The following is a 229479-nucleotide window of genomic DNA, read 5'->3' as shown; positions in this document are numbered from 1 at the left end:
GGGAAACAGTGTCTTCGCGACGAGTGGATCGCCCATCTGGTATTCGGGCACGTCGATCGAGCCGGGCTTCGGAGTGTCGCTGAAGATCGGCTTGAGCACGAACATCAGCGCGATGTTCACGGCGGCGAGCGCGACGAACACCGGCAGCAGCAAACGCTGGCGCCTGGTGCGTGCACTGCCGGCGGCGCGGTTGCGAACCCACTGCACGTACAGTGCCGCGACCAGCGCCAGCAGCACGCACTGGGTGGTCAACAGGCGCCACGGAAACTGGATCTTCTGCGCGATCGGCAGCAACACCCAGACCGGCGCCGACAGCCTCGTCATCAGGAACAGGATGGCGAGCGAACCGGCCATCGACAGCCGCACCAGGGCGCGGTGGGTCGGATTCACGTCGCGTGCGCGCAGCAGCAGCCAGCCCAGCACGAACAGGGCGCCGCACTGCACCACCGAGATGCCGGCGATGCCGATCTCGGCGCCCGGACGCGGCCAGCGCTGTCCGGCCAGCAGCAGCCAGCGGAAGAAATCGAAATAGCCGGCATACAGCGCGCTGCCATTGATGAAATGCTGGTGCGTCAGCGCCGTGGCCAGGTAGGCGCCGGCGATGGCGATTGCAGCGGCCGACGCGGCGCAGGTCCAGAGCAGGATGCTTTTCTTCTTCGCATGCAGCGCCAGCACGGCGGCATAGGCGAGGTACAGCGGCGGCAGGGCGATGCACGACGGCGCGTGGCTCAGGAACAGGGCGGCGCTCGACAGCGTGAAGACGGCGACCGCGCGCGCCGGCCTGCGCTCGAACTGATGAATCGCCCACAGCGAGAACGGCGCCCAGGTAAAGGCCCACAGTTCGGCGTACGCCGAGCGGTAATAGGTGTCGATGAACAGGTGATAGGGCGCCACCATGAACACGATCGCCCCCAGCAGCGCGCTGGTGCGGTCGCGCGTGACCTGCATCAGCCATAGGTAGGCGCCGGCGCCGCTGGCATAGAAGCCAAGCGCGGCCAGGATGCCGAGGCGGTGCTGGGCCCAGCCATGGCCATCGGACAATGGCGCCAGCACGGCGGCCAGGTAGTGCGGCAGCGGCGGGTAGATGAAGAAGGCCGGGCTGCCCAGGCCGCCGTTCAGTCCGGGCAGCCAGCGCGGATAGAACTCGCCGTTCCACAACTGCTGGGCGAAATCCTGCTGCCAGCGCACGTGCGCCAGCGCATCATGGCCGCTGACCGGCAGCCCGATCAGCCAGATCGGCAGCAGCAGGGCGGCGGACAGGACGAACAGGATGGCGTAGGGGGAAATGTGCAGGCGGCCGAAGGCGAGCAGGGCGCCGAGACTGAAATAATTCGGACTGACCGGATTGGGTTGGCTGTGCATGGGGCGGCAGGTAAGGGATGGGACTGCTGGTACACGAACGCATTCATTCTCGGTAAGTCAGCTGGCTGATGGAATGTAACAGGGGGTTGTAATTTAGGCCATTAATTTTGATTACTTTTTAACATCAGCCTGTTTTTCGACGTATTTATGCAACGCAGCAAACGCGGATCCGGTCGCCGTTATCCGTGCATCGGCAATGAAAAAGCCGCTGGCGAAGCAGCGGCTTTGTCGTGGAGGCGAGCGTCTTCTAGCTGTCGTTCGGCCTGGCATGCTGCCAGCGCGCAGCCAGGCACAATGCCGCGAGCAAGACCAGGCCGGCGCAGCTCACCAGAAGACCAATGCGCTCGCCGCGCGTCTTGGCCAGGATCACGTCGACGCTCTGCTTGCCTGCCTTGACGTCGACAGCCAGCACAGGCGTGCCGGGACCAAATCTGGCGACGGTGCAACCGGCGGAGGCGCCGCTGCATTCCCAGCCGGGGTAGTAGAACTGGCGCACGATCACGCGCACGTCGCTGGCGGCATCGACATGGATGCGCAGATGACGCGGCGACAGTGCCTCGAGCCGCGCGCTGCCCTGGCCGGTGACGACCCGGACCTTGCCGCCGTTATCGAAAAGCGCCGCCGAACCATTGACGGGGCCCATGCGGTATTCGGGCACGTCGATGCTGCCCGGCGCCGGATGACGTTCGAACACCGGCTTGCCCAGGACCAGCAGACCGCCATTGACGGCAAGCAGCACAGCGAGCAAGGGCAGGGCCAGGCGTTGCCGGATGGTACGTGGCGCGTGACCCAAGCCGCGTGTTGCCTGGACATACAGGGCTGCGACCAGCGCCAGCAGCATCGTCTGCGCAGTCAGCAGGCGCCACGGGAACTGGATCTTCTGCGCCAGCGGCACCAGCTTCCACAGCGGCGCAGCCACGATGGTCATCATCAGCAGCAGGAAGATCGCGCCGGCGATGGCGATCTTGACCAGCGCGCGCTGGCCCGCATCCAACGGAGTCGCGCGCAGCAGCAGGCCGCCCAGCACGAACAAGGCGCCAAACTGCACCACCGTGATCCCGGAAATGGCCAGTTCGCCACCTTGCCAGCGGCCGGACAGCAGCAGCCAGCGGTCGAACTCGAAGAAGCCCGTGTACAAGGCGTCATTATTGATATAGCCCTGGTGCGTCAGCGCAGTGGCCAGATAGCCGCCTGCGAGCAGGATCGCCGCCGCCGACGCGGCGCAGGTCCAGAGGAAGATGTCCTTCCTCTTCTCGGACCAGGCCAGCCAGGCGGCGTAGGCGACATACACCGGCGGCAGCACCAGGCACGACGGCGCATGGCTCAGGGCCAGGGCGGCCGTGGCCAGCGTATACACACCCACGCCGCGCGCGGGATTCCTGGCGATGAGATGGATCGCCCACAGCGACAACGGCGCCCAGGCGAAGGCCCACAACTCGGCATACGCCGAGCGGTGATAGGTATCCAGGAAAAGGTGGTAGGGCGCAAGCAGGAACACCAGCGCGCCGCACAATGCGCTGATCCGGTCGCGCGTCAGCGCGTGCAGCCACAGCCATGCGCCGACGCCGCCGACGAACAGCGCCAGCGTCGCCGAGATGCCGAGCCGCTGCTGGGCCCATGCGGCGCCGTCCGACAGCGGGGCGAGCAGGGCCGCGACGAAGTGCGGCAGCGGCGGATAGATGAAGAAGGCCGGGCTTCCCAGGCCTTCGTTGATGCTCGCCAGCCAGCGCGGATACAGGTCGCCGCTCCAGAACTGCTCGGCGAACACGGCTTGCCAGCGCGCGTGGGTCGGCGCGTCGTGGCCGCTGAAGGGCAGGCCGATCAGCCAGACCGGGAGCATCAGGCACAGGCTGGCCAGCAGCAGGACCAGGAGCGGGCGGGATTGAAACAGGCGCACGGCGCTGCCGGGCTGGGTGTTGGTCGGAACGGTTGGATTCGGTTGGTGCTGCATGGGGCAAAGTCCTGGTCGATAGCTGCAGGCGCATTCGCCCATCGCTTTCCGGTAGAAAAGTTCGTGCCGAAATGTAGCAGTGGGTTGCTTTAATGTCTATTGTTTTCGTTTCGCGCATCGAACCGTGCGGCCGCTGCACCTGGAAGACTGGCGGATCGGAAAAAGAAAAAGCCGCTGACGAATCAGCGGCTTTATCAGGAAGAGGTTGGTGGAGGCGGCGGGAATTGAACCCGCGTCCGCAAGCACTCTACAGACAGTTCTACATACTTAGCACTATCATTTGATTTGACCTGGACAACGGGGATGTGCACCCTTTGTACAAGCGAGTTACCTTAAATTTCGGAAGCAACCAAGTAACCCGATTGATTCCTAGCCTCTGTAAATGACTCTACCAGTCTTGCGACTCACCCCAGAGGCGAGGTGTTGTAGAGCTAGCAGCAATTAAGCTGCTTGTGCGTACGAGTTATCGTTTGCAGTTATTGATTTCTGGATGTATTTACGAGGTAACCAGTCCTCGGTATGCCCTGCGCTGCTTTGCAACCCACGTCGAAACCAGGTCGCCCCCAACGTCAAGAGCCTTCATTGTACCTCAATCGCCGGCGATGTACAGATCCGTTCCTTAGGCCCGGCTTAATACGGTGGTTTCTGGCCAGGTGCTACGCATGTTCCCGAGCGACACCACCGTCGGCGTGTTCAAGAAAAAAGCCGCAAGCTGAACGCCTGCGGCCAAGGGGAGAGAGCTTGAATCGGATTAGCGGTTGCGGTTGGCGATTTCGTTGCCGATGATGCCGCCGCCGATCACGCCGGCCACGGTGGCCAGTTTCTTGCCGTTGCCGCCGCCGATCTGGTTGCCGATCAGGCCGCCGATCACGGCGCCGGTGCCGATGCCGACATAATTCGGCTGGGCTGGCGCTGGTGCCGGCTGCGCATAGCGTGGCTCCTCATAACGCACCGGCTTCGGTGCGGCGTGCACGACGCGGGTTTTCTCTACCACTTTGACCACCGGCTTTTCCTTGATGATCACGGTCGGCTGCGGCTGGGCCTGCACCGGCTGGGCGTAGGCGACCTGCTGGGCCGGTACCATCGCAGGCACCATGGCCGGGACCATCTGCGGCGCCGGGGCAGCGCTCAGTTGCTGCGCCATCTGGCCCGGCTGGGCGGCGAGCTGAGGATTCATGCCTGCCTGCTGCATGGCGTACGGCGAAGCGGCTGCCAGTGGCAGGGCCGGCTCGGGTGCGCTCTTCGAGGTCGGCAGCAGGCCGGTGATGGCGGCGGCGCCGGTCAGGCTGACAATGATCACCGAAGCGGCAGCGGCGGCGATCAGCGGGTGGATGCGGTTGGCGGTCGGGTTTTGCATGATCTGCTCCAGAAGACGTTGCGTTGTCGTATGGGAGTAGATTAATGGCGAGCCCGGTTCGGAGCTAGACGCGCTCCTGTATCAATCGTAAAGATCTGTAAGCGAGCGCAGAAAGAGGTGGGCGGCGCGCTCGCCGCCCTGTGAATTTCAGGCAGCGCGCTGTGCGGCAGCCGCCACGTCGCGCAAGGTCGCCAGCAGCTGCGCCGGCGTATCGAGCAGGTAATCGGCGCCCCAGGTCGACGGCTCGATCGAGCCGCAGTAGCCCCAGGCGCAGGCCACGGTGACCATGCCGGCGGCGCGGCCGGCTTCGATGTCGCGCAGGTCGTCGCCGACGTACCAGCACTGTTCTGGTGCAAGGCCGAGCCGGCGCGCGCCTTCGAGCAGCGGCGCCGGATGCGGTTTGGCGTGCGGCGTGGTGTCGCCGGAGACAATGCAGCCGGCGTGGCCAAGGGCGATCTGCGGCACCAGCGGATCGGTGAAACGCATCGGCTTGTTGGTGACGATGCCCCAGGCCATGCCGGCTTCCTCGATGCCCGCCAGCAGTTCATTGATGCCGTCGAACAGCGTGGTGTGCAGCGCCATCGCCGACTGGTAGCGGTCGAACCAGGCCAGGCGCAGCTCTTCATACCCTTCGTCGCCCGGCGCCAGGCCGAAGGCGGCGCCGATCATGCCGCGCGCGCCGGCCGAGGCGGTCGGACGCAGCACTTCGTACGGCGTCGGATCGAGGCCGCGTTCAAGGCGCAGCCAGTTGACGGCCGCGGCCAGGTCGGGCGCGGTGTCGGCCAGCGTGCCGTCGAGGTCGAACAGGACGGCGCGCGGCGCCGGCAATACGGTCGGGAAGGTCATTGTCAGAGCGGTTTGCTGCACGCCACCATGTAGTTCACATCGGTGTCGTTGTTGAGCGAATAGATCTTGGTCAGCGGATTGTAGGTCAGGCCTTTCAGGCCGTCGACCTGCAGCCCGGCCGAGCGCACGTATTGCGACAGTTCGGCCGGAGTGATGAACTTGCCGTAGTCGTGGGTGCCGCGCGGCAGCATGCGCAGGATGTACTCGGCGCCGATCACCGCGAACAGATAGGACTTGGGGTTGCGGTTCAGGGTCGAGAAGAACACATGGCCGCCCGGTTTGACCAGTGCCGCGGCAGCGCGCACGATCGAGGCCGGGTCCGGCACGTGCTCGAGCATTTCCATGCAGGTGACCACGTCGAACTGGCCCGGCTCCTGGGCCGCCATCTCTTCGGCCGCGATGTGCTTGTAGCGCACCTCGACGCCCGATTCCAGGCTGTGCAGGTCGGCCACTTTCAGCGCCTTTTTCGACAGGTCGATGCCGGTCACCTTGGCGCCTTTTTTCGCCATCGCTTCGGACAGCACGCCGCCGCCGCAGCCGATGTCGATCACGTTCTTGCCCGCCAGTGGCGCGCGCGCGTTGATCCATTCCAGGCGCAGGGGATTGATTTCGTGCAGCGGACGGAATTCCGAAGTCGGATCCCACCAGCGGTGGGCCAGTTCGCTGAATTTTTGGACTTCTTGGTGGTCTACGTTTGTCGTCGTCATAGCACGGAATAATAACGGAAATACTGCGCCTCATCGACGCATAAGAAAAAACCCCGCCGAAGCGGGGTTTCAATTGGCCGGGGCCGGATTACTTGTTGACGCTGCGGGTACCGACGACTTCGATCTCCACGCGACGGTTCTGGGCGCGGCCTTCGGCGGACTTGTTGTCGGCCTTCGGCTGGCTTTCGCCCTTGCCTTCGGTGTAGATACGGGTGTCTTCGACGCCCTTGGTCTTCAGGTAGGCCTTGACGGCTTCGGCGCGGCGGATCGACAGCTTCTGGTTGTAGGCGTCGGTGCCGATCGAGTCGGTGTGGCCGACGGCGATGATCACTTCCAGGTTCATGTCGCCCAGCTTGCCGGTCAGCTCATCCAGCGAGGCCTTGCCGGCCGGCTTCAGGATCGCCTTGTCGAAGTCGAAGAAGGCATCAGCCGAGTAGCTCACTTTTTCCGAGGTCGGGACCGGTGCGGCGGCGACCGGCGCAGGCGCGGCTTCAGCAACCGGAGCCGGTGGCGGCGGCGGAGCGACGCACTTGCCGTTTTCCAGTTTCTCTGGCTCGACGCACAGCGGCGCGTCGCAGCCCGGGACCGCGTCCGCCGGGGTCCAGTAGCCGGTGCGCCAGCACAGACCGAAAGGATTGCGCGCGATCACGCCGCGCGCGTCCTGCACGTAGGCGCTGTGCGGGGTGCGGGCCTGGATGTCGGTGCTCAGAGGAGCGTACGGCGGCGCGCTTTGTGCCGAGGCGATGCCCGCGATTGCGGCCGATGCGGCGAGCAGAACGGTGATCAGTTTCTTCATATTCTTTTCCTTTCGGTAAATTCCGTGTCGATTCGGAGCAGGCTCGATGGTGTCAAGAGATTAACACGGCGGCCGCCCTGTCCGTTTCGAATTGTGAAACAAGCAATTAACTTCCTGGCCATTTTGCCACATGCACCAAAATCGCACGACTGCACCTAAATCAAACATCCTGCATTAACTGCTTGACGTTGTTTTACCGCAACATTTTCACAAGCGGAACAGCTCGGCGACGACAATACTGGAAGTTTTGTGTTTCCTATAACAAAGTTTGTACCAATAAGGCGTCGGCTGGAATTGCGCAGTTGCTATGACGCGCGTGGTAGAATCGACCGTTATAACTAATTACCTTCGCCTGGAAGTAGTCGACCCGCCCCATGGATCAATTCGCAAAAGAAACAGTCCCGATTTCCCTCGAAGAAGAGATGCGCAAGAGCTACCTCGATTACGCGATGAGCGTGATCGTGGGCCGTGCGCTGCCGGACGTGCGCGACGGCCTGAAGCCGGTGCACCGCCGCGTGCTGTACTCCATGCACGAAAGTAACTACGTCCATAACCGCCCGTACGTGAAGTGCGCGCGCGTGGTCGGCGACACCATGGGTAAGTACCACCCGCACGGCGACGCGTCGATCTACGACACCCTGGTGCGCATGGCCCAGGACTTCTCGCTGCGCTATACGCTGGTCGACGGGCAGGGCAACTTCGGCTCGATCGACGGCGACAGCGCCGCGGCGATGCGTTATACCGAGTGCCGCCTGGACAAGATCGCCGGCGAAATCCTGGCCGACATCGACAAGGACACCGTCGACTTCCAGCCGAACTATGACGGCAAGGAAAAAGAACCGACCGTCCTGCCGACCCGCATCCCTAACCTGTTGATCAATGGTTCGTCGGGCATCGCGGTCGGCATGGCCACCAACATTCCGCCGCACAATCTGTCGGAAGTCATCAACGGCGCGCTGCACGTGCTGCGCAATCCGGAATGCTCGATCGACGAGTTGATCGAACTGATCCCGGCCCCGGACTTCCCGACCGCCGGCATCATCTATGGCGTCTCGGGCGTGCGCGACGGTTACCGCACCGGCCGCGGCCGCGTGGTGATGCGCGCCAAGACCCACTTCGAAGAGTATGGCAAGGATGGCGGCCGCACCGCGATCATCATCGACGAGCTGCCGTACCAGGTAAATAAAAAGTCGCTGCTCGAGCGGATCGCCGAGAACGTGCGCGACAAGAAGCTGGAAGGCATCAGCGACATCCGCGACGAGTCCGACAAGTCGGGCATGCGCGTGGTGATCGAGCTGAAGCGCGGCGAAGTGCCGGAAGTGGTGCTGAACAATCTGTACAAGCAGACCCAGCTGCAAGACACCTTCGGCATGAACATGGTGGCGCTGGTCAATGGCCAGCCGAAGCTGCTGAACCTGAAGCAGATGCTGGAATGCTTCCTGTCGCACCGCCGCGAAGTGGTCACCCGCCGCACCGTATTCGAGCTGCGCAAGGCGCGCGACCGCGGGCACATGCTGGAAGGCCTGGCGGTTGCACTGGCCAACATCGACGACTTCATCGCCATCATCAAGGCCGCGCCGACCCCGCCGGTGGCGAAGGTGGAACTGATGGGGCGCGCCTGGGATTCTTCCCTGGTGCGCGAAATGCTGAACCGTACCGAAACCGGCGCCGCCGGCGGCATCGAGGCCTTCCGTCCGGAGCACCTGCCGAAGCACTACGGCATGCAGCAGGATGGCCTGTACAAGCTGTCGGACGAGCAGGCGCAAGAGATCCTGCAGATGCGCCTGCAGCGCCTGACCGGTCTGGAGCAGGACAAGATCGTCAACGAGTACAAGGAAGTGATGGCCCACATCGCCGACCTGCTCGACATCCTGGCCAAGCCGGAACGCGTGACGACCATCATCGTCGACGAGATGGGGCAGATCAAGGCCGACTATGCCGACAACGGCAAGGACACCCGCCGTTCGGCCATCGAGCACAACGCCAGCGACCTGGAAACCGAAGACCTGATCACCCCGCAGGACATGGTGGTCACGCTGTCGCACTCGGGCTACATGAAGTCGCAGCCGATCGCCGAATACCGCGCCCAGAAGCGCGGCGGCCGTGGCAAGCAGGCGATGGCGACCAAGGACGACGACTGGATCGACCAGCTGTTCATCGCCAATACCCACGACTACATGCTGTGCTTCTCGAACCGCGGCCGCATGTACTGGCTGAAGGTATGGGAAGTGCCGCAAGGATCGCGCAACTCGCGCGGCAAACCGATCGTCAACATGTTCCCGCTGCAGGACAACGAGAAGATCACGGTCATCCTGCCGCTGCAGGGCGAGAACCGCACCTTCCCGGAAGACCACTACGTGTTCATGGCGACCTCGCTCGGCACCGTCAAGAAGACGCCACTGCGCGACTTCAGCAACCCGCGCAAGGCCGGCATCATCGCGGTCGACCTGGACGAAGGCGACGTGCTGGTCGGCGCCGCCCTGACCGACGGCAAGCACGACGTGATGCTGTTCTCGGACGGCGGCAAGGCGGTGCGCTTCGACGAGAACGACGTGCGTCCGATGGGCCGTACCGCGCGCGGCGTGCGCGGCATGAACCTCGAAGAAGGCCAGGGCGTGATCGCGCTGCTGGTGGCCGAGAGCGAGCAGCAGTCGGTGCTGACCGCGACCGAGAACGGCTTCGGCAAGCGTACCCCGATCGTGGAGTACACCCGCCACGGCCGCGGCACCAAGGGCATGATCGCGATCCAGACCAGCGAGCGTAACGGCAAAGTGGTGGCCGCGACCCTGGTCGAGCCGAGCGACGAGATCATGCTGATCACCACCGGCGGCGTCCTGATCCGTACCCGCGTGGCCGAGATCCGCGAGATGGGCCGCGCGACCCAGGGCGTGACCCTGATCGCGGTCGAAGACGGCACCAAGCTGTCGGGCCTGCAGCGCATCGTCGAGACCGACCTGGAAGAGGTCGAGCTGGAACCGGCGCCGGAATAAAGCGGCGCAGGGGCGGGAATACAGCCGTGTTCCCGCCGGCGGCCGGCCCTCTGGAAGCGGGCCGGCCTTGTACGAAATCGATGGGCCCAGCGCCCGCATCGGGATAACGATAATGAAAAAACTCCTCGCCGCACTCTTTGTCAGCGCCGCCTTTGCCGGCGCTCCTTCGTTCGCCATGGCCCAGGCCACGGCGCCGGCCGCAGCGGCCACGCCAACTGCGGCCGTCGATCCGCAAACCACCGCCGCCGTCAAGCAGATGCTCGACGCGATGGAAGTGCGCAAGATGATGACCGCCTCGTTCGCCGAGATGCAGAAGGCGCTGCCGCAGATGATGCGCGCCCAGGTGGGCGCCGTGATCAACGCCGATACCTCGATGGACGCGGCGAAGAAGCAGGAAGCGCTGGCCAAGGTCGAGCAGATCCTGCCGGGCGCGGTGGACGCCGTGGCCAAGGTGTTCCGCGATCCGGCCCTGATCGACGAGATGATGGCCGAGATGGTGCCGCTGTACGCCAACAACTACACCACCGCCGAGATCAAGGAACTGACCAGGTTCTACGGCACCCCGCTGGGCCGCAAGATGCTGGCGCTGACGCCGCGCCTGTCGGCCGAGAGCATGGCCATCGGCCAGCGCATCGTCACCCCGCGCCTGAACAACCTGATGCAGGACATCATGCAGGCCGCCGCGCAGGCAAAATAAACATCTTGGAAAGGACCGCATGACCCGGATATTCAACTTCTCGGCCGGCCCGGCCGTGTTGCCAACGGAAGTGCTGCAGCAGGCGGCGGGCGAGATGCTCGACTGGCACGGCAGCGGCATGTCGGTGATGGAGATGAGCCATCGCGGTCCCGAGTTTTCCAGCATCCACCGCCAGGCGCTCGATGACCTGCGCGAGCTGCTGGACGTTCCAGCCAACTACAAAATCCTGTTCCAGCAGGGCGGGGGGCTGGGGCAGAACGCCATCGTCCCGCTCAACCTGGCGCAGCGGCGCAACGACCCGGTGATCGACTTCGTCCACACCGGTTCGTGGTCGGGCAAGTCGATCAAGGAAGCGGCGCGCTATGCGCGCGTCAACGTGGCCGCGTCGAGCGAGGTGGACCAGTTTTCGCGCGTGCCGGCGCGCGATACGTGGCAGCTGACTCCGGGCGCCGCCTACCTGCACATCTGCACCAACGAGACCATCGACGGCGTCGAATACCCTGACGCGCCCGAGATCGATGCCGATGTGCCGTTGATCGCCGACATGTCGTCGCACATCCTGTCGCGCCAGATTGATATCTCCAAGTATGGCGTGATCTTCGCCGGCGCCCAGAAGAACATCGGCCCTGCGGGCCTGACGCTGGTGATCGTGCGCGACGATTTGCTGGAATACGCCTCGCCGCAATGCCCGTCGGCCTTCAACTGGAAGACCTGCGCCGAGCATGATTCGCTGTACAACACGCCGCCGACCTATGCGATCTATATCGCGGGACTGGTGTTCGCCTGGCTCAAGCAGCGGGGCGGCGTGGCGGCGATGGAAGCGCGCAATATCGAGAAGGCGCGCCTGCTGTACGAGGCGCTCGAGCGCGACGATTTTTACGTCAACCGCGTGGCGCCCGAATACCGTTCGCGCATGAACGTGCCGTTCTACCTGCGCGACGAATCCCTGAACGACCAATTCCTGGCCGGCGCGAAGGCGCGCGGGCTGCTGCAACTGAAGGGCCACAAGTCCGTCGGCGGCATGCGGGCATCGATCTACAACGCGATGCCGATCGAGGGCGTACAGGCTCTCGTCGATTATTTGAACGAGTTCGCGGGGCGGTGAACGTGTTTTCCGGCATGGTGCGCGATGGCGCATCGGCCGGTTGAACGCGTCGGCGGGGGACCCGCCAACCCTACGTGCCGGTTCCCGTAGGGTTGGCGGCTCCGCCGCCGACGCGTTCAACGCACGGATGACATGCCACTCCGTCGAACGAATCGACCACACAGCATAACGATGACAGACAAACTCAAACCCCTGCGCGAACGGATCGATGCGATCGACGCGCAAATCCTCCAGCTTCTCAGTGAGCGCGGCAAGGTCGCGCAAGACGTCGGCCATGTGAAGGCCGAAACCAACGCCCCGGTGTTCCGTCCCGAGCGCGAAGCGCAGGTGCTGCGCGGCGTCGCCGAGCGCAATCCGGGCCCTTTGATGGACCGCGACGTCCAGACCATCTTCCGCGAGATCATGTCCTCGTGCCGCGCGCTGGAAAAGCGCGTGACGGTGGCCTATCTCGGCCCGTCCGGCACCTTCAGCGAGCAGGCCGTATTCCAGCAGTTCGGCAGCGCCATCGAGACGCTGCCGTGCGTGTCGATCGACGAAGTATTCCGCGCCACCGAGGCCGGCACCGCCGACTTCGGCGTGGTCCCGGTCGAGAACTCGTCCGAAGGCGCGATCAACCGCACCCTCGACCTGCTGCTGGCGACGACGACCATCATCAGCGGCGAAGTCTCGATCCCCGTGCACCACAGCCTGATGAGCAAGACCGGCTCGATGGACGGCGTCAGCGTGGTGTGCGCCCATTCGCAGGCGCTGGCCCAGTGCCAGGTGTGGCTCAACCAGCACTATCCGCAGCTCGAGCGGCGCGCCGTGGCCTCGAATGCCGAAGCGGCGGTGCTCGCGAGCGCGGATCCTTCGGTGGCCGCGATCGCCAGCGAGATGGCGGGCGAACAATACCAGCTGGGCGTGGTGCAAGCCCACATCCAGGACGACCCGCACAACCGCACACGTTTTGTCATCATCGGCCAGCTGCAGACCGGTCCGTCGGGCAAGGACCGCACCGGCATCGTGCTGGCGGTGCCGAACAAGGCCGGCGCCGTGTACAACCTGCTGGCGCCGCTGGCGAAACACGGCGTCTCGATGACGCGCTTCGAATCGCGTCCGGCGCGCATCGGCACCTGGGAATACTACTTCTACGTCGACATCGAGGGCCACGTGCACGATGCGGCCGTCGCGCGCGCGCTCGACGAGCTGAAAGACAACGCCGCCTTCTTCAAGGTGCTGGGTTCCTACCCGCAAAGCCTGTAAACACATTTCACTGAGAGACACACATGCCGCAATTCGGACCGGAATACGTTCGCGCCATCGCCCCTTACCAGGCCGGCAAACCCATCGCCGAAGTCGCCCGCGAGTTCGGGCTGGACGAAGCGACCATCGTCAAGCTGGCCTCCAACGAAAACCCGTTCGGCGTGCCGGAATCGAGCCGCGTGGCGATGCAGGAAGCGGCTCTAGAGCTGGGGCGCTACCCTGACGCCAACGGCTTCGAGCTCAAGACCGCGCTGTCGCAGCGCTATGACGTGCCGATGGAATGGATCACGCTCGGCAACGGCAGCAACGACATCCTGGAAATCGCCGCCCACGCCTTCGTGCAAAAGGGCGAGGCAGTCGTTTATTCCCAGTATTCGTTCGCGGTGTACGCGCTGGCCACGCAGGGCGTGGGCGGGCGCGCGATCGTGGTCCCGGCAGTCGACTACGGCCACGACCTGGACGCGATGGCGGCCGCCATCGACGCCGACACGCGCCTGGTCTATGTCGCCAACCCGAACAACCCGACCGGCACCTTCATCCCGGCCGACAAGATCGAAGCCTTCCTGCAGAAGGTGCCGGCGAACGTGATCGTGGTGCTGGACGAGGCCTACAACGAATACCTGGCGCCGCAGCACCAGTTCGAGTCGAGCGCCTGGGTGCGCAAGTACCCGAACCTGATCGTCTCGCGCACCTTCTCCAAGGCCTACGGCCTGGCCGGCCTGCGCGTGGGCTTCGCCATCGCCCAGCCGGAAGTCACGGACCTGATGAACCGCATCCGCCAGCCGTTCAACGTCAACTCGCTGGCGCAGGCCGCCGCGATCGCGGCGCTGAACGACAAGGCGTTCCTGGAAAAGGGCGCGCGCAACAACGCGGAAGGATACAAGCAGATGGTCGCCGCGTTTGACGAGCTCGGGCTCCAGTACGTGCCGTCGTTCGGCAACTTCGTGCTGGTGCGCGTCGGCGACGATGACGCGGCCGGCGCGCGCGTGAACACGGCGCTGCTCAAGCAGGGCGTGATCGTGCGTCCGGTCGGCGCCTATGGCCTGCCGCAGTGGCTGCGCATCTCGATCGGCCTGCCGCAAGAAAATGCGGCGTTCATCGCGGCGCTCAAGCGAGCGCTCTCGACGGAGAGCGCGAGCGCGGTGGGCTGAATGCTGAACAAGGTCGTCATCATCGGCGTCGGCCTGATCGGCGGTTCGTTCGCGCTGGGACTTAAACGCGCCGGCGCGGTGCGTGAAGTGGTCGGCATCGGCCGCCATCCGGAAGCGACGGCGCGGGCGCTGGAACTGGGCATCGTCGACAGCGTCGGCACCTCGTATGAAGATGCGCTGCGCGGCGCCGACCTGGTGCTGCTGGCCGCGCCGGTCGCGCAAACCGGTCCGATTCTGCAAGCGCTGCTGCCGCACCTGGAGCAGGGCACGATCGTCACCGACGCCGGCAGCACCAAGTGCGACGTGGTCGCGGCGGCGCGCGCAGCGCTCAAGGATCGCGTGCACCAGTTCGTGCCCGGTCACCCGATCGCCGGCAGCGAATCGAACGGTCCCGATGCCGCGCTGGCCGGGCTGTACGACGGCAAGAAGGTGGTCATCACTGCGCTGCCGGAAAACGCGCAGCAGGACGTCGAGCGCGTCGCCGCCGCCTGGCGCGCCTGCGGCGCCATCATCCATACCTTGAGCCCGGAAGACCACGACCGCGTGTTCGCCGCCGTCAGCCACCTGCCGCACCTGCTGGCCTATGCACTGGTGGATGACGTGGCCGCGAAACCGCACGCCGATCTGCTGTTCCAGTACGCCGCCAGCGGCTTTCGCGACTTCACCCGCATCGCCGGCTCGTCGCCCGAAATGTGGCGCGACATCAGCCTGGCCAACCGCGCCGCGCTGCTCGCCGAGCTGGATGCATATCTGGCACAATTGACGTCGATGCGCGCCATGCTGGCCGCCGCCGACGGCTCCGCGCTGGAGGCCGTCTATACCAACGCCCAGCGCGCCCGGCGCGCGTGGATCGAAGCCATCGAGGCTGGGTCCTCAGTTTCCCCATCCTGCCCGCAACCCCAGGACAACACATGACGCAGCAAAAACACTACCCCGAACACATCGACCTCGAACCCGTCCTGCACGCGGAAGGGACGGTGCGCCTGCCGGGTTCCAAGAGCATCTCGAACCGCACGCTGCTGCTGGCGGCGCTGTCCGAGGGCACGACCACCATCCACGACCTGCTGGCCTCGGACGACACCATGGTGATGCTGGGCGCGCTGCGCTCGCTCGGCATTCAGTGGGACCAGGTCGACGAGCGCACCGTGATCGTGCACGGCAACGGCGGCGTGCTGCCGAACCATGAGGCCGATCTGTTCATGGGCAACGCCGGCACCGCGATCCGTCCGCTGACCGCCGCGCTGGCCGTGATCGGCGGCGACTACACGCTGCATGGCGTGTCGCGCATGCACGAGCGCCCGATCGGCGACCTGGTCGACGCCCTGAACGAAGTCGGCGCCCAGATCGAATACACGGGCGAGCAGGGTTTTCCGCCGCTGCGCATCCGTCGCGGCCACATCACCGCCCAGCGCATCGCCGTGCGCGGCAACGTGTCGAGCCAGTTCCTGACCGCGCTCTTGATGTCGGCGCCGCTGATGGCCAAGACCCATGCGGTATCGATCGACGTGGTGGGCGAACTGATCTCGAAACCCTACATCGAGATCACGCTGAACCTGATGCGCCGCTTCGGCGTCGAGGTGCTGCAGAACGGCTGGTCCTCGTTCACCGTCGAGCCGGGCCAGCGCTACCGGAGTCCGGGCACCATCCACGTCGAAGGCGACGCCTCGTCGGCCTCGTACTTCCTGGCGGCCGGCGCGATCGCCGGCGGCCCGGTGCGGGTGGAAGGTGTGGGCGAACACAGCATCCAGGGCGACGTGCGCTTCGCCGACGCGCTCGAGCGCATGGGCGCCATCGTCACCCGCGGCGACAACTGGATCGAGGCGCGCTCGAATGGCGAACTCAAGGCCATCGACGCCGACTTCAACCACATCCCGGATGCGGCGATGACGATCGCGGTGGCGGCGCTGTACGCCGACGGCCCGAGCACGCTGCGCAATATCGCCAGCTGGCGGGTAAAGGAGACCGACCGCCTGGCGGCGATGGCGGCCGAACTGCGCAAGGTCGGCGCCGAGGTGGAGGAGGGGCCGGACTACATCCGCATCACCCCTCCCGAGCAGCTGAAACCCGCCACCATCGACACCTACGACGACCACCGCATGGCGATGTGCTTCTCGCTGGCTTCGCTGGACGGCAAGGCGCGGCGCGGCAACGCGATGCGCATCAACGATCCGAAGTGCGTCGCCAAGACCTTCCCCGATTATTTCGAAGCGTTTGCCAGCGTGGCGCGCAACGAGCTGTTCTAAACCAATCCATCAGCCTATGCCCAATTCCAACGTACCTGTCATCACCATCGACGGCCCGACCGCTTCCGGCAAGGGCACGGTCGCCACGCGCGTGGCCGAGCGGCTCGGTTTCCACCTGCTCGACTCGGGCGCGCTGTACCGCCTGACCGCGCTGCAGGCGCTGCGCACCGGCACCGACCTGGCCGACGAGCAGGCGGTCGCCACCGTCGGCGCCCGGCTGCCGGTACGCTTCGTGGGCGGTGAGATCCTGCTGGCGGGCGAAGACGTGGGCCACGCGATCCGCGCCGAAGAGGTGGGCAACCTGGCCTCGAAGATCGCCGCGCTGCCGGCGGTGCGCCAGGCCTTGTTCGGGCTGCAGCTGGGCTTCCGGCAGGCGCCGGGACTGGTCGCCGACGGGCGCGACATGGGCACCGTGATCTTCCCGACCGCGACGCTCAAGGTGTTCTTGACCGCAAGTGTCGAGGCGCGGGCGCAACGCCGTTATAAGCAATTGATTGACAAAGGCTTTTCTGCTAATATGGAAGGTCTGCTGATGGATTTGCAGGCCCGTGACGAGCGCGACACCAATCGCGCAGTCGCGCCGCTGGCGCCGGCAGCGGATGCGTATCTGCTGGATACGTCCGAAATGGGCGTGGACCAGGCGGTCGAGCAAGTGCTGGCCTGGTACGCGCAGAAGTAATTGTTATACAAGTTATCAAGACTTTGAACGGCGTGCCGTCTGCCTTCGATGAAGATCGTTAGCAGATGCACGTCGTTCCCGCGCAGGCGGGAATCCAGGTTCGATGCGCACTGTTGTGCTCGAGTCATCGCCATGGTGCGCTGGCAAACCTGGCTCCCCGCCTGCGCGGGGATGGCGGTCTTGCGGATGGTGGCTCCGTTTCACGATGGGCCGCGATCCCGGAGCGTCATCCTTTGGTGCCTGCGCCGGCAATTCCGCCAGCGCAGGTGTGTGTCAACCTGACCCAGTTCAGTCCGCAATTTCGCCGGGCTGCTGGCTAACGTGAAATATCCTCTCTTTTATGTCTACTGCAACCACCCAAGATACCGGCATGGAAAGCTTCGCAGCCCTCTTCGAGGAATCGCTGTCGCGTCAAGACATGCGTTCGGGCGAAGTCATTTCGGCTGAAGTCGTGCGTCTGGATCACAACTTCGTGATCGTCAACGCCGGCCTGAAGTCGGAAGCGTTCATCCCAGTTGAAGAATTCAAGAACGACCAGGGCGAACTGGAAGTTCAAATCGGCGATTTCGTTTCCGTGGCTATCGAGTCGCTGGAAAACGGCTTCGGCGACACCATCCTGTCGCGCGACAAGGCCAAGCGCCTGGCATCGTGGCTGGCTCTGGAAAAAGCCATGGAATCGGGCGAGATCGTCACCGGTACCGTCAACGGTAAAGTCAAAGGCGGCCTGACCGTCCTGACCAACGGCATCCGCGCATTCCTGCCGGGTTCGCTGGTCGACACCCGTCCGGTCAAGGACACCACCCCGTTCGAAGGCAAGACCCTGGAATTCAAGGTCATCAAGCTGGACCGCAAGCGTAACAACGTCGTGCTGTCGCGTCGTGCCGTCATCGAAGCATCGATGGGCGAAGAGCGCGCCAAGCTGATGGAAACCCTGAAAGAAGGCACCGTGGTCACCGGCGTCGTCAAGAACATCACCGACTACGGTGCGTTCGTCGACCTGGGCGGCATCGACGGCCTGCTGCACATCACCGACCTGGCATGGCGTCGCGTGCGTCACCCGTCGGAAGTCCTGTCGGTTGGCCAGGAGATCACCGCCAAGGTCCTCAAGTACGATCAGGAAAAGAACCGCGTCTCGCTGGGCGTCAAGCAGCTGGGCGACGATCCTTGGACCGGTCTGTCGCGTCGTTACCCGCAAGGCACCCGCCTGTTCGGTAAAGTCACCAACCTGACCGACTACGGCGCGTTCGTCGAAGTGGAACAAGGCATCGAAGGCCTGGTCCACGTGTCGGAAATGGACTGGACCAACAAGAACGTGGCCCCGAACAAAGTCGTGCAGCTGGGCGACGAAGTCGAAGTCATGGTTCTGGAGATCGACGAAGAGCGTCGCCGTATCTCGCTGGGCATGAAGCAGTGCAAAGCGAACCCATGGGACGACTTCGGCATGACCCACAAGAAGGGCGACAAGGTCAAGGGTTCGATCAAGTCGATCACCGACTTCGGCGTGTTCATCGGCCTGCCAGGCAACATCGATGGCCTGGTGCACCTGTCGGACCTGTCGTGGACCGAAGCCGGCGAAGAAGCCGTGCGCAAGTTCAAGAAGGGCGACGAGCTGGAAGCCGTGGTGCTGGCCATCGACGTCGAGCGCGAGCGTGTTTCGCTGGGCGTCAAGCAGCTGGAAGGCGACCCGTTCAACAACTTCGCTTCGCTGAACGACAAGGGCACCCTGGTCACCGGCACCGTGAAGTCGGTTGAGCCGAAAGGCGCCGTCATCGCGCTGAACGAAGAAGTCGAAGGCTACCTGCGCGCGTCGGAAATCGCACGTGACCGCGTGGAAGACGCCGGCACCCACCTGAAAGTGGGCGACAAGGTCGAAGCCCTGGTCATCAACATCGATCGCAAGGCTCGCAGCATCCAGCTGTCGATCAAGGCGAAAGACAATGCCGACACCCAGGAAGCGATGAGCAAGCTGTCGAACGACAACAGCGCAGCGTCGGGCACCACCAGCCTGGGCGCACTGCTGAAGGCCAAGTTCGATAACAAGAACTAATCAGTTCATTCTGATCTGGAGCTGAGCACATGACCAAGTCCGAGCTGATCAACCGTCTGGCCGAGCGTTATTCGCAGCTCGTGGCCAAGGATGCGGAGTTCGCGGTCAAGACCATCCTCGATGCGATGACCAACGCCCTGGCGAGCGGCCAGCGCATCGAGATCCGTGGTTTTGGCAGCTTCGCGCTGAACAGCCGGCCCCCGCGCATCGGACGCAATCCGAAGTCCGGCGACAAGGTGATGGTGCCCGAAAAACGGGTGCCGCACTTCAAGCCGGGCAAGCAGTTGCGCGAGCGGGTGGACGCGATGGTGGGGCAACCGATCATCAACGACTGAGGTCGTGTGCGGCTTCGAGAAACGGCATCCGTGAGGGTGCCGTTTTTTTTCGTGGCTGCTGCTGCGGCCCATGCGCCGAGCATCCCGTGCCACTTTGAAATATCATGACGAATATGCGACACTTCGCCCTCACGCCATCACCCAGCGGAACCTCTTGATGAAATTCGTCTCGACCATCGTCGGTTGCATCCTGTTCATCCTGTTCTTCGGCTTCGCCCTGAAGAACACCCAGGAAGTCGACCTGCACTTCTTCCTCGACTACGAACTGCGCGGTCCGCTGGTGCTGATGCTGCTGGCCTTCTTCGTGGCCGGCGCCGCGCTCGGCATCCTGGCGCTGACCCCGACCGTGTTCCGCCAGCGGCGCGAGCGCTCGCAGCACCGCAATACCATCCAGGCCCTGCAGAGCGCGGCCGGCACCGGCACGGTCAACCCGGCCACGCCGCCGCAGCCCGACAGCGTCAACCCGGCCTTGCCGCGGGCCTGACATGCGCCTCTAACAACAAGAACCAAGGATTTATGGACTTCGAACTCTGGATGCTGCTTGGCATCCCCTTCTTTTTCGGTCTCGGCTGGCTCGCCGCACGGGTCGACATCAACGCAGTGGTGTCCGAATCGCGCACCCTGCCGCGCGGCTACTTCAAGGGCCTGAACCACCTGCTCAACGACCAGCCCGACAAGGCGATCGATTCCTTCATCGAGATCGTCAAGCTCGATCCCGAATCGGCCGACATGCACTTCGCCCTCGGCAACCTGTTCCGCCGCCGCGGCGAGACCGAGCGTGCCATCCGCGTGCACCAGAACCTGCTGGCGCGGCCCGACCTGCCGCCCGAACAGAAGGCGCATGCCTCGTACGAACTCGGCATCGACTACCTGAAGGCCGGCCTGCTGGACCGCGCCGAGGAAACCTTCAACCGGTTGGTCGACACCCCGTATGCGGTGCAGGCGCGCAAATCGCTGCTCGAGATCTACCAGCGCGAGAAGGAATGGAAACGCGCGATCGAAGCCGCCGAAGGCTTGCAGGAATCGGGCGCCGGCGCGCGTCAGAAAGAGATCGCCCAGTTCTATTGCGAATTGGCCGAGGATGCCCTGGTGCACATCGCCCCGAGCGACGCCATGCAGCTGCTGGACAAGGCCATCGAGGCCGATCGCAACAGCGTGCGCGCCACCATCCTGCGCGGCGACGCGCTGCTGGCCCAGGGCGACGTCGAAGGCGCGCTGGTGGCCTGGCGCCGCGTCGAGCAGCAGAGCGTGCCGCATGTGGCCTTGGTGGCGCAGCGCCTGATGGACGGCTACCGCAAGGTCGGCCGCCCGCAAGAGGGCGTCAACCTGCTGCGCAACTACCTGGCCGAGGCCTCGTCGATCGACCTGATCGAAGTCGTGTTCAAGGCCGTTATCGAACTCGACGGCGTGGAAGCGGCCAAGGCCGTGGTGGTGGAAGAGCTGCGCCGCAATCCGACCCTGCTGGGCCTGGACAAGTTGCTGGAGGCGCGCCTGATGGATGCGCCGGCCCACGTCTGGGAAGAACTGTCGATGGTCAAGAACCTGGTGCAGCGCTACACCCAGAAGCTGGCGCGCTACCAGTGCAGCCACTGCGGCTTCAAGGCGCGCCAGTTCTACTGGCACTGCCCGGGCTGCAACCGCTGGGAAACCTATCCGCCGCGCCGCACCGAAGAACTCAACGTCATGAACTGACCCGCGCGCCGGCGCCTCGCATCGACGAGGGCGCCGGCCGCTTATCTACGTCCGACTCCACGCCCGACCCCATGAACAATCCGACCCCGAGCCGCCTGCTGGCGGCCGACAACTTCCGCCGGCAGGCGGCCCCGCAACTGTCCAACGTACGCCTGCTGGTGGTGGGCGACGTGATGCTCGACCGCTACTGGTTCGGCGACGTCGCGCGCATCTCCCCCGAAGCCCCGGTGCCGGTGGTGCGCATCGAACGCCGCGAAGAGCGCCTGGGCGGCGCCGCCAACGTGGCGCGCAATGCCGCCGCGCTCGGCGCACACACGGGCCTGCTGGGCGTGGCCGGCGCCGACGAGGCGGGCGACCAGATGGATGCGCTGCTGAAAGAGGGCGGCATCCACAGCTACCTGAAGCGCGACGAGGCCATCTCCACCATCATCAAGCTGCGCGTCATCGGCCGCCAGCAGCAGATGGTGCGCATCGACTTCGAGGATGCCCCGACCGAGAACGTGCTGCGCGACAAGCTGACCCAGTTCAAGGCGCTATTGCCGGACTACGACGTGATCATTCTGTCCGACTACAACAAGGGTGCGCTGGTGAATGTCGCGGAAATGATTTCCCTGGCGCGCGCGGCCGGCAAGATCGTGCTGGTCGATCCGAAGGGCGACGATTTCACCCCGTACAAAGGCGCCAGCATCCTGACCCCGAACCGCTCCGAGCTGCAGCGCGTGGTGGGCGGCTGGAAGACCGAAGAGCAATTGCTCGAGAAGGCGCAACGCCTGCGCGACGAACTGGGCCTGGACGCGCTGCTGCTGACGCGTTCGGAAGAGGGCATGAGCCTGTTCACGGCGGATGAAGTGCTGCACGTGCATGCCGACGCGCGCGAAGTGTTCGACGTCTCGGGCGCGGGCGACACCGTGATCGCCACCCTGGCCACCATGCTCGGCACCGGCGCGCCGCTGGACGAAGCGCTGGTGACGGCGAACCGCGCCGGCGGCATCGTGGTCGGCAAGCTGGGCACCGCGACCGTGACCCGCGAGGAGCTGTTCCCAGGCTGAGCCGGGTTTGATCTCGTTCAATCCCGGCCCGTCAACTGCGGCCGGGGTGATCCGTTAGGCGAACGATGGGCGGCGCCGCCGTCCACGCATTCAACCTATGGAGAATCCGATGATCAAGAAACTGATGCTTGCCGTTGCCGCGCTGGTCGCCTCGACGGGCTTTGCCTTCGCCCAGGTCGACGTCAACAAAGCCGACGCTGCTGCGCTGGATGGCGTGAACGGGATCGGACCGAGCATGTCCAAGGCCATCCTCGACGAGCGCGCCAAGGGCGAGTTCAAGGACTGGGCCGACCTGCAGGGGCGCGTGAAGGGCATGGGCGACAAGAAGGCGGGCAAGCTGTCCGAAGCCGGCTTGGTGGTCAACGGTAAAGCCAAGGAAGGCGCTGCTGCCAAGCCGGCCGCCAATGGTAATAAAGCGGCCGCGAAACCGGCTGACGGCAAGGCCGCGTCCTAATCGTAGGGTTTGCCTCGGCGGCCCCGCGCTCTGCCGCCGACGCGTGGATTGTTGCCGGCTCCGTTGTCGCGCCGGATGATCTCGCAGCCAACGATCGACGCGTCGGCGGCGGAGCCGCCAACCCTACGTAATGACTGACACCGGGCCGGACGCATGAGAAGATGTGACAAGTAAATTGCACATCATTATCAGAAAGGTCTCCATGCCTCACGCCCGCATCACTTCCATTGCCCTGGCCGCATCCCTGCTGGCCGGCAGCGCACTCGCCGCCACCCCGAAGCAGCCCGACATCGCCCGCGAACAAGCCCAGATCAACAAGATCCTGAGCGAAATCTCGCCCCAGCGCATCGAAAGCCACATCAAGAAACTGGTCAGCTTCGGCACCCGCCACACGATGTCGGACACGGTCTCGGAGACCCGCGGCATCGGCGCCGCACGGCGCTGGATCAAGGCCGAGCTGGAGCGCTGCGGCGCCGGCACCCCGCTGCAGGTGAGCTACGACAGCCACGTGGCCCCGGTCTCGGCGCGCATCTCGAAGCCGACCGAAATCGTCAACGTGGTCGCCACCCTGCCGGGCACCCAGGCCGCGTCGAAAGACCGCATGTACGTGGTCAGCGGCCACTACGACTCGCGCGCCAGCGACGTGATGGACGCCACCTCGGAAGCGCCGGGCGCCAACGACGACGCCTCGGGCACCGCCGCCATCATGGAACTGGCCTGCGTGATGGCCAGGTACAAATTCGACGCGACGCTGGTGTTCATGGCCGTGGCCGCCGAAGAGCAGGGCCTGATCGGCGCCCGCCACTGGGCCGAAGGCGCGCGCCAGAAGAACTGGAACGTGGCCGGCATGTTCACCAACGACATCATCGGCAGCTCGCGCGCCGACGACGGCCACGTCGACAACAAGCAGGTTCGCCTGTTCGCCCAGAGCATCCCGGCGACCAAGGAAATGAGCGACACCGTGCGCCAGCTGGTGGCGACCGGCGGCGAGAACGATTCGCTGTCGCGCCAGCTGGCGCGCCACACCAAGGAGCAGGGCGAGCGCTACGTGAAGGGCTTCAAGGTCTCGGTGATCCAGCGCCACGACCGCTACCTGCGCGGCGGCGACCACATGCCGTTCCTGGAGCAGGGCTACGCCGCGCTGCGCTTTACCGAGCCGGCCGAAGACTTCGCGCACCAGCACCAGGACCTGCGCACCGAGAACGGCAAGGTGTACGGCGACCTGATCGAGTTCGTCGACTTCGACTACGTGGCCAAGGTCGCGAAAGTGAACGCCGCCGCGATGGCGACGCTGGCGCTGGCGCCCGCCGCACCGCAAGAGGTCAAGCTGCGCACCGCCGGCCTGACCAACGACTCGACCCTGGTCTGGAAAGCCAACGCCGAACCGGACCTGGCCGGCTACCGCATCGTCTGGCGCGAGACCACTGCCGCCAACTGGCAGGGCTCGAAGTGGGTCGGCAACGTGACGGAAGCCACGCTCGACCTGTCCAAGGACAATGTGTTCTTCGGCGTGCAGGCGGTCGACAAGGATGGCAACGTCAGCGTCGCCACTTATCCGATGCCGCTGCGCTGATGTGAGAGTAAGTGCACGCAGGCGCCTGACGGCGACGCGTGCGCGCAGTTGCAGCAGATGCGCCGCTAGGCGAGCCTCGTCCCTGCCGCGCCTGGCAAGCGTGCGCGGCGCTGCGCACGCGCGCCATGCATCGCCATGATCTTTATTGCCTTCCTGACCGAATAGTCATCGCCACGGATCATCGTCAAAATATTGCTGTCCGGGATGTTCCATGCACTCAATCGACAAAACGACCGATCCACACGATGGCACGACCTGCTCGAACACGACCGATTCTCTTCTTTCCATTTTTTGGGTCTTCCTGAAACTTGGCCTGACTTCATTCGGTGGTCCGATTGCTCATCTTGGCTACTTTCGGGACGAATTCGTCGTACGGCGGCGCTGGTTGAACGATGCCAGCTATGGCGACCTGGTCGCTTTGTGCCAGTTCATGCCGGGACCAGCGTCGAGCCAGGTTGGCTTTTCCCTGGGCGTATTGCGCGGTAATGGCTTATTGGGCGGGCTGGCGGCGTGGCTGGGCTTCACGATGCCGTCTGCCATTGTTCTATGTGCGTTCGCGCTGGGAGCCACAGCATTCACTGGACCATTGGCAGAAGGTTTTCTGCATGGACTCAAACTGGTTGCCGTGGCCGTTGTCGCTCAGGCGATCTGGGGCATGGCTGGAAACCTGACACCCGACAGGCAGCGCGCAGCGATCGCATTGGGCGCCGTGCTGATCGTGATTTTCTTCGGCGGCGCGATCGGACAAATGGCGGCCATTGCCCTGGGGGCCCTCGCAGGGGTGTGGCTCTGCCGGGGGCAGTACGTTGCGGCCCATGGACAGCTGGTTTTTCCGGTCACACGTCGCGCCGGCATTGCAGCAGTCGTCCTGTTCGCCACGTTGCTGATCGCCTTGCCTGTTTTCGTTGCGCTGACAGGAAACGAGCAGTTTGCCCTCTTCGATTCCTTCTACCGCTCCGGTGCGCTAGTCTTCGGTGGCGGGCATGTCGTGCTGCCGCTACTGGAGGCGGAGATGGTCACGCCTGGGCACATCACCAAGGAAGCCTTTCTTGCCGGGTACGGAATGGCGCAAGCCGTCCCAGGTCCGCTCTTCACCTTTGCAGCCTATCTTGGTGCAGCAGCCAACCTGTCCGCGGACACGCTGAGCGGCGCAGCCGTTGCACTGGTCGCCGTTTTTCTTCCGGGTCTCCTGCTCGCGTACGGGATGCTGCCATTCTGGGACCGGTTTCGTCTGCATCCGTTCGCCCAGTTCGCCATGCGCGGCGCCAACGCAGCAGTCGTCGGCATCCTTGGCGCCGCGCTGTATGACCCTGTCTGGACTGGCGCTGTGCTCGATGCGCGAGACTTTGCGGTAGCGCTTGCAGGTTTCTTGCTGCTTACCACCTGGAAAGCGCCCCCATGGATTGTGGTCGTGCTTCTCGCAGCAGCCGGCATGTTGTCAAGGACGCTGTAATTACCGAAGTGGCGTGCTCATGAACAGCGGGCATGTTAACCGGCGCCGCGTTTTTTCATTGTCCACGGCAGCACCGGGGAGGGCGCGCGATGGCAATGCGGCCCGCCCCGACGCTTTATTGCTTCTCGGATTAAAATGACGCTTTGGTATCGCAAAGGTTTGAGAAAGCAATGGCATACATGACCATCGAAGCCACGATCGGCAACACGCCGCTCGTGCAGCTGCAGCGCCTGCCGGGAGACGAGATCGCGGCCCGCAACAACATCATCCTGGCCAAGCTCGAGGGCAACAACCCGGCCGGTTCGGTCAAGGACCGCGCCGCCATGGCGATGCTGCGCGGCGCCGAGGAGCGCGGCCAGATCAAGCGCGGCGACACCCTGATCGAAGCCACCAGCGGCAACACCGGCATCGCGCTGGCGATGGCGGCGGCGATCCGCGGCTACAAGATGATCCTGCTGATGCCGGACAACCTGTCGGTCGAACGGCGCCAGAGCATGGCCGCCTATGGCGCCCAGATCATCCTGACCCCGAAATCGGGCGGCATGGAATACGCGCGCGACATGGCCGAGCAGATGCAGAAGGACGGCCAGGGCATCATCCTCGACCAGTTCGCCAACTTCGACAACCCGCGCGCCCACTACGAAACCACCGGCCCCGAGATCTGGCGCGACACCGAAGGCCGCGTCACCCACTTCGTGAGCGCCATGGGCACCACCGGCACCATCATGGGCGTGTCGCGCTACCTGAAGGAACAGAACGAGGCGGTGTGCATCATCGGCGCCCAGCCGGAAGAAGGCTCGTCGATCCCGGGCATCCGCAAGTGGCCGGAAGCCTACCTGCCGAAGATCTTCGAAAAGGCGCGCGTCGACCAGGTCGAGAGCGTGAGCCAGGCCGCCGCCGAACAGATGGCGCGCCGGCTGGCGATCGAAGAAGGCATCTTTGGCGGCATCTCGGCCGCCGGCGCCTGCGAAGTGGCGCTGCGCGTGGCGCAGACCGTGGAGAACGCGACCATCGTGTTCGTGGTGTGCGATCGCGGCGACCGCTACCTGTCGACCGGCGTGTTCCCGGCGTAATTGAAGGCTGGCCCGGCGTAGGGTTGGCGGCTCCGCCGCCGACGCGTCGATTGTTGTCGCCTCCGATTGCGTGCCCGATGATCTTGCTGCGAACGATCACCGCATCGGCGGCGAAGCCGCCAACCCGGCGATCGTTAAGCAGCGCCCAAAAATAAAGCCGCCCGGGTCACGGGCGGCTTTGTTGTTTCTGCCGCCAATGCGGCGGCTCGTACACCCGCGCGGGCGTACGCACTACTGGCTGGCGTGCAAGGCGCGCCATGAAACCGATCGCATGCCGGCGCCCGCATCCAGGCGGGCGCCGCGGCAATCAGTCCTTGGCTGCCGGAACGGCGCCTTCCTTCGGTTTGAACTGCTTGTCGCTGATGCGGAACTTGGCGCGGCGGTCGCCCATCAGGTAACGCAGGTCACGGATCGACAGGTCGCTGACTTCGTGCATACGGATCAGCAGCGAAGCGCCGACCGGCAGGCGGTGGTGGCGAATCTTCGAGATCACCGGTGGGGCCACTTCCAGCGCGCGCGACAGGGCGGCGTCGTTCTTCAGGCGCAGGTTCTCGATCAGGGTGTCGAGCAGACGGTTCGGGTTGTATTGCAGCAGTTCGTCGCCTTCCGAATCGCTGTTCATATCAATGCCGACTTGGTTTGTCATGATTCAAATTCCTATATGGGGTTGGGCGAAATCGCGGGCGGCGTTTCGATTTCAGAAGTTTAATTTCGTAATTTTCTATTCAATTGTACAACTATTTTTATTCCGATACTTAGGAGCAAGCTGGAATAAGATCGCGTTTTCGGATTTCGTTGTCTCAGTGCAACAATAGCCGCAATGCAATTCTCTCATAAACTCACTGAGAAAATAATTGTTTTTTCTTTAAGGCTTAGTGTAGGAGCAACAAGGATATGATGCCGCACGGTACGATTACTGCTGACTAAATGCCAAGAATATGGGGGGTATAGGCGGGAAAGTGGTGTTTCCGCTAAGAATAGTTGCTATGCAGCCGCATACCCCTGGGGGGTATGTGGACAGATAACGCAGGACAAGGAGAGAGGCAGGCGGGAAACTTGTTACAAACGATTACAAAGTTTCCTGTCGGGAAAGGGTCAGCCGCCGCGTGACAAACGCACCGCACGGCCGAGTTCGACGACCGACATGGCATAGAAGTAACTGCGATTGTATTTGGTAATAGCAAAGAAATTATCGTTCGCCACCCAATACTCGGTCGGCTCGGCGCCGTTCTGCAGGTCGACCAGGCCGTACAAGCGATCGCCCGGCAGCCCGGCCGAGGTCACCACGCCGGCCTGGCGCAGTTCTTCCGGACGCAGGGTCGCGGCCAGGCCACGGTCGAGCAGCGGTTCCCAGGCGCGGTTGGGCGACACGTCGGCCGCGAACACGGGAGGGCCGCGGTGCTCGGCGTTCCAGCCGTGCTGCACCAGGAAGTTGGCGACACTGCCGATCGCATCCTGGCTGGAGCCGCGCAGGTCGACGTGGCCGTCGTTGTCGAAGTCGACCCCGTATTTCAGGATATTGCCCGGCATGAACTGCGGCATCCCGACCGCGCCGGCGAACGAGCCCAGCAGCGAGAACGGATCTTCATTGCGCTCGCGCGACAGCACCAGGGTGTTGGCCAGTTCCTCGCGGAAGAAAGCCTTGCGCGCGGCCTGGTTCGGCGTCTCGGGATAGGCGAAGGCGAGCGTGGTGAGGGCGTCGACCACGCGGAAGCGTCCGGTGTCGCGCCCATAAATCGTCTCGATGCCGATGATGCCGACGATGATCTCGGCCGGCACGCCGTACGCGGCCTCGGCGCGCGCCAGCGCTTCGGCGTTCTCGTTCCAGAAGCGCACGCCGGCATTGATACGGATCGGCTCGATGAAGCGGGCGCTGTAGGCTTGCCAGTTCTTGGGTTTGCCCGGCGGCGCCGGCTTGACCAGCTGCACCGCGGAATCGATGAAGCGCACCTGGCCGAACAGCTTTTCGAGTGCCGCGCGATCGAAGCCGCGCTGGGTCACCATCTCGTTGACGAATTCGCGCACCGGCATCCATTCGAGGAAGTTGACGTGCTCGCCGTCGAAGTCGATCGCGGCGGCGCCGGCGGCAGCGCCGGCTGCGGCCACGGCTGCGCCCTTGGCAGCGCGGCTCGAAGTCCGCTTGGCCTTGGCCTTGGCGTGCGCGACGGCTTTGGCTTTCGCCGCACGTGCCTGGGTGTCTTTGGTGGCGGCGAACGCATCGCCATGCGCGGCGGCGGCAAGCGCCAGCGCGGCAAACAGGGGAACAAATTTCATCTGACTTGCGACAATAGACTTTTCAATGTGGCGGTCAATCGAGGATCCCGCCGCGGCGGCGCATAGCGCCAGGCGCTGTAGCGTTGCAGGAATGCGAGCGCCGCGGCGCGCGCCTGCGGCGCCAGCTTGCCCGCAGGAGCCTCGCCATCTGCGGCAACGCGCGCGGCATACGCGCTCGGACTTTCATCGGCGGCCCGGGCCAGTCCTGCCTGCCCAAGGCGCTTGCACAGGGCCAAGTATAGAGCATCGACCGGGTCGATTTCCCTGCGGCGCCGGAAAAATCTTACGATCATTAATGCAGCAACCACAAACGTTAACAAGACGGCAAAAGGCCAGCCGAGCAGCTTGTCCTGCAAGCCTTGCACCACGCCGCGCTGGCGCTCGGGCGTGTAGTTCAGCACCCACTGGTTCCAGCCGTTGTTGGCCGCATTGACCGCGTCGCGCAGGCGCGCCAGCCACGCATTGCCGTCGCCGCCGAACGGATTCATGCCGCGCAGCGCGTCGATGCCGAACGGCGCCGGGCGCGGCACCGAGGCGCCCAGGCCGCGATGCACGCGCTCGGGGGCCACCGCCGCGGTCGGATCGACCCGGGTCCAGCCGCGTCCCTCGAGCCAGACCTCGGCCCAGGCGTGGGCGTCGGACTGGCGCACCGTCATGAAGCCGTCGAGCGGATTGATCTCGCCGCCCTGGTAGCCGGTGACCACGCGCGCCGGCACCCCGGCGGCGCGCATCAGGAACACGAACGCGCCCGAATAATGCTCGCAGAAGCCGACGCGCGCGCCGTACAGGAACTCGTCGATCGTGTGCCGGCCCAGCAGCGGCGGCTCGAGCGTGTACGAGAACGGCTGCTCGCGGAAGCGCCGCAGCACCGCCTCGACCCGCTGCGCCGGCGCGGCCAGCTTGCGCAGTTCGCGGCCTTCGGCCAGCGCGCGCGGGTTGAAGCCATACGGCAGCAGCAGCCAGCGCCCGGCGTTTTCCAGCGCCGGGTCGCGCTGCAGCGCGTAGTCGGTGTGCGAACTGGCGCGGTAGCGCAGGCGCGCGTCGAGCGGCGCGTCGGCCGTCAGTTCGAACTGCGACGACAGCCGCACCTGGTGGCCCGGCACCTCGGGCAGCTCGCCCGCCATCTCGAGCGCGAACACCCAGCGCGAGCGCGACGGCTCGAGCGTCACTTCATACTCGAGCGCCGGCGCGCCCACCGCCAGGTGCAGGTTGCGCCCCGACACCCGGTCCGGGCCGCGGCTCCAGGTCAGGCCGTCGAAGGCATCGAGCACCGGGCCGCGCCAGTACAGCTGCGCCTTCTCGGGCGCGCGGCCGAAGAAGCGCACCCGAAAGGCCGGCTCTTCGGACAGCGCCAGGTTCGACATCTGGCCCGGCGCCATCTGTTCCGACAGCCCCGACTTGCCCGAGCCGGCGCCGCCCGGCATGCCCCACAGCGGCCCCTGGATGCGCGGGAACACCACGAACAGCACGGCCGCCAACGGCGCCGCGATGGCCAGCGTGCGCGCCGCCATGCCAAGGCGGATGCGCAGTGGCGGCACCGCGCCGGTGAAGCCGAACGACAGCTGTGTGGCCAGCAGCAGCAGGATCGAGGCCACCATCATGAGCGCGGTGCCGATGCCCTGGGCATAGAAGAAGTTGGTCAGCACCAGGAAGAAGCACAGGAAGATCACCACGTACAGGTCGCGGCGCGCGTGCATCTCGAGCATCTTGAAGGCCACCAGCAGCACCAGCATCGCGACCCCGGCGTCCTTGCCGATCAGGGTGTCGTAGCTGAACTGCACGCCGATCATGGCGCCGGCCGCGATCGGCAGCAGCACCAGCGCCGGCGGCATGCGCCGGCCGCGCAGCGTGATCAGGGCGCGCCACAGCAAGGTGACGCCGCACAGCAGCGAGACCCACAGCGGCAGGTGCGCCGCGTGCGGCGCCAGCACCAGCACCGCGCTGGCCAGGAGCAGCATGGTGTCGGCCTTGTCGCGCGTCAGCGGCAGCGTCGCGATGGCGCCCGGCTTCACGGTCGTTTTCATGGCGCTTCCCCGCTGCCATGCAAGGCCAGCGCGCGCAGGCACGCGGCCTGGTGCGCGGCGCCGACCGCGGCGTCGTAGCGGATCGCGCCCAGGCGGAAGGCGTAGGGCAGGGCGCGCGCCTCGGCCTCCAGCACCCAGCGCGTCATGCGCGCCAGGCGCAGCTCGACGTCGAGCTGCGCCGGCACGGCGTCGAAGTCGAGCAGCAGCTGGTCGCCGCCGGTGCCTTCGAAATGTTTGGTCACCAATTGGCCGCCGATGTCGGGATCGAGCCGCGCGATCTGGCGCCACGCCATCTGGCGCGGCGAGTCGCCCGGCTGGTAGCTGCGCACGCCGGCGAAATCGTCGTTGCCGCCCGGGCGTGCGCTGTTACCTGAGTTGTTGCCGGCGCCGCCGGCCAGCGGCAGCGGCGGGGCGCCGTCCTCGGGGCGCGGGTAGACCAGCGCGCGCGCCGCCGGCCGCCAGTAGCTCCAGGCCTGGAACAGCCCGAGCGGAAAGCGCGTGAACAGCTTGACGCGCGCCGGCGCCAGCCAGCCGCGCGTGCTGGTGGGCAGCGACAGCGTCACGATGGCCTGGGCGCCGGGCGCGATGTCGGTTGCGTGGCGCGGCTCGGCGACGTTGGAAAAATCGGCCCACACGGCGTAGCGGGCCAGGCGCGTGCGGTTCGTCAGGAGCAGCTCGAACTGCGCTTCCTGGCCGGCGAACACCGGCGCCACGCGGCCCTGCTGCAGGCGCAGGTGGGCCAGGTTGCGGTAGGTGGCGACCATGTCGACCAGCGCGCACGACAGCGCCAGGAAGGTCAGGCCGAAGCCCAGGCCGAGCGAGTAGTTGACCGATCCGATCAGGAGCACCAGCAGCAGCGCCGCGAAGCCCAGGCCGGCGCGGGTCGGCAGAATGAACACGCGCCGGCTCTTGATCTCGATTTCGCCGGCGTCGAAGGTGCCGGCGCGCGGCAGCCAGGCCCCCGTGCTGCGTCGTACCCAGCCGCGAAAGCCCTGGGCCATCAGACCGGGACCGACTTCTGCAGCTGCAGCACCAGGTCGCGGCTGGCGACGGCCGTGCCGTGCGCCGCGCGCAGCGGGCGCAGGCGGTGGGCGCAGACCGGCACCAGCACCGCCTGGATGTCTTCCGGCAGCACGTGGTCGCGTCCCTCGAGCGCAGCCCAGGCGCGCCCGGCCTGCAGCAGCGCCAGCGCGGCGCGCGGCGACAGGCCTTCGGCGAACAGGCCGTTCTGGCGCGATGCTTGCGCCAGCGCCTGCACGTAGGTCACCAGCGAGCTTGACGCGTGGATTTCCTTCAGCGCGCGCTGCGCCACCGACAGCTCGGCCGGCTGCATCGCCGGCTCCAGGGTCTTGAGCATGCTGCGCCGGTCTTCGCCCATCAGCAGGGCGCGCTCGGCGGCGGCGTCCGGATAGCCCAGGGTCAGGCACATCAGGAAGCGGTCGAGCTGCGACTCGGGCAACGGAAACACGCCGACCTGGTTGGCCGGGTTCTGGGTCGCGATCACGAAGAACGGGCGCGGCAGCGGGCGGGTGACGCCGTCGGCCGAGACCTGGCGCTCTTCCATCGCTTCCAGCAGGCCCGATTGCGTCTTGGGCGTGGCCCGGTTGATCTCGTCGGCCAGCAGCACTTGCGTAAAGATCGGGCCGGGGTGGAACACGAACTCGCTCTTTTCGCGCTCGTAGATCGAGATGCCGGCCACGTCGGCGGGCAGCAGGTCGCTGGTGAACTGGACGCGGTTGAACTTGAGGCCGAGCGAGATCGCCAGCGCATGCGCCAGCGTGGTCTTGCCCACGCCCGGCAGGTCGTCCAGCAGCAGATGGCCGCCGGCCAGCATGCAGGTCAGGGCCAGGCGCACCTGCTGGTCCTTGCCGACCACCACCTGGTTGACCTGGCGGGCGACGGCGTGCAGTTTGTTGAACATGGATCGGGTTCCGGTTGGTGTCTGTGATGGTGCGATGCGCAGCCCTGTGCGAGGCGTGCTGCCGTCATGGTAGATTAACGCCATTGGCAACCCACCTGCTGCAAAGCAACAAGCCGTCAGGGGATTCTATGCGAGAACGGCGCCGCAGGGGGAGATGGATGAAAGCGGAGACACGAGCACGATGAGCACAGCGATTTACAGCCACCCCGACTGCATGCGCCACGAGATGGGCAGCTGGCACCCGGAAAGCCCGGCGCGGCTGCAGGCGATCGACGACCAGCTGATCCTGGCGCGGGTGGCGGACCTGGTCGAGCAGCGCAGCGCGCCGCTGGCCGAACCCGCGCAGATCCTGCGCAACCACACCCCGGGCGCGCTGGCGCTGGTGCGCGACCAGGTGCCGGCCGCGCCGGGCGACTACTATCCGCTCGACGGCGACACCTCGCTCAATCACTACAGCTACCAGGCGGCGCTGCGCGCGGCCGGCGCCGCGGTGGCGGCCACCGACGCCGTCATCGCCGGCAGCATCGACAATGCCTTCTGCTCGGTGCGCCCGCCGGGCCATCACGCCACCCCGACCGAGCCGATGGGCTTCTGCCTGTTCAACAACGTCGCCATCGCGGCCCGCCATGCGCTCGAGGCGCACGGGCTGGAGCGGGTGGCGATCGTCGACTTCGACGTCCACCATGGCAACGGCACCGCCGACGCCTTCAGGGACGATCCGCGGGTGCTGATGGTGAGTATCTTCCAGCATCCGTTCTTCCCGTACAGCGAGGTCGAGCCGGTGACGCCGAACCGCGTCAACCTGCCGGTGCCCGAGCGCTGCGACGGCGAGCTGGTGCGCCAGCTGGTGCGCGAGCAGTGGCTGCCGGCGCTCGACGCGTTCAAGCCGCAGATGATCTTCGTGTCGGCCGGGTTCGACGGGCACCGCGACGACGACATGGGCGGGATCGGGCTGGTGGAAGCGGACTATGCGTGGATTACCAGGCAGGTGATGAAGGTGGCCAAAGAACATGCGGGCGGACGGATCGTGAGTTGCCTCGAAGGCGGGTACGAGCTGTCGTCGCTGGGGCGCAGCGTGGTGGCGCACGTCAAGGTATTGGCCGAACTGGAGTAGGCGGCGTCGATTCTTGCAGCGGGTTTGAGGGAACCCAAGTTCATCTCCCGACCACTAACGCTAACTCGGCACCACAGTGCCGTTGCGTAGAGGAGACGAACATGAACAAGAAACATGCCTTGTGTACGCTGTGCCTGCTGGGCGCAGCCAGCTTCGCCCACTCCGCCAACTACACCCTCTGGATCAACGGCCGCAATCCCGGCGGCACGCCCGGCAACTACAGCGATTTCCGCTACTGGGGACCCGACAGCGTGCCGGCCGGCGTCAACAAGAAGGCGGTCAACTGGGACGGCCGCAGCAGCATCGCCTCGCAGAGCGGGCGCGTGCGCGATGCGCTCGACTGCTTCTGCACCGGTAATAACTGGTGCTACATCGCCAGCTACAGCGCCGGCGACCTGCTGCTCGGCTACACGCTGGCCAACTACGGCGGCTCGCAGCGCCAGCCCAGGAACGCCACGCCGAACGCGGCCGGCGTGTGCGGCGCCAGCGGCGCCAGCCCGCAGGCGGGCTGGAACATCAAGTGGGTGCGCGTCGCCTCGGGCGCGGCGGGCGGCTCCGAGATCGCCGATGCCGGCGCCTGGACCACCTCCGAACCGCTGGTGCAAGACCTGAAGGTCGGCACCGCGCGCGCGATGTACAACCACAACGCCACGCGCAACATCTGGTTCTACATGTACGCCGGCGCGCGCGGCACCGCCTACTCGTTCCTGCTGCCGGGCCAGGACGACGAGGTGGTGGCCTACCACAGCAGCGGCGCGGCGGCCGGCAGCGGCGGGCGCTCGCTGTGCAACCCGGGCGACTGGCTGTGCGACGACCTGCGCCTGGGCACTGCCGCCAACCAGGGCGGCAGCACCAAGTGGAGCTACCACTCGGTGGAATTGCGCGACGACGGCGAAGACTACAACCACTACGGCGACGGCAACTGGGCCGGCATCATCGGCGTGGTGCGCGCCGCGATGGCGACCACCGCCAATTAGGTGTGCGCGCGATGGCACGCGACCCTGGCCGGCGCAGTGCGTTCGGGCTGGCCGCCGTCTGCGCCGCGCTGGCGCCGCTGATCTGGTTGCTGGCGCGCGACGGCGCAGGCCCGGCGCCGGCAGCGCCGCCCGCGCCGGCGCCCGGACTGCGCTTCTTCGATCCGATCCAGGTGGCGCAGCCGCCGGAATTGAACAAAGAACGGCGCGAAGAACAGCGCCGCCTGCTGCAACAGCAGGTGCGCCTGACCGACCACACCTATTGCAGCTACCTGAAGAATTCGCAGTACCCGCACGAATCGCGCCCGGCCGGCCACAACCCCGACCAGCTGTATCCGAATCGGCCGCTGCAGGAGGCGAGTCCGATGCGGATCGAGGGCGGCGACAGCGATCCCGAAGTGGTGCTGCAGACCACCCAGTCGCGCGTCTACCTGGCGGCCGGCGAGACGGCGACCTTCTCGTTGCGTGCGCTCGATGCGCACGGCCAGGGCGTGCCGCTGGTGGTCACGCGCGCGCTGGCGCAGGGCATGCGCTACGGCGCCGAACGGGCGGCGCCGCGCGTGACGCTCGACTTCCGCGACGGCGGCGCCGGCGCCTGGAGCGCCGCGCTGGCGCCGGCCGACACCCCGCTGGCGGCATTCCACGGCACCATCCGCACCGAGGTGCGCTACAAGGCCGGAGGACGCGACGGTTTCGTGCTGTTCGACGTGCTGTATTCGCCGGCGCTGCCGGCAACTTGGTCCGGACAGCGCAGCGAGTCGCGCGACGGCGGCTCGCTGCAGTTCGTGCTGGGGCTCGACGTGCGCCAGCCGGGGCGCTACGTGGTCAGCGGCCGGGTCGACGACGCGCAGGGCCGGCCGTTCGCGCTGGCCACCTTCAACGACGTGCTGGGCGCGGGCGCGCAGCAGGTGCGCCTGACGGTGTTCGGCAAGCTGCTGCACGACGGCGCGCCGGCGCTGCCGCTGGTGCTGCGCGACGTCGACGGCTACCTGCTGCGCGAGAACGCCGATCCGGACCGGCTGCTGGTGCCGCGCCTGGAGGGGAAGGTGATCACCAGCGCGGCGGGCTCGCTGGACGGGTTCTCGGACGCCGAATGGCAGAGCGCGGAGCGCAGCCGCTACCTGGCCGAGTACGCCAGGGACCGGATCGCCGCGCGCGGCCGGCTGGCGCAGTTTGATCCAGTGGCGCCGTTGCCGGCCAGCGCCTGCGCGCCGGACGCGCGCTGACGCCTCATCCCGCAAACAACGGCAAATGCTCGGCCATCGACGCCGCCACGATGGCGCAGCACAGCATCGCCACGCCGCCCCAGCGGGCCAGCGACCGTTTTACTTTTTCCCTTACGCGCATTGCTCCCTCCTTGGCGGTAACTGCGGACAAGAGGCCAGTGTGCAGGTCGATTATGTCAACAGTGTTGCAACCGCTCAACGGTATGCGGGTGGAGCAGGGCCGTTGTGGCGCCAACGATACTGGTCGGTGCGCCAGCAGCGTAAAATAGCGTGTTAAACGTAAGATTAAGAGAGCAATAGCATGTCGATTCAATGGTTCCCTGGGCACATGAACGCGGCCAAGAAGGAAGCGGCCGAGCAGATGGAGAACATCGATCTGGTGATCGAAGTCCTGGATGCGCGCCTGCCCGAAGCGAGCCGCAACCCGCTGGTGGAAGAGCTGCGCAAGTTCCGCCAGCGCCCGTGCCTGAAGGTCCTGAACAAGATCGACCTGGCCGACCCTGCCGCCACCGCCGCCTGGAAAGCCTTCTACGATGCCCAGGACGGCGTGACTGCCTATCCGATGACGACCAAGAAGCCGGCCGACGTGGCGCGCATCCCGGACCTGGCGCTGTCGCTGGCGCCGCACCGCGGCGTGCCGACCAAGCCGCTGCGGATCATGATCATGGGTATTCCGAACGTCGGCAAATCGACCCTGATGAACGCGCTGCTGAAGAAGCGCGTGGCCAAGGTCGGCGACGAGCCGGCCGTGACCAAGACCCAGCAGCGCCTGTACCTGAACAAGAACGTGGTGCTGGTCGATACTCCCGGCATGCTGTGGCCGAAGATCGCCATGGCGAGCGACGGCCTGATGCTGGCCGCCAGCCACGCGATCGGCACCAATGCGCTGGTCGAGGAAGAAGTGGCCGAGTACCTGGGCGGCCTGCTGCTGGAGCGCTATCCGCAGCTGTTGACTGCCCGCTACGGCCTCAAGACCGAGGGCATGGACGGCGTCGACGTGGTCGAAGGCGTGGCGATGCGCCGCGGTTTCCGCGTGCGCGGCGGCGAGTACGACTACGAAAAGGCGGCGCACACGCTGCTGCAGGACTACCGCCAGGGCGCTCTGGGGCGCATCAGCCTGGAAACGCCCGAGACCCGCGCGCTGAGCCTGGCGAAGCACGAGGCCGAGATGGCCGAGAAGGCGCGCATCGCCGCCGAGAAAGCGGCGCTGAAGGCGGAAGAGGCTGCGCGCGGCAAGCGCGGGACCTGATCGTTTCGTCGCGCGGTACCAGTCTGTAGTGGCCGGTTGAACGCGTGGACGGCAGAGCCGTCCACCCTACGGATTCTGCAGACGCATCGTAGGGTGGACGGGGCCCCCGTTCACGCGGTCAAGCGCCCGCCGCCGCGCCGAACCTGAAACTCGACACCGCCAGGCTGCCGAAGAAATCGTCCTCGTGATACACGCACGCGGCCGGCTCGCGCTCGGCCGCGCCCAGCGCCACCAGCAGCGGAATCAGGTGCTCTTCGCGCGGATGCGCGGCGCGCGCCTGCGGCGCCGCGTCCCAGCGCAGCAGTAGCTGTTCGCGCTGAACGGGATCGTGCTCCAGCAGCGTGTCCTGCAGCCAGGCGTCGAATGCATGCGAGGCGATCTTGCCGCTTGGGCCGAACTGGCGCAGGTTGTGGAACGACAGTCCGCTGCCGATGATCAAGACGCCATCGTCGCGCAGCGGCGCCAGCGCGCGCCCGGCCGCCAGGTGCGCCGCCGGATCGAGGTCGCGCCGCAGCGACAGCTGCACCACCGGCATGCGCGCTTCCGGATACACCGGATACAGCATCGAGAAGGTGCCGTGGTCGAAGCCGCGCTCGGGATCGAGCCCGGCCGGCTGGCCGGCCGCGTTCAGCAGCCCGGCCACGCGCCGCGCCAGCGCCGGTTCGCCCGGCGCCGGATACTGCACCTGGTAGGTGTGCGGCGGAAAACCACCGTAATCGTAGATCATGCCCGGCGCGGTGCCGGACGAGACCATGAACTGCGGCGTCTCCCAGTGGCTGCTCACCACCAGCACCGCGCGCACCGCGCCGCTGGCATCCGCCTCGCGCCGCAGCGCCGCCAGCGATGCGGCCAGCTTGTCGTACACCGGCCCATACTGCTCCCTCATCCACGGCCAGGGGCCGCCGCCATGCGAGACGAAATAGGTGGGAAGCGTGGCCATGGAGACTCCTTGTGATACGTCAAAGTATTCATGCTAACCGATCCGGGTAAGCCTTGCCGGAGGTGGGGCAGGAAGCGATGATGGCCCTGTGAATGGCGCCGATGTCCGAGGGCAGGCGCGGAGTGCAATGCCGCATTTGCACGAGGCTTTTGTTTCACCCGTAAGCAAATGCAAAAAAATCCGCCTCTTGAGCAGGGCAGCGCCAAAAAATGGTAATCTGCCGGTCGTTTGCTTACTCATTCTTGTGGAAGGATCACCATGCGTTCCCTGCGTTTCGCCCTCGTTGCCGCCGCCCTGGTTGCCGGTTTCGCCAATGCTTCGCCGACTAACCCGAGCAATGGCGTCGAATACACCACGCTGGCGACCCCGCAACCGACCCAGACCGTGGGCAAGAAGGTCGAAGTGGTCGAGTTCTTCGCTTACCACTGCCCGGCCTGCAACGCGCTGGAACCGACCCTGAACGCCTGGGTCAAGAAGCAGGGCGACAATATCGTGATGCGCCGCATCCACCTGCCGTTCCAGGGCCCGGCCGATCCGGAAGCGCACCTGTTCCTGACCCTCGACGCCATGGGCAAGCTGAACGAATACCATGACCGCGTGTTCCGCGCCGTCCACGTCGAGCGCAAGCGCCTGATGAAGGACGAAGACATCATCGCCTGGGCCACCTCGAACGGCCTGGACAAGGCCAAGTTCATGGAAGCCTGGAACTCGTTCGGCGTGACCACCAAGCTGCGCCGCCTGTCGCAGCAGGCCGAAGCCTACAAGGTCAGCGGCACCCCGACCATCATCATCGACGGTAAGTATGTGACCTCGCCGTCGCAAGTGTCGCAAGCCACCAAGATCCAGGAAATGGCGCCCCTGATGCAGGCCACTACCCAGGTCATGGACGCACTGGTCGCAAAGGCAGCCGCAAGCAAATGAGCAAGGACGTCGAACGCGAAGTCCTCAAGATGTACGAAGGGTCCCGACCCAACGAGGACGACCTGTTTGAAACCAGCCACGTGAACCACATCGCGTGGTCGCTGGCGGCCGTCTGTGGACTGGCCGTCATCTGGCTCTGCATCGCCCTGGTCAATGCCGAGAACCAGCGCAACGCGCTGGTCAACAATATGTGCCAGGACCAGGTCTTCAAGTCCGGCGTCGACAAGAAATGCCTGGTCACGGTCAACTCGCGCGACCACTGGTGGCAACACCTGTGGTACGGCGTGACCCACGTGCGCCCGGAAGTGTCGGACGCGCGCCGCTGACGCCGCCGGCGGGCGCATCCGATACTTCCGGGATGCGCCCGCACCATCCTCGACGCCGGGCCGTCGCCGGCCCGGTTCACATTGACGAAATGTAAGCAAATGATGGTACCCTGCCATTCGTTTGCCAATCTCGTCTTTGTGAAAGGATCACCATGCGTTCCCTGCATGCAGCCCTCCTCGGCGCCGCGCTGGTTGCCGGCTTCGCCAATGCTTCGCCGCTCGAGCCGCGCAACGGCGCCGAATACACCACGCTGGCGGCGCCGCAGCCGACCCAGGCGGTGGGCAAGAAGGTCGAAGTGGTCGAGTTCTTCGCCTACCACTGCCCGGCCTGCAACGCGCTGGAGCCGACCCTGAACGCGTGGATCAAGAAGCAGGGCGACAATATCGTGGTGCGGCGCATCCACTATCCGTTCCAGGGGCCGCTTGACCCGGAAGCGCGCCTGTTCCTGACGCTGGAAGCCATGGGCAAGCTTGACGAATACCATCAGCGCGTATTCCGCGCCGTGCACGTCGAGCGCAAGCGCCTGCTGCGCGACGAAGACATCATCGCCTGGGCCAACTCGAACGGCCTGGACAAGGCCACGTTCATGCAAGCGTGGAACTCGTTCGGCGTGACCACCAAGCTGCGCCGCCTGGCGCAGCAAGTGCAGGCATACAAGGTCGGCGGCACCCCGACCATCATCATCGACGGCAAATACGTCACCTCGCCGGACCTGGTGGCCGATGCCAACCGGATCGATGCCCCGGCGCCCGTGATGCAGGCCACCACGCAGGTGCTCGATGCGCTGGTCGCCAGGGCTGCCGCAGGAAAATAAGCGACGCAGCTTCGTCGGAATGGTCCACCAGGACGATCACGGCGCGGGCATCACCGGCGTCACCGTATAGGCGCAGCGCCGGCCCCCGCTTGGCTGGTGCTCGATCCGGATCACCTTCACCCTCGGGCCCAGCACGCGCTGGAATACGTCCAGCTCCGAACGGCAGAAATCCTGGCAGCTGCGCGCCGCCGCGCAGATCGGGCAATGGTGTTCGAGCAGCAGCACGCTGCCGTCCTCGCGCGCCTGGGCTTCGGCCATATAGCCTTCCTCGTCGCGCACCGCGGCCAGCGCCGCCACCTTGTCCAGCAGCGGCGCCGCGTGCGCCACCTCGTCCAGCCGGCGCCGGTACAGCGCCTCGCCGGCCTGCTCGCGGGTGGCGATCAGGCGTTCGATGGCGTCCGCGCCGAACAGCGCCTGCACCTGGCCCAGCAGGTCGACGGTCAGCTCGGCGTGCCGGTCCGGAAAACGCGCGTGGCCGGCCTCGCTCAGGCGCCAGCGCCGCACCGGCCGTCCGACCTTGCCGCCGCTATCCTCGCAATCGACCAGGCCCTTCTCTTGCGCGCCTTCCAGCTGGCGCCGCACGCCCATCGAGGTCAATCCAAGCGGTTCGCCCAGCGCCTGCGCGGTCTGCGGGCCGCGCATTTTGAGTTGCAGCAGGATGCGCTCGAAGGTGTTCATGCGCCCTCCAGATTCGGCTGCGCGCTGCGCAGGCGCCAGCGGCGCAGCGCGAACGAGGCCCACACCGCCAGCAGGCCGCCCAGCACCAGCACCAGACGCGTATCGACCAGACTCAATAGTCCACCGGCCAGCGCCACCAGGATGTTGGCGATGCAGAAAGTGGTCGACAGTAGCGCCATTACCGCGCCCTGGCCGTGGGCGGCGAAGGCGTCGGCCGACCAGCTTTGCAGTGCCGTGTTGTAGAACGCGTGCGGCACGCCGAACAGGACGATGCCGGCGATGCCGACCTCCAGGCTGCCGAAGCCGACGCACAGGATCGCCATCGCCCCCATGCCGGCATACCAGCCGGCGCGCTGGCGGCCGTCGAGCGCGCTGGCGCGGCCGGCGAACAGGGCAGCCGTGGTCATCAGGGCGCACATCCCCATGTTCACCAGCGCGATGCGCGGTGCGTCGTAGCCGCCCACGTCCACCAGCCACAGCGGAAAGAATTCGTACAGCGCCGCCACGCCGCAGCAATAGCCGAGGTGTACGATGAACAGGGTGCGCAGCGGCGCGTGCTGCAGCAAGGTCAGCGCATGGCGGCGGCGCGCCATGCTCCACCAGCCGTGGCCGTGGGTGGGCGCCGGCGTCGCCGGAATCGACACCAGCACACCGAGCGTGCCCAGCAGCAGGGCGCCGGCGGCGAGTTGGAACGGCAGCGCCGCGCCGCCCGCCATGGTGGCGCTGGCCAGCAGCGGGCCGACCAGCCAGCCCAGGTTGAAGGCGCCGTTCAGCCATGACAGCGCGTGGTTGCGCAGCGGGCCCTGGATCCGCTCGATCACGATCGCCCGCATCACCGCGCCATTGCCTTCCAGCAGACCGGTAACGAAGCGCGCCGCCAGGAACAGCACATACGACTCCATCACCATCGCCACCGCCGTCAGCAGGTGGCCGAGCGCGGCGCCAATCGTCGTCAACAGCAGCGCGCGGCGCCGGCCGAAACCGTCCGACAGCGGGCCGAGCACGGCGCTGCCGATCAGCAGGCCGAGCGGATTGATCATCAGTGCGATCCCCAGAAGCAGCTTGGGCGGCAGGCCGAGGAAGCTGTTCAGGCCGTTCACGCCGCCGTCGGCGAACAGGGGCGCCAGCAGCGGGTAGGGCAAGGATGCGCCGGTGGTGGACAGCAATCCCAATGCGCAAAGGGTGGCGATCAGCAGGCGGTCGTTCATGGCGGCTGGCGACATTGACAATCTCGCCAGCGTACGCGGCTGTTATGAATAAGTAAACCGAATTGTTTATTTATTGGCGGCGAGGCCCGGCTCAGGCAGGCGCACGACCAGGCGCGCGCCGCCCAGGGGAGATGCCTCGGCCTGCAGCGAACCGCCATGCAGCGCCACCGCCTTGCGCGCGATCGACAGCCCCAGTCCGAAGCCGCCGGTGGCGCGGTCGCGGCTGCGGTCGAGGCGGTAGAACGGATCGAAGATACGTTCGCGTTCATCCTCGGGAATGCCGGGGCCGTCGTCGTCGACCGCGATCTCGACGCCGCCCGGGCCGCGACGCGCCGACAGCACGACATGGCCGGCCGCGTATTTCTGGGCATTGCGCAGCAGGTTGCCCACCGCACGCGCCAGCAGGCGCGGATCGGCCTCGATCTGACCCAGGTCACCTTGCAGCTCGCAGTCGACGGCGTGTGGCGAAGGCGGCAGCGTGGCGCAGCAATCATGCAACAGGGCGGCCAGGTCGACGCCGGTCGGCTGCAGCGTCCGTGCGCTGTCGAGCTTGCTCATATCGAGCAGTTCGTTGACCAGGCTGTTCAGCTCGCGCAGATCGCCTTCCATCGCCGCGATGCGCCGGTGCAGGTCGGGATCGTTGGCGCGCGCGTCCAGCAGCTCCAGTCCGAACTCGAGGCGCGCGATCGGCGTGCGCAGTTCGTGTGACACCGAATGCAGCAGGCTGCGCTGGGCTTCGAGCAGGGTCTCGATGCGGTCGGCCATGTGGTCGATCCGCTCGGCCAGCGGGTAGACGGTGGCGGACGGCCGCATGCGCGCCCGCGCCGACAGTTTGCCGCTGCCGAACTGGTCGGCCATGCGCGACAGCGATTGCAGGCTCTGCCAGTGCGCGCGCGACCACAGCGCGATCGGGATCAGCAGTGCGATCGCCACGATCACGTAGCGCAGCGCTTCCATCTTGAGCGCCTGCCCGACGTCGACCGGCAGGTTGCGCGCCACCAGCACGTCCTCGTCGCTGCCGATGTAGCGCTCGCCGCGCAGGTCGACCCGGCGGTAGAAGGCGCGCGCGTGGACGTCGATCACGATCGCGCCGCGTTCCAGTTCCGGGTGGCTCTTGCCAAGTTGGGCACGGGCCTGCTGCAGCGGCAGCAGGTCGTAGCGCACCTCGGACACTTCGCGCACATTGTTCAGGCGGGTGAGCCATTCGTCGGCCGGCGCCTGGTCGACGTATTGCTCGAGCAGGAAGATCTGGGCCGCGGCCTGGCGCCGCGCGATGTCGTCGAGCGGGTCGCCGAACAGGCGCGCGAAGGCGAAATAGATGACGAAGGTGGCGGCCGTGATCGACAGCATGACCAGCACGAAGAAACGGAAAAAAATCCGGTTCACGGGCGTGCTCCTGGTGACTGTCGGTAGCGATCGTTGTATGCGGCCATGGTTCTCTCCGCCCGGGATTGTACAGGTGCAATGCCCGCTCGGGCGAAACTTACAAAATGACGACAATTGGCCGACATCTGGAGGGTGAATGGCGCCAGATGCTCGCATACCATCGCTTCCATCATCAGGTTTTTCCGTTTGCCCACTGATGTGCAAGCATCGGTGGGCTCTTTTTATTCGACGGACCAGCCAGAGATATTTGCACGCCGCAACGACGAATGCGGCATCCAGATGGGAGAGCACGGCTTGCTCGACGTAAAATATCAGCAACGAACTCTTCCGAGCCTTTCACGATGAAACAGCTTTCAGCCCCGGTCACTGCCTTGGTTCTGGCGGTCGCAGGCAGCGCAAGCGCGCAGACGCCGACCACCAATCCAATGCCAGACGGCAGCCGCGACATGTACGCCGGGCTGGGCGCGGTCTCGCGCCCGCGCTACGAAGGGGGCGACAGCCGCGTGCTGCGCGCCTTGCCGGTGCTGCAGGTCCAGTGGAGCAACGGCGTCTTCATCTCGGGCATGAGCGCGGGGATGCACCTGTCCGACCGTCCCACCGTCGAGTACGGACCGCTGCTGTCGGTGCATCCGGACCGCGACGAGGCCGGCGCCGGCAACGAAATCGGCGCCACCGCCTGGACCTTCCCCTCGGTGATGCCGGCCCAGCGCGCCGGCAGCGCGCGCCTGACCGGCATGCGCGACATCGGCACCCGCGTCGAAGGCGGCGCCTTCCTGAACTATTACCTGACGCCCGAATGGCGCCTCACCAGCAGCGTGCTGGCCGGCGCCGGCAACGACCGCAACGGCGCGCGCATGGAACTCGGCGTGCAGCGCCTGGCGTTCCAGCTCGCGCCGCACCATGCGGTCTCGCTCAATGCCGGCGTCACGCTGGTCAACAGCGCCTACAACCGCGCCTATTTCGGCGTCAGCGACAGCGAAGCCGTGAGCAGCGGCAATCCGGCCTATCGTCCCGGCGGCGGCGTCAAGGACGTGCGCGTCGGGGCGCGCTGGAACTGGGCGCTGAGCCCATCGTGGCTGCTCACCACGCAAGTGCAGGCGATCCGGCTGACGGACGACGCCCGCCATAGCCCGCTCGTCGAGCGGTCCACCAATGTGTCGGTTTCGACCGCCTTCGCCTACCGGTTCTGATGATGCGACGTGCACACCTCGGCGCTTGCCTGACCCTGCTGATCGCGGCCGCTCCGGCCGTGGCGCAGGCGCAGGCGCGCGCCGGTGCAGCTGCCGGTGCCGATGCTTGGGTGAGCTATCGCGACGCCTACCGCGCGATGGTGCTGTTCGAAAAATACGGCGGCCCCAAGCACCTGCTGCAGAACCATCTGCAGGTGCAGCCGCAAGCGAAGGGCGTGCTGGGCGAGGGCGCCGGCCTGGTCCTGAACGGCAAGACCGTGCAGACCACCTTGCCGCTCGACGCCACGGGCCGCGCCACGCTGCCGCTGCTGAAGGCGGCCTACGACGAGAACGCGGTGCTGGCGCCGAACCGCGCTTTGGGCCCGTTCGCGCTGCGCGCCCGGGTGACGCTGGCGCCGCGCGCCGACGGCGCCTACGAGGCGGCCGAGCTGCGCGCCGGCTGCGAACAGGCGCTCGCCTTTGCGCGCCATACCGACGCCACGGCGCGTTCGCGCCAGTGTGCTGGGGTGCGGCTGGTGTTTCCGAAGAAGGGGGCGGAAGCGGCGGTGCGCGTGCGCGCGGGCGGGACCGAACAGGTGTTGCCGGTGGCGCGCGGCGCGGCGTTCGCGGGCGACGCCGATGACGACTTCCCGGTCGTGACCTATCGCTTCAATGCACAGGGAGCGGCGCAGGGAGTGACCTCGCAGCTGGTGACGTATAACGCGCCGCTGGCGATCGTGCCGCTGTTCGAGTAATCGTCTTCAATGCGGCCTTCAGTGCGGCGGCTTCGCCTGGAAGCCGCGCATCACTCAGAGTAGCGCGATGTTACCGCGACCTTGCCGCGGTCGGTGCTCAGTTCCAGGCCGATGGCGAGAACAGGTAGCCTTCGCCCCACACCGTCTTGATCTTTTCCGACTCGGCGTCGTCGAACTTGCGGCGCAGCTTGGAAATGCAGTTGTCGATGCTGCGGTCCAGGCCGTCGAACTCGATGCCGCGCATTTTTTTGAGCAGGGCGTCGCGCGACAGCACGCGGCCGGCCGCCTCGGCCAGCACCAGCAGCAGCTTGTATTCGGTATTCGACAGCACGCACGGCTGGCCGCGCCAGACCACGCTGCGGTCACTGGTCACGATGCGCAGCGCGCCGAACTGCAGCACGCGGGCGTCGACGCCGGTCTTGGCCTGGGTGCGGCGCAGCAGGGCGCGCAGGCGCGCCAGCAGCACGCGCGGCTGCACCGGCTTGTTGACGAAATCGTCGGCGCCCTGTTCCAGGCCCGAGACTTCGTCGTAGGAATCTTCGCGCGCGGTCAGGATCAGGATCGGCACGTCCGAGAGTTCGCGGATCTGGCGGCACACCACCATGCCGTCCAGGCCGGGCAGCATCAGGTCGAGGACGACGACGTCGGGATTGAGTTCCTTGAAGCGCTCCAGCGCCACGTCGCCGCGCGTGATCACGTCGACGGCGAACTCATAGCCGGACAGGTATTCCGTGACCAGCTCGGCCAGTCGGGCATCGTCTTCCACCAACATCACTCGGTACATGCAATTTCTCCTCCGTCCGTCATTGTATAAGACCAAGTGACCGGAAAGCATATTCTTGGGGTTTGTGTGACAGTTCATTACATTTCGAGGACAAATAAGGGCGATGATGGCGGGTGGAACTCGGCAGTGCCGGGATAACCCGTCGCCCGCTGCCGGTTTCGGCTCACTGTCCATGTCGAATGCATACGGAGCTTCCCATGAAACCGATCGACCTGTTGCGCGCATCGCTCCATCGGCGCCGTTCGCGCTACCGGAGCCAGCTCGGGGACATGGCGCCGGAGCTGCGCGCCGCCTGGTTCAGGCACGCACCGCTCGAATTCCCGGGCATTCCGCTCAGCGACCTGTTTTTCATCCGCGCCGCCGAAGGGCTGATGAATTTCTTCGAGATCGCGCAGACGGCGCATACCTCTTACGCGCTGCCTTCGCTGGCGGCGGACTCGGTGTGGCATGCCTGGCTGCGCTGGGACGAGGACGATCTGGCGCGCTTTTGCCGGCGTCATTTCCAGGCGCCGGTAGCGCATCTGCCGCAGGAGGCGCTCGACGCCCTGGCGCTGCCGCGCACGCTGGTCGCCTGCCGTCACAGCGACGGCATCCCGGCCCATGCCGCGCGACTGCCGCGCCTGTTCGAACTCGATTCCAGACTGCGCATGCCGCTCGGTCACGCCTACCGCCAACGCGGCTTCAACATCGACTATGCCCGCCTCAATGCCGAGGGACGCTACCGGTATGACGGCGCCACCCATCCGGCATTGAGCTTGCGCGCCTTGCTGGCGGCGGGGTTCATCAGCCAGATGATGTACGAGCAGGCCCTCGGCAGGCACCTGGGCGCGGGCCATGGGCATGCCATGCTGGTGGACGGCGGCGCCGACCTGGATGGCGGCGGGGCAGACTCGGATGGCGGCAGCGGCGGTGGCGACGGTGGTGGGTGCGGCGGTGGCTGCGGTGGCGGCGGCGGAGATTAATCCATTCGCCGCTTACCCGGCTGCAGCACCCGCGCCAGCATGTCGTCGCATCGTGCGTTCGCGCGAAATCCTCGGCTACAAGAACCAGCCTGCATAGGCATGGCGCTTTCGCGTCAGCGCGGCTGGCGTTTGCCGCGTCAAAGCCGCCGGCCAGCGACCGAAAAAAATAGTTGAAACATAACCGCGGTCAATGATTCTCAAAATCGGCTCCAGCAACATCACCTCACTTTCACCGTTTTCCAAACCGCGCGATGCGGCATCGCCAACTCCGGCGCCAGGGGTGAAAGGGGGGAACGCAATTGGAGTTTGCGGTCGTCGAAGACATTAACTTGCGATATGAGGAGAGCGGCAACAGCGGACATTCACGATCAAGAGAACGCCGTCGTCAAAGGCTGTTACGCCGGGCGGGCAATCCTGCCGCCATCAGCATCCTGACGCTGCGTTCGGTACTGCTGCTTTAACCGTGTAGTGAGAAATGTAGTGAAAAACGGCGTAGGGGTTGGAACGCGAGTCCAGGGAAAAAGACCGAGGCTCGACGTGAAGCATGACCATCACACCATAATAATGGAGACATGAAATGCTGGAAACCATAGCCAAGCCGGGGGCACAGCCACCCGCATATCCGTCAGCATATTCCGAAGGAAGAGACCACACCGATCAGGGGAGCGCCAAATGACTACTTCATCGGCAGCGGCGCTTCGCCCACCTCAACCGGTCTCCGACAGCACACGCTGGATACAGCTTGCCGTCGGCGTCATCTGCATGATCGCCACCGCGAATATCCAGTATGCGTGGACCTTGTTCGTGCCCGAGATCGAGGAAACCTATGGCTGGTCGCGCGCCAGCATCCAGGTCGCCTTCACGCTGTTCGTCATCGTCCAGACCTGGCTCGCACCGCTCGAAGGCTACTTCATCGACAAGTTCGGCCCGCGCATGATGGTCGCCTTCGGCGCAGTCTTCATCGGCCTGGCCTGGATCATCAATTCGCAGGCCACCACGCTGGCCGGCTTCTATGTCGGCGCGGCCGTCGGCGGCATCGGCGTCGGCTCGATCTACGCCACCTGCATCAACAACGCGATCAAGTGGTTCCCGGATCGCCGCGGCCTGGCCGTCGGCCTCACGGCCGGTGGTTATGGCGCCGGTTCGGCCGCGACCATCCTGCCGATCGCGGCCATGATCGAGTCGTCGGGCTTCCAGCAAACCTTCCTGTTCTTCGGCATCCTGCAGGGCTCGCTCGCCTTTGTCGCCGCCTGGTTCCTGCGCTCGCCGGGTTCGAGCGAGGTCAGGAAGTCGAGCAAGCTGATGCAGACCACGCACGACTACACTCTCAAGGAAGCGCTGAGCACCAAGCTGTTCTGGCTGATGCTGGTGATGTTCGTGCTGGTGGTCACCGGCGGCATGATGGCGGTGGCGCAGCTGGGCGTGATCGCCAAGGATCTGGGCGTGAAGGAATTCCAGGTCGACCTGCACTTCTTCGTGATGGCGGCCCTGCCGCTGGCCCTGATGCTCGACCGTATCATGAACGGCATCTCGCGACCGCTGTTCGGCTGGATATCGGACCACATCGGGCGCGAGAAGACCATGGTCATCGCCTTCACGCTGGAAGGCTGCGGCATCATCGCGCTCGGCTACTTCGGCAGCAATCCGTATGCCTTCCTGATCCTGTCCGGCGTCGTGTTCCTGGCGTGGGGCGAAGTGTACTCGCTGTTCTCGGCCCTGGCCGGCGACGCCTTCGGTACCAGGCACATCGGCAAGATCTACGGCGTGCTGTACACCGCGAAGGGGATCGGCGCGCTGTTCGTCCCGGTCGGCAACCTGATGATGGAGGCGACCGGCACCTGGTCGACCGTCCTCTACACCGTCGCCATCATGGACCTGACCGCGGCGCTGCTGGCGATCACGGTGCTGCGGCCCGTGCTGCGCAATCACGTCACCTACTCGAAGAGCCTGTACGCGAAAGAAAGCGCGGTGGCCCAGGGAGGTGCGCTGCCTGCGTGACGGCGTTCGCGCCGGCCCAGGCTGGCGAAAGAACGGGCTTCTTCGGAAGCCCGTTTTTTTATGCCTTCACTGAACGAAAACACCGATCATTAAATCTTGACTTCGGTCATTGAGAGCGCCGGACCCACGCCGCTATGATGAGTCGATGAGTTTGATGCCACGCGGGTAGGGCTTGCACGCAGGTATGGCTGAGCGCAGAATTCAATCACCTAGAGTTCAATCTTCGGAGGAAACTGGTATGGGCAAGGCGTTGGAAGGCGTTCGCATTCTCGATTTCACCCATGTCCAGTCCGGACCCACCTGTACCCAGCTATTGGCCTGGTTCGGCGCCGACGTCATCAAGGTCGAGCGCGCCGGCGAGGGCGATGCGACGCGCGGCCAGCTGCGCGACATCGCCGGCGTGGACAGCCTGTACTTCACCATGCTCAACCATAACAAGCGCTCGATGACGCTCGACGCCAAGCGGCCGGCCGGCAAGGAAGTGCTGGAGACCCTGATCAAGCAATGCGACGTGCTGGTGGAAAATTTCGCACCCGGCGCGTTGGACCGCATGGGCTTCAGCTGGGAACGGATCCAGGAACTCAATCCGCGCATGATCGTGGCCTCGGTCAAGGGCTTCGGCCCCGGCCCCTACGAGCACTGCAAGGTGTATGAAAACGTGGCCCAGTGCACCGGCGGCGCGGCCGCCACCACCGGCTTCGACGATGGCCCGCCGCTGGTCAGCGGGGCCCAGATCGGCGACAGCGGCAGCGGCCTGCACCTGGCGCTGGGCATCGTCACCGCCCTGTACCAGCGCAACACCACGGGGCGCGGCCAGAAGGTGCTGACCTCGATGCAGGACGCCGTGCTGAACCTGTGCCGGGTCAAGCTGCGCGACCAGCAGCGGCTCGAGCGCAATGGCGTGATGGAAGAATATCCGCAGTTCGCGGGCGGCCAGTTCGGCGAATCCGTGCCCCGCGCCGGCAATGCTTTCGGCGGCGGCCAACCCGGCTGGATCCTCAAGTGCAAGGGCTGGGAGAATGATCCCAACGCCTATATCTACTTCATCGCCCAGGCCCAGGTATGGCCGTCGGTCTGCAAGCTGATCGGGCGCGAGGAGTGGATTACCGACCCGGAGTATGCAACGCCGAAGGCGCGCCTGCCGCGCCTGATGTCGATCTTCGCCACGGTCGAGGAATGGAGCACCACGCTGACCAAGTTCGAGGCGATGGATATCCTGAACAAATACGACATCCCGTGCGGTCCGATCCTGTCGATGAAGGAAATCGCCGAGGAGCCGTCGCTGCGCGCCACCGGCACCATCGTCGAAGTCGATCATCCCGAGCGCGGGCCGTATCTCAGCGTGGGCAACCCGATCAAGCTGTCCGACAGCCCGACCGAGGTGCGCCGCTCGCCGCTGCTGGGCGAGCACACCGATGAAGTGCTGGCCGACCTGGGCTACTCGCGCGAGCAGATCGCGCTGCTGCGCGAAGAGCGGGTCATCTAGATCTAGCGCACGACCGGCCGTGCCGTTACAGGCCGTGCCGCTACTGGCCGTGCCGCTACTGGCCGTGTCCAGTACCCCGGCGCGGCGTACACCGCCTTCAGCGTGTCGATGAAGCGCCGCACCCGCGCCGGCAGGTGGCGCTGCTGCATGTAGACCGCCATGATGTCGTAGTCCGGCAGCGCATATTCGTCGAGCACCGTCACCAGTTCGCCGGCCGCCAGTTGCGCCTGGATCTCCCAGGTCGAGCGCCAGGCCAGCCCCAGTCCTTCGCCCGCCCAGCGGTGCAGCAGTTCGCCGTCGTTGCAATCGAGGTTGCCGTTGACCTTGACCGTCACCGGCTTGCCGTCCTTCTGGAAGTACCAGCCGCGCTGCTGCCCGCCCTGCAGGTTGAAGGCCAGGCAGTTGTGCTGCGCCAGCTCGTCGAGCGTGCGCGGCACACCGCAGCGCGCGAAGTAGTCCGGGGTGCCGCACACCACGCGCCGGTTGGTGGCCAGCCGCACCGCGACGAAGTTCGGATCGAGCACGCCGCCGATCCTGATCCCCAGCTCATAGCCTTCGCGCACCAGGTCGACCACGTGGTCGGTGAGGTTGAACGAGATCTGCACTTTCGGATTGGCCGCCAGAAAAGCCGGGGCGTGCGGCGCCACGTGCAGCCGTCCGAACGCCGCCGGCGCCGACACGATCAGGTGGCCGCTGGCCTGGTCGCGCACTTCGGAGACGATGGTCTCGGCTATCTCCATGTCGGCCAGCAGCTTGCGGCAATGCTCGAGGAATAGCGCCCCCGACTCGGTCAGCGTCAGGTGGCGCGTGGTCCGGTGCAGCAGCTTGACGCCGAGGCGCCGTTCCAGCGCATCGATGCGTCGACCCAGCATCACCGGCGTGACGTTCTGGCCCAGCGCGGCGCGCGCCAGGCTGCCCTTGTCGACCGCGTCCACGAAGGCGCACATCTGTTTGAGCTTGTCCATGTCTGCAGTATTCCATACCTGAGAGATCGAATACACCTACTTTTTGTGGTCTTATCAGGTCTGCTGCGACGCTCTAGCATAAGGGTCATCGTGCGTTGACTCTTCGTGAACCTGGAGGCAGGTAATGGCAAAGATGACGGCAGCAGAGGCAGCGGTGCTGGTGATGGAAAAAGAGGGCGTCGAGGTTGCCTTCGGCGTGCCCGGCGCGGCCATCAATCCCTTCTATGCGGCGCTGAAAAAACGCGACAGCATCCGCCACTACCTGGCGCGCCACGTCGAGGGCGCCTCGCACATGGCCGAGGGCTATACCCGCGCGAAGGCTGGCAACCTGGGCGTGTGCATCGGCACCTCGGGGCCGGCCGGCACCGACATGATCACCGGCCTGTATTCGGCCCAGGCCGATTCGATACCTATCCTTTGCATTACCGGCCAGGCGCCGCGCGCCCGCCTGTACAAGGAAGACTTCCAGGCGGTCGACATCGAGTCCATCGCCCGGCCGGTCACCAAGTGGGCCGTCACCGTGCGCGAGCCGGCCCTGGTGCCGCGCGTGTTCCAGCAAGCCTTCCACCTGATGCGCTCCGGCCGGCCCGGCCCGGTGCTGATCGACCTGCCGATCGACGTGCAGATGGCGCAGATCGAGTTCGACGCCGACACCTACGCATCGCTGGCGCCGCACAAGCCGAAAGCCACCCGCGCCCAGGTCGAGAAAGCGCTCGAGATGCTGAACGGCTCGCAGCGGCCCCTGATCACGGCCGGCGGCGGCATCATCAACGCCGACGCCGCCGCGCTGCTGGTCGAGTTCGCGGAGATCACCGGGGTGCCGGTGATCCCGACCCTGATGGGGTGGGGCGCGATTCCCGACGACCATCCGCAGATGGCCGGCATGGCGGGCCTGCAGACCAGCCACCGCTACGGCAACGCCACGCTGCTGGCGTCCGACTTCGTGATGGGCATCGGCAACCGCTGGGCCAACCGCCATACCGGCGGCATCGAGGTGTTCACCAAGGACCGCACGTTCGTCCACATCGACATCGAGCCGACCCAGATCGGGCGCGTGTTCGGTCCCGATTTCGGCATCGTGTCCGACGCCAGGGCGGCGCTGGAACTGCTGGTGGACGTTGCCCGCGAGTGGCGTGCCAGTGGCCGCCTCGTCGACCGCTCCGAGTGGCTGGGCGCCTGCCAGGAACGCAAGCGCACCATGCTCAGAAAGAGCGACTATGAGGACGTGCCGGTCAAGCCGCTGCGCGTGTATCACGAGATGAACGCATACTTCGGACGCGACGTGCGCTATGTGGCCAGCATCGGCCTGTCGCAGATCGCCGCCGCCCAGTTTTTGCACGTGCACCACCCGCGCCACTGGATCAACTGCGGCCAGGCCGGCCCCCTGGGCTGGACCATCCCGGCGGCGCTGGGCGTGCGCGTGGCCGATCCCGACGCCGACATCGTCGCCATCTCGGGCGACTACGACTTCCAGTTCCTGATCGAGGAGCTGGCGGTGGCGGCCCAGTTCAAGCTGCCCTACATCCACGTGCTGGTGAATAACGCCTACCTCGGCCTGATCCGCCAGGCGCAGCGCGGCTTCGAGATGGATTACTGCGTCCAGCTGGCGTTCGAGAACGTGAATGCGCCGGAACTGGAAGGCTATGGCGTCGATCACGTGGCCGTGGTCGAGGGCCTGGGCTGCAAGGCGCTGCGGGTGTTCCGCCCCGACGACATCATCCCGGCCTTCGAGCGCGCGCGCGCATTGATGGCGCAGCACGGCGTGCCGGTGGTGGTCGAGATCATCCTCGAGCGCGTCACCAATATCGCGATGGGCACCGAGATCGACGCGCTCAACGAGTTCAACGAAGTCCTGGACGTCGAGTGACAAAAGGAGCCGCCATGACCAAGCTTGCCGCCAACCTGACCATGCTGTTCAACGAGGTCGACTTCCTCGACCGCTTCGGCCACGCCGCCCGTGCCGGCTTTCGCGGCGTCGAATTCCTGTTCCCGTATGCGCACCGAGCAGAAGAAATCGCCGACCGGCTCGACGCGTGGCGCCTCAAGCTGGTGCTGCACAACCTGCCGGCCGGCGACTGGGCCGGCGGCGAGCGCGGCATCGCCTGCCATCCCGGGCGCGAGACCGAATTCCAGGACGGCGTCGGCAAGGCGATCGACTATGCCAGGGCGCTCGGCGTCAAGCAGCTCAACTGCCTGGCCGGCATCGTGCCGCAAGGCGTCACGCCCGGCGAGGCGCGTTCCACCCTGGTGTCGAACCTGAAGTTCGCCGCCGACCGCTTGAAGCGCGAGGACATCCGCCTGCTGGTCGAGCCGATCAACACCTTCGACATCCCCGGCTTCTTCCTGCGCGGGACGCGCCAGGCGCTGGACATCATTGGCGAGACCGGCTCGGACAATCTGTTCCTGCAGTACGACATCTATCACATGCAGCGCATGGAAGGCGAACTGGCGGCGACGATCAAGGCCAACCTCAGGCTGATCGGCCACGTCCAGCTGGCCGACAATCCGGGCCGCGGCGAGCCGGGCACGGGCGAGATCAATTACCGCTACCTGCTCGGCATGCTCGACGAGATCGGCTACACCGGCTGGGTCGGCTGCGAATACAAGCCGCAGGCCGGCACCGGGCAGGGGCTGGGCTGGATCGCGGAACACGGCCTGTAGGTCCGGCATGCAGGCACGGTTCGTATAGCGCTGCGCAATCACTCACACCTGGAGACGATCATGACGAAAGTAGGATTCATTGGCCTGGGCATCATGGGCGGCCCCATGGCCGCCAATCTGCAGGCGGGCGGCTGCAAGCTGCACCTGCACGATGTGAAAAATCCGCCGCTGGCGCTGGTCGAAGCCGGCGCCACCGTCTGCACCAATGCCACCGAGGTGGCCAAACGCGCCGACGTCGTCATCGTGATGGTGCCCGACACCCCGCAGGTGGAAGAAGTGCTGTTCGGCGCCGACGGCGTGGCCGCCGGGCTCACGCCCGGCAAGATCGTGGTCGACATGAGTTCGATCTCGCCGATGGCGACCAAGGAGTTCGCGAAGAAGATCAACAAACGCCAGTGCGACTACCTCGACGCGCCGGTGTCGGGCGGCGAAGTGGGCGCGCGCGCCGCCTCGCTCACCATCATGGTGGGCGGTGCGCAAGAGGCGTTCGACCGGGTCAGGCCGCTGTTCGAGCTGATGGGCAAGAACATCACGCTGGTGGGCGGCAACGGCGACGGCCAGACCACCAAGGTGGCCAACCAGATCATCGTCGCACTGAACATCCAGGCGGTGGCGGAAGCGCTGCTGTTCGCCTCCAAGGCCGGCGCCGACCCGGCCCGGGTACGGCAGGCGCTGATGGGCGGTTTTGCCGCCTCGCGCATCCTGGAAGTGCACGGCGAGCGCATGGTCAAGCGCACCTTCGCACCGGGCTTCCGGATCGAGCTGCACCAGAAGGACCTGAACCTGGCGCTGCAGGGCGCGAAGAGCCTCGGTATCTCGCTGCCGAACACCGCTGCCGCGCAGGAGCTGATGAATTCCTGCGCCGCGCACGGCATGGCGCAGCTCGATCACTCGGCGCTGTGCCAGGCGATCGAACGCATGTCGAACCATGCCATCGCCGCCGCACCAGATGCCGCTTGACGCCGGCCACGGGGGAATGTCATGTCTACCTGGGTGTTTCATCATGAGGCCTGCCTGGCGCATATTCCCGGCACCGGCCATCCGGAGTCGCCGCAGCGCCTGCAGGTGGTGATGGAGGCGCTGCGCCAGCCGGAATTCGAAGACCTGGCCTGGCGCCAGGCGCCGGCCGGCATGCGCGAGCAGGTGTTGCTGGTGCACCGCGCCGAGTATGTCGACGCGATCGCCGCCGCGGCGCCCAGCAGCGGCCTTGTAGCGCTCGACGGCGGCGACACCCTGATGTCGCCCGGCAGCTGGGAGGCGGTGATGCGCTGCGTCGGCGCCGCCTGTGCCGGCGTCGATGCGGTGCTGGCGGGCGAGGCCGCCAACGTGTTCTGCGCCACCCGGCCTTGCGGCCATCATGCCGAGCCGGACGCGGCGATGGGATTCTGCATCTTCAACCAGGCCGCCATCGCCGCCGTCCATGCGCTTCGAACGCACGGCCTGCAGCGGGTTGCCGTGATCGACTTCGACGTCCACCACGGCAATGGCACGCAAGCCGCGTTCTACCACCGTCCCGAGCTGTTCTTCGGTTCCAGCCACCAGTCGCCGCTGTATCCGGGCACCGGCGCGGCCGGCGAGACCGGCGCCAGCGGCAATATCGTCAACCTGCCGTTGCCGCCCGGCTGCGGCAGCGCGCTGTTCCGCGCGCGCGTGGCCGCCACGTTGCTGCCGGCATTGCGGCGTTTTATGCCCCAGCTGATCATCGTGTCGGCCGGGTTCGACGCGCACCGGCTCGATCCCCTGGCCCACATGAACCTGGAGGACGAGGACTTCGCCTGGATCACGCGCGAGGTGATGGCGATCGCCGACGACCTGTGCCAGGGCCGCATCGTGTCGATCCTGGAAGGCGGCTACAGCGGCGAGGGGCTGGCCGGCGGCTGCGCAGCGCATGTGCGGGCGCTGATGCGGCACTGACCGGGCGCCGCCGTCAATCCACCGCGGCGACCTGCCGGACCGGGACCAGCAGCCGCCGCTGCAGCACGTCCCTGGCGACATCCATCGCACTCTTCGGCCCCGCCGGGATATCCGGAATCACACCCATGCCTTCCCAGTTGGAACCGGTAATCGGGCTGATCGTGCGGCGGCTCGGGACCGAGGCGGCAAAGTGCTCGCCCAGGCGGAACAGGCGGGTCGGGTGGGCGCCGCCCCAGGTCGGCTTGCCGACCACCGTGGCGCGCTTCAGCGCCTGCATCGTATAGGCGAAATCCTCGCCGGCGGACATGGTCTCGGGACCGACCAGGATCACGACCGGCTTCTTGCCGCCGTAAGGTTTGCCGTCGAGTTTATCCAGCGTCCACTGCTGCATGCTGACGCCCGACGATCGATCCCAGATGTCATTCAGGCGGGTGCGCCCGTCGACGAAATAACTGACCAGCATGGCGACCGTGTCCGGGCTGCCGCCGCCGTTGTCGCGCAAGTCGACGATCAGGCTGTCGGTGTCGGCCAGCTCGCCCATCGCTGCCGCGTAGCGTTCGGCCATGATGAAAGAAGGAGGAAATTCATCCAGTTTCAGATAGCCGATGTTGTCGTCCAGGTGATCGACCTTCACATTGCCGACTTTGCCCAGCATCAGGCCAAGCTGCAGCAGCAGGCGTCTGGCGGTGGGCGTGCGTTGTTTCCATTGCGCTTTCGTCGCCGGCGGCGGCCCCATTTCACGGTCGTACGGCACCGGCTTGGCGCTGGCCCACACCGACATGTGCAGATCACGGGTCACGGCGTGCAGGTCGAGCGACAGCTGGCGCGCGAATTGCTCGCCATCCGTCAGCGCGTCGTACCTGCCGTTTTTCAGGTGCGCAAGCATGACCGTTTCCATCTGCCTGGCTTTGTCGGGGAAGACATAGTGCTCGTTCAGCTTCGCGACCAGCGTCGTGATCGCCTCCTTGCGTGTTGGCTTGTCGATGACGATTTCCGGCTTCGGCTTCAGGTCCATGAGAAAGGGCACCCAGACGTCGATGGTGTACAGGGCGCAGGCCAGCGTTACCAGCACGGACGGTATGACAATCCATTTTCTTTTCATCGTTTTCCTCTGATTGTTGCACGCAAGGTTTATGCAAGGTGGGTAGGTCAGAAACGTTTACTTCATCGGAACAGTAAAGAAGTGGATTGAGAGTAGCACGACAATTTCTATCTGGTAGAAATATTATTGCCAACGCTGCTACAGCAGGTGAATTTGAAACAAAAAAAAAGCAGTCACGATGACTCGTGACTGCTTCAGGTGATGACTATCGATCTGGCGCGGCGGGCTATTGCAGGTGCTGCCCCTTGGCGCTGCAGCGGAAGATTACAGGCCGCAACCGTAGTAAGCCGGGTCCGAATCCTGGCCGGTGTATTCTGGATCGAGCTTCTCGCGCAGGTTGAGCGTGAGGAAGGCGACGATCAGCGACAGCAGCGAGTGCGACTGTGCGGGTGCGTAAGTGGTATTGGCGGGGGCGTTGATCATGTTGAGCTCCTGAAGTTTGGTATGTTCAATGGTGTAAATATAGGGATGTCCGCCCAGAGCCGCCAATTTCGAGTTTTGATACCAGATATCGGGTATGTGAATATTGTTAATTAAGACTCTGCGGTTGATGCATGGTCTCTATCATAGACTGTTGCGGTGGATAGAGGCGCCAGACACTGTGCATCAGGCTAGGGCGAAGGAATCAATCTGGCGATCCGCTCCGCCCCTTCATCGAGCAAGAACTGGCGAAACGCCCGCGCCACCGGCGGCAGCCGCTTCTCGCGCCGGTGCACGACATACCAGTTGAGCATCAGGGGAAATCCCTCGGCCTCCAGCACTACCAGGCTGCGCGCCGCCAGCTCGCGCCCGATCGTGTGAAACGACAGGAAGCCCAGGCCAATGCCGGCGATGACCGCCTGCTTGATGGTTTCGGTGCTCTTGATTTCCATCGCCACGTTCAGTTCGCCCAGGTGCTTGCCGAACGCTTCTTGCATCGAGAACCAGGTGTCCGAGCCGGGTTCGCGCATCACGAAGAGCTGGCGGATCAGCTCATCCATCGCGACCGGCCCACGTCCGGCCAGCGGATGGTCCGGCGCGCCCACGATCACGTAAGGGTGGGGCGCGAAGGCGTCGTTCTGCGTGTCCAGCCCGCCAGGCGGGCGCACCATCACGGCCAGGTCGGTGCGGTTGGCGGCCAGTTCGCCCAGCAATTCCTCGCGGTTGTGCACGGTGAGGTTGAGCTGCACGCCCGGATACTGGCGCGCGAAGGCGACCATCAGCTGGGGAAAGAAATAGTCGCCAGCACTGATCACCGCCACGTTCAGCTTGCCGCCGGCGATTCCCTTCAGCTGGGCCATGGCGGCTTCGGCCTCGTCGAACTGGCCGATGATGGCGCGGCTGTAGTGCAGCAGTTCCTCGCCGGCCTGGGTCAGGTAGATCTTCTTGCCGAGTTGCTCGAACAAGGCCATGCCGACGTGGCCTTCGAGGGTGCGGATCTGGGTCGAAACGGCCGGCTGGGTCAGGTGCAGTTCTTTGGCCGCGCGCGAAAAACTGAGGCGGCGCGCGACCGCCTCGAAGACCTTCAGCTGACGCAGTGTCGCGTTCTTCATCCGTCCTCCGATGCATAAGCATTCGTGGATGATTATCCCTAAAAACTTTAACTATTGCTCATCATTTTGTTGGAATAGACTGGCTTTTCAGACAGCTCAACCGCAACCACCCATCTGGAGAATTGCCATGACGACGATCTGCAACGACCCCGGCGCCGACGCCCAGCGCAACGCCTACAACGCGGCCTTTCACGAGCTGGGGCTGAGCTGGTTCTGGGATGCCGGACACTACGCCAGCGCACTGTCCGGCAACGACCACCGCACCGGCCTGCGCAACTACCTGGCCCAGCATCAGCCGCATCTCTTGTCGGCGCACGACGCCGATTTCCTGATCGAGGCGATCCTGTCCACCAAGGAGCGCTGCCATGCCCAGCTGAGCGGCGCCGGCTGCAACCCCGGGGCCTTCATCAACTGGTCCGAGATCCAGCAGCGGCAGATTGGCGTATAAACGCGACCCTATGGGCGGAGATTTTCGATTCTTAACCGTGGTCAAGGATATGCCGGAGGCGTTCTTCGACAATCAGGCCAGCTACCGAACCGTGCGCCATGCCGGGCACTCCTCCTGACCCCGCCGTACGAAAGAACATCACATGATCCGACACTGGATACGCTTTCAACACCTCGACACCGTGCGCTTCGGCACCCTCGAGGGCGACAAGATCCGGATCTTCAAGGGCGACATGCTCGACAGCCCGAGCCGCACCGACCTGGCGATCAACCTGGCCGAGGTCGAGGTGCTCACGCCGGTCGTGCCGGGCAAGGTACTGGCGATGTGGAACAACTTTCACGCGCTTGGCCAGAAGCTGGGCCTGGCCCCGCCGGCCGAGCCGCTGTACCTGATGAAGCCGTCGACTTCCTACCTGTCCCCGGGCGGCACCATCCGCAAGCCGCTGTGCGACGGCAAGGTGGCGTTCGAGGGCGAGCTGGGGATCGTGATCGGGCGCCGCTGCAGCGCCGTCGCGGTCGAGGAGGCGCAGCATTACGTGTTCGGCTATACCTGCGCCAACGACGTCACCGTGGGCGAGATCATCGGGCGCGATCCGACCTTTCCGCAATGGGTGCGCGCCAAGGGCTTCGATACCTTTTGCCCGTTCGGCCCGGTGATCGCCACCGGCCTGAATCCGGCGATGCTGGTCGTGCGCACCATCCTGAACGGTGAAGTACGCCAGGACTATCCGGTCAACGACATGGTGTTTTCGGTGGCGGAACTGGTCAGCAAGATTTCCCAGGACATGACATTGGAGGCGGGCGACATCCTGCTGTGCGGCACCTCGGTCGGCGTCGGCTCGATGCGGCCGGGTAGCACGGTCGAGGTCGAGATCGACGGCATCGGGAGACTCGTCAATCGGTTCGAGTAGACAGTTTTCGCGTAAAACCTAGGGAGCGGTCATGAAAATCGCAGTGATTGGAGCAGGGGCAATCGGCGGCCTGGTCGGCGCCAGGCTGGCGCTGGCAGGGGAGGAGGTGACGTTCATTGTTCGAGGAGCCAACCTGGAGGCGATTCGCGCCAACGGCATCAAGCTGATCGAAACGGACGGCGAAGAAAAGGTCGCGTCGCAAGTGCGCGCCACCGACGACTACGATGAAGCCGGCGAGCAGGACCTGGTGATCCTGGCGCTGAAGGCGCACCAGGTCGACGGTGTGTCGGCCCGCATCGGCAAGCTGTTCGGTCCGCGGACCGTGGTGGTGACGATGCAGAACGGCATCCCGTTCTGGTACTTCCACCGCCATGGCGGCGAGTTCGACGGACGCACCGTGCACAGCGTCGACGCCGGTGGCGAACTGGCGCGCCGGATTCCGCCCGAGCGGGTGCTCGGCTGCGTGGTCTATCCGGCGGCCGAACTGGTGGCGCCGGGCGTGATCCGGCACATCGAGGGCGCGCGCTTTCCGCTGGGCGAGCTGGACGGGACCACGAGCGAGCGCGTCAACGCGGTCTCGGCCTGCTTCCAGCATGCCGGCTTCAAGTCGCCGGTGCTGGACAATATCCGCGCCGAGATCTGGCTCAAGCTATGGGGCAATGTCAGCTTCAACCCGATCAGCGCCCTGGCGCACTCGACCCTGGTCGATATCTGCCAGTACCCGCTCACGCGCGAGCTGGCCGCGGAGATGATGCGCGAGGCGGAAGAGGTCGCCACCAAGCTGGGCATCTCGTTCCGCGTCACGCTCGACCGCCGTATCGAGGGCGCCGAGAAGATCGGCAAGCACAAGACCTCGATGCTGCAGGACGTGGAAGCGGGCCGGGGGCCGGAAATCGACGCCCTGGTCGGCTCGGTGATCGAACTGGCGCGCATGACCGGGACACCCACGCCGCATATCGATTCGGCCTATGCGATGGTGAAATTGCTGGAGCAGACCATGACCGAGGAACGGGGCGGGGTGCGGTTGCAGAAGCTGGCCACGGCTTGATCGGTTGTCGAGAACGTTCCGGGTGTCGGATGGACGGGTTCACCATCCGCCCCCCCCATTCTTTTGTGGCTGAAAAACCGTCGCCCCCGCGAAGGCGGGGGCCCAAGTTTGCAAGCGTCGCGATAACGCAAGCAGAAATTGGACCCCCGCCTTCGCGGGGGCGACGTGCTGATGCTAACGAAGAAAGAAACTTCGCTGATTCTTCAGATCTTCCCGCGATTCTTCAACCGGCTCAAGGTCTCCGGCGACAAATTCAAATACGACGCCAGTTCCTTCTTCGGCAGCCGCTCGAACAAATCCGGATACTTGCGCATGAAGCGATGCACGCGCCCCGGCGCATCCAGCAAATGCAGCGTAATCGTATGCGCCATGATGCTGCTCATCAGATTCATCACCTCGAATTCGAACGCCTGCTTCACGGTGCTATGACTGCGCAGGTAATCGACCCACTGCGGCAGCGGCATGCGCGCCACCCGCGCCTTGGTGACGCAGGCGATGCTGTACGGTGTCGGCGTCTTGAGGCACCAGGCGGCGTAGCTGGTCTCGATATCGCGCTCGGCCGAAAAGCGCAGGATCATTTCCTTCGCTTCCTGGTTGGTGACCTGGCGTTTAAGTATCCCGTCGAGAATGAAATACTGTGACATTTCGTGAACGCCCTGGTTCACAAGCAAATCACCTTTTTGATGGTTCTCGATCGTCAGATAAGGCTCGAGCGCGGCCATCTCGCTGTCGCGTAATTCCTTGAGAACCACATTTTGCTTCAGCTGAAGACGGATGATGTTCCGTTCCGAGTGATTTGCAATCGTCGTCATGAACGCAGCCATTTAGCGAGATTCTCTCATCATGCGGCCAAAATTGACCATGGTCAATGAGACAAATCAGGCTGGCTGGATATGATGATTCGAGGGTGGCACATGGCGTAGTTGCCCGGATCGAAAATCACTGGAGACATCAATGACAAACCAAGTTTCGGTGGACGTGACCGACGGCTTCCACCTGGTAATCGATGCGTTGAAACACAACGACATCGATACGATCTTCGGCCTGGTCGGCATCCCGATTACCGACCTGGCGCGCCTGGCACAGGCCGAAGGCATGCGTTTCATCGGCTTTCGTCATGAACAGAATGCGGGCAATGCCGCGGCAATTGCCGGATACATGACGCAAAAGCCGGGCATCTGCCTGACGGTGTCGGCGCCGGGCTTCCTCAACGGCCTGACGGCGCTGGCCAACGCCACCACCAACTGCTTCCCGATGATCCTCATTTCCGGCTCGAGCGAGCGCGAGATCGTCGACCTGCAGCAGGGCGACTACGAAGAGATGGACCAGCTCAACGCGGCCAAGCCCTACGCCAAGGCTTCCTACCGCATCAACAAGGCCGAGGACATCGGCATCGGTGTCGCGCGCGCGATCCGTGCCGCCGTCTCGGGCCGCCCGGGCGGCGTCTATCTCGACCTGCCGGCCCAGCTGCTGTCGCAGACGATCGAGGCCGGCCACGGCAAGCGCTCGCTGGTCAAGGTGGTCGACCCGGTGCCGCGCCAGCTGCCGGCCCCGGATTCGGTGCAGCGCGCGCTGGAACTCCTCAAGGGCGCCAAAAAGCCGCTGATCCTGCTCGGCAAGGGCGCCGCCTATGCCCAGGCCGACGAAGACATCCGCGCCCTGGTCGAGCGCACCGGCATTCCCTACCTGCCGATGTCGATGGCCAAGGGTCTGCTGCCTGATACCCATCCTCAATCCGCCTCGGCGGCGCGCTCCTACGTGCTGGCCGAAGCGGACGTGGTGGTGCTGATCGGCGCGCGCCTGAACTGGCTGCTGTCGCACGGCAAGGGCAAGACCTGGGGCAAGCCCAAGCAGTTCGTCCAGATCGACATCTCGCCGACCGAGATCGACAGCAACGTGGCGATCGCCGCGCCGCTGATCGGCGACATCGGCTCGTGCGTGGCGGCCCTGCTCGATGGCCTGGACGGCGCCGGGATCGCCAAGCCGGACCAGGAATGGCTCGGCCCGATCGCCGAGCGCAAGGAACAGAACATGGCGAAGATGGCGGCGCAACTGAGCCGCGACGTGGCGCCAATGAACTTCCACACCGCCCTGGGCGCGATCCGCGAGGTGCTCAAGCAGCATCCGGACATCAACCTGGTCAACGAAGGCGCGAATACCCTCGACTATGCGCGCAGCATCATCGACCAGTACCAGCCGCGCAAGCGGTTCGACTCCGGCACCTGGGGCATCATGGGCATCGGCATGGGCTACGCAATCGGCGCCGCCGTGGTCAGCGGCAAGCCGGTGGTGGCGATCGAAGGCGACAGCGCGTTCGGCTTCAGCGGCATGGAACTCGAGACCATCTGCCGCTACGAATTGCCGGTCACGACCATCATCTTCAACAACAACGGCGTGTACCGCGGCACCGATGTGAATCCGACCGGGGGCAAGGACGTGGCCCCGACCGTGTTCGTCAAGAACGCGCGCTACGACAAGATGATCGAGGCCTTCGGCGGCATCGGCTACCACGCCACCACGCCGGAAGAGCTGACCCGCGCCCTGAACGAGGCGATTGCCGCCGGCAAGCCGGCCCTGATCAATGCCGTGATCGACGAGACCGCCGGCACCGAGAGCGGCCGCCTGACCAATCTGAATCCGCAAAGCGGCGCCAAGAAGTGACCCAGTGAATCGCACAACCGCCGGCGCGCGTGGTTCTGCCAGCGCGCCGGACGGCCGCGCCATCCGATCAACAAAAAGGAGACTGACATCATGAGCAAGCCACTCGAAGGTATCAAGATCATCGACTTCACCCACGTCCAGGCCGGTCCGGCCTGCACCCAGCTGCTGGCCTGGTTCGGCGCCGACGTGATCAAGGTCGAGCGTCCCGGCGCCGGCGACGTCACCCGCTCGCAGCTGCGCGACATCCCGGGCGTCGACGCCCTGTACTTCACCATGCTCAACAGTAACAAGCGCTCGCTGACGCTGGATACCAAGAAGCCCGAAGGCAAGGAAATCCTGACCAAGTTGATCAAGGAGTCGGACGTGCTGGTCGAGAACTTCGGCCCGGGCGCGCTGGACCGCATGGGCTTTACCTGGGAACACATCAAGGAAATGAACCCGGGCATGATCGTGGCCTCGGTGAAGGGCTTCAGCGACGGCCACCACTACGAAGACCTGAAGGTCTACGAGAACGTGGCGCAGTGCGCCGGCGGCGCGGCCTCGACCACCGGCTTCGACGACGGCCCACCGACCGTCAGCGCCGCCGCGCTGGGCGACAGCAATACCGGCATGCACCTGGCAATCGGCATCCTGACCGCGCTGCGCGCGCGCGACACCACCGGCAAGGGCCAGAAGGTGGCGGTCTCGATGCAGGACAGCGTGCTCAACCTGTGCCGGGTCAAGCTGCGCGACCAGCAGCGCCTGGACCGGGTCGGCTACCTGGAAGAGTATCCGCAATACCCGCACGGCAGCTTCTCCGACGTGGTGCCGCGCGGCGGCAATGCCGGCGGCGGCGGCCAGCCGGGATGGGTGCTCAAGTGCAAGGGCTGGGAGACCGACCCCAACGCCTACATCTACTTCACCATCCAGGGCCACGCCTGGGCGCCGATCTGCAAGGCGATCGGCAAGGAAGAGTGGATCGACGACCCGGCGTACATGACGGCCGGCGCGCGCCAGGACAAGATCTTCGCCATCTTCGGCACCATCGAAGAGTGGCTCAAGGACAAGACCAAGTTCGAAGCGGTCGACATCCTGCGCAAGTTCGACATCCCGTGCTCGCCGGTGTTGACGATGAAGGAAATCGCCAACGATCCGTCGCTGCGCGCCAGCGGCACGATCGCCGAGGTCCAGCACAAGGAACGCGGTACCTACCTGACCGTGGGCAGCCCGATCAAGTTCTCGGACATGAAGGTCGAGATCACCGGTTCGCCGCTGCTGGGCGAGCACACCGACGAAGTGCTGGAAGGCCTCGGCTACAGCTCGCAGCAGATCGCGGCCCTGCACGAGCAGAACGTGGTCTGATCCCGGGCCTGCCCGGATAACGGAGTCTGGTGCGCGTCGGCTGTTTGCGACGCGCATTCGCTTTTTGGGGAAGGAATATCCATGCAAATCGATTTCGAACAACTGCTCCATGCGCTGGGCGACGGTGTGATCGTCAGCGACACGAGCGGCAAGATCACTTTCTGGAACGCGGCCGCGACCCGCATCTTCGGCTTTGCCGAGAACGAGGCCATCGGACAGTCGCTGGACCTGATCGTGCCGCAGCGCCAGCGCGACCGTCACTGGGACGGCTACCACAAGACCATGGCCACCGGCCAGACACGCTACGGGGCCGACCTGCTGCGGGTGCCGGCGCTGCACAAGGAAGGCAAACCCTTGTCGATCGCGTTCACCGTGGCGCTGCTGCACGGATCGAACGGCGAGGTGTCGGCGATCGTCGCCCTGGTGCGCGACGAGACCGAACGCTGGAGCGAAGAGCGCAAGCTGAGGGCGCGCCTGGCGCAGTTGGAGACGGCGCAGGCGTAGCACCGAAGCCGGCAAGCTCGCCGCGCCTGCCGGGAGTGTGAATCAACCGGCGTCGCCACCCGGCGGCGGTGGCGGCATGTGCTCGCGCCGGTGCTCCAGCAGGGCGTCGATCACGATCGGGCGCAGTCCTTCGCCCTCTTCGTTGTCGATGTGCGAAAACAGCTGGCTGCGCATGCGCGGCGCCCAGAAGCGCTGCAGGTGGTTGGCGATCTCGGTGCGGCCTTCGCGCTGGTCCGGGTAGGACTCGAAGAAGGCGCCGATCTGGTTGGCCATGGTGACCAGGTTGTCGATGTTCATGCGGACTCCATGTCGATGTTGACGCCATGCGCGTAGGCGACGAAGTTGTCGCCGCGGGCAAAGGCGACCAGGGTCATGCCGCACTCGAGCGCAGTACGCACGGCCAGCGCGGTCGGCGCGGAAATCGCCACCATGGCGGCGATGCCGACCGTGGCGGCCTTCTGCACCATCTCGACGCTGGCGCGGCTGGTGATCAGGCAAAAGCCGTCGCCCAGGTCGGCGCCGGCGGCGTGCAGGCCGCCGATCAATTTGTCGAGCGCGTTGTGCCGGCCGACATCCTCGAACGCCGCGCGCGGCACGCCGTCCCGGCCGCACCACAGCGCCGCGTGGGTGGCGCCGGTGAGGCGGTTGAGCGGCTGCTCCTGCCGCACCTGGGCCAGGGCGCGCCGGATCGCCGCGCCGGACAGCGCCCGCGTCGGCGCCAGGCAGGGCAGGGGTCGGATCACCTGGGCCAGGCTGTCGACGCCGCACAGGCCGCAGCCGGTGCGACCCGCCAGCGCCCGGCGCCGCTCCTTGAGCCGCATGAAGGCGCCGGCGGCGATGTCGATGCGGGCGGTGATACCGGCCGCGCCGTGCTCGATCTCGACCCCGTAGAACTCGGCCGGCGAGGCCAGGATGCCTTCGCTGAGCGAAAAGCCGAGCGCGAATTCCTCCAGGTCGCCGGGCGTGGCCAGCATCACCGCGTGCGCGACGCCGTTGTACTCGAGCGCGACCGGCACTTCCTCGGCCAGCTCGTCCTCGGCCTGCAGGTCGCCGGTCGGCGCGGACGGCGAGGATGGCGCGCCGCGGCCCATGCGCGCCACCGCCATGCGCGCACTGGGCGCGTGATGGAAGGCCGGCTCCACCCCCGCCTCGAGAATCATGTCGGCGGCGCACGTCATGCGACCGGCTCCGCCAATCCGAGCTGCAGCTGGTTGAAGCGCGCATATTCCAGCTGCCAGTCCGACTGCTGCTGCACCGGCATCACCTGCACCGCCGTGACCTTGTATTCGGGGCAGTTGGTGGCCCAGTCGGAGTTCTCGGTGGTGATCACGTTGGCGCCCGACTCGGGGAAGTGGAAGGTGGTGTAGACCACGCCCGGCTGCATGCGTTCGGTGACCATTGCCCGCAGCACGGTCTCTCCGGCGCGGCTGTGGATGCCGACCCACTGGCCATCCTCGATGCCGCGTTCCTGCGCATCGTGCGGATGGATCTCGAGCCGGTCTTCGGCGTGCCAGCGCACGTTCTCGGTGCGGCGCGTCTGGGCGCCGACGTTGTACTGCGACAGGATGCGGCCGGTGGTGAGGATCAGCGGATACTTGCGCGTCACCTTCTCGTCGGTGGCGACGTATTGGGTGATGATGAAGCGCCCCTTGCCGCGCACGAAGCCGTCGACGTGCATGGTCGGCGTGCCTTCCGGCGCATGGTCGTTGCACGGCCACTGGATGCTGCCCAGTTCATCGAGCCGGCGGTAGCTCACGCCGCTGAAGGTCGGTGTCAGGCGCGCGATTTCATCCATGATCTCGGACGGGTGGCGGTAGTGCATCGGATAGCCCAGGCGGTTGGACAGCGCCACCGTGACTTCCCAATCGGCATAGCCGGCGCGCGGCGGCATCACCTTGCGTACGCGCGAGATGCGCCGTTCGGCATTGGTAAACGTGCCGTCCTTTTCCAGGAACGATGAACCGGGCAGCAGCACGTGGGCATACTTGGCGGTCTCGTTGAGGAAGATGTCCTGCACCACGATGCACTCCATGGCTTCGAGCGCCGAGGTCACGTGCTGGGTGTTGGGGTCGGACTGGACGATGTCCTCGCCCTGGCAATACAGGCCCATGAAGCTGCCGTCGAGGGCCGCTTCGAACATGTTCGGAATGCGCAGGCCCGGCTCGGCCTGGAGCGGCACGCCCCAGGCCTGCTCGAACAGGGTGCGCACGGTGGTGTCGGATACATGGCGGTAGCCCGGCAGCTCGTGCGGGAACGAGCCGATGTCGCACGAACCCTGGACGTTGTTCTGGCCGCGCAGCGGATTGACGCCGACGCCCTCGCGCCCGACGTTACCGGTGGCCATCGCCAGGTTGGCGATGCCCATCACGGCGGTCGAACCCTGCGCGTGTTCGGTCACGCCCAGGCCGTAGAAGATGGCGCCGTTGCCGCCCAGCGCGAACAGGCGCGCCGCTTCGCGCACCTGCTGCGCCGGCACGCCGGTGATCTCTTGCGTCGCTTCCGGCGAGTTTTCAGGCCGCGCCACGAATTCGCGCCACTGCTCGAACGCGCGCAGGTCGCAGCGCTCGGCGATGAAGTCGTTGGCCATCAGCCCTTCGGTCACGATCACGTGCGCCAGCGCGCTGATGATCGCGACGTTGGTGCCGGGCTGCAGCTGCAGGTGGTAGTGGGCGCGGATGTGCGGCGACTTGACCAGGTCGATGCGGCGCGGGTCGATCACGATCAGGCGCGCGCCCTGGCGCAGGCGCCGCTTCATGCGCGAGGCGAACACCGGGTGGCCGTCGGTCGGGTTGGCGCCGATGACCAGGATCACGTCGGATTTCTCGACCGACTTGAAGGTCTGGGTGCCGGCCGATTCGCCCAGCGTCGTCTTGAGGCCGTAGCCGGTCGGCGAGTGGCACACGCGAGCGCAGGTATCGACGTTGTTGTTGCCGAAGGCGGCGCGCACCAGCTTCTGCACCAGGTAGCCTTCCTCGTTGGTGCAACGCGACGACACGATGCCGCCAATCGAATCCCGGCCGTGCTTGGCCTGGATGCGCTTGAATTCGGACGCCGCATAGTCGAGCGCTTCGTCCCACGTCACTTCCTTCCACGGATCGGTGATCTTCGACCGGATCATGGGCTTCAGGATGCGGTCTTTGTGGGTGGCATAGCCCCAGGCGAAGCGGCCCTTGACGCAGGCATGGCCTTCATTCGCCTTGCCGTCCTTGGCCGGCACCATGCGCACCACCTGGTTGCCTTTCATCTCGGCGTTGAGCGAACAACCGACGCCGCAATAGGCGCACGTGGTGGTGATGCTGTGCTCGGCCTGGCCGAGCCAGATCACGGACTTTTCGGTGAGGGTGGCGGTAGGGCAGGCTTCGACGCAGGCGCCGCACGAGACGCATTCGGACTGCATGAACGGTTCGCTCTGGCCGGCCGCCACGCGTGCGTCGAAACCGCGGCCCGAGATGGTCAGCGCGAAGGTGCCCTGCGTTTCCTCGCAGGCGCGCACGCAGCGGTTGCAGACGATGCACTTCGAGGAATCGAAGGTGAAGTAGGGGTTGCTCTCGTCCTTCTTCAGCTTGAGGTGGTTGGCGCCCTCGTAGCCGTAGCGTACTTCACGCAGGCCGGTGACGCCGGCCATGTCCTGCAGCTCGCAGTTGCCGTTGGCGGGGCAGGTCAGGCAGTCGAGCGGGTGGTCGGAGATGTACAGCTCCATCACGCCCTTGCGCACTTCCTGCAGCTTTGGCGACTGGGTGCGCACCACCATGCCCGCTTCGGCCGGCGTCGTGCACGAGGCCGGATAACCGCGCCGGCCCTCGATCTCGACCAGGCACAGGCGGCATGAGCCGAACGGCTCCAGGCTGTCGGTGGCGCACAGCTTGGGGATGTTGATGCTGTTTTCGGCGGCCGCGCGCATCAGAGAGGTTCCGGCCGGGACGGTGACTTGCACGCCGTCGATGATGAGGGTGATCATCTCGGTGGCGAGGTTGATCTCTTTGGCCGGCGTGCCGAAATCGCGGGTGAGGATGGTTTCGATCATGGGAGTCTCCTGATGTCCTGGACTACGCTGCAACCTGGTCGCCGGCCACCTGGCCGAAGTCTTGCGGGAAGTGGTTCAGCGCCGACAGCACCGGGTAGGGCGTCATGCCGCCCATCGCGCACAGGGAACCATTGAGCATGGTGTCGCACAGGCTGCGCAGCAGGATCACCTGTTGCGGGCGTTCGCTGCCTGCGCGGATCTTGTCGATCACCTCCACGCCGCGCGTGGAACCGATACGGCACGGCGTGCATTTGCCGCACGACTCGACGGCGCAGAATTCCATCGCGTAGCGCGCCAGCCTGGACATGTCGGCGCTGTCGTCGTGCACCACGATGCCGCCGTGGCCCAGCACCGCCCACAGCGAAGCGAAGGCTTCGTAGTCGAGCGGCGTGTCCCACTGTGATTCCGGCAGATAGGCGCCCAGCGGACCACCCACCTGCACCGCCTTGATCGGCCGGCCGCTGGCGCTGCCGCCGCCGTAGTCGTACAAAATCTCGCGCAGCGTGGCGCCGAACGCCAGTTCGATCAGGCCGCCGTGCTTGATGTTCCCGGCCAGCTGCACCGGCAGGGTGCCGCGCGAACGCCCCATGCCGAAGTCCTGGTAGAACTGCGCGCCCTTGTCGAGGATGACCGGCACCGAGGCCAGCGACAGCACGTTGTTGATGACGGTCGGCTGGCCGAACAGGCCGGCCAACGCCGGCAGCGGCGGCTTGGCGCGCACCACGCCGCGCTTGCCCTCGATGCTCTCCAGCAGGGCGGTCTCTTCGCCGCAGATATAGGCGCCGGCGCCCTTGCGCACTTCGAGCTCGAAGGCGCGGCCGCTGGCGGCGACGTTCATCCCGAGCAGGCCGGCGCGGGTGGCGGTCTGAATCGCGTGATTCAGCGCGGCGATCGCATGCGGATACTCGCTGCGCACGTAGATGAAGCCACGGGTGGCGCCGACCGCCAGGCCGGTGATCGTCATCCCTTCGATCAGCACGAACGGATCGCTTTCCATCACGATGCGGTCGGCGAAGGTGCCGGAGTCGCCTTCGTCGGCATTGCAGACGATGTATTTCTGGACGCCAGGCGCGCGCAGCACCGTGTTCCACTTGATCCCGGTGGGGAAGGCGGCGCCGCCGCGTCCGCGCAGGCCCGATGCGGTAACCGCGGCAACGATGTCGGCGCCCGTCATGCTCACGGCCTGGCGCAGGCCGCGATAGCCGCCGTGTGCGACGTAGTCGTCGAGCGACAGCGGATCGGTGACGCCGCAGCGGGCGAAAGTCAGGCGGGTCTGTTTGGCCAGATAGGGGATCTGCTCCACCAGCCCAAGCGCGAGGCGATGGCTGCTGGTGCCGTTGTAGAAGCCAGCGTCGAACAGGGCGACGACGTCGGATTCATCGACGTTGCCGAAACCCATGCGGCCAGCCGGTGTCTCGACTTCGACCAGCGGTTCGAGGTACAGCAGGCCGCGGGTGCCGTTGCGCACCAGGTCGATGGCGATGCCGCGCTGCTGCGCTTCACGGACAATGGCTGCGGCGACGTCGTCGGCGCCCAGGGCCAGTGCCGCCGAATCGGCGGGAACAAAGATGCGCACGCTCATGCGACCTCCCCGGCGTTGGCAGTCGCTTTGGCGACCAGCGTGTCAAAGCGCGCCGGCGTCACGCGGGCGTGGACCGCGTCGTTGATCATGATGGCGGGCGCCGTGGCGCAGTAGCCCAGGCAATACACCGGTTCCAGCGCGAAGCCGCCATCGTGGCTGTGCTCGTGCAGGCCGCAACCCAGCGCCTGGCTGGCATGCGACAGCAGGGCGTCGCCGCCCATGCTCTGGCACGCTTCGGCGCGGCAGATCTGCACCGTGCAGCGCGCCGGCGGCGTGGTCTTGAAGTAGTGGTAGAAGGTGATCACGCCATGCACCTCGGCGCGCGACAGGTTGAAGCTGTGCGCCAGGCCCTCGACCGCATCGGGCGGGATGAAACCGAGGCGGTCCTGGATCGCATGCAGCACCGGCAGCAAAGCGTCCTGGCCGAGGACGCCGCAATGCGCATGGAGTTCGAGAATGTCGCCGATGATGCGGTCGGCGCTGGGGCTGTCTGCTGGGCTCATCGTGTCTCCTGGGTGCCTTGTATATGTTTTGAGGAACATATATAAAGTCAGTTATTAGGATAGTGAAACCAGAGTAGCACCCGATTCGCAGTCGTTCAATATGAAGGATTTTGCATATGATGAAGGTGGAGATACGGCCCGATTGGGTGGTCCGCGATAGCGCCGGGATGCCGACCCCGCTGCCGGCATTGCTCGACTTGCTGATGGCGGTGAGCGAGCTGGGCTCGATCAGCAAGGCCGCCAGCGCGCGCGGCATGTCCTACCGCCATGCATGGGGTCTGCTGCAGCAGTTTTCAAAGCAGTTCGGCGTCGAACTGGTGCACAAGGTGCGCGGACGCGGCACGGTGCTGTCGCCCCTTGCCGAAAAGCTGATGTGGGCCGACCGCCGCATCCACGCCCGCCTGACGCCGATGCTCGACAGCCTGGCCTCGGAACTGCAGCAGGAACTGGCGCGCGTGATGGTCGGCGACGCCCAGGTGCTGCGCCTGACCGCCTCGCACGGCTTCGCGGTGGCCGCGCTGGTCAAGCAGCTGAACGGGCAGGGCGTGACGGTCGACATCAACTACCGCAGCAGCAGCGACGCGGTGGCGGCGCTGGCGCGCGGCGAGTGCGACCTGGCGGGCTTTCATTTGCCGGTGGGCGCGTTCGAGGGTGCGGCGGCGGCCAAGTACCGCCCCTGGCTCGATCCCGAGCGTCATGCGCTGCTGCACCTGGCGTATCGCATGCAGGGCATTTTCGTGGCCAGGGATAATCCGAAAGGCGTGACGGGGCTGGCCGACCTGGCGCGTGCCGACCTGCGCTTCGTCAATCGCCAGAAGGGATCGGGGACGCGGGTGTTACTGGAGTTGCTGCTGGCCGACCTTGGCATCGCCCCGGCGGTGATCAACCGCTCCGGCAGCGCCGAATTCACGCACGCGGCGGTGGCGGCTTACGTTGCCAGCGGCATGGCCGATGTCGGCTTCGGCGTCGAGACCGCGGCGCGGCGCTTCGATCTCGGCTTCATCCCCGTCATTCGCGAACAGTATTTTTTGGCCTGTCATGCCGACGCGCTCGACATGCCGCTGTTAAGGTCGGCGCAGATGGCGATGGCGAGCAGTGCATTCAAGGAGGAGCTGTCAGCGCTGCCCGGCTATGATGGCGCCCTGTGCGGCACGCGGCTCGGCACGCATTTCCTGTTCCAGTAACAGAGCCGCGCGTTGGCGCATGCATCTCACGCCGACATGCCGCCGTCGATGACCAGTTCGGTGCCGCCGACGTAGGCGCTTTCGTCCGAAGCAAGGAACAGCGCCGCAGCCGCTACTTCGTCGGGATGTCCCAGGCGCCGGGCCGGTATCCGCGCACTGAGGGTCTGTCTCACTTCGTCGCTGGCCTGGTCGAACATCGGCGTATCGGTGGGGCCGGGGCTGAGCGTATTGACCCTGATGCCGCGCGGCGCCAGCTCGGTGTTCCAGGTGCGGGCATACGAGCGTACCGCAGCCTTGCTGGCGGAGTAGGTGCCGTAGCCGGGATTGGCCATGCTACCCGCAATCGAGCCGATCAACACGATGGCGCCGCCCTGGCTCATTTCCTTGAGCGCGTGCTGCACCGTGAATACCATGGCGCGCACGTTCAGGCCGAAGGCGCGATCGACATGCTCCTCGGTCGTCTGTTCCAGGCTGGCAGGCTCCGACACGCCTGAGGAGTAGACGACGATGTCAAGGCGGCCGGCCCTGGCGTGGATGGTCTCGAACAGGCGGGCAAGGTCGCCGCTGCTGGTGAGATCCGCCGATATTGCCTCGACCCGGCCGTCGATGAGCGACACCGCCTCGGCCAGCTGCGCTTCGCGCCGGCCGGTGATGAACACATGGGCGCCTTCCCGCGCAAAGCGGCGTGCGACCGCGAGACCGATACCACTGTTGCCGCCGGTGACCAGGGCGATCTTTCCTTCAAGTTTCAACATGGCTGCTCCAGATAAGGGATGGACGCCAGATGATACATTCCGTATATTTGGTGTCAATTACGCACCTGATCTACACTAGATATATCGAAGGAAACCACATGGCAACCGATATCGCTGCGCTGCTGGCAGAGATCAACAGCACCCGCCCCATCCTGGAGCAGGTGGCAAACAAGTGGTCGGTATTGATTCTGACCGTGCTGTGCACCCAGCCCGCGCGCTTCAATGCCATCAAGCGCAGGCTCGATCCGATCACGCACAAGGCGCTGACTGAGGCACTGCGCCGGCTCGAGCGCAACGGCCTGGTGAGCCGGCGCGTGATCGCATCGTCCCCGGTGGCGGTCGAGTATGCAATCACGCCCTTGGGACGGACCTTGCAGGATCCATTTGTGGCACTGGTGGGCTGGGCCAGGCAATATGGTGTGGCCATAGAGAAGGCACAAGAAGATTATGACAATCAACGCGCTGCCGATGAGGCGGCATGAACGCGGCCATGCGCGGCGTTGCTGAGTGCCGATGGCGTGAAGGCTAGGAACGAAAATGGCCCGCAGAGCGGGCCATGGTACATGCTGGAACAATGTGCGTTGTCGTCAGAACAGCGCTTCCAGTAGCACGGTTTTTGTCCCGATATGAAGTTCGTTGTTTTGAACTTGATTTGACGAGACAAGTGCAGGCATTACGCCATGTTCTGGTTCACGAAGTCCCAGTTGGCGACGTTCCAGAACGCTTCCAGGAACTTGGCGCGGGCGTTGCGGTAGTCGATGTAGTAGGCGTGTTCCCAGACGTCGGCGGTCAGCAGTGCCTTGTCTTCGGTGGTCAGCGGGGTGCCGGCGCCCGAGGTGTTGACGATGTCGACGCTGCCGTCGGCCTTCTGCACCAGCCAGGTCCAGCCCGAACCGAAGTTGCCCAGCGCGGCCTTGTTGAACTCTTCCTTGAACTTCTCGACCGAACCCCACTTGGCGTTGATCGCGTCCAGTGCCTTGCCGGTCGGCGCGCCGCCGCCGTTCGGGCTCATGCAGTTCCAGAAGAAGGTGTGGTTCCAGACCTGGGCGGAATTGTTGAACACGCCACCCGAGGACTTCTTGATGATCTCTTCCAGGGACAGGTTTTCGAACTCGGTGCCCTTGATCATGTTGTTCAGGTTGGTCACATAGGTCTGGTGGTGCTTACCGTGGTGGAATTCCAGGGTCTCGGCCGAGATGTGCGGCTGCAGGGCATCCTTGGCGTAAGGCAGTGGCGGCAGGGTATGTTCCATGTTCTAGTCCTTTATGGTTGGGGTACCGAATTGTTGTTTTGAAAAGCGGCGTTATTCTAAACCGGATGCAACTTCATTGCTGAGTTGCATCCGACCGGCCGCTTTTCGTCCCCTCAGGACTATTCCAATACGCTCTGTACGCCCGCCACGACGACCTCGGCACTGCCGCCGGCCAGGCGCACGTTCAGGGTGTCGCGCGCTTTGATCTGGGCCGGATCGCGCACGATCTGGCCTTTGCCGTCGCGCACGATGGCGTAGCCGCGCTCCAGCGTGCGCTGCGGGTTCAGCAGCTCGAGCTGGGCCGACAGGGTGCTCAGGGCGTCACGGCGGTTCTTGATGCCGTTACACAGGCTGGCGTTCAGGTGGCGCCCGTCCGACTGCAGTTGCGCGCGCAGGGCGCGCATGTCCGGGCGGTGACGTGTCCAGCGCTGCTGCAGTTGCGCCAGCGTCAGGCTGTGACGGTTGACCGGCAGCTTGACCGCATGCGTCATGGCGGTGGCCAGCGACAGCAGGGTCAGGCGCTGGTTGTCGATCCGCGCCGATGGGCTCAGCAGGCGGCGGCTGAGCATGTCCAGGCCCTGGCCGGCGTCCAGCAGGCGGCGCTCCATGGCGCGCCGCAGGTCGACGGCGTCGGCTTGCAGCGAAGCGAGCCAGTCGGCGCGCGGCGTCGCGGCCAGTTCGGCGGCGGCGGTCGGGGTGGCGGCGCGCACGTCGGCGGCGAAGTCGGCGATGGTGACGTCGGTCTCGTGGCCGACGCCCGAGATCACCGGGATGCTGCAGGCGGCGATCGCGCGCGCCACGCATTCTTCGTTGAACGACCACAGGTCTTCGATCGAGCCGCCGCCGCGGCATACGAGCAGCACATCCGCTTCGGCGCGGCGCGAGGCGGTCATGATAGCTTCGGCGATCTTGTCGGCGGCAAATTGTCCCTGTACGGGCGCCGGATACAGCACCACCCGCACGTGTGGCGCGCGCCGGCGCAGGGCAGTCAAGACGTCGCGCAGCGCGGCAGCCTGCGGACTGGTGACGATGCCGACCGTGCGCGGGAACAGCGGCAGCGGGCGTTTGCGTTCCGGGTCGAACAGGCCCTGGGCGCCGAGCTTTTCCTTGAGGCGCAGGAAGGCTTCATACAGCTGGCCGACGCCGGCGCGGCGGATCGCCTCGACATTGATCTGGTAGTCGCCACGCGCGCCGTACAGCGTCACCAGCGCGCGCACCTCGACCTTGTCGCCTTCGCGCGGGGTGAAGCCGGCCATCTGGGCGCGGCTGCGGAACATCACGGCCCGCACTTGGGCCGCGTCGTCCTTCAGCGTGAAGTACCAGTGGCCGGAAGCCGCGCGCGTGAAGTTGGAAATCTCTCCACCGATCCAGACCAGCGGAAACGAGCGTTCCAGCAGCCGCGCTACCTGCGCGTTGAGGGCGGTCACGCTCAGGACAGCGGGAGCGGCGTAGGCGGGATCGGCGTCGGTTGGGCGTTGCATAGGAGGTGTCAAAAATCAGGAAGGAATGCTTATGTCACATCGTCTGGCGCACGACAAGTCTTTTTCACGCGTGCGGGCGGCTTGGCGGGAAAAACCAATGTTGCTGCTTTTCAATGCAATCTATTGAAAATGCTGTCGAATCATGGACTTACAAGCGCGATCGAGGTGAGAGAGGGCGGTTTATCCACACAATCTGTGGGGAACTTGTCTGTATGGCAGCACGTTGCACGCGGATCGGGCAAAAGGGCGCAGACGATTATGAATCAATTACTTACCCGAATTGCGGGAGGCTTGATCACAAAGTTGTCCACAGAAATTGTGCAAACAGTGAAGTCGATACAAAGGATGAGGGATGTGCCAGGAAGCGGCTGGAAGGCTGTTTTTGCAAAAAGGTGCCGCTGCTTAATTTGATGGCATACAGGTGGATATCTAACAAAATCAGATACTTAGCTTGTATTCTTTGCGCTTCCTCACATTCTTATCCACAAAAAATGTGCAAAGCGCGAAGATTGTGTGCAGAAGTGCGTTCGCAGCCGAACAAATGATGCATCCAGGCATTAAATCCCCGCATTTCTTGACAAATAGTTGCCCATGCTCAAATTTTAAGCGGTTACATTTTTTTGAGGTAAATCAAAGGCTTAGTGTCACAGAAGTATCCTTGCTCACACTTTTGTCCACAAAAAATGTGAGGAACCGCACAGAGCCGGATGCGAAGTACAGACGCTCAGGCCTGCCCATATTTTGAGCTCAGCAATAAAGTCGCATGGAATCAATGGCTTAGTGGTCGCTAATGACCATTGCGCACAATTTTGTCCACAGAATTTGTTCGCAACTACAGCCCGGTGGCGAACAAGCGAACCGGCCACGCGCACGGTTGAGCCACCCATGAGCCAAGTCATGAGACTGCCATTTTCTTGCGCAGGCACAGAAAGTCCTTATGAATCAAGGTGCTTGTCCGTCATCGAGGCCATTGCGCACAATTTTATCCACAGAAGTTGTGCAGAACTCTACTTGCTGCTTCGCTGCCAAATTGCTACATTGCCGAATTGATTTTTCTCATCTCAGGAGTATCTCTTGCTCGCTATTTTCCAAGCCGCAGGCTGGCCGATCTGGTTCCTGCTGGCCGCTTCGATCGTTGCCGTTGCCCTGATCGTCGAACGCCTGATCGCCCTGCGCCGCGAGAAGATCCTCCCCCGTAACCTGCTCGACGAAGTAATCCGTGTCTACCGCAGCGGCAAGGTGACGCCGGACGTGGTCGACAAGCTGGAACAGAATTCCCCGCTCGGCACCGTGCTGGCCGCCGCGCTGCGCAACGTCGACGCCCCGCGCGACGTCATGAAGGAGTCGATCGAAGAAGCCGGCCGCGGCGTCGCCCACGGCCTGGAGCGCTTCCTGACCACGCTCGGCACCATCGCTTCGCTGGCGCCGCTGATGGGCCTGTTCGGCACGGTGGTCGGCATGATCGAGATCTTCGGCGCTTCCAGCCCGACCGGCGGCAACAACCCGGCCCAGCTGGCGCACGGCATCTCGGTCGCGCTGTACAACACCGGCTTCGGCCTGGCGATCGCGATGCCGGCGCTGGTCTTCTATCGCCACTTCCGCAACCTGATCGACACGTATATCGTCGACATGGAACTGCAGGCGGTGAAATTCGTCGACGTCGTCCACGGTGCCCGCAAATGATGGACTTTCGCCGCGGCCGCAAGCGCGAGGATCCGGAGATCAACCTGATCCCGTTCATCGACGTGCTGCTGGTCGTCCTGATCTTCCTGATGGTCTCGACCACCTACAGCAAGTTCACCGAGCTGCAGATCACGCTGCCGACCGCCGAGGCCGACAAGCCGCAGGAAAAGCCGTTCGAGATCAACGTCACCATTGATGCCAAGGGTAACTACACAGTGAACAACACGCCGGTCGCCTTCAGCAGCGTCGCCGGCCTGGCGCAAGACCTGCGCAACGCCGCCCGCACCCAGGACGGCCAGGTGGTGGCCAGCCCGGTGGTGATCGTCAATGCCGACCAGTTCGCGATGCACCAGATGGTGATCAACGTGCTGGAAGCGGCGCGCGTGGCCGGCTACGACAAGCTGACCTTCGCCGCCCAGACCGGCGGCGCCAAGTAATACGGCGCGCGCCGCGCGCAAACGCGGCGGCGCTTCCGAATCCCCGTATGGCTTCCTCTCTCGAAACGACACTCACCCGCGCCTGGCTACGGCGCGGGCCGCTGGCCTGGGCGCTGCTGCCGCTGGCGCTGCTGTTCCGCCTGTTGTCCGGCCTGCGCCGGCTGCTGTTCCGCCTTGGTGTGAAACGCGCCGAGCGGCTGCCGGTGCCGGTGGTCGTGGTCGGCAATATCTTTATTGGCGGTACCGGCAAGACCCCGCTGACGATCTGGCTGGCCGATGCGCTGCGCGCGGCCGGTCTGCGTCCCGGCGTGATTTCGCGCGGCCATGGCGGAGAAAACAGTGCCCCGCGTGAAGTCACGCTGCAGTGCGATCCGCGCGAGGTCGGCGACGAGCCGCTCTTGATCGCGGCCCGTGCCGGTTGCCCGGTGGTGGTCGGCCGCCGCCGTGCGGAAGCGGGCAGGGCGTTGCTGGCGGCGCATCCCGAGGTCGACGTCCTGATCGCCGACGACGGCCTGCAGCATTACGCGCTGGCACGCGACGTCGAGATCGTGTTGTTCGACGGACGCGGCGTCGGCAATGGCTGGTTGTTGCCGGCCGGGCCTTTACGTGAGCCGCCGTCGCGCCGGCGCGATTTCACGGTGGTGAACGCGCCCGAGCTGACGCCGGCGCTGGCCGCCGCGGTCGGCGGCACTCCGTACCGCATGCAATTGTCGGGCGAGTTTGCCGAGCCCTTGCACGGCGGCGGCGCGCGCATGCTGCTAGCGACTTTGCGCGATAAACGCATCGTGGCGGCAGCCGGCATCGGCAACCCGGGCCGCTTCTTCGCGATGCTCAAAAACAGCGGATTGACGGTCGGCGAACTGCCTTTGCCCGACCACCACGACTTCCTCGACCGGCCGTTTGACGCCGTCGACGCCGACATCATCCTGATCACCGAGAAGGATGCAGTAAAATGTCGGCAAATTGATAACCTGAAGGACGATCCGCGCTTGTGGGTCGTGCCTGTGACGGCGCAGCTCGACGCGCGCCTCGCCGAACAAATCGTGGAGAAATGTCGTGGACGCTCGACTGCTTGATATCCTGGTCTGCCCGCTGTGCAAGGGACCGCTTGAATACGACAAAAAAGCGCAGGAACTGACCTGCCGTGGCGACCGCCTGGCCTATCCGATCCGCGACGGCATTCCGATCATGTGGGCCGACCAGGCCCGCAAGGTCGAGCCGGCTTGATGTCCGGACGATGAGCTTCACCGTCATCATCCCGGCGCGCCTGGCCTCGACCCGCCTGCCGAACAAGCCGCTGGCCGACCTCGGCGGCAAACCGATGGTGGTGCGCGTCGCCGAGCGCGCGCGCGCATCGGGCGCGGCGCGCATCATCGTCGCCACCGACCACGAGGACATTGCCGCCGCCTGCGCCGCGCACGGCGTGCACGCGGTCTTGACGCGCGCCGACCATCCTTCCGGCACCGACCGTATCGCCGAAGTGGCGCAAGTGCTGGGACTGGGCGAAGACGAGGTCGTGGTCAACCTGCAGGGCGACGAACCGCTGATCGACCCGGCGCTGCTGGCGGCCTGCGCCGCGCGCATCAGCGCGGAGGTGCCGATGGCCACCGCCGCCCATCCGATCCTGGACGCGGCCGAGGTGTTCAACCCGAACATCGTCAAGGTCGTGCTGGACAAGCACGGCCGCGCGCTGTATTTCTCGCGCGCCACCATCCCATGGCACCGCGATGCCTTCGCCCAGACCCGGGAATCGCTCCCGCTGGGCTATGCGCCGCTGCGCCACATCGGCCTGTACGCCTACCGTAACGCCTTCCTCCAGGCCTATCCCAAACTCGAACCGGCGCCGCTCGAAACGATCGAAGCGCTGGAACAACTCCGCGTGCTGTGGCACGGTGTGCCGATCGCGGTGCATGTCACACAGGACGCGCCACCGGGCGGCGTCGATACTCCGGAAGATCTTGCGAGGGTACGCCAGCATTTTGCGTCTTGATGCCGCAGGCATATAGCTGACGGGGCCGGCTGACCTGGATCAATAATCCCCGTCGGCGGGGCCCCGGAACTGGCTATTAAGCCAACTTCTGTGGTAACTTTCGTGTCAAGCAAGTCAGCGCAGCACCAAATCGACCGCCGCCACGACCACGTTCATTTTCATTATTTTCAAGAAACTCAGGAAACTCATGCGTCTCATTCTGTTAGGAGCACCCGGTGCCGGCAAGGGCACCCAGGCCAATTTCATCAAAGAGAAGTTCAACATCCCGCAAATCTCGACCGGCGACATGCTGCGCGCCGCGATCAAGGCGGGCACTGAGCTGGGCCTGGCGGCCAAGAAGGTGATGGATGCGGGCCAGCTGGTCTCGGACGACATCATCATCGGCCTGGTCAAGGAGCGCCTGAAAGAAGCGGACTGCGCCAATGGTTACCTGTTCGACGGCTTCCCGCGCACGGTCGCGCAAGCCGACGCCATGAAGGACAGCGGCGTCAATATCGACTACGTGCTGGAAATCGACGTCCCCGACGACCTGATCCTGGAACGCATGACCGGCCGCCGTTCGCACCCGGCCTCGGGCCGCGTGTACCACGTCAAGTTCAACCCGCCGAAGGTTGCCGATACCGACGACGTGACCGGCGAACCGCTGATCCAGCGCGACGACGACAAGGCCGAGACCGTGTCGAAGCGCCTGGAGGTGTACCACAACCAGACCGAAGTGCTGCTGGGCTACTACAACAAGTGGGCGCAATCGGGCCTGCCGGGCGCGCCGAAGTACCGCAAGATCACCGGCGTCGGCCCGGTCGAGCAGGTGCGCGATGCCGCGTTTGCGGCGTTGTCGGAGTAAGTCCGATACGCGAGAGACCCGATACCGGGTTCCTGGCTACTAGTTTCAGCACGTCATCCCCGCGCAGGCGGGATCCAAGTCCTCAGCAAACCACTGGCATCAAGCGAAGTGGCAGCGCGAGCAAACTTGGATCCCCGCCTGCGCGGGGATGACGTTTTTGGGGTTGGCGAAAGAAGGGCGGTATGGCACTTGGCCGACGACCCTCATCACCCGCCCGATCACGATTATGTGAGCAATTGTTTCGCGTGCGCCGTGCACGACTTATCAAGACGATAATAAGGTGTCAGTTGCCAACATCGGTTGCCAACATTGGTCACTCATATTTGCGAGGCTAGCCATGAACAAAACCAAAACGATCCTTGCCGTCCTTTTCGCTATCTCTGCGGCAAGTGCCGGCGCCCAGACCACCGGCGCCACCCCCGGCCAGCCGACCACCGGCGAAACCTACCGCCCGGTCCTGAACGCGACCACCACCTCGGCTCCGGCGCCAGCCATCGACATGCGTCCCATGACGCAGGAAGAAAAAACCACCGGCCGCCAGGAACCGTCGCGCCTGAAGGAAATCGACCCGGCCACCCACCCGGCGCCACAGAACGTGCGTCCGGTACTGACCCCGCAGCCGAACGCCCCGCGTACCGCCCAGCAGCAGATCGACAGCAGCGCCCGCATGCCGACGCCGAGCGCGCCGGTCATGCCGAGCGCGCCGAATCCGGCCCCGGCCGGCCCGACTTCGTCGCAAGTCAATTCCTGCGTCGGCGCCACCTGCACCGACGCCAGCGGCGCCACCATCAATTCGAGCGTCGGCAACTCCACCGTCAACAGTCAGGGCCGCCTGTGCAACCGTACCGGCAACACCATGCAGTGCTTTTGATCACAGGGTCCTGACGGCGCCCTGAGCTGCATGCTCAGCTGCTTGCTCAGCTGCTTTGTTTCTCACCCCGAAAGTTCGCTACAATATCAGTTGACGTTAACGTAAACGGCAACAAGAACTTCAGGAGGAGACAACCATGCAAATTCAGGATAATGTATTCATCGTCACCGGCGGCGCATCCGGCCTGGGCGCGGCCACCGCGCGCATGCTGGCAGAAGGCGGCGCCAGGGTCGTGATCGCCGACGTGCAGCTGGAAGCCGGCCAGGCGCTGGCCGCCGAGCTGAACGGCCAGTTCGTCCAATGCGACGTCACCCAGGAAGCCGACGGCCAGGCCGTGGTCGCCGCCGCGGTGAAGCTCGGCACCCTGCGCGGCCTGGTCAATTGCGCCGGCATCGCGCCGGCCGCCAAGACCGTCGGCAAGGAAGGCGCCCACCCGCTCGAGCTGTTCCAGCGCGCCGTCAACATCAACCTGGTCGGCACCTTCAATATGGCGCGCCTGGCGGCCGAGGCGATGGGGCAGACGCCCGAAGCCGAATACGGCGAGCGCGGCATCATCATCAACACCGCCTCGGTGGCGGCCTTCGACGGCCAGATGGGGCAGACCGCCTACGGCTCGTCGAAAGCGGCGGTGGCCGGCATGACGCTGCCGATGGCGCGCGACCTGGCACGCAACGGCATCCGCGTGATGACCATCGCGCCGGGCATTTTCGAGACGCCGATGCTGATGAACATGCCGCAGGAAGTGCGCGATTCGCTGGGCAAGATGGTGCCGTTCCCGCCGCGCCTCGGCCTGCCGAAGGAGTACGCGCACCTGGCCAAAGCCATCATCGAAAACGTGATGCTCAACGGCGAAACGATCCGCCTGGACGGCGCGATCCGCATGCAGCCGAAGTAAATTATTACGTCAAGGCAGAGTAGAAACGACAAGCCTGCTCTGAAAGCATCCGGCGAATGCGGTAGCATGCTGGGGTGTCGGGCGCGCGGCGCGCAGTCAAGTGCATGCCGCGCGCCCGTTTTGCTTTCTGGAGAATTGGCTTGAAGACATTGAACTCGCAACTGAACACGCAACTCGGCAAACTCGCCCTCGGCCTGCTGATCGGCAGCGCAAGCGCCTGGCCCGCCCTGGCCCAGGATTCGCAACAGGCCGCGCCGGAAGCAGCCAGCGGCTACACCCAGAAGGCCGGCTGGCCGGCCCAGAAGTACATGGTGGCCGCCGCCAATCCGCTGGCGGTGGACGCCGGCTACCAGATCCTGCGCCGCGGCGGCAGCGCCATCGACGCCGCCATCGCCACCCAGATGATGCTGACCCTGGTCGAGCCGCAATCCTCGGGCATCGGCGGCGGCGCCTTCATGGTGCACTACGACGGCAAGGAGACCCAGGCCTTCGACGGCCGCGAGACTGCGCCGGGCAAGGCCGACGAGCACCTGTTCGAGCGTCCCGACGGCACGCCGCTGTCGCGCACCGAAGGCATTGTCGGCGGCCGCTCGGTCGGCGCACCGGGCGTGCTGCGCATGCTCGAGCTGGCCCACCGCCAGCACGGCAAGCTGCCGTGGAAGGATTTGTTCCAGCCGGCGATCCGCATGGCCGAAACCGGCTTCGCGGTCAGCCCGCGCATGAACAAGATGCTGCAGGGTGACGCTTACCTGCGCAAGGATCCCGTCGCCCTGGGGCACTTCTATGACAAGAACGGCAAGGCCTGGCCGGTCGGCCACATCCTCAAGAATCCGGCGCTGGCCAAGACCCTGCGCGAGATCGCCGAGGGCGGGGCGGACGTGTTCTACAACGGCCACATTGCACGCGACATCGCGGCCAAGGTCGCCGGCCACCCGACCAATCCGGGCCTCTTGACGGCCAAGGATATTGCCGACTACCGTCCCAAGATCCGCACCCCGGTCTGCAGCGACTATCGCGCCTACACCGTGTGCGGCATGCCGCCGCCGTCCTCGGGCGGGATCGCCGTGGCGCAGATGCTGGGCATGTTCGAGACCTTCGACATGAAGGCGCTGGCGCCGAAGAACGGGGTGCCGGGCGCCGAAGCGGTGCACGTGTTCTCCGAAGTCGGCCGCCTGGCCTACGCCGACCGCAACCGCTACGCAGCCGACACCGACTTCGTGCCGCTGCCCGGCGCCGGCCTGCCGAGCCTGATCGACAAGGGCTATATGAAGCAGCGCGCCGGCCTGATCGGCGCCAGCTCGATGGGCGAAGCGCCGGCCGGCACCCCGCCCGGGATGAATGTTGCGTGGGGCACCGATAACGCGATCGAGACGCCGTCGACCTCGCACGTGTCGGTGGTCGACGCCGACGGCAGGGGCCTGGCGATGACCACCACCATCGAGGACGCCTTCGGCTCGCGCCAGATGGTCGACGGCTTCATGCTCAACAACCAGCTGACCGACTTCTCGTTCAGCGCGCGTGACAAGGACGGCCCGGTGGCGAATCGCGTCGAAGCCGGCAAGCGTCCGCGCAGCGCCATGTCGCCGACCGTCGTGTTCGACCGCAAGACCGGCAAGCTGGTGCTGGTGATCGGATCGCCCGGCGGCCCGGCGATCATCAACTACGTGGCCAAGGTGCTGGTCGGTACGCTCGACTGGGGCCTGAACGTGCAGGAAGCGATCGCGCTGCCCAACTTCGGTAGCCGCAACGGCCCGACCGAACTGGAAACCGGACGCTTCCCACAGCAGACCATCGACGTGCTGCGCGCGCGCGGCCACGCGATCCGCCTGGGCGAGCAGACCTCGGGCCTGCACGGCATCGAACGGATCCAGGTGCACGGCGTGCCGCTGTGGTTCGGCGGCGCCGATCCGCGCCGCGAAGGGGTGGCCAAGGGCGACTGAAGCGGACGCCGTCGCGCTAGGAGCGGGCGGCGAAGCAGCGCGACGGGTAGGGCGGCAGTTCGCGCAGTGGACTGCCGTACAGCTGCAGCATTCGATGCGCCATGCATATCCGTGTCTTCTGGCGTCGGGATCCGGTGCGATTGGCCCTTGCAACGTTTTTATAGTGACATATTTATGGGATGATCGGCTGGTTGAATATGAGGAGGGATCGATGTCCGCGATGCAGATTGTTGTCCTTGTTTTCTACGTGGTGATTGGCATTCCGAACAAGATCATCGACCGCAAGCATCGCAAGCGCGAGGGTATGACCGCGCAAACCCGGCTGTCTATTATTCGCGCCTGAGCAAAGAAGGCAACTGGGAAGGCAAATTCATGATCGGTTCCGGCTACATGGGTTTGTATTGCATCCTTGCCGTGTGCGGTATCGCGTTCTACGAGCTCTGCCAGTAATCTGAATGGGTTGAATCGAGCTGCTCCCTGGTTGGTTGCACATCCGCGACTAAACCGCCGTTAAATGACATTAAGTTCATTAAATTTTCCGCAAGACAAGCGAAATTTGCTACCCTTGGCGCGTGGAAAAACATCAGAAAACCGGACTGATCCTGACAGGAGGAGGGGCGCGCGCCGCCTACCAGGCCGGGGTGCTGCATGCCATCCTGCGTATCCTGCATGATGCCGGAATCAAGCCCGGCCGCACGCCGTTCGACATCATCTGCGGCACCTCGGCCGGCGCCCTGAACGCCACCGCGCTGGCCTGCCGCGCCGACAACTTCGCCAGCGCCGTGCGCGGCCTGCTGGCGGTGTGGGAAAACGTCGCCACCCAGGCGGTGTATCGCGCCGATTCGCTGGCCGTGCTGCGCTCGGGCGCGCGCTGGCTGTCGCTGCTGTCGTTCGGCGCCCTGCTGCGCAAGTGGCGCGCGGCGCCGCCCGATTCTCTGCTCGACAACACCCCGCTGGCGGGTCTGCTGCACCGCGTGCTCGACCTGCCGCGGCTGGACGCGGCGCTGGGCGACGGCGCGCTGCATGCGCTGGCGATCACGGCGTCCTCGTACACCAGCGGCCGGCACCTGACCTTTTACCAGAGCGCGGCGCGGGTCGAATCCTGGACCCGCCACGGGCGGCTGGCGCTGGCGAGCCAGATCGGGGTCGAGCACCTGCTGGCCTCGAGCGCGATCCCGTTCATTTTCCCGGCGGTGCCGCTGTACCTGGGCGGACGGCGCGAGTATTGCGGCGACGGCGCGATGCGCCAGCAGGCGCCGATCGCGCCGGCGATCCACCTCGGCGCCACCCGGGTGCTGGTGGTGGGCGCCGGGCGCATGAGCGAATCCGCGCCGGAAGGCGAGGGCCACGGCGGCTATCCCAGCATGGCCCAGATGGCGGGGCATGCAATGTCCTCGATTTTTCTGGACAGCCTGGCGGCCGACGTCGAACGCCTGCAGCGCATCAATCATACCGTGGCCCGGCTGGCGCCCGAAGCGCGCGCCGGCAGCGGGCTGCGCGAGGTAAAACTGCTGGTGATCGCGCCGTCGGAACGGCTCGACACGATCGCCGCGCGCCATACCGCCAGCCTGCCGGCCCCGGTGCGCGCGCTGCTGGGCGCCCTCGGCGCGCTCGAGTCGCGCGGCGCGGCGCTGGCCTCTTACCTGCTGTTCGAGGCCAGCTACACGCGCGAACTGATTCGCCTCGGCGAACGCGACACCCTGGCGCGGCGCGGCGACGTGCTGGCATTTTTCGCTGGATGACCATGCTTCGATTGTTTGTCTTTTTGCTGTTGCTGGCGCTCGTGCCTGCCTCCCGGGCGGCGCCGCCCGAACCCACGCTGCGTTTCGAGCACCTGTCGGTGCAGCAGGGGCTGGCCCAGGAATCGGTGCTGTCGATCGTGCAGGACCGCGACGGCTTCATGTGGTTCGGCACCCAGTCCGGCCTGTCGCGCTACGACGGCTACCGCTTCGTCGCCCACCGCAACGAGATCGGCAATCCGCGCAGCCTGGTCAACAACTGGGTGCGCGTGCTGCACCTGGATCGCCATGGGCGCATGTGGATCGGCACCGACGGCGGCCTGAATCGCTACGATCCGGCCACCCGCAGCTTTACCCTGTACCTGCCGAACGAGCCGGCGCGGCGCGGCAACGGCAACCGCCAGATCAAGACCCTGATCGGCGACGGCGCGGACGGCCTGTGGATCGGCACCGCCGACGGCCTGCAGCACTTCGACACGGAGACCGGCCGCTTCACGGTCTGGCACCACATGCCGGACAATCCGCGCACGCTGCGCGACGACGGCATCCAGGCGCTGGCGCGCGATGCGTCGGGGCGGCTGTGGATCGGCACCGCCGCGGGCCTCGACAGCCTGAGTCCCGACCGCAGCGAGGTCACTCATCACCCGTCCGGACTCGGTCCGCGCGAGACGCCGGTGCACGCGCTGCTGGTCGACGACGAGCAGCGCCTGTGGGTCGGGCGCTTCGGCGGGCTGGAACGGCGCCGCCTGGCCGGGGTGGATGGCGGCGCGGGCGCGGGCGCCGCCGAAGTGCGGCGCTTCGGCGCGCAGGACGGCCTGGGCCCGTACTGGATCACGGCGCTGTACCAGGATGGCGACAATGTCTGGATCGGCACCCACGACGATGGCCTGTTCCGCTGGCGCGCGCCTGCCGCGAACGACAAGAACGGAAAAGGCGGCGCCGAACGCTTCGACGGCTATCGCCACGCCGTGGCCGACCGCCACAGCCTGGCCGACAACTACATTTCGGCGCTGTACCGAGATCGGGTCGGCACCTTCTGGGCCGGCACCTGGTACGGCGGCGTGTCGCGCGTCGACCTGGGCAGCGGCGGCTTCGCGCGCATCGTCAGCCGCAACGGCGAAGGCGTGTCCGCCGTCGCCGGCAACAGCGTCACCGGCCTGCTCGACAACAAGGTGCGGGTGCTGATGGAAGACGGCGAGCGGCTGTGGGTCGGCACCGGCAGCGCGCTGCACCACATGGACCCGGCCAGCGGCCAGGCCACGGTGTACCGCCACGAGCCCGGCAACCCGAACAGCCTGATCGACGTGCCGGCGGCGGCGCTGGCGCGCGACCGCAGCGGCGTGCTGTGGATCGGCAGCCGCTCCGGCGTCACCGCCTTCGACCCCGCGACGAAACGCTTCCGGCGCCAGGTGTTGCCGGGCGACGCCGACGCCAACAACGTGCGCTCGATGATGCTCGATCGCGCCGGCTACGTCTGGATCACCACCCGCGGCGGCCTGCACCGGCTCGACCCGAACGGCGGCGGGGTGCTCAGCTACCGCCACGATCCGGCCAAGGTGGCCAGCCTGTCGGACGACATCGCGCGCCCGATGCTGGAAGACCGCCACGGCCGGTTCTGGGTCGGCACCTTCGGCGGCCTCGACCTGCTGGACCGCGCCAGCGGGCGCTTCCGCCACTTCCGCCACGACCCGTACGATCCCAACTCGCTCAGCCACGACGAGGTGCACCACCTGATGGAAGACAGCCGCGGCGACATCTGGGTCGGCACCGCGGTCGGCCTGAACCGGATGGTCACCGGCCGCGACGGCGCGGTCAGCTTCACCCGCTACACGACACACGACGGCCTGGTCGACGACGCGGTGGCGGCGCTGCTGGAAGACCTCGATGGCCGCATCTGGGTCAGCACCGCCAGCGGCATTTCGTGCTTCGACCCCAAGAGCGGGCGCTGGCGCAGCTACACGGCGGCCGACGGCATCGTCGAAGGCGCCTACTTCGATGCCGCCAGCCTGCGCACCCGCGATGGCACCCTGTACTTCGGCGGCTTCAACGGCATCACCGCGTTCGACCCGCGCGCGCTGCGCGACAACCGCATCGCGCCGCGGCCCGTGATCACCGGGCTGCAGGTGTTCAACCGGCCGCTCGACCAGGTGTTCCCGGGCCTGCTGCCGGGCCCCGTCGAGCATGCGAGCGCGGTCACGCTGCCGGCCGACGCCGCCGTGCTGACGCTCGAATTCGCGGCGCTGCACTTCGCCGCGCCCGAGCGCAACCGCTTCGCCTACCGCCTCGACGGCTTCGATCAGGGCTGGGTGAACGCCGGCGCCGACAAGCGCTTCGCCACTTATACCAACCTCGATCCGGGCACCTATGTGTTCCGGGTGCGCGCCGCCAACAAGGACGACGTCTGGAGCGAGGACGTGGCGGCGCTGGCGATCACCATCGAGCCGCCGCCGTGGGGCACGCCGTGGTTCCGGATCGGCATGACGGTGCTGGTGTGCGCGGTGGTCTACACCGCCTTGCGCATGCGACTGTCGAACCTGCGCAGCCGCCAGGAGCGCCTCGAACACCAGGTCAGCGCCCGCACCGAGCAGGTCGAGCAGCAGAACCGCGTGCTGGAAAGCCAGACCCGCGAACTGCGCGAGCAGGAGCGGCGCGTGCGCCACCAGAGCAACGAGCTGGCGCGCGCCTACCGCGCGCTGCAGGAGAACGAGGAATTCCTGCGCCAGGCCAAGGAGCGCGCCGAGGACGCCACGCGCCAGAAGTCGGAGTTCCTGGCCAATATGAGCCACGAGATGCGCACTCCGCTGGCCGGCGTGATCGGCATGCTCGGCTTCGCGCTGCGCGACCCGGCCCTGAAGGAAGTCACGCGTGACCAGATCGTGCGCGGCCAGGCCAACGCCCAGTCGCTGCTGGCGATCATCAACGACCTGCTCGATTTTTCCAAGATCGAGGCCGGCAAGCTGTCGGTGGAACGGATCGACTTCGACCTGCACGCCAAGATGCGCAACGTCGCCAGCCTGTTCCAGGAGCAGGCGGCCAGCCAGGACCTCGATTTCTCGGTGACGGTCGACGACGACGTGCCGCGCTACCTGGTGGGCGACCCGACCCGCCTGCGCCAGGTGCTGGTCAACCTGGTCGGGAATGCTTTTAAATTCACCAGAAGCGGCAGCATCAGCGTGCACGCCCAGTGCCGTCCCGACGAGCAGCCGGAAGCACCGGGGCGCCACATGATCCGCTTCACGGTGCGCGACACCGGCATCGGCATTCCGGCCGACGCCGTGCCGCGCCTGTTCCAGAAATTCGAGCAGGCCGACAGCACCACCACGCGCCGCTACGGCGGCACCGGCCTCGGGCTGGCGATCTGCCGCCAGCTGGTGGAGCTGATGAAAGGCACCATCGGCGTCAACAGCGTCGAAGGGCAGGGCAGCACCTTCAGCGTGCTGCTGCCGCTCGACGACGGCGTCGAGCCGGCCGATCCCGAACACGCGCCGCGCGCGCCGCACAGCCACCGCCTGAAGGTGCTGTGCGCCGAGGACTTCCCGACCAACCAGATCATCGCGCGCCTGATGGTGGAAGAGATGGGGCACGAGATCGAGATCGTCGACAACGGCGCCGCCGCGGTGGCGGCCTGCGCGCGCACGCGCTACGACCTGATCCTGATGGACGGGCGCATGCCCGAGATGGACGGCGCCAGCGCCACGCGCCTGATCCGCGCCGGCGGCCCGCCGGACGCGCCGGTGCTGGACCCGCACGTGATGATCGTGGCGCTGACCGCCAACGCCAGCAACGAAGACCGCACGCGCTACCTGGCCTGCGGCATGGATGCGTTCCTGACCAAGCCGATCGACGAGGCGGCGCTGCACCTGCAGCTGACGCGCGCGATCGAGCGCCAGCAGGGGCGCGGCGTGGTGCTGCCGCCGATGCCGGCGCAGGAGCCGCAGACCGCGGCGGCGCTGGCCACGGCGGCGCTGGATGCGATGTTCGGCGTGACGGTGGGGAGTGACGAGGCAAGCGACAGCGCCCCGGCGCGCGCGGGCATGACCGCAGCGCCGCCGAGCCGCGAGGCGGACCTGGCGGCGCGACTGCGCGCGGCCTTCGCCGCCGACCTGCCGCGCCGCCGCGCCGAGCTGGAAGCGGCGCTCGACGCCGGCGACGCCGACACCGTCGGCCTCATCCTGCACGGCCTGCGCGGCAGCGCCAGCCATCTGGACGGGGCGGCGCTGGAACAACTGTGCGCCGAACTGGAAGCCGCGGCGGCGACGGGCGACCTGGCGCGCGTGCGCGCCGGCCTGCCGCAGCTGCATGCGTTGCTGGACGCATTCGAGGTAGCGCAGTGATGAGGAGCAGGGACGAGGGTGCTTATAATGCGGATCCGTACATGGCTGGTGGAGGTGCGATGAAGGTACTGGTAGTCGACGACGACGTGGTGGCGCGCATGATGCTGATGCACCTGATCGACAGCTGCGGCAGGCACGAGATCATCGAGGCCGAGGATGGCGCCGAGGCCTGGCGCATGCTGGCCGAGTCCGTGCCGGGCCAGGCGCCGGACATCGTGTTCTGCGACCTGCGCATGCCGCAGCTGTCGGGACTGGAGCTGCTGCAGCGCCTGCGCGCGCATCCGCCGCTGGCGACGCTGCCCTTCGTGCTGGTGTCGGCCGCGGCCGACGGCGCCACCCGCGACGAGGCCGCGGCGGCGGGAGCAGACGGCTACATCGTCAAGCCGTTCCGGCAGGACGACGTGCGTGCCCAGTTCGAACGCATCTTTGCCGCGCCGCAACCGGAAGACGACGTGGACGACGTGGACGACCAAGCGCCGGCCGCCGTGGCGACCCGGCTCGGCATCGACGCCGCGCGCCTGCGCCTGTATTACGATGGCCTGGGGCGCCAGATGGAAGCGGCGGGGCTGGAACTGGCGGCGGCCGATGCCGACACCGTCACGGCGCGCCTGGCGCGTCTGCGCGAAGGCTGCGCCATGCTCGGCCTGGGCAGCGCGGTGGCGGCGCTGGAACAAGCTGGTGCGGCGCAGGCGGCGGACCGGGCCGGGGTGGCGGCGGCGCTCGCGCTGGCGATTCGCGCCGTGCAGCGCCAGGCCGTCCGCGTGTAGGTCCGGCCACGGCCTGACGGCGCCAAGGTTTGGCCGTGGATCAGCCCCGACCGCATCAACTGCGCCGTCGAGCTGCTCTTGGGCGCGATCGCGCAGCCGCTGCGCGAAGGGCACGCCGGTTCCGAGGCGCTGGTGCGCGAACTGCAGGAATTCGTCAAGCGCCAGATCGCCCCCTACAAGTACCTGCGCCTGGTTGTTTTTCGAAAACAACTGCCTCGCACCGAAACCGGTAAACTACAACGGTTTATATTACGCGCGGAAGCGGTTTGAGGGAAGCATGCAGGATTTCGATGAGGGTGCACAGCGCGCCGAGGGGGCGCCCGGCGCGGGCAACAAGGCGGAACTGGACCTGGAAAGCCGCCTGACCAGCGAGCACCACCAGTCCCTGCGGCTGTGGCTGCGCATGCTGTCGTGCACGACGCGGATCGAGAACGAAGTGCGCAGTCGCCTGCGCACCACGTTCGGCATCACGCTGCCGCGCTTCGACCTGATGGCGCAGCTGGAACGCTTCCCGGACGGCTTGCGCATGGGGGAATTGTCCAAGCGCATGATGGTTACCGGCGGCAATGTCACCGGTATTACCGACCAGCTCGAACGCGAGGCGCTGGTGATGCGGGTGCAGGATGCGAAAGACCGGCGCGCTTCGGCCGTCAAGCTGACCCCGGCGGGCAAGGCGGCGTTCGCCGAGATGGCGGCCACCCACGAGCGCTGGATCGAGGAAATGCTGGCCGATGTGCCAAGCGAGGACAAGGCGATCATGATCGAGCTGCTTTCGACTATGAAACACAAGCTACGGGCCAGCATTTAAAGTCTATCCAGGTAGGTGGCAGCCGCTACTGGCGCGCCTGGCCACCGTGTACCGCCTTACTCGTCGTAGCATAACTAGCCATGCGGCCTCCTCACGCTTTCCCCGAGGCTGCCATGCATCGCCATTAGCCATGTCAGGGCTGGGCATCCTCAGCCAGAAGCCAACCCACAGTACCAACGATTTCCGTACACGGCCGAGCTGTTCTCATAACGGTTGCCTCTTCGTTGGACTATCGGCATCTCCAGGTCGTCAGTAAGTTCGAGCAAGAGCCTGTTCAGAATCAAAGATATCGTTGTTTCAGGTAAGTACCATTGATTTTTGGAATTTTCCAAAAATAGATATCTCATCTGAATACTTGCTCAGGAAGTTCTCATGAATCTCAAGGATCTGATTCACGCGGTGTCTGATCTGACCGAGTCTCATCGCCCCATCCGTGTGCGGCTATTCCAGGAGGAGCGTGTGCTCGATGATGTCCTCCTGGTCAAGCGTGTTACTGGCACCGAAGCACTCTGCGGTGGGCTGGAATACCGGCTTCTATGCGTATCGACGCGTGCAGACCTTCTGTTGAAGGAGTTCATTGCCTTACCCGTTGAGCTGCAGTTCGTCACGGATTGCGGCGCCATCCATGTCGTCTGCGGCATCGTGGCGCAAGCTGCCTCCGGGCAGAGCGATGGTGGCCTGGCGACCTACGAACTGGTGCTGCGGGATGCTTTGGCATTGATGGAGTACCGAATCAGTACTCGTGTGTTCCGCAACATGAACGAACTGGACATTACTCAGACCATCGTGGATGAGTGGCGCCGGAATAATCCAGTTCTCGCCAGGATCTTCAATCTGGATTGGTCGCATATCACCGGCACATATCCTGCGCGGGAATTAACGGTGCAGCAGAACGAGTCCGACGCCGACTTCCTGCGCCGGTTGTGGAAGCGGCGTGGCATCGCCTGGGGCATGCAGTCCGGGCCTGCCGCGTCACAACATCAGAACACGCCAACCCACACCCTTGTGTTGTTCGATGACGCATCGACGTTGCCACAAAACGTCGCTGGAACGGTCCGCTATCACCGCGACGACAGCACCGAGCAAAGCGACACCATTACGATGTGGAGTGCTGTACGCAAACTCAAGCCAGGCAATCTGACCCGCCAAAGCTGGGATTACATGCGCGGTCGTCCGATGACCGCAACCGCACCGTCCTTCACTGACCAGGGAGCAACGGGGAACCGATTCGCAGCCAGTCTCGACGACTATCTGATCGACGCGCCGCATGCCGGCGATGACGACGCCGACTATCGAAAACTCGGCGATTTGCGTATGAAGCGCCATGAGTATGAAGCCAAGTGCTTTTACGGCGAAGGCAGTGTGCGATCGATGTGTGTCGGACAGTGGATTGCCCTGACCGGTCACCCTGACATCGACACCCATCCGCAGGACGAGCGCGAATTCGTTATCACTCGCTTGGAAATTGATGCAGAAAACAACCTGCCGAAGTCGCTCGACGATCGAATAGAACGTCTGTTTGCGCTCAGCCGTTGGGATGAGCGGCCCCTCAGCAATCTTCTACAGCAAGCCAGCAAAGAACGCAGCATGCGTTACACCAACCGTTTTTCGTGTGTGCGTCGTGGCATTCCGATCGTGCCCGCTTTCGATCCCCGAAACGACTTGCCGCGTCCGCAGTTGCAGAGTGCAATAGTGGTTGGTCCCGCTGGCGAAGAAATACATTGCGATCAATATGGCCGAGTCAAAGTGCGCTTCCTTGGTACCAGGGCTGAAGACCACGAGCATGCGCACGGCGCCGGTGCCAGCGACAGCGATCGCGACTCTGCGTGGATCCGCGTCGCCAGCACCTGGGCCGGCAGCCAATGGGGAACGCTGACACTGCCCCGTGTAGGTGAGGAGGTCGTCATTGACTTTTTAGGGGGCGACCCCGACAAGCCTGTCATCGTGGCAAGGGTCCATGGGGGCGCAGCCTTGCCGCCTTCCTTCAGCCATACTGGCGCGCTGCCCGGAAACAAATACCTGGCCGGCATCAAGAGCAAGGAAGTTCAGGGAGGCCGCTACAACCAGCTGCGGCTGGACGACACGCCGGGCCAGATCAATGCCCAGTTGTCTTCGCAGCATGGCCATAGCGAACTGAACCTGGGCTGGCTCACCCATCCGCGCAACGACGGCAAAGGCGAAGCGCGTGGCGAAGGTGCGGAGCTGCGCAGTGACCATGCCGTTGCGGTCCGGGGTGGGCGAGGAGTACTCGTGAGTGCTGCTGGACGCCGGAATGCAGGCGGCAAGCAGCTGGATCGCGACGAGCTGGTCGGTTTGACCGAAGCGTTGCAGGGTGTGCAGCAGGAGTTGTCGAAATTGTCCGCGACTCATCGTGCCGAGGTTTCCGATGACCAGCAGCTTGCGCAGCTGATCACCTATTTGAGGGATTGGGAGGCCGGCAGCAATACTGAAAAGGATGGGGCCGACGGGGGCGGCCAGCCGGTGGTGGCGCTGTCGGCCCCGGCCGGTGTTGCCGTGACCAGCCAGGACAACATCGCGATCGGCGCGCAGACGCATGTCGATGTGGTCAGCATCGGCAACACCCAGCTATCGGTCGGAAGGAAGCTGCTGGCGCGCGTGTCGGAAAGTATCAGCCTGTTTGCCCACCGTTCCGGCATGAAGCTCATCGCCGCCAGCGGCAAGCTGGAACTGCAGGCGCATGGCGACGACATCGAGCTCACGGCCGCCAAGCGCATCGTCCTGATAGCCGCCGACGAAATCGTGCTGCAGGCGCCCAGGCTGCGCCTCGTGGCCCAAGGCGCGCAGGTGGACATCGGCGGCGGCGCCATTACCCAGCAGAGTAGCGGCGAGCACACCATCAAATCGTCGAAGTTCGCCCACGTCAAGCCAGGTGGCGGCAATTTGGCTGCCATGACGCTGCCCAAGAGCGAGTCCGCGCACGATCTGCAAGTCGTCCTGCGCTGGATCGGTACCGACGAGCCAATGACCGACCAGCGTTATCGCATCACTACGGAAGACGGCCGCACCTTCGAGGGACGGACCGATGACGCCGGCTTGACCGAACGGGTTGCCAGCACCATTCCTTTCGGGCGCTACAGCATCGAAGCGTTAGACGCCTGACCACAGGAGACCGAAACCGATGGCTACCGCAGAACATCCCTTGCCTGCACGGCAGAATCCAAGAGGTGCAGGCAAGGCCGAAGGCTTTGCCACACCGAAGCAGGACACGCGTCCGCAGTGCGCCAGAATTCTGCCTAAACGGGTTTTGCCGATTATTTTCCTGCCCGGCATCATGGGCTCGAATCTGCGCATGAGCGCGCAGCGGCAGCAGGAACTGGGCTTGAAGGACAACATCGCATGGCGGCCCGACATCCTGGGTACCAAAAATATCAAAAAACACTCTCAGCTTTCACCGGGTGAGCGCCAGCTGCGATTGGACCCTTTGCAGACCACGGTCGACATCTACGATCCCGCCCGCCCTTCGGACGTCAGCGGCGACGAGCGGCATGCGAACGTCGAACTCGATGATAGTTTCAACTCGCCGTTGCTGATGGATGATCCACCCACGGCCAAGAACGGGCGTACCGCCGTCCAGAAGGCGCGCGAGCGGGGCTGGGGTGAAGTCTTCTTCAAGAGCTATGGCGAGTTGCTGCAGCACCTCGAGGCACGCCTGAACAACACTTTTTCAGGCGGTAGGGTCCGGCAGGAGTGGCGCGACGTCGTCGGCGTCGATCCACGGGCATGGAACCCCGATCCCAAGTTGCCTCAGCAGACGCTGACCGAGGACGAGCTCAAGAAGGTGGCCACCGGCTGCTGGTTTGCCGTGTACGCGTTTGGCTACAACTGGCTGCAATCGAATGGCGATAGTGCAAAAATCATCGCGCAGCGCATCAACAAGGTGATCGACGACCTGAACGGCTCCGGATACCAGTGCAAGCAGGTGATTGTCGTCACGCACTCGATGGGTGGGCTGGTGGGGCGCGCACTGGTGCATCCGGCCTACGGCAATTTGCAAGACAAGGTGCTCGGCATTGTGCATGGTGTTATGCCGGCGATCGGCGCGCCTGCCGCCTATAAGCGCATGCGGGCGGGATTCGAGGATCCGGGCATGTTGAGTGGGCCGCAGGAAAGCCTTGCTGCCAAGGTGGCCGGCAATTATGGGGATGAAGTCACGGCGGTGCTTGCGAACGCTCCAGGTGCATTACAGCTGCTGCCGACCGAATCATATGGCAACGGCTGGTTGCGGGTGCGGCACAAAGGGCGTGATCTGGAAGCCTGGCCGAAACAGGGCGATCCCTACCGTGAGATCTACAAGCTGCGTGGCAAATGGTATGCGTTGTTCCGGGAGGACTGGATCAATCCATCCCGTCGTCCTCCAGACAAAGGTGGCGGAACGTTCGAACGGACGTGCAGCTATCTGGACCGCGTTCAACATTTCCATCGAGAAATTTCGGGAACGTATCATCCCAACAGCTATGCGCATTATGGCGCCGACCGTGCGCGCCAGAGCTTTGGGGAAGTAGTGTGGGACATCAGGAGTTGTACTGACCCGAGCGGGTGGCAGAATTGGCCAGTCGTCCGCGACAGCAGGCAGGGCAAGCTGGAATTTGCTGCCCGGGATGCGAACGGGGTGAACAATATTGGATCGCTACCCTACAACGACAGTGCGCCGGAGCCAATGCATGCAACGATACTCCCGCCTTCGGCGCCGGGTGACCAGACCGTCCCTGCCAGGTCTGCCGATCATCAACTGCACAGCGGCACGTTCAAGGGCGTGTTCCGCCAAGCGGGTTATGAGCACCAGTCCAGTTACAAAGACCCGCGCGCCATCGCCTCGACCTTGTACAGCATCGTGCGCATCGCCCAGAATGCAAATTGGACATGTTGAAAGTGAGACCATGTACCCGACCGCCATCCAACGCTTGCTCCTTGCTCCTATTGCTGCCGCAGCCTTGCTGCTCGCAGCCTGCGACCACCAACCGAAAGAATGGAAGAAGCCGAATATGACGACACTCACTCCCCGCCTGCAGCCCCTTTTCGAGAAAACGAAAACCGTCTGCTTCGGGCGGTTCATGGTCGATGTGCCTGTATCGGCTGCTGTCGCCTGGGGAGAAACGACTGTCTCGTTGGGCGTCAGCATCTACCCGGACGGCGTGGATAAGGTGAAGGCTGAGGCACAGCAATTCATCGACGAGCTAAAAAGCGAAAAAGCCATTTACCTCAACAACATACCTTTGTTGATTTCTGTTGAGGACATACGCCATCCAGAAGGAAAGATCGTGACTGGCTACGAGGGGTTTGAAGCGATTGGCGAGCTAAAAATCAACGGGTACTTCAGCTTGAATAATGACGGTGTTGTCATTGATGCGCGTCCCCTAAAGCAATATCGAGAGAGAGCCACAGCAACAATAAAGAGCATTGCTCGACGCCTGCGCCAACGTGCAGACGACGAAGCCCCGGCCGAACCCGGCAACTGTCTCAAACGGGCCTTCCTGCCGGACTCGCCGGATGACGAGGAAGGCCATCCGGGGGAATTCGTCAACATCGGTTTCCGCCTAATGGAATTTCCGGATGTACATTTCTCAATCCAAGTCCGTCCCACCAATCCCCACGATCCGGAACGCGAATCCCTCAAGGCACAGTGGCAACGCATGAAGGACGACAAGGGCCCACCTGAAGTGGAAGAAGCATTCGCCAAAGTCAAATACTTCCGCGAAAGCCCACGTCAGCTCCACGAATGGACAACCGGCTACGAGGTGCTGACCTGGGCACCCGACGAGGGTCGCGTGCACGCTTATCATGATTTCGAACTCAGGTTCACTGGCGTGGCTGGCGATGCTCTCAAGCCCTATGCGAGTATCCAGCTCCAGACTGGCGTCGGCAACAACGCAGCCGGCGCCGTCAAAGCCAGCTTGACTGATGCGGAAACCATTGCCCTCTGGGACAAAATGACCAGCACTGTCCGCGTACGCCCAACCAGCGCCGCGTCGATCAAGAGCGCAGGGAGCAGTCTGCATCCGCATGTTCCGATCGGCGAACTTGCAGCCACGGGCCGCATCTGTCCGCAGACCGGCTGGTGGGAGTCCGATCAACCGGGAGAAAAACAGGACAACCGCCGGCGGCACATCCAGACCGGCGAACGCATGCCACACGTGGTCTCGCTGGACGAACCGTCTCTATGGCAAAAGTTCAAGGGTGAACGGCCATCGTATCGTAAGGCGGCTATATGGAAATTGGTCAGTTACGGAGAAGCGACTGCCGGCGCTGGGGTGGCAGCTCAGGCAGCGTCAGTCGCCCAGGTTTCTCTCGATGATGTTTCATCAAAAGACGCCAGGGCCGGCACTCCCGAAACCGGAACAAGTGAAGGAACTTCGCCTCAAAAGAAGGGCTGAGCAATGTGCAACGTCATTCGTCTAGGTGACGCCACGTCACACGGTGGCAAGGTCGAGAGCGTAAGCGCCACACATTTCACGGTTGACGGCATCCTGTCGCCTGCGTTGGCGATAAATGCAGTTGCCCCATCAAGGGGCACGACATTTGTACGATTGCCGAAGGCGATCCAGCCCACCTCATCGACGGGATCGCCGTGGCCTATGATGGGCACAAGACCACTTGTGGCGCCACATTGCATGCGTCGATAGGCAACTTCAGCGGATCATAATCAGCCGCCTGAACGTTCAGGCACAGGCAAAACATGCTGGTTTGGGCAGAATTGCAGATGTCGTAACGCATCTTGATATCAAGCAGTGGTCCCCCCGACTGGAATCGAACCAGTATCCCACGCTTAGGAGGCATGTGCACTATCCATTGTGCTACGGGGAGGACGCGCGCTCCGCCAGGCGGCGGGGCGAAGCAGGACGGGCCTGCGGTCCGGCAGGCGGCCCCTGCACAGCAGGCCGGCATCCTGGACCGGATGCAATTATAGCCGAGGATAGCGAGAGAATTGTAGGTTCTGGCCTGTCAGTCGGTACAATGTGCGCCTTACTCAATCAACGCACCCCATTCCGGCGTCTCGCGCACGCGCGAACGGGCGCCGAAACGCACATCGATCATGGCTGTCATTTCCCTTACCTCCGCTCAGTTGGCCTTCGGCCACGTGCCGTTGCTCGACCACGCTGACTTTTCCCTCGAGACCGGCGAACGCGTCGGCCTCATCGGCCGCAACGGCACCGGCAAGTCCTCGCTGCTGAAGATCATTTCCGGCCGCTCGAAACTCGACGATGGCTTGCTGGTCATGCAGCAGGGCATTCATATCGCCTACGTCGAGCAGGAGCCGGTGTTCGACCCCGAGATGACCGTGTTCGACGCGGTGGCGCTCGGCATGGGCGAGCAGCAGGCGATGCTGACCGAGTACGAAGAGCTGACCGGCAAGTTCGGCCAGGGCGACGACGACGCGCTGATGGAGCGCATGCACGTGCTGCAGACCAAACTCGACGCGATCGACGGCTGGAACCTGGCGCACAAGGTCGACACCACGCTCGACCGCCTGGGCCTGGCGCGCGACGCCATCATGGGCAAGCTCTCGGGCGGGATGCAAAAGCGCGTGGCGCTGGCCGTGGCGCTGGTCTCCAGCCCCGACGTGCTGCTGCTGGACGAACCGACCAACCACCTCGATTTCACTTCGATCAAGTGGCTGGAAGGATTGCTGCGCGAATTCCGCGGCTCGGTCCTGTTCATCACCCACGACCGCAGCTTCCTGGACAATGTCGCCACCCGCATCATCGAACTCGACCGCGGCCGCCTGCTGTCGTTCCCGGGCAATTTCACCACCTACCAGGAACGCAAGCGCGAGCTGCTCGCCAACGAAGAAGTCGAGAATGCCAAGTTCGACAAGTTCCTGGCGCAGGAAGAAGTCTGGATCCGCAAGGGCGTGCAGGCGCGCCGCACCCGCGACGAAGGCCGCGTGCGCCGTCTGGAAGCGCTGCGCCTGACGCGCGCCGCGCGGCGCGATACGCAGGGCCAGATCAAGCTCGACGTCGCCACCGGCGAGCGTTCCGGCAAGATTGTCGCCGACCTGGAAAACGTCAACAAGCGCTACGGCGACAAGGTGATCGTCGACGGTTTCAGCGGCACCATCCTGCGCGGCGACAAGGTCGGCCTGATCGGGCCGAACGGCGCCGGCAAGACCACGCTGCTCAAGATCATCCTGGGCGAAGAAACCGCCGACAGCGGCGCGGTGCGCCTCGGCACCAAGCTCAACGTGGCCTACTTCGACCAGATGCGTACCCAGCTCAACGAAGACGCGAGCCTGGCCGACACCATCGCCCCCGGTAGTGACTGGGTCGAGATCAATGGCCAGCGCAAGCATGTGATGACCTATCTGAACGACTTCCTGTTCTCGCCGGAACGGGCGCGTTCGCCGGTCAAGTCGCTCTCGGGTGGCGAGCGCAACCGCCTGCTGCTGGCGCGCCTGTTCGCCAAGCCGGCCAACTGCCTGGTGCTGGACGAACCGACCAACGACCTCGACATCGACACGCTGGAACTGCTGGAAGAACTGCTGGAGGAATACACCGGCACCGTGTTCCTGGTCAGCCACGACCGTACCTTCCTGGACAATGTGGTCACGCAAGTGATCGTCGCCGAAGGCGGCGGACGCTGGCGCGAATACGTGGGCGGCTACAGCGACTGGGAACGCGTGCGGGCCACGGCGCCGGCGGCCAGCCAGCCGGCGGCGGCCAAGCCGGCAGCCGTCAAGGCCGAGGCCGCGCCTGCTGCCGCAGCCGCCCCTCAGGCCAAGAAGGTCAAGCTGAGCTACAAGGAACAGCGCGAGCTGGAGGAACTTCCGGCCTTGATCGCCAGTCTTGAAGATGAGCAGTCGGCCATCACGATCCAGCTGAACGCACCGGACTTCTACAAGACGAACCCGGCCGACGCGCGCCGCATCAACGAGCGCTATGCCGAGATCGACGAACTGCTGCTCGACGCCCTCGAGCGCTGGGAGCGCATCGAAGCGCGCGCGCGGGGAGAATAAACCTATTTATCAGGGAGCGGGCCAGGCGCCTGTCGATCAATGACCGAGCGGCACGATCAGCGTAGTGCACCTGCCGCTTCTCCCAGCGCTTCCACGGCCCGGTTACCGCATCGGGCCGTCCTTATCCGCGCCGCTTCGGCGCGCATCCTGCCGTTCGGCGTCTTCATCGCCTTCCTCGTGCTCGGCGACCTGCTGGCCTGGCTCGGCGTCGCACGCACGACGCTGCTGTGGCTATATCCGCTGCAGACCGGCGCCGTGCTGGCGCTGCTGCTGGTGCTGTGGCGCCGGTACGACGAGCTGCATCGCTTCTCACTCTCCATCCCGCAAGTGCTGCTGGCCGCCGGCGTCGGCGCCGCCGTCACCGTGCTGTGGGTGCTGCTCGACGCCTCCTGGATGATTGCCGGCAGCGGTCCCGGCTACGATCCGCGGGTCGACGGCCGCGTCGATCCGCTGCTGGCCGCGCTGCGCCTCGGCGGCGCGGCGCTGGTCGTGCCCATCATGGAAGAACTGTTCTGGCGCTCTTTTCTCATGCGGTGGATCGAGCGCACCGACTTCCGGCGCGTCGATCCGGCCCGCATCGGCGTGAAAGCCTTCGTCATCCCGACCTTGCTGTTCGGGGTCGAACATCATTTGTGGCTGGCCGGCGTGATCGCCGGCGCCGCGTATGGGCTGCTGTACCTGCGGCACCGCAACCTGTGGTCTCCCGTGCTGGGTCACGCTGTGACCAATGGCCTGCTGGGGATCTGGGTGCTCGCGACTGGCGACTGGGCGTTCTGGTGATCTATGGCGACAACTAAAGAGAGACCGAGAACATGCCTGCAATCGCGACGTATGACCGACTTCGTTTATGGGCCACGCTGGCCGCCTTGACCGCGCTCCCTTCGATGGCCGCCGAGCCCGAGGAAGGCTTGCGCCTGTACGGCGGCATCGGCTGGGCCTACGACGACAACCTGCTGCGCATCGCCGACGACGAGCAGCCGTTCGGCGGCCGGCGCAGCGACAGCTACCGCACCGGCGAGGCCGGCGTGGTCTATAACAAACGCATCAGCCGCCAGCGCGTGGCCGCCAGCGCCAAGGTGTCGAAGGTCAAGTTCGATCACTTCGACCAGCTCGACTACGACGGCCGCGATGTCCAGGCCAACTGGAACTGGGCCATCGGCAACAAGCTGGAGGGACGGGCCGAAGCGCTCTATGTGCAGACGCTGGCGCCGTACACCGATTTCCGCAGCGACCAGCGCAATCTGCGCCGCCAGCGGCGTCAGCTGTTCGACGCCGGCTACCGGATGCATCCGAGCTGGAAGCTGCGTGCCGGCGCCATGCGCGACAAGACCACCTACGAATTGTTCGAGCAGCGCTACAACGACCGCACCGAAAAGACGGTCGAGGCCGAACTGCTGTACCAGCCGAAAAGCGGCAGCTCGGCCGGCCTGGTGGCGCGCCGCGTGAAGGGCGACTACCCGTACCGGCGGCCGTTCAATCCCCTGGCCCTGAACGACGACTTCACCCAGGACGAACTCAAGGCGCGGGTGCACTGGCTGGCCAGCGGCGTCACCACGCTGCAGGCGCTGGCCGGCCATGTGCGGCGCCGGCAGCCCTCGTACGGCGAAGGCAGCACCAGCGGCTTCAACGGCCGCGTCAACGCCAGCTACACGCCGGTCGGCAAGCTCAACTACAACGCCGCCCTGTGGCGAGAATTCGCGCCGATCGAAAGCCCGAGCGTGAGCTATACCCTGAACAAGGGCGCCAGCATCGGCGCCACCTGGGACGCCAGCGCCAAGGTCAAGGTCGAGGCCACGGCGCTGTACGAACGGCGTGCCTACAGCGCGCGTTTCGCGTTCCCGGGTTCGGAAGACCTGGACGACGCCATCCGCAGCGCCAGGCTGCACGCCACCTGGCAGGCGCGCCCGAAAGTCCAGGTGGTCGCCGGCTATGTCTACCAGGCGCGCAGCGGCTCGCCAGTGCTGGGCACCGGCCGCTTCGAATCGAATATGGTGCAGGTGAGCGCCAATGTGCTGTTCTGACGTTGCCTGCGCAATGCATCGTGTGGATGGCGCCACCCATGACGGTCAACGACATCCCGATCATCTCGTTTTTCCAGCGCGTGCTCGATCCGCTGATCGTGATGGGAAGCCTGTACCTGGCGACGGTCGCCTTCAACGAACCGTTCTCGGGCTATTGCCTGGTGTTGATGATCCTGGCCTTCTTCATCTCGTCGGCGGTCTACCAGCACATCGACCCCTACCGCACCTGGCGCAGCGGTCGCATGCTGGCGTACGCGCGCGACACCATCTTCGGCTGGTGCGTGACGATCGCGGTGCTGTATTTCCTGGGCTCGGCCAGCGGCATGCGCTACTACTACGACGAGCGGGTGCTGCTGGCGTGGGCGGTGGCGACCCCGCTGGCGATCCTGGCCAGCCACCTGGCGGTGCGCTTCGCCGGCGGCAGCCGCGACGGCGGGCGCGAGCTGCGCTCGGTGCTGGTGGTGGGCGCCAACGATGCCGGCATCAAGTTCGCCGAGCTGTGCCGGCGCCATCCGAACCTGTTCATGCAGGTACGCGGCTTTTTCGACGACCGCGACGGCGTACGCCGCCCGCCAGGGCTGGCCCATCCGGTGCTGGGCCGCATGAGCGAAGCTGCCTCCTACGTTCGCAGCCACAACATCAAAATGGTATTCATCAGCCAGCCGGTCTCGGCACAGCCGCGCATCCGGCGCCTGATCGACGAGCTGAAGGACACTACCGCCTCGGTGTACTTTTTGCCGGACGTGTACGTGTTCGACCTGATGCAGGCGCGCTTCGACACCGTCGGCGGGATGCCGGTGATCGCCATCAGCGAAAGTCCGTTCATGGGCTTCAATGGCGTGCTCAAGCGGGGGACCGACATCCTGGTTGCCAGCGTGGCGCTGGTGCTGCTGGCGCCGCTGATGCTGTTGATCGCGGTCGCGGTGCGGCTCAGTTCTCCGGGGCCGGTGATCTTCCGCCAGCGCCGCTACGGGCTGTACGGCGAAGAAATCCATATCTATAAATTCCGTTCGATGAGGGTGCTGGACGACGGCGCCGACATCATGCAGGCGCGCAAGAACGATGGCCGGGTGACGCGCATCGGCGCCTTCCTGCGCCGCACGTCGCTCGACGAGCTGCCGCAGTTCATCAATGCCCTGCAGGGCCGCATGAGCGTGGTCGGCCCGCGTCCGCACGCGGTGGCGCACAACGAGCAGTACCGCAAGCTGATCAAGGGCTACATGCTGCGCCACAAGGTCAAGCCCGGCATCACCGGCTGGGCCCAGGTGAACGGCTTGCGCGGCGAAACGGCGACCCTGGACCGGATGGAGGCGCGCATCCAGTACGACCTCGATTACCTGCGCAACTGGTCGCTGTGGCTGGACCTGTGGATCATTCTCAAGACCATCAAGGTAGTGCTGAGCCGCGAGAATGCGCACTGAGCGCGCACGGAGCGCACATCGAGCGCGATTGAGCAGGACCCAAGCATCTGCACGACATACGGAACTGTCGCGCCATCGCGGCATCGAACAGCACGCGACCATTCTTCAGGCGTCGGCTCTACATTGAATCAATTGCGCAGGCCTATCAGCGGCGGCATGGCAGAGGGGCATCGTTCCACCCGAACAGGAAACGACGAACATGAAAAAAGCACTGATCACGGGCGTGACCGGACAGGATGGTTCCTACCTGGCCGAACTGCTGCTCGAAAAGGGCTACGAAGTGCACGGCATCAAGCGCCGCGCCTCGCTGTTCAATACCGCGCGCATCGACCATATCTACCAGGATCCGCACGCCGACGATCCGCGCCTGCGCCTGCACTACGGCGACCTGACCGACAGCTCGAACCTGACCCGCATCCTGGCCCAGGCCGAGCCCGACGAGGTGTACAACCTGGGCGCCATGAGCCATGTCGCGGTGTCGTTCGAGGCGCCGGAATACACGGCCGACGTCGACGCCCTTGGCGCGTTGCGCCTGCTGGAGGCGATCCGCTTCCTCGGCCTGGAGCGCAAGACCCGCTTCTACCAGGCCTCCACTTCCGAGCTGTACGGACTGGCGCAGGAGTCGCCACAGCGCGAGAGCACGCCGTTCTATCCGCGCAGCCCTTACGCGGTGGCCAAGTTGTATGCGCACTGGATCACCGTCAATTACCGCGAAGCGTATGGCATGTATGCCTGCAACGGCATCCTGTTCAACCACGAATCGCCGCGCCGCGGCGAGACCTTCGTCACGCGCAAGATCACCCGCGCCCTGAGCAATATTGCCCAGGGCCTGGAACACCAGCTCTATCTTGGCAACCTGGACGCCTTGCGCGACTGGGGCCATGCGCGCGACTACGTGCAGATGCAGTGGCTGATGCTGCAGCAAGACCAGCCGCAAGACTTCGTGATCGCCACCGGCCGCCAGCACTCGGTGCGCGAGTTCGTCGAGACCGCCGCACGCGAGCTTGGCATCACGATCGCCTGGCAGGGGCAGGGCGTCGACGAGCGCGGGCTGGTGGCGCAGGTCGACGGCCAGCACGCACCCGGCGTGGTGGTCGGGCAGCCGATCGTGGCGGTCGACCCGCATTATTTCCGCCCGACCGAGGTCGAGACGCTGCTGGGCGACGCCGCCCGTGCGCGCGAGCGCCTGGGCTGGGAACCGCGCATCAGCTTCGCGGCGATGGTGCGCGAGATGGTGGCGCACGACCTCGAGTCGGCGCGCCGCCACAAGCTGCTGCGCTCGCATGGCTACAACGTTGCACTTTCACGGGAGTAAACGTGGCAAACCATCCTCGCATCTATGTTGCCGGCCACCGTGGCCTGGTGGGCTCGGCCATCGTGCGCGCCCTGCATGGTCACCATGCCGCCGGCGAACCCGAGATCGTCACGCGCACGCATGCCGAGCTGGAACTGACCGACCAGGCCAGTGTGCGCGCATTCTTTCGCAGCGAACGCATCGATGAGGTCTACCTGGCGGCGGCCAGGGTCGGCGGCATCCACGCCAACAACAGCTACCCGGCCGAGTTCATCTACGACAACATGATGGTGCAGGCCAATGTCGTGCATGAAGCGTGGCGCGCCGGCGTGCGCAAGCTGCTGTTCCTCGGCTCGTCTTGCATCTATCCGCGCCTGGCGGCCCAGCCGATCCGCGAAGAGTACCTGATGAACGGCATGCTGGAACCGACCAACGAGCCGTATGCGATGGCCAAGATCGCCGGCATCAAGCTGTGCGAAAGCTATAACCGCCAATACGGCACCGACTACCGCAGCGTGATGCCGACCAACCTGTACGGTCCGGGCGATAATTACCACCCCGAAAACAGCCACGTGATCCCGGGACTATTGCGCCGCTTCCACGAGGCGCGCCTGAACGCCGCGCCCGAGGTGGTGATCTGGGGCAGCGGCAAGCCGATGCGCGAATTTTTATACGTCGACGACATGGCCGCCGCCAGCGTGCACGTGATGAACCTGCCGCGCGAGACCTATGCCGCCAACACCGATCCGATGCATTCCCACATCAACGTCGGCACCGGCCAGGACGTGACCATCGCCGAACTGGCACGGCTGGTGGGCGAGACCGTCGGCTACGCCGGACGCATCGCCTTCGATGCCAGCAAGCCGGACGGCACGCCACGCAAGCTGCTGGAAGTGTCGAAGCTGGCCTCGCTCGGCTGGCGCGCCAGCACGCCGCTGGCGGAAGGATTGCGCCGGACCTATGCGGCGTATCTCGACGCGCATGATCCGGATGGTGCGCGCGAAGCGCAGCGGCGTCCACTCACCGTGGAGACATGAACGTGAAGATCCTGTATCCGGTGTTTGTCCAGCGCCTTGTCGACCGCGTCGTCGATGGTGCCGTCTGGCCTGCGTTCCAGGGCGCATTCGCCCGTCTATTCTGCGCTGGTTTGCGCTACCTGCGCCGGTCTGCGTCCGGCGCCGCCTTGCTGCTGGCCGGGGCCACGCTCGCCGGCTGTGGCGACGACAAGGCGACCCAGGCCAAGCCCGGTCAGGCGCTGGCCAGCGTCAACGGCGAGGAAATCACGGTGTTGCAGCTCAACGAGGAAATCCAGCGCGCCGGCGTGCCGGCCGCCCAGCAGCAGCTCGCCAGCAAGCAATTGCTGCAAGCCTTGATCGACCGCGCGCTGCTGCAGGAACAGGCGGCCAGGGAAAAGCTCGACCGCGACCCCAAGGTGATGCAGGCGATCGACCGCGCCCGCGCACTGATCATCGCCCAGGCCTATATGCAGAAGCGCGTGGGGGACGCCGGCCGTCCGAGCGAGGCCGAGGTGCAGGATTATTTCGAGAAGCACCCGCAGTTCTTCACCGAGCGCAAGCAGTTCACGATGCAGCAGCTGGTCCTGCCGGCATCGGCGGTGACGCCCGAGCTGCGCGCGGCCGTCGACAAGGCCGGCTCGCTCGAAGAAGTCGCGGTGATGCTGGACGCCAGGAAGATCGGCTACGGCCGCGCCCAGGTCACGCGCAGCACGGCCGACCTGAATCCGCAACTGGCATCGAAGCTGCTGTCGATGCCGAAGGAACAGATGTTCTTCGTCAGGGAGGGCGGGCGTGCGCTGCTGGTGTCGGTTGCCGACGTGGTCGACGCGCCGGTGTCGCTGGCGATCGCCGCGCCCCAGATCGCGCAATTCCTGGCCAACCGCAAGAACCGCGAACTGGCGCAGGCCGAGATCGGCCGCTTGCGCGCGGCTGCCAAGATCGAATACATGAACAAGGAACTGGCGCCCGACGGCAAGGCGGCCGGCCCCGGGGCGCTGGCACGGACGGCGCCGGCGGACGGTGCAGCGGCCGGCGGTGCGGACGCGCAGGGCGCGCATGTCTCGGTTTCGCCTGCTGCGGCGGCAGCGGCGCCGGTCCGGGAGTCCGGAGAAACTGCAAGCGGCATGCCGGGCGCCCAGCGCATGCAGGGTGCGCAAGCGGACGCGAGCGGCGCCGCAGCCAGGTCCGGCAGCAACGGCAATGACCATGGCAATGGCGCCGACAGCGCCGTCGACAAGGCGGCCCTCGAACGCGGCCTGGGTGGACTGAGGTAAGACCCGCGACACAACCGACGCTGGAGGAAAGACATGAAACGATTCGTAAAGTGGATCACCTGCGCCGCCTTCATGCTGTTCGCCGGCGGCGGCATGTGCGCGGCGGTCGCCGCCGAGGTGCTGCTGGGCGCGGGCGACATCGTCAAGCTGTCGGTGTACGGCAGCCCCGACCTGTCGCTCGAGACCCGCGTCAGCGAGGGCGGCAACATCACCTTCCCGCTGCTGGGCGAGGTCGCCGTGGGCGGGCTGCCGGTGGCCGCCGCCGAGAAGAAGATCGGCGGGCTTCTGGAAAAGGGCGGCTATCTCAAGAAAGCCCAGGTCAACATGCTGGTGACGACACTGGCCAGCCAGCAGGTCTCGGTGCTCGGCTACGTGAATCGTCCGGGCCGCTATCCGGTGGAGGGGCGGCGCAAGGTGCTCGACCTGCTGGCGATGGCCGGCGGCATCCATGGCGAAGGCGGCGACATGGTGAGCCTGGTGCGCACCCGTGACGGCGCCACCGCGCGCGAGACCATCGACGTGGTCGACATGGTGCGCAGGGGCGAGCTGGACAAGGACGTCGAGGTGGCCGGCGGCGACATCATCTACGTCGAACGCGCGCCGCGCGCCTACGTCACCGGCGAAGTGACGCGTCCGGGCGCCTTCCGCCTGGAACGCGGCATGACGGTCCAGCAGGCGATCTCGGCCGGCGGAGGACTGAGTCCGCGCGGCAGCGATAACGGCATGCGCATCACGCGCCGCGATGCCGGCGGCAATCCGGTGACGATCGAGGTCAAGGCCAGCGATCCGGTCCAGGTCGACGATGTGATCGTGGTGCGCGAGAGCTGGTTCTGACATGCGCCAGCACACGGTAATCCTCGAGCCTGTCAATGCCGCGGATGAGGCCGCTCGCGCCGCGTCGTGCCGGGGCTTGCAGAGCGTGCCCGAGTGTGCCGACCTTGTGCCCAGCTTGTGCCCGCGCCGTCATCGCCGATGCGGCCAGCACGGCATCCATGAACGAACGAAAGTAGTGTCATGAACATCCGCCAATTTCTGCTGATCCTGCTCGCACGCAAGCGCCTGATCCTGGGTACGCTGCTGGCCACGGTGCTGCTGGCGCTGGGCTGGAGCCTGGTCCAGCAAAAGACCTATACCGCCACGGCCTCGGTGTTGCTCAACTACAAGGGCGTGGACCCACTGACCGGCCTGACCATGCCGGGCCAGCTGATGCCGGGCTATATGGCGACCCAGATGGACATCATCGGTAGCAAGAACGTGGCGCTGCGCGTCGTCGATGCGCTGCAACTGGCGTCCAGTCCGGCCGTGATCAGGCAGTTCCAGGAAGCCACCGAAGGCAAGGGCACGGTGCGCGACTGGCTGGCCGACCTGCTGCTCAAGAAACTGCAGATCATGCCCTCGCGCGAGTCGAGCGTGGTCGAGATCAGTTTCGACGGCGCCGACCCGGCCTTCGCCGCTGCGGTGGCAAATGCCTTCGCCGGCGAATACCAGAAAGCCACGGTGCAGCTCAAGACCGAGCCGGCCAAGAACGCCTCGACCTATTTCAACGAGCAGACCAGGCAGTTGCGCGACAACGTCGAGGCGGCCCAGGCGCGCCTGTCCAAATACCAGCAAGAGAAAGGCATCGTCAGCCTCGACAACAACCGGGTCGACGTCGAGCTGTCGCGCCTGAACGACCTGTCGGCCCAGCTGGTGGTGGCCCAGGCCGCGGCGATGGAAGCGAGCTCGCGCGAACGCGCCGCCGGCAGCGCCGCGACCGGCGCGCCGATCAACTCCCCCGACGTCGCCAACAACGCCCTGATCCAGAACCTGCGCGTGACGCTGGCCAGTGCCGAAGCCAAGCTGGCCGAGGCCAGCTCGCGCTACGGCCGCAACCATCCGCAATACCAGTCCGCCAGCGCCGAGGTGGCCAAGCTGCGCTCCGAACTCGGCGCCGCCGTGGGCACGGTGACGCGCAGCGTCGGCGCCAATGCCGACGTGCTGCGCCAGCGCGAAGCCGAGCTGCAGGCCGAACTGGCCGCGCAGAAGACCCGCGTGCTGGAGCTGAACCGTACCCGCGACGAGCTGGGCGTGATGCTGAAAGACCTGGACAGCGCCCAGCGCGCCTACGATTCGGCCAGCGAACGCTTCTCGCAGACCCGCATCGAGGCCCAGTCCGAGCAGTCCGATATCTCGGTGCTGAATCCCGCCACGGCGCCGCTCGAACCGTCCGGCCCACGCGTGCTGCTCAATACCCTGGTGTCGATCCTGCTCGGCACCATCCTCGGCGTCGGCCTGGCGCTGATGCTCGAACTGGTCAACCGCCCGGTGCGCTCCAGCGGCGATGTGCGCGACATGCTCGGCATTCCGGTGCTGGGCGCCATCGAATGGGGCGCGCCGCGCGTGCGCCGCAGCGGCATGCGGCGCCTGATGGCTCCGCGCCGCCTGCTGCGGCTGAACTGACAGGGCGACCATGAGGACGACCATGTGGAAGACCATGAGGAAAACCGCCGGGACCGTGCCATGAATTCATCCGTACTTTCCGCTTTTGCGCGCGACCATGGCGCCGACTCGAGCATGGGCATGCTGCTGCGCGAGGCCGGCAAGCTGACATCGGAAGACACCGAGAACGTGCTGCGCGCCCAGGCGGAGCTGGGCCTGCGCTTCGGCGAAGCCGCCGTGCGCCTGGGACTGGTGAGCGACGAGGACGTCCAGCAGGCGCTGGCGCGCCAGTTCGCCTATCCCTATCTGCAGCACGGGCAAGCCAACCTGTCGCCGCGGCTGGTGGCTGCCTATGAGCCATTTGCGCCGCAGGTCGAAGCGCTGCGCGCGATCCGCAGCCAGCTGATGCTGCGCTGGTTCGCGCGCGGCCGGCGCGCGCTGGCGATCGCGGGCGCCGAAGCCGGTGACGGCGCCGGCCTGTTCGCGGCCAATCTGGCGCTGGTGTTCTCGCAGCTCGGCGAACAGACCCTGCTGGTGGACGCCAACCTGCGCCATCCGCGCCAGCACGAGATGTTCGCGCTCAAGCCGCGCCAGGGGCTGTCCGACCTGCTGGCCGGGCGCGCCGACCTGGACGTGATCCAGCGCGTGCCGTCCTTTGTCGACCTGTCGCTACTGCCGGCCGGAACGCTCCCACCGAATCCGCAGGAACTGCTGGCGCGCGAGGGCTTTCGCAACCTGCACGCCCAGCTCGAAAGCCGCTACGACGTCGTGCTGTACGACCTGGCGCCGTTCAGCGCCGGCGCCGATGCGCTGGCGGTGGCCGGCCGCGTCGGCGGGGTGCTGCTGGTGGCGTGCAAGCACCGCACCCGCATCGCCAGCATTCAGCGCATGGCCGAGCAGATGCCCGAGGCCGGCGCCGAAGTGGTCGGCTCGGTGGTGGTGGAGTTCTGACATGAAGCTGCGTACCGAAGCCGGCAAGCCGGGCAGCGCCAGCGCCGGCGCACATGCCGGCGCCGATGCCAGTACCGGCGCCATTGCCAACACCGGCGCTACGACCTGCGCCAGCGCCATCAGCGGCGCGCAGGCCACGAGGTTATCGCCGCTGCGCGCGGCATTGCCCGAGTGGTGGCCGGTGCTGCTGGGCCTGGCGGCGTTGTTCGTTCCCACCCTGTACGGCCTGTTCACCGGCGCCTGGATCGGCGAAGAGCAGGGCCATGGCCCGATCATCTTCTTCCTGGCGCTGTGGCTGGTCTGGCGCAAGTGGCCGCAGGTGCAGGCCACTTGCGATCCGCCGCGCCTGCACTGGGCCGGCTGGCCGCTGCTGGCCTTCGGCCTGGCGATCCACCTGCTGGGCCGCTCGCAGAAGATCCTGATGTTCGAGGTCGGCTCGATCCTGGCGGTGCTGGCGGCGATCGTGCTGCTCAAGTTCGGCGCAAAGGCACTGCGCGTGCTGTGGTTCCCGTTCTTCTTCATGCTGTTCATGGTGCCGCTGCCGAGCGAGCTGGTGGCGGCGGTGACGATGCCGATGAAGATGGCGGTGTCCTGGGCCACCGAGCACCTGCTGTTCGCGGCCGGCTATCCCGTGTCGCGCTCGGGCGTGGTGCTGCAGATCGGCCAGTACCAGCTGCTGGTGGCCGACGCCTGCGCCGGCCTGCAGACGCTGCTCACGCTGGAAGCGCTCGGCCTGTTCTACCTGAACCTGATGCGCCATCCTTCGGCATTTCGCAACGTTGGCCTGGCGATCCTGATCGTCCCGATCTCGTTCACGGCCAATGTGGTGCGGGTGATCACCCTGACGCTGGTGACCTACCACTTCGGCGACGCCGCCGGCCAGGGTTTCCTGCACGGCTTTGCCGGCATGGTGCTGTTCCTGACCGCGCTGGCGCTGATCCTGGCGGTCGATTCGGCGCTGCAGTGGAAACTCAAGCGCGGCGCCGGGACCGGTGGCGGTGGCAATGGCGTTGCTCCCGGCGTGGCCTCATCCGGGACGAGAGGGCACGGGCACGCGGCGGCCGCGAAGACAGCGTCCGGGTTGCACGCGCCCGGACACGCCGCGCCCGGACACGCCGCGCCGGGCATGTCGTCGCCGATGAGGCAGCCTCCATGAACCGCAATCTGGCGGTCAGCATCGTCCTTGGCGTGGCGATGGCGGCGACCTCGGCGCTCACCGGCGCGCTGACGCCGCAGCCGCGCGCGCCGCTGGCGCACGAGCTGTTCAATCTCGAGCAGATGATCCCGTCCCGCTTCGGCGCCTGGACAATCGACCCGAGCGTGGTGCCGCTGACGCCGAATCCCGAGCAGCAGGGCATGCTCGAGAAAATCTATGACCAGACCCTGTCGCGCACCTACATCGATCCGCACGGCCAGCGCGTGATGCTGTCGATCGCCTACGGCGGCGACCAGAGCAAGTCGCTGCAGCTGCATTTGCCCGAGGTCTGCTACGTGGCGCAGGGCTTCCAGATGGTGCAGGACGACGACGACCTCCTGCCGACCCGCTACGCCCAGGTGCCGGTCACGCGCCTGGTGGCGCGGCTGCACGAGCGCAACGAGCCGATCACCTACTGGATCACCATCGGCGACAAGGCCACCCGCACCGGCATCCGGCAAAAGCTGCGCCGCCTGGCCTATGGCCTGTCGGGCGAGGTCCCGGACGGCATGCTGGTGCGCGTCTCGACCGTCGGCAACGACTCCCGCGCCGGCTGGCGCGTGCAGGACCGCTTCGTGACCGACATGCTGGCGGCGCTGGCGCCACGCGATCGCGCGCGCCTGATAGGAGAAGCGAAAGAGACAGGAGGAGCAGGGATGGCAGCAGTCCCAGCAGGTAGAACAGTCTCGGCAGCCACAGCAGCCACAGCAGGCACAACAGGCACAGCAGGCACAGCAGGCACAGCAGCCAAAGCAGGCACAGCAGCCAAAGCAGGCACAGAAGACACAGCACGGCCACCATCGCCGCCCCCGTCGGCGGAAACAAGCGCGTCCATGAAGCAAGTCTGAACCGGGACGCGCCACGATGAACGATCTCCTGCCTTACATCTATTACTCGCTGCCATGGCTGTTCGTCATCGGCCTGTCGCTCGCGGCCGTGCTGGGCGTCGGCATCGGCCTGGCCTGGCCGCGCTTGCTGGTCTATCCCTATCTGCTGGTTTTCTTCTGGGTCAATTCCACCAGCTACGGCAACCTGTCCGTGTTCGCTTCGCGCAGCATCTACAGCCGCGGCTCCGGCCTGCTGCTGTTCGGCGTGGTGCTGTGGTACGTGCTGGGCGCCTGGTGCTGCGCGCGCGTGGCCGCCGGCTTCCAGCGCCTGCCGGCGCCGGCCTGCAACCTGCGGCCCTGGTTCCTGGCCTGGGCGGTGCTGCTGGCGGCCCACGTCGGCGCGGCCGTGCTCGCCAATGTGCCGGTGGCCGAGGCGCTGGCGCCGTCCGGCTTTTCCAACATCGTCTGGATGGCGCCGCTCATCTCGCTGATGCTGCTGGCGTTCCGCACCCGCGCGCAGGTACGCGCGCTGAGCCGCTTCATCCTGCTGGCCGGGCTGGTGCGCGCCGCGTTCGGGCTGGGACGCTGGGCCGTCCTTGGCGGCGACCCCAATAATGTGTACGCGAACATGAACGCGCTGCAGATCCGGCTGACCTTTTTCGACATCAACGACAGCCTGCTGTGCACGCTCGCGTTCGCCATCGCCGCGATCACGCTGTTCCAGCTGGAGCCGGCCGAGCGTTCCCGGCTGTGGCGCACCATCGCCTGGCTGACGCTGGGCGCCACCGCGCTGTGCGTGCTGCTGTCGTACCGGCGCAGCGCCTGGTTCGGTTTCGTGCTGGCGGCAACCGTGATCATGTTCCGTCTTCCGCCACGGCGGCGCGTGCAACTGACGCTGGCCGGCCTGCCGCTGGTCGGCGCCGCCCTGGCCTTCGTCGCGGTGCGGCGCCTGGGGCGGGCGGGGGGGGCGGGCGGACCGGGCAATGGCGCGCTCAGCCTGCTGTACGACATGCAGTCGCGCCGCTTCGGTCCGGAAAGCGAACGGCTGCTGGAGCTCAAGCTGGCGCTGGCCGATTTCCTGGCCCATCCGTTCACCGGCATCGGCGCCTGGGGCCGCTACAACGGCTACCAGTACATCTCCTGGCAGAACAACCAGGACGGCGGCCTGTTCCTGCACAGCGGCGTGCTGCACATTGCGCTCAAGACCGGACTGCCGGGCACGGTGCTGCTGGCGGGCGTGATCTGCGCCTTCGTGCTGTTCGCGCGGCGCACCCTGCGCACGCTGCCGCCGGACGTGCTGGCGCTCGGCGTGGCGGGCGCCGCCGGCCTGGCGTTCATGATTCCCGACCTCCTGATCGGCACGCCTTTCCCGCAGGTGCGCACGACGCAGATGCTGGCCCTGTGCCTGGCGCTGCCTTACCTGGCGCTGGCGGTCACCGCGCCGGCCGTGGCGCCGTGCGCCGCCAGGCCTTCCGCGGCGCGTCCCCACCTGGTGCCGGCCTGATGAACCTGCGCCTGGCCCGCAACGCCTGGTCCAACCTGCTCGGGGCCGCGATCCCCGCGCTGGTGATGCTGGCCACCGTGCCGCTGGTGGTGCGCGGCCTGGGCGAGGCCGGCTACGGCGTGTACTCGCTGGTGACGGCGATCGTCGGCTATTTCGCCGTGATCGACATCAACGTCACCGCCGGCTCGGTCAAGTACATCGCGGAGCACAACGCGCACCGCGATGACGACAGCATCGCCGAGACCGTCTCGTTCGGGATGGCCGCCTATGCCGGCATCGGCCTGCTGGGCGCGGCCGGCATCTTCCTCGGCGCGCGCCCGCTGGTGAGCGGCGTGTTCGCGGTGCCGCCCGCGCTCACCGAAGAAGCGGTTGCCACCCTGCGCCTGGCGGCGCTTGGCTTCCTGCTGAGCCAGATGCAGAATTACCTGAACAGCGTGCCGCAGTCGCTGATGCGCTACGACGTGTCGAGCCGGGTCGAGATGGTGTTCGGCGCCCTGGTGCCCCTGGCCACGGTCGGCATCCTGATGCTCGGCCATGGCCTGTTCGAGGTGATCGCGCTGCGGGTGGCGGCCAGCGGCCTGCATTGCCTGGTGCTGTGGCGCGCGATCCGGCGCCTGCTGCCGGCCCTGCGCTGGCGCTGGCCGGGCGTGGCGACGCGCGCGCGGCTGCTGCGCTTTTCGGGCTGGTCGTTCCTGTCGCGCTTCGCCGCGCTGTCGTACGCGCATGCCGACAAGCTGATCATCGGCGCGCTGGCCGGCGTCACCGCGCTGGCCTGGTATACGGTCGCGGCCACGCTCGCCAACCGCGTGCTCGGGCTGAGCTTCCGCTTATCCAGCGTATTCTTCCCCGCCGCCAGCGCGCTGGCCGCGCGCGGCGAATTGCAGCGCCTCGATGCGGCCTACCTGAAGGCGACCCGCTACGTGGTGTTCCTGAACGCGGCGATCCTGGTGCTGGTGGCGGTGTTCGCGCAGCGCATCCTGCAGCACTGGATGGATGCCGACTTTGCCCGCAACGGCGCCACCGTGCTGGCCGTGATGGCGCTGTCGCAGTTCGTCGATTCGCTCAGCAGCCTGCCGTCATTGGTGAACGACGGCATGGGCCATCCGCGCGTCTCGGGCCTGTTCGCGATGGCGCGCGCGCTGTCCGGGCTGGGTCTGGTGTTTGCCGGCGTGGCGGGGTGGGGCATCGATGGCGCCGCCTGGGGCCACCTGGCCGGCTCGCTCCTGTTCAGCGGCGCCTTTTTGCTGTACGTCCATGGCCGCACGGTGCCGACCTCGCTGGCGCGCCTGCTCACGCACGGTTATGCGCCGGCCGCGGCCGGCATCATTCCGGTCGCGCTCGCCGCCGCCACGGCCGAGACCCTGTTCGACGATGGCGCACGCGACTTCGCCCTGATCCTCGGCGCCACGGTGCTGCTGCTGGCCGCGCACGGCGCCCTGTTCGTGCTGGAGCGCGACGACCGGCTCCAGGCCTGGCGCAGCCTGAAGACGCGGCGCCAGCCGGTGCGAGGCTAGCATGCGTATTTTGATGGTGTCGGAAGACCTGCCCGGCGCCCAGGTCGGCGGCCTGGGCAAGCACGTGGTGACGCTGGCCAACCGGCTGCTGGCCGCCGGCCACCGGGTCGAGATCCTCGGGCGCAACGACCGCGGCCACCAGGATTGCGCCGGGCAGATCGGCTTCCACGGCCGATTCATCCCCGGCTTCGACGGAGCCCATCCGGGCTGGAAGGAAGCGCAGCTGGGCGTCTTCAACCCACTCAAGCGGCCGTATTTCGCACGCAAGATCGGGCATGCCATCGCGCGTCACGCACACGGCGTCGATGTCGTCCATTACCACGGCCACCTGCCGATGGTGGGCCTGTACGTCGCCGACGGCATCAACTACGTCCAGACCCGCCACGACCAGGGCAGCGAATGCCTGACCCACCTGCGCTTTCGCGACGACGCCGTGTGCGACAACCTGGTGCCGGGCGAATGCGCCGCCTGCATCCGGCGCGACGCCGGCGCCGTACGCAAGGCGGTGACCGCGATTGCCGTCGCCGGCTACCGCGACGGCACGGCGCGCGCCTTCGCCCGTCACAAGACCGTGTTCGTGTCGGACTTCCTGCGGCGCCAGTTCCTGCGCGCGGTGCCGGGTGCCGACCTGTCGCGCTGCCGCGTGATCCACAACCTGGTCGACTATCCGCGCCTGCGCGCCGCAGCCCTGGCCGCGCCACCGCCGCGCCGCGGCGACCTGCTGCTGGTGGGGCGGATCGACGCCGGCAAGGGCTTCGGCGAATTCCTCGACGCGGCGCGCGCACGCCTGCCGCCGCACGCGCGCGTGACCGTGGCCGGCGACGGCCCGCTGCGCGCCGGGCTGGAACGGCGCCATGGGGGAGGGCAGGTACGCTTCCTCGGCTGGCAGGACTATCCCGCGACGCTGGCGCTGGCCGCGCGCGCGCACCTGTGCGTCGTGCCTTCGGTGTGCGAGGAAGCCTGCAGCACCACCGTGCTGGAAGCGCTGGCGCTGGGCCGCCCCTGCCTGGCGCTGGCGCGCGGCGGCACGCCCGAGCTGGCGCGGTACGCCGGCATTCCCGGCCAGCTCGGCCTGGCCGATTCGATGGCCGGGCTGGCGGCGCTGGCCGCGCAGCGGCTCGACGAGCAGCCGCGCCGTGCCTATCTTCCACCCACCTTCGGCGCCGACGCCGGCGTCCTGCTGCCCAGACTACTGGACCTGTATGCCGACCACACCCCGCCCCGCCCGCACGCCGAACGGCACGACCATGCCGTCCATCCCGAACCTGCCGCAGATGCCGACCGACACAGCGGCGAATACGCCGAACATGCCGGCCAGCACGTCGACGAACCCGTCGAACGTGTCCGGCATCCCGCAAGCGCCGGATCCGCCGCGTGCAGCAAACGCGTCGGACCCCGATGACACGACAGCCGCAGCCGGCCCGGCAAGGTCGCCGGCCTTCTCGATCGTCACCTGCACCTGGAACAGCGCCGCCACCCTCGCCGACACCCTGGCCTCGGTGCAATCGCAAACCCTGCGCGACGTCGAGCACGTATTCGTCGACGGCGGCTCCACCGACGCCACGCTGGACATGATCGCCGCCTATCCCGGCCCCAAGCGCGTGCTGCGCGACGTCGGCGGCGGCATCGCGCGCGCCATGAACCACGGCATCGCAGTGGCGCGCGGCGAGATCGTCGCGCACCTGCATTCGGACGACTACTACGCCGCGCCCGACGTACTGCAAGCGGTGGCGGCCCGTTTCGAGAAGGCGCGCGCCGCCGGCCAGGCACTCGAATGGCTGTTCGGCGCCGTCAACGTGTTGAAGGATGGCCGGCTGGCCACGCCATACCCGATGCCGCGGTTCAGCTACCATGCCCTGGCCAGCGGCCGCGCCGCGATCCCGCATCCGGCCGTGTTCGTGCGGCGCAGCGCGTTTGCACGCGTCGGCGCCTTCGACGAGGGCTTGCGCTACGCGATGGACATCGACCTGTGGCTGCGCCTGGCCGCCGTATCCACGCCGGCGGTGCTGGCGCGGCCGCTTGCCGTATTCCGCGACCATCCCGGCAGCGTCTCGTCGCGCAACCGCATCGCCGCGCGGCAGGAGGAATTCGCGGTGCGCCGGCGCTATCTGGCACGCGCGCCGCTGGCCTTCGCGATCTATTGCCTACGCTTTTTGAAACGCATGCGCGCCTTGCACGCGGCAGCCGATACGGGGTAGGACGCCCAGACTTGCCTGGCTGTCTTTGCAGACAGACCAGCACTGTTAAGTGTGTGAAATCTCATCGTGCGAATGTTAATTATTTGGCGTGGGATTTCTGCGAAGCACACGAAAAAACCTTTGATTTCCGTAGGGAATTTGTGTTTGTTCAAAATTTCTTGTCGTAACATTGTTTACGTCAAGCAAGGCATCCCCCGATGCTGACAGCACGTCCCTCAAAGCGCCCGACCCGCGGCGCGATTGCCCAGGAATTCACGTTTTTCGGAGCTTCACAATGATTTTCAACCGGCAAGGTTTGATTCGCGCTGCGGCATTTGCCGCCCTGTTCGTCTCCATCCAGGCGCGCGCGGATTGGGCCCAGTCTACTGATCCCCTGATCGTCCAGCCGAGCCCTGCCATGAACCAGGTCCAGGCCCAGAATCCGCCCGGCTTCACCTGGGCGCGCCATGCGACCGGGCCGGCCAGTTACGAGCTCGAGATCACCAGGACCGGTGGCGGCACCACCAAGGTGGTCACCGACCGCAACTGGTATCTGCCGCCGCAGGCGCTGGCCCTGGGCAACTACACCTGGCGCGTGCGCCCGAGCGGCAGCAACGACTGGTCGAGCCCGCGCAGCTTTGCGATCACCAGCAAGTCGAACCTGTTCGAAGTGCCGGACAACGCCACCCTGCGCGCACGCATCACGTCCAAGCCGCGCCCGCGCTCGCTGCCGCCGTCGTTCACCGAGTATTCGACCTGGAGCAGCGCCCGGCGCGCCGAGCTCGACCCGTATGTGAGCCGCATGAACAACGAAATCAAGCTCCAGATCAATGCGCTGCCGGCGCTGAACGATGCGCGCTGGCCGATCGTGATCAGCGCGCCGCTGACGGCGGCCATGGCCTCGCAGCAGACCGACATCCGCCAGCGCATCAACGAAGCCAGCCGCCAGCTGGAAGCGGCGGTGGTGATGTGGCGCATGAAGCGCGACCAGATGTTCCTGGCCGAAGCGCTGCGCCGCGGCGACCAGCTGGCCGCGCTCAACCCGGCCGGGCCGACCAGCTACGCCAACCAGGACCAGGCCACGCGCCAGATCGCGGTGTCGCTGATCAAGTCGGTCGACATCCTGGCCGGCGACCTCGACGCCGCGCGCCGTGCGCGCTGGCTCGAGACGGTGCGCGTGCGCACCGAGGAAATCTACGGCAACCTGGCCGGCGACAACGGCCGCCTCGACCAGTACCCGTTCGATTCGCACGGCAATACCAGCCTGATCTTCCTGAGCCTGATCTCGACCCTGGCGCTGGGCGACATCCCGGAAGCGCGCAAGTGGTTCGATTTCTCGTTCCGCGCCTACGCCAACGCGCCGTCGCCGTGGGGCGGACCGGAAGGCGGCTACGCCAATGGCACCGCCTACGCCGAGTATGCGGCCGGCTACCTGGTGGCGCTGTGGGACCCGATGTCGCAAGCCTCAGGCGTGAATTTCTACGCCAAGCCATGGGCGCTGGGCCTGCTCGACTTCGCGACCCAGTTCACCCCGCCGGGCTCGCGCGTGCACGCCTTCGGCGACGGCTCCGAGACCAAGCCCGACACCCGCGTCTGGCACGCCTTCGGTTCGCGCATGGTGTCGCCGCGCGCGGCCTGGTACGTCAACGCCCTGGGCGGCACCGAAGATACCCTGAGCCTGCTGCAGGCGCCGTATCCGCTGCCGGTCAAGGAAACCAGCGCCAAGGCGCCGCCGTCGAACTCGGCCTATTACCCGAGCGTGGGCTGGGCCGCCTTTCACAGCGACATCGGTTCCACCGGCCGCACCTCGCTGTACTTCAAGTCCAGCCCGTACGGCTCGTTCAACCACAGCCACGGCGACCAGAACGGCATCCTGCTGTCGGTGGCCGGCCAGCCGCTCCTGGTGAAGGCCGGCTGGTATGACTGGTACGGCTCGCCTTACTGGAGCGACTGGTACCACCAGACCCGTTCGCAGAACGCGATCACCTTCGACGGCGGCAAGGGCCAGATGGTGACCGGCTACCGCGAGCAGCTGCAGCGCAACGGCAAGATCACCGGCTTCTCGGCCCAGCCGAGCCAGGACTACGTGGAAGGCGACGCGACGGCGTCGTATGGCGGCCAGTTGACCATGGCCAGGCGCCAGGTCTGGCACCTGCGCGACGCCGGCGGCGCGATGCTGGTGCGCGACCGCCTGGCCAGCACCGTGGCCCGCACCTACGAATGGAATGTGCACACCCCGGTCATCATGACGGTCGAGAACGCCCAGAACGTGAAAGTGGTGGCGGGTTCGCAATCGGTGTGCCTGCGCTCGCTGAACACGGACGCCGCGTTCGCCAAGTGGATCGGTCCGGGCGCCAAGACCAATGTGGTCGAAGATAACGGCGCCTTTTACCTGAAGAACGACGGCAAGTCGACCGCCGAATTCCTGGTGCTGCTCGACGTCGGCTGCAAGCGCCCGGAAGTGAAGTTCGGCGCCTCGGGTTCGGTGCGTACGGTGACGGTGAACGGCCAGACCGTGTCGCTGAACTGACGCTAACGCGGTGGATCCCGTGTGCACGCGGCGCCCGCCGCGGCGCGCATGGGGGCCGTGCTAGACTCGGCGCAGCGATCGGCCTCGGAGCCCGGCATGCACGTGTTCCTGATCCATGCGCACAAGGACATCGACCAGTTGAACGAGTTGATCGGGCTGCTGTGCGATCCCGATTTCCTGGTCTACGTCCACCTCGACCGCGACAGCGCGCTCGACCCGGCGCTGCTGCACCCGGCGGCGCGCCCGGTGCGGGCGAGGGTGGCGGTGCGCTGGGGCACGCTGTCGCAGGTGCGCGCCAGCCTGGCTTCGCTGCGCCAGATCCTGCAGGAAGCGCCCGAGTTCGACAAGCTGGTGTTTTTATCGGGCCAGGATGTGCCGCTGCTGCCCAACGCCCGTCTCAAGCGTGAGCTGGCGCGGCTGCAGGGCAGCGAACTGATCGAAGTCGCGCCGATCGCCCCCCACGGCTGGCGCGTGATGCGGCGCTACCAGTATTTTCATTGCGAGGGCGGCGGCCCGCTCGCGCAGCTGGCCTGCCGGCTGGCCAACGGCGTGTTGCGCCTGCTAGGGCGCACGCGGCGCTTTCCCGACGGCCTGGCGCCCTATGGCGGCTCGGCCTGGTGGACGCTGTCGCGCGACTGCCTGCGCGAATTGCTGCGCCTGGCCGACGCCCACCCGCGCCTGCTGCGCTTTTGCCGCACCGTGCGCTGCCCCGACGAACTGTTCTTCCAGACCCTGGTGATGCATTCGACCTTCGCCGCGCGCGTGGTGCCGGATAACTTTCGCTACGTCGACTGGCCCGACCAGCACGCGCGCAATCCGAAGATCCTCGACGAGAGCGACTTCGCGCGCCTGCGCGCCTCGCGCGCCCACTTCTGCCGCAAGCTCGACGTACATGCCAGCGCCGGGCTGGCGCGCCGTCTGCGCGCGTGGCGCGACAGCCAGCTTGGGTGATGCGCAGGCGCCGCAAGGCAGCCGGCCTCAGAACGTGACGCGGATTTCGTGCGCGCTGAAGGTCGCGGGGCCGTGGTACACCGCTTCGATATTGTTGCCGTCCGGGTCGAGCACGAAGGCGCCGTAATAGCCCGGGTGATACGGCCGTTCGCCCGGCGCGCCGTTGTCGACGCCGCCGGCGGCGAGCGCCGCCTGGTGGAAGGCTTCCACCATGGCGCGGTCGCGCGCCTGGAACGCCAGGTGGTGGCGCCCGGTCAATTGGCCCTGGGCGGCGTCGCTCTCCGGCGTCGAGACGAACAGCTCGTCGGCCCAGAAATGATCGTCGCCGCTGCCGCCCAGCGGGATGCCGAGCACGCCGAACACGGCTTCATAGAACCTGCGCGACGCCGTCAGGTCGCGCACCACCAGATGCAGATGGTCGATCAATCGCCCACGGTAGATTTCATGCGTTTCCATGACAAGGCATCCTGTTCAAGAAGTGGTGTGCCGGTCCGATTATAAACAGGCTTTGCCGCGCCGCGCCCTTCTGTACATACCCAAGCGTGGCGACACCCGTCTTGCATGGATGGCATGATTCTGCCTGGATTGTGACAAGGAGCAGGCAAATGTGGTGGAGCCAAGTCTGGCTGACGATACAGCATGAATTTTCCGACCTGGGCGACGCCGAAGACGTGACCGTCATCGCGGTGCGCCTGCTGGTGGCGGCGGTGCTGGGCGGCCTGCTCGGCTACGAGCGCGAGACCAAGGGCGCTTCGGCCGGCTTTCGCACCCACATGCTGGTCTCGGTCGGCTCGGCCCTGTTCGTGCTGATCCCGCTGCAGGCCGGGATGGAGATCCAGGACCTGTCGCGCGTGCTGCAGGGCGTCACCGCCGGCATCGGCTTCCTCGGCGCCGGCGCCATCCTCAAGCAGCGCGAGAAGAACGACATCCGCGGCCTGACCACCGCCGCCAGCGTCTGGATGACCTCGGCGATCGGCGTGGCGGCCGGCATGGGGCGCGAAGGCACGGCCGTGCTCAGCGCCGTGTTCGGCATCGTGATCCTGGCGATCCTGCGCGCGCCGGGCAAGAAGCAAGAGTCTTGAAGTACTGAGTTGAAGCAGTTGGCGCGCGGTCGCTTGCGGTTGCGCCCGGGTGAATTCGACAGCGCTCCTGCGCCAGCGCAGACATGGTGTGCGGCGCCCAAACGTGCGCGCCGGCGACGCGACTAGAATCGGCGGCCCCGATCCCCCAGGTAGCACGCCCGCACACCCATGCCGCCCCGCGAACCGAACGATCCGCCCGCCGCCTTCGAGCCGCCGCGCCCGGCCGCCGGCCGCGCCATCGCGCGCACCATCTTCTACATCGTGCGCGATCCCTTGCCGCCGACCCGGGCCGACCTGGCGACCCTGTTCGGCGCCGAACTGCCGCGCCACGGCATCGGCAGCGAACTGGTGGGGCAGGGCGGCGGCGCCCGCCGTGGCGCCTGCAACGGTGTCTGGCACGGCGGCGGCGTCCACACTGTCGGCAGCCTGGCCGGGCGCGGCGCCAGCCTGCTGTCGCCATTCTGGGATGCGCTCGGCCTGCTGCGGGCCTGGCGTCACGGCGGGCGCGCGCGGCCCGACTGCGTCCAGGTGCGCGACAAGGTCGCTTCCGGCCTGCTGGGACGCGTCGCGGCGGCGCTGTTCGGCGTGCCGTTCACCTACTGGATGTCGTTCCCGATCGTCGAAGGCTACGCGGTGCGGCGCGACGACGTGCGCCGCCACGGCGCGCCGCTGGCCTGGCTGGCGCATGCGCTGCGCGCTTGGGCAGCACGCCTGGTGCTGTACCGGCTGGTGCTGCCGGGCGCGCATCACGTGTTCGTGCAGAGCGCGGCGATGGCCGACTGGCTGGCGGCCCGGGGCGTGCCGCGCGCCCGCATGACGGCGGTGCCGATGGGCGTCGATCCCGGCCAGCTGGCGCGCGCCGCCATCGCGCCGAGCCGCGACCCGCGCCTGGACGGACGGCGCGTGCTGCTGTACCTGGGTCGGGTGGCGCGCTCGCGCCGCTCCGACTTCCTGCTCGACGTCGCCGAAGCCTTGCGGCCGCACGTGCCCGATATGCTGCTGGTGCTGGCCGGCGACGCGCCGTCGCCCGACGAGATGGCCTGGATGCGCGNAAGCCTTGCGGCCGCACGTGCCCGATATGCTGCTGGTGCTGGCCGGCGACGCGCCGTCGCCCGACGAGATGGCCTGGATGCGCGCCGGGATCGCGCGCCGTGGCCTTGACCGCCACGTGCTGCTGACCGGCTGGCTGCCGCAGCGCGCGGCGCTCGGCTATGCGCTGCGCGCCGAGGTCGGCCTGTCGCCGATCCCGCGCGGCACGCTGTTCGACGTCTCTTCGCCGACCAAGCTGGTCGAATACCTGGCGCTCGGCATCCCGAGCGTGGCCAACGATATTCCGGACCAGCAGCAGGTGCTGGCCGAGAGCCGCGCCGGGCTGTGCGTGCCGATGCAGGCGAGCGCTTTCGCGGCGGCGGTGCAGCGCCTGCTGGACGATCCGGTCCTGGCGGCAGAGTGTTCCCAGCGTGGTCCAGCGTACGTAAACAGCCACCGTACCTATGCTATTCTCGGCCGGATAGTTGCAGAAACATATACAAAAATTCTTCCAAGCCGGATGCCTGATGCGGACTCGCGATGTGGACGTATTCCCTGAAACTTTCCCTGCGTTCGCTCGTGCGTGAGCTGGTGCGCAACCTGTGGGGGCGGACGCTGGTGTATCCGGCGCTGGCGCGCAACGAGCGGTCGGCGGACGCACTGAACGCCTACGTGGCGCGCCGCGCCCGGGCGCTGGGTGTGACGGCGCCGGCCGACGCCACCCGGCTCTCGACCGTCGAGTCGGATGCCGGGCTGTTGACCAAGGCCGCGCTGCGGCGCCACCCGGCACGCCACGTGCGTCCGCGCCGTCCCGGCTCGCTCCTGCGCAACACCATCCGCACCAGCGGCACCTCGGGCTCGCCCCTGAGCCTGGTGCAGTCGCTCGGCGCCGTGGTGCGCGAAGAAGGATTCCTGTACCGCCAGCTGCGCTGGATCGGCTGGCGCCCTTACCAGCGCCGCGCCTGGATCCGCGGCGACATCGTCTGCGCGCGCCAGCCGAAGGACGGCCGCTACTGGTGCCGCGACTGGGTCGGCAACGTGCTCATGATGTCGTCCTACCACCTGTCGAACGCCACCATCGGCGCCTATGTCGCGGCCCTGGAGGCTTTCGATCCGGTGGTGATCCACGCCTATCCGTCGTCTGCGGCGGCACTGGCGCACTGGCTGGAGGCGCACGGCCGGCGCTACCGCGGCGCGGCGCTGCGCGGCGTGCTGACCTCGTCCGAGACGCTCGAGCCAAGGGTGCGCGCGGCGATCGGGCGCGCCTTTGGCGTCACCGTGTACGACTGGTATGGCCAGGCCGAGCGGGTGGCGGCGATCGGCACCTGCGAGCAGGGGCGCTACCATTTGCTGAGCGACTATGCGGCGGTGGAGCTGCTGCCCCAGGACGGCGGCAGCGCCGAGCTGGTCGGCACCAGCCTGAACAACGCCGCGATGCCCTTGCAGCGCTACCGCACCGGCGACACGGTAATGACGGCCCGGGAGCGCGCTTGTCCCTGCGGCCGGGTGTTCCCGCTGATCGACGCCGTGATCGGACGCCAGGAGCGCATCGTCACGCTGCCCGACGGGCGCATGGTGGCGCGCCTGGACCGCGTGTTCCAGGGTTTCGATGCGCGCCTGGTCGAGGGCCAGGTGCTGTACCACGGCGGCGCGCGCTTCACGCTGCGGGTGGTGGCCGGGGCCGGCTTCACGGCCGAGGATGAGGCGGCGCTGCGCGCGGCCTTCCTGCTGCGCGTGCCCGGCGTGCAGGTGGCGGTGGCGCGGGTCGATGCGATCGCGCGCGGGCCGAACGGCAAGTTCGAATTCGTCGCGGTGGACGCGTAACAGCGGCGCCAGGGGTGATGACCATGAATCGTGCGCAGATTCTGACAACTGGTCATGTAATATCGAAACATTGCCCCTTTTATATGGCCGTTTCTGTCTTGACAAGGATGCCGCCATGCTGCGCCGCATGAGCGGCGCGCCGCGGGTGCTGATGGTCGGCACCGCCCTCGACGGACGCGGCGGCGTGGCAGCCGCCATCGGCGTGCTGCGCGCGGCCGGGCTGTTCGAGCGCGAAGGCGTGGCCTACGTCGCCACCCACGCCGGCGGCGCGCGCCGCGCCAAGCTGGCCAGCGCCGGGCGCGGCCTGTGGCGTGCGGCGCGCCTGTGCCTGCGGCCCGGCGCGGGCCGGCGGCCGGCCATCGTGCACGTGCACGCCGCCTCGCATGCCAGCTTCGTGCGCAAGTCGCTGGTTCTGCTGCTGGGCCGGCTGGCGGGGGCGCACACGATTTTCCACCTGCACGGCGGCGGCTTTCGCCGCTTCGCGCAGGACGAGGCGGGACCGCTGCTGCGGCGCTGGATCCGCCACACGCTGGAGGCGAGCTCGCGCGTGATCGCGCTGTCCGGCGCCTGGGCCGGCTTCGTGCGCGAGTTCGCGCCGCGTGCGCGGGTGGAGGTGGTGCCGAACGCGGTGCCGCTGCCCGCGCTCGCGGACGCGCGGCCGGCGCCGGGGTCGGAACCGGAAGCGGGCCGCATTCTGTTCCTTGGCCGCGTGACGCCGGCCAAGGGTGTGGGAGAACTATTGGAAGCCGCGGCGGCGCTGGCGCCGCACCATCCGCAGCTGCGCCTGGTGCTGGCGGGCGAGGGCAGCATCGGGGACATCGGCTGGGCGCGGCGCCGCGCGGGCGAACTCGGCATCGCAAGCCGCGTGGAGTGGCCTGGCTGGCTCGACGGCGCGGCGCGCGATGCCGAGCTGGCGCGCGCCTGGCTGTTCTGCCTGCCGTCGCACGCCGAAGGCTTGCCGATGGCGATGCTGGAAGCGATGGCGGCCGGCTGCCCGGTGGTGGCCAGCCGGGTGGGCGGGATTCCGGAAGCGGTGCGTGACGGCGTCGACGGCCTGCTGGTCGACGCGGGCGACGCGCCTGCGCTGGCGCGCACGCTGGGCCGCGTCCTGGACGAGCCTGCGCTGCGCCGGAAGCTGGCGCAGGCCGGGCGCCAACGCATAGAACTGAAGTATTCGACGGACATCGTATGCGGCCGCCTGGCCGCGATCTATCAACAATTGGTGGGGGCAAGATGAGCGCAACAGTACGCATGGTGTGGCTGGTCAACCGGCTGCGCTGCATGTCGGTCGCGGAACTGGGTTACCGCGTGCGGCAGGCGGCGGCGGTCCGGATGGGCCGCCGCATGGCAGGGCGCGCCGGCCGCGCCCCGGCGCCATTGCCGCGCGCATTGACGCTGGGTGTGCACGGCGCGCCGGCGCTCGACCCCGCCGAGCTCGAGGCGCTGCTGCTGGATGCCGAGCACATCTGCGCCGGCCACGTGGTGCTGTTCGCCGAGCGCCGCTTCGACGTCGGCGTGCCCACCGCCTGGAACCGCGACCCCGAGACCGGCGTCACCGGGCCATCGATCTATTACGGCGACATCGACGTCGCCGACCGCGAGCTGGTGGGCGACATCAAGCACGTGTGGGAACTGAACCGCCACCTGCACCTGGTGCGCCTGGCCCAGGCCTGGGCCGCGACGCAGGACGTGCGCTGGCTGCACGCGCTCGAGCAGAACCTGCGCAGCTGGCTCGACGCCTGCCCGCCGCTGACCGGTCCCAACTGGACCAGCCCGCTCGAACTGGGCATCCGCCTGGTCAACTGGAGCTTGATCTGGCAATTGACCGGTGGCGAGAACAGCGCCCTGTTCAGCGGCGAGGCCGGCAGCAGGCTGCGCGCCGACTGGCTGGACAGCATCCATGCCCATTGCCGCACGGTCGCGCGCCACCTGTCGCGCCATTCCTCGGCCAACAACCACCTGATCGGCGAACTGTCGGGCCTGTACGTGGGCGCGGTCACCTGGCCGTGCTGGAAGGAGTCCGGCGACTGGCAGACCCTGGCCCAGCGCGAGCTGGAGCAGGAAGCCCAGGCCCAGTTCTCGCGCGACGGCGTCAACCGCGAGCAGGCCTTCGGCTACCACCTGTTCTCGTGCGAATTCCTGTTCTTCGCCGGCCTGCTCGGCGAAGCGGCCGGCCAGGCCGGCGGCGGTCCGCGCGGCGAGCGCCGCGCCGGACCGCGCAGCAAGCCGTTTTCGCGCGCCTACTGGGCCGTGCTGCAGCGCGCGCTGCGCTTCCTGCGCTCGGCGCGCGACGCCGGCGGCAACCTGCCGACCGTGGGCGACGCCGACGACGGCTGCGTGTTCCGCCTGAGCGCGCGCAGCAGTGAGAACAGCAGCGCCCACCTGGGCGAGCGCGCCGCCAAGCTGCTGGCGCTGGGCGACACCGTGTTCGGCGGCCAGCCCGACAACCATCCCGGCGTGCGCTGGCTGCTGCACGCGCTGCCGGGCGGGCGGCCGGACGCCGATCCGCACGAGATCGAGACCGGCTGGGCCTTTCCGGACGGCGGCTACTTCCTGTTCGGCAACCATTTCGGGGAGCGGAACGAGATCAAGGGCATGCTCGATTGCGGCCCGCTCGGCTACCTCGGCATCGCCGCCCACGGCCACGCCGACGCGCTGGCGTTGACCCTTTCCATCGCCGGCGAACAGTGTCTGATCGACCCCGGCACCTATTCCTACTGGCAGCAGCGCAAGTGGCGTGACTATTTCCGCGGCACCTCCGCCCACAACACCGTGCGCATCGACGGCCTCGACCAGTCGGTGTCGGGTGGACGCTTCATGTGGCTGCGCAAGGCGCGCGCCAGCATCGAGCGGATGCCGGCCTCCAGCCACGAATTCGACTTCCGCGGCTCGCACGACGGCTATGGGCGCCTGCCGGACCCGGTGCGCCACGTGCGCGGCGTGCGTTTCGACGGCGCCACCAATACCCTGGTCGTGCGCGACGAGATCTCGGCACGCAAGCAGCACAAGGTCGAGCAGTTCTGGCACTTCGCGCCCGAACTCGACGTGCGCCTGTCGAGCCAGGGGCTGTCGGTACGCGGCCAGCGCTTCGTGCTGCAGCTGCAGGCCAGCGGCGCGGATTTGCAGCTGGAACTGGTGCGCGGGGCCGAGAATCCGCCCCTCGGCTGGGTTTCGCGTGCCTACGAATCGAAGCAGCCCTGCGAGGTATTACGTATCACTTCCGTATCGTCCGCCGTCCCCATCGAATGCCGGATTACAATAACGTTTATTTAATAACAAAAAATTATCAAAGGGAAAGTCCTCCATGCTGATTTACCTCGTCGCCGGCGCCCGTCCCAACTTCATGAAGATTGCGCCGATCGTGCGCGCCCTGGGACAACAGGAGCTGCTGCGCTTCAAGATCATCCACACCGGCCAGCACTATGACCGCGAGATGAATGACGTGTTCTTCGAAGAACTGGGCATCCCGCAACCGGACGTCTTCATGGCGGCTGGCGGCGGCAGCCATGCCCAGCAGACCGCCAAGATCATGGTGGCTTTCGAGGAACTGTGCGTCGCCGAGCCGCCGGCCGCCGTGCTGGTGGTGGGCGACGTCAATTCCACGCTGGCCTGCTCGATCGTGGCCAAGAAACTGAACATCCCGGTGGCCCACGTCGAGGCCGGCCTGCGCAGCGGCGACATGGCGATGCCGGAAGAAATCAACCGCCTGGTGACCGACGCCATCACCGACTGGTTCTTCGTCACCGAACCGTCGGCGGTGGAACACCTGCGGCGCGAGGGCAAGGCCGAGTCCGCCGTGCATTACGTCGGCCACGTGATGGTCGACAACGTGCTGTACCAGGCCGATAAATTGACCCGCGCCGACACCTCCGGCTTCGAGACCGCCGCCTTCAAGGCAGCCCAGGCCGGCGGACGCTACGGCGTGGTGACGCTGCACCGTCCGAGCAACGTCGACGATGCCGCCACCTTTACCCGCATTGCCGGCGCACTGAAGGAAATTTCGGGCGAGTTGCCGCTGATCTTCCCGGTGCACCCGCGCACCCGCGCCAACCTGGAAAAGTTCGGCATCGACCTGGGCCCGAACATCACCCTGGCCGGGCCGCAGGCCTATATGGCCTTCCTCAACCTGTGGAAGGACGCGGCAGTGGTGCTGACCGACAGTGGCGGCCTGCAGGAAGAAACCACCGCGCTGGGCGTGCCGTGCGTGACGATCCGCGAGAACACCGAGCGTCCGGTCACGGTCGACGAAGGCTCGAATGTGCTGGCCGGCACCGACCCTGCGGCAATCCTGCGCGAAGCGCGCAAGGTCCTGGCTGGCCAGGGCAAGCAGGGCCGCCGTCCGCATCTGTGGGACGGCAAGGCGGCCGAGCGCATCGTCGCGATCCTGGCAAACGAGCTGGCCAAGCCGGTCGCGAAGGCCGCATAAGGAAACCACATGAACCAGCGCATCACCATGATGGGCTGCGGGATCGACAACCTGTCGATGGAGGAGACCCTGGCCCGGGTCGAGGAGTTCATCCGCTCCGGGCGCCCGCACCAGCACGTGGTGGTGAACGTGGACAAGCTGGTCAAGGCCAGCCGCGATCCGGCCCTGCGCCGCATCGTCAATGCATGCGACCTGGTCAGCGCCGACGGCATGCCGGTGGTGTGGGCCTCGCGCCTGCTGGGCAGGCCGCTCAAGGAAAGGGTGGCCGGGATCGACCTGTTCGAGGCGCTGATGCGGCGCGCGGGCGAGCGCGGCTGGCGCGTGTTTCTGCTCGGGGCGCAGGACGCGGTGGTGGGGACGGTGGCGGCGATCTACCGCGAGCGCTATCCCGGCCTGCAGCTGGCCGGCTGGCGCGACGGCTACTGGCAGGGCGAGCAGGAAGAAGCGGCGGTGGCGCGGGTGATCGCCGAGAGCGGCGCCGACCTGTTGTTCGTGGCGATCTCTTCGCCGAAGAAGGAACAGTTTTTAGGAAAGTACCAGGCCGCGATGCGGGTGCCGTTTGCGATGGGCGTGGGTGGCACTTTCGACGTCGCCAGCGGCCGCGTGCGGCGCGCACCAGGGTGGATGCAGCGCGCCGGACTGGAATGGTTCTGGCGCTTCCTGCAGGAGCCGCGCCGCATGTTCCGGCGTTACTTCATCGACGACATGGTGTTTCTGTGGCTGTTGATCAAGGAAGCGGCGCGGGGCAGGACGTGAAGCAGGACCAGGTACGACAAGGATAAACACAGGGATCACGGTGGCCGCAGAAGCCGCCTCATAACAAAAAAAATGCAGGCATGAACAGCATGGCCGCCGGGCCGACGCGACGCAAGGCGCGCCGGATCGGCCAGGAGCGGCCTCGTCAACATCAACATTCAGAGAGCGTAAGACATGAAGATTCTGGTTACTGGCGGAGTGGGTTACATCGGCTCGCATACCGTCGTCGAACTGCAGAACGCCGGGCACGACGTGGTCGTGGTCGATAACCTGTCCAACGCCCAACAGTCGGTGTGCGACCGCGTCAAGCAGATCACCGGCAAGGGCTTCGCCTTTGTCGAAGCCGACATCCGCGACCGCGCCGCGATGGAAGCCGCGTTCGCCGAGCACAAGCCCGAGGCGGTGATCCACTTCGCCGGGCTGAAGGCGGTGGGCGAATCGGTGGCCCAGCCGCTGCGCTACTACGACAACAACGTCTCGGGCAGCGTGGTGCTGTTTGAAACGATGGCCAAGTTCGGCTGCAAATCGCTGGTGTTCTCGTCCTCGGCCACCGTGTACGGCGACCCGGCCTCGGTGCCGATCCGCGAAGACTTCCCGCTTGCCGCGACCAATCCCTACGGCCGCAGCAAGCTGATGATCGAAGACATCCTGCGCGACCTGGCCAAGGCCGAGCCCGACTGGCGCATCGCGCTGCTGCGCTACTTCAATCCGGTCGGCGCCCACGAGAGCGGCCTGATCGGCGAAGAGCCGAGCGGCATCCCCAACAACCTGGTGCCCTACATCGCCCAGGTCGCCAACGGCCAGCGCGACAAGCTGTCCGTGTTCGGCGGCGACTACGACACCCCGGACGGCACCGGCCTGCGCGACTACATCCACGTGGTCGACCTGGCGATCGGCCACGTCAAGACCCTCGACCGCCTGCAGAAAGAACCGGGCATCGTCACCTACAACCTCGGCACTGGCCGTGGCAACAGCGTGCTGGAAATGGTGCGCGCTTTCGAACAAGCCAGCGGCAAGAAGATCGCCTACCAGATCGTCGAGCGCCGCCCCGGCGACGTGGCCAAGTGCTACGCCGATCCGGCCAAGGCCACCACGGAACTGGGCTGGTCTGCCCAGCGTGATGTCGCTCAAATGTGCGCCGACGTATGGCGCTACCAAACCACAGCCAAATAACCCAAAGGATAGTCTAATGAAAGCCATGATTCTCGCTGCAGGCAAGGGCACACGCGTCCGTCCGTTGACCTATGACCTGCCAAAACCCATGATCCCGCTGCTGGGCAAACCCGTGATGGCCTACCTGGTCGAACACCTCAAGAAGCACGGCGTGTCCGAAATCATGGTCAACGTCAGCTGGCTGCACGAAAAGATCGAGGAATACTTCGGTGAAGGCGAGCAGTTCGGCGTCCAGATCGGCTACTCGTTCGAAGGCTATACCAAGGACGACGGCGAAATCGTGCCCGAGCCGATCGGTTCGGCCGGCGGCATGAAGAAGATCCAGGAATTCGGCGGCTTCTTCGACGACACCACCGTGGTGCTGTGCGGCGACGCCCTGATCGACCTGGATCTGAAGGCAGCGCTGCTGGAACACCGCCGCACCGGCGCCATGGCCACCGTCATCACCAAGGAAGTGCCATGGGATAAGGTCTCGTCGTACGGCGTGGTCGTCACCGACGAGCAGGGCCGCATCACCGAATTCCAGGAAAAGCCGAGCCAGGAAGAAGCCAAGTCCAACTTCATTTCCACCGGCATCTACATCTTCGAGCCGGAAGTCATCGACCTGATCCCGCCGGGCCAGGTGTTCGACATCGGTTCCGACCTGTTCCCGCTGCTGGCCGAGCGCGGCCTGCCGTTCTACGCCCAGGGCCGGCCGTTCAACTGGCTCGACATCGGCACCATGAGCGACTACTGGGAAGTGCTGCAAGACGTGCTGATGGGCGAAGTCAGCCACATGGACGTGCCGGGCACCCAGATCAAGCCGGGCGTGTGGGTCGGCCTGAACACCAGCATCGACTGGGAAGGCACGACCATCGAAGGCCCGGTGTACATCGGCTCCAACGTCAAGATCGAAGCCGGCGCCCGCATCGTCGGCCCGACCTGGATCGGCCACGGCAGCCACATCTGCGAAGGCGCCGAGATCGTGCGCAGCGTGCTGTTCGAGTACACGCGGGTGTTGCACGATGTAACATTAAATGAAATGATTGTCTTTAAGGAATATAGTGTCGACCGTAAAGGCGAAATGAAGCACGCGTCCGAGTACTCTTCCGAAGAGTGGCTCAACGCGCGCGACCGTCGCCGTTCGCGCCGCAAGGCCGCTTCGGTCGAGAATAATAACGAGCTAGTGAAAGAGAAAGTCAGCGCATGAAGATCTATCCAGTCATCCTCTCCGGCGGCGCCGGCACCCGTTTGTGGCCGCTGTCGCGCGCTGTCTTGCCGAAGCAGTTGCTGCCGCTGGTTGCCGACAAAACCATGCTGCAAGAAACTGCCTTGCGCGTGGCCGGCTGGCCGGGGTTGATGGCGCCCCTGGTGGTCTGCGGTAACGACCACCGCTTCATGGTGGCCGAGCAGCTGCGCGAAGTCGGCATCACGCCGCTCGGCATCCTGCTCGAGCCGGTCGGCCGCAACACTGCCCCGGCGGTGGCGGCAGCCGCCCACCACCTGAAGGCGATCGACCCGGAAGCGATCATGCTGGTGCTGCCGGCCGATCACGTGATCGAGAACGGCGCGGCCTTCCGCGAAGCGGTCGAGCGTGCCACCAGGCTGGTGCAGCAGGGCGCGCTGGCCACCTTCGGCATCGTGCCCAAGACCCCGGAAACCGGCTACGGCTACATCCGCCGCGGCGAGCAGGTGGCCGAGTGCGGCGAATGCTACAAGGTCGACCGCTTCGTCGAGAAGCCGGACGCGGCCACCGCCGAAGGCTTCCTGGCCGAAGGCGGCTATTACTGGAACAGCGGCATGTTCATGTTCCACGCCAGCCGCTACCTGACCGAGCTGGAACAGCACGCACCGGCGATCGCCGGCGCCGCCATCCAGGCCATGCAGGCGGCCTACCGCGACCTCGATTTCTGCCGCCTGGACGAAGCCGCATTCTCGGCTTGCCCGTCGGACTCGATCGACTACGCGGTGATGGAACACACCCGCGACGCCGCCGTGGTGCCGGCCGATATCGGCTGGAACGACGTCGGTTCGTGGTCGGCGCTGTGGGAAGTGCAGGCCAAGGACGGCGACGGCAACGCCCGCCGCGGCGACGTGTATCTCGACAACGTCAAGAACTCGCTGGTGCGCGCCGAAAGCCGCATCGTGGCCGTGGTCGGCGTCGAAGACATCGTCGTGGTCGAGACCCAGGATGCGGTGCTGGTCACCCACAAGAACCAGGTGCAGCGCGTCAAGCAGGTGGTCGAGCACCTGAAGTCGAAGGAGCGCACCGAGCACCTGCACCACACCCGCGTGTACCGTCCATGGGGCCACTATGAAGGCATCGATGCGGGCGACCGTTTCCAGGTCAAGCGCATCACGGTCAAGCCGGGCGAGAAGCTGTCGCTGCAGATGCACCATCACCGCGCCGAGCACTGGGTCGTGGTGTCGGGCACCGCGCGCGTGACCTGCGGCGACAAGGTCAGCCTGCTGTCCGAGAACGAGTCGACCTACATCCCGATCGGCATGAACCACCGCCTGGAAAACCCGGGCAAGCTGCCGCTGCACATCATCGAGGTGCAGTCGGGCAGTTACCTGGGCGAAGACGACATCGTGCGTTTCGAGGACATCTACAAGCGGGCTTGATGCCAGCGTGAAGTTCCCGCCAACGGCCGCGCAAGCGGCCGTTTTTCGTTGTTGCGGCCCTCGCGTTGATGCGGCAAATTCCTGCAGTAAGTATCCACTTCACAGGCTTCAACCGTGCGGACCAGGGGGCGATCGTGTCATACAATGCACCGTCGAGGAACCAGCGAGGGGACAGTCATGAAACCGATCGTCGCGGCAGGCCTCGTGTCCGCCGTCCTTGGTGGCTGGACACCACACGCGCTGGCGCAAGCCCAGCCAGATCCGCTACTGGACCCGATCCTGTACGGCCAGCTCGAACGCTGGCTCGGGGCCGGTCCGCTCTACCTGCAGAATGTCTACACCTGGGAAGAGGGCGACAATTCGCGCGACTTCCACGCGGCGGCCGACGAGCGCGGCAGCACGTTTACCCTGATGCGCGTCAGTAATGAAGGCGGCAGCTGGCTGGTGGGCGGCTACAACCCACTGAGCTGGTCGTCCACGGACGGCTGGCACGAGTCGCGCTTCGACTGGCAGCGCACCGCCTTCGTCTTCAACTACACCGATCCGGCGCTCTACCGCCAGGTGCTGAGCGACCACATCCTGCCCAGCCAGGGCCTGCGCCAGACCTACAACGCGCCCGACCACGGTCCAACCTTCGGCGCCGGTCCCGACCTGCTGGTCAACGACCGCCTGGACACCGCGATCTCGTGGCAGCTGACCTATGGCGACCCCGATTTCGAAGGGCGCAGCATCATCGACGGCAGCTATGGCGGGCAGTACATGCAATTGGACGCGATGGAGCTGTATTCGATCTCGCTGGTGCCCGAACCGGGCGAGCGGGCGCTGCTGCTGGGCGGACTCGCCGGCCTCGGCGCGCTGGCCTGGCTGGCGCGGCGCAGGCAGCCTGCCGTGATGGCGGCCGCGGCCTGACTCGGGCTGGCGACAACGCCGGCGCGGCGGGGGGAGCGCGCGCGCCGGCGTCGTTTTTGCGCACGTCCGGGCGCGCTGCGCGGCTGTCGCATGCGCAGTTCCCATGCCTTGTTTTGCAAATACGCGACGATTAGTTCGTATGGACTAATTGCTAGTCATCATGTTGTCAATTTGCGCATCTACTATCCAAATTGCTAACGAAAGCAGCGTCTTTGTCTTGCATGACAACTAACAGGGAACCCATGACCACCTTCGCATCCTTTATGCCACGGCGCACGCTGCTGGCAACCCTGCTCGCCGGCTTTGCCGCGAGCGCCGCCGCCGCGCCCGGCGACGTCGTCATCAGCCAGCTGTACGCCCACTCGAACAATGGCGGCGGCCAGTGGAGCCACGATTTCGTCGAACTGTTCAACCGCAGCGGCGCGCCGGTCAGCCTGGACGGCATGAGCCTGCAGTACCAGTCCGCCGGCGGCAGCAGCTGGAGCACCGTCGCGCCGCTGCCGGACGTGACGCTGCAGCCGGGCCAGTATTTCCTGTTTGTCGGCAAGACCGGCACCAACAGCGGCGCCGCATCGGTGGGCGAAGGCGACGCCACCAACAACGCGCTGGACATGGCCGGCGCCGGCGGCAAGGTGGCGCTGGCGCGCAGCCGCAGCGCACTGCCGGGGACGGGCGGCGCCAACGTGGTCGACCTGGTCGGCTACGGCAGCGCCAACCTGTACGAAGGCGCGGTCGCACCGGCGCCGTCGACGGTCAATGCCCTGCAGCGCGCGGCGCTCGGCTGCCAGGACACCGACAACAACCGCGACGATTTCAGCAGCGCGCCGGTGAACGGCCCACGCCGCACCAGCTCGCCCCTTCAAACCTGCGACGGCGGCCCGGTGGTGCAGCCGATCGTGCTGACCTGCCCGGCAAGCATCCAGGTGACGCCGGGCAGCGCCACGGGCGCGCCCCTGTCGGCGGTCGACCGCGACAGCATCGTCACCCGCGCCGCCATCGTGGCCGGCGCCAACCAGAACATCATCCTGGCCGGCTTCACCCCGGCGGCCGCGATCGGCGGCCAGGCCGAGGCGCGTCTCGAGATCGGCGCGGGCTTGGCCGGCGGGCGCTATCCGGTGCAGGTCGAGTTCGGCAACGACGACGGCCAGACCGAAACCTGCACGGTGATCGTCAGCGTCGCCGGCGAGCTGACCATTGCGCAGATCCAGGGTTCGGGCGCCACCAGCGCCTATGCCAACACCGTGCAGAGCACGCGCGGCGTGGTCACCGGCCGCGTCGGCAGCGGCTTCTTCATCCAGGACGTGAATGGCGACGGCGACCCGTCGACCTCGGACGGCATCTTCGTCTACAACTCCACCTTCGCCGCCGCGATCGGCGACCTGGTGCGCGTGACCGGCACCGTCATCGAATACCGTCCAACCGGCGCCCCGCGCAGCTACACCGAATTCAGCAACGTGACGAGCGTCGAGCGCCTCGGCGCCGGTCCGGCCATCGCGCCGACCAATATCGAACTGCCGAACGCCGACCTGGCGCGCTACGAGGGCATGCTGGTGCGCTTCACCTCGCCGCTGACCGTCAACGGCAACCGCAACCTGGGCGACCGCGGCGAGCTGATCATGTCGCACGGCCGCCGCGAAGTGCCGACCAACCGCTACGCCGCCGGTTCCCCTGAGGCGCTGGCGCTGCACCGCGAGAACGAAAATAACCAGATCGTGCTCGACGACGGCATCTTCGTGGCCCCGGCCACCATTCCTTACCTGGACGAGCAGGGCACCCGCCGCACCGGCGACGTGGTGCATGACCTGACCGGCGTGCTCGACTACGGCGCCTGGGGCGGCGGCGGCGCCGGCTTCAAGCTGCAGCCGACCGTGGCGCCGGTGTTCGTCGGCGGTAACGAGCGCACCCCGGCGCCGACGCTGCCCGCCGGGATCAAGGTCGCCAGCGCCAACGTCCTGAACTTCTTCACCACCTTCACCGATGGCCGCGACGCCTGGGGCCGCAGCGGCCAGGGCTGCACGGTCGGCAACAGCACCACGGCCGGCAATTGCCGCGGCGCCGACAACACGGCCGAGTTCGTGCGCCAGCGCGACAAGATCGTGCTGTCGCTGACCCAGCTCGACGCCGACGTGGTCGGCCTGATGGAAATCCAGAACAACGGCGACACCGCGGTCTCTTACCTGGTCGAGCAGCTCAACGCGGCTACCCGTCCGGGCACCTATGCCGTGGTGCCGCGACCGGCCGCGCTCGGCACCGACGCGATCCGGGTGGCGATGATCTACAAGCCGGCGTCGCTCTCGCTGAGCGGCGGCGCGCTGTCGGACGCCGACGGCATCAACAACCGTCCGCCGATGGCCCAGACCTTCAAGGCGAATAATGGCGCCAAGTTCTCGGTGATCGTCAATCACCTGAAGTCGAAGGGCGGCTGCGGCGGCGCCGGCCCCGGCGACACCGATCCGGGCAACGGCGAAGGCTGCTGGGACCGCACCCGCACCGAGCAGGCCGCGCGCCTGACGAACCACTTCATCCCGCAGGTGACGGCCGCCGCGGGCGACCCGGACGTGCTGGTGATCGGCGACCTGAATTCGTACGCGATGGAAAACCCGATCGCGCACCTGAAGCAGAGCGGCATGGTCGACCTGCTCGAGCGCTTCGTGCGTCCGCAAGGCATGCCGTACTCCTATGTGTTCGACGGCCTGTCGGGCTACCTCGACCACGCGCTGGCCAGCAGCTCGCTGGCGCCGCAGGTGCTGGGCGCGGCCGAATGGCACAGCAATGCCGACGAGCCGGAGACCATCGACTACAACCTGAACGATACCCAGCAGGATCCGTATCGCCGCAACGCCTACCGCGCGTCGGACCACGACCCGCTGGTGGTGAGCCTGAACCTGGCCCCGGCCTGGTCCGACGTCACCGGCTCGGTGCAGATCGCGGTCAGCGGCATGACCTTCAACCGCGCCAGCGGCAAGTACAGCGGCAACGTGACCATCACCAACACCGGCAGCAGCGTGCTCACCGGTCCGCTCCAGATCGTGCTGCAGGGCTTGCCTGAAGGCGTGACGCTGGACAACCGCAGCGGCTTGCAGGGCGGCGCGCCGTACCTGACCCTGCCGCAAGCGGGCATCGCGCCGGGCGCCAGCGTCACCGTCGGCACCACCTTCACCAATCCCGCCAAGCGCAGCATCGGCTACACGCCGCAGCTCGTGTCGGGTTCTTTCTAAGCCAGCTTCGTTTATAGGATGACCAGCATGTTCAATATCAAAAACCTGTTCCTGCGCGCGCTGCTGGCGCTGTCGATTGCCGTCGGCGCGCCTGCCGCGATGGCCGGTCCCGTGTACAGCGTCTCGATCGATACCAGCTCGCTGGCCGGGACCAGCGGCCTGCTCGACCTGATGTTCCTGGGACCCGAGACGCCGAATCCCACCTTCGCCCGCATCAGCAACTTCAGTGGCGATTTCTTCGGCGAACCGATTCCCGAGGGGGATGTCGTCGGCAACATCGCCAGCGGGGTGGTGATGGGCAATCGCACCGGTTACAACGTCTTCGACCAGATGGTGCGCTTCGGCGGCCTGCTCAGCTTTGACGTCAGCTTCGAGACCGAGTACGAGCTGATCGGTACCACGCTGAGCCTGGCGCTGCTCGACATGGACTTCAACTACCTGGGCGCGGATGCGCACCTGCTGGCGATCGACGTGGTAGCCAACGCCCCGGCCACGATCGACGTGCTGGCCCCTGGTTTGGTGTCGGTGGCCGAGCTGCCGGCGGCCGAAGTGCCGGAGCCGCGCGACTGGCTGCTGGTCGCTACCGGCCTGGTCCTGCTTGGCGCCACCCGCCGCCTGCAGCAGCGCGGCTGATCCGCCGGTTTCCTACCGATCGAAGCCACATCGGGCGCAAGCCCGGTGTGGCGTTATTTATATGAAAATCGTCTGAAGTTATTAAGGAAATGATATTTATCAAGCGTTGAAGCATGCGGCATAGTTGGAGTATTGTCTCGCAGACATTACGCCAACAGCGATCCCATGCCAGCCCAGGTCCTCGTGGTCGATCCTGACCTCTCCACCCAGCAACTGCTGGCGCAGAACTTCGGCCATGCAGGCCACCTCGTCGATTGCTGTGCCGACGCCGAATCGGCGCTGGCCCTGATTCAAGTCCGCCTGCCCGACCTGCTGTTGCTCGAATGGGAATTGAGCGGGCAGAGCGGCGAAGCGCTGCTGCGCCGGCTGCGCGGCTGTCCGCGCACGCGCGCGCTGCCGATCATCATGCTGACCGCGCGCGCCGCCGAGCCGGACAAGGTGCTGGCGCTCGAGTCCGGCGCCGACGACTACGTCACCAAACCGTTCAGCCCGCGCGAACTGCTGGCACGCACTGGGGCCGTGCTGCGCCGCCTGGCGCCACCCGCGGGCGAGGCGATCGAGCTGGCCGGCCTGCACGTCGATCCGGGCACGCGCCGGGTCAGCGCCGGCGCGCGCCAGATCGCGCTCGGCGCGGTCGAATTCCGCCTGCTCGAATTCCTGATGCGGCACCCGGAACGGGTCCATAGCCGGCCGCAACTGCTGGACCGGGTCTGGGGTCGCCATGCGGTGCTGGACGAGCGTACCGTCGACGCCCACGTCGGCCGCCTGCGCCAGGCCTTGCTGCCGAGCGGACGCCACGCCCACATCCAGACCGTGCGCGGGGCCGGCTACCGCTTCGCCGCCGCTGCCCAGGCGCGCGCATGACCATCCTCACCCGGGCCGAGCAGGAATACCTGCTGCGCACGATCGAGTCGGGCATGGCGCTGCTCGACCGCCGTCAATTGTTCCTGTGGGCGCAGGGCCCGTTGCAGGCATTGCTGCCGCACGACGTACTGCTGTGCATCGGCCTGGACGGGAGCGGCCGCGTGCTGCGGGTCGAGTGCCTGCACCGGGCGGTGCTGGATGCGGCTGCGCTCGAGCGGCTGACGCAGGAGCTGGCGCCGGCACTGGCGCAGGCCTGGCGCGCGGGACCGCCGGCGCCGCTGGTGCTGGATGGGGAGGAGGGGGATGGGGCGACGGCGTACGCTGCGCTCTTGCGTTCAGGCGGGTGCGAGCATGCGCTGGTGCACGGCTGCGTGCCGCTGGCCGGGCCCGCCGGTGTGTTCGTGCTGCTCGGCATGCCTTCGCGTCCGGAAGCGCGGCACGGTTATTTCCTGCAATTGCTGCTGCCCTACCTGCACCTGGCCTTGTTGCGGCTGCCCGCGCCGGCGACGCTGGCGGCAGCGGCCACCGCGGTCCCGGCACGGGCCCTGTCCGCGCGCGAGCGGGCGATCCTGGAAAGGATCCGCGACGGCCGCACCAACGAAGAGGTGGCGTTGCAACTGGGGATCAGCGCGCTGACCGTCAAGAACCATCTGCAGCGGGTCTACCGCGTGCTGGGCGTCGGCAACCGCGCGCACGCGGTGGCGCGCTGTCTGGCGCTGCGCCTGCTGTAACGGCGCCGGAAAGAATCAGAGGCGCGCTTCGAGGGCGGCGCGGCGCGCGGCGTCGATGCGCCAGGCTTCGGCATTGCCGTCGATGATGCGCAGGCTGTTGCAGCCTTCCGGTGCGCAGTCCGGCTGCGGCATGTTGGCGGCGACCACGGTGGCGGCCGGCGCCGAGGCGTTGCCGACCACGGCGCCCGCTGCGCCGGCTGGTGCAGCGACGGCATCGGCGCCGGTCTGGACCGGGCTGGCGGCGATGGCGCCGGCCGAGGTGCTGGCAACGGTCTGGCCAGCCTGATAGTCTTGCTGGCCACCGCAAGCGGTAAGGAGAACGGTGAGGGCGACGGCGGAAACGGTGGAGAGGATCTGGTTTTTCACGGTGAACTCGACTCAATAAGTGCTCTGCTGCAATGAGGCTTATTGTAGTAAGGAATGCTTTCCGTGCGTCAATTTATTACATTTGCGAACATAGAATACGGAACAGTAGTCTGTCAATTACGCGGAGTTGCCGCGCGTTAATGGACTTTTCCGTTTATATCCGCACGGAAACTTTTGAGTGCGATGTGAAATAATGTTGGGGTGAGTGTGACAGTGTGGCGTCCCAGCTACAGCCGAGTTGCTTGCCATAGCCGACTGGATATTCGGAATGGCAAGATGTGATTCGCTTGACCACACTGTGCGTGCGCGCGAAGATGGGCGCATGAAAAAACTCGTCCTTATCCTCCTGTTCGGCTGCGCCGCCTGCACTACCCAGGCGCAGGATCCCACCTCACCGCAACCGGCAGCTGCGCCGGTCATCGCCGCCTCGGGCTCCACGGTAGACGACATCCGGCGCCTGATCGGCACCCCGAGCTGCAGCGACAACAGCCAGTGCCGCTCGCTGCCGGTAGGCGCGCTGGCCTGCGGCGGCCCGCAGGAATACCTGCCGTGGTCGACGCTTAAAACGAACGAGCGCGAACTGCTGGCCACGGCCGAACGCTTCAAGGCCGAGCGCCAGGCGCAGATCAAGAGCAGCGGCGAAATGTCGATCTGCATCCACCGTCCCGATCCGGGTGCGGTATGCGTGTCCGGCACCTGCCAGCCGGGCGGCGCGTCGCCATCGGCCTGAGCGGCCGGTCTTCAATACACGGCAGCCACCAAAAAAAACTGCGCGCCGAAGCGCGCAGTCCGTTCAAGACAGGGGCCTGCGGCCCCGTTCCCGTTTTCCTCAAATACCGGTGTCCTTCGCCTTGGCGCGCTGACCGCGCTCGGCAACCGGAATCGGCTGGTTGGTTTCGACCTGCACCACGGTGGTGGAACCGATCGCGCCCGTGTTGTCCAGCAGGCGCACCGCACCCAGGAAGCGCTTGTTGCTGGCCAGGCCGGCCCAGCTGACCGGAATGGTCGCCTTGCCGCCGGCGTAGACCTTGGCCGGGACCAGCGCCTTGAAGTTGCCGCCCTTGTCCGAGGTGTTCACGACCGCCGAGTGGAAACCGTAAGTGGCCGGCCGGTTGTTGGCGGTGGTGTAGCCGATCACGCACAGGCGGTAGTTGCCCGGGGCCGGGGCCGCCAGCGTGATCCACTCGTCCGAGCCGTCATTGGCCGAGTAAGTCACCAGCTGGCCGGCCGAATTGACCAGCACCATGTCGAGGTCGTCGCGGCCTTCGCCCGAAGTGTCGCGGTTGAAGGTCTCGAACTGGGCCGCCATGGTGGCGCTGGTGAAGGTGACCGGCACCACGTTCACGCCCGCTGCGCCGGCCACGCAGGCTGCGCGCATGGTCTCGACGGTGGTGATGGTGCCCGCCGGGGCCGGATTGATGGTGGACGCGGTGCGCACGATTTCCTTCAGGCCGCCGACGGTGGCGCTCATCTTGCCGCCGAAGCCGGTGGTGATGCTCATCGGCTTGCTGCCGCTGGCCTTGTCGCTCGACATGAAGGCCGGGGCCACGATCGGCTTGCCGGAACGCGCCACGATCGGGCTGCGCACCGAGTGGGTGCCGTCGGACCAGGTCAGCGAACCGTATTTCCAGACATTTTCGGCAGCGTTGCCGCGGGTCAGGGTGACGGTGTACGAGGCGCTGCCGCCGGCCGGGATGGTCAGCGTCGACGGGCTGACCTGGATGCCGAAGCCGTCCATCCGGGTGCTGACGCGGTAGGTCGCGTCGGAGGCGCCGACGTTGGTCACGGTACGGGTCACGCTGGCGGTGCCGAGCACGTTGCCGAGCGCGATCGACGGCAGGTTCAGCTCGTAGCCGGCGATCTGGCCGCCCGCGCACTGGGCGGTCATGCCGGCGCCGCACATGTACTTGCGGAACTCGCTCGGGGTGATGTCGTACACCAGGCCCGGATCGACGGCGCGGTTCGGGTTGATGTGGCCGGCGCCCTGGGCAAACGGCAGCTGGCCGCGGATGTCGCCGGTGAGCGCGTCGGCGTAGGTGTCGGTGGCGGTGGTCATCATCGCCGACTTGATCATCGCCGGGGTCCAGCTCGGATGCTCCTGGCGCAGCAGGGCGGCCAGGCCGGTGACGTGCGGGGCCGACATCGAGGTGCCCTGGTAGGAGGCGAAGGCGACGTCCGGCACCAGGGTGCCGTTGATCAGGTCTTCCTGCTGGGCGCGGGTCAGGTCCGGCGACACCCCGGCGATGATGTCCACGCCCGGCGCGGTCATGTCCGGCTTCATCACGTTGGCGTCGAAGCGGTTCGGGCCGCGCGAGGAGAAGTTGGCCATCACCGGGGCCGGGGTGGATGAGGTGCCGACCACGAACTTGGTCATCGAGGCCGTGGCGCCGGCGTTGGCGTTGACGTAGGCGCGGATCTGGGCGCCCTGGGCCGCGGTGACGTGGACGGTCGGCACCGAGTGCACTTCGGCCACCAGGCCGGCGCCGTTGTCGACCTGGATCATGCCGACGCCGCCGGCCAGTTTCACGGCCAGGCTCTTGTCGACGCGGGCGTTGGTGCCGCGCGTGCAGACCACGATCTTGCCCTCGACCTTGGCCGGATCGAGCACGGCCTGGCCGCCGTTTTCGTTGGCGCTGTAGCACAGTGCCACCTTGGCCGGATCGGCGCCCGGCAGGCCGGCTGCTTCGGCCAGGATCAGCTGTGCGTTCGGCAGCGCGGCGGCGTTCATCGACGCGCCGGTGAAGCGCTGGCCATTGCCCAGCACGATGTCGGCCTGCAGTTCGCGGTTGTGGGTCGAGGCGCCGATGGTGGCGTCCCACGGGCTGATGTGGGCCACCTGGTTGCCCGGGCCGTCGTTGCCGGCCGAGGCCACCGCCAGCACGCCGGCGTTGGTGGCGTTGAAGAAGGCTTGCTCGACCGGATCGGTGATCGAGGTGCCGCCGCTGATCGAGAAGTTGATCACGTGCACGCCATCGGTGACCGCCTTTTCGATCGCGGCCACGCTGTCGCCGGTGAAGCAGCCGTTGCGCATGCCGTCGGCCTCGGCCGCGTCGTTATAGGTCCAGCATACTTTATACGAGGCGATGCGCGCGCGCGGGGCGACGCCCGACATGGCGCCGACGTTCACGCCCGACATGATCACGTCGACCCCGGCATTGCCGCCGGCGGTGGTCGAGGTGTGGGTGCCGTGGCCGCCTTCGCCGGTGGTGCCGCCGATCGAGTCGCGCGGCGAACCGGTGAATTCGGTCCAGTGCGGCACGCGGCCGCTGGACTTGAAGCTGGCGTCGAAGTACTGGGCGCCGATCAGCTTGTTGTTGCAGTTGGCGGTGGTGAAGCCGTTGCCGGTCTGGCAGTCGCCCTTCCAGCGCGATGGCGGCGCAGGGTAGGCCACCGAGGCGTCGTTGTCGAAGGTCGGCTTGCCGTTGCCGTCGACGCGGTCGGCGTAGGACAGGTGTTCCGGCCACACGCCGCCATCGACGATGCCGATGATGATGTCTTCGCCGGCCTTGGTGCGTCCGCCGAGCTGGGCCCACAGGCCGTCCGGCTTGTCCAGGCCCAGGAACGAGTGGGTATAGGTGGTGGTCAGGGTGCGCGGGGTGTCCGGGGTCACCGCGACCACGTCGCTGCGCCCGATCAGGGTGCGCACTTCGGCATCGGTCAGCAGGGCGGTGAAGCCGTTCAGCACCACGCTGTATTCGTGCAGCACCGGCGCGTTGCCGACGGATGCGCGCACCGCGGCCTTCTTCTGGTCGAGGTAGCCGTTATACAGCTGCACGCTCTGGGTTGTCAGGTCGAGGCGCTGGCCGGCGCGCGGCTGGGTCGCGACCAGGCCGGTGACCGTGCCGTCGTACGAGGCGATCGGCTTGTCGGCCAGTTGCACCACGTAAGGACGACGCACATCGTCGGCCTGGACTGCCAGCGTCATGCTGGACAGTGCGAGCAGCAGGGCTGCGGAAAGTGGACGGAGTTTCATGAAGTGATTCCTCTTCGGTTCTCTGGAGCGTTCTTGTTGTCGTTGTTGCGCGGCGCATCACGCCTTGCGGCGGCGCGCACCGGCGACCAGGCCGGCCAGGCCGAGGCCGAAGATCAGCGCGCTGGCCGGTTCCGGCACCGCGGTCAGTTCCAGGTTGTCGATGCCGAACTGGCCCTGGTTGGTGTTGAACGCGCTGCAAGAGCCGGCAGCGTCGCACGCCATGCCGTAGATGGCGATCTGGACAAAGTCCAGGCTGGAGAATGCGCTCGGTGTCACATAGCTGTTGAACGTAAAGCCATTGGCGGTGGGGCCCAGGAGGTTGTAGCGGACGCTGGTACTGGTCCCGTCGGCCAGCAGGCCCTGGATGAACAGCAGGCCGGAAACGACGGGATAGCCGCCGAGGCTGGCATTGGCGCCGATGAAGCTGGCGTCGAAGGAATTCACGTTGAAGCGCTGGCCGGCAGTCTGCGAGGTGACGTAGATGATGCTGTCGTTGAACGCGCCGTAGTAGTAGCTGTCATTGCCGACCGGGCAGGCCATGTCCACGCACGCGAACGGATCGGCGCCGTCGATGATCGACCCCACGGCGCTGCCGACGGCTTCGAAATCGTAGGCTTCGAACAGCAGGTTGAAACCGGCTTCGCTATAGGTTTCGCCGCTGCCGAAGGCCATGCCGTAGCCGGTCTCGAAGCCGATGACGCCGGCCTGCGCCGGCGCCGCGAGGACGGCGGAGGCGAGGGTGGCGCCGAGGATTTTGGTGAGGGTACTGCCGAGGGGTAATGCCACGTGCGATTTCCGGATCATGATCTGCCTTTATGTTGGATTTCTCTCTCGCCTGGGTACGGCGGGGCACAGCGCTTTGGCACCTGATGTGCTCAGGTTGAAAAGAAATATATCAATGGAAATAAGAAAAGTGTAAAAAAGTTTAACAAAGACAATTTTGAGTTTTCGCAGTATGCATTGATTAAATTTGGTTTTCCCTATGAAAACATGCCTGTTGGAAGCAAATTTCACGCGTATGTAATTTGCACCATTGCTTTTTGGGAATAATTGTGACCTGTAATAAATCATCATTTCCACCCTTGGTGAACCATGGTTTTTTGCAAAGAAGAGTTGTCGACCGGCCGAGCTGCGTGGTAGCCTTGATCGGCAAAGCTTTTCACGCAAGCAACACGCAGGCAACACGCATGCAACTTAGGAGTCGGTTGATGGTTTGTGCTACGAATCGGGGCGTCGCAGGTGTCGTACGGCGCCGCCGCGCGGGCTTCACGCTGCTGGAACTGCTGGTGGTGATCGTCATCATCGGCCTGCTGGCGGCGTATGTCGGTCCCAAGTATTTCTCGCAGCTGGGCAAGTCCGAAGTCACCGTCGCCAGGGCGCAGATCGAAGCCTTCGACAAGTCGCTCGACACCTACCGCCTCGACGTCGGCCGCTATCCGAACGCCGAAGAGGGCCTGAACGCCCTGATGGCGGCGCCGCCCAGCGCCGGCGCCAAATGGAACGGTCCCTACCTGAAGAAGGGCGTGCCGCTCGACCCCTGGGGCAACGCCTACCAGTACCGCTCCCCTGGCAGCCGCGGCGAGTACGAGATCGTCTCGCTCGGCAAGGACGGCCAGCCGGGCGGCACCGGCGACAACGCGGACATCTCTTCGCAATAAGCGTTTTTCGGTCTTCATTCCACGCTCCACAGCATCCACGACGGGCCTCTCATGCAGTTCGCCGTTCGCACCCTTGCGCCCGACATGTCGATCTCGAACGAGGTCGTCGACGCCGCCGACGCCCTCGACGCACGGCGCCAGGTCGAGGCGCGCGGCCTGTTCGTCAGCGCGGTCGAGCCGGCGCGTGGCAAGGGCCTGCAGCTGACCCGCGCGCGCGGTCCGAAACTCAATCTGGTGCTGTTCAGCCAGGAACTGCTGGCGCTGCTCAACGCCGGCCTGGGCATCGTCGAGGCACTGGAAGCGCTGCTGGAAAAGGAAAGCGCGCCGGGGCCACGCGGCGTGCTCGAGCGTCTGCTCGGCGGCCTGCGCGAAGGCAAGCGCTTCTCCACCGTGCTGGGTGCGCAGCCGGACCTGTTCCCGCCGCTGTACGTCGGCATCGTGCGCGCCGCCGAAGGCACCAGCGACCTGCCGCGCGCGCTGGCGCGCTACATCGATTACCAGCAGCGCATCGACACCGTGCGTTCCAAAATCGTCAGCGCCTCGATCTATCCGGTGATCCTGCTGATGGTGGGCGGCGGCGTGAGCGGCTTCCTGGTCGGCTACGTGGTGCCGAAATTCGCCGAGGTGTATCACGGCGCCGGGCGCAGCCTGCCGTGGATGTCGCAGCTGCTGCTGGACTGGGGCCAGTTCGCCTCCAGCCACGGCGGCGCGATCGGCATCGCCGCGCTGGCGCTGCTGGCCGGCGCGGTCGCGGGCGTGCGCCATCTGCTGAAAAACGGCGGCGTGGCACGCCTGCTGGCGAAGCTGCCCGGCATCGGCGAACGCGCCCGCATCTATGAGCTTTCGCGCCTGTACCTGACGCTGGGCATGCTGACCGAAGGCGGGATCACCATCGTCGGCGCCATCGAGACGGTGCAGCCGATGGTGTCCGGCACGGTCAAGAAGGGCCTGCAGGCGGCGCGCGCCGCCATCGAGTCGGGCCAGCCGCTGTCGAACGCCTTCGAAGCCAACGGTCTCACCACGCCGATCTCGCTGCGCATGCTGCGCGTGGGCGAGCGCACCGGCGAGATGGGGCCGATGCTGACCCAGTCGGCCGCCTTCTATGACGGCGAGATCGGGCGCTGGATCGACCGCTTCACGCGCACCTTCGAGCCGCTGCTGATGGCCGGCATCGGGCTGGTGGTGGGCGCGATCGTGGTCCTGTTATATATGCCGATCTTCGATCTGGCCGGAGACATGTCGTGAACGCAGAAGTCGAACTGCCGATGGTGGAGCCGCTGGACCCGGCCTTGCTGGCGCGCGCCCGCGCGCTGGCGGCCAATACGCGGCGCGGCCTGGTGGCCGAGCTGGAAGCGATCACCGGGCGCGAAGCGCGCGCTCTGGTGCGCGCGCTGGCGGCGCCGTTCGACCTGGCGGTGATGGAAACCGGCGACATGCTGGGCCTGAGCCCGGCGTTCGACCTGCTGCCGCTGGCCCAGGCCCTGTCGCGCCACTGCGTGCTGCTGCGCCATGCCGACGGCCGCCTGAGCGGGGTGGTGGCCGATCCGTTCGACCTCGACCTGCAGACCTGGCTGGAAAGCCAGGCGCGCGCCAGCGCCAGCCGCCCGCTGGCGCTGTGCCTGGCGCTGCAGTCCGATATCCAGGCCTATCTGTCGAAGCAGGAAGAGTCGGCGCGCGCCGTCGATTCGCTGGTCGGCGGCGCCGGCGACGCCCGGCGCGACGGCAAGACCGCCGCCGTGCTGTCGTTCGCTTCGGTGTCGGAAAGCGGCAGCCCGGCGGTCAAGGTGGTCAACTCGACCCTGTACGACGCGCTCAAGGCCGGGGCCTCGGACATTCACCTGGAAAGCACCGCCGGCGGTCTGGCCGTCAAGTACCGTATCGACGGCGTGCTCGATCACGCCACCACCGTGGGCGGGATCGAACTGGCGGAGCACATCATCTCGCGCATCAAGGTGCTGGCCGAACTCGATATCGCCGAACGCCGGGTGCCGCAGGACGGCAGCTTCCGGGTCGAGGCGGCCGGGCGCGAGATCGACCTGCGGGTCTCGATCATGCCCAGCATCCACGGCGAAGACGCGGTGATCCGTATCCTCGACAAGCGCGCCATGATCGAGGCCTACGGCTCGCTCACGCTGGAGGCGCTGGGCTTCGACGCGCCTTCCCTGGTGACGCTGCGCCAGCTGGCCCAGGAAGCCTATGGCATGCTGCTGGTGACCGGTCCCACGGGTTCCGGCAAGACCACCACCTTGTACGCGGCGCTGACCGAGATCCACAATGGGCGCGAAAAGATCATCACCATCGAAGACCCGGTGGAATACCAGCTGCCCGGGATCCTGCAGATCCCGGTCAACGAAAAGAAGGGGCTGACCTTCGCCAAGGGCCTGCGCTCGATCCTGCGCCATGACCCCGACAAGATCATGGTGGGCGAGATCCGCGACCGCGAGACCGCCGAGATCGCGGTGCAGTCGGCGCTGACCGGCCACCTGGTGCTCACCACGGTCCACGCCAACAACGTGTTCGACGTGTTCGGGCGCTTCACCCACATGGGGATCGACCCGTATGCCTTCGTGTCGGCGCTGAACGGCATCTGGGCCCAGCGCCTGATCCGCACCAACTGCCCGCGCTGCGCCGAGCGCTACACCCCGACGACGCAGGAACTCGCCTCGGTGCACCTCGACCCCGTCGAGGCGCAGGAATACGTGTTCATGCGCGGCGCCGGCTGCGGCGACTGCCGCGGCACCGGCTACAAAGGACGGCGCTCGATCGCCGAAATCCTCACCCTGAACGACGAGATCCGCGAACTGATCGTCGACAAGCAGCCGATCCGCCGCATCAAGGCCGCGGCCCACGCCAACGGCACCCGCAGCCTGCGCCTGGCGGCGCTCGACCTGGTACGGCGCGGCGCCACCACCCTCGACGAAATCAAGCGGGTGACCCTGCATGCGTAGGATGAATGTGAAACGTCTTGGGCAGTCGCTGCGCATCGGCGTCGCCCCCAACGGCCTGGCGCTGGTCAAGGTCGGCCGCCTGTTCGGCAGCGCGCCGCTGGCGCTCAGCGAGCAGCCGCTCGACCTGTTCGCGCCCGACGCGCTGGCGCCGGGCCTGCGCATGCTGTTCTCCGACATCCCGCTGGCCGGCTGGCCGGTGACGGTGGTGCTGGCCGACGAGCTGCTGCGCCTGTGGCAGGTGACGCCGCCGCCGGGCGCCACCCGTCCGGCCGACCTGGAAGCGGCGGCCGCGCTGCGCTTCCAGCACCTGTTCGGCGCCAGCCCGGCGGACTGGCGCATCAGCGCCGACTGGGATGCCGACCGCCCGTTCCTGGCCGCCGCCGCGCCGCGCGTGCTGCTGGACCAGCTGACGGCGGCCGCCAATGAACACCGCTTCCACCTGGTCGAAGTGGCGCCGCAATTCGTCGCGGCCCTGAACCAGTGGCGGCGCGAGCGCCGGCCCGGCGCCTGGTTCGGCCAGGTCGCGGGCGGCGTGCTGACCCTGGCCGCCTACCAGGGCCGTTCATTGGCCGCGGTGCGCACCGCCGTGATCCCGGCGGGCGCCGACCGCGACTGGCTCGAAGCCCACGTCGGCCGCGAAGCCTTGCGGGTCGGGGTGGCGCGGCCGGAGCGCCTGCAGCTGTGCGGCGCGGCCCCCGCCGCCTGGGCCAGCAGCCCGGGGCGGCTGAACTTCGCCTGCAGCCTGCTTGAAACGCTGGATGACGGCTGGTCGGAACTGGCGCGCCTGGCGCGCAGCGGGAGCGCGGCATGAGGCGCACCCGCATCGACTTCGCGCCGCCGAGCCTGCGCCGCACGCTGTTCCGCACCCCGCCGCACCTGGTGTTCGTGGTGCCGGCCATCGTCACGCTGCTGGGCGCGGCGCTGGTGCAAGCCGACCGCTATGCCGAACAGAAGGCGGAACTGGAGGCGCTGCAGGCCGCGCTGGCGGCGCGCAGCCAGGCGCCGCTGGCCGTCGTGGAAGACAAGGTGGCGGCGCCGAAGATCGCGATCACCCCGGCCCAGGCCGGCGCCGTGAATGCCGCCGTGATGCAATTGAACCTGCCGTGGCGCGACCTGGCCGAAGCGGTGGCCGTGGCCACGCCGGCCTCGGTGGCGTTGCTGGCGCTGGAGCCGGATGCCAAACGGCGCCAGCTGCGCATCACCGCCGAAGCCAGGAGCAGCGACGACATGCTGGCCTACGTCGGCCGCATGCAGGCCGAGGAGGGCTTCAGCAGCGTGGTGCTGACGCGCCACGAAGTGATGGAACAGGATCCGAACCGCCCGCTGCGGTTCCAGATCAGCGCCGAATGGAGCGCGCCATGAAGCGTTCCATGACCTTGGCCGGCCTGCTGTTGCGCGCGCGCCTGCGGCTCGGGCGCATCAATCCGGTCGTGGCGCTGGCGGTGGCGCTGGTGGCGGCCGGCATCGGCGCCCAGCTGGCGCTGCTGCCGGCGCGCGAGCGGCTCGACCAGGAATACGAACAGGCGCGGCGCCTGGCGCGCATGCCGGCGCCGGTCGCCGCGCCAGTGGCCGCGCCGCCGCCCAGCAGCGACCAGAACCTGCAGCACTTCCATGCCACGCTGGGCGACCGGCGCGGCGTCGAGCGCCAGTTGAAGGAGGTGTTCGCGCTGGCCGCCAAGCACGGCCTGACGCTGGCGCAGGGCGAATACCGCAGCGCCAACGATCGCAACGCGAGGCTGAGCACCTACCAGGTCAACCTGCCGGTGAAGGGCAGCTACGGCGCCATCCTCGGCTTCGCCCTCGACGTGCTGCGCGCCATGCCGCATGCCTCGCTGGACGATGTCGCGTTCCGGCGCGACGCCATCGGCGACGCCGGCGTCGAGGCGCGCCTGCGCCTGACCTTCTACCTGGCCCCGGCATCGGGAGCGCCGCGATGAAGCCGCGCCATATCGCCATGGGTGCGGCGCTGCTGCTGGCCGCCGGACTGGTGGTCTTCGGCGACAACACGCCCGAAGATACGGTGGCCGAGCCGGTCGAGCGCGCGGCCCAGGCGCCGGCGCGCGCCGCCGCGCCTGCGGCATCGACTGCATCAACACCATCGAACGCGGCGAGCGACACCGCAATCCTGCGCCTGCTGCCGCGCGAGACCCTGATCGGCGGCGATGACCGCTTCGGCGCCGCCGACAACGCGCTGTTCGCGCGCCAGGACTGGGCCCCGCCGCCACCGCCGCCATCGAACGAACCGCCGCCACCGCCGCCGCCCCCGACTGCGCCGCCGCTGCCGTTCACCTTCATCGGCAAGTCGCTGCAGGACGGCGCCTGGGAGGTGTACCTGGCGCGCGGCGACCGCACTTACCTGGTGCGCGACAAGACCACGATCGACGGCACCTACCGGGTCGACGCGATCCGTCCGCCGGTCATGACCCTGACCTACCTGCCGCTTGAGCAGGTCCAGCAGATCAATATTGGAGTATTCGAGTGATGGTTCGTTCCCGGATTCATGGGTTGGCGCTGGCGTTGTTGCCGCCGTTGTTTCCATTGCTGCTGGCCGGCTGCGCCGCGCAGCGCGCCTACCAGGACGGCAATGCGCTGGTGGCGCAGGACCAGGTCGCGGCCGGCCTGGCCAAGTACCAGGAGGCGGTGGCCGCCGAGCCGGGCAACCCGGTGTACCGCGCCGCCTACCTGCGCGCGCGCGACGGCGCCACACGACGCCTGATCGAGGCGGCGGACGGCCGCCTTGCGGCCGGCCAGGCGGACGCCGCGGCCGAGGATTACCGGCGCGTGCTGGCGATCGACCCCGGCAACGACCGCGCGCGCGCCGGCCTTCGCCAGGTGGAGGCCGACCGCCGCCATGGGGCCATGCTGCAGCAGGCGCGCGCCGCCTTCGACAAGGACGACCTGGACGGCGCGCGCCAGATATTGGCGGCGCTGCTGACCGAGCGCCCGGCGCACGAGGCGGCGCGCCAGCTGATGCTGCAGGTCGACGAAAAGACGGCGGCGCGTCCCGGCGCCGAGGGGACGCTGGCGGCGGCCTACCGCAAGCCGATCAGCCTCGAGTTCCGCGACGCACCGCTCAAGCAGGTGTTCGAGATCATCGCGCGCCACTCGGGCCTGAACTTCGTGTTCGACAAGGACGTCAAGGCCGACGGACGCACCTCGATCTTCCTGAAGAACAGCACGGTGGAAGCGGCGGTCTACTACCTGTTGATGACCAACGGCCTGGAACGCCAGGTCATGGACGGCAACACCATCCTGATCTACCCGAACGTGGCGGCCAAGCTGCGCGAGTACCAGGAGATGACGGTCAAGACCTTCTTCCTGGCCAATGCCGAAGCCAAGAGCATCGCCAACACCTTCAAGACCATCCTCAAGGCGCGCGACGTGGTGGTGGACGAGAAGCTGAACCTGGTGATCCTGCGCGACAATCCGGAAGCGATCCGCATCGCCACCCAGCTGGTGGCGCTGCAGGACGTGCCCGAGCCCGAGGTCATGCTCGACGTCGAGGTGCTCGAGATCAAGCGCAACAGCGTGATGGACCTCGGCATCGCCTGGCCCACCGCGCTGTCGTTCTCGCCGCTGCAAAGCACCAGCGGCGCGCGCCTGACGATCGACGACCTGCGCACCTTCAACAGCAGCAACATCACGGTGGGCCCGATCGGCGCCACCGTGGCCGCCAACAAGACCGACGGCGACACCAGCACCCTGGCCAACCCGCGCATCCGCGTGCGCAACAAGGAAAAGGCCAAGGTCGTCATCGGCGACAAGATCCCGAACATCTCGGCCACGGTGTCGTCGGGGATCGGCGGCTTCGCCTCCGAGAACGTCAACTACATCGACGTCGGCCTGACCCTGAACGTGGAGCCGACCATCTACCTGAACAACGAGGTGGCGATCCGCATCTCGCTCGAGGTCAGCAACCTGGGCGAGTCGATCACCACCAGCAATGGCAGCGTGGCCTACCGCATCGGCACCCGTTCGGCCACCACGCTGCTGCAGCTGAAGGATGGCGAGAACCAGGTGCTGGCGGGCCTGATCAGCAACGAAGACCGCACCAGCGGCAGCAAGGTGCCGGGCGTGGGCGACCTGCCGGTGGTGGGGCGCCTGTTCGGCAACACGCGCGACCAGAGCGACCGCACCGAGATCGTGCTGTCGATCACGCCGCGCATCGTGCGCGCGGTGCAGCGCCCGCCGGCGACCGCGTCCGAGTTCGGCGCCGGCACCGAGGCCAGCTTCCGCCGGCGTCCGGACAATGCGGTGCGGGTGATCGTGCCGACCGCGCGCACGGTGGAGCCGGGCCAGCCGGTGACGGTGACGGTCGGCACGGCGGCGCCGGCGCCAGTAGCGGCGCCGGTGCCTGGCGCCGCGGTCTCGGTGCCGCCATCGGCGCTGCCGGTGACGCCGCAACTGGGTTCGCCGCAATCGGGCCCGCCGCCGTCGGCGCCGCTCACGCCGGCGCCGGCGCCTGAACCGGCGACGCAGGAAATCGAGATCCAGCCGGTGGCCTATCCGCCCGGTGTCACGCCGCCGCCGCCGACGCGATGAAAACCCGCGGCTTCACCCTGATCGAACTGCTGGTCACGCTGGCGATCCTGGCGCTGCTGGGGACCCTGGTGCTGCCGGTGGCCGAGGTCACGGTGCAGCGGCGCGACGAGCAGGAGTTGCGGCGCGCGCTGCGCGAGATCCGCAATGGCCTGGACGCCTATAAAAAGGCCGGCGACGAGGGCAGGGTGGCCAAGGCGGCCGGCGCCAGCGGCTATCCGGCGCGCCTCGAATTGCTGGTGGAAGGCGCGCCCGACCTGCGCAGCCCGAAGGAAGCGAAGATCTACTTCCTGCGCCGCATTCCGCGCGACCCGTTCAATCCCGATGCCGAACTGACCGATGCCGAAACCTGGGGCAAGCGCAGCTACGCCAGCGAACCGGACGAACCGCGCGAAGGCGACGACGTGTACGACGTGTTTTCGCGCTCCGAACGGATTGGCCTGAACGGCATCCCCTACAACAAATGGTGAACATCATGAAAAGGCGCGGCTTCACGCTGATCGAGCTGCTGGTGGTGCTGGGCATCGTCGCGCTGTTGCTGACGCTGGCCGTGCCGAGGTTCTTCCCGAGCGTGGACAGCGCCAAGGAGACCATCCTGATGGATAACCTGCGCAGCACGCGCGCCGTGATCGACCAGTACCGCTCCGACACCGGGCGCTATCCGGACTCGCTGGAGCAGCTGGTCGAGAAAAAATACCTGCGCGAGATTCCGCTCGACCCGATCGCGGAAAGCCGCGAGACCTGGATCGTCGAGATGCCGCAGGAGGGCGAGCAGGGCGCCGTGGCCAACGTGCGCAGCGGCGCGCCCGGCAACGACCGGCGCGGCCGGCCGTTCCTGGAGTGGTAGCCAGGCCCGTCCGCCAGGCCGGTTTCACCTATCTCGGCCTGATCATCTTCGTCGCCATCGTCGGCCTGGTCGGCGCGGCCACGCTGAAAGTCGGCTCGCTCCTGCAACGCGCCGCGGCCGAGGAAGAATTGCTGGAGATTGGCGCCGCCTACAGCGCGGCATTGGATAGCTACGCCGCCGCCACGCCGCGCGGCGCCACGCCGTATCCGCCGTCGATCAAGGAATTATTGAAAGATCCGCGCTTTCCCGGCGTGCGGCGCCACCTGCGCAAGGTATTCGTCGATCCGCTCACCGGCAAGGCCGAGTGGGGCATCGAGTACCTGGGCGGCGGCCAGAATGGCATCGTCGCCATCCACAGCCTGTCCGAAGCGCAGCCGCTGAAGATCGCGAATTTCGACAGCCGCTTCCGTGGCCTGGACGGCAAGGAAAAGATCTCGCAGTGGCGCTTCACCGCCAGCGAACGCAGCCTGGCGCCGGCCGGTCCGGCGCCGGCGCAGGCGCAGCCAGTCGCACCGCCGACCGTGCCGCCACCGCCGGCGCAGCCGGTCGAAGAGCCGCCGGCGGCGCCAGAGCCGGAGACGCCGGAACCTGAAGAACCGAAGGAAGCGCCGAAAGAAGAAGCGCAGGAAGCGCCGGCGCCCGAGCCGGAGCCGGAGCCGGCCGCGGACGGCGCCACGACGCCGGTGCATTGATTACACGGCGCGGCGCCGGAAGTCGCGCGGCCGGAAGCCCAGCAGCGCCAGCACGGCGAAGTAGGCGAGCGCCGCCGCCGCGATGATGCCGAACAGCGCGCCGATGCGCAGCATTGGCGTCGCCTTCATCGCCGCCCAGTCGAACTGCGCCTGGCCGAACCAGCACACCGCGCCCAGCGCCGCCACGCCCAGCGCCAGCCTGACGAAGAACGCCAGCCAGCCCGGCTGCGGCACATAGATGCCGCGCCGGCGCAGGCCGACGTACAGGCAGGTGGCGTTGATGCAGGCGCCCAGGCCGATCGACAGCGCCAGGCCCGCCACGCCCAGCAGCGGCACGAAGACCAGGTTCATCAATTGCGTCGCGACCAGCACCAGCACCGCGATGCGCACCGGCGTCTTGACGTCCTGGCGCGCATAGAAGGCCGGCGCCAGGATCTTGACCAGGATGATGCCGAGCAGGCCGGCGCTGTAGGCCATCAAAGGCATCGAGGAATTGACCAGCGCCGCATCGTCGAACTTACCGTAGTGGAACAGGGTGGCGATCATCGGCACCGCCAGCGTCGCCATGCCCACCGCCGCCGGCAGCGCCAGCAGGAAGGTCAGGCGCAGGCCCCAGTTCAGCAGGGCGGCATATTCCCCGGTATTGCCTTCGGCGTTCGCCTTCGACAGGCTGGGCAGCAGGATGGTGCCGAGCGCCACGCCGAGCATCGCGGTCGGGAATTCCATCAGGCGGTCGGCGTACTGCAGCGCGGAGACGGCGCCGGCGGCCAGGCTGGCGGCGATGCCGGTATTGATGAGCAGGCTGATCTGCGCCGCCGACACGGCGAACACGGCCGGGCCCATCTTCTTGAGCATGCGCCGCACGCCGGCGTCGCGCAGGCCGGACAGGGGATTCATCGAGATGCGCGGCAGCATGCCGATCTTTACCAGCGACGGGATCTGGATCGCCACCTGCAGGATGCCGCCGACGCAGACCGCGATCGCCATCGCATAGATCGGCTGCTCGAGGTAATTGACCAGCACCAGCGAGGCGAAGATGAACGACAGGTTCAGCAGCACCGGCGTGAAGGCCGGAATCTTGAACTGGCGCCAGGTATTCAGGATGCCGCCGGCCAGGGCCACGAAGGACATGCAGGCGATGTAGGGGAACATCATGCGCGTCATGACCACCGAGGCGTCGTAGGCGCCGGGCGTCTCGCGCAGGTCGCCGGCGATGGCGACGATCAGGAGCGGGGCGGCGACGATGCCGACGATACTGGTGAGCACGGTGGCCCACACCAGCGAGGTGGCGACGTGGTCGACCAGGGTCTTGGTGGCCCCGTCGCCGTGCTGGGTTTTATATTCGGACAATATCGGCACGAAGGCCTGGGCGAACGCGCCTTCCGCGAACAGCCGGCGCAACAGGTTGGGCAGGCGGAACGCGACGATGAAGGCGTCGGTGTAGGCCGAGGCGCCGAAGGCGCGCGCGAACAGGCTTTCGCGCAGCAGGCCGGTGACGCGCGACAGCATGGTCATGCTGGAGATGGCAGCGAGGGTTCTGAGCAGGTTCATGGCGCGAGATTATACTTGTGCAACACCGCGATCTGGCGCGTGCACCCGACAATTGTTGAATTATGAATTGCCCCCGATGGAAAGCTTCGCTATAATCGTGGGCTGTACTGAATTCTGTTAGCAGACACTAATCGTTGGGCGGGCTTCGCTAGGCGCCGGTTTGACAGTCGCTAATGTTTGCAAACGCAACTTGACCCCGATTTAGGAAATTCCATGGCAAATACCGCACAAGCGCGCAAACGCGCTCGTCAAGCAGTTAAGCAAAACGCACACAACTCGTCGCAGCGCTCGACCCTGCGCACCGCAATCAAGGCCGTCCGCAAAGCCATCCAGGCTGGCGACAAGGCCGCTGCGACCACCATCTTCCAGCAATCCGTGTCGAAAATCGACAGCATCGCTGACAAGAAAATCATCCACAAGAACAAGGCAGCTCGTCACAAGAGCCGTCTGGCTGCAGCCCTGAAGGCACTGTCGGCTTAAACCCCGCGTGCTGTGCGGCCTCGGCCGCGCAGGCAAGTTCTGTGCAGTGGAAAGACCCGCCCGGCTCAAGCCTGGCGGGTTTTTTTGCTTGGCGCGGCGGTTTCACCTTGTCCGCGTTTTCCTCGCAACCGCTGCGGCGGCGCTGTTGACGAATGCGTAAAAACTGGTATCCGCGGCAAAGCTCTGGCATACTATGGCGCGTCTTATGTCTTATAGAAGACTTGAGCGCTGCCGTGACCGGAACGGGTGCTGCACCCGTTTGCGTTTCCACCCGAATCCCCGTCGTTTGCGGCAAGGGGAGGGGTAGAATGTCCGGCGAGAGCGCGGCGCGCCCGGGCCAGTCCAGGACGCTTGTCCAGTTTTGAACATCGCGAACGATCGCGAATACCGAGGAAAATGTGCATGAGCAGTGATCAGACCATCATCTACACCCTGACCGACGAGGCGCCGCTGCTGGCGACCCACGCCTTCCTGCCTGTGGTCAGCACTTTCACCAAGCCGGCCGGCATCAACGTCGAAGCCAGCGACATCTCGGTGGCGGCTCGCATCCTCGCAGCCTTCCCGGAAAACCTGACCCCGGAACAACGCGTGCCGGACGCACTGAGCGAGCTGGGCAAGAAGACCCTGACCCCGGAAGCGAACATCATCAAGCTGCCGAACATCAGCGCCTCGGTCACCCAGCTGACGGTCGCGATCAAGGAACTGCAGGACAAGGGCTACAATCTGCCCGACTACCCGGCCGATCCGAAGACCGACGAAGAAAAAGCGATCAAGGCCAAATACGGCAAGTGCATCGGCTCGGCCGTGAACCCGGTCCTGCGCGAAGGCAACTCGGACCGCCGCGCCCCGCGCGCAGTGAAAGAGTACGCACGCAAGAACCCGCACTCGATGGCGCCATGGTCGCAGGCCTCGCGCACCCACGTGTCGCACATGACCCACGGCGACTTCTACCACGGCGAAAAGTCGATGACGCTCGACGCGGCGCGTGAAGTCAAGATGGAACTGGTCACCAAGAGCGGCCAGACCATTGTCTTGAAGCCAAAAGTCGCGCTGCAGGCCGGCGAGATCATCGACTCGATGTTCATGAGCCGCAAGGCCCTGCTGGACTTCTACGAAGCCCAGATCGAAGACGCGCACCAGACCGGCATGCTGTTCTCGCTGCACGTGAAAGCGACCATGATGAAGGTCTCGCACCCGATCGTGTTCGGCCACTGCGTGCGCATGTTCTACAAGGACGCATTCGCCAAGCACGGCGCGCTGTTCGACAGCCTCGGCATCAACGTCAACAACGGCATGGCCGACCTGTACAACAAGATCGCCGACCTGCCGTCGTCGCAGCGCGAAGAAATCATCCGCGACCTGCACGCCTGCCAGGAACACCGTCCGGAACTGGCCATGGTCGACTCGGCCAAGGGCATCACCAACTTCCACTCGCCGAACGACGTCATCGTCGACGCCTCGATGCCTGCGATGATCCGCGCCGGCGGCAAGATGTACGGCGCCGACGGCCGCCTGAAGGAAGTCAAGGCAGTCATCCCGGAGAGCACCTTCGCCCGCATCTACCAGGAGATCATCAACTTCTGCAAATGGCATGGCGCCTTCGATCCAAAGACCATGGGCACCGTCCCGAACGTCGGCCTGATGGCCCAGCAGGCCGAAGAATACGGCTCGCACGACAAGACCTTCGAGATCACTGAAGACGGCGTGGCCAACATCACCGACCTCGCCACCGGCGAAGTCCTGATGAGCCAGAACGTGGAAACCGGCGACATCTGGCGCATGTGCCAGGTCAAGGACGCCCCGATCCGCGACTGGGTCAAGCTGGCCGTGACGCGCGCGCGCAACTCGGGCATGCCGGCCGTGTTCTGGCTCGACCCGTACCGTCCGCACGAGAATGAACTGATCAAGAAGGTCAAGACCTACCTGAAGGATCACGACACGAACGGCCTGGACATCCAGATCATGTCGCAGGTGCGCGCGATGCGCTACACCCTGGAGCGCGTCAAGCGCGGCCTGGACACCATCTCGGTGACCGGCAACATCCTGCGCGACTACCTGACCGACCTGTTCCCGATCATGGAACTGGGCACCAGCGCCAAGATGCTGTCGATCGTGCCGCTGATGGCCGGTGGCGGCATGTACGAAACCGGCGCCGGCGGTTCGGCGCCGAAGCACGTGCAGCAGCTGGTCGAAGAGAACCACCTGCGCTGGGATTCGCTGGGCGAGTTCCTGGCCCTGGCGGTGTCGCTGGAAGACCTCGGCATCAAGACCGGCAACGGCAAGGCCAAGGTGCTGGCCCAGACCCTGGACGCGGCCACCGGCAAGCTGCTGGACAACCGCAAGTCGCCATCGCCGAAAACCGGCGAGCTGGACAACCGCGGTAGCCAGTTCTACCTGTCGATGTACTGGGCGCAAGAGCTGGCCGCGCAAACCGACGACGCCGAACTGGCAGCCAAGTTCGCGCCGCTGGCCAAGTACCTGACCGAGAACGAAAGCAAGATCGTGCAGGAACTGCTGGACGTGCAGGGCAAGCCGGTCGACATCGGCGGCTACTACAAGGCCGACGACGCCAAGGTGAAAGCCGTCATGCGTCCTAGCGCGACCTTCAACGCCGCGCTGGACCTGGTGGCCTGAGGCTGAGTTGACTGCGCGGCGATCGCCGCGCATAAAAAGAAACCCGCCGGACCCTGAGGTCGGCGGGTTTTTTTTACATCCGCACTTCGACGTATTCACCGGGCATCAAGGGATGCGTGGCCAGCGAAAACGGCCCGATGCTGCTGCGCACCAGCCGCAGCGTCGGGAACCCGACGGCCGCCGTCATGCGCCGCACCTGGCGGTTCTTGCCTTCCTCGAGCGTGATCGCAATCCACGCGGTCGGCTTGTCCTGGCGCACCCGGATCGGCGGATTGCGCGGCCACAGCCACCCGGGTTCGGCAATGCGCACCGCGCGGCACGGTTTCGTGATGAAGTCGCCCAGGTCGAGCGGCGCCTGCAGGCGCGCCATGGCGGCGGCATCCGGCACGCCGTCGACCTGCACCAGGTAGGTCTTGGCTTCCTTGTGGTCGGGATGGGCGATCTTGTGCTGCAGCTTGCCGTCGTCGGTGAGCAGCATCAGGCCTTCGCTGTCGGCGTCGAGGCGGCCGGCGGGGTAGATGCCGGGGATGTCCAGGTAATCGGCCAGCGTTTTGTGGTCTTCCTTGCGGCCCTCCTGCGGCGAGAACTGGCACAGGACCTGGAACGGTTTATTGAAGAGAATCAGCGGCATCGAAAGACGTGAAGAAAAGCGTGAAGGGGGATAAGTAAGCGGATGGGACGAGCGTCGGGCACACCGCGTGGCGCGAGGAAAGCAGCTGGTGCATAATGCAAGACACCAACTCTGCCTTATACAGGCCCGTTCTTGCAGGCGACATTGTAATCCACGTTGCCGCCACAGCCTTGCCCCCGGGAGGAGACGATGTACCAGCAGATCGCCGTTCCAAGCGACGGCCAGAAGATAACCGTCAACGCCGACTTCACCCTGAGCGTGCCGGACAATCCCATCATCCCCTACATCGAGGGCGACGGCACCGGTGTCGACATCACCCCGGTGATGATCAAGGTGGTCGACACGGCCGTGGCCAAAGCCTACGAAGGCCGGCGCAAGATCAGCTGGATGGAAATCTATGCCGGCGAGAAGGCCAACAAGGTGTACGGAGAAGCGGTCTGGCTGCCGCCCGAAACGCTGGCGGCGCTGAAGGACTACGTGGTCTCGATCAAGGGGCCGCTGACGACGCCGGTGGGCGGGGGCATCCGCTCGCTCAACGTGGCGCTGCGCCAGGAGCTCGACCTGTACGTCTGCCTGCGCCCGGTGCGCTACTTCACCGGCGTGCCGTCGCCGCTGCGCCAGCCCGAGAAGACCGATATGGTGATCTTCCGCGAGAACTCGGAAGACATCTATGCCGGCATCGAGTGGCCGGCGGGCTCGGACGAAGCCAGGAAGCTGATCGCCTTCCTCAAGGACGAGATGGGCGTCGACAATATCCGCTTCCCGGATACGTCCGGCCTGGGCGTCAAGCCGGTGTCGCGCGAAGGCACCGAGCGCCTGGTGCGCAAGGCGATCCAGTATGCGATCGACCACGACAAGCCCTCGGTGACCCTGGTCCACAAGGGCAACATCATGAAGTATACCGAAGGGGCGTTCCGCGACTGGGGCTACGCGCTGGCGCAGCGCGAGTTCGGCGCCGCGCCGTTCGACGGCGGGCCGTGGTGCAAGGTCAGGAATCCGAAGAGCGGGCGCGACATCATGATCAAGGATTCGATCGCCGACGCCTTCCTGCAGCAGATCCTGCTGCGTCCGGCGGAATACAGTGTGATCGCCACCCTGAACCTGAACGGCGACTACGTGTCGGACGCATTGGCGGCCCAGGTCGGCGGCATCGGCATTGCGCCCGGCGCCAATATGTCCGATTCGGTGGCGATGTTCGAAGCTACCCACGGCACCGCGCCGAAATATGCGGGCAAGGATTATGTGAATCCCGGTTCGCTGATCCTGTCGGCCGAGATGATGCTGCGCCACATGGGCTGGAGCGAGGCGGCCGACCTGATCATCGCGGCGATGGGCAAGGCGATCGTCTCGAAGAAAGTCACTTACGATTTCGCGCGCCTGATGGAAGGCGCGACCCAGGTCTCGTGCTCGGGCTTCGGTGAAGTGCTGATCGAGAATATGTAGTCGCCGATCAAGCCGGGGCCGGGGCCGACACCAGCTGCATCGCCGCCGCGCGCTTTTCCAGCAGGTGGTCGGCCAGCAGTTTCCCAAGGCGCTTGCCGTCACGCGCGTCGAGCGCCGCGATCATCTGCTGGTGCTCGTCGACCGCCTGGTCCCACTTGGTCGGCACCACGTTCGAACGCAGGCGCAGCGATTGCAGGCGCCGGTTCATATTGAGATAGGTGCGCAGCAGCACCGCATTGCGCGCCGCCGTGGCGATCTTGTTGTGGATCGCCTGGTTGTTGCTGTAGTAGCCGGGCAGGTCGCCAATGTCTTTGCAGGCCAGCATCGCATCGTGGTGCGCCTTGATCTCGTCCACCTCGGCCGGGGTGATGCGTTCGCAGGCCAGTTCGCCGGCCATCGCTTCCAGGCCGCTGACGAATTCGAAGGTTTCCCAGATCTCCTCGGGCGACATCTTGTACACCGAGGCGCCACGGTTGGGCGCGATATCGATCAAGCCTTCCGCCGCCAGCGCTTTCAGCGCTTCGCGCAGCGGCGTGCGCGAAATGCCCATGGTCTCGCACAATTCCCGCTCATTCAATTTGGCGCCCGGCGCGAACACCGATTCGACGATCAGCTTGCGCAAATGCGCAACCACGCTGTCGTGCAGGTGCTGACGCGCCAGCCGCGGCAACGGGGGCGCACCCGTGCCCGAAATCGAGTCCAGTTCGATGGCTGAGTCTTGCATGCGTCCGTTCACCTTTTAATATCCCATCGCAATTTTAGCACCACGTATTTTAGGTTTGTCATAAACCGTCGAGCGGCATGGTGCGTGGCTGAATTGGCCAGGAATTCTATCCGATTATTTTGAATCTTCAAAAATCCCTGAAATTATAGAAATATCGGAATGTTCTGAATCTGTCGTTTTAAATACTTTATTCGCCGATTTTATGCATGAAGGCCTTAATTGCATTAGCGCATCATGAAACATCTTGGTATCATGCGGCCTGCATTTTGCATACAAAATACATTATCCAGATAGAAAGACATTATGTCCGACGATCAACAATCCCAATCGCGACGCCGCCTCATCAAGAGCCTGGTCTTCGTCCCGATGGGCGCAGCCGGCGCCGCCGCCCTGCACCAGAACCTGCCGACGGCCAATGCCGGCACGGCGGTCGCCGCCGAAGGCAAGGCCGATCCGTACACCCCGAAATTCTTCAACGCCAAGGAATGGAAATTCGTGATCGCCGCCGTCGATCGCCTGATTCCGCATGACGAGCACGGCCCCGGCGCCGTCGAGCTGGGCGTGCCCGAATTCCTCGACCGCCACATGCAGACCCCGTACGCCGCCGGGGCCATCTGGTTCATGCAGGGCCCGTTCATGGAAGCGGCGCCCGAGTTCGGCTACCAGGGCAAGCTGGCCCTGAAGGACATCATCAAGGTTGGCATCAATGCCACCGACGAGCACTGCGTCAATGCGTTCTCGGGCAAGGCTTTCGCCGACCTCGACAACGCAATGAAGGACAAGGTCCTGAAGGACCTCGAAGGCGGCAAGATCAAGCTGAAGGACATCTCGTCCAAGCTGTTCTTCGCCGACTTCCTGTCGGAAGTGCGGGCCGGCTACTTCGCCGATCCTAGCCACGGCGGCAACAAGAACATGGGTGCGTGGAAAATGATCGGTTACCCCGGCATGCGCGCCGACTACCTGGAGTGGGTCAAGATTCGTGACCGCCCATATCCGCTCGGTCCGGTGGACCTGGCTGGACGCAGAGGATAAACAAGCATGGCAATCATCAAAGAGAAAACAGACGCCGTCATCGTCGGCATGGGCTGGGTCGGTGCGATCCTGGCCAAGGAACTCATCGACGCCGGCATGAACGTGGTGGTGCTGGAACGCGGCCCGGACCGCGACACCCAGCCCGACTTCGCCTACCCGCGCGTGGTCGATGAACTCGAAGGTTCGGTGCACCGCAAGTACCTGCAATCGCTGGCGCAAGAGACCGTGACCATCCGCCACAGCCCGAACGACGTGGCGGTGCCGTATCGCCGCATGGGCTCGTTCAAGCCGGGCACCGGCGTCGGCGGCGCCGGCAGCCACTGGTCGGGCTGCCAGTTCCGCGCGCTGCCGGAGGATTTCAAGATCCGCAGCCTGATGGAACAGAAGTACGGCAAGAAAATCCTGCCGGCCGGCATGTCGATCCAGGATTTCCCGGTCACCTATGAAGACCTGGAACCGCATTTCGACCACTTCGAATACGTGTGCGGCACCTCGGGCAAGGCCGGCGTCATCGACGGCAAGTTCGTCGGCGGCGGCAATCCGTTCGAAGGCTCGCGCTCGCGCGAGTTCCCGCTCGGACCGAACCCGGACTACCTGGGCGCGGAGCTGTTCTACAAGGCGGCGCGCGAGATGGGCTACCACCCGTATCCGATCCCGGCCGCCAACGCCTCGGCGCCCTATACCAACCCTTACGGTTGCCAGATGGGTCCGTGCAACTTCTGCGGCTTCTGCTCGGATTACGGCTGCCTGAACTACTCGAAGGCCAGCCCGAACGCCAACATCCTGCCGGTGCTGCGGGGCCGCAAGGGTTTTGATCTGCGCACCCACGCGCAGGTGATGAAGGTGAACCTGACCGCAGACCGCAAGATGGCCACCGGCGTGACCTACCTCGACGCCCAGGGCCGCGAGACCGAACAGCCGGCGGACATCGTCATCCTGGCCGCGTTCTCGCTGTACAACGTGCACCTGATGCTGGTGTCGGGTATCGGCCAGGCGTATGACCCGGTCACCCGTACCGGCACCGTCGGCAAGAACTACTCGTACCAGAACCTGAACCGCGTCTCGCTGTTCTTCGACAAGACCGTGCACGCCAACCAGTTCATGGGCATCGGCGGCGGCGGCACCACGATGGACGACCTGAACGGCAACCGCAATGATCCGACCAAGTCCGGCTTCATCGGCGGCGGCATCGTGTGGGCGCGCCAGCCGGGCGGCGGTCCGGTGCGCGGCATTGCCACCGCGCCGGGCGTGCCGGGCTGGGGCAGCGAATGGAAGAAGGGCGCCAAGGATGCGATGCGCCACTCCTTCTATTACGAAGTGCAGGGTTCGTGCATGTCGTACGACGACGCCTACCTGAGCCTGGACCCGAACTACAAGGATGCCTTCGGCCGTCCGCTGCTGCGCATGACCTTCGACTGGCACGACAACGAAATCGTCGCGTCGCAGTACCTGGTCGACAAGGCGCAGGAGATGTGCAAGGTCCTGAACCCGCTGGCGACCAAGGGCGACGCCAAGAAGCCGGGCTCGCACTACAACATCAACCAGTACCAGAGCACCCACACCTGCGGCGGCGCGATCATGGGCTCGGATCCGAAGACCTCGGCCCTGAACCGCTACCTGCAGTCGTGGGACGTGGCCAACGTGTTCGCCCCGGGCGCCAACGCCTTCCCGCAGAACAATGGCTACAACCCGACCGGCATGGTCGGCGCGCTGGCCTACTGGTGTGCCAAGGCGATCAAGGAGCAGTACATCAAGAACCCGGGCCCGCTGGTGCAGGCGTAACAAGGACGCGAATACATGACACAGAAAAAACCAGTCAAGAAAGTCATCCTCGCGCTCGCAGCGGTTGGCGCGGTGGTCTTCGCCGGCGCCTACGGCTATGCCGTGGCGCCGACCGAGACCCGCAAGATCGAACCGGGTCCGCTGCTCGCGGCAGTGGCATCCAGCGGCGCGCCGGACGCCGGCCTGATCGAGAAGGGGCGCTACGTCGCCACCGCCTCGGACTGTATCGCCTGCCACACGGCGCCGGGCGGCAAGGAATTCGCGGGTGGCCGCGTGATCCAGTCGCCGATCGGGAATATGTACAGCACCAACATCACGCCCGACAAGGCGACCGGCATCGGCAACTACACGCTGGACGACTTCGACCGCGCGATCCGCCACGGCATCACGCCGAGCGGCGGCACGCTGTATCCGGCGATGCCGTTCCCGTCCTACGCCAAGATGAGCGACGACGATCTGCGCGCCCTGTACGCCTACTTCATGCACAGCGTGAAGCCGGCGGCGCAAGAGAATCGCGCCGCCGACATCACCTGGCCGCTGTCGATGCGCTGGCCGCTGGGCATCTGGCGCAAGACCTTCGTGCCGGTGCAGGGCCCGATGGACCTGACCAAGTATGCCGACGGTCGTATCGCACGCGGCGCCTACCTGGTCCAGAGCCTGGGCCACTGCGGCACCTGCCACACCCCGCGTGCGGCGACGCTGAACGAACTGGCGCTGGACGATTCCGGCCCCGAGTTCCTGGCCGGCGGTCCGCTGATCGACGGCTGGCTGGCGGTCAACCTGCGCGGCGACAAGGTCGACGGCATGGGCAACTGGAGCGAGAAGGACATCGTCGACACCCTGAAGACCGGCCGCAACGCCCACTCGGGCGTGCTGGGCGAACCGATGCAGGACGTGGTGGCGCACAGCACCCAGAACATGACCGACGAGGATCTGTCGGCCATGGCGGCCTATATCAAGACCCTGCCTGAAACCGGCGGCAAGAAGTCGGGCTTCACGGCCAGCGAAGCGACGGTGCAGAAAATCATGTCCGGCAACGACAGCGAGCGTGGCGTCCAGCTGTACCTGGACAACTGCGCTGCCTGCCACCGCGTCGACGGCAAGGCGTCGGGCAAGGTGTTCCCGGCGCTGCCGGGCAACCCGACCGTGCTGCAGGAAGACGCGACGTCCTTGATCCGCGTGGTGCTGGCCGGCGCCCGCCTGCCGAGCACCAAGACCGCGCCGTCGGACCTGGGCATGCCGGGCTTTGCCTGGCGCCTGTCGGACGAAGAGACGGCGCAGCTGACCACCTTCGTGCGTAACGCCTGGGGCAACAAGGCGTCGGCGGTCGAGGCCGGTGACGTGGCCAAGGTGCGCAAGGCGCTGAAGGACCACGAGATCCATACCGTGGACAAGGGCGACAGCAAGCACTGATTGCCGCTTGATAGGCTGTCGTTAAAGCCGCCGGTCGTCGCAAGACGGCCGGCGGCTTTTTTATGACCGAGGGCAGGGACGGGCAGGGACGAAAAAAAACCCCGCTGAATGCGGGGTTCTTCGCTTCCGGGAGGGGAGTGCTTACATGCCCTGGATGTTGGAAGCTTGCTTGCCTTTCGGGCCTTGCGTGACTTCGAATTGGACTTTTTGACCTTCTTTGAGGGTCTTAAAACCGTTCATATTGATCGCGGAGAAGTGTGCGAACAGATCTTCGCCGCCGTCATCAGGAGTGATGAAGCCAAAACCTTTGGAATCGTTGAACCACTTAACAGTACCAGTTGCCATAAAAGAACCTTCAGATATAAACAAATCACACGAGCCGTAAAAGCAAGAAGCTTCTTGCCCCCCTCCTCAGTCTCACTTCTTATCAACAAGTACATAAGTACAATGTCAATAACTGCATTGTTGGTGGAATAATCACTGAAGTCAAGGGGTTTTGCATGCCGTATGTCAAATATTACATCGCCCCATGCACCATCGGTAATCGTCGGGCTTGATTTCTTCAATTGAAACGCCATCTGCGCAAATATCTGAAAACGCGTAAGATGGAAGCACCTGAAAACGAACTGATGTTTACGCTTGGCACCCATCCCGGACGTATTAGAATTAACCCATGGCAACGAAGCACGATACTGAACAACTGCTCGAGCGGCAGACCGTCAAACCGCCTCCGCTGTACCAGGTGGCGCTACTGAATGATGACTACACGCCGATGGAGTTCGTGGTCGCCGTGATCCAGGAATACTTCAACAAGGATCGCGAGACCGCTACCCAGATCATGCTGTCCGTGCATCAGCATGGGAAGGGGGTGTGTGGGGTGTTTTCCAAAGATATAGCGTGTACCAAAGTGGAGTTTGTCTTAACGCATGCGCGCAAGGCGGGTCACCCCCTGCAGTGCGTGATGGAGGAAGTATGATTGCGCAGGAACTTGAAGTATCCCTACACATGGCCTTTGTCGAAGCGCGACAGGCACGCCACGAGTTCATCACCGTGGAACACCTGCTGCTGGCGCTTCTGGATAATCCATCGGCCGCCGAAGTCCTGCGTGCGTGCGCGGTCAATATCGAAGACCTGCGCAAGACCTTGACTAATTTTATTGGCGATAACACCCCGACCGTGCCCGGCACCGGCGAGGTCGATACGCAACCGACGCTCGGCTTCCAGCGCGTGATCCAGCGCGCGATCATGCACGTGCAGTCGGCCTCGAACGGCAAGAAGGAAGTCACCGGCGCCAACGTGCTGGTGGCGATCTTCGGCGAGAAGGACTCGCACGCCGTCTACTACCTGCACCAGCAGGGCGTGACCCGTCTCGACGTGGTCAACTTCATCTCGCATGGCGTGCGCAAGGACCAGCAGATGGACACCACCAAGGCGTCCGAAGGCGTGGAAGAAGCGCAGGTCGAAGGCCAGGCCAAAGAAAGCCCGCTGGATCAGTTCACCCAGAACCTGAACAAGCAGGCCGCCGACGGCAAGATCGATCCGCTGATCGGGCGCGAGGAAGAAGTCGACCGCGTGATCCAGATCCTGTGCCGCCGCCGCAAGAACAATCCGCTGCTGGTGGGCGAAGCCGGCGTGGGCAAGACCGCGATCGCCGAAGGCCTGGCATGGCGCATCGTCCAGGAAGACGTGCCCGAGATCCTGCAGAACGCAGTCGTGTTCTCGCTCGACATGGGCGCGCTGCTGGCCGGCACCAAGTACCGCGGCGACTTCGAGCAGCGCCTGAAGGCAGTGCTCAAGCAGATCAAGGACACCCCGAACGGCATCCTGTTCATCGACGAGATCCACACCATCATCGGCGCCGGCTCGGCGTCGGGCGGCACCCTGGACGCGTCGAACCTGCTCAAGCCGGCCTTGGCGAATGGCCAGCTGAAGTGCATCGGCGCGACCACGTTCACGGAATTCCGCGGCGTGTTCGAGAAAGACCATGCACTCTCGCGCCGCTTCCAGAAGGTGGACGTCAACGAACCATCGGTCGAGCAGACCATTCAGATCCTGCGTGGCCTGAAGTCGCGCTTCGAAGAGCACCATGGCGTCAAGTATTCGGCGTCGGCGCTGTCGACCGCGGCCGAACTGGCGGCGCGCTTCATCAACGACCGTCACCTGCCTGACAAGGCGATCGACGTCATCGACGAAGCGGGCGCCGCCCAGCGCATCCTGCCGAAGTCGAAGCAGAAGAAGACCATCGGCAAGACCGAGATCGAAGACATCATCGCCAAGATCGCGCGGATTCCACCGCAGACCGTCAACCAGGACGACCGCAGCAAGCTGCAGACCATCGACCGCGACCTGCGCAACGTGGTGTTCGGCCAGGACCCTGCGATCGACGCGCTGTCGGCCGCGATCAAGATGGCGCGCGCCGGCCTGGGCAAGACCGACAAGCCGATCGGCTCCTTCCTGTTCTCCGGTCCGACCGGGGTCGGCAAGACCGAAGTCGCCAAGCAGCTGGCCTTCATCCTGGGCATCGAGATGGTGCGCTTCGACATGTCCGAGTACATGGAGCGCCATGCCGTGTCGCGCCTGATCGGCGCGCCGCCGGGCTATGTCGGCTTCGACCAGGGCGGCCTCTTGACCGAGGCCATCACCAAGAAGCCGCACGCGGTGCTGCTGCTGGACGAGATCGAGAAGGCCCATCCGGACATCTTCAACATCCTGCTGCAGGTGATGGACCATGGCACGCTGACCGACAATAACGGCCGCAAGGCGGACTTCCGCAACGTGATCATCATCATGACCACCAATGCGGGTGCCGAAAGCCTGACCAAGCGCTCGGTGGGCTTCGTCGATTCGAAGGAAGCGGGCGACGAGATGGCCGACATCAAGCGCATGTTCACGCCGGAGTTCCGCAACCGCCTGGACGCGATCATCAGCTTCCGCGCGCTGGACGAGGACATCATCCTGCGCGTGGTCGACAAGTTCCTGATGCAGCTGGAAGAGCAGCTGCACGAGAAGAAGGTCGAGGCGATCTTTACCGAGAAACTGCGCAAGTTCCTTGGCAAGAAAGGCTTCGATCCGGCGATGGGCGCACGTCCGATGTCGCGCCTGATCCAGGACATGATCCGCAAGGCGCTGGCCGACGAGCTGCTGTTCGGCCGCCTGGTCAACGGTGGCCGCGTCACGGTCGACCTGAACGAGAAGGACGACGTCGTCCTCGAGTTCCCGGAAGGCGATCCGCTGCCGCCGCCGGCCCCGGCCGAGACGGTCGAGATCGAGTAAATCCAGACACGCGGTTCGCCGCGTTGTTCACGAAACCCGCGCACGCAAGTGTCGCGGGTTTTTTTACGTTGATGCTCGTCGCGTGGTGCGGTGCTCGGCGCTTGCCGGCGCACCCCCTGGTCAGTCGGCAGGGCTACTTGCCCAGCAGGCGCAGCGACTGGTCCCAGTCGTCTTCCCAGTCCAGCAGGAAGTCGTGCGTCTTGAAGGCGCGCTTGAGGGGGCCGAGCGGCACGCGGTAGACATCGTTCAGCCCCAGCGCCAGGGTCACCGGATTCCACACCGCATTGCGTTTCGATTTGCGCGCGCTGGCCTTGACCCGCGCGCCATCGTCGCCAAAGATCCCGATTGCCCCGTCAAGCGCCTTGCCGAGGTCCATCCTGGCGTGCGCCGCGAAGGCTGCCAGTACTTGCTCCTTGGTGATGCCGAGCCGCGATTCGCTGGCGGGTTTGGGCGCGGGCGGCGTGTCGGCGGCGCCCGGCTGCTCCCCGCGCGCCAGCGCCGCGGCCAGCTGTTTCAGGTCCTTCTGTTGAAAGCGCAAGGCATCGAGCGGCCGGCGAAAACCCGGCTCGGGCAGGCGTGCGACGATCTTGTAGGCATCCTTGGTGAGTGTGATCAAGACGTCGTCGCTGCCGGCTGCAAGGAGCGCGATATCGTCCCTGAAAAAGACCGGCGCGGCGTACCCGCCATTGGCGTCGCCAAACAGCTCCGGAAAGGCTGGGTCGTAATCGAGCCAGACATAGGGCGTCAAGCCATGCTCGAGCAGGCGCGCCAGGTGCCATGGTGAACCGGTCTGCTGTTCGAGCCAGGCGCAGGCTTCGAGGGTAGTGGCGCGAAAGGGAAGTTCAAGGGGGGTCATGACGCTGTCTGTGGCGTGAAAGTCCCGTATTTTAGTCGACGCCGGGCGCGGCATTGCCGGGCTTCGGGGTAATTCACATTCACGAGGGTGTCATATAACATTTCTATACTGCAAGCATTCCCGTCCCACCCACGACACTGCCATGCAGCTCGCCAAACTCAATACCTCTACCAAACTCATCGGCGCCTTTGGCATCATTGCGCTGGTCATGGCCCTGATGACCGCCGTCGCTCTCTGGCGGATGCACGCGGCCGACAGCATCACCACGGACCTGGTGGGTGACAAGCTGGCCAAACAACAGCTCACGTCCGACCTGCTCGGCATCGAACGCCTGAATGGCTCGCGCACGATGTCGATCGCGCGCAGCGACAGCCTGGAGTTGGGGGACTATTTCCTGGCTCAGCTGGCTGAAGGGAAGAAGGGCGCCGCCGCCATCGAAGCGCAGCTGGGCAAGCTGCCGGCAGACGACAAGGAGCAGGCGCTGCTGCGGGCAGCTGCGAAGAACAAGAGCGCGCTGGCAGCGGTGCAAGAGGAACTGTTCCGCGCCAAGGACCTGGGCCAGACCCAACTGGTCGAAAGCACCCTGACCGGCAAATGGGAGCCTGCCTACAAAGCCCATATCGGCGCGCTGGAAGGCTTGCTGGCCTTCGAGACGGCGCAAGCCCATCGCCTGGCTGACGAATCGGCGCTGGCATCGACCTTCAGCAAGACGCTGCTGCTGATGCTGGGCGCCGCCGCACTGGCGGTCGGCGCCGCCCTGGCCTGGCTGCTGACGCGCAACCTGGTGCTGCCGCTGCAGCAAGCGGCCAGATTGGCCGAACAGGTCGCGCACGGCGACCTGCGCCCCATCATCGAGCACCGCCGCAGCGACGAGATCGGCCGCCTGTTCGATGCCCTGAACGGCATGACCCACGGCGTCTCGTCCACCGTGTCGCAGGTGCTGCACGGCGCCCAGGCGATCGACTCGGCCTCGGGCGAGATCGCCGAAGGCAACCAGGACCTGTCGGCGCGCACCGAGCGCCAGGCCGACGCGCTGCGCCAGACCGTGGCGGCGATGGATGAGCTGAGCGAAGCGATCGCCAGCAACAACCTGAATGCGCGCCAGGCCAATGCGCTGGCGCAGACCGCCTCCGGCGTCGCCACGCAAGGCGCGCAGGCGGTCGAGCAGCTGGTGGCGCGCATGGGTGCGATCAAGGCCTCGGCGGCGCGCATCGTCGACATCACCGGCATGATCGACAGCATCGCCTTCCAGACCAATATCCTGGCCCTGAACGCGGCGGTGGAAGCGGCGCGCGCCGGCAGCGAAGGGCGCGGCTTCGCGGTGGTCGCAAGCGAGGTGCGCAACCTGGCCCAGCATTCGGCCGGCGCGGCCAAGGAAATCAAGAAGCTGATCAACGAATCTAGCGGCGAGATCGAGGCCGGCACCGGCATGGCCGAATCGGCCGGCGCGACCATGCGCGCCATGCTGCAGCACGTGCACGAAGTTGCCGGCATCCTTGGGCACATCCACACGGCGAGTGCGGGTCAGGCCGACGGCGTCACCCAGGTCAGCCGCGCGATCGCCGAGATCGACCTGTCGACCCAGCAGAATGCGGCGATGGTGGAAGAGGCGGCGGCAGCGGCGGCGTCGATGCGGCAGCAGGCGGCGGAGTTGTCGGCGCTGGTAGCGACGTTCAAGTTGCGGGCCGATCAGGGTGCGCCGCAGGTGACGGCGTTCGACCCAGACGTCTTCGAGAAAGATGCGGCGCCAGGCGCGCCGCGGTTGTTGAAGGCTGCGTAGGGTTGGCGGCTTCGCCGCCGACGCGGTGATAGTCGGCGGCGAGATCATCGGGTAGGACATCGACGCCGATAACAATCGGCGCGTCGGCGGCAAAGCCGCCAACCCTACTTTTAAATTGCTGCAAGCGCCCGCCGCAAATCCTCGCGCTGGTCTTCCAGGTGCTCGATCCCGACCGACAGGCGGATCAAGCCATCGCCGATCCCCAGCTCGGCGCGCCGCTCGGGCGGGATGCTGGCATGGGTCATCAGGGCCGGATGCTCGATCAGGCTTTCGACCCCGCCCAGACTCTCGGCCAGAGTGAACACTTCGCACGTCTCAAGGAAGCGCCGCGCGCCGTCGAGGTCGGTGTCCAGGTCGATCGAGACGATGCCACCGTAGCCGTGCATCTGGTTGCGCGCCAGCGAGTGCTGGGGATGCGACTCCAGGCCGGGATAGTAGACCTTGCGCACTTGCGGCTGCTGCTCCAGCCACTCGGCCAGCAGCAGCGCGTTGCCGCTGCTGCGCTCCACGCGCAGCGCCAGGGTCTTGATGCCGCGTAGTACCAGGAAGCTGTCGAATGGTCCCTGGATCGCGCCTACCGCGTTCTGGATGAAGCCGAGCTTTTCGGCCAGGCCGGTCTGGGCGTCGCTGGCGCCGACCACTGCCACGCCGCCGATCACGTCCGAGTGGCCATTGATGTACTTGGTGGTCGAGTGCACCACGATGTCGATGCCGTGTTCCAGTGGGCACTGCACGATCGGGCTGGCGAAGGTGTTGTCGCACACGCTGAGGATGCCGCGCGCGTGGCACAGGGCGGCGATGGCGGCCAGGTCGGCCAGCTTGAGCATCGGGTTGGTCGGGGTCTCGACCCACACCATGCGCGTGTGCGGCGTGATCGCCGCGGCCAGCGCGTCCGGGTCGGACATGTCGACGTAGCTGAAGGTGAGGCCGGCGCTGTCGCGCCGCACGCGTTCGAACAGGCGGTAGGTGCCGCCGTACATGTCGTCGCCGGCGATGACGTGCGAGCCGCTCGGCAGCAGTTCGAGCACCGCCGCGATCGCGGCCAGGCCGGAGGCGAAGGCGAATGCTGCGCGCCCGCCTTCGAGGTCGGCCACGCAGCGCTCCAGCGCCCAGCGCGTCGGGTTGTGCGAGCGGCCGTAGTCGAGGCCCTTGTGCACGCCCGGACTGTCCTGGCGGAAGGTGGAGGTGGCGAAGATCGGCGGCATCACGGCGCCGGTGGCCGGCTCCGGCGCCTGGCCGGCGTGGATCACGCGCGTCTCCATGTGGCGCTTGAATTCGACCTCCTTGGCGACCGAGTGCGGATGGGAATTGGAGTGGGTCTGTGGCTGGTAATCGGGTTTGGTCACGACAGCGTCCTTCGCAGATGATTGAGCAGATCGTAGCGCGTGATCAGGCCATAGAAATGCGGGCCGTCGGCGATGACGGCGGTCAGGCCGCGGTCGAGGATCTCGCGCAACTGGCCCATGCTGGCCGACGGGTGCAGGGTCTGCAGCTGGGAAGTCATGGTACTCGAGACCGGCGCACCAAAGCGCTCGGCTTCCTGGGTCACGTGCAGCAGCAGGTCGGATTCGTCGATCAGCCCCGCCAGCCGGCCTTCGGCGTCGATCACGGGAAGCTGCTGCAGGTCGCTGTTGCGCATGCGGTTGAAGGCCGTGAGCAGGGTGTCGCCCGGCGCCAGGCTGACCACCTCGCCGGCGTCGTAGCGGCGGCCGATCAGGTCGCGCAGGTCGCCCGTTTTCGGACGCGTGATCAATCCCTGGTCGACCATCCAGCCGTCGCTGTAGACCTTGCTCAGGTAGCGCGTGCCGGTGTCGCACACGAAGGTGACGACGCGTTTGGGGCGGCTCTGTTCGCGGCAATAGCGCAGCGCCGCCGCCAGCAGCGTGCCGGTGGAAGAGCCGCCGAGAATGCCTTCTTGCTGCAGCAGCAGGCGCGCGGTGCTGAAGCTTTCTTCGTCGGGAATGGTATAGGCCTTCTTCACGCGCGACAGGTCGGCGATCGCCGGGATGAAATCCTCGCCGATGCCTTCCACCGCCCACGAACCGGCATGCTTCGACACGTGGCCGGTGTTCACGTAGTCGGCCAGGATCGAGCCTCGCGGATCGGCCAGCACGAATTCGAGCTGGGGCTGGACTTTCTTGAAGTAGCGCGACAGGCCGGTGATGGTGCCGGACGAGCCGACCCCGACCACGATGGCGTCGACCTTGTGGTTGGTCTGGTCCCAGATCTCGGGGCCGGTGCTGGTTTCGTGGGCGCGCGGATTGGCCGGGTTGTTGAACTGGTCGGCGAACCAGGCGCCGGGGATCTCTTTCGCCAGGCGCGCGGCGTAGTCCTGGTAGTACTCGGGGTGGCCCTTGCCGACGTCGGAGCGGGTCAGGTGGATCTCGGCGCCGAGCGCCTTCAGGTGCAGCACTTTCTCGGCCGCCATCTTGTCCGGCACCACCAGCACCACGCGGTAGCCCTTGATGCGCGCCACCAGCGCCAGTCCCAGTCCGGTATTGCCGGCGGTGGCCTCGACCACGGTGCCGCCCGGCTGCAGATGGCCGTCGTGCTCGGCCTGCTCGATCATGGTCTTGCCGATGCGGTCCTTGATCGAGCCGCCGGGATTCTGCGATTCGAGCTTGAGGAACAATTGGCAGGGGCCGGTGTCGATGCGGGTGACTTCCACCAGCGGGGTATCGCCGATCAGTGAAAACAGTGCAGCTTGCGACGCATGTTGCATAGTGCCTCCATGGGACCGGACCGCGGCGGCGCAGGTGGTGCGGGGACGCGGACCGGCGTGCAACGACGAGCTGGCGCCGCCGGTGGACGGCGTCAGGCCATAATAAAAGAACATGATACGAGTTTTTGCAGGGCGCCGCTTTTGAGGTACTTAAAGTTACGTCATTGCGCATTCGGGTGCCGCCCCCGGCCTGAAAACCGCAGGCGCCCGGGGTCAAGCTTCCGACTTCAACCTGCGCCACAAGGTCGTGCGGCTGATCCCGAGATGGCGCGCCGCCAGGTCGCGTTGGCCGCCGAAACGCGCCAGCACCTCGGCCACCGATTCGCGCGCCGGCGCGAAGCCAGGGGCGGGGGCGCTGCCGGACACGGAAGCGGTGCCACGTCGCCCGAGCTCCGGCGCCACCGACAGCACGAACGCCGGCGTCAGCGCCTGCAGCGGCTCGGCCGCCAGGAACAGGGCCAGGCGCTCCATCAGGTTGCGCAGCTCTCGCACATTGCCCGGCCAGGCATAGGCCTCGAGCAATGGCGCGCACGCGCTCATCTCCGCATGCAGGTTCGGATGCGGCCGCGCATCGAGCGCGGCCAGCGCGCCTTTCAACGACCATTCGGCCAGCGCCACGATATCGTCGACGCGCTCGCGCAAGGGCGGCAATGCCAGCCGCAGCACGGCCAGGCGATAGAACAGGTCGGCCCGGAAACGTCCCTCGCGCACGCGGGTTTCCAGATCGCAGTGGGTGGCGCTGATCACGCGCACATCGATCGGCACCGGACGCGTGCCGCCGACCCGCATCACTTCGCGCTCTTCCAGCACCCGCAGCAAGCGCGTCTGCAGAGGCAGCGGCATTTCGCCGATCTCGTCCAGGAACAGTGTGCCGCCGTTGGCCGCTTCGAACAGGCCGGCATGGCCGCCGCGGCGGGCGCCGGTGAAGGCGCCTTCCTCGTGCCCGAACAATTCCGACTCCAGCAGCGACTCGGCGATCGCGCCGCAATTGACCGCCACGAACGGGCGGTTGGCGCCGCGGCGCGGGCTTTCGCGGTGGATCGCCTGCGCCACCAGCTCCTTGCCGCTGCCGGTCTCGCCTTCGATCAACACCGTGCTGGGCGAGCGCGCATACAGCACCACACCCTGGCGCAGGCGCTCCATCGCCGCCGATTCGCCGCGCAGGTCGTTCAGGCCGCGCCGCGCGCGCCGGCTGTCGGCGCCGGCCGCGGTACGTCGTCCTCGTCCCCGATCGGCTTCCAGCCGCGTCAGGCGCGCCAGTTCCAGCGCGTCGTCGAAGGCTTGCCGGATCGATGCCGCCGAATACAGGAACACGCCGGTCAGCCCGGCTTCCTCGGCCAGGTCGGTAATCAAACCGGCGCCGACGATCACCTCGATGCCGGCGGATTTGAGTTCCTTGACGGCGGCGCGTGCATCCTCGCGCGTGACGTAGGTGCGCTGGGCCAGCGCGATGCCGAAGTTGGCGGCGAACTCGCCCAGTTGCGGCAGCGGCGCCTGGTAGCTGATCACGCCGATCCGCTCCGACACCCGGCGCGCGCGCGACAGCGCCTGCAGCACGTCGAAGCCGCTGGCCTTGGCCGCGATCACCGGCACCGAAATCCGTCCCTTGAGCCAGGCCGCATTCGAGCCGGCCGCGATCACCACGTCGCAATGCTCGTTCGCCAGCCGCTCGCGGATGTGGCGCGCCGCGTCGTCGAAACCTAATTGAACCGGCTCGATCGAAGCCAGGTGGTCGTATTCGAGGGTGATGTCGCGGAACAGGTCGGACAGGCGCGACACCGACACGGTCCAGATGACGGGTTTGTCAGACTCGGGCGCAGGATGGGCGGGATTCATGTTTCAAGTGTAGTGCATTTTGCACCTGATGTTTCCGCCTGAAACGCCAGCGCCACCGGCACGCACGGTCGATTCATTTATATGCCGTAAGAATCCGGTAAGGGCGCGGACTTAGGATGGACTCAGCCTCAGTGGCAATGCTTGGCGTCAAGACGCATGTAAACACAGGCAATACATATAGAAAATCAGGAGACAAGATGGATCAAGATGTTGTTCAACGGGTCAAGAGCGACCCGAATTACCAGAAGCTCAAATCGACCCGCTCCAGGTTCGGCTGGACGCTGACCTGGGCCATGATGATCGTGTACTACGGCTTTACGCTGCTGGTCGCGTTCAACAAGGAATTCATGGGCACGCGCTTCGGCGAAGGCGTCATGACCTGGGGCATTCCCCTGGGTCTGTTCGTGATCGTCTTCACCGTCGTTATCACCGGCATCTACGTGCGCCGCGCCAACAAGGAATACGACGAACTGACCGACGCGATCCGCGCCAAGGTGGGCGCATGATGACCGCCGTCCTGAACAAGCGCAACGCTCTTGCGCCGCTGCTGCTCGCTGCTGCCGCAGCGACCACCAACCTTGCGCATGCCGCCCCTGACCTCGGCCAGGCCACCCAGCAAGCCACCAACTGGACCGCGATCGTGATGTTCGCCGTGTTCGTCGTGGCCACCCTGTTCATCACCAAGTGGGCCGCCGCCAAGACCCGTTCGGCGTCCGACTTCTACACCGCCGGCGGCGGCATCACCGGCTTCCAGAACGGCCTGGCGATCGCCGGCGACTTCATGTCGGCGGCGTCCTTCCTCGGCATTTCCGCCGCGGTGTTCCTCGACGGCTTCGACGGCCTGATCTACGCGATCGGCTTCCTGGTCGGCTGGCCGGTGATCACCTTCCTGATGGCCGAGCGCCTGCGCAACCTGGGCCGCTTCACCTTCGCCGACGTGGCCTCGTACCGCTTCGCCCAGAAGCCGATCCGCGTGTTCGCGGCGTCCGGCACCCTGGTCGTGGTGCTGTTCTACCTGATCGCGCAGATGGTCGGCGCCGGCCAGCTGATCAAGCTGCTGTTCGGCCTGGAGTACTGGATCGCGGTGGTGATCGTCGGCATCCTGATGATGGTCTACGTGCTGTTCGGCGGCATGACCGCCACCACCTGGGTCCAGATCATCAAGGCCGTGCTGCTGCTGTCGGGCGCTTCGTTCATGGCGTTCTCGGTGCTGGCCCAATACGGCTTCAGCCCGGAAAAACTGTTCCGTACCGCCACCGAAGTGCACGCCAAGGGCGACGCCATCATGGGCCCGGGCAGCTTCATCAAGGATCCGATCTCGGCGATCTCGTTCGGCATGGCGCTGATGTTCGGCACCGCCGGCCTGCCGCACATCCTGATGCGCTTCTTCACCGTCCCGAGCGCCAAGGAAGCGCGCAAGTCGGTGCTGTGGGCAACCACCTGGATCGGCTACTTCTACATCCTGACCTTCATCATCGGCTTCGGCGCGATCGTGCTGGTCGGCACCAATCCGGCCTTCAAGGATGCTGCCGGCGCACTGCTGGGCGGTAACAACATGGCGGCGGTGCACCTGGCCAAGGCCGTGGGCGGCGACGTGTTCCTCGGCTTCATCTCGGCCGTGGCGTTCGCGACCATCCTGGCGGTGGTGGCCGGCCTGACCCTGTCGGGCGCCTCGGCCGTGTCGCACGACCTGTACGCCACCGTCATCAAGAAGGGCCAGGCCACCAGCGCCAACGAACTGAACGTGTCGAAGATCACCACCATCGCACTCGGCTTCATCGCCGTGCTGCTGGGCATCGCGTTCGAAAAGCAGAACGTGGCCTTCATGGTGTCGCTGGCGTTCGCGATCGCGGCCTCGGCCAACTTCCCGGTGCTGTTCATGTCGGTGCTGTGGAAGAACTGCACCACCCGCGGCGCCACCGTGGGCGGCTTCCTGGGCCTGGCCACCGCCGTGGTCCTGACGCTGCTGTCGAAGTCGGTGTGGGTCGACGTGCTGGGCCACGAGGCGGCGATCTTCCCGTACGCTTCGCCGGCGATCTTCTCGATGGCGGTCGGCTTCATCGGCATCTGGCTGTTCTCGGTCACCGACAACGGCCCACGCGCCCAGATCGACAAGGCCGGCTTCGAAGCGCAGGAAGTGCGCGCCGAGACCGGTATCGGCGCGGCATCGGCTTCCGGCCACTAAGCGGCGCATGCTGCACCCGAAACCCCGCTGCGGCGGGGTTTTTTTTATTGTTGCGTTCGCTTGAACGGTGTTTCAATCTGAAACCGGATTGAAACAGGGGCTATGCGGCGGCATATTGCTTGACGCCGGCAAGTCCTTGAAAACACCCGTCAATTTGTTGCGCTCCGATGCTGGCACGGTGCTTGCAATCATGGTGTGAACATTCACCGTATCGTTCGAAAGGGTTCAAGATGAGTTACCAGAGCGCAGGCGCCGCATTCCGCAAGGCCGTCCAGGAAGAATCCCCGCTGCAGGTGGTGGGCGCCATCAACGCCAACCACGCGCTGCTGGCCAAGCGCGCCGGCTTCAAGGCGATCTACCTGTCGGGCGGCGGCGTGGCCGCCGGCTCGCTCGGCCTGCCCGACCTGGGCATCTCGAACCTGGACGACGTGCTGGTCGACGTGCGCCGCATCACCGACGTGTGCGACCTGCCGCTGCTGGTCGACATCGACACCGGTTTCGGCGCATCGGCCTTCAACGTGGCGCGCACCGTGCGTTCGCTGGGCAAGGCCGGCGCAGCCGCCTGCCACATCGAAGACCAGGTCGGCGCCAAGCGCTGCGGCCACCGTCCCGGTAAAGAGATCGTCAGCAAGGGCGAAATGGTGGACCGCGTCAAGGCCGCCGCCGACGCGCGCATCGACGACGATTTCGTGATCATGGCGCGCACCGACGCGCTCGCCGTGGAAGGATTGGACGCCGCCATCGAGCGCGCGGTTGCCTGCGTGGAAGCCGGCGCCGACATGATCTTCCCGGAAGCGATGACCAGCCTGGAGATGTATAAACAGTTCGCCGACGCGGTCAAGGTGCCGGTGCTGGCCAACATCACCGAATTCGGTGCGACGCCGTTGTTCAGCGTCGATGAACTCAAGAGCGCCAACGTCGGCCTGGTGCTGTATCCATTGTCGGCCTTCCGCGCGATGAACAAGGCGGCCGAGAACGTCTACAACGCGATCCGCCGCGACGGCACCCAGCAGAACGTGCTGGACACCATGCAGACGCGCGCCGAACTGTACGACCGCATCGACTATCACAGCTACGAACAGAAGCTCGACGCGCTGTTTGCCCAGAACAAAGCAAAATAAGGAGACCCAAGATGACCGCCCAGAACAACGATACGCCCACCTTCAAGCCCAAGAAATCCGTCGCCCTGTCCGGCGTCGCCGCCGGCAACACTGCATTGTGCTCGGTCGGCAAGTCGGGCAACGACCTGCATTACCGCGGCTACGACATCCTGGACGTGGCCAATGCCTGCGAATTCGAAGAGATCGCGTATCTGCTGGTGCACGGCAAGCTGCCGAACGAGGCCGAGCTGCGCGGCTACAAAGCCAAGCTGCGCTCGCTGCGCGGCCTGCCGCAGGCGGTCAAGAGCGCGCTCGAAGCGCTGCCGGCCGGCGCCCATCCGATGGACGTGATGCGCACCGGCGTCTCGGCCCTGGGCTGCGTGCTGCCCGAGAAGGACGACCACAACGTCGCCGGCGCACGCGACATCGCCGACCGCCTGATGGCCTCGTTCGGCTCGATGCTGCTGTACTGGTACCACTTCAGCCACGCCGGCAAGCGGATCGAAGTCGAGACCGACGACGACTCGATCGGCGGCCACTTCCTGCACCTGCTGCACGGCTTCAAGCCGCGCGACGAGTGGGTGAGGGCGATGCATACCTCGTTGATCCTGTACGCCGAGCACGAGTTCAATGCCTCGACCTTTACCGCGCGCGTGATCGCCGGCACCGGCTCCGACATGCATTCCGCCATCACCGGCGCCATCGGCGCGCTGCGCGGTCCGAAGCACGGCGGCGCCAACGAAGTGGCGCTCGATATCCAGAAGCGTTACGAGAATCCGGACGAAGCCGAGGCGGACATCCGCAACCGGGTGGCGAACAAGGAAGTGGTGATCGGCTTCGGCCATCCGGTGTACACGATCTCGGATCCGCGCAACGTGGTGATCAAGGAAGTGGCGCGTTCGCTGTCGCAGGAAGCTGGCTCGATGAAAATGTTCGATATCGCCGAGCGGCTGGAATCGGTGATGTGGGAAGTGAAAAAAATGTTCCCGAACCTGGACTGGTTCTCGGCGGTGTCGTACCACGTGATGGGCGTGCCGACTGCGATGTTCACGCCGCTGTTCGTGATCTCGCGCACCTCCGGCTGGGCGGCGCACATCATCGAGCAGCGCATCGACAACAAGATCATCCGTCCGAGCGCGAATTACGTTGGGCCGGAGGATCTGGCGTTCGTGCCGATCGCGGACCGGAAGTAAGCACCATGAACACCAATCACCTCAAACCTCTGCCAGGCACCAAGCTGGACTACTTCGACACCCGCAGCGCCGTCGACGCCATCCAGCCCGGCGCCTGGGACAAGCTGCCCTACACCTCGCGCGTGCTGGCCGAAAACCTGGTGCGCCGCTGCGACCCGGCGTCGATGACCGACGCGCTCAAGCAGATCATTGAACGCAAGCGCGACCTCGACTTCCCCTGGTTCCCGGCGCGCGTGGTCTGCCACGACATCCTGGGCCAGACCGCGCTGGTCGACCTGGCCGGCCTGCGCGACGCCATCGCGGCCCAGGGCGGCGACCCGGCCCTGGTCAACCCGGTGGTGCCGACCCAGCTGGTGGTCGACCACTCGCTGGCGGTCGAATGCGGCGGCTTCGATCCCGACGCATTCACCAAGAACCGCGCCATCGAAGAGCGCCGCAACGAAGACCGCTTCCACTTCATCGACTGGACCAGGAAGGCGTTCCAGAACGTCGACGTGATCCCGCCGGGGAACGGCATCCTGCACCAGATTAACCTCGAGCGCATGTCGCCGGTGATCCAGGTCGAGAACGGCGTGGCCTATCCCGACACCCTGGTCGGCACCGACTCGCACACCCCGATGGTCGACGCGCTGGGCGTGATCGCGATCGGCGTCGGCGGGCTGGAAGCCGAGAGCGTGATGCTGGGCCGCGCCTCGTACATGCGCCTGCCCGACATCGTCGGCGTCGAGCTCACCGGCAAGCCGCAGCCCGGCATCACCGCCACCGACATCGTGCTGGCGCTGACCGAATTCCTGCGCGCGTCGAAAGTGGTCTCGACCTATCTCGAGTTCTACGGCGAGGGCGCCGCCAATCTCACGCTGGGCGACCGCGCCACGATCTCGAACATGGCCCCCGAATTCGGCGCTACCGCCGCCATGTTCTACATCGACGAGCAGACCATCAAGTACCTGCGCCTGACCGGCCGCGAAGACGAGACCGTGCACCTGGTCGAAACCTACGCCAAGGAGGCGGGCCTGTGGGCCGACAGCCTGCAAGGCGCGGAGTACGAACGCACGCTGTCGTTCGACCTGTCGTCGGTGGTGCGCAACATCGCCGGCCCGTCCAATCCCCACAAGCGCGTGCCGACCTCGGAACTGGCCGCGCGCGGCATCGCCTACCCGGCAGAGAACCGGGCCGAGAACCGGGTGGAAAACGAGCTGGGCCTGATGCCGGACGGCGCCGTCATCATCGCGGCGATCACCAGCTGCACCAACACGAACAATCCGCGCAATATGGTCGCCGCCGGCCTGCTGGCGCGTAACGCCAACCGTCTCGGCCTGGCCCGCAAGCCATGGGTGAAAAGCTCGCTGGCGCCCGGCTCGAAAGCCGTGGCCTTGTACCTGGACGAAGCCGGCCTGACGCCGGAACTGGACAAGCTGGGCTTCGGCGTCGTCGCTTTCGCCTGCACCACCTGCAACGGCATGAGCGGCGCGCTCGCCCCGGCGATCCAGCAAGAGGTGGTCGAGCGCGACCTGTATGCCACCGCGGTCCTGTCGGGCAACCGCAACTTCGACGGCCGCATCCATCCCTACGCCAGGCAGGCCTTCCTGGCCTCGCCGCCGCTGGTGGTGGCGTATGCGATCGCCGGCACCATCCGCTTCGACATCGAGAAGGACGTGCTGGGCGTGACGGCCGAGGGCAAGGAGATCCGCCTGGCCGATGTGTGGCCATCGGACGACGAGATCGACGCCGTGGTCGCGGCCAGCGTCAAGCCGGAGCAGTTCCGCAAGGTCTACACGCCGATGTTCGCGCGCGTGGTGGACGACGGCGCCCCGGTCAGCCCGCTGTACGACTGGCGCCCACAAAGTACTTACATTCGACGGCCACCGTACTGGGAAGGCGCGCTGGCCGGAGAGCGCACCCTGGCCGGCATGCGCCCGCTGGCGGTCCTGGGCGACAACATCACCACCGACCACCTGTCGCCGTCGAACGCGATCCTGCCCGATTCCGCCGCCGGCGAATACCTGGCGAAGATGGGCCTGCCCGAAGAAGACTTCAATTCCTACGCCACCCACCGCGGCGACCACCTGACCGCGCAGCGCGCCACCTTCGCCAATCCGACGCTGAAGAACGAGATGGTGAGGGACAGCATGGGCAAGGTGATTGCCGGTTCGCTGGCGCGCATCGAGCCGTCGGGCCAGGTGACGCGCATGTGGGAAGCGATCGAGCACTACATGGAACGCAAGCAGCCCTTGATCGTGATCGCCGGCGCCGACTACGGCCAGGGTTCGTCGCGCGACTGGGCGGCCAAGGGCGTGCGCCTGGCGGGCGTGGAAGCGATCGTGGCCGAGGGCTTCGAGCGCATCCACCGCACCAACCTGGTCGGCATGGGCGTGCTGCCGCTCGAGTTCAAGCCGGGCGTTGACAGGCTCACCCTCGAGATCGATGGCACCGAGACCTTCGACGTGCTCGGCGAGCGCACGCCGCGCGCCGAGCTGACGCTGGTGATCCGGCGCCGCAGCGGCGCGACGCTCGACGTGCCGGTGACCTGCCGCCTCGACACCGCCGAAGAGGTGGCGATCTACGAAGCGGGCGGCGTGCTGCAGCGCTTCGCCCAGGACTTCCTCGAATCGTCGGCGCCGAAGGCGGCGGCGTGACATCACCGGACACGAGCACCATGCCCCACACCTCCCAGATCAGGATTCCCGCCACCTATATGCGCGGCGGCACCAGCAAAGGCGTGTTCTTCCGCCTCGACGACCTGCCCGAGGCCGCCCGCACAGCGGGCCCGGCGCGTGACGCACTGTTGATGCGCGTGATCGGCTCGCCCGACCCCTACGCCAAGCAGATCGACGGCATGGGCGGCGCCACCTCCAGCACCAGCAAGACCGTGATCGTGGCGCGCAGCACGCGCCCCGACCACGACGTCGACTACCTGTTCGGCCAGGTCGCGATCGACAAGCCCTTCGTCGACTGGAGCGGCAACTGCGGCAACCTTTCGTCGGCGGTGGGCCCGTTCGCGATCGCATCCGGCCTGGTCGACCCGGCCCGCGTGCCGCGCGACGGCGTCGCCGTGGTGCGCATCTGGCAGGCCAATATCGGCAAGACCATCGTCGCCCACGTGCCGATGACGAACGGCGAAGTACAGGAAACCGGCGCCTTCGAACTCGACGGCGTGACCTTCCCGGCGGCCGAAGTGCAGCTCGACTTCCTCGACCCGGCCGCCGAGGAAGAGGGCAGCGATGGCGGCAGCGCCATGTTCCCGACCGGGAACCTGGTCGATGAACTCGACGTCCCCGGCGTCGGCGTCCTGCGCGCCACCATGATCAACGCCGGCATCCCGACCATCTTCATCGAGGCGGCGGCGGTCGGCTACGACGGCGCCGAGCTGCAGGACGCGGTCAACGGCGACCCGCGCGCGCTGGCCATGTTCGAGACCATCCGCGCCCACGGCGCCGTGCGCATGGGCCTGATCGCCGGCGTGGAAGACGCCGCCAAGCGCCAGCACACGCCCAAGGTGGCATTCGTCGCGAAAGCCGCCAGCTACGTCACCTCGAGCGGACGCCAGGTCGCCGCCGGCGAGATCGACCTCTTGGTGCGCGCGCTCTCGATGGGCAAGCTGCACCACGCGATGATGGGCACCGCCGCGGTGGCGATCGGCACCGCCGCCGCCATCCCCGGCACCCTGGTCAACCTGGCCGCCGGCGGTGGGCCGCGCGACGCGGTGCGCTTCGGCCACCCGTCCGGCACCTTGCGCGTCGGCGCCGAGGCGCGCGAGATCGACGGCGCCTGGGTGGTCGGCAAGGCCAGCATGAGCCGCAGCGCGCGCGTATTGATGGAAGGCTGGGTGCGGGTGCCGGGCGACGCTTTTTAAGACGCGCCGGGGTGCGGCGCCGCAAGTGCCGCGCTCTGTCGTCTTTCTGCCGTACGGGGCTGGAGCGGTTGCGGTTTTTCGGGTTATGATTGCCGACCGGAAACTTCGATTCACAGCTACCCTGCAACCACCGATGGACGACCAACTCCAAGAACGGCCGGCGCCGCTGCGCACTGTGGCCGGCCCCGTGCGCACCGACGCCGGCGGTGCGTCCTCCCCATCGCGCACGGCGCTCGAGCAGCGCGCGATCTTCCATCACGCGCCGGTCGGCATCGTGGTCACCCAGCCCGACTGGGTCAATACCTTCAATCCGCGCCTGGGCGAGATGTTCGGCTATGCCGTGGATGAACTGGACAGCTTGAGCCCGATGCAGGTGTTCTCGTCGCCGGAAGCCTACCAGCAGCTGATCGCCGAAGCGATGCCGGTGCTGGCCCAGGGCGGGCTGTTCGAGAAGGAAGAGCAGCAGTTCCGCCGGCGCGACGGCAGCAACTTCTGGGCGCGCCTGCGCGGCTGCGCGGTGAAGCCGGGCAACCGCGCCGCCGGCACCATCTGGATCGTCGAGGACGTGACCGACGCGCGCCAGGCGGCGGGCGAAGTGCAGGCGATCATGACCAACGCCTCGATCGGCATCATGTTCACCCACGACCGCGTGATCCGGCGTGCCAACCCGGCCTTCTGCGCCATGTTCGGCTATGGCGCCGACGAAGCGACCGGCGCCTCGACCCGCATCCTGTATCCCGACCAGCAGGCCTACGACGACCTGGGCGCCGCGGCCTATCCGCAGCTGGCGCGCGGCCTTCCGTTTCGCACCGAGACCACGCTGGTGCGCAAGGACGGCGCGCGCGCCTGGGCCCAGATGATCGGCTACCAGGTCAATCCGCAGGATCCGGACAAGGGCACCATCTGGATGCTGGAAGACCGCAGCCGCGAAAAGGCCGACGAGCATTCGCTGCGCCAGGCCGCCGACGCGATCCGCCGCGCGCGCGACGAGCTCGAGGTGCGGGTGGCCGAACGCACCGCCGAACTGGCCGGCGCCAATGCGCTGCTGCAGGAAGAGATCGTCGAGCGGCGCCAGGCCGAGGCGCGCGCTCACCACATGGCCTACCACGACAGCCTGACCGGCCTGCCCAACCGCACCTTTCTGGCCGAGCGGCTGGATGGCGCGATGCGCGCCGCCAGGCGCACCTGCGCTACCGACGATGCGGGCGCCACGGTTGGCCGCAGCGGCTGCAAGCTGGCGCTGATGTTCCTCGACCTCGACCGCTTCAAGAACATCAACGATTCGCTCGGCCACATGGTCGGCGACCGCCTGCTGCGCGACGTCGCCACGCGCCTGGTGGCGGCGGTGCGTCCGGGCGACACGGTGGCGCGCCTGGGCGGCGACGAATTCGTGGTGCTGCTGCCCGACGTCAGCGGCAGCGCCGAATGCCGCCGCGTGGGCGACCGCATCATCGACGCGCTGGCCACGCCGTGCCAGATCGAGGGCCACAGCCTGCACATTTCTCCCTCGATCGGGATCTGCCTGTACCCGGACGACGGCCTCGATGTCGAGACCCTGATGCGCCACGCCGACGCCGCCATGTACCAGGCCAAGGCGGCCGGCCGCAACAACTACCAGTTCTTCACCCAGCGCATGCACCAGGCGGCGTCGCGCCACTTCGAACTCGAGACCAGCCTGCGCGGCGCGCTGGCGCGCGACGAATTCGAGCTGCACTACCAGCCGATCATGTGCACCGTCACGCGCCGTCCGCGCGCGCTGGAGGTGCTGCTGCGCTGGCGCCGCGCGCGCGCCGACGGCGCGAGCGAGCTGGTGGGGCCGGACGAGTTCATCCCGATCCTGGAAGAAAACGGCATGATCGTGGCGGTCGGCGAATGGGTGATCCGCAGCGCCTGCGCCCAGAACGTGGCGTGGGCACGCGACGGACTGGACGTGGTGCCGCTGGCGATCAACCTGTCGGCGCGCCAGTTCATGCACCAGGGCCTGGTCGAGTCGATCCGCGCCAGCGTCAGCGAGACCGGGATCGACCCGGCGTTGGTGGAGTTCGAGATCACCGAGACCGCGCTGATGCAGCACGGCGGCCAGACGCTGGAGATTCTGCGCCAGATCAAGGCGATGGGGATGTGTTTGTCGATCGACGACTTCGGCACCGGCTATTCGAGCCTGGCCTACCTGAAGCGCTTCCCGGTCAAAAAGATCAAGATCGACCGCGCCTTCGTGCGCGAGCTGGAAGGCAGCAACGAGGACCGCGCCATCGTGGCGGCGGTGATGGCGCTGGCCAACAGCCTGCAGCTGTCAGTGGTGGCCGAAGGCGTCGAGACAGAAGGGCAGTACGCGCTGCTGCGTTCGTTCGGCTGCCAGTTCGCGCAGGGTTACCTGTTTGCGCGCCCGCTGCCGGCGCACGAGGTCGGGCGTTTGCTGGCAGGGTAGGAGAATGGATCGGTAGCGCGGGCCGGGGTTGAACGCGTCGGCGGCAGAACGCGGGGCCGCCTGGGCCAACCCTACGTAGGGTTGGCAGCTTCGCTGCCGACGCGTTCAATCACCCCGCGCGCCGCTACACTGCTCGCTTCAATCGTCGATCGTCGCCACCACCGGCGCATGATCCGACGGCTGTTCCCACTTGCGCGTCTCGCGGTCGATGGCGCAGGCGCTGCAGCGCCTGGCCAGCGCATCGGACAACAGGATGTGGTCGATGCGCAGGCCGCGGTTGCGGCGGAACGCCATCTGGCGGTAATCCCACCAGCTGTACTGCTTCTCGGGCTGCTCGAACAGGCGGAACGCATCCGCCAGGCCCAGTCCCATCAGCGACTGCAGCGCCTCGCGTTCCGGCGCCGAACAGTGGATGCGGCCTTCCCATTCGGCCGGATCGTGCACGTCGCGGTCTTCGGGCGCGATGTTGTAGTCGCCCAGGATCGCGAATTGCCCATGCGCCGCCATCTCGGCCGCCACCCACTCGCGCAGCGCCGCCAGCCAGCCCAGCTTGTAGGCGTACTTGTCGGAACCGACTTCCTGTCCGTTCGGCACATAGGCGCAGATGAAGCGCACGCCGCCGATCGTGGCTGCCAGCAGGCGCTGCTGCTCGTCGGCGTAGTGCGGGTTGTTCCTGACCACGTCCTCGATCGGCAGCCGCGACAGGATGGCGACGCCGTTATAGGTCTTCTGGCCCGAGAAGGCAACCTGGTACCCGGCGGCGTTCAGTTCGGCCAGCGGGAACTTGTCGTCCGTGAGCTTGGTTTCCTGGATGCAGAGCACGTCGACAGGATTGGCGTCGAGCCATTGCAGCAGGTGGGAGAGGCGGACTTTCAGGGAGTTGACGTTCCAGGTGGCGATCTTCATGGTGCTTTTCTACGGTAACGGACGATGTGATGGCGCAGGCATCCTTGTGATTCAAGGTATTGCCGAATGCCAATTCAACAGTATAGGCGCTGGGCGCCATTCCGGTGCAAATCCGCCTCAGTAGGATTACGTAGTTTTCTTCTTCAGCAAGGCAAATACAGGATACCGATCGGTACTTTTTGTTGCGCTCGACTGGCAATCATTCGATATAATTGGTAGAATCGCAACGTTTAACAACATAAACTGTTAATAAAAATACACAAAACATTGCTCCAGATCGCTATCGGGACTATAACGTGACAAGGACAGGGTTTCCGTCATGCTTTAAGTAGATTTGTTGCTTGTTGGTAATAATAAAATTGCGTAGGTGCAACTTAAGATGTACCATGTGTGTGTCGTGAGGGAAGAGGCCAGGTAGAGACCGACACGCGCACAATTGTCGAGGCCAGTCGACGTGCGGTAGTGGTACTATTGTGAAATATTCGGTTTCACGAGTTAATAATCCGAACGCAGATTTGAAAAGGACAGAAATGCGCAGTGCATTCGAAGCATGGGCCCAGCGTGAAGGCCACATCGTTCGCCGTCGCGAAGACAAGCCCGAGGAATACCTCGTTTTTGAAACCCAACGCCGCTGGGTGATCTGGCAAGCCGCGCTGGCGCATGGCGCGAAGGCGGCGGCCGATGCGCCGTCCAAGTTCGCCAAGGACGCCGAGAAGCCGGCCGCGATCGCGCCCGACGAAGCCGCCGTGCGCAACCGCGTGCTGAACGAAGTGCTGGACGCATTCAGCGAACTGGACGAGACCGCCGGCATGGAAGGCGTGCTGAAGGTCATCCAGGGCCTGAAGAAGAAGCAGAAGGCCGAGGCCGAAAAGGTCTGAGCCGCGCCGGCTTGATGTTTTACCGCCATTACAAGGGCGGCATTTATGCGCTGGTGTGCGAGGCGGTGCTGGAGGCGGACCATACGCCCGTGATGGTCTACCGCGGGCGGGACGGCGCCGTCTGGGTGCGTCCCCGCGCCGCCTTTTTCGAAACCGTCGAGGTCGACGGCGTGGCGCTGCCGCGCTTTGCGCCGGTCGAGGCGCCGCCGGACTGGCCATGCGCGCCGCCGGCCGCACGGTCCGCCGCGTAGTTCGTCACGCAGTGCGCTTGCCGCATCGTGCGGACACCTTCAGTATTTGCCCGATGCTGCCGTTAAAGGGAGCATCAGCAATCAGGTGTCCCTCATGCCGTTTCCATTCCGCTCATTCGTCGCCGTCGCCGTAGTCTCCCTGTCCACCTTGCTGGGCGGGTGCGCGACCATTTCCGATTCTCCCGTCCAGCAGCTCGAACTGCATGCCGTGCTCGACCATCGCGAGATCGGCGGGGTGGGGTGCATCCTCAGCAATGACAGCGGGCGCTGGTACGTGGTGGCGCCGGGACGGGTGACCGTCACCCGCAGCGCGCAGCCGTTGTCGGTGAGCTGCAAGAAGGAAGGCAGTGCGGTTGCCGCCGAAGTGGTGCAGGCGCGGCTCGATACCAGCAATTTGATCGGCAACGTCGTCATCAGCGCGGGGCTGGGATATTTCGTCGACCGGCACTCGGGGGCGGGTTACGGCTATCCGGCGGTGCTGACGGTGTTGATGCAGGCGGGGCGGAAGGAGCAGGAGGCGCAGGCGGCTGCGGAGAATGCGATGGCGGCGCGGATGTTCTGAACGCCGGCGACGTTTCATTTCACCGCTGCCTTGACACCGTCATTGTTGCCGGTGGCAGCAATGACGGTCTGGAAGCTGACAAACTAATCAGGCGACATTCGCCGCCCGATCAATTCCATTACACGCGATTCATCAGGAACGTGGTCAGGAGCGGCACCGGACGACCGGTTGCGCCCTTGTTCGCGCCCGACTTCCAGGCGGTGCCGGCGATGTCCAGGTGAGCCCAGGTGTACTTGCGGGTGAAGTTCTCCAGGAAGCAGGCCGCCGTGATCGAGGCCGCGCCCGGGGTGCCGATGTTGGCCAGGTCGGCGAAGTTCGACTTCAGCTGGTCGTTGTAGATCTCGCCCAGCGGGAAGCGCCATGCCACGTCGCCGGCCTGCTTGCCGGCATCCAGCAGCTCGGTCGCCAGCGCGTCGTGCGCGGCGTCGTCGCGGGTGAACAGGCCGCTGGTGTGGTGGCCCAGGGCCACGATGCAGGCGCCGGTCAGGGTCGCGATGTCGACCACCGCCGCCGGCTTGAAGCGCTCGGCGTAGCTCAGGGCGTCGCACAGGATCAGGCGGCCTTCGGCGTCGGTATTCAGGATCTCGATGGTGGTGCCGTTCATCGCGGTGACGATGTCGCCCGGTTTCGAAGCGCGGCCCGACGGCATGTTTTCGCAGGCCGCCACGATGCCGACCACGTTCAATTTGAGGCCCATCTCGCCGATGGCGCGGAAGGTGCCCAGCACCGAGCCGGCGCCGCACATATCGTATTTCATCTCGTCCATGCCAGGACCAGGCTTGAGCGAAATGCCGCCGGTGTCGAAGGTGATGCCCTTACCGACCAGCACCACCGGCGCGTCCTTCGACTTGCCGCCGTTGTGCTTGAGGACGATGAACTTCGGCGCTTCGTCGCTGCCCTTGGCCACCGACAGGAAGCTGCCCATCTTCAGCGCTTCGAGCTGCTTGCGCTCCAGCACTTCGATGTCGAAGCCGTAGTCTTCGGCGAGCTTGCGCGCGGTATTGGCCAGGAAGGTCGGGGTGCAGACGTTCGGCGACAGGTTGCCCAGTTCGCGCGTCAGGTTCATGCCGTTGGCGATCGCCGCGGCCTGGGTCAGGGCGGTCTTGCCGATGGTGCCAGCTGCGGCGCCGTTCGGGGCCGCGACCACGATCTTGCGCACGCCGCTGATGGCCGGATCTTTCTTGCTCTTCTGGCCGTCGGTACGGAATTCGGCTTCGCTGGCGCCCAGCACCAGCGCGCGCAGCGCCCAGTTTGCGTCGCGCTCTTTCACGCTATCGAGCGGGAATGCGATAATGGCATCGTTCGAACCGAGCGTGCCGAACACCTTCAGCGTGGCGCTGACGGCGGAAGCAAAGCTTTTCTCGGTAACCGTTTCATCGGCGCCCATGCCGACCAGCAGCACGCGTGCCGCGGTCACGCCGGCCACGCCGCGCAGCAGCAGGGTCGAACCGGGTTTGCCGCTGATGTCGCCCGACTTGAGCGCAGCGCTGATCGCACCGTTTGCGTCCAGCGCTTGTGCAGCAGCCGACAGTTTCTTGTTCTCGAACACCGCCACTGCCAGGCAGCCGGTTTTCGCAGCGGCCAGGGTGTTTTTTGTGTCGAATGCTTTTATGCTAAAGTCCATTTGGTTCTCCGTTGACTTGTTCGCGGCGGACTGCCTAATCTGCAATTATAACGACTCTATTGAATGATTTTCCGACGTTCCCTGCAACGTGAATTGGCGAGCGCCGCTGGCGCTACGTTCACGGTGCTGTTTTCCATCCTGGTCACCTGGACCCTGATCGCCATCCTGGGCCGGGCCGCGGGCGGCAAGGTGGCATCCGGCGACGTGCTGGCGCTGATCGTGTTCCGCAGCGCCGAGCTGCTGCCCATCATCCTGATCCTCACCAGCTTCATCGCCGTGGTGGCCACCGTCACGCGCAGCTACCGCGATTCCGAGATGGTGGTGTGGTTCGCCTCGGGCCAGTCGCTGGTGGCCTGGATCCGTCCGGTGCTCACGCTCGGCCTGCCGATGGTGGCCCTGGTCGCCACGCTGTCGCTGGTGGTCACGCCGTGGGCCAAGATGAAGAGCGCCGAATTCGTCGAGCGCTTCCAGAAACGCGAAGACCTGCAGCGCGTGGCGCCGGGCCAGTTCCGCGAATCGAGTTCGAACGACCGCGTGTTTTTTGTGGAGCGCAGCACCGAGGGTGCGACCGTGGTGCAGAACGTGTTCGTCAACAGCGTCGACGGCAACAACCATTCGGTGGTGGTGGCCAAGCAGGGCGTGATCGAGACCGACGCCAAGGGCGGCCAGTTCCTGGTGCTCAGCAACGGCCGCCGCTACGAGGGCGTGCCGGGCCAGGCCGATTTCCAGACCATGGAGTTCGAGCGCTACAGCATGCGCGTCGCCACCCAGGTGCCGGTGCTGGGCGCCGATGTGCCGGTGGCGGCGCTGTCCACCCCCGTGCTGCTGGCCGCGCCGAACCGCTTCTCGGAGGCCGAACTGCTGCAGCGCATCGCCGCGCCGATCACCTGCCTGGTGCTGATGCTCCTGGCGATCCCGCTGGGATTCGTCAATCCGCGCGCCGGTTCGTCGGCCAACATGATCCTGGCGCTGCTGATCTTCTTCACCTATAACAACCTGGTGCGCCTGTCCGAGGCCAGCGTCAAGCAGGGCAAGATCAGCTTCGCGATGGGCTGGTGGCCGCTGCACCTGGCCGCGATCCTGGTGGTGCTGGCGCTGTTCGCCTGGCGCCTGAACGTAAACCACCGCTATCACCCGCTGGTCATGCTGGGTGCCTTCAAGCGCCGCCGCCTGCTGAACAAGGCGCCGCTCGCCGCACGCGAGGAGGCCAGGGCAGAATGAAGATCCTCGATCGCTACTTCACCATCAATATCTGCCAGGCGGTGGCCTTCGTGCTGATCGCGTTCCTGGCGCTGGTCGCCTTCATGGACCTGACCAGCATCCTGCCGTCGGTCGGCAAGAACGACTTCGGCATCCAGCACGCCTTTTTATACGTGCTGCTGCTGGTGCCCGGCAACGTGTACCAGGTGATGCCGGTGGCGGCGCTGATCGGCACCATCTATACGATGGCCCAGTTCGCGGCCAGCTCCGAATTCACCATCATGCGCGCCTCGTCGATGTCGACCCGCCAGGCGGCCTGGATCCTGTTCAAGATCGGCGCGCTGTTCGTCATCGTTGCCTTCATCTTCGGCGAGTTGATCACGCCGCGCACCGCGCCGGTGGCCGAACGCATGCGCGTGACGGCCAAGGGCAGCGCGGTGTCGACCGAATTCCGCTCCGGCATGTGGACCAAGGACAGCGTGCACGAAAACGGCGTGCGCGGCCGCATCACCGGTTCGCGCTTCTTCAACGTGCGCCGCATCGCGGCCGACGGCCAGCTCGAAGACGTGCGGCTCTACGAGTTCGACAACAATATGCGCATCCGCTCGCTGGTGACGGCGGCGCGCGGCGTCTACGGCGGCAACAACACCTGGCGCCTGCAGGACGTCAGCGAAACCCTGTTCACCAACAGCCGCGAGCTGCCGGCCCCGGGTTCGGCGGTGCCGGCCGGCCAGACCATCCAGAGCACCTATGGACAGGAGACGGCGGCCGTGAGCACGCGCAAGCTGCCGACCTACGAGCTGGCCTCCGAGATCACGCCGCGCATCCTGTCGGTGTCGCGCTCGGACCCGGAACGCATGTCGGCGGTCGAACTGGCCGTGTACACGCGCCACCTGGCCGAGAATCGACAGGAAACGGAACGCTTCAAGGTCGCGTTCTGGAAGAAGCTGATTGACCCGCTGTCGATCTTCGTGCTGATGGCGCTGGCCCTGCCGTTCGCCTACCTGCACACCCGCAGCGGCGGCGTCAGTCTCAAGATCTTCATCGGCATCATGATCGGCGTGAGCTACCTGTTGATCAACTCCCTGTTCTCGCACCTGGGCGTCTTGACCATCCTGCCGGCCTTCCTGACGGCGGTGGCCCCGAGCATGCTGTTCCTGCTCATGGCGCTGGGTGCGCTGTGGTGGGTGGAGCGACGCTGATGGCACGTGGACTGATTCTCTTTGCCCATGGCGCGCGCGCCGCCAGCTGGGCCGCGCCGTTCGAGCGCCTGCGCGAGCAGGCGGCGGCGCGCCTGCAAGACACCGAAGTGGCGCTGGCCTTCCTCGAGCTGATGACGCCCGGCCTGCCGGAAGTGGCGGCTGGCATGGTCGCGCGCGGCATCAATGACATCACCGTTGTTCCGGTGTTCCTGGGGCAGGGCGGGCATCTGCTGCGCGACCTGCCGGCGCTGGCCGACCAACTGCGCGCGGCGCATCCGGGCCTGCAGTTGAATGTGGTCGGCGCGATCGGCGAAGACGACGGCGTGCAGCGCGCCATGGCCGACTACTGCGTGGCGGCGCTCGGCTGAGGGCTGTTTGCCGTCCTGGCAAGCTATGCAAACGATCGCTGGTTGATCGTGATCTTATGTTAATTTAACACGCGTTCCGTATCATTTTGCCGCATAAAATTCAGAACAAGCTGTCAAACACGTGGTGAGCTCGTGCATGATGGATCCTGACCCTTCCGCGCCTTGCGCGCGACTTCTTCAGGATTGCATTTCATGTATACCGAACCTGACTACGCCCCGGTCGGCATCGTCGACGACCGCGACACCCTGTTCTCGACCCTGCAGCGCGGCGACCTGGCCGCCACCCTGAGTCCCATCGACACCGGCCTCGCAACCGGCGGGCGCTGGGTGATCGACGCCGAATCGCGCCCGGGCCTGTTCACGATCGACTACGATCCCGCGGTAGACACCAGCGCGCGCCTCTTGATCGCGGATGCGTCGAAGCTGCAGCCCGGCGCGCCGGTGACGGTCACGGTGCACTACTACGACCACTTCCAGCTCGACGCCAACGGCAAGCCGCTGGCCGGGCGCGGCATCGCAGAAACCCTGGTGTATTCGGTGGAGGCCGGGGCCACCAAAGCGCTGGAACACTTCGGCAACGAGTTCGCGCTCGGTGTGGCCAGCCAGAATGCGGCCCCGGCGATGGCGACGCTGGCCGACGGCGGCTTCGTCACCGTGTGGCAGGCGTCCAGTACGGACGGCGGCCAGCTGTGGGCGCAACTGCGCGACGCCGGCGGCAACGCGCGCGGCGCGGCCTTCGCCGTCACCTCGGCGCCGGATGCCGCCGCCGAAGGCGAGCCGAGCGTCGCCGCGCTGCACGACGGCCGCTTCGTGGTCGCCTATACGGTACGCAGCGGCGAGGCGGCGCACATCGCCTATCGCATCGTCGGTCCTGACGGCAGCGCCGGCGCCCAGCAGTTCGCCGACACCGGCGCCGCCGCCGACACCGCCATGCCCGACGTCGCCGTGCTGGACGATGGTTCGTTCGCGCTGGCCTGGCGCGCCGGCGGCCAGGTGCAGGTGCGCCAGTTCGGCCTTGATGGCGCGCCGCTCGGCGCGCAGCAGACCTTCGGCGCCCTCGGCAGCGCCTACGATCCCGACATCGTGGCGCATGGTTCCGGCTTCGTCGTGGCCTGGGGCGAGATCGGTGACGGCAATGTGTACGCCGCCGGGCCGGGCCAGGCGCCGGCAATCGTCAGCGGCGACGGCTACGCCGCCACCCTCAGCACCGCCGCGCCGCTCGCCAGCATCGCGGCGCTGAGCGATGGCGGCTACGTCGTGGCCTGGGACAGCTACCTGAATTCGCCCTACGGCTTCGCCCAGAGCGACATCTTCTTCCAGCGCTACGACGCCGCCGGCCATGCCGCAGGCAGCAGGGTCCAGGCCAACGTCGACGGCGGCGCGGGACGCTTCGCGGCCTCGGTGGCGGCCCAGGACGACGGCGGCTTCGTGATCGGGTGGCAGTCGCAGGCCGGCGACTTCGACGGCAACGGCATCTTCGCGCGCCGCTTCGATGCGTCCGGCACGGCGCTCGACGTGCGCGAGTTCGCGGTCAACGAACTGCGCCAGGGCGACCAGGCCAGCCCGGTCTTGAGCACACTGGCCGGCGGCGGGCTGGCGACGGCATGGGTCGATACCCAGGCCGACGGCACGCTGCAGGTCGAGGCGCGCGTGCTGGCCGCAGACGCTCCGGCAGCGCCGGCAGCGCCGGCGCAGCCCGGCACCGGCACGCTCGCCGGCGGCGGCAGCCTGGTGGCCACGCAGGTGACAGGGACGGCGGCGCGCGACCTGTTCGTCGCCGGCGCCGGCAGCCACGCGATCGATGGCGGCAGCGGCATCGATACCGTGGTCTATCGCGGCGCGCAGAGCGCCTTCGCGCTCGACCCCGGCGCGGACGGCTTCCACGTCACCGGCCACGCCGGCGGCGGCGCCGACACGCTGCGCAACGTCGAGCGGCTGGTGTTCGACGACGGTAACGTGGCGCTCGACGTCGACGGCACGGCAGGGCAGGCCTACCGGCTGTACCAGGCGGCCTTCGATCGCGCGCCGGACGCCGAAGGACTGGCGTTCTGGATCGGCGCGATGGATGGCGGCATCAAGCTGCAGGACGTGGCGCGCAGCTTCCTCGCCAGCGCCGAGTTCACCGGCCGCCATGGCCAGATGAGCGACGCCGGCTTCCTCGAGGTGCTGTACCAGCACGTGCTGCACCGCGCGCCCGATGCGGCGGGCTTCCAGTTCTGGCGCGATGCGCTGCAGGTGCACCACGTGGCGCGCGAAGCCGTGCTGGCGCAGTTCAGCGAGAGCGCCGAGAACCGGGAGCAGGTGTCCGACGCGATCGCGCACGGCATCGCGTATGGTGGCGTGGACGGCGGCGCGGCGGGCGCCGGCTGCACGATCGAGGGCGGAAGCGGACTCGATACCGTGGTGTATTGCGGCGCCAGGGACGCTTATGCGCTGGCGCTCGGCCAGGACGGCTTCCAGGTGAATGCGCTGGCGGGCGGCGGCGCCGATACGCTGCACGGGGTCGAGCGGCTGGTGTTCAATGACGGCCAGGTGGCGCTCGACATCGACGGCGCCGCGGGCCAGGCCTACCGGCTGTACCAGGCCGCTTTCGACCGCGCGCCGGACCTGGAAGGGCTGGGATTCTGGATCGGGGCGATGGACAGGGGCGTGGGACTGCAGGACGTGGCGCGCAGCTTCGTCGGCAGCGCCGAGTTCACCGATCGCTATGGCCCGACGACGGACACGCAATTCCTCGACCTGCTGTACCAGCACGTGCAGCACCGAGAACCCGATGCGGCGGGCTTCCAGTTCTGGAGCGACGCGCTGCAGGTGGCCCATGCGCCGCGCGAAGCGGTGCTGGCGAGCTTCAGCGAGAGCGCCGAGAACCAGGCGCAGGTGATCGGCTCGATCCAGCACGGGATCGACTTCATCGGCTGGGCGGCTACCTAAGCGTCAGAACGCGTGGCGCACGCCGAGCGCGGTGCCACGCAGTTTCGCGCCGGTGTCCGGGGCCAGGCCCGGGTTCAGGCCCGGGTTTAGTCCCGGGTTTAGTCCATTGATGGCGAAATCGACGCCGGCGCGCGCATCGTTGTGGATGCGCGTGTGGAACGCGAACAGCGAGGTGCGCTTCGACAGCGCGACGTCGTAGCCGATCGTGGCGTGCAATGCGCCGGTATCGGGACCGGCGGCCGCAAAGCCGATATTGCCCACGGCGTCACCCTTGCCGTCCTGTGCCTTGGCCACGCCCAGGCGCAACGCATGCGCGCCCATCTGACGGGTTGCCGACACGTACCAGGCGCCGCGCCGCAGGCTGCCGCTGCGCGCCTGATAGTCCAGCCGCTCGCCAATCACGGCCAGCCGGGTGTCGCCGAAGCGGTACGCCAGCGCCAGCCGGGTGCCGCGGTCGGTGCGGCCCGGACCCTGGTAGTCGCGGTGCCGCTCGTGCCCCAGGCTGGCGAACAGCGAACCGCGTTCGAACAGCAGGACGCCGGAATCGAGCGCTGGCCGCGCGCCGTCCGGCGCGCGCTCTTCATTGAAACCATGCGCCAGGCGTAGCGACAGGCCGCGCCAGTTTGGGGTCCAGTAGTGCAGGCTGTTCTTCTGGCGGCGGTCGAACGAGGCGGTGTCGGTCACGTTGTCGGCATTCGATGCCGAGCCGTTGCCCATGATGCTCATGTAGCCGGCGGTGGTCGGATAGAACGGATCGAGCCCGGACGTGGCCGAGTTGTAGGGCGTGGTCCAGTTGCCGGCGAATAGCGTGCCCCACGCTCCCTCGAGACCGATGCGGGTGTCGCGCGCCGCGATGGCGCCGGCGCCGGTATCGGGCGACAGCGTGCCTTCGACCTGGAACAGCAGGCGCGTGCCGGCGCCGAGCGCTTCGTTGCCGCGCAGGCCCAGCACCGAGCGGTAGTTCGACAGGCGGGTGACGCTATGGCGCCCGCCATCGGCGGCGTCACGGTGCATCGCTTCCAGGCCGACGTTCAGGCGCGCATAGATCTGCAGCGCATCGGATTGGGCCCACGCGCTGGCGGGCAGGCAAGCCGGCAACAGCGCCAGCAGGCATGGTGCGGCAAGGCGGATGGCGAGGGTCTGTGGAGGTGGGAACATCGCCCCATTATCGCTGCGCGGACGCGCAGCCGGCCCCTCCAAAAGTGGGGTGGATTGATCCCCATTGAGGGGTTCCCGACCAGACATTTCTCTGTGCGAGCATCGATGGCTTCGATGAAGGCTGGTGAATGTTCGACGCCAACGGCTTCTCGGCCGAAGCGGCGGCGAAAACCTGGTCGCCAGCGCGACCTGGCGGTGAGCGCAAGGTCAATGAGAAGACGCCGATGAACGGTCGGCGCAGCCGCCCACGCTACGATTGGTGTTCGCGTCTGGCAAGCGCTTCGCCCATCATCACCAGCACCGGGCCATGGCCGGGCTCCAGGCCGCTGGCCAGGTCGGTGAGGGTCAGGCGCAGGATGCGTTCGTCCGGGCGGCTGCAGTTCTCGACCACCACCACCGGCAGGTCGGGGCGGCGCCCTTCGGCCAGCAGGCGTTCGGCGGTGGCGGCGGCTTCGCGTCCGCCCATGTACTGGACCAGGGTGTCGGTTTCAGGGAGGGCCGGATGATCCGGCTCGTCAGGGGCGGTGCTGGAGGTGAAGAAGGCGACGCTGCGCGCCACGCCGCGCTTGGTCAGCGGCTGACGGGTTGCGGCGGCGGCGGCAACGGCGGTGGTGATGCCGGGGACGACGTCGACCTCGATACCCTCGGCTTCCAGCGCGCGCAATTCTTCGTCGGCGCGGCCGAACAGCATCGGGTCGCCGCCTTTCAGGCGCACCACCAGCGCGTACTTGCGCGCGCATTCGACCAGCTGCTGGTTGATCAGGGTCTGGGCGGTGGAGCGCTGGCCGGAACGCTTGCCGACCGAGATTTTCTCGGCGCGCGCGCACAGTTCCAGCATCTCGGGCGTGACCAGGGCGTCGTACAGCACCACGTCGGCCTGGGCCAGCAGGCGCGCGCCGCGCACCGTGATCAGGTCAGCCGCGCCGGGACCGGCTCCTACCAGAAATACCTTGCCCAACGCCGCCATGCTTGACCCTTACCCAGAAGTTATGAAGTTTGCTCGATGCGGATCATACCCGCTGCGACGGTCTGGTGGGTAACTTCGTCGATCAGGATGAAGGCGCCGGTGGCGCGGATGTCGGCGTAGGCGTCGGCCGCCAGCGGCTGCTGGACGGTCAGCTGCACGCGCGCGATGTCGTTGAGCTTGAGGCCTTCGGCTGCGTGGCGTTCCTGCGTGTTCACGTCGAGGATGGTGTCCACCCTGGTCACCTTGGCCGCGGTCTGGCGCGTGCCGTGCTTGATCCAGTACTTGCGGCGCAGGTCGAGCGCTTCGTCCGACATCCAGCACACGTCGGCCGTCACCTGCTTGAGCGAGGTGGCCGGCTGTTCTGCTCCCGCCAGCATGTCGCCGCGCGAGACGTCCACGTATTCGTTCAGCACCAGGGTCACCGATTGTCCGGCCACGGCCGATTCGAGCGAACCGTCGAAGGTGACGATCTCTTTCACGGTCGCGCTCTGGTTGGAGGGCTGCACCACCAGCTTGTCGCCGACCGCCACGCGGCCGGACTCGATGCGGCCCATGTAGCCGCGGAAGTCGTTGGCTTCGTGGCCGTTATGGCGCGCCACCAGCTGCACCGGGAAGCGGAACGGCGCGGCGTGCGCCTCGTCGTAGACCGACAGCGACTCGAGCAGCTCGATCAGGGTCGGGCCTTCGTACCACGGCATCTTGTCGGACGACGTCACCACGTTGTCGCCGGCCAGCGCCGACAGCGGGATCGCGGTGATGTCCTTCAGGCCGAGCGATTGCGCGAACTCGCCGTAGGCCTTGACGATGCGTTCGTAGACGCTGCGGTCGTAATCGACCAGGTCCATCTTGTTCACGGCCACCACCACGTGCTCGATCTGCAGCAGTTTGGCGATGGTCGAGTGGCGCTTGGTCTGGGTGAGCAGATCGACGCCGCCGTCCTCGCGCAATTTGACTTTCGACACGTCGATCAGGATGATCACGGCGTCGGCGGTCGAGGCGCCGGTGACCATGTTGCGGGTGTACTGCTCGTGGCCCGGGGTGTCGGCGATGATGAACTTGCGCTTGGGCGTGGCGAAGTAGCGGTAGGCGACGTCGATCGTGATGCCCTGTTCGCGCTCGGCTTCCAGGCCGTCGGTCAGCAGCGACAGGTCGATGGTGTCGCCCACGGTGCGCTTGTGCTTGGCGCGCGAGACGGCAGCCAGCTGGTCGGCGAAGATGCCCTTGCTGTCGAACAGCAGGCGGCCGATCAGGGTGCTCTTGCCGTCGTCGACGGAGCCGGCGGTGATGAAGCGCAGCAAAGAGCGGTCGCCGGTCTGGGTCAATTTTTCGGTCATGGCGTTCATCAGAAGTATCCTGCCTTTTTACGTTTTTCCATCGACGCTTCGGACGTCTGGTCGTCCATGCGGGTCGCGCCGCGTTCGGTGATGTCGGTGATCGCGGTCTCGGCGATGATGTTGTCGACGGTGGACGCATCGGACGCGACCGGGCAGGTGCACGAAATGTCGCCCACGGTGCGGAAGCGCACCACGCGGGTCTCGACGGTTTCGCCTTCGCGCGCCGGAGTCAGGGGCGTCAGCGGCACCAGCAGGCCGTTACGCGGAATCACCTGGCGCTCGTGCGCGAAGTAGATCGACGGCAGCGCCAGCTGTTCGCGGGCGATGTACTGCCACACGTCCAGCTCGGTCCAGTTCGAGATCGGGAACACGCGCATGTTCTCGCCCGGATGCACGCGGGTGTTATACAGGTCCCACAGTTCCGGACGCTGGGCTTTCGGGTCCCACTGGCCGAACTCGTCGCGGAAGGAGAAGATGCGCTCCTTGGCGCGCGCCTTTTCCTCGTCGCGGCGGGCGCCGCCGATGCAGGCGTCGAAGCCGTGTTCGGCGATGGTTTCGAGCAGCGTCACCGCTTGCGCCGCGTTGCGCGAATCGGTTTGCGGATTGCGCAGGCGCACGGTGCCGCGCTTGATCGAGTCTTCGACGCTGCCGACGATCAGGCGTTCGCCCAGCTCGGCGGCGCGGGCGTCGCGGAAGGCGATCACTTCGTCGAAGTTGTGGCCGGTGTCGATGTGCACCAGCGGGAACGGGAATTTGCCGGGGCGGAAAGCCTTTTCGGCCAGGCGCAGCAGCACGACGGAATCCTTGCCGCCCGAGAACAGCAGGGCCGGGTTGGTGCATTCGGCCGCCACTTCGCGCAGGATGTGGATCGCTTCCGATTCCAGCGCGTCCAGGTGGGCCGCGTTGACGTCGCTCAGGTTGATATTGTCGCTTACGGTTGTCATGTCTGTGCCTGTGCTAGTCGTGGCTCAAGCTGCCACGGATTTGATGCGGATAAGTTTGCCGTCCACCACGTGCAGACCGCATTCCTTCGATTCCGGGTTTTCCCACCACCAGCGGCCGGCGCGCACGTCCTCGCCCGGCTGGATGGCGCGGGTGCAGGGTTCGCAGCCGATCGAGGGGTAGCCGCGGTCGTGCAGGACGTTGTACGGGACCTGATGCTCGCGCAGGTACTCCCAGATGTCGGCTTCGCTCCAGTCGGCCAGCGGGTTGAACTTCTGCATGCCGTGGCCGAGGTCGTCTTCTTGCACGGCCAGTTCGGCGCGCGTGGTCGATTGCGAGCGGCGCTGGCCGGTGATCCACGCCTGCTTTCCGGCCAGGGCGCGGCCGAGCGGCTCGACCTTGCGGATGCGGCAGCATTCCTTGCGCATCTCGACGCTGTCGTAGAAGGCGTTCAGGCCGTTCCGGGTGACGTAGGCATCGACGGCTTCCGGCTGCGGCTTGAACAGGGCGATGTCGTAACCGTAGGTTTGCTTGACGCGGTCGATCATCGACAGCGTCTCGGCGTGCAGACGCCCGGTCTCGAGCGAGAAGATGCCGATCGGCAGTTGATCCTTGAAGATCAGGTCGGTCAGCACCATGTCTTCGGCGGCCAGGCTCGAGGCGAACACGGCCGGCGAGAAATCGCGCGCAATACGGGCCAGGATCGCGCGGGTTTCTTCCACGCGACGGTGCAGGTCGCTCATGTTGTCAAACTCCTAGATGCCGGCGCCGACGTCGCGGTGTTCGGCAGGGACGTCCCGTGGCGCGCGGCGGAACAGCGGCAGCGGATTGTCGACCGAGGCCTGGTAGGTTTCCGAGAACACCGACAGGCCCTTGAGCGCATCGTGGATGCTGCGGTCCTGGCGGGTGGCGTAGGCGTCGAAGCCGCAGCGCGCCATCTGGAACAGCTGGTCGCGCAGCACGTCGCCGATCGCGCGCAGTTCGCCGGTCCAGCCCAGGCGCTTGCGCAGGTTGAAAGCGGTCGAGTAGCCGCGGCCGTCGGTGAATTTCGGGAAATCGACGGCGATCACGGCAAAGCGCTGCAGGTCGTCCTTCAGTGCTTCCGCACGTTCGTCAGGAGCGAGCCAGATGCCCAGGGCAGGGCGCTCGGCCAGCGCGTCGCGCTGGGCCTGCCACACGGTCAGCGGGACGATGATCTTGCCGGCCGGGACTTCCACGGTGTCAGGTGTCTGGCCTTCGTCCAGGCGCAGCACGCTCCAGTCGTCATTGACGACTGCGCGGCCTTTGATGATTTGCGGGTGTGAATCAAGCATAGTGGTCCTCTCCGGTCAGTTCGCCCGCCGCGATCGGAGTGGCATACACATGTTCCTTGAACGGCGCGATGCCGAGGCGCTGCACGGTGTCGACGAAGCGTTCGCCTTCGACACGACATTGCACATAGGTTTCCAGCAGGCGGCCGACGACTTCCGGCATCTGCGTGGCCGAGAACGACGGCCCGATGATCTTGCCGATGCTTGAGTCGTTGCCCTGGGCGCCGCCGATCGACACCTGGTACCACTCGCTGCCGTCCTTGTCCACGCCCAGCACGCCGATATTGCCGACGTGGTGGTGGCCGCAGGCGTTGATGCAGCCCGAGATGTTCAGTTCGATGTCGCCGATGTCGTGCTGGAAGTCGAGGTCGTCGAAGCGTTCCGCGATGGCGGCGGCGATCGGGATCGATTTCGCATTCGCCAGCGAGCAATAATCGCCGCCGGGGCAGGCGATGATGTCGGTCAGCAGACCGATGTTCGGCGTCGCCATGCCTTTCGACTTGGCCAGCTGCCACACTTCGAACAGCTGGCTTTGCTCGACGTCGGCCAGCACCAGGTTCTGCTCGTGCGTCACGCGCACTTCGCCAAAGCTGAAGCGGTCGCTAAGGTCGGCCACGAAGTCCATCTGCTCGGCGGTGGCGTCGCCCGGCGGCACGCCGGTTTTCTTCAGCGACAGGACGACCGCAGCGTAGCCCGGCACCTTGTGCGGCTTGACGTTGCGATTGAGCCAGTTGGCGAAGGCACGATTATCCGGCTGCGATGCCAGCACGTCGGTGTCGCTCAGCTCGCGATAGGCGTGCGGCTGGAACCACTTGGCGACGCGGTCAAATTCTTCCTGGGTCAAGGTTTCCGGACCATCTTTCAGGTCGGCCCATTCCGCCTCGACCTGGCGCGTGAATTCCTCCACGCCCAAGGCTTTCAGCAGGATTTTGATGCGCGCCTTGTATTTGTTGTCGCGCCGACCGTTCTGGTTATACACGCGCATCACGGCTTCGGTATAGGTCAGCAGGTGCTGCCACGGCAGGAACTCGCGGATCACGCTGCCCAGGATCGGCGTGCGGCCCATGCCGCCGCCGGCCATGAACTTGAAGCCGACTTCGCCCGATTCGCTCCGCACCACGGTCAGGCCGATGTCGTGCACGGCGATGGCGGCGCGGTCTTCCAGGGCGCCATTGATCGCCACCTTGAACTTGCGCGGCAGGGCGGCGAATTCCGGGTGGAAGGTGCTCCACTGGCGCAGGATCTCGGCGAACGGGCGCGGGTCGATGATCTCGTCCGCCGCCACGCCGGCGTATTCGTCGGTGGTGATGTTGCGGATGCAGTTGCCCGAGGTCTGGATGGCGTGCATCTCGACCGAGGCCAGGTGCTCGAGGATGTCCGGAGTCTGCTCCAGCTCGATCCAGTTGTACTGGATGTTCTGGCGCGTGGTGAAGTGGCCGTAGCCGCGGTCGTACTTGCGCGCGATATGGGCGAACATGCGCATCTGCGCGCTCGACAGCAGGCCGTAGGGCACGGCGACGCGCAGCATGTAGGCGTGGCGCTGCATATACAGGCCGTTCTGCAGGCGCAGCGGCAGGAATTCTTCTTCAAGCAGCTCACCGCTCAGGCGGCGTGCGACCTGATCGCGGTATTGTGCGATCCGTTCGCGCACGATGAGATGGTCGTAGTGGTCGTAGCGGTACATGGCCTCTGATCCGTAGCGAACAGATGTTGTTCGCCCATTAAATAATGTTCCGATGATACGGAGCGGCGCTTATATTCCAAACTACGGATAATTTATTTGCTTATATACGTAACCCGAATAAGCATCTTAAAATGTCGTTCGCTGACAAACCTGCAAGAAAAATTACATAGAATGAATCTTCACCAGCTGCGCTTCGTGCGCGAGGCCGTGCGCCAGAACTACAACCTGACCGACGCGGCCAAGGCGCTGTTCACTTCCCAGCCGGGGGTGTCGAAGGCGATCATCGAGCTCGAGGAAGAGCTCGGGGTCGACATCTTTACCCGCCACGGCAAGCGCATCCGCGGCCTGACCGAGCCGGGGCGGCTGGTGCTGCAGTCGGTCGAGCTGATCATGCAGGAAATCGACAGCCTGAAACGCATCGGCAAGGAATACGCCGCCCACGACAGCGGCAGCTTCACCATCGCCACCACCCACACCCAGGCGCGCTACATGCTGCCGAAGGTGGTGCAGGCCTTCATGCAGAAGTACCCGAAGGTGCGCCTGTCGCTGTTGCAGGGCAACCCGAAGCAGATCGCCGACATGGTCAAGAACGACCAGGCCGACCTGGCCATTGCCACCGAGTCGATCGCGGCGGTGGACAACCTGATCACGCTTCCGGCCTATCAATGGGAGCACGTGGTGGTGGCCCCGCCCGACCATCCGCTGTTCAAATCGCGCGCGGTGTCGCTGGAAGAGATCGCGACCTACCCGGTGATCACGTATGATGCCGCCTTCGCCGGCCGCAGCAAGATCGACCACGCGTTCGGCCTGCGCCACCTGAAACCGGACGTGCTGCTGGAAGCGATCGACGCCGACGTGATCAAGACCTATGTCGAGCTGGGCATGGGCATCGGCATCATCGCCGGCATGGCCTTCGACCCGGAACGCGACCGCAACCTGCGCGCGCTGCCGGTCGGCCACCTGTTCGGCATGAACACCTCGCGCGTGGCGATCAAGCAGGGCGCCTACCTGCGCAGCTATATCTACACCTTCATCGAGCTGCTGGCCCCGACCCTGAACCGCAAGATGGTCGAGTCGGCGATGCGCGGCGGCGAGAACTACGAACTTTGATGTATTGATGGACGAGGATTTTAAGATGGACAAGAACGCGGCAACGAACCCGGTGATCGCTTATTTCGACAGCGTCGCCGAGTTCTACGACAACGAAAGCGCCGACTATTCGGAAGAGCAGCTGGAAGACCTGGACGAAGCGCACGAGCAGATCTCGACGCTGCTGGCCGGCCACCGCATCCTGGAACTGGGCTGCGGCACCGGCGGCTGGACCGAGGTGCTGGCCGAGACGGCCGAGTCGATCGTCGCGGTCGACGCCAGCGCGGCGATGCTGGAGCAGGCGCGCACCCACGGCGACGCGCCGGCCAACGTCACCTATCGCCAGGCCGATGTGCTGGATCTGCCGGACGACCTGGCCGGCGAGGGCGGCAAGTTTACCGCCGTGTTCATGGCCGGCCTGTGGTCGCACCTGACGCGCGATCAACAGGACGTCCTGCTGGCGAGCCTCAAGAAGCGCGTCGGCAAGGACGTGCTCTTGGTGCTGTTCGACGACGAGTATGTGGAAGGCGAGAGCGCCACCATCGCCCGCACCGACCTGCAGGGCAACACCTACGAGATCCTGCAGGACGCCGACGGCAACCGCCACGAACTGCCCAAGGGCTACCCGACCGACAGCGCGCTGCGCAAGAAGCTGGGCAATGCCGGGCGCGAGATCAAGATCGCGCGCTGGGAGTTCTATCGGGTGCTGACCTGCCGCCTGAAGTAATCCTGCTATCCGCGACGCCGTGATCAATCGCCTCCTGACCGCGCTCTTTTCCTGTTCGCTGCTGGTCTCGTTTTCGTCGCACGCCGCGCAGTCGCTCTCCAGCACCGAGTGCGGCGTCGACCGGGCGCGCCTGTTGGCGCTGGACGAACAGCAGTTCGACCAGGACATGGCTGGTGGCTGGCGTGCAGTTGCGGACAAGCCGGGCTGCAACGTCGCTGCCGCCGATCTGATTCGCGACTGGCGCCGGAAGCACGGCGTCAGTCCGGGCCTGCTGATCTGGCACGAAGCGCAACTGCGCGCCTCCTCCGGCCAGACGCCGGAAGCCATCGCGCTGATGACGCAGGCACGCAGGGGCCCGGGCGTGCCGGACAAGAGCGGCTGGAACATCTACGTGGATGCCTCGATCGCCTTCCTGCGCAAGGACATGGCGGCCCTGCAGCAACAGCGCGCGAAGCTGGCCGCCGTCGCGCCGCCGAGCGGCCCGAACGCGCCGGTGATCGTGGTGGACGGCTACTTCGATGTCGACATGGGCAATGGCGAGACCATGAAAATGCGCTGGCCGCCGAATATCGACGTGGTCGACGGCTTGATCGCGTGCTTCGATAAACCGTATGCCGAGGCTTACCGCAGCGAATGCCAGCCGCGTCGCCAATAAGGAAATCATGAAGAGCAGTTCAAGCGGTGGCCTGGTCTATTCCACCGAAAGCGGGCGCATGTGCCCGGAATGCCGCCAGCCGGTCGCGCAATGCGCCTGCAAGGCCAGGAGCGTGCCGGCGGGCGACGGCGTGGTGCGCGTCTCGCGCCAGACCAAGGGCCGCGGCGGCAAGTGCGTCACGCTGGTGAAAGGCCTGGCGCTGGACGCCGCCGCATTGGCCGCGCTGGGCAAGGGGTTGCGCAGCGCCTGCGGTTGCGGCGGCACCGTCAAGGATGGCGTGATCGAAGTGCAGGGCGACCACTGCGACCTGATCATGGAAACGCTGACAAGGCTCGGCCATCAGCCCAAGCGATCCGGCGGCTGAGAGAAGCTATACTCATCGGCTTCCAAACCGCCATGGAAGCCTTCATGCAGATCGCATTCGAAACACCCGACCAACCCGACGTGCACGCCTTGATCGCGGAGCTCGACGCCTATCTGTATGCGCTGTACCCGGCCGACAGCGTGTACGCACTCGACATCGCCTCGCTGCTCGACCCCGGCGTGCTGTTCGCGGTCGTGCGCGATGGCGCCGGCGCCACGGTCGGCTGCGGCGCCATCGTGCTGAATCCCGAGTATGCCGAGATCAAGCGCGTGTATGTGCGTCCCCAGGCGCGCGGGCAAGGCCTGGCGCGCCGCCTGATGGAAGCGCTGGAGCTGGCGGCCGTGGGCCGCGGTTGCAGCACCTTGATGCTCGAGACCGGGCCTACCCAACCGGAAGCGCTGCTGTTGTATGAAGGGATGGGTTACCGCCGCCGCGGCCCGTTCGGTGATTATCCGGACGATCCGTGTTCGGTGTTCATGGAAAAGCATGCCGGCGGCGGGATTCTCCTGCGCGAATAGTCTGCTGGACCTGCAATCAGGTGACTGCTGGTCATCCTGTTCGGGTTGCTTATCGTCGCATCTTCTCGTAGACTGCCGGTCGATATTCCTGAACAGAAACTTTGCATGATCGACCATGACATCGAATGGAACGCCGGCGACCTCGCATGCGGCGACCTGGTGCTGGAACTGCGCCGCCGCGTGCGCGCCGAACCGGGCAAGGTGTTCCGCGTGATTGCGCTCGACCCGGGCGCGCCATCCGATATTCCCGCCTGGTGCACGATGACCGGCCACGCGCTGCTGGCGGTCGACGCCGACGCGCGCGCCTACATCATCCGCGCCAAAACCTAGACCGCCACAAGGAGACCCGCCATGTCCAACAAATTCCTGATCAACCTGACCAGCAGCCTCGATAACACCGACAAGGCCACCGTCGCCTTCGTCGTCGCCAATGCCGCCGTGGCGTCGGACAAGGAAACCGTGGTGTTCCTGTCGATCGAAGGCGTGCGCCTGTCGCAGCAGGGCTTTGCGGACGCGATCCACGAAGAAGGCTTCGCGCCGCTGAAGGAACTGATGGACAACTTCGCGGCCGCCGGCGGCAAGATGTACGTCTGCTCGCCGTGCTTCAAGAAGCGCAAGCTGGACGAAGAAAAACTGGTCGCAGGCGCAGTCGTCGTCGGTGGCGCCAAGCTGGTGGAGTTCATGAGCGACGGCTGCCCGAGCGTGAGCTACTAATCTCCAGTCATCTCCGTCAATAACAAGAAAGTCAGCCCCATGAGCTCCACCCGCAGAACCCTTCTCGCCGCCGGCCTCGCCGCCGCCGGCACCGTCGCACTCGGCGCCGCCGCGCCGGCACTGGCCCAGACGCGCCGCAAGCTGCGCTTCGGCGTCGGCCCGCTGCTGCCGACCGCCGAAGACACCAGGAAGGCCTATATGCCGTTCTTCGCCCACCTGGCGAAAGAACTGAACGCCGACTTCGAACTGTTCGCCACCACCGACTGGGCCGGCATGGCCGTCGCGATGGGCGCGGGCCAGCTCGACCTGGCGTGGATGGGACCGTGGGGCTACATCATCGCCAACAACAGCACCGGCTGCACCGCGCTGGCCACCGTCAAGTACGACGAGAAGCCGTTCTATCACGCGATCGTCATCGGCCGTCCTGACCTGAAAGTGACGAAATTCCCGATTGACACCAAGGGCCTCAGGATGTCGTTCGCCGATGTCGGCTCGACCTCGGGCTGGCTCGTCCCGACCTGGTATGCGAAAGAAGTCTGGAAGATCGATCCGAAGACGCATTGGAAGTACACCGAAGGCGCGACCCACGCCGCCAACGAGATGGCGGTGCAGGCAGGGCAGGCCGACATGGCCACCGACTTCGATCGCAACCGCAATGCGATGATCGAATCGGGCCGCGTCAAGCCGGGCTCGAACAAGATTCTGTGGACCTCGGCCCCGCTGCCGAATGACGCCATCGTGGTCCCGAAAGGCACGTCGCAGGCCGTCATCGACCAGATCCAGAAGATCGTCACCGCGATCACCGTGGAGCAGGCCAAGACCCTGCTGCCGGCGCACTACACCGGCTTCGTCAAGGCCGACCACGCCGCCTACGCGTCGATCGAGAAGGCCGGCATCGCGGTCGGCAAGATCAAAGCCAAGGCTTGATGCGTTCATCGTGATGTCGATGAAACGCTGGATCGCCGCCTTTGCGGTGGTGGCGTTCTACGTGGTCTGCTGGCGCGTGGCGCAGGTCGACCCGGTGCGCCTGGCCGAGGGCTTGCCCAGGCTCGGGCACTGGATCGCCTCGGCCTGGCCGCCGGCGCTGCACGAACTGCCGCTGTTCGGCGAGCGCATCGCCGAGACCATCGCGATGGCGGCGATCGGCACCACTGCCGCGATGCTGCTGGCGCTGCCGATGGCGGTGCTGGCCAGCCGCAACATCACGCCCTGGCCGCGTCTGTACTATCCGGCGCGCTGGGTGCTCAACACCCTGCGCGGCATCGACTCCTTCATCTTCGCGCTGCTGTTCGTCGCCGCCGTCGGCCTGGGGCCGTTCGCCGGCGTGATCGGCATCGCGCTGCACACCTGGGGCAGCGCCGCCAAGCTCTTGGCCGACCATATCGAGAACATGCCGATGGGGCCCCTGGACGCGGTGCGCAGCACCGGCGCCGGACGCGCCACCGCGATCGCGTATGCGGTGCTGCCCGAGATCCTGCCGGTGCTGCTCTCGAGCGGCTTGTATTGGTGGGAGTTCAACGTGCGCGCCTCGACCGTGCTGGGCGTGGTCGGCGCCGGCGGCATCGGCCTCGAACTCAAGAACAGCATGGACCTGCTCGATTTCCCGCGCCTGTTCACGATCATCGTGCTGATCCTGATCGTGGTGACGGTGCTCGACCAGGTCAGCAGCTGGCTCAGGAAACGCCTGGTATGAGCAGCCTGTTCATCGCCCACAAGATAGGCCAGCATTACGGCGCGCGCCTGGCGCTGGAAGACGTCGGCTTCACGCTCGAACGCGGCCAGATGCTGGCTTTGCTCGGGCCCAGCGGCGCCGGCAAGACCACGCTGTTTCGCTGCCTGGCCGGCCTGCAAAGTCCGGACAGCGGCCGCATCGCGCTCGACGGCGTCGAAGTGGCCTCGCTGCGCGGCCGCGAACGGCGCCGCATCGGCCTCGTGTTCCAGCAATTTAACCTGGTGCCGCGCCTGTCGGCGCTGGACAACGTGCTGGCCGGGCGCCTCGGCCACGCGCCGGCCTGGCGCAGCTGGCTGCGCCGCTTCGACGCCGCCGACGTGGCGCGGGCGCGCGACTGCCTGGCGCGCGTCGGCCTGGCCGGCCATGAAGGCCAGCGCGCCGACACGCTGTCGGGCGGGCAGCAGCAGCGCGTGGCGATCGCGCGCGCGCTGGCCCAGCAGCCCGACCTGATCATCGCCGACGAACCGGTCGCCAGCCTCGATCCGGGGTCTGGCGCCGGCATCCTCGAACTCCTGAAGTCGATCTGCCACGCCGACGGCCTGGCCGTGGTCTGCAGCCTGCACCAGCCCGAGTACGCGCGCCGCTACGCCGACCGCGTGCTGGGCCTGCGCGCCGGCCGCGTCGTCGTCGACGTCGACGCGGCATCCTTTGGCCGCGATCAGATCGACACGCTGTACGATGGCGTCATCCACGACACCCAATTCTGAACCATGACCTTCCCACATCCCCACAAGCCCGACGTCGGCTTCGACGGCGGCGACCTCGATTGCGGCAACGGCTTGCTGCTGCTGATCCGCAAGCACATCGACCCGCTGCCGCGCGGCGGCCTGCTCGAGATCCGCTCCACCGAAATCTCGGTCGATGAAGACCTGCCGGCCTGGTGCCGCATGACCGGCAACGAACTGGTATCGTTCCTGCGCGAGGGCAAGCAGCGCAGCTTCCTGGTGGCCAAGGGCAAGCTGGCCGAGCGCAGCGCCGTCGCCCCGGCGCTTGCACCGGTCAGCGGCGGCTTCGAGCCGGTCGTGGTCAAGCCGATGACCGAATTCCCGCCGCTGGCGCCGGCGCCAGGGATCGCGCCGCTGTCGGTGATGGGCATCGGCTCCTGGCCGCGTCCGCGCTGGATGCTGCAGGCGGTGCACGAGCACATGGAAGGGCGCCTCGACGACGCGGCGTTCCACGCCACCGCCGACGATGCGGTGCGCCTGGCGGTGCAGGCGCAGCTGCGCGCCGGCGCCGACGTGGTGTCGGACGGCGAGCAGCGGCGCGACAGCTATTCCAGCTTCGTCGCTTCGCGCCTGGATAACTGCCAGCTGATTCCCTTGACCGACCTGCTGCCGCTGGTGGACGACCCGGAAGAGTTCGAGCGCGAGCTGCGCGCGCTGGACGTGCCGGCCGGCGACGTGCGCCACCCGGCCGTGTTCGGGCCATTGGGCCGCACGCGCGGCATCGCCGTGCACGAAGTCGACTTTGCGAAGTCGCTGACCCGGCAGCCGATCAAGGTGGCGCTGCCCGGCCCCTACCTGCTGACGCGCACCATGTGGATGGAGTGCATCTCGGACCGCGCCTACGACAACCGCGACGACCTGGCGCGCGACATCGTGCGCGTGCTGCGCGAGGAAATCGCCTGCCTGCTGGCGAGCGGCACGGCGCTGGTGCAGCTGGACGAACCGGTGCTGTCCGAAGTCGTGTTCAGCGGCCCGGCCTCGCAGCGCAGCTTCATGTGCGGCGCGCTGGGCGAAAAGGCCGATACCCCGACCGAGCTGGCGTTCGCGCGCGACCTGGTCAACGCCGTGGTCGCCGGCTTCCCGCGCGAGCGCCTGGCCGTGCACATGTGCCGCGGTAACTGGACGCCGGATGAAACCAAGGCCCTGGCCGGCGACTACCGGCCGCTGGTCGACACGCTCGGCCAGCTGCGCGTCGGCACGCTGTTCCTGGAACTGGCCACGCCGCGCGCCGGCGAGATGGAAGTGCTCAAGGCGCTGCCCGACGACGTGCGCATCGGCATCGGCGCCTGCAACCAGAAGCACGCGCACGTGGAAAGCGTCGAGCACGTGGTGCACCACGCCGAGCACGCAATCCAGCTGTTCGGCGCCGAGCGCCTGCTGCTCACGCCCGACTGCGGCTTCGCCACCTTCGCCGACAATCCGCTGACCTCGGCCGCGATCGCCGAAGCCAAGCTGGCGACGCTGGCCGGCGCCGCGCGCATCCTGCGCGAGCGGCACGGGATCGTGCTGTAATGGCGCGCCTGATCGTTGTCGTCAACGACGTGGACGACGAGGGCGCTGCAGTGCCGCTGCGTTATGCCGCCACGGCGGCCGCGCTGGACGTCGAGGTCGAGTTGCATTGCGTCGGCGCCAGCGTTGCCTGGCTGCGCCAGAGCGCCGCAGGCCCGGCGTTGCTGGGGCAGTTGCGCGATGCCCTGGAGGCCGGCGCGCGCATCTATGCCTGCCCGCAAGCGCTGGCGGCCAACGGCGTGTCGGCCGATGCGCTGGCGCCGGAAGTGGCCGGCATCCGAGGCGCGGCCGCCTTGCTTGCCGCCGGCTTCGCGCCCGGGGCGCGCTTCATGAACTTCTGAAAGTCGCGGCTCAAGGCTCGCGCAGCAGCTTGAACTGCTGCGCCTGGCGATGATACCCGGCTACCGACTGCTTGATGTAGCGGGTCAGCGCATCGCCGGTCAGCGAAAATGGATACAGGCCGGCCTGCTCGCGCATCTGCGCGAATTCCGGACGCGACTCCATCCGGGCGAAGGCCCGCACCCAGCGCCGGTAGTCGGCCTCGCGCACGCCCGGCCCCATCCACACGCCGCGGATCACCGGCCACACCACATCGTAGCCCTGTTCGCGCGCGGTCGGCACCCTGGCCAGCCGGCCCGGCAAGCGTTGTTCGGACAGCACCGCCAGGATCCTGATCTTGCCGTCGCCGGCGTTGAGCAGCGCTTCCGAGGTGTCGCCCGACACCGCCTGCACGTGCCGCTGCTGCATGGCGATGAACTGCTCGCCGCCGCCTTCCAGCGCCACGAAGCGCATCGTGCGCGGGTCGATCCCGGCCAGGCGCGCCAGCAGCGCCATCTTGATCCAGTCCTGGCTGCCGACCGTGCCGGACATGCCGATCAGGACCTGGCGCGGATCGCGCTTGAGCGCCTTGAGCAGGTCGTCCAGCGTGCGCCATGGCGAATCGGCGCGCACCGCGATCATGCCGTAGTCGGCGCCGAAGGCGGCCACCCAGCGCACGTCGTCGGCGTCGGTCTTGCCGAATTTCCCCAGCGCCAGGTTGAGCACCGAGCCGCCGGAAAAGGTCACCAGCGTGTTGGCCTCGGCGCGCCGCTGCGACACCATCGTGTGCCAGGCCACGGCGCCGACGCCGCCCGGCAGATAGCTCAGCTTGAGCTCGGGCGCCGACGGTTCGGTATGCAGCGCCTGCTGGGCGAGCTTGCAGGTGAGGTCCATCGCGCCGCCCGGCTTCGACGGGATCAGGCACTCGGCCTCCATTGGCATGGCGGCCGGCGCCGGCAGGCATGCCAGTGTCAGCATGGTCGACAGGAGAGGGCGCACGAATCTCATGCCCGGCATGATAGCGCGACGCAGTGACCCTTGCTCAGAAACGGTGCTGGATGCCGGCGCTGATGCCGCGTTGGGTCGATCCATAACCTTCGTCGTCGCGCGACAGGCTGATGCTCTGTCCGGCCCCGGCGCGGGCGCGCGCGCCCGACAGATACAGGACGGTGCGCGGCGACAGCGCATACATCGCACGCAGCACGACCATGGTCGGATTCGCATCCGGCGCCGCGGCCGGGTTGCGGGTGTCGACGTGATACACGGCGCCGGTCAGCGTCACCGCGCCGATCGTGCGGATGATGCCGCCCCAGTAGGTGTTGGCCCGCAGGCCCGCGCTGCCGCGGTTGTCGTACTTGCGCATGCCGGCGATGTGGCGCCAGTCGCCTGCCTGGTAGCTGGCCGCCAGGTGCCAGGCGGTGCTGTCGTCGCGCGCGGCGCCTGCCAGCGCAGGGGCGCCGTTGACGCGCTCCCAGGTCGCCATCAGGCCCAGGCTACTGCCGAACCAGGAGCCGCCAAGCGCGAGCTTGCGCCCATCAAGGCTGCTCTCGCTGCGCTCGCCCAGGCCGACCGAGGCGCCGTAGGTGAAGCCGCCGCTCTTGCCGGTGTACTTGACCAGGTTGTCGAACTGGGTGGTCATGCCGTATTTCGACGGGCCGGTGGCGCTGCCGCCGGTGGCCCAGGAATAGTTGGGCGCAAAGCCGAGCGGGTCGAACTTGATCACCGTTTCATACACGGTGGTGAACGAGCGTCCGATGACGATGCGGCCCAGCGATCCGTCCAGGCCGACCCAGGCCTGGCGCTTGAAGATGGCGCCGTCGCTGGCGCCGACGTCCATCAGGATGCCGCCTTCGAGATTCCACACGGCCTTCAGGCCGCCGCCCAGCTCCTCGCTGCCGCGGATGCCCCAGCGCGAGGTGTTCTTGCCGCCCGAGATGACTTTCACCAGGCTGCCGCCTCCCGTGCGGGCATTGTCGACCACCTCGACGCCGGCGTCGATCAGGCCATAGATCTGCGTCGTGCTTTGGGCGTGTGAGGCGTGAAAAGGGAAAAGCGCCGCCAGGACGGCGAGCGCAGGAACTGCGTGCTTCATGTTGTCTCCGAATCGTTATGTACAGCGTGTTTTGGCCGACTATATGAGCGGCAAGCTTTCAATTCGCTTTCAATGCCCGGAGCGCGGCCGCTGCGAAGTGCCTTTTCGGCAGGGCGCATTTGCGCTTACACTGGCGCGATGAGAATCCTGCTAGTCGAAGACCACCTCGAACTGTCGCACTGGGTATCCAAGGCCCTGCGCGACGCCCACCTGACGGTCGAATGCGCCACCAATGGCGCCGACGCCGACACCTTGCTGCACACCCAGGACTATGCGCTGGTGATCCTGGACCTGACCCTGCCGCGCATGGACGGGCTGGAAGTGCTGCGCCGCCTGCGCGCGCGCGGCGGTACGCGCGGCGGCACGCCGGTGCTGATCCTGACCGCGCGCGGCGGCCTGGAAGAGCGGGTGCAGGGCCTGAATCTGGGCGCCGACGACTACCTGCCCAAGCCGTTCGAGTTGACCGAGCTCGAAGCGCGCGTCAAGGCGCTGCTGCGCCGGCGCAGCGGCAACGAGGCGCTGGTGCAGCGCTGCGGCCAGCTGGCGTTCGACACCGTGGCGCGCATGTTCTCGTATTGCGGCGAGCCGCTGGCGCTGACCCCGCGCGAGCACGCGGTGCTGGAAGCGCTGATCGCCAGGCCGGGCCGCGCGCTGTCGAAAGAAAAGCTGTTCCATGAAGTGTTCGCGCTGGGCGACGATGCCGGCGTCGACGCCATCGAGCTGTACATCCACCGCATCCGCAAGAAGCTCGAGCGCCATCCGGAGGGCGGGGCGGCGATCGTCACGCTGCGCGGAATCGGCTACCTGCTGCAGGAACGCGCAGCGTAAGCCGAGCCGATGGCCTTGCGCGCCTTCCTTGACCGCCTCGGCGCCGCGTTCGAACGCGCCGGCCAGCCGGGCAGCCTGCGCCAGCAGCTGCTGCGCTGGCTGATCCTGCCGCTGGTGGCGCTGGTCGCCCTGAATGCCGTGTCGCTGTACCGCGACGCGCTGGAAGCGGCCGACGTCGCTTACGACCGCTCGCTGCTGTCGTCCACGCGCGCGCTGGCCGAGCGGGTGACGGTCAAGGACGGCAAGGTGGTGGCCAACGTGCCCTACGTGGCGCTGGACAGTTTTGAAACCGACACCCTTGGCCGCATCTATTACAAGGTCACCGGGTTGCAGGGCGAGACCGTGTCCGGCTACGACGACCTGCCGCCGGTGCCGAAGGGCGTGCCGCGCAGCGACCTGTATCCGGCGCTGGTGCGCTTCTATCACGCCAGCTACAACGGCGAACCGGTGCGCATCGCGGCGCTGCTGCAGCCGGTGTACGACGATTCGATGCGCGGGATCGCCCTGATCCAGGTCGGCGAGACGCTCGACGCGCGCCAGGCGCTGTCGCGCCGCATCCTGTTGAACACCTTGCTGCGCCAGACGCTGATGGTGCTGGCGGTGGCGGCGCTGGTGTGGTTCGCGGTGCGCCTGGTGCTGCGCCCGCTGATGCGCCTGAAGACGGCGGTCGAGACCCGGCCGCTGTCCGACCTGTCGGACCTCGATCCGGCGCTGGTGCACCGCGAAGTGCGCCCGCTGGTGACGGCGATGAACGGCACCATGGCGCGCATGCAGGACCTGATCGCCAGCCAGCGCCGCTTCATCGCCGACGCTTCGCACCAGCTGCGCACGCCGCTGGCGGTGCTCAAGACCCAGGCCGAGCTGGCGCTGCGCGAGAACGATCCGGCCGCGATGCGCGCCATCGTGGGTTCGATCGCCGGCACCACCGACAACGCCATCCACCTGGCCAACCGTTTGTTGACGCTGGCGCGCATCGAGCATGGCGGCGGCAGCGCGGCGTTGGCGCCGGTTTCACTGGCGGCGCTGGCCGGGCAGGTCGGGCTGGAGCTGGCCATGCCGGCGGTGCAGAAGGGGATCGACCTGGCGCTCGAAAGCGGCGAGAACGCCGACACCACGGTCATGGGCAACGAACTCCTGCTGCACGAACTGGTGTCGAACCTGGTCGACAATGCGATCCGCTACACGCCGCCCGGCGGCAGCGTGGTGCTGCGGGTTGGCGCGGATGCGGACGGCGTGCTGCTCGCGGTGAGCGACAGCGGTCCGGGTATCGCCCCCGGCGAATACGACAAGGTGTTCATGCCGTTCTACCGCGCCCAGGCCACGCTGGAAGCCAATCCCGGCGGCACCGGGCTGGGACTGGCGATCGTGCGCGACATCGCGGTCATGCATGGCGCCGCGCTGGCACTCAGCCAGGGAGAGGGCGGGCGCGGGCTGGAGGTCGGCGTCCGGTTTGCGAGGCACGTTGAAAGCTGATTGAAAGCCAGGCGGGCATATAGTCGATCCAAACAAGGCGGCCACCACGCCGCCACACTTTGGAGACAATCATGCACCATCCCGCCTTCGCGCGCGCCGTCGCGCCTGCGCCATCCCGTTGCCGTCCGGCCATCGCCATCCACACCCGGGGAGCTTGATGATGCTGACCGTGCTCGCCTATTCGATGATCGTCGTGTTCATGTTCCTGATCATGACCAAGCGCCTGCCGGCGCTGCTGGCGCTGATCGTGGTGCCGATCGCCTTTGGCCTGATCGGCGGCTTCGGCGCCGACCTCGGGCCGATGATGCTCGACGGGATCCGCGCCCTGGCCCCGACCGGCGTGATGCTGATGTTCGCCATCCTGTATTTCGGCGTGATGATCGACGCCGGCCTGTTCGACCCAGTGGTGCGCCTGATCCTGCGGCTGGTGCAGGGCGACCCGATGAAGATCGTGGTCGGCACCGCCGCGCTGGCGATGATGATCTCGCTCGACGGCGACGGCGCCACCACCTACATGATCACGGTGTCGGCCATGCTGCCGCTGTACCAGCGCCTCGGCATGAACCGCCTGACGATGGCCTGCGTCATCATGCTGGCGGGCGGCGTGTTCAACATCCTGCCATGGGGCGGCCCGACCGCACGCGCCGCTACCGCGCTCGGCGTGGATGTGAGCGAAGTGTTCGTGCCGATGATCCCGGCGATGGTCGTCACCGCGCTGTGGGTGCTGTTCGTGGCCTATATGCTGGGGATGCGCGAACGCAAGCGCCTCGGCTTTGTCGCCCTGCCGGGCGAGGCGCCGTTCGCCAAGGCCGCGCAGGCCAGCGTCCTCACGCCGGGCCTGGGCGAGCTGGCGCCGGTGCATGCGATGGCGGGTAACGCTGCTGCGGCCGACGGCATCGCCAGCGGCAGCGGCGGCGTGCCGAAAACTGCCACCGAGCCGGAGATCAGCGTCTCGTCGCCTGAGACCGTGCGTCCCAAGCTGGTGTGGATCAATGCGGTGCTGACCGCGCTGCTGCTGGTGATGCTGGTGCTGGGCGCGCTGCCGCTGCCGGTGCTGTTCATGATCTTCTTCGCGCTGGCAATGATGATCAACTACCCGGGCCTGGAGCAGCAGAAGGCGCGCATCGAATCGCATGCGCCGAACGTGCTGCCGGTGGTTTCCTTGATCTTCGCGGCCGGCATCTTCGTCGGCATCCTGCAGGGCACCAAGATGGTCGACGCCATCGCCCTGAGCGTGATCGCCGCCGTGCCGGACTGGATGGGGCCTTACCTGGCCGTGGTCACGGGCTTCCTCAGCATTCCGTTCACCTTCTTCATCTCGAACGACGCGTTTTATTACGGCATCGTGCCGATCCTGGCCAAGGCCGGCGAGGTGTATGGCATCACCGCCGCCGAGATCGGCCGCGCCTCGATCATCGGCCAGCCGGTGCACCTGCTCAGCCCCCTGGTGGCGTCGACCTACCTGCTGGTCGGCATGGCCAAAGTGGAATTCGGCGACCACCAGCGCTATACCCTGATCTGGTCGATCAGCGCCTCGCTGGTGATGCTGCTAGCGGGCCTGCTGTTCGGCGTGATTCCACTGTTCGGTGGGGCATAAGAAAATCCATCATTTCCTCCGAATCGGGGTTGTAATCAAGGCGTCGAGCGCCATCATGAAGACATGCCTTTATGACCATCTTTGATTCGGAGGAAACTATGAAGAAAGTTATCGCCCTGTTCAGCGGCATGATCATCGCAGCCGGCGCTGCGGCCCAGGCCGACCGTACCGGCACCACTGCCGCGCAACCGACCAACAGCGTCGATCGCAAGGCGCCGGTCTCCGGCGAGCGCGAGCGCGAGAATCCTGCCAAGGAAGGCCCGGAAAGCGCGAACATCGTCGACCCCGATTTCCAGGGCAGCAGCAAGCAGCAGACCACCTCGTCCGGCATGGGCCAGCCCAAGCAGGGCAGCGAGCGCACCTCGCCGGCGGACAAGACCAAGCCGCAGGTGCAGGACGCCCAGGACGTGGAAGACAAGACGAAAAACAAGTAAGCCGGACGCGCGGCGCCGCTCGCGGGTCCTAGAAGCTGACCACGAAACGCGCGCCGCCGCCCACCGGGCGCACATGGCGCACGGTGCCGCCGTTGCCGTGCACCAGCTGGCGCACCAGCGCCAGGCCGATGCCGCGGCCGCCTTTCTTGGTCGTGAAGAAGGGCGTGAAGATGTGCGGCAGCAGATCCTCGGGCACGCCCGGTCCGTTGTCGCCGATGTCGATGCGCAGCCGGGCGCCGCGCGCCAGGCGCGCTTCGACATGCGCCTGCGCCTTGTTCACTGCCGCCGTCGCCTCGAAGGCGTTCTTCAGCAAGTTGATCAGGGCTTGCTCCAGCTGGCCCGGATCGGCCACCAATACCAGAGAAGCCGGCTCGCAGGTGAAGCGCAGCTCGCCGCCGCGCGCGCGCCACATCGGTCCCAGCAGCGTCGACAGGCGTTCGAACAGCTGCGCCAGTTCGATCCGTTCCGGACGCGCCTCGGGCAGCGCCGACAGGCTGCGGTAGCTGCCGACGAAATCGGCCAGGCTGGTAGCGCGGCGCGAGATCGCGTCCAGCGCCACGCGCAGGTCGGCGGCAGCTTCTCCCTCCAGCTGCAATTCTTCCAGCAAGCCCTGTGCGGTGGCCGACAGCGAGGCCACCGGCGTGAGCGAATTCATGATCTCGTGGGTCAGCACCTGCACCAGCACGCGCCATGCACTGAGTGTTTCCGATTCCAGTTCGCTCTCGACCGGGAGCAGGGCGGCGATGCGCTGCGCCTTGCCGTGCAGGCTCAAGGCCGACACCGCGACCATGGCGCGTTCGAGGCCGCGCTCCGAGTCGAACGAGATCAGCGAGCGGCCGGCCGGCTGCGCCGCCAGCCGCGCGAACAGCGCGGGTGCGTCGACCACCCGGCCCGGCGCCACCAGCCGGCGCGCGTTGGCGTTCAGCGGCGCCACGTCGCCAGCCTCGCCGGCGCCGTCGATGCGAAACAGTGCCACCGGCGCGTGCTCCAGCCGCGCCTCGTGCGCCAGCGCGTCGGCCTGCGCCTGCGGCAGCGGCGACGGCGCCGCAACCACTTCGGCCGGCGCCGCCATGGGCCCCAGCGCGCGCCACAGCAGGCCGGCCAGCGCCAGCATCGCCACGGCGCAGATCACCAGCAGGCGCGGCGAGTCCTGCAGCATGACCGCGCCGGCCGCCAGCGCCATCAAGGCCGGCACCAGCGCGAAGGCATGACAGCGCTTACAAGCCATGCTTGTCCAGCTTGCGGTACAGGGCCGCGCGGCTCAGGCCGAGGCGGCGCGCCGCTTCGCTGATGTTGCCCTTGGCGCCGTCCATGGCGGCGGCGATGGCGGCGCGTTCCAGGTCGCCCAGCGTGCGCTCGTCGGCCGGCGCCGGCGCCGGCGCCGACAAAGCAGCGGATGCCGGCGCCGGATCGGCCAGGCCGAAGTCGGCGAACGCGTAGTGCGGCCCGACGGCCAGGATCACGGCGCGTTCGCAGGCATGGCGCAGCGCGCGCACGTTGCCCGGCCAGTGCCAGGCGCTCAAGGCCGCCAGCGCGGCATCGGACAAGCCCCGTGCCGGACGCGCATACTGGCGCTCGTAATGGCCCAGGTAGTGACGCAGCAGGCCGGGAACGTCTTCCTTGCGTTCGCGCAGCGGCGGCACCCGGATCACGATCGTGTTCAGGCGAAACAGCAGGTCGGGCCGGAACACGGCCGGGTCGAACAGCTGCGCTTCATCGAGGTTGGTGGCGCTGACGATGCGCACGTCGACGTCCTGCGGACGGTCGGCGCCGAGCGGCGTCACCGCGCGCCGCTCCAGCGCGGTCAGCAGCTTGGCCTGCGCCGCCAGCGGGGTGTTGCCAATCTCGTCGAGGAACAGGGTGCCGCCGCGCGCGGCCTGGAAGCGGCCGTCGCGGTCGCCCTTGGCGTCGGTGAACGAGCCCTTGCGGTGGCCGAACAACTCGCTCTCGAAGGTTGCTTCCGGCAGCGCGCCCATGTCGACCGCCAGGAAGCTTTTGTCGGCGCGGCGCGAGGCCAGGTGGATCGCCTGCGCCACCAGTTCCTTGCCGACGCCGTTCTCGCCCAGCACCAGCACATTGGCTTCGGTCGGGCCGACGCTGGCCACCAGCGCGCGCACCGCGTTCATGGCATTCGAATCGCCCATCAGCGCCGAACTGGCGGCAGGCGTGGGCGGGGCCGCGCGCCGCGCCAGCGCGCTGTCGACTGCTGCCAGCAGGCGCGCGTTGTCCCATGGCTTGGTGATGAAGTCGCTGGCGCCGCGCTTGAGCGCTTCCACCGCCAGCGGCACGTCGGCGTAGGCGGTGAGGGCGATCACGGCCGGTGGCCTCGGCTGGCGCAGCAGCAGGTCGAGCGCGGCCAGGCCCTCGGCGCCGTCGGTGCGGCCGGGCGTGAAGTTCAGGTCGAGCAGCACCACGTCGACGTCGGCCTGCGCCGGCTGCGCGATCAAATCCACCGGGTCGTGCAGCACTTTGATGTCGGCATGGCGGCGGCGCAGCAGCATGCGCGCCGCGAACGCCACGTCGGCGTCGTCGTCGAGGATCAGGAGGCGGGCGGTCGATGGTTCCATGGAAGCGGGCGGTGCGGTGGACCGGGGCATTCTAGCAGCGAAATCCGGCCTGCCGGACGCTGTTTTGCGGCCTGTCCGCAAGCGCACACCCGACCTGTCCGGAAGCGGACACTCGCTACCCGCAGCGGGTGAAAACGGCCGTAAAAACGCATGGCACGGCGCTTGCAATAAAGCCGGTATCGCCACTTGCCGCCGTCACCATGCAACCACGTCTTCACACCACCCCAGCTTCCGGCAGCGCCATGGACACGGTCGTGCCCAAAAAACGCGGCAAGACCATCCTGATCGCCTGCGGCGCCGTCGCGCTGCTGGCAGCGGTCCTGGCCGCGGCCTGGAGCCAGGTTCCGCGCGGCCTGCAGGTCAAGCGCGCCGACCTCGATATCGCCGTCGTCGAACGCGGCGTGTTCCGCGACGAGATCGTGCTGCGCGCCAGCGCCGAGGCGCGCGACTCGGTGGTGCTCGACTCGGTGGAGTCGGGCCGCATCGAAGAAGTCTTCGCGCGCGACGGCGAGAACGTCAGCAAGGGCCAGCTGCTGTTTCGCATCTCGAACCCGCAGCGCAACCTGGAACTGCTGGCGCGCCAGGCCGAACAGGCGCAACAGATCTACAACCTGTCGAACCTGCGCCTGGCGCAGGAGAGCGACCGCAGCGCGCGCCAGCGGCGGCTGGACGAGCTGGATTTCGCGCTGACCCAGGCGCGCAAGAAACTGGCGCGCAACGAACAGCTGGCCGCGCGCGGCTTCATCTCGAACGTGGCGCTGGAAGAGATGCGCGACGCGGTCGACAAGGAAGCGCGCGCGGTGGCGCTGGAGCAGGAACGCGCCGCGGCCGAAGGCGTCGTGCGCGGCAAGGCGCTCGACCAGCTGGAGGGCGCGATCGGCACCCTCGACGGCGGCCTGCAGCTGGTGCAGGCGACGGTCGAGGCGCTGGTGGTGCGCGCGCCGGTAGCCGGACGCCTGACCGACTTCCGGCTGCAGGTGGGCGAATCGATCGTCACCGGCAGGAACGTCGGCCGCATCGACGATCCGGGCCACTTCAAGCTGGCCGCGCGCATCGACGAGTTCTACCTGAACCGGATCGCGGTCGGGCGCGGCGGCGCCGTGACCCATGAGGGGCGCAGCTATGCGGTCGAGGTGGCGCGCGTCTACCCGCAGATCAAGGAGGGGCGCTTCAGTGCCGAACTGCTGTTCACGGAGAAGCAGCCGGCCGGCCTGCGTCCCGGCCAGAGCCTGGACACGCAGCTGACGCTGGGCCAGCCGGCGCCGGCGTTGCTGCTGCCGGCCGGCGCCTTCCTCGGCGACAGCGGCGGCGCCTGGGCCTATGTGGTGGGGGCGGACGGCAAGCAAGCGCAGCGGCGCCCCATCCGCGTCGGCCGCCGCAGCGGCGGCCAGGTCGAAATCATCGACGGCCTGCACGCCGGCGAACGGGTGGTGGTCTCGAGCTACGCCGCCTTCGGCCAGTCGGCGATCCTCGCCATTTCGCAATGACTTACCTAAAAAATTACGCAGTAAACTCGCAATCCATCGAAAGGAATTCTTGATGCTCAAACTGTCAGGCGTTAGCAAGATCCACCAGGCGGGTGAAGTCCAGACCCGCGCCCTCGACCGGATCGATCTGGAGATCGAAGCCGGAGAATACGTGGCCATCACCGGCCCGTCGGGCTGCGGCAAGTCGACCCTGCTCAGCCTTCTGGGCCTGCTCGACGTGCCGAGCCAGGGCCAGTACCTGTTCGACGGCCAGGATGTCTCGGGCTGGAGCGAGGCGCGCCTGAATCGCCTGCGGCGCGGGCGCATCGGCTTCATCTTCCAGAGCTTCAACCTGATCGACGAACTGAACGTGTTCGAGAACGTGGAGCTGGCGCTGGAATACACCGGCACCGGCGGACGCGAACGGCGTGCCCGCGTGCAGGCGATGCTCGAGCGCCTGGGCGTGGCGCACCGGGCCAAACACAAACCGTCGCAGCTGTCGGGCGGCCAGCAGCAGCGGGTGGCGATCGCGCGCGCACTGGTAGCGGGGCCTGCGCTGCTGCTGGCCGACGATCCGACCGGCAACCTGGACACGGCGCACGGCGACGAGGTGATGCGCATGCTGCGCACGATTAACGCCGAAGGCACGACCGTGGTCATGGTCACCCACTCCCCGAGCCACGCGGCGCAGGCCTCGCGCACGCTCGACCTGCTCGATGGGCGCATCGTGGTCGATGCGGAGAAGGCGGCGTGAAGTTCGGCCTGTTCAAAGTACGCGATTTCGTGGTCGGCTGGCGCCTGCTGCTGCGCGAGCCGGGATACTCCGCCGTGACGATGCTGGGCCTGACGGTGGCATGCGCCGCCTGCTACCTCTTGATCGGCTTCGTGGCCTGGTGCATGCAGTACAACAGCCACGTGCCGCATGCCGACCGTGTGTATGTGGTCAAGCAGCGCGTGAACCACTTCCCGCGACCGGACTGGAACACGCGCGCCATGCTGTTCCTGCGCGATACGGCGCTGGACAGCAAGATGGCAGAACATGCCAGCATCGCCGATCCGATCGGCAAGCCGCTGCGCGTCGGCGACAACCTGCACAAGGTCGAGATGTTCGCCGTCGACCGCGCCTTTGCCGACATCTTCGGCATCGTCCCGCTGGCCGGCGATCTCGGTGCGGCCCTGGGCCGGCCCGATGGCGTGGCGCTGACGCAGCAGACCGCGCGGCGTTTGTTCGGCGACCGTCCGGCACTAAACGCCACCGTGCGCTCCGGCGACGAAGTGCTGCAGGTGCTGGCGATCCTGCCCGATGTGCCGTCGAATGCCACCCAGCGCTGGGATGCGCTGACCGGGCCACTGAGCCGCGCCCGGCCGCTGGCGGCGCGCGTGGCGCGGCCCACCGACGAGCAGCGCGGCGGCGTCTTCGTCAAGCTCCATCCGGACCAGGACAAGGCGCTGCTGGAACGCCTGATGCAGAAGGCACTGGACGAATCCCCGCTCGAACGACGGATGGGCGGCGAACGGCTGGTGCGCGCGCTCGGCCGGCCCGGCACCGAGGCCGCGCTGGTGGCGTTACCAAGCGCCTATTTCGATCCCGACCTGGGCAGCGGACGCGAGGCCGGACGCTACGGCCAGAAGGGCCCCTTGATGGCGCTGGGCGCGGTCGCGCTCCTGATCCTGGCGCTGGCCATGACCAACTGGATCAACCTGGTCACGGTGCGCACGCTCAGGCGCCAGCGCGAGATCGGCATGCGCAAGGTGCTCGGCGCCGGCGCCGCGCGCGTGGCCGGCCAGTTCGTCGCCGAGTCGGTGCTGGTGGCGCTGGTGGCTACCATTGCCGGCATCGTGCTGGCGTGGCTGCTGCTGCCGCCGTTCGCCGCGCTGGTGGATCGTCCGCTGCAGGGCTTCTTCACGCCGGCGCGGCTGGCGGTTGGGCTGGCGTGCGGTTTGCTGGTCGGGGTAGTGGCGGGGCTGTATCCGGCGTGGACTGCGCTGCGCGTGCGCCCGGCCGTGGTGCTGGCGGGACGCGACAGCGCCAGCGAGACGATCGGCAACCTGTGGCTGCGGCGCACGCTGACGGTACTGCAGTTCGGCGTGGCGATGGCGCTCACCGCCGTCACGGTGGCGGTCGGATGGCAGACCTGGTACGCCAGCCATGCCGATCCGGGGTTCGATCCGGCCAAGCTGGCGCTGATCCGGGTGCCGGAGTCGGAAGATGAACAGGTACGTGGCCTGGTGCGCGCCCTGGCGCGGCTGCCGCAGATCGAGGGCGTGACGGTGCAGTCCGAGGCGGTCGGACGCGACGACATCCGCATCATCGGCGGCTTCAGTACCCGCAAGGGCGAGGACTTCCGCGTCGAACTCAAGGACGTGTCGCCCGCGTTCTTCGCTTTGTATGGCATGCAGCCGCTGGCCGGGCGCCTGTTCGATGCGAAGCGCGATCAGCCCGGGCGCGGCCTGGTGGTGCTCAACATGGCGGCGGTGCAGGCGCTGGGCTACCCCAGCGCCGCGGCGGCGATCGGCCAGATGCCGTTCGCGCCCGACGAACGCGCGCCGGATTCCGTCATCATCGGCGTGGCGCCCGACCTGCGCTACCAGTCGCTGCGCGAGCGTCCCGGTCCGATGATCTACCGGATGACCGACGTCGCCACCGTGATCGCGGTGCGCTCGGCGCTCGGCCAGCAGGCACTGGGGCGCTTGCTGGCGCCGCTGTGGCGCCAGTATTACCCGAACGGGATCATGCAGATGCAGAGCGCGGGCAGCGTCTTCGCCGAGAACTACACGAGCGACCTGCGCATGGCGCAGATGCTTGGCGCGGCCAGCACCGTTGCGCTGGCCTTGTCGGCGTTCGGCATCTACGTGCTGTCCGCTTACACCGTGCAGCGCGGGCGGCGCGAGATCGTGATCCGCAAGCTCTACGG

General features: G+C 66.2%; 200 protein-coding genes, 1 tRNA gene, 1 other RNA gene and 2 pseudogenes (1 of these 204 only partly in view). 148 read left to right on the top strand and 56 right to left on the bottom strand.

The window, feature by feature from the left end; all coding sequences use genetic code 11:
- The 7 genes from QPK27_RS06715 to ompA form a co-directional block, all read right to left on the bottom strand.
- Positions 1–1362, bottom strand: the 5' portion of a protein-coding gene (locus tag QPK27_RS06715) for a hypothetical protein (RefSeq protein WP_290417429.1). It extends 396 nt beyond the left edge of the window; only the first 1362 of its 1758 coding nucleotides appear in the window; its start codon is at positions 1360–1362; the stop codon falls past the left edge of the window.
- A gap of 247 nt (positions 1363–1609) precedes the next feature.
- Complete coding sequence (locus QPK27_RS06710; RefSeq protein ID WP_290417428.1) at positions 1610–3313, bottom strand: hypothetical protein; 1704 nt, start codon at positions 3311–3313, stop codon at positions 1610–1612.
- A 206-nt stretch (positions 3314–3519) separates the two neighbouring features.
- Positions 3520–3878, bottom strand: a transfer-messenger RNA (tmRNA) gene (gene ssrA / locus QPK27_RS06705).
- Between the two features lie 186 nt (positions 3879–4064).
- The gene (locus QPK27_RS06700) at positions 4065–4670 is read right to left on the bottom strand and encodes a glycine zipper 2TM domain-containing protein (RefSeq protein ID WP_290417427.1); all 606 of its coding nucleotides are present in this window, start codon (positions 4668–4670) and stop codon (positions 4065–4067) included.
- Positions 4671–4817: 147 nt separating this feature from the next.
- Positions 4818–5516 (bottom strand): HAD family hydrolase, encoded by a 699-nt coding sequence (locus QPK27_RS06695; protein ID WP_290417426.1) that lies wholly within the window; start codon positions 5514–5516, stop codon positions 4818–4820.
- Between the two features lie 2 nt (positions 5517–5518).
- A complete protein-coding gene (gene ubiG / locus QPK27_RS06690) occupies positions 5519–6223 on the bottom strand; it encodes a bifunctional 2-polyprenyl-6-hydroxyphenol methylase/3-demethylubiquinol 3-O-methyltransferase UbiG (protein WP_290417425.1) in 705 nt (234 codons plus the stop codon).
- An 88-nt stretch (positions 6224–6311) separates the two neighbouring features.
- Positions 6312–7019, bottom strand: coding sequence for an outer membrane protein OmpA (gene ompA / locus QPK27_RS06685; protein ID WP_290417424.1), 708 nt, complete (start codon positions 7017–7019; stop codon positions 6312–6314).
- A gap of 374 nt (positions 7020–7393) precedes the next feature.
- On the opposite strand from ompA, the gene gyrA reads away from it, so the two are divergent.
- The 17 genes from gyrA to cysM all read left to right on the top strand — a co-directional run bounded on the left by gyrA (position 7394) and on the right by cysM (position 26802).
- Positions 7394–10009 (top strand): DNA gyrase subunit A, encoded by a 2616-nt coding sequence (gene gyrA, locus QPK27_RS06680; RefSeq protein WP_290417423.1) that lies wholly within the window; start codon positions 7394–7396, stop codon positions 10007–10009.
- Between the two features lie 112 nt (positions 10010–10121).
- A complete protein-coding gene (locus tag QPK27_RS06675) occupies positions 10122–10706 on the top strand; it encodes a DUF2059 domain-containing protein (RefSeq protein ID WP_290417422.1) in 585 nt (194 codons plus the stop codon).
- 19 nt (positions 10707–10725) lie between these two features.
- Positions 10726–11811 (top strand): 3-phosphoserine/phosphohydroxythreonine transaminase, encoded by a 1086-nt coding sequence (gene serC / locus QPK27_RS06670; protein WP_290417421.1) that lies wholly within the window; start codon positions 10726–10728, stop codon positions 11809–11811.
- A gap of 171 nt (positions 11812–11982) precedes the next feature.
- A complete protein-coding gene (gene pheA / locus QPK27_RS06665; RefSeq protein WP_290417420.1) occupies positions 11983–13053 on the top strand; it encodes a prephenate dehydratase in 1071 nt (356 codons plus the stop codon).
- 23 nt (positions 13054–13076) lie between these two features.
- Complete coding sequence (gene hisC / locus QPK27_RS06660; RefSeq protein ID WP_290417419.1) at positions 13077–14204, top strand: histidinol-phosphate transaminase; 1128 nt, start codon at positions 13077–13079, stop codon at positions 14202–14204.
- Positions 14205–15119 carry a prephenate dehydrogenase/arogenate dehydrogenase family protein gene (locus QPK27_RS06655; RefSeq protein ID WP_290417418.1) on the top strand — a complete coding sequence of 305 codons (915 nt, stop codon included), beginning with the start codon at positions 14205–14207 and terminating at the stop codon, positions 15117–15119. It begins immediately after the preceding gene.
- Positions 15116–16447: a 3-phosphoshikimate 1-carboxyvinyltransferase gene (gene aroA / locus QPK27_RS06650; protein ID WP_290417417.1), complete on the top strand. Its 1332-nt coding sequence runs from the start codon at positions 15116–15118 to the stop codon at positions 16445–16447. The genes QPK27_RS06655 and aroA overlap by 4 nt, the downstream gene beginning before the upstream one ends.
- 16 nt (positions 16448–16463) lie before the next feature.
- Positions 16464–17126, top strand: a complete 663-nt coding sequence (gene cmk / locus QPK27_RS06645) for a (d)CMP kinase (RefSeq protein WP_290417416.1) — start codon at positions 16464–16466, stop codon at positions 17124–17126.
- Between the two features lie 340 nt (positions 17127–17466).
- Positions 17467–19173 (top strand): 30S ribosomal protein S1, encoded by a 1707-nt coding sequence (rpsA, locus tag QPK27_RS06640; RefSeq protein WP_290417415.1) that lies wholly within the window; start codon positions 17467–17469, stop codon positions 19171–19173.
- Between the two features lie 29 nt (positions 19174–19202).
- A complete protein-coding gene (locus QPK27_RS06635; RefSeq protein WP_290417414.1) occupies positions 19203–19508 on the top strand; it encodes an integration host factor subunit beta in 306 nt (101 codons plus the stop codon).
- A 157-nt stretch (positions 19509–19665) separates the two neighbouring features.
- Positions 19666–19992, top strand: coding sequence for a lipopolysaccharide assembly LapA domain-containing protein (locus tag QPK27_RS06630; RefSeq protein WP_290417413.1), 327 nt, complete (start codon positions 19666–19668; stop codon positions 19990–19992).
- Positions 19993–20024: 32 nt separating this feature from the next.
- The gene (gene lapB, locus QPK27_RS06625) at positions 20025–21200 is read left to right on the top strand and encodes a lipopolysaccharide assembly protein LapB (protein WP_290417412.1); all 1176 of its coding nucleotides are present in this window, start codon (positions 20025–20027) and stop codon (positions 21198–21200) included.
- Positions 21201–21271: 71 nt separating this feature from the next.
- A complete protein-coding gene (gene rfaE1 / locus QPK27_RS06620; protein ID WP_290417411.1) occupies positions 21272–22249 on the top strand; it encodes a D-glycero-beta-D-manno-heptose-7-phosphate kinase in 978 nt (325 codons plus the stop codon).
- Between the two features lie 109 nt (positions 22250–22358).
- The gene (locus tag QPK27_RS06615) at positions 22359–22703 is read left to right on the top strand and encodes a helix-hairpin-helix domain-containing protein (RefSeq protein ID WP_290417410.1); all 345 of its coding nucleotides are present in this window, start codon (positions 22359–22361) and stop codon (positions 22701–22703) included.
- Between the two features lie 202 nt (positions 22704–22905).
- Positions 22906–24276 carry a M20/M25/M40 family metallo-hydrolase gene (locus tag QPK27_RS06610; protein ID WP_290417409.1) on the top strand — a complete coding sequence of 457 codons (1371 nt, stop codon included), beginning with the start codon at positions 22906–22908 and terminating at the stop codon, positions 24274–24276.
- 211 nt (positions 24277–24487) lie between these two features.
- Positions 24488–25729 carry a chromate efflux transporter gene (gene chrA / locus QPK27_RS06605; protein WP_290417408.1) on the top strand — a complete coding sequence of 414 codons (1242 nt, stop codon included), beginning with the start codon at positions 24488–24490 and terminating at the stop codon, positions 25727–25729.
- A gap of 170 nt (positions 25730–25899) precedes the next feature.
- Positions 25900–26802, top strand: a complete 903-nt coding sequence (cysM, locus tag QPK27_RS06600) for a cysteine synthase CysM (RefSeq protein WP_290417407.1) — start codon at positions 25900–25902, stop codon at positions 26800–26802.
- Between the two features lie 307 nt (positions 26803–27109).
- Here the strand turns inward: cysM and QPK27_RS06595 are convergent, their stop codons facing one another.
- The 5 genes from QPK27_RS06595 to QPK27_RS06575 form a co-directional block, all read right to left on the bottom strand.
- A complete protein-coding gene (locus QPK27_RS06595) occupies positions 27110–27448 on the bottom strand; it encodes a hypothetical protein (RefSeq protein ID WP_005669009.1) in 339 nt (112 codons plus the stop codon).
- Positions 27449–27897: 449 nt separating this feature from the next.
- The gene (gene mltB / locus QPK27_RS06590; protein ID WP_290417406.1) at positions 27898–29076 is read right to left on the bottom strand and encodes a lytic murein transglycosylase B; all 1179 of its coding nucleotides are present in this window, start codon (positions 29074–29076) and stop codon (positions 27898–27900) included.
- Complete coding sequence (locus QPK27_RS06585) at positions 29073–31100, bottom strand: DUF3488 and transglutaminase-like domain-containing protein (RefSeq protein WP_290417405.1); 2028 nt, start codon at positions 31098–31100, stop codon at positions 29073–29075. Before QPK27_RS06585 ends, mltB begins: the two co-directional genes overlap by 4 nt.
- Positions 31097–32101 carry a DUF58 domain-containing protein gene (locus tag QPK27_RS06580; RefSeq protein WP_290417404.1) on the bottom strand — a complete coding sequence of 335 codons (1005 nt, stop codon included), beginning with the start codon at positions 32099–32101 and terminating at the stop codon, positions 31097–31099. The genes QPK27_RS06585 and QPK27_RS06580 overlap by 4 nt, the downstream gene beginning before the upstream one ends.
- Positions 32101–33021, bottom strand: coding sequence for a MoxR family ATPase (locus QPK27_RS06575; protein WP_290417403.1), 921 nt, complete (start codon positions 33019–33021; stop codon positions 32101–32103). The genes QPK27_RS06580 and QPK27_RS06575 overlap by 1 nt, the downstream gene beginning before the upstream one ends.
- Positions 33022–33202: 181 nt before the next feature.
- Between QPK27_RS06575 and QPK27_RS06570 the strand changes: the two genes are divergently transcribed.
- The 4 genes from QPK27_RS06570 (at position 33203) to ylqF (ending at position 37584) form a co-directional block, all read left to right on the top strand.
- A complete protein-coding gene (locus QPK27_RS06570; RefSeq protein ID WP_290417402.1) occupies positions 33203–34135 on the top strand; it encodes a histone deacetylase family protein in 933 nt (310 codons plus the stop codon).
- Positions 34136–34236: 101 nt separating this feature from the next.
- On the top strand, positions 34237–35112 hold the full coding sequence (locus QPK27_RS06565; protein WP_290417401.1) for a hypothetical protein: 876 nt from the start codon (positions 34237–34239) through the stop codon (positions 35110–35112).
- A gap of 11 nt (positions 35113–35123) precedes the next feature.
- Complete coding sequence (locus QPK27_RS06560; protein ID WP_290417400.1) at positions 35124–36335, top strand: hypothetical protein; 1212 nt, start codon at positions 35124–35126, stop codon at positions 36333–36335.
- Between the two features lie 301 nt (positions 36336–36636).
- A complete protein-coding gene (ylqF, locus tag QPK27_RS06555; RefSeq protein ID WP_290417399.1) occupies positions 36637–37584 on the top strand; it encodes a ribosome biogenesis GTPase YlqF in 948 nt (315 codons plus the stop codon).
- A gap of 118 nt (positions 37585–37702) precedes the next feature.
- Here the strand turns inward: ylqF and QPK27_RS06550 are convergent, their stop codons facing one another.
- Positions 37703–38524 carry a class III extradiol ring-cleavage dioxygenase gene (locus tag QPK27_RS06550; RefSeq protein ID WP_290417398.1) on the bottom strand — a complete coding sequence of 274 codons (822 nt, stop codon included), beginning with the start codon at positions 38522–38524 and terminating at the stop codon, positions 37703–37705.
- A 258-nt stretch (positions 38525–38782) separates the two neighbouring features.
- Here QPK27_RS06550 and QPK27_RS06545 point away from each other — a divergent pair, with 258 nt between their 5' ends.
- From QPK27_RS06545 to QPK27_RS06535, 3 genes are all read left to right on the top strand, one after another.
- Positions 38783–39445: a thiol:disulfide interchange protein DsbA/DsbL gene (locus QPK27_RS06545; RefSeq protein WP_290417397.1), complete on the top strand. Its 663-nt coding sequence runs from the start codon at positions 38783–38785 to the stop codon at positions 39443–39445.
- Positions 39442–39771 (top strand): hypothetical protein, encoded by a 330-nt coding sequence (locus tag QPK27_RS06540; RefSeq protein ID WP_290417396.1) that lies wholly within the window; start codon positions 39442–39444, stop codon positions 39769–39771. The genes QPK27_RS06545 and QPK27_RS06540 overlap by 4 nt, the downstream gene beginning before the upstream one ends.
- Positions 39772–39923: 152 nt before the next feature.
- Positions 39924–40586, top strand: a complete 663-nt coding sequence (locus QPK27_RS06535) for a thiol:disulfide interchange protein DsbA/DsbL (RefSeq protein WP_290417395.1) — start codon at positions 39924–39926, stop codon at positions 40584–40586.
- A 36-nt stretch (positions 40587–40622) separates the two neighbouring features.
- On the opposite strand, the gene QPK27_RS06530 is transcribed toward QPK27_RS06535, so the two are convergent.
- The 3 genes from QPK27_RS06530 to QPK27_RS06520 all read right to left on the bottom strand — a co-directional run bounded on the left by QPK27_RS06530 (position 40623) and on the right by QPK27_RS06520 (position 43858).
- On the bottom strand, positions 40623–41264 hold the full coding sequence (locus tag QPK27_RS06530) for a metalloregulator ArsR/SmtB family transcription factor (RefSeq protein WP_290417394.1): 642 nt from the start codon (positions 41262–41264) through the stop codon (positions 40623–40625).
- Entirely contained in the window at positions 41261–42472 is a 1212-nt protein-coding gene (locus QPK27_RS06525; RefSeq protein WP_290417393.1) for an MFS transporter, read from the bottom strand. Before QPK27_RS06525 ends, QPK27_RS06530 begins: the two co-directional genes overlap by 4 nt.
- 66 nt (positions 42473–42538) lie before the next feature.
- Positions 42539–43858, bottom strand: coding sequence for an ATP-binding protein (locus tag QPK27_RS06520; RefSeq protein WP_290417392.1), 1320 nt, complete (start codon positions 43856–43858; stop codon positions 42539–42541).
- Between the two features lie 341 nt (positions 43859–44199).
- On the opposite strand from QPK27_RS06520, the gene QPK27_RS06515 reads away from it, so the two are divergent.
- Both QPK27_RS06515 and QPK27_RS06510 read left to right on the top strand, forming a co-directional pair.
- Entirely contained in the window at positions 44200–45048 is an 849-nt protein-coding gene (locus QPK27_RS06515) for a MipA/OmpV family protein (protein WP_290417391.1), read from the top strand.
- Positions 45048–45782 carry a hypothetical protein gene (locus QPK27_RS06510; protein ID WP_290417390.1) on the top strand — a complete coding sequence of 245 codons (735 nt, stop codon included), beginning with the start codon at positions 45048–45050 and terminating at the stop codon, positions 45780–45782. Before QPK27_RS06515 ends, QPK27_RS06510 begins: the two co-directional genes overlap by 1 nt.
- 97 nt (positions 45783–45879) lie before the next feature.
- On the opposite strand, the gene QPK27_RS06505 is transcribed toward QPK27_RS06510, so the two are convergent.
- The gene (locus QPK27_RS06505; protein ID WP_290417389.1) at positions 45880–46566 is read right to left on the bottom strand and encodes a response regulator; all 687 of its coding nucleotides are present in this window, start codon (positions 46564–46566) and stop codon (positions 45880–45882) included.
- A gap of 197 nt (positions 46567–46763) precedes the next feature.
- Between QPK27_RS06505 and QPK27_RS06500 the strand changes: the two genes are divergently transcribed.
- The 3 genes from QPK27_RS06500 (at position 46764) to frc (QPK27_RS06490) (ending at position 51012) form a co-directional block, all read left to right on the top strand.
- Positions 46764–47528 carry a hypothetical protein gene (locus QPK27_RS06500; protein ID WP_290417388.1) on the top strand — a complete coding sequence of 255 codons (765 nt, stop codon included), beginning with the start codon at positions 46764–46766 and terminating at the stop codon, positions 47526–47528.
- 672 nt (positions 47529–48200) lie between these two features.
- The gene (gene oxlT, locus QPK27_RS06495) at positions 48201–49526 is read left to right on the top strand and encodes an oxalate/formate MFS antiporter (protein ID WP_290417387.1); all 1326 of its coding nucleotides are present in this window, start codon (positions 48201–48203) and stop codon (positions 49524–49526) included.
- Positions 49527–49764: 238 nt separating this feature from the next.
- Positions 49765–51012, top strand: a complete 1248-nt coding sequence (gene frc / locus QPK27_RS06490; RefSeq protein ID WP_290417386.1) for a formyl-CoA transferase — start codon at positions 49765–49767, stop codon at positions 51010–51012.
- Positions 51013–51014: 2 nt separating this feature from the next.
- Here the strand turns inward: frc (QPK27_RS06490) and QPK27_RS06485 are convergent, their stop codons facing one another.
- Positions 51015–51977, bottom strand: a complete 963-nt coding sequence (locus tag QPK27_RS06485; RefSeq protein WP_290417385.1) for a LysR family transcriptional regulator — start codon at positions 51975–51977, stop codon at positions 51015–51017.
- Between the two features lie 124 nt (positions 51978–52101).
- Between QPK27_RS06485 and gcl the strand changes: the two genes are divergently transcribed.
- The 4 genes from gcl to QPK27_RS06465 are packed head-to-tail and all read left to right on the top strand — an operon-like array spanning position 52102 to position 56552.
- Positions 52102–53844 carry a glyoxylate carboligase gene (gene gcl / locus QPK27_RS06480; protein WP_290417384.1) on the top strand — a complete coding sequence of 581 codons (1743 nt, stop codon included), beginning with the start codon at positions 52102–52104 and terminating at the stop codon, positions 53842–53844.
- A gap of 14 nt (positions 53845–53858) precedes the next feature.
- Complete coding sequence (hyi, locus tag QPK27_RS06475) at positions 53859–54638, top strand: hydroxypyruvate isomerase (protein ID WP_290417383.1); 780 nt, start codon at positions 53859–53861, stop codon at positions 54636–54638.
- Positions 54639–54698: 60 nt separating this feature from the next.
- Entirely contained in the window at positions 54699–55598 is a 900-nt protein-coding gene (gene glxR / locus QPK27_RS06470) for a 2-hydroxy-3-oxopropionate reductase (RefSeq protein WP_290417382.1), read from the top strand.
- Between the two features lie 21 nt (positions 55599–55619).
- Positions 55620–56552, top strand: a complete 933-nt coding sequence (locus QPK27_RS06465) for a histone deacetylase family protein (RefSeq protein ID WP_290417381.1) — start codon at positions 55620–55622, stop codon at positions 56550–56552.
- Between the two features lie 13 nt (positions 56553–56565).
- Here QPK27_RS06465 and QPK27_RS06460 read toward each other — a convergent pair whose 3' ends face one another.
- From QPK27_RS06460 to QPK27_RS06450, 3 genes are all read right to left on the bottom strand, one after another.
- Positions 56566–57654 carry a S41 family peptidase gene (locus QPK27_RS06460; protein WP_290417380.1) on the bottom strand — a complete coding sequence of 363 codons (1089 nt, stop codon included), beginning with the start codon at positions 57652–57654 and terminating at the stop codon, positions 56566–56568.
- 264 nt (positions 57655–57918) lie between these two features.
- Positions 57919–58077, bottom strand: coding sequence for a hypothetical protein (locus tag QPK27_RS06455; protein ID WP_290417379.1), 159 nt, complete (start codon positions 58075–58077; stop codon positions 57919–57921).
- 188 nt (positions 58078–58265) lie between these two features.
- The gene (locus tag QPK27_RS06450; RefSeq protein WP_290417378.1) at positions 58266–59186 is read right to left on the bottom strand and encodes a LysR family transcriptional regulator; all 921 of its coding nucleotides are present in this window, start codon (positions 59184–59186) and stop codon (positions 58266–58268) included.
- A 127-nt stretch (positions 59187–59313) separates the two neighbouring features.
- On the opposite strand from QPK27_RS06450, the gene QPK27_RS06445 reads away from it, so the two are divergent.
- The 3 genes from QPK27_RS06445 (at position 59314) to QPK27_RS06435 (ending at position 61592) form a co-directional block, all read left to right on the top strand.
- Positions 59314–59634 (top strand): hypothetical protein, encoded by a 321-nt coding sequence (locus tag QPK27_RS06445; protein WP_290417377.1) that lies wholly within the window; start codon positions 59314–59316, stop codon positions 59632–59634.
- A gap of 142 nt (positions 59635–59776) precedes the next feature.
- Positions 59777–60544, top strand: coding sequence for a fumarylacetoacetate hydrolase family protein (locus QPK27_RS06440; protein ID WP_290417376.1), 768 nt, complete (start codon positions 59777–59779; stop codon positions 60542–60544).
- Positions 60545–60575: 31 nt separating this feature from the next.
- The gene (locus tag QPK27_RS06435) at positions 60576–61592 is read left to right on the top strand and encodes a 2-dehydropantoate 2-reductase (RefSeq protein ID WP_290417375.1); all 1017 of its coding nucleotides are present in this window, start codon (positions 60576–60578) and stop codon (positions 61590–61592) included.
- Positions 61593–61795: 203 nt separating this feature from the next.
- Here QPK27_RS06435 and QPK27_RS06430 read toward each other — a convergent pair whose 3' ends face one another.
- Positions 61796–62404, bottom strand: a complete 609-nt coding sequence (locus tag QPK27_RS06430) for a Crp/Fnr family transcriptional regulator (RefSeq protein WP_290417374.1) — start codon at positions 62402–62404, stop codon at positions 61796–61798.
- Between the two features lie 142 nt (positions 62405–62546).
- Here QPK27_RS06430 and oxc point away from each other — a divergent pair, with 142 nt between their 5' ends.
- The 3 genes from oxc to QPK27_RS06415 all read left to right on the top strand — a co-directional run bounded on the left by oxc (position 62547) and on the right by QPK27_RS06415 (position 66098).
- Positions 62547–64253: an oxalyl-CoA decarboxylase gene (gene oxc, locus QPK27_RS06425; protein WP_290417373.1), complete on the top strand. Its 1707-nt coding sequence runs from the start codon at positions 62547–62549 to the stop codon at positions 64251–64253.
- Between the two features lie 90 nt (positions 64254–64343).
- Positions 64344–65594, top strand: a complete 1251-nt coding sequence (gene frc, locus QPK27_RS06420; protein WP_290417372.1) for a formyl-CoA transferase — start codon at positions 64344–64346, stop codon at positions 65592–65594.
- A gap of 75 nt (positions 65595–65669) precedes the next feature.
- The gene (locus tag QPK27_RS06415; RefSeq protein WP_290417467.1) at positions 65670–66098 is read left to right on the top strand and encodes a PAS domain-containing protein; all 429 of its coding nucleotides are present in this window, start codon (positions 65670–65672) and stop codon (positions 66096–66098) included.
- A gap of 42 nt (positions 66099–66140) precedes the next feature.
- On the opposite strand, the gene QPK27_RS06410 is transcribed toward QPK27_RS06415, so the two are convergent.
- The 5 genes from QPK27_RS06410 to QPK27_RS06390 are packed head-to-tail and all read right to left on the bottom strand — an operon-like array spanning position 66141 to position 72207.
- Positions 66141–66395 (bottom strand): formate dehydrogenase subunit delta, encoded by a 255-nt coding sequence (locus QPK27_RS06410; RefSeq protein WP_290417371.1) that lies wholly within the window; start codon positions 66393–66395, stop codon positions 66141–66143.
- Positions 66392–67276 carry a formate dehydrogenase accessory sulfurtransferase FdhD gene (gene fdhD / locus QPK27_RS06405; RefSeq protein WP_290417370.1) on the bottom strand — a complete coding sequence of 295 codons (885 nt, stop codon included), beginning with the start codon at positions 67274–67276 and terminating at the stop codon, positions 66392–66394. The genes QPK27_RS06410 and fdhD overlap by 4 nt, the downstream gene beginning before the upstream one ends.
- Positions 67273–70122: a formate dehydrogenase subunit alpha gene (gene fdhF, locus QPK27_RS06400; protein WP_290417369.1), complete on the bottom strand. Its 2850-nt coding sequence runs from the start codon at positions 70120–70122 to the stop codon at positions 67273–67275. The genes fdhD and fdhF overlap by 4 nt, the downstream gene beginning before the upstream one ends.
- 22 nt (positions 70123–70144) lie before the next feature.
- Positions 70145–71704 carry an NADH-quinone oxidoreductase subunit NuoF gene (locus QPK27_RS06395; protein ID WP_290417368.1) on the bottom strand — a complete coding sequence of 520 codons (1560 nt, stop codon included), beginning with the start codon at positions 71702–71704 and terminating at the stop codon, positions 70145–70147.
- Positions 71701–72207 (bottom strand): formate dehydrogenase subunit gamma, encoded by a 507-nt coding sequence (locus QPK27_RS06390; RefSeq protein WP_290417367.1) that lies wholly within the window; start codon positions 72205–72207, stop codon positions 71701–71703. The genes QPK27_RS06395 and QPK27_RS06390 overlap by 4 nt, the downstream gene beginning before the upstream one ends.
- Positions 72208–72323: 116 nt before the next feature.
- On the opposite strand from QPK27_RS06390, the gene QPK27_RS06385 reads away from it, so the two are divergent.
- Positions 72324–73391 (top strand): substrate-binding domain-containing protein, encoded by a 1068-nt coding sequence (locus QPK27_RS06385; protein WP_290417366.1) that lies wholly within the window; start codon positions 72324–72326, stop codon positions 73389–73391.
- A 26-nt stretch (positions 73392–73417) separates the two neighbouring features.
- Here QPK27_RS06385 and QPK27_RS06380 read toward each other — a convergent pair whose 3' ends face one another.
- Positions 73418–74146 carry an SDR family NAD(P)-dependent oxidoreductase gene (locus QPK27_RS06380; protein ID WP_290417365.1) on the bottom strand — a complete coding sequence of 243 codons (729 nt, stop codon included), beginning with the start codon at positions 74144–74146 and terminating at the stop codon, positions 73418–73420.
- A 98-nt stretch (positions 74147–74244) separates the two neighbouring features.
- Here QPK27_RS06380 and QPK27_RS06375 point away from each other — a divergent pair, with 98 nt between their 5' ends.
- Entirely contained in the window at positions 74245–74628 is a 384-nt protein-coding gene (locus tag QPK27_RS06375; RefSeq protein WP_290417364.1) for a helix-turn-helix domain-containing protein, read from the top strand.
- Between the two features lie 191 nt (positions 74629–74819).
- Here the strand turns inward: QPK27_RS06375 and QPK27_RS06370 are convergent, their stop codons facing one another.
- Complete coding sequence (locus tag QPK27_RS06370) at positions 74820–75398, bottom strand: superoxide dismutase (protein WP_290417363.1); 579 nt, start codon at positions 75396–75398, stop codon at positions 74820–74822.
- Between the two features lie 119 nt (positions 75399–75517).
- Complete coding sequence (xseA, locus tag QPK27_RS06365; protein ID WP_290417362.1) at positions 75518–76879, bottom strand: exodeoxyribonuclease VII large subunit; 1362 nt, start codon at positions 76877–76879, stop codon at positions 75518–75520.
- Between the two features lie 1074 nt (positions 76880–77953).
- Here xseA and QPK27_RS06360 point away from each other — a divergent pair.
- The 19 genes and pseudogenes from QPK27_RS06360 to QPK27_RS06270 all read left to right on the top strand — a co-directional run bounded on the left by QPK27_RS06360 (position 77954) and on the right by QPK27_RS06270 (position 99848).
- On the top strand, positions 77954–78562 hold the full coding sequence (locus QPK27_RS06360; protein ID WP_290417361.1) for a MotA/TolQ/ExbB proton channel family protein: 609 nt from the start codon (positions 77954–77956) through the stop codon (positions 78560–78562).
- Positions 78562–78999, top strand: a complete 438-nt coding sequence (locus QPK27_RS06355; protein ID WP_290417466.1) for a biopolymer transporter ExbD — start codon at positions 78562–78564, stop codon at positions 78997–78999. The genes QPK27_RS06360 and QPK27_RS06355 overlap by 1 nt, the downstream gene beginning before the upstream one ends.
- A gap of 47 nt (positions 79000–79046) precedes the next feature.
- A complete protein-coding gene (lpxK, locus tag QPK27_RS06350) occupies positions 79047–80075 on the top strand; it encodes a tetraacyldisaccharide 4'-kinase (protein WP_290417360.1) in 1029 nt (342 codons plus the stop codon).
- Positions 80056–80226: a Trm112 family protein gene (locus tag QPK27_RS06345; protein WP_290417359.1), complete on the top strand. Its 171-nt coding sequence runs from the start codon at positions 80056–80058 to the stop codon at positions 80224–80226. Before lpxK ends, QPK27_RS06345 begins: the two co-directional genes overlap by 20 nt.
- A 10-nt stretch (positions 80227–80236) precedes the next feature.
- Entirely contained in the window at positions 80237–80989 is a 753-nt protein-coding gene (gene kdsB / locus QPK27_RS06340) for a 3-deoxy-manno-octulosonate cytidylyltransferase (protein ID WP_290417358.1), read from the top strand.
- A 187-nt stretch (positions 80990–81176) separates the two neighbouring features.
- Positions 81177–81833: an adenylate kinase gene (adk, locus tag QPK27_RS06335; protein ID WP_290417357.1), complete on the top strand. Its 657-nt coding sequence runs from the start codon at positions 81177–81179 to the stop codon at positions 81831–81833.
- A gap of 337 nt (positions 81834–82170) precedes the next feature.
- Positions 82171–82704, top strand: a complete 534-nt coding sequence (locus QPK27_RS06330) for a hypothetical protein (RefSeq protein WP_290417356.1) — start codon at positions 82171–82173, stop codon at positions 82702–82704.
- 136 nt (positions 82705–82840) lie between these two features.
- On the top strand, positions 82841–83599 hold the full coding sequence (locus QPK27_RS06325) for a 3-hydroxyacyl-CoA dehydrogenase (RefSeq protein ID WP_290417355.1): 759 nt from the start codon (positions 82841–82843) through the stop codon (positions 83597–83599).
- A 104-nt stretch (positions 83600–83703) separates the two neighbouring features.
- On the top strand, positions 83704–85539 hold the full coding sequence (gene ggt / locus QPK27_RS06320; RefSeq protein WP_374047021.1) for a gamma-glutamyltransferase: 1836 nt from the start codon (positions 83704–83706) through the stop codon (positions 85537–85539).
- Between the two features lie 211 nt (positions 85540–85750).
- The gene (locus QPK27_RS06315; RefSeq protein ID WP_290417354.1) at positions 85751–85882 is read left to right on the top strand and encodes a hypothetical protein; all 132 of its coding nucleotides are present in this window, start codon (positions 85751–85753) and stop codon (positions 85880–85882) included.
- 229 nt (positions 85883–86111) lie between these two features.
- Positions 86112–87281 (top strand): patatin-like phospholipase family protein, encoded by a 1170-nt coding sequence (locus QPK27_RS06310; protein ID WP_290417353.1) that lies wholly within the window; start codon positions 86112–86114, stop codon positions 87279–87281.
- Between the two features lie 2 nt (positions 87282–87283).
- A complete protein-coding gene (locus QPK27_RS06305; RefSeq protein WP_290417352.1) occupies positions 87284–91612 on the top strand; it encodes a two-component regulator propeller domain-containing protein in 4329 nt (1442 codons plus the stop codon).
- A 59-nt stretch (positions 91613–91671) separates the two neighbouring features.
- Positions 91672–92379 (top strand): response regulator, encoded by a 708-nt coding sequence (locus QPK27_RS06300; RefSeq protein ID WP_290417351.1) that lies wholly within the window; start codon positions 91672–91674, stop codon positions 92377–92379.
- A gap of 99 nt (positions 92380–92478) precedes the next feature.
- Positions 92479–92649 (top strand): annotated as a pseudogene (locus QPK27_RS06295) (2-aminobenzoate-CoA ligase); the annotation flags it as partial.
- Between the two features lie 7 nt (positions 92650–92656).
- Positions 92657–93187: a MarR family winged helix-turn-helix transcriptional regulator gene (locus QPK27_RS06290; RefSeq protein WP_290417350.1), complete on the top strand. Its 531-nt coding sequence runs from the start codon at positions 92657–92659 to the stop codon at positions 93185–93187.
- Between the two features lie 372 nt (positions 93188–93559).
- On the top strand, positions 93560–96307 hold the full coding sequence (locus tag QPK27_RS06285) for a type VI secretion system Vgr family protein (RefSeq protein WP_290417349.1): 2748 nt from the start codon (positions 93560–93562) through the stop codon (positions 96305–96307).
- Between the two features lie 19 nt (positions 96308–96326).
- Complete coding sequence (locus QPK27_RS06280; protein ID WP_290417348.1) at positions 96327–98075, top strand: triacylglycerol lipase; 1749 nt, start codon at positions 96327–96329, stop codon at positions 98073–98075.
- Between the two features lie 10 nt (positions 98076–98085).
- Positions 98086–99579, top strand: coding sequence for a T6SS immunity protein Tli4 family protein (locus tag QPK27_RS06275; protein WP_290417347.1), 1494 nt, complete (start codon positions 98086–98088; stop codon positions 99577–99579).
- A 3-nt stretch (positions 99580–99582) separates the two neighbouring features.
- Positions 99583–99848: pseudogene (locus tag QPK27_RS06270) on the top strand (PAAR domain-containing protein).
- Positions 99849–99934: 86 nt separating this feature from the next.
- Here QPK27_RS06270 and QPK27_RS06265 read toward each other — a convergent pair.
- A tRNA-Arg gene (locus QPK27_RS06265) sits at positions 99935–100009 on the bottom strand.
- A gap of 229 nt (positions 100010–100238) precedes the next feature.
- Between QPK27_RS06265 and QPK27_RS06260 the strand changes: the two genes are divergently transcribed.
- The 18 genes from QPK27_RS06260 (at position 100239) to QPK27_RS06175 (ending at position 123251) form a co-directional block, all read left to right on the top strand.
- Entirely contained in the window at positions 100239–102158 is a 1920-nt protein-coding gene (locus tag QPK27_RS06260) for an ATP-binding cassette domain-containing protein (RefSeq protein WP_290417346.1), read from the top strand.
- A 39-nt stretch (positions 102159–102197) separates the two neighbouring features.
- The gene (locus tag QPK27_RS06255) at positions 102198–102938 is read left to right on the top strand and encodes a CAAX prenyl protease-related protein (protein ID WP_290417345.1); all 741 of its coding nucleotides are present in this window, start codon (positions 102198–102200) and stop codon (positions 102936–102938) included.
- Positions 102939–102970: 32 nt separating this feature from the next.
- Positions 102971–104179, top strand: a complete 1209-nt coding sequence (gene epsL, locus QPK27_RS06250) for an XrtB/PEP-CTERM-associated polysaccharide biosynthesis outer membrane protein EpsL (protein WP_290417344.1) — start codon at positions 102971–102973, stop codon at positions 104177–104179.
- A 38-nt stretch (positions 104180–104217) separates the two neighbouring features.
- On the top strand, positions 104218–105600 hold the full coding sequence (locus QPK27_RS06245; protein WP_290417343.1) for an undecaprenyl-phosphate glucose phosphotransferase: 1383 nt from the start codon (positions 104218–104220) through the stop codon (positions 105598–105600).
- 199 nt (positions 105601–105799) lie between these two features.
- Complete coding sequence (gene gmd, locus QPK27_RS06240) at positions 105800–106915, top strand: GDP-mannose 4,6-dehydratase (protein WP_290417342.1); 1116 nt, start codon at positions 105800–105802, stop codon at positions 106913–106915.
- Positions 106916–106917: 2 nt separating this feature from the next.
- Entirely contained in the window at positions 106918–107931 is a 1014-nt protein-coding gene (locus tag QPK27_RS06235; RefSeq protein WP_290417341.1) for a GDP-L-fucose synthase, read from the top strand.
- Entirely contained in the window at positions 107928–109184 is a 1257-nt protein-coding gene (locus QPK27_RS06230; protein ID WP_290417340.1) for an EpsD family peptidyl-prolyl cis-trans isomerase, read from the top strand. The genes QPK27_RS06235 and QPK27_RS06230 overlap by 4 nt, the downstream gene beginning before the upstream one ends.
- A gap of 33 nt (positions 109185–109217) precedes the next feature.
- A complete protein-coding gene (epsE, locus tag QPK27_RS06225) occupies positions 109218–110018 on the top strand; it encodes a polysaccharide export protein EpsE (RefSeq protein WP_290417339.1) in 801 nt (266 codons plus the stop codon).
- Between the two features lie 180 nt (positions 110019–110198).
- The gene (gene epsF, locus QPK27_RS06220; protein WP_290417338.1) at positions 110199–111623 is read left to right on the top strand and encodes a chain length determinant protein EpsF; all 1425 of its coding nucleotides are present in this window, start codon (positions 110199–110201) and stop codon (positions 111621–111623) included.
- A gap of 60 nt (positions 111624–111683) precedes the next feature.
- Entirely contained in the window at positions 111684–112553 is an 870-nt protein-coding gene (gene epsG, locus QPK27_RS06215; RefSeq protein ID WP_290417337.1) for a chain length determinant protein tyrosine kinase EpsG, read from the top strand.
- Between the two features lies 1 nt (position 112554).
- Entirely contained in the window at positions 112555–113709 is a 1155-nt protein-coding gene (gene xrtB, locus QPK27_RS06210; RefSeq protein ID WP_290417336.1) for an exosortase B, read from the top strand.
- A complete protein-coding gene (gene epsI / locus QPK27_RS06205; protein WP_290417335.1) occupies positions 113706–114596 on the top strand; it encodes an exosortase-associated protein EpsI, B-type in 891 nt (296 codons plus the stop codon). Before xrtB ends, epsI begins: the two co-directional genes overlap by 4 nt.
- 16 nt (positions 114597–114612) lie before the next feature.
- Positions 114613–116079: an O-antigen ligase gene (locus tag QPK27_RS06200; RefSeq protein ID WP_290417334.1), complete on the top strand. Its 1467-nt coding sequence runs from the start codon at positions 114613–114615 to the stop codon at positions 116077–116079.
- A complete protein-coding gene (locus tag QPK27_RS06195) occupies positions 116079–117593 on the top strand; it encodes an oligosaccharide flippase family protein (RefSeq protein WP_290417333.1) in 1515 nt (504 codons plus the stop codon). The genes QPK27_RS06200 and QPK27_RS06195 overlap by 1 nt, the downstream gene beginning before the upstream one ends.
- A gap of 1 nt (position 117594) precedes the next feature.
- Complete coding sequence (locus QPK27_RS06190; RefSeq protein ID WP_290417332.1) at positions 117595–118995, top strand: glycosyltransferase family 4 protein; 1401 nt, start codon at positions 117595–117597, stop codon at positions 118993–118995.
- On the top strand, positions 118934–119791 hold the full coding sequence (locus tag QPK27_RS06185; protein ID WP_290417331.1) for a glycosyltransferase family 2 protein: 858 nt from the start codon (positions 118934–118936) through the stop codon (positions 119789–119791). The genes QPK27_RS06190 and QPK27_RS06185 overlap by 62 nt, the downstream gene beginning before the upstream one ends.
- Before the next feature lie 397 nt (positions 119792–120188).
- On the top strand, positions 120189–122300 hold the full coding sequence (locus tag QPK27_RS06180; RefSeq protein ID WP_290417330.1) for a heparinase II/III family protein: 2112 nt from the start codon (positions 120189–120191) through the stop codon (positions 122298–122300).
- A gap of 96 nt (positions 122301–122396) precedes the next feature.
- Positions 122397–123251, top strand: a complete 855-nt coding sequence (locus tag QPK27_RS06175; RefSeq protein WP_290417329.1) for a beta-1,6-N-acetylglucosaminyltransferase — start codon at positions 122397–122399, stop codon at positions 123249–123251.
- Positions 123252–123278: 27 nt separating this feature from the next.
- Here the strand turns inward: QPK27_RS06175 and QPK27_RS06170 are convergent, their stop codons facing one another.
- Positions 123279–123707 (bottom strand): VOC family protein, encoded by a 429-nt coding sequence (locus tag QPK27_RS06170; protein ID WP_290417328.1) that lies wholly within the window; start codon positions 123705–123707, stop codon positions 123279–123281.
- 149 nt (positions 123708–123856) lie between these two features.
- Here QPK27_RS06170 and QPK27_RS06165 point away from each other — a divergent pair, with 149 nt between their 5' ends.
- The 16 genes from QPK27_RS06165 to QPK27_RS06090 all read left to right on the top strand — a co-directional run bounded on the left by QPK27_RS06165 (position 123857) and on the right by QPK27_RS06090 (position 142500).
- The gene (locus QPK27_RS06165; RefSeq protein WP_290417327.1) at positions 123857–124333 is read left to right on the top strand and encodes an MgtC/SapB family protein; all 477 of its coding nucleotides are present in this window, start codon (positions 123857–123859) and stop codon (positions 124331–124333) included.
- A 168-nt stretch (positions 124334–124501) separates the two neighbouring features.
- On the top strand, positions 124502–125494 hold the full coding sequence (locus QPK27_RS06160; protein WP_290417326.1) for a glycosyltransferase: 993 nt from the start codon (positions 124502–124504) through the stop codon (positions 125492–125494).
- The gene (locus tag QPK27_RS06155; protein ID WP_290417464.1) at positions 125412–125921 is read left to right on the top strand and encodes a glycosyltransferase; all 510 of its coding nucleotides are present in this window, start codon (positions 125412–125414) and stop codon (positions 125919–125921) included. Before QPK27_RS06160 ends, QPK27_RS06155 begins: the two co-directional genes overlap by 83 nt.
- Positions 125903–127186 (top strand): phenylacetate--CoA ligase family protein, encoded by a 1284-nt coding sequence (locus tag QPK27_RS06150; RefSeq protein WP_290417325.1) that lies wholly within the window; start codon positions 125903–125905, stop codon positions 127184–127186. Before QPK27_RS06155 ends, QPK27_RS06150 begins: the two co-directional genes overlap by 19 nt.
- Before the next feature lie 115 nt (positions 127187–127301).
- Positions 127302–128423: a glycosyltransferase family 4 protein gene (locus QPK27_RS06145; protein ID WP_290417324.1), complete on the top strand. Its 1122-nt coding sequence runs from the start codon at positions 127302–127304 to the stop codon at positions 128421–128423.
- Entirely contained in the window at positions 128420–130459 is a 2040-nt protein-coding gene (locus QPK27_RS06140) for an alginate lyase family protein (protein WP_290417323.1), read from the top strand. The genes QPK27_RS06145 and QPK27_RS06140 overlap by 4 nt, the downstream gene beginning before the upstream one ends.
- A 31-nt stretch (positions 130460–130490) precedes the next feature.
- Positions 130491–131612 carry a non-hydrolyzing UDP-N-acetylglucosamine 2-epimerase gene (gene wecB / locus QPK27_RS06135; protein WP_290417322.1) on the top strand — a complete coding sequence of 374 codons (1122 nt, stop codon included), beginning with the start codon at positions 130491–130493 and terminating at the stop codon, positions 131610–131612.
- Between the two features lie 9 nt (positions 131613–131621).
- The gene (locus QPK27_RS06130) at positions 131622–132368 is read left to right on the top strand and encodes a WecB/TagA/CpsF family glycosyltransferase (protein WP_290417321.1); all 747 of its coding nucleotides are present in this window, start codon (positions 131622–131624) and stop codon (positions 132366–132368) included.
- Between the two features lie 174 nt (positions 132369–132542).
- Positions 132543–133541 (top strand): UDP-glucose 4-epimerase GalE, encoded by a 999-nt coding sequence (gene galE, locus QPK27_RS06125; protein WP_290417320.1) that lies wholly within the window; start codon positions 132543–132545, stop codon positions 133539–133541.
- Positions 133542–133557: 16 nt separating this feature from the next.
- Positions 133558–134730, top strand: coding sequence for an NDP-sugar synthase (locus QPK27_RS06120; RefSeq protein WP_290417319.1), 1173 nt, complete (start codon positions 133558–133560; stop codon positions 134728–134730).
- Entirely contained in the window at positions 134727–136145 is a 1419-nt protein-coding gene (locus tag QPK27_RS06115; protein ID WP_290417318.1) for a mannose-1-phosphate guanylyltransferase/mannose-6-phosphate isomerase, read from the top strand. Before QPK27_RS06120 ends, QPK27_RS06115 begins: the two co-directional genes overlap by 4 nt.
- Positions 136146–136322: 177 nt before the next feature.
- Positions 136323–137054, top strand: a complete 732-nt coding sequence (locus QPK27_RS06110; RefSeq protein ID WP_290417317.1) for a PEP_CTERM-anchored TLD domain-containing protein — start codon at positions 136323–136325, stop codon at positions 137052–137054.
- 242 nt (positions 137055–137296) lie between these two features.
- The gene (locus QPK27_RS06105; RefSeq protein ID WP_290417316.1) at positions 137297–140272 is read left to right on the top strand and encodes an ExeM/NucH family extracellular endonuclease; all 2976 of its coding nucleotides are present in this window, start codon (positions 137297–137299) and stop codon (positions 140270–140272) included.
- Positions 140273–140299: 27 nt separating this feature from the next.
- Complete coding sequence (locus QPK27_RS06100; protein ID WP_290417315.1) at positions 140300–140905, top strand: NF038129 family PEP-CTERM protein; 606 nt, start codon at positions 140300–140302, stop codon at positions 140903–140905.
- A gap of 165 nt (positions 140906–141070) precedes the next feature.
- Positions 141071–141769 carry a winged helix-turn-helix domain-containing protein gene (locus QPK27_RS06095; RefSeq protein WP_290417314.1) on the top strand — a complete coding sequence of 233 codons (699 nt, stop codon included), beginning with the start codon at positions 141071–141073 and terminating at the stop codon, positions 141767–141769.
- Positions 141766–142500 (top strand): LuxR C-terminal-related transcriptional regulator, encoded by a 735-nt coding sequence (locus tag QPK27_RS06090; RefSeq protein WP_290417313.1) that lies wholly within the window; start codon positions 141766–141768, stop codon positions 142498–142500. Before QPK27_RS06095 ends, QPK27_RS06090 begins: the two co-directional genes overlap by 4 nt.
- Positions 142501–142515: 15 nt before the next feature.
- Here the strand turns inward: QPK27_RS06090 and QPK27_RS06085 are convergent, their stop codons facing one another.
- Positions 142516–142866 (bottom strand): hypothetical protein, encoded by a 351-nt coding sequence (locus QPK27_RS06085; protein ID WP_290417312.1) that lies wholly within the window; start codon positions 142864–142866, stop codon positions 142516–142518.
- A 322-nt stretch (positions 142867–143188) separates the two neighbouring features.
- Between QPK27_RS06085 and QPK27_RS06080 the strand changes: the two genes are divergently transcribed.
- Positions 143189–143596: a hypothetical protein gene (locus QPK27_RS06080; RefSeq protein ID WP_290417311.1), complete on the top strand. Its 408-nt coding sequence runs from the start codon at positions 143189–143191 to the stop codon at positions 143594–143596.
- Between the two features lie 99 nt (positions 143597–143695).
- Here the strand turns inward: QPK27_RS06080 and QPK27_RS06075 are convergent, their stop codons facing one another.
- Together QPK27_RS06075 and QPK27_RS06070 are read right to left on the bottom strand one after the other, a co-directional pair.
- Entirely contained in the window at positions 143696–146839 is a 3144-nt protein-coding gene (locus tag QPK27_RS06075) for a S8 family serine peptidase (protein ID WP_290417310.1), read from the bottom strand.
- 57 nt (positions 146840–146896) lie between these two features.
- Positions 146897–147625, bottom strand: a complete 729-nt coding sequence (locus QPK27_RS06070; RefSeq protein ID WP_290417309.1) for an NF038120 family PEP-CTERM protein — start codon at positions 147623–147625, stop codon at positions 146897–146899.
- Positions 147626–148047: 422 nt separating this feature from the next.
- On the opposite strand from QPK27_RS06070, the gene gspG reads away from it, so the two are divergent.
- From gspG to QPK27_RS06015, 11 genes are read left to right on the top strand one after another with little or no spacing between them, the layout of a single operon-like run.
- A complete protein-coding gene (gspG, locus tag QPK27_RS06065; RefSeq protein WP_290417308.1) occupies positions 148048–148497 on the top strand; it encodes a type II secretion system major pseudopilin GspG in 450 nt (149 codons plus the stop codon).
- Between the two features lie 51 nt (positions 148498–148548).
- On the top strand, positions 148549–149742 hold the full coding sequence (locus QPK27_RS06060) for a type II secretion system F family protein (protein ID WP_290417307.1): 1194 nt from the start codon (positions 148549–148551) through the stop codon (positions 149740–149742).
- A 20-nt stretch (positions 149743–149762) separates the two neighbouring features.
- Entirely contained in the window at positions 149763–151445 is a 1683-nt protein-coding gene (locus tag QPK27_RS06055) for a GspE/PulE family protein (RefSeq protein ID WP_290417463.1), read from the top strand.
- A 7-nt stretch (positions 151446–151452) separates the two neighbouring features.
- Positions 151453–152256: a hypothetical protein gene (locus tag QPK27_RS06050; protein WP_374047020.1), complete on the top strand. Its 804-nt coding sequence runs from the start codon at positions 151453–151455 to the stop codon at positions 152254–152256.
- Entirely contained in the window at positions 152253–152807 is a 555-nt protein-coding gene (locus tag QPK27_RS06045) for a PilN domain-containing protein (protein ID WP_290417305.1), read from the top strand. The genes QPK27_RS06050 and QPK27_RS06045 overlap by 4 nt, the downstream gene beginning before the upstream one ends.
- On the top strand, positions 152804–153382 hold the full coding sequence (locus tag QPK27_RS06040; RefSeq protein ID WP_290417304.1) for a hypothetical protein: 579 nt from the start codon (positions 152804–152806) through the stop codon (positions 153380–153382). The genes QPK27_RS06045 and QPK27_RS06040 overlap by 4 nt, the downstream gene beginning before the upstream one ends.
- Entirely contained in the window at positions 153379–153927 is a 549-nt protein-coding gene (locus QPK27_RS06035) for a hypothetical protein (protein WP_290417303.1), read from the top strand. The genes QPK27_RS06040 and QPK27_RS06035 overlap by 4 nt, the downstream gene beginning before the upstream one ends.
- On the top strand, positions 153927–155987 hold the full coding sequence (locus QPK27_RS06030) for a secretin N-terminal domain-containing protein (RefSeq protein WP_290417462.1): 2061 nt from the start codon (positions 153927–153929) through the stop codon (positions 155985–155987). The genes QPK27_RS06035 and QPK27_RS06030 overlap by 1 nt, the downstream gene beginning before the upstream one ends.
- Complete coding sequence (locus QPK27_RS06025; RefSeq protein WP_290417302.1) at positions 155984–156454, top strand: type II secretion system protein; 471 nt, start codon at positions 155984–155986, stop codon at positions 156452–156454. Before QPK27_RS06030 ends, QPK27_RS06025 begins: the two co-directional genes overlap by 4 nt.
- Positions 156455–156459: 5 nt before the next feature.
- Positions 156460–156831 carry a type II secretion system protein gene (locus tag QPK27_RS06020; protein WP_374047019.1) on the top strand — a complete coding sequence of 124 codons (372 nt, stop codon included), beginning with the start codon at positions 156460–156462 and terminating at the stop codon, positions 156829–156831.
- Entirely contained in the window at positions 156825–157523 is a 699-nt protein-coding gene (locus tag QPK27_RS06015) for a type II secretion system protein (protein ID WP_290417300.1), read from the top strand. Before QPK27_RS06020 ends, QPK27_RS06015 begins: the two co-directional genes overlap by 7 nt.
- On the opposite strand, the gene murJ is transcribed toward QPK27_RS06015, so the two are convergent.
- Positions 157524–159074, bottom strand: a complete 1551-nt coding sequence (gene murJ, locus QPK27_RS06010; protein WP_290417299.1) for a murein biosynthesis integral membrane protein MurJ — start codon at positions 159072–159074, stop codon at positions 157524–157526.
- 213 nt (positions 159075–159287) lie between these two features.
- Between murJ and rpsT the strand changes: the two genes are divergently transcribed.
- A complete protein-coding gene (gene rpsT, locus QPK27_RS06005) occupies positions 159288–159554 on the top strand; it encodes a 30S ribosomal protein S20 (RefSeq protein WP_005669248.1) in 267 nt (88 codons plus the stop codon).
- 402 nt (positions 159555–159956) lie between these two features.
- A complete protein-coding gene (locus QPK27_RS06000) occupies positions 159957–162188 on the top strand; it encodes an NADP-dependent isocitrate dehydrogenase (RefSeq protein ID WP_290417298.1) in 2232 nt (743 codons plus the stop codon).
- A gap of 73 nt (positions 162189–162261) precedes the next feature.
- Here the strand turns inward: QPK27_RS06000 and QPK27_RS05995 are convergent, their stop codons facing one another.
- Positions 162262–162819: a pseudouridine synthase gene (locus QPK27_RS05995; protein WP_290417297.1), complete on the bottom strand. Its 558-nt coding sequence runs from the start codon at positions 162817–162819 to the stop codon at positions 162262–162264.
- 189 nt (positions 162820–163008) lie between these two features.
- On the opposite strand from QPK27_RS05995, the gene icd reads away from it, so the two are divergent.
- Positions 163009–164262 carry an NADP-dependent isocitrate dehydrogenase gene (gene icd, locus QPK27_RS05990; RefSeq protein ID WP_290417296.1) on the top strand — a complete coding sequence of 418 codons (1254 nt, stop codon included), beginning with the start codon at positions 163009–163011 and terminating at the stop codon, positions 164260–164262.
- A 7-nt stretch (positions 164263–164269) separates the two neighbouring features.
- Here icd and QPK27_RS05985 read toward each other — a convergent pair whose 3' ends face one another.
- Entirely contained in the window at positions 164270–164986 is a 717-nt protein-coding gene (locus QPK27_RS05985; RefSeq protein ID WP_290417295.1) for a GntR family transcriptional regulator, read from the bottom strand.
- A 303-nt stretch (positions 164987–165289) separates the two neighbouring features.
- Between QPK27_RS05985 and QPK27_RS05980 the strand changes: the two genes are divergently transcribed.
- Genes QPK27_RS05980 through QPK27_RS05970 form a run of 3 tightly spaced genes read left to right on the top strand, consistent with a single transcriptional unit; the run spans position 165290 to position 169213 of the window.
- A complete protein-coding gene (locus tag QPK27_RS05980; protein WP_290417294.1) occupies positions 165290–166018 on the top strand; it encodes a gluconate 2-dehydrogenase subunit 3 family protein in 729 nt (242 codons plus the stop codon).
- Positions 166019–166024: 6 nt separating this feature from the next.
- The gene (locus QPK27_RS05975; protein ID WP_290417293.1) at positions 166025–167800 is read left to right on the top strand and encodes a GMC family oxidoreductase; all 1776 of its coding nucleotides are present in this window, start codon (positions 166025–166027) and stop codon (positions 167798–167800) included.
- 15 nt (positions 167801–167815) lie between these two features.
- Positions 167816–169213: a cytochrome c gene (locus tag QPK27_RS05970; RefSeq protein ID WP_290417292.1), complete on the top strand. Its 1398-nt coding sequence runs from the start codon at positions 167816–167818 to the stop codon at positions 169211–169213.
- Between the two features lie 141 nt (positions 169214–169354).
- Here the strand turns inward: QPK27_RS05970 and QPK27_RS05965 are convergent, their stop codons facing one another.
- The gene (locus tag QPK27_RS05965; RefSeq protein WP_020653506.1) at positions 169355–169558 is read right to left on the bottom strand and encodes a cold-shock protein; all 204 of its coding nucleotides are present in this window, start codon (positions 169556–169558) and stop codon (positions 169355–169357) included.
- A gap of 328 nt (positions 169559–169886) precedes the next feature.
- Here QPK27_RS05965 and clpS point away from each other — a divergent pair, with 328 nt between their 5' ends.
- Positions 169887–170189 (top strand): ATP-dependent Clp protease adapter ClpS, encoded by a 303-nt coding sequence (clpS, locus tag QPK27_RS05960; RefSeq protein WP_290417291.1) that lies wholly within the window; start codon positions 169887–169889, stop codon positions 170187–170189.
- Positions 170186–172486 (top strand): ATP-dependent Clp protease ATP-binding subunit ClpA, encoded by a 2301-nt coding sequence (gene clpA, locus QPK27_RS05955; protein WP_290417290.1) that lies wholly within the window; start codon positions 170186–170188, stop codon positions 172484–172486. Before clpS ends, clpA begins: the two co-directional genes overlap by 4 nt.
- Positions 172487–172619: 133 nt before the next feature.
- On the opposite strand, the gene QPK27_RS05950 is transcribed toward clpA, so the two are convergent.
- The gene (locus tag QPK27_RS05950; protein WP_290417289.1) at positions 172620–173342 is read right to left on the bottom strand and encodes a hypothetical protein; all 723 of its coding nucleotides are present in this window, start codon (positions 173340–173342) and stop codon (positions 172620–172622) included.
- Between the two features lie 142 nt (positions 173343–173484).
- On the opposite strand from QPK27_RS05950, the gene QPK27_RS05945 reads away from it, so the two are divergent.
- Positions 173485–175122 (top strand): methyl-accepting chemotaxis protein, encoded by a 1638-nt coding sequence (locus QPK27_RS05945; protein ID WP_290417288.1) that lies wholly within the window; start codon positions 173485–173487, stop codon positions 175120–175122.
- 110 nt (positions 175123–175232) lie between these two features.
- On the opposite strand, the gene QPK27_RS05940 is transcribed toward QPK27_RS05945, so the two are convergent.
- The 3 genes from QPK27_RS05940 to prpR form a co-directional block, all read right to left on the bottom strand.
- Positions 175233–176384, bottom strand: a complete 1152-nt coding sequence (locus QPK27_RS05940; protein ID WP_290417461.1) for a PLP-dependent aspartate aminotransferase family protein — start codon at positions 176382–176384, stop codon at positions 175233–175235.
- Between the two features lie 80 nt (positions 176385–176464).
- On the bottom strand, positions 176465–177844 hold the full coding sequence (locus QPK27_RS05935; RefSeq protein WP_290417287.1) for a pyridoxal-phosphate dependent enzyme: 1380 nt from the start codon (positions 177842–177844) through the stop codon (positions 176465–176467).
- Positions 177845–178057: 213 nt separating this feature from the next.
- The gene (prpR, locus tag QPK27_RS05930; protein ID WP_290417286.1) at positions 178058–179680 is read right to left on the bottom strand and encodes a propionate catabolism operon regulatory protein PrpR; all 1623 of its coding nucleotides are present in this window, start codon (positions 179678–179680) and stop codon (positions 178058–178060) included.
- 197 nt (positions 179681–179877) lie between these two features.
- Between prpR and QPK27_RS05925 the strand changes: the two genes are divergently transcribed.
- The 7 genes from QPK27_RS05925 (at position 179878) to QPK27_RS05895 (ending at position 190439) form a co-directional block, all read left to right on the top strand.
- Positions 179878–180186 carry a DUF485 domain-containing protein gene (locus tag QPK27_RS05925; RefSeq protein ID WP_290417285.1) on the top strand — a complete coding sequence of 103 codons (309 nt, stop codon included), beginning with the start codon at positions 179878–179880 and terminating at the stop codon, positions 180184–180186.
- A complete protein-coding gene (locus QPK27_RS05920) occupies positions 180183–181865 on the top strand; it encodes a cation acetate symporter (RefSeq protein WP_374047017.1) in 1683 nt (560 codons plus the stop codon). Before QPK27_RS05925 ends, QPK27_RS05920 begins: the two co-directional genes overlap by 4 nt.
- Before the next feature lie 230 nt (positions 181866–182095).
- Positions 182096–182986 carry a methylisocitrate lyase gene (prpB, locus tag QPK27_RS05915; RefSeq protein ID WP_290417284.1) on the top strand — a complete coding sequence of 297 codons (891 nt, stop codon included), beginning with the start codon at positions 182096–182098 and terminating at the stop codon, positions 182984–182986.
- An 11-nt stretch (positions 182987–182997) separates the two neighbouring features.
- Positions 182998–184158, top strand: coding sequence for a 2-methylcitrate synthase (gene prpC / locus QPK27_RS05910; protein ID WP_290417283.1), 1161 nt, complete (start codon positions 182998–183000; stop codon positions 184156–184158).
- Between the two features lie 5 nt (positions 184159–184163).
- Complete coding sequence (gene acnD, locus QPK27_RS05905) at positions 184164–186794, top strand: Fe/S-dependent 2-methylisocitrate dehydratase AcnD (protein WP_290417282.1); 2631 nt, start codon at positions 184164–184166, stop codon at positions 186792–186794.
- Between the two features lie 20 nt (positions 186795–186814).
- Positions 186815–188011, top strand: coding sequence for a 2-methylaconitate cis-trans isomerase PrpF (gene prpF / locus QPK27_RS05900; protein WP_290417281.1), 1197 nt, complete (start codon positions 186815–186817; stop codon positions 188009–188011).
- Between the two features lie 133 nt (positions 188012–188144).
- Positions 188145–190439 (top strand): EAL domain-containing protein, encoded by a 2295-nt coding sequence (locus QPK27_RS05895; RefSeq protein WP_290417280.1) that lies wholly within the window; start codon positions 188145–188147, stop codon positions 190437–190439.
- A 138-nt stretch (positions 190440–190577) separates the two neighbouring features.
- On the opposite strand, the gene xth is transcribed toward QPK27_RS05895, so the two are convergent.
- On the bottom strand, positions 190578–191345 hold the full coding sequence (xth, locus tag QPK27_RS05890; RefSeq protein WP_290417279.1) for an exodeoxyribonuclease III: 768 nt from the start codon (positions 191343–191345) through the stop codon (positions 190578–190580).
- Between the two features lie 530 nt (positions 191346–191875).
- Between xth and QPK27_RS05885 the strand changes: the two genes are divergently transcribed.
- From QPK27_RS05885 to QPK27_RS05875, 3 genes are all read left to right on the top strand, one after another.
- A complete protein-coding gene (locus QPK27_RS05885) occupies positions 191876–192223 on the top strand; it encodes a hypothetical protein (protein ID WP_290417278.1) in 348 nt (115 codons plus the stop codon).
- Positions 192224–192237: 14 nt separating this feature from the next.
- Positions 192238–192474 carry a DUF1653 domain-containing protein gene (locus QPK27_RS05880; RefSeq protein WP_290417277.1) on the top strand — a complete coding sequence of 79 codons (237 nt, stop codon included), beginning with the start codon at positions 192238–192240 and terminating at the stop codon, positions 192472–192474.
- Positions 192475–192568: 94 nt separating this feature from the next.
- Positions 192569–193036, top strand: a complete 468-nt coding sequence (locus QPK27_RS05875) for a hypothetical protein (RefSeq protein ID WP_290417276.1) — start codon at positions 192569–192571, stop codon at positions 193034–193036.
- Between the two features lie 118 nt (positions 193037–193154).
- Here the strand turns inward: QPK27_RS05875 and QPK27_RS05870 are convergent, their stop codons facing one another.
- A complete protein-coding gene (locus QPK27_RS05870; RefSeq protein WP_290417275.1) occupies positions 193155–194660 on the bottom strand; it encodes a leucyl aminopeptidase in 1506 nt (501 codons plus the stop codon).
- Between the two features lie 63 nt (positions 194661–194723).
- Between QPK27_RS05870 and lptF the strand changes: the two genes are divergently transcribed.
- From lptF to QPK27_RS05850, 4 genes are all read left to right on the top strand, one after another.
- Entirely contained in the window at positions 194724–195881 is a 1158-nt protein-coding gene (gene lptF / locus QPK27_RS05865; protein ID WP_290417274.1) for an LPS export ABC transporter permease LptF, read from the top strand.
- Entirely contained in the window at positions 195878–197062 is a 1185-nt protein-coding gene (gene lptG, locus QPK27_RS05860) for an LPS export ABC transporter permease LptG (protein ID WP_290417273.1), read from the top strand. Before lptF ends, lptG begins: the two co-directional genes overlap by 4 nt.
- Positions 197062–197430, top strand: coding sequence for a sirohydrochlorin chelatase (locus tag QPK27_RS05855; RefSeq protein WP_290417272.1), 369 nt, complete (start codon positions 197062–197064; stop codon positions 197428–197430). The genes lptG and QPK27_RS05855 overlap by 1 nt, the downstream gene beginning before the upstream one ends.
- Positions 197431–197622: 192 nt before the next feature.
- Entirely contained in the window at positions 197623–200361 is a 2739-nt protein-coding gene (locus QPK27_RS05850; RefSeq protein ID WP_290417271.1) for a DUF4214 domain-containing protein, read from the top strand.
- Between the two features lie 3 nt (positions 200362–200364).
- Here the strand turns inward: QPK27_RS05850 and QPK27_RS05845 are convergent, their stop codons facing one another.
- From QPK27_RS05845 to QPK27_RS05815, 7 genes are all read right to left on the bottom strand, one after another.
- Entirely contained in the window at positions 200365–201519 is a 1155-nt protein-coding gene (locus QPK27_RS05845) for a porin (RefSeq protein ID WP_290417270.1), read from the bottom strand.
- A gap of 250 nt (positions 201520–201769) precedes the next feature.
- Positions 201770–202486 (bottom strand): uroporphyrinogen-III C-methyltransferase, encoded by a 717-nt coding sequence (gene cobA / locus QPK27_RS05840; RefSeq protein ID WP_290417269.1) that lies wholly within the window; start codon positions 202484–202486, stop codon positions 201770–201772.
- Between the two features lie 20 nt (positions 202487–202506).
- Positions 202507–203829 (bottom strand): sulfate adenylyltransferase subunit 1, encoded by a 1323-nt coding sequence (locus QPK27_RS05835; protein WP_290417268.1) that lies wholly within the window; start codon positions 203827–203829, stop codon positions 202507–202509.
- Positions 203829–204764, bottom strand: coding sequence for a sulfate adenylyltransferase subunit CysD (cysD, locus tag QPK27_RS05830; protein WP_290417267.1), 936 nt, complete (start codon positions 204762–204764; stop codon positions 203829–203831). Before cysD ends, QPK27_RS05835 begins: the two co-directional genes overlap by 1 nt.
- 24 nt (positions 204765–204788) lie before the next feature.
- Entirely contained in the window at positions 204789–205505 is a 717-nt protein-coding gene (locus tag QPK27_RS05825; protein WP_290417266.1) for a phosphoadenylyl-sulfate reductase, read from the bottom strand.
- A 12-nt stretch (positions 205506–205517) separates the two neighbouring features.
- Positions 205518–206075: a DUF934 domain-containing protein gene (locus QPK27_RS05820; RefSeq protein ID WP_290417265.1), complete on the bottom strand. Its 558-nt coding sequence runs from the start codon at positions 206073–206075 to the stop codon at positions 205518–205520.
- Complete coding sequence (locus tag QPK27_RS05815) at positions 206068–207756, bottom strand: nitrite/sulfite reductase (protein ID WP_290417264.1); 1689 nt, start codon at positions 207754–207756, stop codon at positions 206068–206070. The genes QPK27_RS05820 and QPK27_RS05815 overlap by 8 nt, the downstream gene beginning before the upstream one ends.
- Before the next feature lie 171 nt (positions 207757–207927).
- Between QPK27_RS05815 and QPK27_RS05810 the strand changes: the two genes are divergently transcribed.
- The 12 genes from QPK27_RS05810 to QPK27_RS05755 all read left to right on the top strand — a co-directional run bounded on the left by QPK27_RS05810 (position 207928) and on the right by QPK27_RS05755 (position 216130).
- The gene (locus QPK27_RS05810; RefSeq protein WP_290417263.1) at positions 207928–208866 is read left to right on the top strand and encodes a CysB family HTH-type transcriptional regulator; all 939 of its coding nucleotides are present in this window, start codon (positions 207928–207930) and stop codon (positions 208864–208866) included.
- A gap of 7 nt (positions 208867–208873) precedes the next feature.
- Positions 208874–209572, top strand: a complete 699-nt coding sequence (locus tag QPK27_RS05805) for a class I SAM-dependent methyltransferase (protein WP_290417262.1) — start codon at positions 208874–208876, stop codon at positions 209570–209572.
- Positions 209573–209591: 19 nt separating this feature from the next.
- Positions 209592–210227, top strand: a complete 636-nt coding sequence (locus QPK27_RS05800; RefSeq protein ID WP_290417261.1) for a hypothetical protein — start codon at positions 209592–209594, stop codon at positions 210225–210227.
- 7 nt (positions 210228–210234) lie between these two features.
- Positions 210235–210591, top strand: coding sequence for a translation initiation factor Sui1 (locus tag QPK27_RS05795; RefSeq protein WP_290417260.1), 357 nt, complete (start codon positions 210235–210237; stop codon positions 210589–210591).
- A 44-nt stretch (positions 210592–210635) separates the two neighbouring features.
- On the top strand, positions 210636–211109 hold the full coding sequence (locus QPK27_RS05790; RefSeq protein ID WP_290417259.1) for a GNAT family N-acetyltransferase: 474 nt from the start codon (positions 210636–210638) through the stop codon (positions 211107–211109).
- Positions 211110–211214: 105 nt separating this feature from the next.
- Positions 211215–211439 (top strand): sulfurtransferase TusA family protein, encoded by a 225-nt coding sequence (locus tag QPK27_RS05785; protein ID WP_290417258.1) that lies wholly within the window; start codon positions 211215–211217, stop codon positions 211437–211439.
- Positions 211440–211460: 21 nt separating this feature from the next.
- Complete coding sequence (locus QPK27_RS05780) at positions 211461–211823, top strand: DsrE family protein (RefSeq protein WP_290417257.1); 363 nt, start codon at positions 211461–211463, stop codon at positions 211821–211823.
- Between the two features lie 39 nt (positions 211824–211862).
- Positions 211863–212750, top strand: coding sequence for a phosphate/phosphite/phosphonate ABC transporter substrate-binding protein (locus QPK27_RS05775; RefSeq protein WP_290417256.1), 888 nt, complete (start codon positions 211863–211865; stop codon positions 212748–212750).
- A gap of 19 nt (positions 212751–212769) precedes the next feature.
- Complete coding sequence (phnE, locus tag QPK27_RS05770) at positions 212770–213516, top strand: phosphonate ABC transporter, permease protein PhnE (RefSeq protein WP_290417255.1); 747 nt, start codon at positions 212770–212772, stop codon at positions 213514–213516.
- On the top strand, positions 213513–214262 hold the full coding sequence (gene phnC / locus QPK27_RS05765; RefSeq protein WP_290417254.1) for a phosphonate ABC transporter ATP-binding protein: 750 nt from the start codon (positions 213513–213515) through the stop codon (positions 214260–214262). The genes phnE and phnC overlap by 4 nt, the downstream gene beginning before the upstream one ends.
- A 3-nt stretch (positions 214263–214265) precedes the next feature.
- Positions 214266–215792 carry a 5-methyltetrahydropteroyltriglutamate--homocysteine methyltransferase gene (locus QPK27_RS05760; RefSeq protein ID WP_290417253.1) on the top strand — a complete coding sequence of 509 codons (1527 nt, stop codon included), beginning with the start codon at positions 214266–214268 and terminating at the stop codon, positions 215790–215792.
- Positions 215792–216130 (top strand): DsrE family protein, encoded by a 339-nt coding sequence (locus tag QPK27_RS05755; protein WP_290417252.1) that lies wholly within the window; start codon positions 215792–215794, stop codon positions 216128–216130. The genes QPK27_RS05760 and QPK27_RS05755 overlap by 1 nt, the downstream gene beginning before the upstream one ends.
- Positions 216131–216140: 10 nt before the next feature.
- Here the strand turns inward: QPK27_RS05755 and QPK27_RS05750 are convergent, their stop codons facing one another.
- Both QPK27_RS05750 and QPK27_RS05745 read right to left on the bottom strand, forming a co-directional pair.
- The gene (locus tag QPK27_RS05750) at positions 216141–217115 is read right to left on the bottom strand and encodes a tripartite tricarboxylate transporter substrate binding protein (RefSeq protein ID WP_374047022.1); all 975 of its coding nucleotides are present in this window, start codon (positions 217113–217115) and stop codon (positions 216141–216143) included.
- 34 nt (positions 217116–217149) lie between these two features.
- The gene (locus QPK27_RS05745) at positions 217150–218199 is read right to left on the bottom strand and encodes a porin (RefSeq protein ID WP_290417251.1); all 1050 of its coding nucleotides are present in this window, start codon (positions 218197–218199) and stop codon (positions 217150–217152) included.
- A gap of 138 nt (positions 218200–218337) precedes the next feature.
- Here QPK27_RS05745 and QPK27_RS05740 point away from each other — a divergent pair, with 138 nt between their 5' ends.
- The 4 genes from QPK27_RS05740 (at position 218338) to QPK27_RS05725 (ending at position 222531) form a co-directional block, all read left to right on the top strand.
- On the top strand, positions 218338–219027 hold the full coding sequence (locus QPK27_RS05740; RefSeq protein WP_290417250.1) for a response regulator: 690 nt from the start codon (positions 218338–218340) through the stop codon (positions 219025–219027).
- 9 nt (positions 219028–219036) lie between these two features.
- A complete protein-coding gene (locus QPK27_RS05735; RefSeq protein ID WP_290417249.1) occupies positions 219037–220500 on the top strand; it encodes a sensor histidine kinase in 1464 nt (487 codons plus the stop codon).
- A gap of 160 nt (positions 220501–220660) precedes the next feature.
- A complete protein-coding gene (locus tag QPK27_RS05730; RefSeq protein ID WP_290417458.1) occupies positions 220661–222097 on the top strand; it encodes a CitMHS family transporter in 1437 nt (478 codons plus the stop codon).
- Between the two features lie 98 nt (positions 222098–222195).
- Entirely contained in the window at positions 222196–222531 is a 336-nt protein-coding gene (locus QPK27_RS05725; RefSeq protein ID WP_290417248.1) for a hypothetical protein, read from the top strand.
- A 28-nt stretch (positions 222532–222559) separates the two neighbouring features.
- Here the strand turns inward: QPK27_RS05725 and QPK27_RS05720 are convergent, their stop codons facing one another.
- Positions 222560–223759 carry a PAS domain-containing sensor histidine kinase gene (locus tag QPK27_RS05720; RefSeq protein WP_290417247.1) on the bottom strand — a complete coding sequence of 400 codons (1200 nt, stop codon included), beginning with the start codon at positions 223757–223759 and terminating at the stop codon, positions 222560–222562.
- A complete protein-coding gene (locus QPK27_RS05715; protein WP_290417246.1) occupies positions 223749–225098 on the bottom strand; it encodes a sigma-54 dependent transcriptional regulator in 1350 nt (449 codons plus the stop codon). Before QPK27_RS05715 ends, QPK27_RS05720 begins: the two co-directional genes overlap by 11 nt.
- 200 nt (positions 225099–225298) lie before the next feature.
- On the opposite strand from QPK27_RS05715, the gene QPK27_RS05710 reads away from it, so the two are divergent.
- The 3 genes from QPK27_RS05710 to QPK27_RS05700 form a co-directional block, all read left to right on the top strand.
- A complete protein-coding gene (locus QPK27_RS05710; RefSeq protein WP_290417245.1) occupies positions 225299–226585 on the top strand; it encodes an efflux RND transporter periplasmic adaptor subunit in 1287 nt (428 codons plus the stop codon).
- 52 nt (positions 226586–226637) lie between these two features.
- Entirely contained in the window at positions 226638–227318 is a 681-nt protein-coding gene (locus QPK27_RS05705) for an ABC transporter ATP-binding protein (RefSeq protein ID WP_290417244.1), read from the top strand.
- Positions 227315–229479 (top strand): ABC transporter permease (locus QPK27_RS05700; protein WP_290417243.1); only part of this gene is annotated, 2165 nt, incomplete at its 3' end. The genes QPK27_RS05705 and QPK27_RS05700, both read left to right, overlap by 4 nt.

Origin of the sequence: Massilia sp. YIM B02443, assembly GCF_030411955.1 — a bacterium.
GTDB lineage: Bacteria > Pseudomonadota > Gammaproteobacteria > Burkholderiales > Burkholderiaceae_D > Telluria.
The sequence above is the reverse complement of the archived record's forward strand: the minus strand, read 5'-3'. Positions and strand labels throughout refer to the sequence as shown.

What these genes read in the sequence shown, in the direction of transcription:
- QPK27_RS06710 (WP_290417428.1), bottom strand. Translation starts at nt 3,313, where the DNA reads ATGCAGCACCAACCGAATCCAACCGTTCCGACCAACACCCAGCCCGGC.
- QPK27_RS06700 (WP_290417427.1), bottom strand. Translation starts at nt 4,670, where the DNA reads ATGCAAAACCCGACCGCCAACCGCATCCACCCGCTGATCGCCGCCGCT.
- QPK27_RS06695 (WP_290417426.1), bottom strand. Translation starts at nt 5,516, where the DNA reads ATGACCTTCCCGACCGTATTGCCGGCGCCGCGCGCCGTCCTGTTCGAC.
- ubiG (WP_290417425.1), bottom strand. Translation starts at nt 6,223, where the DNA reads ATGACGACGACAAACGTAGACCACCAAGAAGTCCAAAAATTCAGCGAA.
- ompA (WP_290417424.1), bottom strand. Translation starts at nt 7,019, where the DNA reads ATGAAGAAACTGATCACCGTTCTGCTCGCCGCATCGGCCGCAATCGCG.
- gyrA (WP_290417423.1), top strand. Translation starts at nt 7,394, where the DNA reads ATGGATCAATTCGCAAAAGAAACAGTCCCGATTTCCCTCGAAGAAGAG.
- QPK27_RS06675 (WP_290417422.1), top strand. Translation starts at nt 10,122, where the DNA reads ATGAAAAAACTCCTCGCCGCACTCTTTGTCAGCGCCGCCTTTGCCGGC.
- serC (WP_290417421.1), top strand. Translation starts at nt 10,726, where the DNA reads ATGACCCGGATATTCAACTTCTCGGCCGGCCCGGCCGTGTTGCCAACG.
- pheA (WP_290417420.1), top strand. Translation starts at nt 11,983, where the DNA reads ATGACAGACAAACTCAAACCCCTGCGCGAACGGATCGATGCGATCGAC.
- hisC (WP_290417419.1), top strand. Translation starts at nt 13,077, where the DNA reads ATGCCGCAATTCGGACCGGAATACGTTCGCGCCATCGCCCCTTACCAG.
- QPK27_RS06655 (WP_290417418.1), top strand. Translation starts at nt 14,205, where the DNA reads ATGCTGAACAAGGTCGTCATCATCGGCGTCGGCCTGATCGGCGGTTCG.
- aroA (WP_290417417.1), top strand. Translation starts at nt 15,116, where the DNA reads ATGACGCAGCAAAAACACTACCCCGAACACATCGACCTCGAACCCGTC.
- cmk (WP_290417416.1), top strand. Translation starts at nt 16,464, where the DNA reads ATGCCCAATTCCAACGTACCTGTCATCACCATCGACGGCCCGACCGCT.
- rpsA (WP_290417415.1), top strand. Translation starts at nt 17,467, where the DNA reads ATGTCTACTGCAACCACCCAAGATACCGGCATGGAAAGCTTCGCAGCC.
- QPK27_RS06635 (WP_290417414.1), top strand. Translation starts at nt 19,203, where the DNA reads ATGACCAAGTCCGAGCTGATCAACCGTCTGGCCGAGCGTTATTCGCAG.
- QPK27_RS06630 (WP_290417413.1), top strand. Translation starts at nt 19,666, where the DNA reads ATGAAATTCGTCTCGACCATCGTCGGTTGCATCCTGTTCATCCTGTTC.
- lapB (WP_290417412.1), top strand. Translation starts at nt 20,025, where the DNA reads ATGGACTTCGAACTCTGGATGCTGCTTGGCATCCCCTTCTTTTTCGGT.
- rfaE1 (WP_290417411.1), top strand. Translation starts at nt 21,272, where the DNA reads ATGAACAATCCGACCCCGAGCCGCCTGCTGGCGGCCGACAACTTCCGC.
- QPK27_RS06615 (WP_290417410.1), top strand. Translation starts at nt 22,359, where the DNA reads ATGATCAAGAAACTGATGCTTGCCGTTGCCGCGCTGGTCGCCTCGACG.
- QPK27_RS06610 (WP_290417409.1), top strand. Translation starts at nt 22,906, where the DNA reads ATGCCTCACGCCCGCATCACTTCCATTGCCCTGGCCGCATCCCTGCTG.
- chrA (WP_290417408.1), top strand. Translation starts at nt 24,488, where the DNA reads ATGCACTCAATCGACAAAACGACCGATCCACACGATGGCACGACCTGC.
- cysM (WP_290417407.1), top strand. Translation starts at nt 25,900, where the DNA reads ATGGCATACATGACCATCGAAGCCACGATCGGCAACACGCCGCTCGTG.
- QPK27_RS06595 (WP_005669009.1), bottom strand. Translation starts at nt 27,448, where the DNA reads ATGACAAACCAAGTCGGCATTGATATGAACAGCGATTCGGAAGGCGAC.
- mltB (WP_290417406.1), bottom strand. Translation starts at nt 29,076, where the DNA reads ATGAAATTTGTTCCCCTGTTTGCCGCGCTGGCGCTTGCCGCCGCCGCG.
- QPK27_RS06585 (WP_290417405.1), bottom strand. Translation starts at nt 31,100, where the DNA reads ATGAAAACGACCGTGAAGCCGGGCGCCATCGCGACGCTGCCGCTGACG.
- QPK27_RS06580 (WP_290417404.1), bottom strand. Translation starts at nt 32,101, where the DNA reads ATGGCCCAGGGCTTTCGCGGCTGGGTACGACGCAGCACGGGGGCCTGG.
- QPK27_RS06575 (WP_290417403.1), bottom strand. Translation starts at nt 33,021, where the DNA reads ATGTTCAACAAACTGCACGCCGTCGCCCGCCAGGTCAACCAGGTGGTG.
- QPK27_RS06570 (WP_290417402.1), top strand. Translation starts at nt 33,203, where the DNA reads ATGAGCACAGCGATTTACAGCCACCCCGACTGCATGCGCCACGAGATG.
- QPK27_RS06565 (WP_290417401.1), top strand. Translation starts at nt 34,237, where the DNA reads ATGAACAAGAAACATGCCTTGTGTACGCTGTGCCTGCTGGGCGCAGCC.
- QPK27_RS06560 (WP_290417400.1), top strand. Translation starts at nt 35,124, where the DNA reads ATGGCACGCGACCCTGGCCGGCGCAGTGCGTTCGGGCTGGCCGCCGTC.
- ylqF (WP_290417399.1), top strand. Translation starts at nt 36,637, where the DNA reads ATGTCGATTCAATGGTTCCCTGGGCACATGAACGCGGCCAAGAAGGAA.
- QPK27_RS06550 (WP_290417398.1), bottom strand. Translation starts at nt 38,524, where the DNA reads ATGGCCACGCTTCCCACCTATTTCGTCTCGCATGGCGGCGGCCCCTGG.
- QPK27_RS06545 (WP_290417397.1), top strand. Translation starts at nt 38,783, where the DNA reads ATGCGTTCCCTGCGTTTCGCCCTCGTTGCCGCCGCCCTGGTTGCCGGT.
- QPK27_RS06540 (WP_290417396.1), top strand. Translation starts at nt 39,442, where the DNA reads ATGAGCAAGGACGTCGAACGCGAAGTCCTCAAGATGTACGAAGGGTCC.
- QPK27_RS06535 (WP_290417395.1), top strand. Translation starts at nt 39,924, where the DNA reads ATGCGTTCCCTGCATGCAGCCCTCCTCGGCGCCGCGCTGGTTGCCGGC.
- QPK27_RS06530 (WP_290417394.1), bottom strand. Translation starts at nt 41,264, where the DNA reads ATGAACACCTTCGAGCGCATCCTGCTGCAACTCAAAATGCGCGGCCCG.
- QPK27_RS06525 (WP_290417393.1), bottom strand. Translation starts at nt 42,472, where the DNA reads ATGAACGACCGCCTGCTGATCGCCACCCTTTGCGCATTGGGATTGCTG.
- QPK27_RS06515 (WP_290417391.1), top strand. Translation starts at nt 44,200, where the DNA reads ATGAAACAGCTTTCAGCCCCGGTCACTGCCTTGGTTCTGGCGGTCGCA.
- QPK27_RS06510 (WP_290417390.1), top strand. Translation starts at nt 45,048, where the DNA reads ATGATGCGACGTGCACACCTCGGCGCTTGCCTGACCCTGCTGATCGCG.
- QPK27_RS06505 (WP_290417389.1), bottom strand. Translation starts at nt 46,566, where the DNA reads ATGTACCGAGTGATGTTGGTGGAAGACGATGCCCGACTGGCCGAGCTG.
- QPK27_RS06500 (WP_290417388.1), top strand. Translation starts at nt 46,764, where the DNA reads ATGAAACCGATCGACCTGTTGCGCGCATCGCTCCATCGGCGCCGTTCG.
- oxlT (WP_290417387.1), top strand. Translation starts at nt 48,201, where the DNA reads ATGACTACTTCATCGGCAGCGGCGCTTCGCCCACCTCAACCGGTCTCC.
- frc (WP_290417386.1), top strand. Translation starts at nt 49,765, where the DNA reads ATGGGCAAGGCGTTGGAAGGCGTTCGCATTCTCGATTTCACCCATGTC.
- QPK27_RS06485 (WP_290417385.1), bottom strand. Translation starts at nt 51,977, where the DNA reads ATGGACAAGCTCAAACAGATGTGCGCCTTCGTGGACGCGGTCGACAAG.
- gcl (WP_290417384.1), top strand. Translation starts at nt 52,102, where the DNA reads ATGGCAAAGATGACGGCAGCAGAGGCAGCGGTGCTGGTGATGGAAAAA.
- hyi (WP_290417383.1), top strand. Translation starts at nt 53,859, where the DNA reads ATGACCAAGCTTGCCGCCAACCTGACCATGCTGTTCAACGAGGTCGAC.
- glxR (WP_290417382.1), top strand. Translation starts at nt 54,699, where the DNA reads ATGACGAAAGTAGGATTCATTGGCCTGGGCATCATGGGCGGCCCCATG.
- QPK27_RS06465 (WP_290417381.1), top strand. Translation starts at nt 55,620, where the DNA reads ATGTCTACCTGGGTGTTTCATCATGAGGCCTGCCTGGCGCATATTCCC.
- QPK27_RS06460 (WP_290417380.1), bottom strand. Translation starts at nt 57,654, where the DNA reads ATGAAAAGAAAATGGATTGTCATACCGTCCGTGCTGGTAACGCTGGCC.
- QPK27_RS06455 (WP_290417379.1), bottom strand. Translation starts at nt 58,077, where the DNA reads ATGATCAACGCCCCCGCCAATACCACTTACGCACCCGCACAGTCGCAC.
- QPK27_RS06450 (WP_290417378.1), bottom strand. Translation starts at nt 59,186, where the DNA reads ATGAAGAACGCGACACTGCGTCAGCTGAAGGTCTTCGAGGCGGTCGCG.
- QPK27_RS06445 (WP_290417377.1), top strand. Translation starts at nt 59,314, where the DNA reads ATGACGACGATCTGCAACGACCCCGGCGCCGACGCCCAGCGCAACGCC.
- QPK27_RS06440 (WP_290417376.1), top strand. Translation starts at nt 59,777, where the DNA reads ATGATCCGACACTGGATACGCTTTCAACACCTCGACACCGTGCGCTTC.
- QPK27_RS06435 (WP_290417375.1), top strand. Translation starts at nt 60,576, where the DNA reads ATGAAAATCGCAGTGATTGGAGCAGGGGCAATCGGCGGCCTGGTCGGC.
- QPK27_RS06430 (WP_290417374.1), bottom strand. Translation starts at nt 62,404, where the DNA reads ATGACGACGATTGCAAATCACTCGGAACGGAACATCATCCGTCTTCAG.
- oxc (WP_290417373.1), top strand. Translation starts at nt 62,547, where the DNA reads ATGACAAACCAAGTTTCGGTGGACGTGACCGACGGCTTCCACCTGGTA.
- frc (WP_290417372.1), top strand. Translation starts at nt 64,344, where the DNA reads ATGAGCAAGCCACTCGAAGGTATCAAGATCATCGACTTCACCCACGTC.
- QPK27_RS06410 (WP_290417371.1), bottom strand. Translation starts at nt 66,395, where the DNA reads ATGAACATCGACAACCTGGTCACCATGGCCAACCAGATCGGCGCCTTC.
- fdhD (WP_290417370.1), bottom strand. Translation starts at nt 67,276, where the DNA reads ATGACGTGCGCCGCCGACATGATTCTCGAGGCGGGGGTGGAGCCGGCC.
- fdhF (WP_290417369.1), bottom strand. Translation starts at nt 70,122, where the DNA reads ATGATCGAAACCATCCTCACCCGCGATTTCGGCACGCCGGCCAAAGAG.
- QPK27_RS06395 (WP_290417368.1), bottom strand. Translation starts at nt 71,704, where the DNA reads ATGAGCGTGCGCATCTTTGTTCCCGCCGATTCGGCGGCACTGGCCCTG.
- QPK27_RS06390 (WP_290417367.1), bottom strand. Translation starts at nt 72,207, where the DNA reads ATGAGCCCAGCAGACAGCCCCAGCGCCGACCGCATCATCGGCGACATT.
- QPK27_RS06385 (WP_290417366.1), top strand. Translation starts at nt 72,324, where the DNA reads ATGATGAAGGTGGAGATACGGCCCGATTGGGTGGTCCGCGATAGCGCC.
- QPK27_RS06380 (WP_290417365.1), bottom strand. Translation starts at nt 74,146, where the DNA reads ATGTTGAAACTTGAAGGAAAGATCGCCCTGGTCACCGGCGGCAACAGT.
- QPK27_RS06375 (WP_290417364.1), top strand. Translation starts at nt 74,245, where the DNA reads ATGGCAACCGATATCGCTGCGCTGCTGGCAGAGATCAACAGCACCCGC.
- QPK27_RS06370 (WP_290417363.1), bottom strand. Translation starts at nt 75,398, where the DNA reads ATGGAACATACCCTGCCGCCACTGCCTTACGCCAAGGATGCCCTGCAG.
- xseA (WP_290417362.1), bottom strand. Translation starts at nt 76,879, where the DNA reads ATGCAACGCCCAACCGACGCCGATCCCGCCTACGCCGCTCCCGCTGTC.
- QPK27_RS06355 (WP_290417466.1), top strand. Translation starts at nt 78,562, where the DNA reads ATGGACTTTCGCCGCGGCCGCAAGCGCGAGGATCCGGAGATCAACCTG.
- lpxK (WP_290417360.1), top strand. Translation starts at nt 79,047, where the DNA reads ATGGCTTCCTCTCTCGAAACGACACTCACCCGCGCCTGGCTACGGCGC.
- kdsB (WP_290417358.1), top strand. Translation starts at nt 80,237, where the DNA reads ATGAGCTTCACCGTCATCATCCCGGCGCGCCTGGCCTCGACCCGCCTG.
- adk (WP_290417357.1), top strand. Translation starts at nt 81,177, where the DNA reads ATGCGTCTCATTCTGTTAGGAGCACCCGGTGCCGGCAAGGGCACCCAG.
- QPK27_RS06330 (WP_290417356.1), top strand. Translation starts at nt 82,171, where the DNA reads ATGAACAAAACCAAAACGATCCTTGCCGTCCTTTTCGCTATCTCTGCG.
- QPK27_RS06325 (WP_290417355.1), top strand. Translation starts at nt 82,841, where the DNA reads ATGCAAATTCAGGATAATGTATTCATCGTCACCGGCGGCGCATCCGGC.
- ggt (WP_374047021.1), top strand. Translation starts at nt 83,704, where the DNA reads ATGCCGCGCGCCCGTTTTGCTTTCTGGAGAATTGGCTTGAAGACATTG.
- QPK27_RS06315 (WP_290417354.1), top strand. Translation starts at nt 85,751, where the DNA reads ATGTCCGCGATGCAGATTGTTGTCCTTGTTTTCTACGTGGTGATTGGC.
- QPK27_RS06305 (WP_290417352.1), top strand. Translation starts at nt 87,284, where the DNA reads ATGCTTCGATTGTTTGTCTTTTTGCTGTTGCTGGCGCTCGTGCCTGCC.
- QPK27_RS06300 (WP_290417351.1), top strand. Translation starts at nt 91,672, where the DNA reads ATGAAGGTACTGGTAGTCGACGACGACGTGGTGGCGCGCATGATGCTG.
- QPK27_RS06290 (WP_290417350.1), top strand. Translation starts at nt 92,657, where the DNA reads ATGCAGGATTTCGATGAGGGTGCACAGCGCGCCGAGGGGGCGCCCGGC.
- QPK27_RS06285 (WP_290417349.1), top strand. Translation starts at nt 93,560, where the DNA reads ATGAATCTCAAGGATCTGATTCACGCGGTGTCTGATCTGACCGAGTCT.
- QPK27_RS06280 (WP_290417348.1), top strand. Translation starts at nt 96,327, where the DNA reads ATGGCTACCGCAGAACATCCCTTGCCTGCACGGCAGAATCCAAGAGGT.
- QPK27_RS06275 (WP_290417347.1), top strand. Translation starts at nt 98,086, where the DNA reads ATGTACCCGACCGCCATCCAACGCTTGCTCCTTGCTCCTATTGCTGCC.
- QPK27_RS06260 (WP_290417346.1), top strand. Translation starts at nt 100,239, where the DNA reads ATGGCTGTCATTTCCCTTACCTCCGCTCAGTTGGCCTTCGGCCACGTG.
- QPK27_RS06255 (WP_290417345.1), top strand. Translation starts at nt 102,198, where the DNA reads ATGACCGAGCGGCACGATCAGCGTAGTGCACCTGCCGCTTCTCCCAGC.
- epsL (WP_290417344.1), top strand. Translation starts at nt 102,971, where the DNA reads ATGCCTGCAATCGCGACGTATGACCGACTTCGTTTATGGGCCACGCTG.
- QPK27_RS06245 (WP_290417343.1), top strand. Translation starts at nt 104,218, where the DNA reads ATGACGGTCAACGACATCCCGATCATCTCGTTTTTCCAGCGCGTGCTC.
- gmd (WP_290417342.1), top strand. Translation starts at nt 105,800, where the DNA reads ATGAAAAAAGCACTGATCACGGGCGTGACCGGACAGGATGGTTCCTAC.
- QPK27_RS06230 (WP_290417340.1), top strand. Translation starts at nt 107,928, where the DNA reads ATGAACGTGAAGATCCTGTATCCGGTGTTTGTCCAGCGCCTTGTCGAC.
- epsE (WP_290417339.1), top strand. Translation starts at nt 109,218, where the DNA reads ATGAAACGATTCGTAAAGTGGATCACCTGCGCCGCCTTCATGCTGTTC.
- epsF (WP_290417338.1), top strand. Translation starts at nt 110,199, where the DNA reads ATGAACATCCGCCAATTTCTGCTGATCCTGCTCGCACGCAAGCGCCTG.
- epsG (WP_290417337.1), top strand. Translation starts at nt 111,684, where the DNA reads ATGAATTCATCCGTACTTTCCGCTTTTGCGCGCGACCATGGCGCCGAC.
- xrtB (WP_290417336.1), top strand. Translation starts at nt 112,555, where the DNA reads ATGAAGCTGCGTACCGAAGCCGGCAAGCCGGGCAGCGCCAGCGCCGGC.
- epsI (WP_290417335.1), top strand. Translation starts at nt 113,706, where the DNA reads ATGAACCGCAATCTGGCGGTCAGCATCGTCCTTGGCGTGGCGATGGCG.
- QPK27_RS06200 (WP_290417334.1), top strand. Translation starts at nt 114,613, where the DNA reads ATGAACGATCTCCTGCCTTACATCTATTACTCGCTGCCATGGCTGTTC.
- QPK27_RS06195 (WP_290417333.1), top strand. Translation starts at nt 116,079, where the DNA reads ATGAACCTGCGCCTGGCCCGCAACGCCTGGTCCAACCTGCTCGGGGCC.
- QPK27_RS06190 (WP_290417332.1), top strand. Translation starts at nt 117,595, where the DNA reads ATGCGTATTTTGATGGTGTCGGAAGACCTGCCCGGCGCCCAGGTCGGC.
- QPK27_RS06180 (WP_290417330.1), top strand. Translation starts at nt 120,189, where the DNA reads ATGAACCAGGTCCAGGCCCAGAATCCGCCCGGCTTCACCTGGGCGCGC.
- QPK27_RS06175 (WP_290417329.1), top strand. Translation starts at nt 122,397, where the DNA reads ATGCACGTGTTCCTGATCCATGCGCACAAGGACATCGACCAGTTGAAC.
- QPK27_RS06170 (WP_290417328.1), bottom strand. Translation starts at nt 123,707, where the DNA reads ATGGAAACGCATGAAATCTACCGTGGGCGATTGATCGACCATCTGCAT.
- QPK27_RS06165 (WP_290417327.1), top strand. Translation starts at nt 123,857, where the DNA reads ATGTGGTGGAGCCAAGTCTGGCTGACGATACAGCATGAATTTTCCGAC.
- QPK27_RS06155 (WP_290417464.1), top strand. Translation starts at nt 125,412, where the DNA reads ATGCTGCTGGTGCTGGCCGGCGACGCGCCGTCGCCCGACGAGATGGCC.
- QPK27_RS06150 (WP_290417325.1), top strand. Translation starts at nt 125,903, where the DNA reads ATGTGGACGTATTCCCTGAAACTTTCCCTGCGTTCGCTCGTGCGTGAG.
- QPK27_RS06145 (WP_290417324.1), top strand. Translation starts at nt 127,302, where the DNA reads ATGCTGCGCCGCATGAGCGGCGCGCCGCGGGTGCTGATGGTCGGCACC.
- QPK27_RS06140 (WP_290417323.1), top strand. Translation starts at nt 128,420, where the DNA reads ATGAGCGCAACAGTACGCATGGTGTGGCTGGTCAACCGGCTGCGCTGC.
- wecB (WP_290417322.1), top strand. Translation starts at nt 130,491, where the DNA reads ATGCTGATTTACCTCGTCGCCGGCGCCCGTCCCAACTTCATGAAGATT.
- QPK27_RS06130 (WP_290417321.1), top strand. Translation starts at nt 131,622, where the DNA reads ATGAACCAGCGCATCACCATGATGGGCTGCGGGATCGACAACCTGTCG.
- galE (WP_290417320.1), top strand. Translation starts at nt 132,543, where the DNA reads ATGAAGATTCTGGTTACTGGCGGAGTGGGTTACATCGGCTCGCATACC.
- QPK27_RS06120 (WP_290417319.1), top strand. Translation starts at nt 133,558, where the DNA reads ATGAAAGCCATGATTCTCGCTGCAGGCAAGGGCACACGCGTCCGTCCG.
- QPK27_RS06115 (WP_290417318.1), top strand. Translation starts at nt 134,727, where the DNA reads ATGAAGATCTATCCAGTCATCCTCTCCGGCGGCGCCGGCACCCGTTTG.
- QPK27_RS06110 (WP_290417317.1), top strand. Translation starts at nt 136,323, where the DNA reads ATGAAACCGATCGTCGCGGCAGGCCTCGTGTCCGCCGTCCTTGGTGGC.
- QPK27_RS06105 (WP_290417316.1), top strand. Translation starts at nt 137,297, where the DNA reads ATGACCACCTTCGCATCCTTTATGCCACGGCGCACGCTGCTGGCAACC.
- QPK27_RS06100 (WP_290417315.1), top strand. Translation starts at nt 140,300, where the DNA reads ATGTTCAATATCAAAAACCTGTTCCTGCGCGCGCTGCTGGCGCTGTCG.
- QPK27_RS06095 (WP_290417314.1), top strand. Translation starts at nt 141,071, where the DNA reads ATGCCAGCCCAGGTCCTCGTGGTCGATCCTGACCTCTCCACCCAGCAA.
- QPK27_RS06090 (WP_290417313.1), top strand. Translation starts at nt 141,766, where the DNA reads ATGACCATCCTCACCCGGGCCGAGCAGGAATACCTGCTGCGCACGATC.
- QPK27_RS06080 (WP_290417311.1), top strand. Translation starts at nt 143,189, where the DNA reads ATGAAAAAACTCGTCCTTATCCTCCTGTTCGGCTGCGCCGCCTGCACT.
- QPK27_RS06075 (WP_290417310.1), bottom strand. Translation starts at nt 146,839, where the DNA reads ATGAAACTCCGTCCACTTTCCGCAGCCCTGCTGCTCGCACTGTCCAGC.
- gspG (WP_290417308.1), top strand. Translation starts at nt 148,048, where the DNA reads ATGGTTTGTGCTACGAATCGGGGCGTCGCAGGTGTCGTACGGCGCCGC.
- QPK27_RS06060 (WP_290417307.1), top strand. Translation starts at nt 148,549, where the DNA reads ATGCAGTTCGCCGTTCGCACCCTTGCGCCCGACATGTCGATCTCGAAC.
- QPK27_RS06055 (WP_290417463.1), top strand. Translation starts at nt 149,763, where the DNA reads ATGGTGGAGCCGCTGGACCCGGCCTTGCTGGCGCGCGCCCGCGCGCTG.
- QPK27_RS06045 (WP_290417305.1), top strand. Translation starts at nt 152,253, where the DNA reads ATGAGGCGCACCCGCATCGACTTCGCGCCGCCGAGCCTGCGCCGCACG.
- QPK27_RS06040 (WP_290417304.1), top strand. Translation starts at nt 152,804, where the DNA reads ATGAAGCGTTCCATGACCTTGGCCGGCCTGCTGTTGCGCGCGCGCCTG.
- QPK27_RS06035 (WP_290417303.1), top strand. Translation starts at nt 153,379, where the DNA reads ATGAAGCCGCGCCATATCGCCATGGGTGCGGCGCTGCTGCTGGCCGCC.
- QPK27_RS06030 (WP_290417462.1), top strand. Translation starts at nt 153,927, where the DNA reads ATGGTTCGTTCCCGGATTCATGGGTTGGCGCTGGCGTTGTTGCCGCCG.
- QPK27_RS06025 (WP_290417302.1), top strand. Translation starts at nt 155,984, where the DNA reads ATGAAAACCCGCGGCTTCACCCTGATCGAACTGCTGGTCACGCTGGCG.
- QPK27_RS06020 (WP_374047019.1), top strand. Translation starts at nt 156,460, where the DNA reads ATGAAAAGGCGCGGCTTCACGCTGATCGAGCTGCTGGTGGTGCTGGGC.
- murJ (WP_290417299.1), bottom strand. Translation starts at nt 159,074, where the DNA reads ATGAACCTGCTCAGAACCCTCGCTGCCATCTCCAGCATGACCATGCTG.
- rpsT (WP_005669248.1), top strand. Translation starts at nt 159,288, where the DNA reads ATGGCAAATACCGCACAAGCGCGCAAACGCGCTCGTCAAGCAGTTAAG.
- QPK27_RS06000 (WP_290417298.1), top strand. Translation starts at nt 159,957, where the DNA reads ATGAGCAGTGATCAGACCATCATCTACACCCTGACCGACGAGGCGCCG.
- QPK27_RS05995 (WP_290417297.1), bottom strand. Translation starts at nt 162,819, where the DNA reads ATGCCGCTGATTCTCTTCAATAAACCGTTCCAGGTCCTGTGCCAGTTC.
- icd (WP_290417296.1), top strand. Translation starts at nt 163,009, where the DNA reads ATGTACCAGCAGATCGCCGTTCCAAGCGACGGCCAGAAGATAACCGTC.
- QPK27_RS05985 (WP_290417295.1), bottom strand. Translation starts at nt 164,986, where the DNA reads ATGCAAGACTCAGCCATCGAACTGGACTCGATTTCGGGCACGGGTGCG.
- QPK27_RS05980 (WP_290417294.1), top strand. Translation starts at nt 165,290, where the DNA reads ATGTCCGACGATCAACAATCCCAATCGCGACGCCGCCTCATCAAGAGC.
- QPK27_RS05975 (WP_290417293.1), top strand. Translation starts at nt 166,025, where the DNA reads ATGGCAATCATCAAAGAGAAAACAGACGCCGTCATCGTCGGCATGGGC.
- QPK27_RS05970 (WP_290417292.1), top strand. Translation starts at nt 167,816, where the DNA reads ATGACACAGAAAAAACCAGTCAAGAAAGTCATCCTCGCGCTCGCAGCG.
- QPK27_RS05965 (WP_020653506.1), bottom strand. Translation starts at nt 169,558, where the DNA reads ATGGCAACTGGTACTGTTAAGTGGTTCAACGATTCCAAAGGTTTTGGC.
- clpS (WP_290417291.1), top strand. Translation starts at nt 169,887, where the DNA reads ATGGCAACGAAGCACGATACTGAACAACTGCTCGAGCGGCAGACCGTC.
- clpA (WP_290417290.1), top strand. Translation starts at nt 170,186, where the DNA reads ATGATTGCGCAGGAACTTGAAGTATCCCTACACATGGCCTTTGTCGAA.
- QPK27_RS05950 (WP_290417289.1), bottom strand. Translation starts at nt 173,342, where the DNA reads ATGACCCCCCTTGAACTTCCCTTTCGCGCCACTACCCTCGAAGCCTGC.
- QPK27_RS05945 (WP_290417288.1), top strand. Translation starts at nt 173,485, where the DNA reads ATGCAGCTCGCCAAACTCAATACCTCTACCAAACTCATCGGCGCCTTT.
- QPK27_RS05940 (WP_290417461.1), bottom strand. Translation starts at nt 176,384, where the DNA reads ATGGAGACGCGCGTGATCCACGCCGGCCAGGCGCCGGAGCCGGCCACC.
- QPK27_RS05935 (WP_290417287.1), bottom strand. Translation starts at nt 177,844, where the DNA reads ATGCAACATGCGTCGCAAGCTGCACTGTTTTCACTGATCGGCGATACC.
- prpR (WP_290417286.1), bottom strand. Translation starts at nt 179,680, where the DNA reads ATGAATCCCGCCCATCCTGCGCCCGAGTCTGACAAACCCGTCATCTGG.
- QPK27_RS05925 (WP_290417285.1), top strand. Translation starts at nt 179,878, where the DNA reads ATGGATCAAGATGTTGTTCAACGGGTCAAGAGCGACCCGAATTACCAG.
- QPK27_RS05920 (WP_374047017.1), top strand. Translation starts at nt 180,183, where the DNA reads ATGATGACCGCCGTCCTGAACAAGCGCAACGCTCTTGCGCCGCTGCTG.
- prpB (WP_290417284.1), top strand. Translation starts at nt 182,096, where the DNA reads ATGAGTTACCAGAGCGCAGGCGCCGCATTCCGCAAGGCCGTCCAGGAA.
- prpC (WP_290417283.1), top strand. Translation starts at nt 182,998, where the DNA reads ATGACCGCCCAGAACAACGATACGCCCACCTTCAAGCCCAAGAAATCC.
- acnD (WP_290417282.1), top strand. Translation starts at nt 184,164, where the DNA reads ATGAACACCAATCACCTCAAACCTCTGCCAGGCACCAAGCTGGACTAC.
- prpF (WP_290417281.1), top strand. Translation starts at nt 186,815, where the DNA reads ATGCCCCACACCTCCCAGATCAGGATTCCCGCCACCTATATGCGCGGC.
- QPK27_RS05895 (WP_290417280.1), top strand. Translation starts at nt 188,145, where the DNA reads ATGGACGACCAACTCCAAGAACGGCCGGCGCCGCTGCGCACTGTGGCC.
- xth (WP_290417279.1), bottom strand. Translation starts at nt 191,345, where the DNA reads ATGAAGATCGCCACCTGGAACGTCAACTCCCTGAAAGTCCGCCTCTCC.
- QPK27_RS05885 (WP_290417278.1), top strand. Translation starts at nt 191,876, where the DNA reads ATGCGCAGTGCATTCGAAGCATGGGCCCAGCGTGAAGGCCACATCGTT.
- QPK27_RS05880 (WP_290417277.1), top strand. Translation starts at nt 192,238, where the DNA reads ATGTTTTACCGCCATTACAAGGGCGGCATTTATGCGCTGGTGTGCGAG.
- QPK27_RS05875 (WP_290417276.1), top strand. Translation starts at nt 192,569, where the DNA reads ATGCCGTTTCCATTCCGCTCATTCGTCGCCGTCGCCGTAGTCTCCCTG.
- QPK27_RS05870 (WP_290417275.1), bottom strand. Translation starts at nt 194,660, where the DNA reads ATGGACTTTAGCATAAAAGCATTCGACACAAAAAACACCCTGGCCGCT.
- lptF (WP_290417274.1), top strand. Translation starts at nt 194,724, where the DNA reads ATGATTTTCCGACGTTCCCTGCAACGTGAATTGGCGAGCGCCGCTGGC.
- lptG (WP_290417273.1), top strand. Translation starts at nt 195,878, where the DNA reads ATGAAGATCCTCGATCGCTACTTCACCATCAATATCTGCCAGGCGGTG.
- QPK27_RS05855 (WP_290417272.1), top strand. Translation starts at nt 197,062, where the DNA reads ATGGCACGTGGACTGATTCTCTTTGCCCATGGCGCGCGCGCCGCCAGC.
- QPK27_RS05850 (WP_290417271.1), top strand. Translation starts at nt 197,623, where the DNA reads ATGTATACCGAACCTGACTACGCCCCGGTCGGCATCGTCGACGACCGC.
- QPK27_RS05845 (WP_290417270.1), bottom strand. Translation starts at nt 201,519, where the DNA reads ATGTTCCCACCTCCACAGACCCTCGCCATCCGCCTTGCCGCACCATGC.
- cobA (WP_290417269.1), bottom strand. Translation starts at nt 202,486, where the DNA reads ATGGCGGCGTTGGGCAAGGTATTTCTGGTAGGAGCCGGTCCCGGCGCG.
- QPK27_RS05835 (WP_290417268.1), bottom strand. Translation starts at nt 203,829, where the DNA reads ATGAACGCCATGACCGAAAAATTGACCCAGACCGGCGACCGCTCTTTG.
- cysD (WP_290417267.1), bottom strand. Translation starts at nt 204,764, where the DNA reads ATGACAACCGTAAGCGACAATATCAACCTGAGCGACGTCAACGCGGCC.
- QPK27_RS05825 (WP_290417266.1), bottom strand. Translation starts at nt 205,505, where the DNA reads ATGAGCGACCTGCACCGTCGCGTGGAAGAAACCCGCGCGATCCTGGCC.
- QPK27_RS05820 (WP_290417265.1), bottom strand. Translation starts at nt 206,075, where the DNA reads ATGCTTGATTCACACCCGCAAATCATCAAAGGCCGCGCAGTCGTCAAT.
- QPK27_RS05815 (WP_290417264.1), bottom strand. Translation starts at nt 207,756, where the DNA reads ATGTACCGCTACGACCACTACGACCATCTCATCGTGCGCGAACGGATC.
- QPK27_RS05810 (WP_290417263.1), top strand. Translation starts at nt 207,928, where the DNA reads ATGAATCTTCACCAGCTGCGCTTCGTGCGCGAGGCCGTGCGCCAGAAC.
- QPK27_RS05805 (WP_290417262.1), top strand. Translation starts at nt 208,874, where the DNA reads ATGGACGAGGATTTTAAGATGGACAAGAACGCGGCAACGAACCCGGTG.
- QPK27_RS05795 (WP_290417260.1), top strand. Translation starts at nt 210,235, where the DNA reads ATGAAGAGCAGTTCAAGCGGTGGCCTGGTCTATTCCACCGAAAGCGGG.
- QPK27_RS05790 (WP_290417259.1), top strand. Translation starts at nt 210,636, where the DNA reads ATGCAGATCGCATTCGAAACACCCGACCAACCCGACGTGCACGCCTTG.
- QPK27_RS05785 (WP_290417258.1), top strand. Translation starts at nt 211,215, where the DNA reads ATGATCGACCATGACATCGAATGGAACGCCGGCGACCTCGCATGCGGC.
- QPK27_RS05780 (WP_290417257.1), top strand. Translation starts at nt 211,461, where the DNA reads ATGTCCAACAAATTCCTGATCAACCTGACCAGCAGCCTCGATAACACC.
- QPK27_RS05775 (WP_290417256.1), top strand. Translation starts at nt 211,863, where the DNA reads ATGAGCTCCACCCGCAGAACCCTTCTCGCCGCCGGCCTCGCCGCCGCC.
- phnE (WP_290417255.1), top strand. Translation starts at nt 212,770, where the DNA reads ATGAAACGCTGGATCGCCGCCTTTGCGGTGGTGGCGTTCTACGTGGTC.
- phnC (WP_290417254.1), top strand. Translation starts at nt 213,513, where the DNA reads ATGAGCAGCCTGTTCATCGCCCACAAGATAGGCCAGCATTACGGCGCG.
- QPK27_RS05760 (WP_290417253.1), top strand. Translation starts at nt 214,266, where the DNA reads ATGACCTTCCCACATCCCCACAAGCCCGACGTCGGCTTCGACGGCGGC.
- QPK27_RS05755 (WP_290417252.1), top strand. Translation starts at nt 215,792, where the DNA reads ATGGCGCGCCTGATCGTTGTCGTCAACGACGTGGACGACGAGGGCGCT.
- QPK27_RS05750 (WP_374047022.1), bottom strand. Translation starts at nt 217,115, where the DNA reads ATGAGATTCGTGCGCCCTCTCCTGTCGACCATGCTGACACTGGCATGC.
- QPK27_RS05745 (WP_290417251.1), bottom strand. Translation starts at nt 218,199, where the DNA reads ATGAAGCACGCAGTTCCTGCGCTCGCCGTCCTGGCGGCGCTTTTCCCT.
- QPK27_RS05740 (WP_290417250.1), top strand. Translation starts at nt 218,338, where the DNA reads ATGAGAATCCTGCTAGTCGAAGACCACCTCGAACTGTCGCACTGGGTA.
- QPK27_RS05735 (WP_290417249.1), top strand. Translation starts at nt 219,037, where the DNA reads ATGGCCTTGCGCGCCTTCCTTGACCGCCTCGGCGCCGCGTTCGAACGC.
- QPK27_RS05730 (WP_290417458.1), top strand. Translation starts at nt 220,661, where the DNA reads ATGCTGACCGTGCTCGCCTATTCGATGATCGTCGTGTTCATGTTCCTG.
- QPK27_RS05725 (WP_290417248.1), top strand. Translation starts at nt 222,196, where the DNA reads ATGAAGAAAGTTATCGCCCTGTTCAGCGGCATGATCATCGCAGCCGGC.
- QPK27_RS05720 (WP_290417247.1), bottom strand. Translation starts at nt 223,759, where the DNA reads ATGGCTTGTAAGCGCTGTCATGCCTTCGCGCTGGTGCCGGCCTTGATG.
- QPK27_RS05715 (WP_290417246.1), bottom strand. Translation starts at nt 225,098, where the DNA reads ATGGAACCATCGACCGCCCGCCTCCTGATCCTCGACGACGACGCCGAC.
- QPK27_RS05710 (WP_290417245.1), top strand. Translation starts at nt 225,299, where the DNA reads ATGCAACCACGTCTTCACACCACCCCAGCTTCCGGCAGCGCCATGGAC.
- QPK27_RS05705 (WP_290417244.1), top strand. Translation starts at nt 226,638, where the DNA reads ATGCTCAAACTGTCAGGCGTTAGCAAGATCCACCAGGCGGGTGAAGTC.